The sequence below is a fragment of the uncultured Paraglaciecola sp. genome, from assembly GCF_963977085.1.
Taxonomy (GTDB): Bacteria; Pseudomonadota; Gammaproteobacteria; order Enterobacterales; family Alteromonadaceae; genus Paraglaciecola.
In genome coordinates this window covers 346,030-576,715 of record NZ_CAXBNC010000001.1, presented here as the reverse complement: position 1 = coordinate 576,715, position 230,686 = coordinate 346,030, and the positions used below count along the sequence as shown (strand labels likewise).

General features: G+C 40.7%; 198 protein-coding genes and 1 tRNA gene (2 of these 199 running past the window's edge). 110 read left to right on the top strand and 89 right to left on the bottom strand.

Annotated elements, in window-relative coordinates:
- From AAC000_RS02470 to priA, 11 genes are all read right to left on the bottom strand, one after another.
- Window positions 1-27, bottom strand: the 5' portion of a protein-coding gene (locus tag AAC000_RS02470; protein ID WP_339719783.1) for a monovalent cation/H+ antiporter subunit D family protein. It extends 1,464 nt beyond the left edge of the window; the window shows 27 of its 1,491 coding nt (coding positions 1-27); its start codon is at window positions 25-27; the stop codon falls past the left edge of the window.
- A gap of 5 nt (window positions 28-32) precedes the next feature.
- Window positions 33-392 (bottom strand): cation:proton antiporter subunit C, encoded by a 360-nt coding sequence (locus tag AAC000_RS02465; protein ID WP_339719781.1) that lies wholly within the window; start codon window positions 390-392, stop codon window positions 33-35.
- The gene (locus AAC000_RS02460) at window positions 389-1,369 is read right to left on the bottom strand and encodes a DUF4040 domain-containing protein (RefSeq protein WP_339719779.1); all 981 of its coding nucleotides are present in this window, start codon (window positions 1,367-1,369) and stop codon (window positions 389-391) included. Before AAC000_RS02460 ends, AAC000_RS02465 begins: the two co-directional genes overlap by 4 nt.
- The gene (mnhG, locus tag AAC000_RS02455; protein ID WP_339719777.1) at window positions 1,366-1,707 is read right to left on the bottom strand and encodes a monovalent cation/H(+) antiporter subunit G; all 342 of its coding nucleotides are present in this window, start codon (window positions 1,705-1,707) and stop codon (window positions 1,366-1,368) included. The genes AAC000_RS02460 and mnhG overlap by 4 nt, the downstream gene beginning before the upstream one ends.
- On the bottom strand, window positions 1,700-1,981 hold the full coding sequence (locus AAC000_RS02450; RefSeq protein WP_339719775.1) for a monovalent cation/H+ antiporter complex subunit F: 282 nt from the start codon (window positions 1,979-1,981) through the stop codon (window positions 1,700-1,702). The genes mnhG and AAC000_RS02450 overlap by 8 nt, the downstream gene beginning before the upstream one ends.
- Before the next feature lie 2 nt (window positions 1,982-1,983).
- Window positions 1,984-2,505 carry a Na+/H+ antiporter subunit E gene (locus tag AAC000_RS02445; protein ID WP_339719774.1) on the bottom strand — a complete coding sequence of 174 codons (522 nt, stop codon included), beginning with the start codon at window positions 2,503-2,505 and terminating at the stop codon, window positions 1,984-1,986.
- Window positions 2,502-3,011 carry a Rap1a/Tai family immunity protein gene (locus tag AAC000_RS02440; protein ID WP_339719773.1) on the bottom strand — a complete coding sequence of 170 codons (510 nt, stop codon included), beginning with the start codon at window positions 3,009-3,011 and terminating at the stop codon, window positions 2,502-2,504. The genes AAC000_RS02445 and AAC000_RS02440 overlap by 4 nt, the downstream gene beginning before the upstream one ends.
- Window positions 3,012-3,314: 303 nt before the next feature.
- On the bottom strand, window positions 3,315-4,646 hold the full coding sequence (gene hslU, locus AAC000_RS02435; RefSeq protein ID WP_339719772.1) for an HslU--HslV peptidase ATPase subunit: 1,332 nt from the start codon (window positions 4,644-4,646) through the stop codon (window positions 3,315-3,317).
- Window positions 4,647-4,726: 80 nt separating this feature from the next.
- A complete protein-coding gene (gene hslV, locus AAC000_RS02430; RefSeq protein ID WP_339719771.1) occupies window positions 4,727-5,251 on the bottom strand; it encodes an ATP-dependent protease subunit HslV in 525 nt (174 codons plus the stop codon).
- Window positions 5,252-5,507: 256 nt separating this feature from the next.
- A complete protein-coding gene (locus tag AAC000_RS02425; RefSeq protein WP_339719770.1) occupies window positions 5,508-6,050 on the bottom strand; it encodes an SPOR domain-containing protein in 543 nt (180 codons plus the stop codon).
- A 112-nt stretch (window positions 6,051-6,162) separates the two neighbouring features.
- Window positions 6,163-8,346, bottom strand: coding sequence for a primosomal protein N' (gene priA / locus AAC000_RS02420; protein ID WP_339719768.1), 2,184 nt, complete (start codon window positions 8,344-8,346; stop codon window positions 6,163-6,165).
- A gap of 202 nt (window positions 8,347-8,548) precedes the next feature.
- Here priA and rpmE point away from each other — a divergent pair, with 202 nt between their 5' ends.
- The 5 genes from rpmE to AAC000_RS02395 all read left to right on the top strand — a co-directional run bounded on the left by rpmE (window position 8,549) and on the right by AAC000_RS02395 (window position 13,083).
- Complete coding sequence (gene rpmE / locus AAC000_RS02415; RefSeq protein WP_339719766.1) at window positions 8,549-8,761, top strand: 50S ribosomal protein L31; 213 nt, start codon at window positions 8,549-8,551, stop codon at window positions 8,759-8,761.
- A gap of 523 nt (window positions 8,762-9,284) precedes the next feature.
- Window positions 9,285-10,532, top strand: a complete 1,248-nt coding sequence (locus AAC000_RS02410) for a malic enzyme-like NAD(P)-binding protein (RefSeq protein ID WP_339719764.1) — start codon at window positions 9,285-9,287, stop codon at window positions 10,530-10,532.
- A 243-nt stretch (window positions 10,533-10,775) separates the two neighbouring features.
- Window positions 10,776-11,093, top strand: coding sequence for a DUF3718 domain-containing protein (locus AAC000_RS02405; protein ID WP_339719762.1), 318 nt, complete (start codon window positions 10,776-10,778; stop codon window positions 11,091-11,093).
- A 263-nt stretch (window positions 11,094-11,356) separates the two neighbouring features.
- Window positions 11,357-11,962, top strand: a complete 606-nt coding sequence (locus AAC000_RS02400) for an ABC transporter ATP-binding protein (protein ID WP_339719760.1) — start codon at window positions 11,357-11,359, stop codon at window positions 11,960-11,962.
- On the top strand, window positions 11,959-13,083 hold the full coding sequence (locus tag AAC000_RS02395) for a DUF6136 family protein (protein WP_339719758.1): 1,125 nt from the start codon (window positions 11,959-11,961) through the stop codon (window positions 13,081-13,083). Before AAC000_RS02400 ends, AAC000_RS02395 begins: the two co-directional genes overlap by 4 nt.
- Before the next feature lie 78 nt (window positions 13,084-13,161).
- Here the strand turns inward: AAC000_RS02395 and AAC000_RS02390 are convergent, their stop codons facing one another.
- The 6 genes from AAC000_RS02390 to AAC000_RS02365 form a co-directional block, all read right to left on the bottom strand.
- On the bottom strand, window positions 13,162-13,782 hold the full coding sequence (locus tag AAC000_RS02390; RefSeq protein WP_339719756.1) for a YigZ family protein: 621 nt from the start codon (window positions 13,780-13,782) through the stop codon (window positions 13,162-13,164).
- A gap of 13 nt (window positions 13,783-13,795) precedes the next feature.
- On the bottom strand, window positions 13,796-14,671 hold the full coding sequence (locus AAC000_RS02385) for a multidrug transporter (RefSeq protein ID WP_339719754.1): 876 nt from the start codon (window positions 14,669-14,671) through the stop codon (window positions 13,796-13,798).
- A 251-nt stretch (window positions 14,672-14,922) separates the two neighbouring features.
- Window positions 14,923-15,453 carry a DoxX family protein gene (locus AAC000_RS02380; protein WP_339719752.1) on the bottom strand — a complete coding sequence of 177 codons (531 nt, stop codon included), beginning with the start codon at window positions 15,451-15,453 and terminating at the stop codon, window positions 14,923-14,925.
- Window positions 15,450-16,205 carry a DNA-binding domain-containing protein gene (locus AAC000_RS02375; protein ID WP_339719750.1) on the bottom strand — a complete coding sequence of 252 codons (756 nt, stop codon included), beginning with the start codon at window positions 16,203-16,205 and terminating at the stop codon, window positions 15,450-15,452. The genes AAC000_RS02380 and AAC000_RS02375 overlap by 4 nt, the downstream gene beginning before the upstream one ends.
- Window positions 16,202-17,047, bottom strand: a complete 846-nt coding sequence (locus AAC000_RS02370; RefSeq protein ID WP_339719748.1) for a DUF692 domain-containing protein — start codon at window positions 17,045-17,047, stop codon at window positions 16,202-16,204. The genes AAC000_RS02375 and AAC000_RS02370 overlap by 4 nt, the downstream gene beginning before the upstream one ends.
- A 12-nt stretch (window positions 17,048-17,059) precedes the next feature.
- Window positions 17,060-17,413 (bottom strand): DUF2282 domain-containing protein, encoded by a 354-nt coding sequence (locus AAC000_RS02365; protein ID WP_339719746.1) that lies wholly within the window; start codon window positions 17,411-17,413, stop codon window positions 17,060-17,062.
- 501 nt (window positions 17,414-17,914) lie between these two features.
- On the opposite strand from AAC000_RS02365, the gene AAC000_RS02360 reads away from it, so the two are divergent.
- Window positions 17,915-20,899, top strand: coding sequence for a DUF3857 domain-containing protein (locus AAC000_RS02360; RefSeq protein ID WP_339719744.1), 2,985 nt, complete (start codon window positions 17,915-17,917; stop codon window positions 20,897-20,899).
- Between the two features lies 1 nt (window position 20,900).
- Here the strand turns inward: AAC000_RS02360 and AAC000_RS02355 are convergent, their stop codons facing one another.
- Entirely contained in the window at window positions 20,901-21,581 is a 681-nt protein-coding gene (locus AAC000_RS02355) for an HAD family phosphatase (protein ID WP_339719742.1), read from the bottom strand.
- Window positions 21,582-21,959: 378 nt separating this feature from the next.
- Between AAC000_RS02355 and AAC000_RS02350 the strand changes: the two genes are divergently transcribed.
- From AAC000_RS02350 to AAC000_RS02325, 6 genes are all read left to right on the top strand, one after another.
- On the top strand, window positions 21,960-22,904 hold the full coding sequence (locus tag AAC000_RS02350; protein WP_339719740.1) for a response regulator: 945 nt from the start codon (window positions 21,960-21,962) through the stop codon (window positions 22,902-22,904).
- 556 nt (window positions 22,905-23,460) lie between these two features.
- Window positions 23,461-24,495, top strand: a complete 1,035-nt coding sequence (locus AAC000_RS02345) for an alpha/beta hydrolase (protein WP_339719738.1) — start codon at window positions 23,461-23,463, stop codon at window positions 24,493-24,495.
- Window positions 24,496-24,544: 49 nt separating this feature from the next.
- A complete protein-coding gene (locus tag AAC000_RS02340; RefSeq protein ID WP_339719737.1) occupies window positions 24,545-27,187 on the top strand; it encodes a TonB-dependent receptor in 2,643 nt (880 codons plus the stop codon).
- 70 nt (window positions 27,188-27,257) lie between these two features.
- The gene (locus AAC000_RS02335) at window positions 27,258-28,415 is read left to right on the top strand and encodes an iron-containing alcohol dehydrogenase (protein ID WP_339719735.1); all 1,158 of its coding nucleotides are present in this window, start codon (window positions 27,258-27,260) and stop codon (window positions 28,413-28,415) included.
- 29 nt (window positions 28,416-28,444) lie between these two features.
- Window positions 28,445-29,800: an MFS transporter gene (locus AAC000_RS02330; protein ID WP_339719733.1), complete on the top strand. Its 1,356-nt coding sequence runs from the start codon at window positions 28,445-28,447 to the stop codon at window positions 29,798-29,800.
- Between the two features lie 77 nt (window positions 29,801-29,877).
- On the top strand, window positions 29,878-31,338 hold the full coding sequence (locus tag AAC000_RS02325; RefSeq protein WP_339719731.1) for an NAD-dependent succinate-semialdehyde dehydrogenase: 1,461 nt from the start codon (window positions 29,878-29,880) through the stop codon (window positions 31,336-31,338).
- 20 nt (window positions 31,339-31,358) lie between these two features.
- Here the strand turns inward: AAC000_RS02325 and AAC000_RS02320 are convergent, their stop codons facing one another.
- The 5 genes from AAC000_RS02320 to AAC000_RS02300 all read right to left on the bottom strand — a co-directional run bounded on the left by AAC000_RS02320 (window position 31,359) and on the right by AAC000_RS02300 (window position 37,392).
- Entirely contained in the window at window positions 31,359-32,297 is a 939-nt protein-coding gene (locus tag AAC000_RS02320; RefSeq protein WP_339719729.1) for a LysR substrate-binding domain-containing protein, read from the bottom strand.
- A 161-nt stretch (window positions 32,298-32,458) separates the two neighbouring features.
- Entirely contained in the window at window positions 32,459-33,640 is a 1,182-nt protein-coding gene (locus AAC000_RS02315) for an NAD(P)/FAD-dependent oxidoreductase (protein ID WP_339719728.1), read from the bottom strand.
- A gap of 226 nt (window positions 33,641-33,866) precedes the next feature.
- Entirely contained in the window at window positions 33,867-34,988 is a 1,122-nt protein-coding gene (locus AAC000_RS02310; RefSeq protein ID WP_339719726.1) for an acyl-CoA dehydrogenase, read from the bottom strand.
- Window positions 34,989-35,008: 20 nt separating this feature from the next.
- Window positions 35,009-36,208: an acyl-CoA dehydrogenase family protein gene (locus tag AAC000_RS02305; protein ID WP_339719724.1), complete on the bottom strand. Its 1,200-nt coding sequence runs from the start codon at window positions 36,206-36,208 to the stop codon at window positions 35,009-35,011.
- 302 nt (window positions 36,209-36,510) lie between these two features.
- Entirely contained in the window at window positions 36,511-37,392 is an 882-nt protein-coding gene (locus tag AAC000_RS02300; RefSeq protein WP_339719722.1) for a LysR family transcriptional regulator, read from the bottom strand.
- 131 nt (window positions 37,393-37,523) lie between these two features.
- On the opposite strand from AAC000_RS02300, the gene AAC000_RS02295 reads away from it, so the two are divergent.
- Window positions 37,524-38,705: an acyl-CoA dehydrogenase gene (locus AAC000_RS02295; RefSeq protein WP_339719721.1), complete on the top strand. Its 1,182-nt coding sequence runs from the start codon at window positions 37,524-37,526 to the stop codon at window positions 38,703-38,705.
- Window positions 38,706-38,717: 12 nt separating this feature from the next.
- Window positions 38,718-39,932 carry a CaiB/BaiF CoA-transferase family protein gene (locus AAC000_RS02290; RefSeq protein ID WP_339719720.1) on the top strand — a complete coding sequence of 405 codons (1,215 nt, stop codon included), beginning with the start codon at window positions 38,718-38,720 and terminating at the stop codon, window positions 39,930-39,932.
- A gap of 13 nt (window positions 39,933-39,945) precedes the next feature.
- Here AAC000_RS02290 and AAC000_RS02285 read toward each other — a convergent pair whose 3' ends face one another.
- From AAC000_RS02285 to AAC000_RS02270, 4 genes are read right to left on the bottom strand one after another with little or no spacing between them, the layout of a single operon-like run.
- Complete coding sequence (locus AAC000_RS02285) at window positions 39,946-40,563, bottom strand: response regulator transcription factor (protein ID WP_339719718.1); 618 nt, start codon at window positions 40,561-40,563, stop codon at window positions 39,946-39,948.
- A complete protein-coding gene (locus tag AAC000_RS02280; RefSeq protein WP_339719716.1) occupies window positions 40,560-41,723 on the bottom strand; it encodes a sensor histidine kinase in 1,164 nt (387 codons plus the stop codon). The genes AAC000_RS02285 and AAC000_RS02280 overlap by 4 nt, the downstream gene beginning before the upstream one ends.
- Window positions 41,724-41,735: 12 nt before the next feature.
- The gene (locus AAC000_RS02275) at window positions 41,736-42,506 is read right to left on the bottom strand and encodes an ABC transporter permease (RefSeq protein ID WP_339719715.1); all 771 of its coding nucleotides are present in this window, start codon (window positions 42,504-42,506) and stop codon (window positions 41,736-41,738) included.
- Window positions 42,503-43,423, bottom strand: a complete 921-nt coding sequence (locus AAC000_RS02270; RefSeq protein ID WP_339719714.1) for an ABC transporter ATP-binding protein — start codon at window positions 43,421-43,423, stop codon at window positions 42,503-42,505. The genes AAC000_RS02275 and AAC000_RS02270 overlap by 4 nt, the downstream gene beginning before the upstream one ends.
- A gap of 203 nt (window positions 43,424-43,626) precedes the next feature.
- On the opposite strand from AAC000_RS02270, the gene AAC000_RS02265 reads away from it, so the two are divergent.
- Together AAC000_RS02265 and AAC000_RS02260 are read left to right on the top strand one after the other, a co-directional pair.
- Window positions 43,627-44,553, top strand: a complete 927-nt coding sequence (locus AAC000_RS02265; RefSeq protein WP_339719712.1) for an alpha/beta hydrolase — start codon at window positions 43,627-43,629, stop codon at window positions 44,551-44,553.
- Window positions 44,550-45,707, top strand: a complete 1,158-nt coding sequence (locus tag AAC000_RS02260) for a sigma-70 family RNA polymerase sigma factor (RefSeq protein ID WP_339719710.1) — start codon at window positions 44,550-44,552, stop codon at window positions 45,705-45,707. The genes AAC000_RS02265 and AAC000_RS02260 overlap by 4 nt, the downstream gene beginning before the upstream one ends.
- Window positions 45,708-46,322: 615 nt before the next feature.
- Here the strand turns inward: AAC000_RS02260 and AAC000_RS02255 are convergent.
- Both AAC000_RS02255 and AAC000_RS02250 read right to left on the bottom strand, forming a co-directional pair.
- Window positions 46,323-47,288 carry a PDR/VanB family oxidoreductase gene (locus tag AAC000_RS02255; RefSeq protein ID WP_339719708.1) on the bottom strand — a complete coding sequence of 322 codons (966 nt, stop codon included), beginning with the start codon at window positions 47,286-47,288 and terminating at the stop codon, window positions 46,323-46,325.
- Complete coding sequence (locus AAC000_RS02250) at window positions 47,288-48,493, bottom strand: SRPBCC family protein (RefSeq protein WP_339719707.1); 1,206 nt, start codon at window positions 48,491-48,493, stop codon at window positions 47,288-47,290. The genes AAC000_RS02255 and AAC000_RS02250 overlap by 1 nt, the downstream gene beginning before the upstream one ends.
- Window positions 48,494-49,099: 606 nt before the next feature.
- Here AAC000_RS02250 and AAC000_RS02245 point away from each other — a divergent pair.
- From AAC000_RS02245 to AAC000_RS02225, 5 genes are all read left to right on the top strand, one after another.
- Window positions 49,100-50,623 (top strand): ABC transporter substrate-binding protein, encoded by a 1,524-nt coding sequence (locus tag AAC000_RS02245; RefSeq protein WP_339719706.1) that lies wholly within the window; start codon window positions 49,100-49,102, stop codon window positions 50,621-50,623.
- An 88-nt stretch (window positions 50,624-50,711) separates the two neighbouring features.
- Complete coding sequence (locus AAC000_RS02240; protein ID WP_339719705.1) at window positions 50,712-51,776, top strand: ABC transporter permease; 1,065 nt, start codon at window positions 50,712-50,714, stop codon at window positions 51,774-51,776.
- Entirely contained in the window at window positions 51,776-52,651 is an 876-nt protein-coding gene (locus AAC000_RS02235) for an ABC transporter permease (RefSeq protein WP_339719703.1), read from the top strand. Before AAC000_RS02240 ends, AAC000_RS02235 begins: the two co-directional genes overlap by 1 nt.
- A 1-nt stretch (window position 52,652) precedes the next feature.
- Complete coding sequence (locus AAC000_RS02230; protein ID WP_339719701.1) at window positions 52,653-54,596, top strand: ABC transporter ATP-binding protein; 1,944 nt, start codon at window positions 52,653-52,655, stop codon at window positions 54,594-54,596.
- A gap of 80 nt (window positions 54,597-54,676) precedes the next feature.
- Entirely contained in the window at window positions 54,677-54,814 is a 138-nt protein-coding gene (locus tag AAC000_RS02225) for a hypothetical protein (protein ID WP_339719700.1), read from the top strand.
- A 288-nt stretch (window positions 54,815-55,102) separates the two neighbouring features.
- Here AAC000_RS02225 and AAC000_RS02220 read toward each other — a convergent pair whose 3' ends face one another.
- Entirely contained in the window at window positions 55,103-56,062 is a 960-nt protein-coding gene (locus tag AAC000_RS02220; protein ID WP_339719698.1) for a helix-turn-helix domain-containing protein, read from the bottom strand.
- A gap of 617 nt (window positions 56,063-56,679) precedes the next feature.
- On the opposite strand from AAC000_RS02220, the gene AAC000_RS02215 reads away from it, so the two are divergent.
- Complete coding sequence (locus tag AAC000_RS02215) at window positions 56,680-58,974, top strand: TonB-dependent receptor (RefSeq protein ID WP_339719696.1); 2,295 nt, start codon at window positions 56,680-56,682, stop codon at window positions 58,972-58,974.
- Between the two features lie 498 nt (window positions 58,975-59,472).
- On the opposite strand, the gene AAC000_RS02210 is transcribed toward AAC000_RS02215, so the two are convergent.
- From AAC000_RS02210 to AAC000_RS02190, 5 genes are all read right to left on the bottom strand, one after another.
- Window positions 59,473-59,964, bottom strand: coding sequence for a VOC family protein (locus AAC000_RS02210; protein ID WP_339719694.1), 492 nt, complete (start codon window positions 59,962-59,964; stop codon window positions 59,473-59,475).
- Window positions 59,965-60,060: 96 nt separating this feature from the next.
- On the bottom strand, window positions 60,061-61,236 hold the full coding sequence (locus tag AAC000_RS02205; RefSeq protein WP_339719692.1) for a multidrug effflux MFS transporter: 1,176 nt from the start codon (window positions 61,234-61,236) through the stop codon (window positions 60,061-60,063).
- Between the two features lie 539 nt (window positions 61,237-61,775).
- Complete coding sequence (locus tag AAC000_RS02200) at window positions 61,776-62,600, bottom strand: sulfite exporter TauE/SafE family protein (protein WP_339719690.1); 825 nt, start codon at window positions 62,598-62,600, stop codon at window positions 61,776-61,778.
- Between the two features lie 231 nt (window positions 62,601-62,831).
- On the bottom strand, window positions 62,832-63,641 hold the full coding sequence (locus tag AAC000_RS02195) for a TauD/TfdA family dioxygenase (protein ID WP_339719688.1): 810 nt from the start codon (window positions 63,639-63,641) through the stop codon (window positions 62,832-62,834).
- A 71-nt stretch (window positions 63,642-63,712) separates the two neighbouring features.
- Window positions 63,713-64,321 (bottom strand): NAD(P)H-dependent oxidoreductase, encoded by a 609-nt coding sequence (locus AAC000_RS02190; RefSeq protein WP_339719686.1) that lies wholly within the window; start codon window positions 64,319-64,321, stop codon window positions 63,713-63,715.
- Window positions 64,322-64,568: 247 nt separating this feature from the next.
- Between AAC000_RS02190 and ygiD the strand changes: the two genes are divergently transcribed.
- From ygiD to AAC000_RS02150, 8 genes are all read left to right on the top strand, one after another.
- Complete coding sequence (gene ygiD / locus AAC000_RS02185) at window positions 64,569-65,357, top strand: 4,5-DOPA dioxygenase extradiol (RefSeq protein ID WP_339719684.1); 789 nt, start codon at window positions 64,569-64,571, stop codon at window positions 65,355-65,357.
- Window positions 65,358-65,484: 127 nt separating this feature from the next.
- Window positions 65,485-66,576: an acetamidase/formamidase family protein gene (locus tag AAC000_RS02180; RefSeq protein ID WP_339719682.1), complete on the top strand. Its 1,092-nt coding sequence runs from the start codon at window positions 65,485-65,487 to the stop codon at window positions 66,574-66,576.
- 301 nt (window positions 66,577-66,877) lie between these two features.
- Window positions 66,878-68,179 (top strand): MFS transporter, encoded by a 1,302-nt coding sequence (locus AAC000_RS02175; protein ID WP_339719680.1) that lies wholly within the window; start codon window positions 66,878-66,880, stop codon window positions 68,177-68,179.
- Window positions 68,180-68,257: 78 nt separating this feature from the next.
- A complete protein-coding gene (locus AAC000_RS02170; protein WP_339719678.1) occupies window positions 68,258-69,556 on the top strand; it encodes an MFS transporter in 1,299 nt (432 codons plus the stop codon).
- Window positions 69,557-69,576: 20 nt separating this feature from the next.
- Window positions 69,577-70,632 (top strand): LLM class flavin-dependent oxidoreductase, encoded by a 1,056-nt coding sequence (locus tag AAC000_RS02165; RefSeq protein ID WP_339719677.1) that lies wholly within the window; start codon window positions 69,577-69,579, stop codon window positions 70,630-70,632.
- Window positions 70,625-71,281, top strand: a complete 657-nt coding sequence (locus tag AAC000_RS02160; RefSeq protein WP_339719676.1) for a cysteine hydrolase — start codon at window positions 70,625-70,627, stop codon at window positions 71,279-71,281. Before AAC000_RS02165 ends, AAC000_RS02160 begins: the two co-directional genes overlap by 8 nt.
- Before the next feature lie 2 nt (window positions 71,282-71,283).
- Window positions 71,284-72,603: a M20/M25/M40 family metallo-hydrolase gene (locus AAC000_RS02155; RefSeq protein WP_339719674.1), complete on the top strand. Its 1,320-nt coding sequence runs from the start codon at window positions 71,284-71,286 to the stop codon at window positions 72,601-72,603.
- 24 nt (window positions 72,604-72,627) lie between these two features.
- Entirely contained in the window at window positions 72,628-73,515 is an 888-nt protein-coding gene (locus AAC000_RS02150) for a TauD/TfdA family dioxygenase (protein WP_339719672.1), read from the top strand.
- A gap of 52 nt (window positions 73,516-73,567) precedes the next feature.
- On the opposite strand, the gene AAC000_RS02145 is transcribed toward AAC000_RS02150, so the two are convergent.
- The 4 genes from AAC000_RS02145 to AAC000_RS02130 all read right to left on the bottom strand — a co-directional run bounded on the left by AAC000_RS02145 (window position 73,568) and on the right by AAC000_RS02130 (window position 77,696).
- Window positions 73,568-73,726: a hypothetical protein gene (locus AAC000_RS02145; RefSeq protein WP_339719670.1), complete on the bottom strand. Its 159-nt coding sequence runs from the start codon at window positions 73,724-73,726 to the stop codon at window positions 73,568-73,570.
- 575 nt (window positions 73,727-74,301) lie between these two features.
- Window positions 74,302-75,090, bottom strand: a complete 789-nt coding sequence (locus AAC000_RS02140) for an RMD1 family protein (RefSeq protein ID WP_339719669.1) — start codon at window positions 75,088-75,090, stop codon at window positions 74,302-74,304.
- Complete coding sequence (locus AAC000_RS02135; RefSeq protein ID WP_339719668.1) at window positions 75,091-76,248, bottom strand: GNAT family N-acetyltransferase/peptidase C39 family protein; 1,158 nt, start codon at window positions 76,246-76,248, stop codon at window positions 75,091-75,093.
- Between the two features lie 2 nt (window positions 76,249-76,250).
- Entirely contained in the window at window positions 76,251-77,696 is a 1,446-nt protein-coding gene (locus AAC000_RS02130) for a RimK family protein (RefSeq protein ID WP_339719667.1), read from the bottom strand.
- Between the two features lie 246 nt (window positions 77,697-77,942).
- On the opposite strand from AAC000_RS02130, the gene AAC000_RS02125 reads away from it, so the two are divergent.
- Window positions 77,943-78,791 carry a LysR family transcriptional regulator gene (locus tag AAC000_RS02125; RefSeq protein WP_339719666.1) on the top strand — a complete coding sequence of 283 codons (849 nt, stop codon included), beginning with the start codon at window positions 77,943-77,945 and terminating at the stop codon, window positions 78,789-78,791.
- Window positions 78,792-78,825: 34 nt separating this feature from the next.
- On the opposite strand, the gene AAC000_RS02120 is transcribed toward AAC000_RS02125, so the two are convergent.
- From AAC000_RS02120 to recG, 4 genes are all read right to left on the bottom strand, one after another.
- A complete protein-coding gene (locus tag AAC000_RS02120; RefSeq protein WP_339719826.1) occupies window positions 78,826-79,050 on the bottom strand; it encodes a hypothetical protein in 225 nt (74 codons plus the stop codon).
- A gap of 26 nt (window positions 79,051-79,076) precedes the next feature.
- Window positions 79,077-79,250, bottom strand: coding sequence for a hypothetical protein (locus AAC000_RS02115; RefSeq protein WP_339719665.1), 174 nt, complete (start codon window positions 79,248-79,250; stop codon window positions 79,077-79,079).
- 229 nt (window positions 79,251-79,479) lie between these two features.
- A complete protein-coding gene (locus tag AAC000_RS02110) occupies window positions 79,480-80,256 on the bottom strand; it encodes a class I SAM-dependent methyltransferase (protein WP_339719824.1) in 777 nt (258 codons plus the stop codon).
- 52 nt (window positions 80,257-80,308) lie between these two features.
- On the bottom strand, window positions 80,309-82,384 hold the full coding sequence (gene recG, locus AAC000_RS02105; RefSeq protein WP_339719663.1) for an ATP-dependent DNA helicase RecG: 2,076 nt from the start codon (window positions 82,382-82,384) through the stop codon (window positions 80,309-80,311).
- 215 nt (window positions 82,385-82,599) lie between these two features.
- Here recG and AAC000_RS02100 point away from each other — a divergent pair, with 215 nt between their 5' ends.
- Complete coding sequence (locus tag AAC000_RS02100) at window positions 82,600-83,073, top strand: nuclear transport factor 2 family protein (RefSeq protein ID WP_339719661.1); 474 nt, start codon at window positions 82,600-82,602, stop codon at window positions 83,071-83,073.
- A 280-nt stretch (window positions 83,074-83,353) separates the two neighbouring features.
- Complete coding sequence (locus AAC000_RS02095; RefSeq protein WP_339719660.1) at window positions 83,354-84,385, top strand: GGDEF domain-containing protein; 1,032 nt, start codon at window positions 83,354-83,356, stop codon at window positions 84,383-84,385.
- 51 nt (window positions 84,386-84,436) lie between these two features.
- On the opposite strand, the gene AAC000_RS02090 is transcribed toward AAC000_RS02095, so the two are convergent.
- The 6 genes from AAC000_RS02090 to gmk form a co-directional block, all read right to left on the bottom strand.
- The gene (locus AAC000_RS02090; RefSeq protein ID WP_339719658.1) at window positions 84,437-85,075 is read right to left on the bottom strand and encodes a peroxiredoxin-like family protein; all 639 of its coding nucleotides are present in this window, start codon (window positions 85,073-85,075) and stop codon (window positions 84,437-84,439) included.
- 127 nt (window positions 85,076-85,202) lie between these two features.
- Entirely contained in the window at window positions 85,203-85,889 is a 687-nt protein-coding gene (gene trmH / locus AAC000_RS02085; RefSeq protein WP_339719822.1) for a tRNA (guanosine(18)-2'-O)-methyltransferase TrmH, read from the bottom strand.
- 27 nt (window positions 85,890-85,916) lie between these two features.
- Window positions 85,917-86,306, bottom strand: a complete 390-nt coding sequence (locus AAC000_RS02080) for a RidA family protein (RefSeq protein ID WP_339719657.1) — start codon at window positions 86,304-86,306, stop codon at window positions 85,917-85,919.
- Window positions 86,307-86,354: 48 nt separating this feature from the next.
- On the bottom strand, window positions 86,355-88,469 hold the full coding sequence (gene spoT, locus AAC000_RS02075) for a bifunctional GTP diphosphokinase/guanosine-3',5'-bis pyrophosphate 3'-pyrophosphohydrolase (RefSeq protein WP_339719656.1): 2,115 nt from the start codon (window positions 88,467-88,469) through the stop codon (window positions 86,355-86,357).
- A 107-nt stretch (window positions 88,470-88,576) separates the two neighbouring features.
- Entirely contained in the window at window positions 88,577-88,849 is a 273-nt protein-coding gene (gene rpoZ / locus AAC000_RS02070; protein ID WP_339719654.1) for a DNA-directed RNA polymerase subunit omega, read from the bottom strand.
- Between the two features lie 83 nt (window positions 88,850-88,932).
- On the bottom strand, window positions 88,933-89,577 hold the full coding sequence (gene gmk, locus AAC000_RS02065; RefSeq protein ID WP_339719652.1) for a guanylate kinase: 645 nt from the start codon (window positions 89,575-89,577) through the stop codon (window positions 88,933-88,935).
- Window positions 89,578-89,722: 145 nt separating this feature from the next.
- Here gmk and cyaY point away from each other — a divergent pair, with 145 nt between their 5' ends.
- From cyaY to AAC000_RS01975, 18 genes are all read left to right on the top strand, one after another.
- Window positions 89,723-90,040 carry an iron donor protein CyaY gene (gene cyaY / locus AAC000_RS02060; protein ID WP_339719650.1) on the top strand — a complete coding sequence of 106 codons (318 nt, stop codon included), beginning with the start codon at window positions 89,723-89,725 and terminating at the stop codon, window positions 90,038-90,040.
- An 18-nt stretch (window positions 90,041-90,058) separates the two neighbouring features.
- Window positions 90,059-90,730: an alpha/beta fold hydrolase gene (locus AAC000_RS02055; protein WP_339719648.1), complete on the top strand. Its 672-nt coding sequence runs from the start codon at window positions 90,059-90,061 to the stop codon at window positions 90,728-90,730.
- 81 nt (window positions 90,731-90,811) lie between these two features.
- The gene (locus tag AAC000_RS02050) at window positions 90,812-91,399 is read left to right on the top strand and encodes a sigma-70 family RNA polymerase sigma factor (RefSeq protein ID WP_339719646.1); all 588 of its coding nucleotides are present in this window, start codon (window positions 90,812-90,814) and stop codon (window positions 91,397-91,399) included.
- On the top strand, window positions 91,396-91,773 hold the full coding sequence (locus tag AAC000_RS02045; RefSeq protein WP_339719645.1) for a DUF4880 domain-containing protein: 378 nt from the start codon (window positions 91,396-91,398) through the stop codon (window positions 91,771-91,773). Before AAC000_RS02050 ends, AAC000_RS02045 begins: the two co-directional genes overlap by 4 nt.
- 113 nt (window positions 91,774-91,886) lie before the next feature.
- The gene (locus AAC000_RS02040; RefSeq protein ID WP_339719643.1) at window positions 91,887-94,886 is read left to right on the top strand and encodes a TonB-dependent receptor; all 3,000 of its coding nucleotides are present in this window, start codon (window positions 91,887-91,889) and stop codon (window positions 94,884-94,886) included.
- Window positions 94,887-94,960: 74 nt separating this feature from the next.
- Window positions 94,961-96,442 carry a DASS family sodium-coupled anion symporter gene (locus tag AAC000_RS02035; RefSeq protein WP_339719641.1) on the top strand — a complete coding sequence of 494 codons (1,482 nt, stop codon included), beginning with the start codon at window positions 94,961-94,963 and terminating at the stop codon, window positions 96,440-96,442.
- Between the two features lie 113 nt (window positions 96,443-96,555).
- Complete coding sequence (locus AAC000_RS02030; protein ID WP_339719639.1) at window positions 96,556-97,317, top strand: hypothetical protein; 762 nt, start codon at window positions 96,556-96,558, stop codon at window positions 97,315-97,317.
- A complete protein-coding gene (locus AAC000_RS02025; RefSeq protein ID WP_339719637.1) occupies window positions 97,304-98,491 on the top strand; it encodes a M14 family metallopeptidase in 1,188 nt (395 codons plus the stop codon). Before AAC000_RS02030 ends, AAC000_RS02025 begins: the two co-directional genes overlap by 14 nt.
- Window positions 98,492-98,614: 123 nt before the next feature.
- Window positions 98,615-99,085, top strand: a complete 471-nt coding sequence (locus AAC000_RS02020; RefSeq protein ID WP_339719636.1) for a YHS domain-containing (seleno)protein — start codon at window positions 98,615-98,617, stop codon at window positions 99,083-99,085.
- A 105-nt stretch (window positions 99,086-99,190) separates the two neighbouring features.
- Window positions 99,191-99,586, top strand: coding sequence for a DUF2914 domain-containing protein (locus AAC000_RS02015; protein WP_339719635.1), 396 nt, complete (start codon window positions 99,191-99,193; stop codon window positions 99,584-99,586).
- A 163-nt stretch (window positions 99,587-99,749) separates the two neighbouring features.
- Complete coding sequence (locus tag AAC000_RS02010; RefSeq protein ID WP_339719633.1) at window positions 99,750-100,535, top strand: hypothetical protein; 786 nt, start codon at window positions 99,750-99,752, stop codon at window positions 100,533-100,535.
- A 92-nt stretch (window positions 100,536-100,627) separates the two neighbouring features.
- Window positions 100,628-101,098 carry a GNAT family N-acetyltransferase gene (locus tag AAC000_RS02005; RefSeq protein ID WP_339719632.1) on the top strand — a complete coding sequence of 157 codons (471 nt, stop codon included), beginning with the start codon at window positions 100,628-100,630 and terminating at the stop codon, window positions 101,096-101,098.
- Window positions 101,099-101,164: 66 nt separating this feature from the next.
- Window positions 101,165-102,094, top strand: a complete 930-nt coding sequence (gene hemC / locus AAC000_RS02000) for a hydroxymethylbilane synthase (protein ID WP_339719630.1) — start codon at window positions 101,165-101,167, stop codon at window positions 102,092-102,094.
- Window positions 102,095-102,145: 51 nt separating this feature from the next.
- Window positions 102,146-102,853 (top strand): uroporphyrinogen-III synthase, encoded by a 708-nt coding sequence (locus tag AAC000_RS01995; protein ID WP_339719628.1) that lies wholly within the window; start codon window positions 102,146-102,148, stop codon window positions 102,851-102,853.
- Window positions 102,854-104,182, top strand: a complete 1,329-nt coding sequence (locus tag AAC000_RS01990; RefSeq protein ID WP_339719626.1) for a uroporphyrinogen-III C-methyltransferase — start codon at window positions 102,854-102,856, stop codon at window positions 104,180-104,182.
- A gap of 2 nt (window positions 104,183-104,184) precedes the next feature.
- Window positions 104,185-105,375, top strand: a complete 1,191-nt coding sequence (locus AAC000_RS01985; protein ID WP_339719624.1) for a heme biosynthesis HemY N-terminal domain-containing protein — start codon at window positions 104,185-104,187, stop codon at window positions 105,373-105,375.
- Window positions 105,376-106,398, top strand: coding sequence for a 3',5'-cyclic-nucleotide phosphodiesterase (locus AAC000_RS01980; protein WP_339719622.1), 1,023 nt, complete (start codon window positions 105,376-105,378; stop codon window positions 106,396-106,398). It abuts the gene before it with no gap.
- A gap of 153 nt (window positions 106,399-106,551) precedes the next feature.
- Window positions 106,552-107,763 carry a LysM domain-containing protein gene (locus AAC000_RS01975; RefSeq protein WP_339719620.1) on the top strand — a complete coding sequence of 404 codons (1,212 nt, stop codon included), beginning with the start codon at window positions 106,552-106,554 and terminating at the stop codon, window positions 107,761-107,763.
- On the opposite strand, the gene AAC000_RS01970 is transcribed toward AAC000_RS01975, so the two are convergent.
- The 3 genes from AAC000_RS01970 to AAC000_RS01960 are packed head-to-tail and all read right to left on the bottom strand — an operon-like array spanning window position 107,750 to window position 111,929.
- Complete coding sequence (locus AAC000_RS01970) at window positions 107,750-108,676, bottom strand: hypothetical protein (RefSeq protein WP_339719618.1); 927 nt, start codon at window positions 108,674-108,676, stop codon at window positions 107,750-107,752. The genes AAC000_RS01975 and AAC000_RS01970 overlap by 14 nt on opposite strands.
- Window positions 108,673-109,650: a polysaccharide deacetylase family protein gene (locus AAC000_RS01965; protein WP_339719616.1), complete on the bottom strand. Its 978-nt coding sequence runs from the start codon at window positions 109,648-109,650 to the stop codon at window positions 108,673-108,675. The genes AAC000_RS01970 and AAC000_RS01965 overlap by 4 nt, the downstream gene beginning before the upstream one ends.
- Window positions 109,647-111,929, bottom strand: coding sequence for a protein kinase (locus AAC000_RS01960; protein WP_339719614.1), 2,283 nt, complete (start codon window positions 111,927-111,929; stop codon window positions 109,647-109,649). Before AAC000_RS01960 ends, AAC000_RS01965 begins: the two co-directional genes overlap by 4 nt.
- A 219-nt stretch (window positions 111,930-112,148) precedes the next feature.
- On the opposite strand from AAC000_RS01960, the gene AAC000_RS01955 reads away from it, so the two are divergent.
- Window positions 112,149-112,946, top strand: coding sequence for a protein phosphatase 2C domain-containing protein (locus tag AAC000_RS01955; protein ID WP_339719613.1), 798 nt, complete (start codon window positions 112,149-112,151; stop codon window positions 112,944-112,946).
- A 13-nt stretch (window positions 112,947-112,959) separates the two neighbouring features.
- On the opposite strand, the gene tagF is transcribed toward AAC000_RS01955, so the two are convergent.
- The 8 genes from tagF to tssI form a co-directional block, all read right to left on the bottom strand.
- Complete coding sequence (tagF, locus tag AAC000_RS01950) at window positions 112,960-113,658, bottom strand: type VI secretion system-associated protein TagF (RefSeq protein WP_339719611.1); 699 nt, start codon at window positions 113,656-113,658, stop codon at window positions 112,960-112,962.
- A 9-nt stretch (window positions 113,659-113,667) separates the two neighbouring features.
- The gene (tssM, locus tag AAC000_RS01945; RefSeq protein ID WP_339719608.1) at window positions 113,668-117,105 is read right to left on the bottom strand and encodes a type VI secretion system membrane subunit TssM; all 3,438 of its coding nucleotides are present in this window, start codon (window positions 117,103-117,105) and stop codon (window positions 113,668-113,670) included.
- On the bottom strand, window positions 117,105-118,415 hold the full coding sequence (gene icmH, locus AAC000_RS01940; protein ID WP_339719606.1) for a type IVB secretion system protein IcmH/DotU: 1,311 nt from the start codon (window positions 118,413-118,415) through the stop codon (window positions 117,105-117,107). The genes tssM and icmH overlap by 1 nt, the downstream gene beginning before the upstream one ends.
- 2 nt (window positions 118,416-118,417) lie before the next feature.
- Entirely contained in the window at window positions 118,418-119,749 is a 1,332-nt protein-coding gene (tssK, locus tag AAC000_RS01935; protein ID WP_339719605.1) for a type VI secretion system baseplate subunit TssK, read from the bottom strand.
- Window positions 119,750-119,785: 36 nt separating this feature from the next.
- Window positions 119,786-120,256 (bottom strand): type VI secretion system lipoprotein TssJ, encoded by a 471-nt coding sequence (gene tssJ / locus AAC000_RS01930; protein ID WP_339719603.1) that lies wholly within the window; start codon window positions 120,254-120,256, stop codon window positions 119,786-119,788.
- Window positions 120,257-120,267: 11 nt separating this feature from the next.
- Window positions 120,268-121,833, bottom strand: a complete 1,566-nt coding sequence (gene tagH / locus AAC000_RS01925; RefSeq protein WP_339719601.1) for a type VI secretion system-associated FHA domain protein TagH — start codon at window positions 121,831-121,833, stop codon at window positions 120,268-120,270.
- Window positions 121,834-122,105: 272 nt separating this feature from the next.
- Entirely contained in the window at window positions 122,106-122,495 is a 390-nt protein-coding gene (locus tag AAC000_RS01920; RefSeq protein WP_339719600.1) for a DUF4280 domain-containing protein, read from the bottom strand.
- A gap of 71 nt (window positions 122,496-122,566) precedes the next feature.
- The gene (tssI, locus tag AAC000_RS01915) at window positions 122,567-124,582 is read right to left on the bottom strand and encodes a type VI secretion system tip protein TssI/VgrG (protein ID WP_339719598.1); all 2,016 of its coding nucleotides are present in this window, start codon (window positions 124,580-124,582) and stop codon (window positions 122,567-122,569) included.
- A gap of 449 nt (window positions 124,583-125,031) precedes the next feature.
- On the opposite strand from tssI, the gene tssA reads away from it, so the two are divergent.
- The 15 genes from tssA to AAC000_RS01840 all read left to right on the top strand — a co-directional run bounded on the left by tssA (window position 125,032) and on the right by AAC000_RS01840 (window position 143,111).
- On the top strand, window positions 125,032-126,138 hold the full coding sequence (gene tssA / locus AAC000_RS01910) for a type VI secretion system protein TssA (RefSeq protein WP_339719596.1): 1,107 nt from the start codon (window positions 125,032-125,034) through the stop codon (window positions 126,136-126,138).
- A 72-nt stretch (window positions 126,139-126,210) separates the two neighbouring features.
- Complete coding sequence (gene tssB / locus AAC000_RS01905; protein WP_339719595.1) at window positions 126,211-126,717, top strand: type VI secretion system contractile sheath small subunit; 507 nt, start codon at window positions 126,211-126,213, stop codon at window positions 126,715-126,717.
- Between the two features lie 3 nt (window positions 126,718-126,720).
- Window positions 126,721-128,214 (top strand): type VI secretion system contractile sheath large subunit, encoded by a 1,494-nt coding sequence (tssC, locus tag AAC000_RS01900; RefSeq protein WP_339719593.1) that lies wholly within the window; start codon window positions 126,721-126,723, stop codon window positions 128,212-128,214.
- Window positions 128,215-128,250: 36 nt separating this feature from the next.
- A complete protein-coding gene (locus AAC000_RS01895) occupies window positions 128,251-128,739 on the top strand; it encodes a type VI secretion system tube protein Hcp (protein ID WP_339719591.1) in 489 nt (162 codons plus the stop codon).
- Window positions 128,740-128,804: 65 nt separating this feature from the next.
- Window positions 128,805-129,593: a type VI secretion system accessory protein TagJ gene (locus tag AAC000_RS01890; protein WP_339719590.1), complete on the top strand. Its 789-nt coding sequence runs from the start codon at window positions 128,805-128,807 to the stop codon at window positions 129,591-129,593.
- Entirely contained in the window at window positions 129,593-130,093 is a 501-nt protein-coding gene (gene tssE, locus AAC000_RS01885) for a type VI secretion system baseplate subunit TssE (protein ID WP_339719588.1), read from the top strand. The genes AAC000_RS01890 and tssE overlap by 1 nt, the downstream gene beginning before the upstream one ends.
- A gap of 6 nt (window positions 130,094-130,099) precedes the next feature.
- Window positions 130,100-131,971, top strand: a complete 1,872-nt coding sequence (gene tssF, locus AAC000_RS01880) for a type VI secretion system baseplate subunit TssF (protein WP_339719586.1) — start codon at window positions 130,100-130,102, stop codon at window positions 131,969-131,971.
- Window positions 131,935-132,951, top strand: a complete 1,017-nt coding sequence (gene tssG, locus AAC000_RS01875; protein WP_339719584.1) for a type VI secretion system baseplate subunit TssG — start codon at window positions 131,935-131,937, stop codon at window positions 132,949-132,951. The genes tssF and tssG overlap by 37 nt, the downstream gene beginning before the upstream one ends.
- Before the next feature lie 27 nt (window positions 132,952-132,978).
- Window positions 132,979-135,711 carry a type VI secretion system ATPase TssH gene (gene tssH / locus AAC000_RS01870; RefSeq protein ID WP_339719582.1) on the top strand — a complete coding sequence of 911 codons (2,733 nt, stop codon included), beginning with the start codon at window positions 132,979-132,981 and terminating at the stop codon, window positions 135,709-135,711.
- Between the two features lie 219 nt (window positions 135,712-135,930).
- Window positions 135,931-137,565 (top strand): hypothetical protein, encoded by a 1,635-nt coding sequence (locus AAC000_RS01865; RefSeq protein WP_339719580.1) that lies wholly within the window; start codon window positions 135,931-135,933, stop codon window positions 137,563-137,565.
- 266 nt (window positions 137,566-137,831) lie between these two features.
- On the top strand, window positions 137,832-138,614 hold the full coding sequence (locus tag AAC000_RS01860) for a hypothetical protein (protein ID WP_339719579.1): 783 nt from the start codon (window positions 137,832-137,834) through the stop codon (window positions 138,612-138,614).
- Window positions 138,615-138,945: 331 nt separating this feature from the next.
- A complete protein-coding gene (locus AAC000_RS01855; protein ID WP_339719578.1) occupies window positions 138,946-139,980 on the top strand; it encodes a methyltransferase in 1,035 nt (344 codons plus the stop codon).
- A 121-nt stretch (window positions 139,981-140,101) separates the two neighbouring features.
- Window positions 140,102-140,581 carry a GNAT family N-acetyltransferase gene (locus AAC000_RS01850; RefSeq protein WP_339719576.1) on the top strand — a complete coding sequence of 160 codons (480 nt, stop codon included), beginning with the start codon at window positions 140,102-140,104 and terminating at the stop codon, window positions 140,579-140,581.
- A 91-nt stretch (window positions 140,582-140,672) separates the two neighbouring features.
- A complete protein-coding gene (locus AAC000_RS01845) occupies window positions 140,673-142,091 on the top strand; it encodes a type VI secretion system contractile sheath large subunit (protein ID WP_339719574.1) in 1,419 nt (472 codons plus the stop codon).
- A gap of 300 nt (window positions 142,092-142,391) precedes the next feature.
- Entirely contained in the window at window positions 142,392-143,111 is a 720-nt protein-coding gene (locus AAC000_RS01840; RefSeq protein WP_339719572.1) for a hypothetical protein, read from the top strand.
- Here AAC000_RS01840 and AAC000_RS01835 read toward each other — a convergent pair.
- From AAC000_RS01835 to AAC000_RS01825, 3 genes are all read right to left on the bottom strand, one after another.
- Window positions 143,108-143,605 (bottom strand): hypothetical protein, encoded by a 498-nt coding sequence (locus AAC000_RS01835; RefSeq protein WP_339719570.1) that lies wholly within the window; start codon window positions 143,603-143,605, stop codon window positions 143,108-143,110. The two genes, AAC000_RS01840 and AAC000_RS01835, sit on opposite strands and share 4 nt — an antisense overlap.
- A gap of 131 nt (window positions 143,606-143,736) precedes the next feature.
- Window positions 143,737-145,191, bottom strand: a complete 1,455-nt coding sequence (locus tag AAC000_RS01830) for a hypothetical protein (RefSeq protein ID WP_339719568.1) — start codon at window positions 145,189-145,191, stop codon at window positions 143,737-143,739.
- Window positions 145,192-145,220: 29 nt separating this feature from the next.
- Window positions 145,221-145,673, bottom strand: a complete 453-nt coding sequence (locus AAC000_RS01825) for a hypothetical protein (protein WP_339719566.1) — start codon at window positions 145,671-145,673, stop codon at window positions 145,221-145,223.
- A gap of 675 nt (window positions 145,674-146,348) precedes the next feature.
- Here AAC000_RS01825 and AAC000_RS01820 point away from each other — a divergent pair.
- Window positions 146,349-146,425, top strand: a tRNA-Arg gene (locus AAC000_RS01820).
- Between the two features lie 270 nt (window positions 146,426-146,695).
- Here the strand turns inward: AAC000_RS01820 and AAC000_RS01815 are convergent.
- Window positions 146,696-146,824: a helix-turn-helix transcriptional regulator gene (locus tag AAC000_RS01815; RefSeq protein WP_339719820.1), complete on the bottom strand. Its 129-nt coding sequence runs from the start codon at window positions 146,822-146,824 to the stop codon at window positions 146,696-146,698.
- Between the two features lie 147 nt (window positions 146,825-146,971).
- Between AAC000_RS01815 and AAC000_RS01810 the strand changes: the two genes are divergently transcribed.
- From AAC000_RS01810 to AAC000_RS01800, 3 genes are all read left to right on the top strand, one after another.
- Window positions 146,972-147,274 (top strand): transcriptional regulator, encoded by a 303-nt coding sequence (locus AAC000_RS01810; RefSeq protein ID WP_339719564.1) that lies wholly within the window; start codon window positions 146,972-146,974, stop codon window positions 147,272-147,274.
- Window positions 147,274-148,515, top strand: coding sequence for a HipA domain-containing protein (locus AAC000_RS01805; RefSeq protein ID WP_339719818.1), 1,242 nt, complete (start codon window positions 147,274-147,276; stop codon window positions 148,513-148,515). Before AAC000_RS01810 ends, AAC000_RS01805 begins: the two co-directional genes overlap by 1 nt.
- A 176-nt stretch (window positions 148,516-148,691) precedes the next feature.
- On the top strand, window positions 148,692-149,198 hold the full coding sequence (locus tag AAC000_RS01800; protein WP_339719562.1) for an alpha/beta hydrolase: 507 nt from the start codon (window positions 148,692-148,694) through the stop codon (window positions 149,196-149,198).
- A gap of 167 nt (window positions 149,199-149,365) precedes the next feature.
- Here AAC000_RS01800 and AAC000_RS01795 read toward each other — a convergent pair whose 3' ends face one another.
- The 5 genes from AAC000_RS01795 to AAC000_RS01775 form a co-directional block, all read right to left on the bottom strand.
- Entirely contained in the window at window positions 149,366-150,451 is a 1,086-nt protein-coding gene (locus AAC000_RS01795; RefSeq protein ID WP_339719561.1) for an HDOD domain-containing protein, read from the bottom strand.
- 317 nt (window positions 150,452-150,768) lie between these two features.
- Window positions 150,769-151,281 (bottom strand): DinB family protein, encoded by a 513-nt coding sequence (locus tag AAC000_RS01790; protein WP_339719559.1) that lies wholly within the window; start codon window positions 151,279-151,281, stop codon window positions 150,769-150,771.
- Window positions 151,282-151,737: 456 nt separating this feature from the next.
- Window positions 151,738-152,181, bottom strand: coding sequence for an SDR family NAD(P)-dependent oxidoreductase (locus AAC000_RS01785; RefSeq protein WP_339719558.1), 444 nt, complete (start codon window positions 152,179-152,181; stop codon window positions 151,738-151,740).
- A 226-nt stretch (window positions 152,182-152,407) separates the two neighbouring features.
- Complete coding sequence (locus tag AAC000_RS01780; protein ID WP_339719556.1) at window positions 152,408-153,211, bottom strand: helix-turn-helix transcriptional regulator; 804 nt, start codon at window positions 153,209-153,211, stop codon at window positions 152,408-152,410.
- A 14-nt stretch (window positions 153,212-153,225) separates the two neighbouring features.
- Window positions 153,226-154,134 carry a LysR substrate-binding domain-containing protein gene (locus AAC000_RS01775; RefSeq protein ID WP_339719555.1) on the bottom strand — a complete coding sequence of 303 codons (909 nt, stop codon included), beginning with the start codon at window positions 154,132-154,134 and terminating at the stop codon, window positions 153,226-153,228.
- A 263-nt stretch (window positions 154,135-154,397) separates the two neighbouring features.
- Here AAC000_RS01775 and AAC000_RS01770 point away from each other — a divergent pair, with 263 nt between their 5' ends.
- The 9 genes from AAC000_RS01770 to AAC000_RS01730 all read left to right on the top strand — a co-directional run bounded on the left by AAC000_RS01770 (window position 154,398) and on the right by AAC000_RS01730 (window position 166,304).
- Window positions 154,398-156,836, top strand: a complete 2,439-nt coding sequence (locus tag AAC000_RS01770) for a TonB-dependent receptor (protein ID WP_339719554.1) — start codon at window positions 154,398-154,400, stop codon at window positions 156,834-156,836.
- Between the two features lie 50 nt (window positions 156,837-156,886).
- The gene (locus tag AAC000_RS01765) at window positions 156,887-158,494 is read left to right on the top strand and encodes a sulfotransferase (RefSeq protein WP_339719553.1); all 1,608 of its coding nucleotides are present in this window, start codon (window positions 156,887-156,889) and stop codon (window positions 158,492-158,494) included.
- Window positions 158,494-159,351: a hypothetical protein gene (locus tag AAC000_RS01760; RefSeq protein ID WP_339719551.1), complete on the top strand. Its 858-nt coding sequence runs from the start codon at window positions 158,494-158,496 to the stop codon at window positions 159,349-159,351. Before AAC000_RS01765 ends, AAC000_RS01760 begins: the two co-directional genes overlap by 1 nt.
- Window positions 159,352-159,445: 94 nt before the next feature.
- Window positions 159,446-161,062 (top strand): 5-guanidino-2-oxopentanoate decarboxylase, encoded by a 1,617-nt coding sequence (locus AAC000_RS01755; RefSeq protein WP_339719549.1) that lies wholly within the window; start codon window positions 159,446-159,448, stop codon window positions 161,060-161,062.
- An 11-nt stretch (window positions 161,063-161,073) separates the two neighbouring features.
- Window positions 161,074-162,051, top strand: coding sequence for an NAD(P)-dependent oxidoreductase (locus tag AAC000_RS01750; RefSeq protein WP_339719547.1), 978 nt, complete (start codon window positions 161,074-161,076; stop codon window positions 162,049-162,051).
- Window positions 162,051-163,433: a YjiH family protein gene (locus AAC000_RS01745; protein WP_339719545.1), complete on the top strand. Its 1,383-nt coding sequence runs from the start codon at window positions 162,051-162,053 to the stop codon at window positions 163,431-163,433. The genes AAC000_RS01750 and AAC000_RS01745 overlap by 1 nt, the downstream gene beginning before the upstream one ends.
- 102 nt (window positions 163,434-163,535) lie before the next feature.
- Entirely contained in the window at window positions 163,536-164,678 is a 1,143-nt protein-coding gene (locus AAC000_RS01740) for an aromatic ring-hydroxylating dioxygenase subunit alpha (RefSeq protein ID WP_339719543.1), read from the top strand.
- Window positions 164,679-164,754: 76 nt separating this feature from the next.
- Entirely contained in the window at window positions 164,755-165,978 is a 1,224-nt protein-coding gene (locus AAC000_RS01735) for an FAD-dependent oxidoreductase (protein ID WP_339719541.1), read from the top strand.
- Window positions 165,979-165,980: 2 nt separating this feature from the next.
- Window positions 165,981-166,304: a (2Fe-2S)-binding protein gene (locus AAC000_RS01730; RefSeq protein ID WP_339719540.1), complete on the top strand. Its 324-nt coding sequence runs from the start codon at window positions 165,981-165,983 to the stop codon at window positions 166,302-166,304.
- A gap of 92 nt (window positions 166,305-166,396) precedes the next feature.
- Here the strand turns inward: AAC000_RS01730 and AAC000_RS01725 are convergent, their stop codons facing one another.
- The 4 genes from AAC000_RS01725 to AAC000_RS01710 form a co-directional block, all read right to left on the bottom strand.
- Window positions 166,397-167,596 (bottom strand): aminotransferase class I/II-fold pyridoxal phosphate-dependent enzyme, encoded by a 1,200-nt coding sequence (locus AAC000_RS01725; protein WP_339719538.1) that lies wholly within the window; start codon window positions 167,594-167,596, stop codon window positions 166,397-166,399.
- Between the two features lie 72 nt (window positions 167,597-167,668).
- Window positions 167,669-169,099, bottom strand: coding sequence for an aldehyde dehydrogenase family protein (locus AAC000_RS01720; RefSeq protein ID WP_339719536.1), 1,431 nt, complete (start codon window positions 169,097-169,099; stop codon window positions 167,669-167,671).
- A 19-nt stretch (window positions 169,100-169,118) separates the two neighbouring features.
- The gene (locus AAC000_RS01715; RefSeq protein ID WP_339719534.1) at window positions 169,119-170,348 is read right to left on the bottom strand and encodes a Zn-dependent hydrolase; all 1,230 of its coding nucleotides are present in this window, start codon (window positions 170,346-170,348) and stop codon (window positions 169,119-169,121) included.
- A gap of 9 nt (window positions 170,349-170,357) precedes the next feature.
- Window positions 170,358-171,266 (bottom strand): arginine deiminase family protein, encoded by a 909-nt coding sequence (locus tag AAC000_RS01710; RefSeq protein WP_339719532.1) that lies wholly within the window; start codon window positions 171,264-171,266, stop codon window positions 170,358-170,360.
- Between the two features lie 133 nt (window positions 171,267-171,399).
- On the opposite strand from AAC000_RS01710, the gene AAC000_RS01705 reads away from it, so the two are divergent.
- The gene (locus AAC000_RS01705; RefSeq protein WP_339719530.1) at window positions 171,400-172,350 is read left to right on the top strand and encodes a LysR substrate-binding domain-containing protein; all 951 of its coding nucleotides are present in this window, start codon (window positions 171,400-171,402) and stop codon (window positions 172,348-172,350) included.
- Window positions 172,351-172,380: 30 nt separating this feature from the next.
- On the opposite strand, the gene AAC000_RS01700 is transcribed toward AAC000_RS01705, so the two are convergent.
- Window positions 172,381-173,556 (bottom strand): iron-containing alcohol dehydrogenase, encoded by a 1,176-nt coding sequence (locus AAC000_RS01700; RefSeq protein ID WP_339719528.1) that lies wholly within the window; start codon window positions 173,554-173,556, stop codon window positions 172,381-172,383.
- A 475-nt stretch (window positions 173,557-174,031) separates the two neighbouring features.
- Between AAC000_RS01700 and AAC000_RS01695 the strand changes: the two genes are divergently transcribed.
- From AAC000_RS01695 to AAC000_RS01645, 11 genes are all read left to right on the top strand, one after another.
- On the top strand, window positions 174,032-175,243 hold the full coding sequence (locus AAC000_RS01695) for an MFS transporter (protein ID WP_339719526.1): 1,212 nt from the start codon (window positions 174,032-174,034) through the stop codon (window positions 175,241-175,243).
- A gap of 29 nt (window positions 175,244-175,272) precedes the next feature.
- A complete protein-coding gene (locus tag AAC000_RS01690) occupies window positions 175,273-176,256 on the top strand; it encodes a carbon-nitrogen hydrolase family protein (RefSeq protein WP_339719524.1) in 984 nt (327 codons plus the stop codon).
- Window positions 176,257-176,305: 49 nt separating this feature from the next.
- Entirely contained in the window at window positions 176,306-177,400 is a 1,095-nt protein-coding gene (locus tag AAC000_RS01685) for a serine hydrolase (RefSeq protein WP_339719523.1), read from the top strand.
- Window positions 177,401-177,619: 219 nt separating this feature from the next.
- A complete protein-coding gene (locus AAC000_RS01680; RefSeq protein WP_339719521.1) occupies window positions 177,620-178,405 on the top strand; it encodes a putative hydro-lyase in 786 nt (261 codons plus the stop codon).
- An 11-nt stretch (window positions 178,406-178,416) separates the two neighbouring features.
- Window positions 178,417-179,145 carry a 5-oxoprolinase subunit PxpA gene (locus AAC000_RS01675; protein ID WP_339719519.1) on the top strand — a complete coding sequence of 243 codons (729 nt, stop codon included), beginning with the start codon at window positions 178,417-178,419 and terminating at the stop codon, window positions 179,143-179,145.
- The gene (gene pxpB, locus AAC000_RS01670) at window positions 179,133-179,831 is read left to right on the top strand and encodes a 5-oxoprolinase subunit PxpB (protein ID WP_339719517.1); all 699 of its coding nucleotides are present in this window, start codon (window positions 179,133-179,135) and stop codon (window positions 179,829-179,831) included. The genes AAC000_RS01675 and pxpB overlap by 13 nt, the downstream gene beginning before the upstream one ends.
- A complete protein-coding gene (locus AAC000_RS01665; RefSeq protein ID WP_339719515.1) occupies window positions 179,828-180,784 on the top strand; it encodes a biotin-dependent carboxyltransferase family protein in 957 nt (318 codons plus the stop codon). The genes pxpB and AAC000_RS01665 overlap by 4 nt, the downstream gene beginning before the upstream one ends.
- Complete coding sequence (locus tag AAC000_RS01660; protein ID WP_339719514.1) at window positions 180,785-181,645, top strand: glutamate cyclase domain-containing protein; 861 nt, start codon at window positions 180,785-180,787, stop codon at window positions 181,643-181,645.
- 16 nt (window positions 181,646-181,661) lie between these two features.
- The gene (locus AAC000_RS01655; protein ID WP_339719512.1) at window positions 181,662-184,565 is read left to right on the top strand and encodes an FAD-binding and (Fe-S)-binding domain-containing protein; all 2,904 of its coding nucleotides are present in this window, start codon (window positions 181,662-181,664) and stop codon (window positions 184,563-184,565) included.
- A gap of 295 nt (window positions 184,566-184,860) precedes the next feature.
- Entirely contained in the window at window positions 184,861-186,654 is a 1,794-nt protein-coding gene (locus AAC000_RS01650) for an acyl-CoA dehydrogenase C-terminal domain-containing protein (RefSeq protein WP_339719510.1), read from the top strand.
- A gap of 58 nt (window positions 186,655-186,712) precedes the next feature.
- On the top strand, window positions 186,713-188,278 hold the full coding sequence (locus tag AAC000_RS01645; RefSeq protein ID WP_339719508.1) for an AMP-binding protein: 1,566 nt from the start codon (window positions 186,713-186,715) through the stop codon (window positions 188,276-188,278).
- A gap of 32 nt (window positions 188,279-188,310) precedes the next feature.
- On the opposite strand, the gene AAC000_RS01640 is transcribed toward AAC000_RS01645, so the two are convergent.
- The gene (locus AAC000_RS01640) at window positions 188,311-189,246 is read right to left on the bottom strand and encodes a helix-turn-helix domain-containing protein (RefSeq protein ID WP_339719506.1); all 936 of its coding nucleotides are present in this window, start codon (window positions 189,244-189,246) and stop codon (window positions 188,311-188,313) included.
- A 114-nt stretch (window positions 189,247-189,360) separates the two neighbouring features.
- On the opposite strand from AAC000_RS01640, the gene paaN reads away from it, so the two are divergent.
- The 9 genes from paaN to AAC000_RS01595 all read left to right on the top strand — a co-directional run bounded on the left by paaN (window position 189,361) and on the right by AAC000_RS01595 (window position 203,053).
- Entirely contained in the window at window positions 189,361-191,034 is a 1,674-nt protein-coding gene (paaN, locus tag AAC000_RS01635; protein ID WP_339719504.1) for a phenylacetic acid degradation protein PaaN, read from the top strand.
- 46 nt (window positions 191,035-191,080) lie between these two features.
- Window positions 191,081-192,331: a thiolase family protein gene (locus AAC000_RS01630; protein WP_339719502.1), complete on the top strand. Its 1,251-nt coding sequence runs from the start codon at window positions 191,081-191,083 to the stop codon at window positions 192,329-192,331.
- A gap of 35 nt (window positions 192,332-192,366) precedes the next feature.
- A complete protein-coding gene (locus AAC000_RS01625) occupies window positions 192,367-193,551 on the top strand; it encodes a CoA transferase (protein WP_339719500.1) in 1,185 nt (394 codons plus the stop codon).
- A gap of 353 nt (window positions 193,552-193,904) precedes the next feature.
- The gene (locus tag AAC000_RS01620; RefSeq protein WP_339719498.1) at window positions 193,905-196,256 is read left to right on the top strand and encodes a TonB-dependent receptor; all 2,352 of its coding nucleotides are present in this window, start codon (window positions 193,905-193,907) and stop codon (window positions 196,254-196,256) included.
- A gap of 67 nt (window positions 196,257-196,323) precedes the next feature.
- Window positions 196,324-197,307 (top strand): nitronate monooxygenase, encoded by a 984-nt coding sequence (locus tag AAC000_RS01615; protein WP_339719497.1) that lies wholly within the window; start codon window positions 196,324-196,326, stop codon window positions 197,305-197,307.
- Window positions 197,304-198,965, top strand: coding sequence for a class I adenylate-forming enzyme family protein (locus AAC000_RS01610; RefSeq protein WP_339719496.1), 1,662 nt, complete (start codon window positions 197,304-197,306; stop codon window positions 198,963-198,965). The genes AAC000_RS01615 and AAC000_RS01610 overlap by 4 nt, the downstream gene beginning before the upstream one ends.
- 52 nt (window positions 198,966-199,017) lie before the next feature.
- Window positions 199,018-200,505 (top strand): carotenoid oxygenase family protein, encoded by a 1,488-nt coding sequence (locus AAC000_RS01605; protein WP_339719495.1) that lies wholly within the window; start codon window positions 199,018-199,020, stop codon window positions 200,503-200,505.
- Between the two features lie 40 nt (window positions 200,506-200,545).
- Window positions 200,546-201,787, top strand: a complete 1,242-nt coding sequence (locus tag AAC000_RS01600) for an acetyl-CoA acetyltransferase (RefSeq protein ID WP_339719494.1) — start codon at window positions 200,546-200,548, stop codon at window positions 201,785-201,787.
- Window positions 201,788-201,853: 66 nt separating this feature from the next.
- Window positions 201,854-203,053: an acetyl-CoA C-acyltransferase gene (locus AAC000_RS01595; RefSeq protein WP_339719492.1), complete on the top strand. Its 1,200-nt coding sequence runs from the start codon at window positions 201,854-201,856 to the stop codon at window positions 203,051-203,053.
- A gap of 223 nt (window positions 203,054-203,276) precedes the next feature.
- Here AAC000_RS01595 and AAC000_RS01590 read toward each other — a convergent pair whose 3' ends face one another.
- The 5 genes from AAC000_RS01590 to AAC000_RS01570 form a co-directional block, all read right to left on the bottom strand.
- On the bottom strand, window positions 203,277-204,356 hold the full coding sequence (locus AAC000_RS01590; RefSeq protein WP_339719490.1) for a tyrosine-protein phosphatase: 1,080 nt from the start codon (window positions 204,354-204,356) through the stop codon (window positions 203,277-203,279).
- Window positions 204,357-204,421: 65 nt separating this feature from the next.
- Entirely contained in the window at window positions 204,422-206,962 is a 2,541-nt protein-coding gene (locus AAC000_RS01585; RefSeq protein ID WP_339719487.1) for a TonB-dependent receptor, read from the bottom strand.
- Between the two features lie 145 nt (window positions 206,963-207,107).
- Window positions 207,108-208,313, bottom strand: a complete 1,206-nt coding sequence (locus AAC000_RS01580; protein WP_339719486.1) for a hypothetical protein — start codon at window positions 208,311-208,313, stop codon at window positions 207,108-207,110.
- The gene (locus tag AAC000_RS01575) at window positions 208,303-209,160 is read right to left on the bottom strand and encodes a hypothetical protein (protein WP_339719485.1); all 858 of its coding nucleotides are present in this window, start codon (window positions 209,158-209,160) and stop codon (window positions 208,303-208,305) included. The genes AAC000_RS01580 and AAC000_RS01575 overlap by 11 nt, the downstream gene beginning before the upstream one ends.
- Before the next feature lie 243 nt (window positions 209,161-209,403).
- Window positions 209,404-211,623 (bottom strand): endo-1,4-beta-xylanase, encoded by a 2,220-nt coding sequence (locus AAC000_RS01570; protein ID WP_339719484.1) that lies wholly within the window; start codon window positions 211,621-211,623, stop codon window positions 209,404-209,406.
- 229 nt (window positions 211,624-211,852) lie between these two features.
- Here AAC000_RS01570 and AAC000_RS01565 point away from each other — a divergent pair, with 229 nt between their 5' ends.
- The 8 genes from AAC000_RS01565 (at window position 211,853) to AAC000_RS01530 (ending at window position 218,123) form a co-directional block, all read left to right on the top strand.
- A complete protein-coding gene (locus AAC000_RS01565; protein WP_339719483.1) occupies window positions 211,853-212,629 on the top strand; it encodes a polysaccharide deacetylase family protein in 777 nt (258 codons plus the stop codon).
- Between the two features lie 84 nt (window positions 212,630-212,713).
- Entirely contained in the window at window positions 212,714-213,343 is a 630-nt protein-coding gene (locus AAC000_RS01560) for a 3'-5' exonuclease (RefSeq protein ID WP_339719480.1), read from the top strand.
- 311 nt (window positions 213,344-213,654) lie between these two features.
- On the top strand, window positions 213,655-214,041 hold the full coding sequence (merR, locus tag AAC000_RS01555; RefSeq protein ID WP_339719478.1) for an Hg(II)-responsive transcriptional regulator: 387 nt from the start codon (window positions 213,655-213,657) through the stop codon (window positions 214,039-214,041).
- A 150-nt stretch (window positions 214,042-214,191) separates the two neighbouring features.
- The gene (locus AAC000_RS01550; RefSeq protein WP_339719476.1) at window positions 214,192-214,539 is read left to right on the top strand and encodes a mercuric transporter MerT family protein; all 348 of its coding nucleotides are present in this window, start codon (window positions 214,192-214,194) and stop codon (window positions 214,537-214,539) included.
- A gap of 52 nt (window positions 214,540-214,591) precedes the next feature.
- Window positions 214,592-214,891 (top strand): cation transporter, encoded by a 300-nt coding sequence (locus AAC000_RS01545; RefSeq protein ID WP_339719474.1) that lies wholly within the window; start codon window positions 214,592-214,594, stop codon window positions 214,889-214,891.
- 16 nt (window positions 214,892-214,907) lie between these two features.
- Entirely contained in the window at window positions 214,908-215,327 is a 420-nt protein-coding gene (gene merC, locus AAC000_RS01540; protein WP_339719472.1) for an organomercurial transporter MerC, read from the top strand.
- 11 nt (window positions 215,328-215,338) lie between these two features.
- Window positions 215,339-216,778 carry a mercury(II) reductase gene (gene merA, locus AAC000_RS01535; RefSeq protein WP_339719471.1) on the top strand — a complete coding sequence of 480 codons (1,440 nt, stop codon included), beginning with the start codon at window positions 215,339-215,341 and terminating at the stop codon, window positions 216,776-216,778.
- Window positions 216,779-217,199: 421 nt separating this feature from the next.
- Window positions 217,200-218,123, top strand: a complete 924-nt coding sequence (locus AAC000_RS01530; protein WP_339719469.1) for a DUF2608 domain-containing protein — start codon at window positions 217,200-217,202, stop codon at window positions 218,121-218,123.
- A gap of 158 nt (window positions 218,124-218,281) precedes the next feature.
- Here the strand turns inward: AAC000_RS01530 and AAC000_RS01525 are convergent, their stop codons facing one another.
- The 5 genes from AAC000_RS01525 to nagB form a co-directional block, all read right to left on the bottom strand.
- Window positions 218,282-220,921 (bottom strand): family 20 glycosylhydrolase, encoded by a 2,640-nt coding sequence (locus AAC000_RS01525; RefSeq protein ID WP_339719467.1) that lies wholly within the window; start codon window positions 220,919-220,921, stop codon window positions 218,282-218,284.
- 335 nt (window positions 220,922-221,256) lie between these two features.
- Window positions 221,257-222,570, bottom strand: coding sequence for a sugar MFS transporter (locus AAC000_RS01520; RefSeq protein ID WP_339719466.1), 1,314 nt, complete (start codon window positions 222,568-222,570; stop codon window positions 221,257-221,259).
- Window positions 222,571-222,607: 37 nt separating this feature from the next.
- On the bottom strand, window positions 222,608-223,735 hold the full coding sequence (gene nagA, locus AAC000_RS01515; protein ID WP_339719465.1) for an N-acetylglucosamine-6-phosphate deacetylase: 1,128 nt from the start codon (window positions 223,733-223,735) through the stop codon (window positions 222,608-222,610).
- A gap of 118 nt (window positions 223,736-223,853) precedes the next feature.
- Window positions 223,854-224,747, bottom strand: a complete 894-nt coding sequence (locus AAC000_RS01510) for a BadF/BadG/BcrA/BcrD ATPase family protein (RefSeq protein ID WP_339719462.1) — start codon at window positions 224,745-224,747, stop codon at window positions 223,854-223,856.
- 180 nt (window positions 224,748-224,927) lie between these two features.
- On the bottom strand, window positions 224,928-225,734 hold the full coding sequence (nagB, locus tag AAC000_RS01505; RefSeq protein ID WP_339719461.1) for a glucosamine-6-phosphate deaminase: 807 nt from the start codon (window positions 225,732-225,734) through the stop codon (window positions 224,928-224,930).
- Window positions 225,735-226,063: 329 nt separating this feature from the next.
- On the opposite strand from nagB, the gene AAC000_RS01500 reads away from it, so the two are divergent.
- Window positions 226,064-227,164, top strand: a complete 1,101-nt coding sequence (locus tag AAC000_RS01500) for a sulfotransferase family 2 domain-containing protein (protein ID WP_339719460.1) — start codon at window positions 226,064-226,066, stop codon at window positions 227,162-227,164.
- 29 nt (window positions 227,165-227,193) lie between these two features.
- On the opposite strand, the gene AAC000_RS01495 is transcribed toward AAC000_RS01500, so the two are convergent.
- From AAC000_RS01495 to AAC000_RS01480, 4 genes are all read right to left on the bottom strand, one after another.
- Window positions 227,194-228,741, bottom strand: coding sequence for a tryptophan halogenase family protein (locus AAC000_RS01495; RefSeq protein ID WP_339719459.1), 1,548 nt, complete (start codon window positions 228,739-228,741; stop codon window positions 227,194-227,196).
- A 62-nt stretch (window positions 228,742-228,803) separates the two neighbouring features.
- Window positions 228,804-229,823, bottom strand: coding sequence for a cupin-like domain-containing protein (locus tag AAC000_RS01490; protein WP_339719458.1), 1,020 nt, complete (start codon window positions 229,821-229,823; stop codon window positions 228,804-228,806).
- 10 nt (window positions 229,824-229,833) lie between these two features.
- Window positions 229,834-230,553 (bottom strand): SapC family protein, encoded by a 720-nt coding sequence (locus tag AAC000_RS01485; RefSeq protein ID WP_339719456.1) that lies wholly within the window; start codon window positions 230,551-230,553, stop codon window positions 229,834-229,836.
- Window positions 230,554-230,601: 48 nt separating this feature from the next.
- A protein-coding gene (locus AAC000_RS01480) for a tryptophan halogenase family protein (RefSeq protein ID WP_339719455.1) crosses the window boundary here: on the bottom strand, window positions 230,602-230,686 show its 3' portion. Its footprint extends 1,466 nt past the window's final position; the window shows 85 of its 1,551 coding nt (coding positions 1,467-1,551); the start codon falls outside the window, past its right edge; it ends in the stop codon at window positions 230,602-230,604.

Sequence of the window (230,686 nt, the reverse complement as noted above, 5' to 3'; positions counted from 1 at the left end):
AGCGGGAAGGTGTGCGAGTAAATCCATATTAATCAGTCGGCATCCAAAATTTCGTTTTCTTCGATAGTGCCATAACATTCACTAATACGAACTACCATGGCAAGGCCCAATGCGAGTGTGGATACTCCCACTACTATGGCGGTAAGTATTAATACCTGAGGCAGTGGATTGGAAAATATTTGATCTTTTACCCCAGCTTGGATAATTGGCGCGGTGCCTCCTTCTACTTTATCCATAGTAATATACATAAGGAAAACAGCCGATTGAAAGATGGATAACCCGATAAGTTTTTTGATTAAATTTGTTTTACTAATTACCGCATAAAGGCCCACCGTCAAGATGATAGCGAATACCCAATAATTGAAATAACCCAGTAGTTCTAATAGCTTCATGACAAACTCTCACGTGCGGCAAACGCATGAAAAATAGATAGCAATGCACCACAAACGGCCATGCCAACTCCGGCTTCAATAAGTAATATTCCAAGGTGCTGCCCCCAAACTGGGTCGCTTGACAGAACCGAATATTCAAGAAAAGTACCGCCCATCAACATGCAGGCTAATCCGACTCCGCCATACAGTAACGCACCGCCTACTACCATGCCTAACAATACAGAGCGAGGAACTGCACGTAATGCTTTGCTTTCGCCTTCGAGCAGCGCATAAAGAATCACGCCTGTGGCAATAATAGCGCCAGCTTGGAAACCTCCGCCAGGGCCGTACTCACCATGGAATTGTGTGTACAGGCCAAACAGCACTATAAAAGGAATAAGTAATCGGCCGACCACTTGAGGTATCAAATGATGGCGTAGGCCACTATTTTTTTCGACCATTGCTGGTTTTTTTCGCGGAGGGGGAACACTTAAAATGAATAACACACCAATACAGGCAGCAAAGACTACAAAGACTTCTCCTAAGGTGTCGTATCCTCTGAAACTACTCAGGATAGCGGTGACAACATTGGGAATATCAATATATTCAGGGGTTTTTTCTAGGTACCAAGGTGCTACATGTTGATGCACTGGTGCCATTGGGTCACCCAGTCTGGGTTTATCGAAGGTAGCATAAATGATCAGCAGAGCTAACACACCGACCGTTCCTCTCGCTACCCAACGTCCGCCTTCTCTGGATTTTTCTCTGTCGCCGGTTAGCGCCAATGCGCAGAGAAAAATGACAGTTGTCACCCCGGCACCAACAGCTGCCTCTGTTAAGGCCACATCTGCCGCGTCTAGGATGAAAAAGTTTGCAGCCATCAGCAAGCTAAATATAGACGTTAACATGACTGCTACGAACAGGTTTTTAGTGCGTACTATCGCTATTGCGGTAATGACCAGCAAAGTTAATAGGAAAACCGCAAAGATAAATATCATTCTGGGTCATTCTCCTCGGGTTCGTCACTGGCGGTTCCTGCGTCAGGTTTAAGACCTGCTTGGAATGCGGCATTGGCCAAAGCATAAGTAGCAGTCGGGCCAGTCAGCAGTAGAAACAACATGATTGCGAACAGCTTTAATGCGGCTAAGGACAAGCCTGCTTGTAGGATAATGCCCACAAAAATTAAGATAGTGCCCATAGTATCAGTAAGACTGGCGGCGTGAATTCTGGTGTAAAAGTTTGGCAGTCGCAATCCACCAATGCCTCCGACCAACACACAGAACCCTCCAAGAACGAGTAGGATCCAACTCAGGACATCCAAAACCAAATCAATCATCTTTAGCCTCAGTTTCGGAATTTCTTTGAGAACGATTTTGGAAAAACTCCAATACCGCAAGGATACCCACCATATTCACTAAGGCATAGGCCAGAGCAAGATCGAGAAAGTCGGGTCGACCATAAAGAAATGCAATAACAGACAGTAACAATACGGTTTTGGTGCCAAATACATTCACAGCCAATACTCGATCATACACACTTGGTCCTATTAGGGCTCTTGTTAATGCCAAAACCATAGTGACTAAGATGGCAATAGAGACAACTATATACATTGCTACTTGTGCTCCAAGGCTGCGGCTCGACGATTTGCCTCGCCTTTTTGTAATTCTGCTGCTCCGTCAGAGGTTAGGCAATGAACTAATACTTCTCCTTTGTGCATATCTAATGTCACTGTGCCCGGGGACAATGTAATGGAATTGCCAAAGATGACTTGGCCTACATCAGTTTTGGTTTGGGCCTTGAGTTTGACTACTGTGGGGCTGATAGGAAGAGAAGGACTCAAGATCATCTTGGTCACATCAATACTCGAGACAACAATTTCTTTTAATAACCACATCCAATAACCGGGCAAGCGTGGCAACAGTCTTACCAACGCCTTATGATGCCGGAAAAATCCCATTCGATAGGCCAAGTACGCACTCAGCAAGCAGGAAAAAGCACCCAAGCCCATGACTAAAGGTTTATATAATCCAGACCAAAGTAGCCAAGAAACTGCAAGCACTGACAGTAACAATAAAACAGAGGAAAGACGTGCTTCACCGCGTTGAAGCATATATCGGGCTCGAATCAAACTCATAGTTTACAGGGGTAATTTTTCAGAAGTGATTTATAGACGACTTCCATAGCTGGTTCGTCTTTTGTTTTGTTTAATTGCAGCTCCTCTAGATCGGCAACTACCGAATTGACAATTTCGCTAAGTGGCAGTGGGTCACCCAGACAAAAGCCTGCTAGCTTTGCGGCACGCGAGAGGTCTGCGCGGCCGGGCATACGAGTGCGCATAGCACGTTCTGCAAAGGTTTCTTTACCAGATATGGCATTTTCGGCATTTAACATCACTCGGGCGTCGGTCGCTATGGCGCCGTCTATAAAGCCTTGAATATAGCGAATACAATATTGGCCATCAACACCTTGTGGATTGGTACTAAGCAATTCACAGTGAGACGCCAACTCTTTAGCACTAAGCACTTCCATTGCATTGACCTTAGACACTGACACTAATTGCAGAGTTAAAAGTGCAGATGCCAATGTGCAAGTAATCTTTGACGTATTAAATAGGTTTGAACGTTTGTATTTTTGATACATATATAAACAACCATTGCTAACGTTATGAATATTATGAACTATTTCGCAGCGTGTGCAAGCTATTGCTAACAGTTATCGTTAAGCTATCGGTAATCTTGGAGTATAGAAATTTTCGACAGGTCTATACCCTTCAGTAACACTGCTAACTTTAGGATTAGCTTAAAATTTCTACCATAATTTAGCATTGAAATTAGCATCTGTGACCTTCATTAGCTTTAGCGATTTCTCCATGAAAACACTTAATTGTTACAAAAATGCCGCTCTAGTTGAGCGGCATTGTATATTTCGTTATCAAAACTCTCATTACAGAATAAAGCGACTCAAATCTTCGTCTTCTACTAACATGTCTAAATGATCATTAACGTATTTGGCATCCACTATTAAAGACTCGCCACTTTTTTCAGAGGCATCGTAAGATATGTCTTCCATCAGTTTTTCCATCACTGTATGTAAACGTCTAGCACCGATGTTTTCAGTACGTTCGTTAACTTGCCATGCAGCCTGAGCGATACGTTCTATGCCTTCATCAGTAAAAGATACATCCACACCTTCGGTTTTCAATAAAGCCACATACTGTTCGGTAAGTGATGCGTTGGGTTCTGTCAGAATACGCACAAAATCGTGGGCAGTTAGGGCTGAAAGTTCAACACGAATAGGCAAACGGCCTTGCAGTTCTGGGATGAGATCTGAAGGTTTACACATTTGAAACGCGCCAGAGGCAATAAACAAAATATGGTCAGTTTTTACGGTACCGTGTTTAGTTGATACAGTTGAACCTTCAACTAGAGGTAATAAGTCTCGTTGCACACCTTCACGGGATACATCGCCACCACTGGTATTGCCTTCACGTTTACAAATTTTGTCAATTTCATCGATAAACACTATGCCATTCTGCTCAAGTGACTCAATAGCAGTTTGTTTCAAGTCTTCTTGATTGACTAATTTACTGGCTTCTTCTTCAACCAATAACTTAAAGGCTTCTTTTACTTTCAGTTTTTTCTTTTTCTTCTCTTTACCAGATAAGTTTTGAAACATACCTTGTAATTGATTGGTCATCTCTTCCATGCCTGGAGGCGCCATAATTTCTACGCCAACTTGAGGCGCCGCTACATCTAACTCAATTTCTTTGTCGTCCAATTGACCTTCGCGAAGTTTTTTGCGGAAAATTTGTCTGGTACCTTTATCTTGATGCTCTTCTTTATCACCAAAGGCATTTTCTGGTGGTGGTAACAAGGCATCTAAAATACGTTCTTCTGCCGCTTCTTCAGCGCGGAACTTCACTTTGCTGGTGGCTTGTTCTTTGGTCATTTTGACTGCTATATCAGCTAAGTCACGAATGATCGTTTCCACTTCTTTACCTACATAACCCACTTCGGTAAATTTGGTGGCTTCGACTTTTATAAATGGCGCATTGGCCAATTTTGCCAAGCGACGAGCAATCTCAGTTTTACCCACACCAGTTGGGCCAATCATTAATATATTTTTAGGTGTGACTTCTTGACGCAGCTCTGACTCAAGCTGCATTCTGCGCCAGCGATTTCGTAGCGCAATAGATACCGCACGTTTGGCATCTTGCTGACCGATAATGTGGCAGTCCAATTCATGGACGATTTCTCTTGGGGTCATGTCTGACATAAATAAAACCTTATAATCTGGGTAATCGACCGGCGAAAATATGCACTAGGCCAGTCAAAAAAATAATGTAGCCGAAATAGTTAATAATCAATGGTTTCAATGGTTTGGCTATGATTGGTAAATACACAGATATTGCCCGCTATAGTCAAACTTTTTTCAGCGATTTCTTTGGCTGATAATTCGGTGTTTTCCAATAAAGCCATAGCCGCTGATTGGGCAAAATTGCCACCCGAGCCTATGGCGATTAAATCATTTTCAGGTTGCACAACATCGCCATTGCCAGTAATGATAAATGAGGCGGTTTCGTCTGCGACCGCCAACAAGGCTTCGAGTTTGCGCAACATACGATCAGTTCGCCAGTCTTTGGCGAGCTCAACGGCAGCGCGAGTTAAGTTGCCTTGATGCATTTCAAGTTTTGATTCAAAACGTTCAAACAAAGTAAATGCATCAGCTGTGCCGCCCGCAAATCCAGCCAGCACTTTGTTGTTATAAAGGCGACGGACTTTTTTGGCGTTGCCTTTCATTACAGTATTACCAAGTGAAACTTGACCATCACCGGCAATTACTACTTGATTATTGCGGCGTACAGATACAATTGTAGTCACGAAAATTCCTTCAGTGTCCAAGGACAACCAGATGGGATTACACAACGGTTGTCAGGGCTAAGAGAGGGCTAGGGTTTTCAATATTTTAGAAAACACCGCCGAGTGGATTAGATGTGGGGGAGTAATCTATTTTTTTCAAGCGGCATTTCAGGCTTAGGGCTTTAAAAGCTACATAGTCAATGATGTGGTGGCAAAATTCCCTTTTATTCAAGTCGCGAGAAGTTTCGCGACTTGACGTTTATGTTGCCCAATTTGATTAAAGGTTCCAATTCCAAATCTTACAACCATTAATTTTTGCACGTTGTAAGGTGTGGCGGTCTTTCTCGGCTAATCGTTTGCTGTCATAAGGTCCTAGAATTACCCGATACCACTTTCCTGACGAGCCTTGACTTGGTCTGACTTGTGCTTCTAAACCTTGAAAAGCAATCTTTGCCTTAAGCTCTTGAGCCTGAGCATCGGTTCTAAATGAACCGCACTGTATTAAGCGGCGCACTGTGGGTTGGTCTTGCTCTTTTTGTTCAATTTTGACAGTGTATTCTGGCAAACTCTTAATGAACTCCCATTCTTCTTCTGGAATGTCTGGCAAGGTGTCTTCTTTGCTTGGAGTTTTTTTCACTACCTTGGTGTTGGAGGTTGTGGTGTTTTCAGGGGCGGTACCCTTGATACTCCATAAAAAATAGCCAAATCCAGCTACTAGAGTAAGAGTGATAATAATCCGCAACCAAGGTAGTGATGGTTTGGGAGGCGGTGGAGCTTGTTTTTGACCGCGGCCACGAGCCACATAATCTTTGTGTGCCATTCTATAAAAAGTACTGCTTAGAAATTAGGGTCATGATGTTACCTAGGATCACAGGATCCACAATCAGAATCTTCATTATTATTGCCGTGATACATTTTAACCTAGAGTCAGTTTAACTAAAATCCTGAGGGTCAACATCCAATGACCAACGAATTTTATTGGCTAAGTGTAAGGTTTCAATCTGTTGGATTTGTAGGGCAATGGCTTTTTGTAAGTTGCTACGTTGTGGACTTTGTAATAATAATTGCATCCTATATTGGCCTTGACGTTTTTCCATTAAAGCAGGAATAGGACCCACACAATCTACACTGTCTATATGACTAAATAGTTGCGCAATCTGTTGTAAAAAATCAAACGCGTCTCGGGCATTTAATGCTTGTGCTTTAAACAAAGCTTGGTATGTAAAAGGCGGTAAATTTGCCTGTTGCCGTTCCAGTAAAGCGTATTGTGCAAAATGGGCATAACCATTATTAATTAAATCCTGAAGTAGTGGATGACCTGGATCGTGGGTCTGTAGCCACATCTCACCGGGTTTTTCGGCGCGTCCTGCACGACCTGCGAGTTGCGTGATAAGTTGTGCCAGATGTTCTGCGGCGCGATAGTCAGCACTAAACAATGCGCCGTCCACATCCAGAATCAGTACTAAGGTAACATTGGGGAAATGGTGACCTTTAGATAAAATTTGGGTGCCTATTAAGATTTGATGTTCGTTGTTGTTGATACTATTAAGCATGTTATCTAGCTTGTTTTTACCTCTGGCACTGTCGCTATCGATGCGAATACTGCTGTACTGTGGAAAATAACTGGCTAGCCCATGCTCTAATTGTTCTGTACCGACTCCCATAGAAGTGAGTTCATTGGACTGACATTGCTGGCAACTCTTTGGGATGGACTTAGCGCTACCACAATGATGACACTGCAGTTTGTAAAGTTGTTTGTGAACAGTGTAAGGTTTGTCACATCGTTTACAGTGTTCAACAAAACCACATTGATGACACATAAGGGCAGGTGCATAACCTCTGCGATTGATAAACAGCATTACCTGGCTGCCTTGTTGCAAATGCTGACTCATGCGCTCTAACATGCCTTGAGCCACACCAAATTGCAGTGGTTGCTGGCGAATATCAAACACATGTTGAGTCGCGATGGTCGCATTACCAGCACGTTGCTGTAACCTAAGGTGTTGATATTTTCCAGTTAGTGCATTGTTTAAGGTTTCAAGGGCTGGTGTGGCGGATCCCAGCACCAATGGAATGTTTTCTTCGAGGGCGCGCATCACGGCTAAATCGCGAGCGTGATAACGCAAACCGTCTTGCTGTTTATAAGACGAGTCATGTTCTTCATCTACTATCAGTAAGCCGGGTTTTAGCATAGGTGTAAAAATAGCGGAACGGGTGCCTATAATAATGCCCAATTGAGCATTGGCACTTTGTTGCCAAACTTGCAGCCGCTCAGTGTTATTTAGACCAGAGTGCAACACCCCTACATCAATGCCAAAGCGATATTTAAATCTATGCACAGTTTGCGGTGTTAGCCCAATCTCTGGCACTAAAATTAAGACTTGTTTACCTTGTTTAAGTACCTGTTCAATAGCTTGTAGATATACCTCTGTTTTACCGCTGCCGGTAATGCCGTCTAATAAAAAACAGCCGTAATGATCAAGCTTGGCTTCAATGCAGCTTATGGCGATGGCTTGTTCAACATTGGCACTAGGTTTGTCTCGAACCAGTAAATCCTGTTGCCAGGTCGACATTAACGAAGCCGCTTTTTCTATGGGCGCAATCAAGGCTTTGTCGGATAGAGCCTTAATCGCAGCTGCACCAAAATCAGTCTTGGCTTTTGATTTCACTAAATCTTGCTTCTGCAGGGCTTCTATCAATGAGCCTTGTTTAGGGGCGCGAGAAAAACGGCTTAACTCTACAGACTGCCCAGTATCACTTAAGGTCCAATATTCGATGGGCTTAGCTTGACTCGACTCACCTTTGCGCAGTGCTACTGGCATAGCGGTTTGCACTACATCACCTATAGGATGTTTATAATACTGGGCTAACCAAGTACATAATTTAATTAAAACTGGGTCAAAAATCGGCGCATCATCTAACACTGCGTCAACAGATTTTAGTTTGCTGATGTCCCATTCCGATGTTTCAGATGTTCCCCAAACAACGCCGATTAATTTGCGTGGCCCAAAAGAGACACGTACCCGCACGCCTATAGCTAATGCTTTACCACCTTCATAGAGGTAATCGAATAGCTGACGCTTGGGAATAGGCAGTGCGACACGAAGTATTGTCATTAATTTGTATGTGTATCCAGTCAGTAGAAGGTCAAAAACCAGTATTTGCGGTGATAAAAGCAACAAAAGCCTTGATTGCCTAACCCCGTTACATTAATATGCGCGCCACTTTGCGGCAAGCCACAAAGCTTTTTTAATTTAATTTTCGTATGGTGTTCAACTTCGGGTTGAATAGCGATGCGGCCTGACGAAGAGGTAACCCATGAAACAAGATATCCATCCTGATTATCAAGAAATGACTGCAAACTGTTCTTGCGGAAATGTAATCAAAGTACGTTCTACTTTGAAAAAAGACCTTAACCTAGACGTATGTTCGTCTTGCCACCCGTTTTATACTGGTAAGCAACGTAACGTAGATACTGGTGGTCGTGTTGATAAATTCAACAAACGTTTTGCTGGTCTTAAGAAAAGCTAATATAGTTTTTTGTCTAACAAGACATAGAGAAGGCGCTTATTTAGCGCCTTTTTTTGTACCAAATAAAAATATTCAAAACTTGTCAACACATCACTCCTTTATTTGATGTGATCATTTAGTTACCTTCTTTAAACAAATCTTGATATCTCATAGTAAAGTAGTCATTAGCCAACACTGGTGCTGAATTCCATTGAGTTGGGTTGCGGTAAAGTGACGGGTATGATTTCAAAACAATCAATTGCAAATAAAAAGAGTTAAATGTTTCTATTAAACTGTAAGTGGGCTTGTAAGTTTTCAGAGGTGGTATCAGTTTCAGTTATATCAAATAAATAAACAACTACTTAATTCTGATGTGTTCGTATTACTGGCTATGTTACATTCAGGCATAAAGGTGCCTGAGGCCCTTTAAAATAACACTAGATGGATAAATAAGACAGACATAGACATCAGAGATATTTTCTCTTTTGGGATATAGCACTGAACCTTTAATCCTACTAACCCTACACTAAGGATTAACACCAAAATGTCTGATTTTCGTCAAAAAGCGCTCGACTACCATGCCAAACCTGTACCCGGAAAAATCAGCATTGAGATTACCAAGCCAGCCGAAACTGTTACCGATTTAGCGCTGGCTTACAGTCCTGGTGTGGCTGAGCCGGTTCGCGAAATAGCGGCGGATCCTGATGCTGCTTATCAATACACAGGTAAAGGTAATTTAGTGGCGGTTATTTCAAACGGTACTGCCATATTAGGCCTAGGTAATTTAGGGCCTCTTGCTTCTAAACCTGTAATGGAAGGTAAGGCGCTGTTATTTAAACGTTTTGCTAACATTGATTCTATTGATATTGAAGTCAAACATACTACAACTGAAGAGTTTATTAATACTGTGGCCAGTATTGCAGATACTTTCGGTGGCATTAATTTAGAAGACATTAAAGCACCCGAATGTTTTGAAATTGAGCAAGAATTGATAAAGCGCTGCGCCATACCTGTTTTTCATGATGACCAACATGGAACAGCAATTGTGACCGCTGCCGGTATGTTGAATGCTTTAGAGATCCAAGGCAAAAGTATTAACGATGCCACTATTGTATGTCTGGGTGCGGGTGCTGCAGCGACCGCTTGTATGGAGTTGTTGGTTAAGTGTGGTGCTAAACGCGAGCGTATCTATATGCTTGATAGAAAAGGCGTGATCCATACTCGCCGAGAAGATCTTACTTTCCACAAAAAATTATTTGCTAATAATACCGATAAACGCACCTTAGAAGATGCCTTAGATTGCGCTGACGTATTTGTGGGTGTGTCTGGCCCTAACCTATTGCCACCAGAAGCATTAAAGCTAATGGCTCCTAATCCGGTGATTTTTGCTTGCTCCAACCCCGATCCTGAAATTAAGCCTGAGTTAGCCCATAAAATACGGGATGATCTTATTATGGCCACCGGACGCTCTGACTATCCTAACCAAGTCAATAATGTGTTGTGTTTCCCGTTTATTTTCCGTGGTGCCCTAGATGTGCGCGCCTCGCAAATTAATGACGAAATGAAAATAGCGGCAGTTGATGCGATTCGTAGCATTGCTAAAGAAGACGTATCTCAAGAGGTATTGTCAGCCAGCAATATCGATAGTCTTAGCTTTGGAAAGGACTATATTATTCCTAAACCTATGGATCCGCGCTTGTTAAAACGTGTGGCGAGAGCGGTGGCCCAAGCTGCAGTAGATTCAGGTGTGGCGGCTATTAGTGAGTTACCTCTAGGTTATATGCAGGATTAATTGACCTTTGTTATAACGGTGATTTCATTTTACTTATTATAAAATAGGGAATGTAACAAAATTTCACAAAATTCGACGAAATGCAGATGATAAGCGCTGGCTTATCTCTGTATTTATCAGTTTGAACGCTTCATCCCGTTTCACCGTAATTAAACTGTTTTGCCCCTTCACTACCAACCTTTATCCCTACTCTATGTGTGTACTTGAAATTAATCATCACCAACAAACATAGAGAGACTTATCATGAAAAAAATCATAATTAGCAGCATCATCACCGCAGGCATTCTTTTAACTGGTAGTGTTCAAGCGAGCAATAAAATTGACCCAACAGTTGAAGGTAAATTAGTGAAGGTTTGTGAAGCAATCAAAAGCGATAGTGTCATTAAGGTGAATGTTGCAATACGCGATAGTGGCCTAGGCATAAAACAAATTGCCAAGGGTTTGGTATGTAATGGTTATGACTCAGTGAGCTTTGCCTTGGCTAATGAAGCTGAAAAAACAGCTAAATATATGGCTAAGAAAAGTACAGAGACGCATCAAGAAATGGTCGCTAAGTTATAGGCTAGCAAGATGCATACAGTAAAACATGTGAGCCTAGCATGGTAGGAGTACCAAGCTAGGCTCAGAGTTTATTGATAATAACCTTGGTTTCACCCCGCCTAGCAAATTACAGCACTTTTTCCTTTTTGTTATTTTCATATCAAAGACACTTCCTTCTAAAGCAAGGTACTTCAGCAAACACGTTGCTTGAGTTGCACCCAACAAAACTAAAATGATTTAATATTGTCCTTTGTTGCAATATTAGATAACAAGGTAACCTTCGATTGTTAGAGTTTGAAAAAGTCAGCCATTTTTATCAAAACCGTTGCGTGTTTAATGATTTTTCCCTTGAGATTAACGAGCCTAGAGTCCTGATTAGCGGCCCAAACGGCAGTGGAAAAACCACTTTATTAATGCTCGCAGCGGGTCTGATAACGCCAGATGCAGGTAAGGTGAGTTTCAATTTAGAGCCAGTTTTAACTACGGCAAGTAAAAGTAATATTGGTATTAGTGCTTCTAAGGTGGCCTTACCTGGGTTTTTAACTGTGGCAGAATTATTGGATTTTCATGGACGTCAATTTAATTGTGAACCAAAGGAACATTGGATCGAACAATTTGCTTTAAAACAGTATTGGCACATTAAAGTTGCTAATTTGTCTTTGGGTAATTACAAAAAGTTAAGTTTACTCATCGCGGTAATGCATCAACCGAAATTGTTATTGCTTGATGAGCCCACTAACGGTTTAGATGAAAACGCGCGGTTAGCCCTTAACTTGTTGCTCAGTGACTATCCGGGCCTGGTGATTATTGCCAGTCATGAAGCGATTGCTGCTGAACATCAGCAGGTAAGGCACATTCAATTGCAACGAAGTGAGTCTGAATCACTATGAACTACTGGCAGTTTCGGCTCAGGCTCTATAACGAATCACTGAAGCAATGGGTAGACAGTATTAGGCAATTAAGTATGGGCCTAGTTGCTTTATTCCCCCTTGCGATACCCGCGCTGATTTTTCTACCTTTTGTTACTTGGGGCATACTGGCAGATGCGGGTAGTGAAAACACTTTGTATTTAAATACCTTATGGGGCTACTTATTGTTTTTATACACTTGGATGTTAATGCAACGCCAAGGGATATTAGCCACTCAGCATAGTCATTATCTTGATAGTTTAGTGGTGACCAATGTTAAAAGACAATGGTGTGAAACGGGATTAATTATCTACAGCGCTAATATCCTGCTTCTTGGACCACTTTGCTTATTGCTATTGATGGTATATGAGGGATCAAATCGCCTTCTTAGGTTTCCTATTTCCCATAGTGTTGAACAGTTTGTGCCTATTCTTGGGTTAGTTGCGCTAGTGAGTTATTACAGTGTAAGCGCAGTGCGCGTGCCCAAGTTACCTTGGTTAAGCTTGTTGCTTTTACCTTTAGTGGCTATTGGGATGGCAGATGAGTTCGAAAAAGCTCAGTGGTTAGTGTTGTGGTGTGTGGCGATAATAATTGAGCGCCACCTACCTAAACCTTCTGTTAGTTTGGGGGCCTGGCCGAAAGGATTTTTCAGGTTACAACTGCAAGCAGATTTACATAATCCTCGTTCTGAAGGATTACGTTTTGTTAGCCTGTTATTAATGACAATTTTGTTGAGTATTATGTACCAAGGCGTAAAACATGAAGCCCAGAGTTATGTAGCGGGATTCCTGTGTTTTTGTGCTGCTTTGCTGATGGCGAGTAGTTTGTTTGATTCACAAGCCTTGCTACGGCTGTATCATTCTTATTTTGTCAGTTTACCCATTTCTAGGTATGTCTTACAAAGCCATTGTTTGCTGTATGTTGCAGTAAAAGCCTTGCCTGGCTTATTGTTGCTTAGCTATTTTGAGGTGTTTTCTTGGATGCATTGGGGATTGTGGTTAGTGTTTTACGTCACCAGTCTAGTGGGTATTTTCTATCGCCCAAAGTGGTTTTTTATGTTTCCAATTATTGCCGCGATAATGGTGTTTTTGCTACTGAGCTAAGAGAACACAGAGAAAGCTAAAAAATAGTGGCGAGCTTTGGGGAAGTAGATGGTGATTTGTAACAATAATGGCAATAAATTATTCCGACTTTGGTAATAAAACCTCAACATTACCCGCTGTTATATTGGTGACTTCAGTTTTAAATGTGCTCAGTTCGCTGTTGGCTATTGCTATAGTTAGCGATACTTGCTGAGCATAATTCGGTTGTATTCCTTCAACATCATAACGTGCTAACAATCGCGAAATACTGCCATCATAGGAATAGTCGTAAGTTAATTGTAAGCGGGTGCGTGACACCTTAAGTTTCAATGGTAAATCTGTTAACACCAAAGACACCGCATCAGAATAGGCCCGTTGTAATCCGCCGGTGCCAAGCTTGGTGCCGCCAAAGTAGCGCACGACTGCCACCACTATGTCTCCATAACCACTGTACTCAAGTACTTTTAACATAGGCATACCAGCGGTACCGCTGGGTTCACCATCGTCACTCATGGAGCGAATAGTTGTATTGGGAGCGCCGGCAATGTATGCCCAACATACATGACTAGCCTGAGGATGTTGATCTCGCAAAGAGCGAATAAATTCTTCAGCCTCCTGGCGATTGACTGCGGGCGAGGCAAAGGTCAAAAATTTACTGCGTTTAATTTCTAACTCTACATGATGCGCCTGTGCAGGCACTTGATAGCTTGTTGTAGTCATTTGTATTTTACCATTAAGCCCACATCACTAAAATAGCCGCTGCCGCGATGAGTAGTAAGCCAATAATTTCGTGTTGTTTGACTTTGTTCTTTAGCCAAAACGTGGCGATTAAAATGGTCAACAACACCTCTATTTGTCCTAATGTTTTGACATATGCCACATGATGTAATGACACCGCACTAAACCAACAAATAGTCCCAAAACAACTAATGATGCTGGTGACCAAGGTCATTTTTACGTTTGCTTTCAGTGCCACAAAAGTGCCTCGACTATTTATCGAAATGTAACCTACAAGTAAGCAGGTTTGAATACATATTACCCATAACAAAACCCAAGCCGCTCTGTGTGGGAAAGGCACATCCAATAAATGACTGGCATCTCTGACAAATAATGATGTGAGAGCAAAACAAGTGCCACAGGCCAAGCCTATAGCCACTGTTTTAATGCTAAGTTGCCCTTTTCTGCCGCCACCGGACAAAATAAGTATCGCTGCGGCACCAATTAAAATGCCTAGCCAACCAAACAAACTCAGTTGGCTACCAAAAAATAAAGTACCCAGCACGCCAGCAACTAGTGCTTCACTTTTAGCTAGCCCCGCACCAATAGCAAAGTTCCTTTGTTTAAATAAAATTACCATTAACGCAGTGGCAAAAATCTGCATCACAGAGGCCAGTACAACAAAGAATACAAATTTTGATGAGAACTCAGGGATCACCTGATTTGAAAAAGTGTAAAGTAACACTAAATAAATCAGTGCTATAGGTGGGGCGAATAAAAAGCGCGCTAAGGTCACACCAGAAGTGCTCATATGTGCACTTAGTTTACTTTGCAAAGCGTTACGAAACGTTTGTAACACTACTGCACCTAGCGTAAAGAAAACCCAGCTCACATCAATACCAAATCAATTTAAAACGGAAGCTTACCCTAAAAAGCGCATGATCATTATCACCTGATCACATATCTAGTATTTTCGGTGTCTATCAAAGTTGCTTTTTATAAATTTAAGTAAAAATGTGGATGGCTAACGATTTGATTTAGATATGAATTATGATTTCAATTAGGGGGCTGTAATATTTAAATACAGTAGTGGTCGGCAAGCGTATTGCCAACCACTACTGTTGTATGTTTTTACAAAAAAACTTAGTTCGTTTTTCGATCTAAACCTAATAAATGGTCTAAAGAGAGTTTTCCCGGGCCATTAGACACAATCACCATAAGGGCAACAAACCACCAAACAGCTGGGTTCCACCAATGATCCCATTCAGGAAATACGGCTAGTTGAATAAATAAAGTCATTCCCACTAAACCCAGCGCCCCAATTCTAGAAAAGAAACCTAAAATCAACATCACGGGCAGCAATACTTCGACAACTCCAGCTAGAACCGCAAGTGTTTCTATCAAAGAAACCGTAAACGAGCCTTCGGTATAATCCATTGTGTTTGCATCACACAGTAGTAAAGCGCCTTCTCGGATGGGTTCTGGGCAAAAGAATTCGTAAAGGAACAAATCATATTTTTCTTCGTTAAAGTCAAAAAAACCATTCCATTTGCTTAACCCTGAGGCAAGGAAAACCTTTGCGGCAAGTAGGCGGACAAACAATAATGATATATCACTAAAAAACAGGGTGAACTGTTTACAAAGAGACTGATAGAGGTCGGTAATGGTATTCATGGCGTGGTTATTTCCTTAAGTAAATTATTTGATAGTAGTTGTGAAAATACATTGCTTATGTCAATTTCACCTGTTGCTAACGCAACTTCAGCAGCTTCAAGAAGGGTGTTACCTAGATGTATTTGAGAAATGAATGTCCATTCAGGAACTGGTAGGGTGCGATGAAATATTTGTGTGGTGTCACGCCACAAAATAGTGTGTTCAGTCGTTTGCTCAACGATGCTTTGTTTCTCTAGCAAGCCATTTTTTAGTTCAGGCCAAATAGCCGCCACACTCCACTTATTTTCAACAAGTTGCACACTTGCCCCCAAGGCAAATCTTTTAGACTCGATATCTTCTAACCACGACTCAATTTCTGCTGCTGATGCAGGGGATTCATCAGCGGCGAAGTATGCACCATGCCAAGCTTTATCCAAGGTGGCTAAGTCTGCTGCATATTCAAGGTCTGGGGCATGTTGCTTGAGTTGAGCTCTGATAAAATCTGGCATGTGTTCGCCATATTCAGCAAGTACAGTGGATTTTGGTATATGTTGCTCAGTGTATTGGCGAGCAAGCATTCTAAAATAGTCATTCCCTAGTAGATTTACACAACTCGGATACTTACGTTTTAATATATCAATGCATGCAGAAAAATAGGTGTTTCTATATATGAGTAATCGATTGGCTTCGCCTTTATTTGGCATAAAACTTTGTAGTTGTTGCTGATCACCATTTTTTAGGTAATGCTCAAACTGCGTATAGAAATCAGTCATTTAGTTATCATTGAGCAATGTTGAATTAAATCTGCAGCGATGTTTCGCTCAAGCATTAATTCACTGAAGGCGGGCAAATCTGAATCTCGTTCTATCAGAACGGGTTTTGGGCCTGCTTGTTGTAAAACATACTGCAACAGATCCCATACTTCGGGAGCGACAGGGGAATCGTGAGAATCAATCAATAAATCTGCTTGTAATGGATCTGTTGAATGACCAGCAATATGGATTTCACTCACAACATCAAGATCTAGTGTATCTATATACTTATGTGGCTGCATGCCAACGTTTTTAGCACTGACAAATAAATTATTAACATCGAGCAGCACAGAGCACTGAGTTTTCTGTGATAACGCCATCAAAAATTCGGCCTCATTAATATCCGAATTGAGGTGAATATAATTGGCAGGGTTCTCTATCGAAATTGTGCGTTGAAGCGCATCTTGAATTTGCATCACATTGTTTACAACGGTATCAAAGGTTTGTTGAGTTAGCGGTATGGGCAGTAAATTATTAAAATAATGACTATCTGTGGTCGACCACGCTAAATGCTCTGAAAAAGAGGCCACATTAAGGTTATTGCACAATTTTTCTAAGCGTTGTAAATGACGTTTATTAACGGGTTCTGGGCCTGCCAGAGAAGCGCCGACACCGTGTATACTGAGTGGGTATCTTGCAGCAATTTCCTCCAATGCCGCCAAACGAGGGCCACCGTCAATTAGATAGTTTTCGGCATGTACTTCAAACCAGAGTCCTTCAACAATCACTTGTGGTACATCATTGAAGTATTCTGGTTTTAAGCTAATGCCTGCATTTGCGGGCAGACTAAAGTTAGGTTTCATTTCTGAGCAATATTAAACAATAGGCTCTTTTGATGCATTACCATTAGGTGTCACAATAAATTCACATGATCCTTTAGGTGCATATGTCCAAGCATCGCCTTGAAAGTCTTTAGTAGAAGTTCCTTCGCAGCTGGTACCTGGTCCCGCTTTACAATCGTTTTCGCCTGCTAAAGCAATGCCGTAACATTTATCTTTACGTCCTTTCAGTCTTTTACCTTCTTTCCACTGGGAAATGGCAGTGGTGATTTCTGCAGATGCGCCTTCAGCAACAGTCAATTGCGCGTTAGGTTTTGCTAATGCACTTTGTGTTACGGCTAATGTGCAACCAACTGCTAGGGCTAATTTAATACTTTGTTTATTTATCATGTTTGGAACTCCACTATGTTTGATGAAAAATATGAATAAATTTACATGCCAGCTCTAAGGTTGCCCTTAGCTCTACCAGTGAGGTATAAGAACAGCCACTTCAAATTTTTATTTCAAATAACTTAGTTCATTCCATTAACGCTATTTATTTGATTATTTGCTGCAGCCCAAAATAGTGTTGAATGTTTTAATAAGGTAAGCGACTCTGCTGACGGAAGTACAAATTCAACTGTCAGCAGTATAGTCATCTTTATCTATTTTGACTCAGCTGTGGCCGAATTTGGAATGCGAGGGTATCAAGCAGCCTATCGCGGATAACGATATTTGTATTAAAGTACTGACAATCAGCAAAGGTTTGCAGATGTTCCTCTGCATTATTAAGGGCAGTACAAGCTCATTTAACTAATGATACAATTACCCCATTCGGGTTTTACATTGTTAATGTTCAAGTCTTTAAAAGGTTGAATATTATGCAGGCCATTAAATTAAAAGGATTTAGATTTGTCTCATCGCTTTACACTTCTTGTAATTATTTTTTTATGTTTATCAACCTCTTATTCCAGCCGCAGTGACGCAAATGAAGTTAAGGATATTCACCTAGAGCCTGCCCCCGATTGGGTTGTTCAATATGAAGTGGGCGCAATTGATGATGTGCCTATTGATGAAGTCAGTAATGGATTGCATTACCACATGGTAGACAATCAAATTCAGGTCACAAAAACTGGGGAAAGAACATCCTATAGTAGATACGTAGAAACCATAGTGAACCAAAGTGGCCTAGATAGCTCATCGCAGCTGAATTTTACATTTGACCCGTCCTATCAAAAGCTAGTGTTGAATTCACTTTATATTCTTAGGGATGGGCAACGTCTAGATCGGTTACAAAGCGCCAAAAAATCTTTATTGAATACTGAGTCAGAACTTAAACGGCAGATTTATAACGGCTCGTTGACTCTAAATGTGTTGATGTCAGATCTTCAGGTTGGCGATACCTTGGATTATAGCTATACGCGTTATGGGGCGAACCCAGTTTACCAGAATAGCTTTTCTTATAGCCGAAATACTAATTGGGACGTGCCACTTAATATCCAACATTTGAGGATCTTGTGGGGCAAATCAAATCCACTTTATGTCACCCCCATTAATGGCAGCCCCACAGTTAGTAAAACTAAAATAGGCGAATTTACTGAATATCAAATCACCCAACTAAAACCTAAGAGGGTGGATACTCCATCGCAAATGCCTTCTTGGTATGACGCCTACAGCTCAATCTATTTTAGTGAAAGTGAAAACTGGAGCGATGTTGTTGCTTGGGCAAAACCTTTATACGAATTCAACATCCATGACAGCGTAAAACAAGTTGCTGAAGCGATCCAAAATCAATACTCAGAGCAACCGGCACAAATTGTTGCAGCATTAAAATATGCTCAAGAGCAGATTCGTTATGTAGGTTTGGAAATGGGAGAAAATTCACATGTGCCTACTGCTCCAGAAGAAACCTTAAAACTAAAGTATGGCGACTGTAAGGATAAAGCCAGTCTACTCATTGCTATTTTAGCGGCCCTTGGGGTTGAGGCATTTCCTGCGTTAGTGGATACCGAATCCACAAAATTACTGCAACATAGACCGCCCGCAGCCAACCTGTTTAATCATGTTATTGTAAGTCTACAATACCAAGGCCAACAAATTTGGTTAGACCCTACTTTAAGTCATCAAACGGGTAATTTAGAACATTTATATCAGCCTGATTACGGTTATGCATTAGTCTTAAGATCCGCAGAAAATAGCTTAACATCGATGTCTTCATCAACTGATAGTTCCTATTCTCACATCACCGAAAAATTTTTCATTCCTAAAAAACACCAACAAAACGTGACCTTGTCGGTTGTGACTCAGCATTCAGGTGAAAATGTTCTGGATATTTTAGATCGCCTTGAAAGAGAGGGGAAAAAGAAGGTCGCAGATAGTTATGAAATTTATTACCAAAAGACCTTCCCATCACTTGCCGCTATTGACGAGATGACAGTAAATGTTGATGATAAACAAGGAACAGTTTCGATAAATGAAGAATACGAAATAACAGAATATTGGACCAGAGGTGAGGAACACTATGAGGCGGATTTTTATCCCAACGAAGTGCGCAATGCGGTATTCAAACCTGACCAAGTAAAAAGAACGGCGCCTTTATCGTTAACATTTCCTAATAATATCAACAATCATTTTGAAATTACTTTTGAATCAGATGGGTGGCACTTTGATGATGAAAACTTCGTGGAAGATAACCCATTTTTTTCATTCTATAAAAGGGTCTCTTTTGAAGCGAATACCCTGACGCTAGAGTTTGATTATCAAGCCAAAGTAGATCACGTTGCTGCAGACCAAATAGAAGAATACTTAGCTGCGAGAGAAAAGCTTAGAGACGAAGCCTATTTTGGGCTTCTTAAATACATAAAAAGTGAAGTAAGTGAAAGTCAGTCCCCAGTAGTAGAGGATGAAGAGATTTCAGCATTACAAATAATTATCGCTGTTTATGTACTCGGCTTATTATTTATTCTAGTGAGTTGGAGACTAGAATCGCGGAATCGCCCTGAATTTTCAGACAGCCATTTTTATCCCATATCAGGGCTAAAATTTATCATACTCAGTGTGGGCACTATGGGGTTGTACGAGGTGTACTGGGCATATCGAAATTGGCATGCAATTAAGTCTAAAATGAATCTAGACATTATGCCCATTGCCAGAGGGATCTTTTCACCTATTTGGTTTTATCCGTTATTTTCTGCTTTAAGAAAAGACAGCATAGAGCGATTTGATAAAAACCAAGTGTTAATGCCATTTTTGGCCATTATTTTTGCCATTGTGTATGTGGTGGCTTATTTTGCAACAAGTTTCTCAGAGCATATATTTATCACCATTTTAGGATGGCTAACACCTTTGTTAGCCTTGCCTTTTGTGGTTTACATCAACTCTCTCAATAACAAAACTGACGGGGCCTACAAGTACAATTCACAATGGAAACTCAGACAAGTGGTGGCGCTATTATTGTGTGTGCCTTTAGTCACTTATGTGTTGGCCCTTGAAACCCCGTTTTTACCTGGAGACGCTGTGAGAACAGAATCTCAAATGTTAGATAGCGACTTAAAATTTCTATATCGCAAACAAGTTTTACCCGCGAGTGAAACAATTCAATACTTTTACAGTGACGCTGTTTTAAGCATTCGTGACGATGGCAACGGCTTTACCAATGAACGAGTATTTTCTTATTGGTTAGATGACCAAGAAGGTTTTCAATTGGAAGTCGCTAGTTTCGATCAAGTAAAAAATATCGAAGTGGAATTTAGCGAGGACCAAGATAGCAACACTTTCATTACCATTAAGCGCCAGGACAGTACTGAATTTACACTATTTGTATCAGCCGTAGAGGGCGGTGATAAGTTATTTTTTAATACTTTAAATGGGCTTTGGAAGAATAAAAAATCATCCTAGCTTATACATTAGTTTGTATTAAAGCGGGTTGCTCGAGTATTTTATAGGCTTGGTCAAAACTAGTTAAAGTGTCAAGGCAACGGGCTAATAATGCCGGCTCTAATTCGAGTAGGTCTGGTATGGCAACAGTATGGCAACCAGCAGCCAAAGATGCCTCAATACCGGCCTTTGAGTCTTCAAATACGAGTACGCGTTCTGGTGATATTGATAGTTTTTGACAGGCCAACAAATAACAATCGGGTGCGGGTTTAGGATGAGTGACGTCGTCAATGGTCACTAGTACATTTAGGTCTTGTAAGTAGCTTGTTTGTTGGAAACTTTCGATGGCAGAATCATAGCCTGAAGATGTTACTACACCCACAGGCATTTGGTTCTCAAGTAGGTATCTAAAGAAGTTGTCAAACCCCTGTTTAACCGGCAACCCTTGGCGTTTTTGGGTGCTAATAAAGCGGCGAGTTTCAAGAATAAACGCTTCCATGGGAAAATCTAAGCCAAAATCTCGATGAGCCATTCGGTTACATTCATCTGTGGGGATACCAATAAACTTTTTGAACATTTCCTCAGTAAAATGCACATCAAAGGTTTTGGCAGTGGCTAGCCAAGCATCACAACAGACTTGTTCACTATCAAAAATAGTGCCGTCTTTATCAAATAATATGGCGTCGAAATGTGTAAAAGGCATTCAATAAATACGTCAAAATAACGAATACACCACAAATTTATTGCACCTGTAAATCGAAATTTAAAAACGCTCCTCTGATTAAAAACAATGAATACAACTATTCTTAGATGTTAACACTTTAAAGCACTTATTGAATTCAATAAGTGCAGTGATATTAGGTGTTTATCTTTGGCAGTCACTAGCATTCACGCAATGACTTTAACGGGTAAATTTCTGGTCTGCGGCCTTTATGTCTTGAGTTAGTGAAGCGCTAAAAATTGCTGATTAGGCATTTTTTCAAGGAAAAAGTATATCTGCATTAAGCCAATAAAACTGTTTGCAAAGTCCACTTAGCTTTAGTAGTTTGCCCCTCTAATAATAAAAAAGGATCCTCTCTCTATGTCTGTTGAGAACATATACAAAGTTGTTTTATACCCTTTCATTAATGAATCTATCGCTAGCCTTAAAGCCATGACCAATTTAGTCGGCACAGCCGGTGAACCTTTTATGGACAAGGTAGAAGACTTTCGTTTTAAAGGTTACGCCATTTGTTCAAATGTAACCGGAAGCTTAGATGGCGTGATCATGATGCATCATTATCCTGAAACAGCGATCGCTATTGGCAATGCTGTATGCCAAAGCATGTTCGATGAAAAATATGAAAGCACTGAAATTACCCAAGACCTAAGCAATGCGCTTGCCGAATGGGGCAACACTATAGTGGGGCGTTCTACCGATTTACATAGCAGATATAATCTAGATTATGGCTTTTCCAGTCCTTATTTTGTAAATGATATGAGCGACATGGACAAATATTTAGTCGGTGTTAAAGAAATTGTCACTGTACCAATAACGGTTGAAGGGGTGGGGCGTTACTATTTCAATTTGTTGGTTCGCTCAGTCGATTATCAAGTGAGCGAAGCCAAACGTGATGAAAGTACAGGTATTAAAAACACTCACACTAAAGCATTGCCTTTCGACGCAACTATATTAGTAGTTGATGACAGCGCATTGATCCGCAAAGCCCTAAAACGTATTTTAAATAAACTGGGCTACAACAATTTACTGGAAGCAGATGACGGCCGCAGTGGACTTGAAGTTGTCAAATCTGGTGCCGCAGACTTTATGTTTATGGATGTGGTGATGGAAGACATGAACGGTGATGAAGCCCTAAGTGAAATACGTAAAACGGGTTCGGATATTCCTGTTGTTATGCTCTCGTCAGTCACAGATCAGACTTTAGTGAACAAATGCCAAGACCTTGGCATATCTGGGTTTATTTTTAAACCTATTCAGGCTAACAATGGCGAGGAAATAATTGTTCAGTATTTAAAAATAGCCTAACTATTTCATTTTTGTAACTTCACTGCTACCTCTAAAAACAAGACGAGGGTGATTACATTTTGGTAGATTAACATCATTGTTAATCTACCAAAATTTTGAGAATCACCCTCTGTACTAACCCTTCTCTTGCACCACATATCTATGACCGCAAACTGCGATGACGCATCTGCTTTTATCACTGTATTTTTTGCGATAAATGCTGCTTTAATATCGAAAATCACCCTCGAATAATTAGAACTGCATGCAGAGTTATTGTTCAATCAGATCCACAAAGGAATATTTTTACCATGCAACATTTAAGTCTGAATATTTCTTTAATTTGTAATTCATTTGTAAATTCCATTAAAAATGAAAGCTTATAAAAAACAAAAATCAAACTTTAATTTTGACGAGCCTGTAAATTAAATTTTTTTAACTAATTGTATTTTAGTGTTTTTTTTGACCTGTTGAGTAAATGTCGACAGCCTGTTGCTTATATGTCGCTTGATGACATATTTGTTAGGCGGTAAAAAACCTCACTCAAAAAATTAACAATAAATTAATAATGGTTTAAAGAATGTTGTCAAAAGAAGCTGTTGAAAAAAACGATAAAGCACTAAGTGAAGCATTACTTTTGGCTCAAACTAGTGCTAATGAAAACGTATTGGATAAGGCTGCGGCTGCCAAGGGTGGCCTTGATGATGGGGCAAAGAAAGTGCTCGATTATATTCACTCGTTACCTCCTGCTTACACTTTCGAACCTAAATATACGAGGCAGTATAGAGAGAATCCTTTCGAACATGACGACGTTAACAATATAACCAAGCAAGATATAAGCATTCCTTGTAAACACCATGAATTAGCCGCCAGAGTTTATCGACCTATAACTGAGCATGAAAGTCTGCTCCCTGCACTTATTTATTTTCATGGTGGCGGATTTGTTCTCGGCGGGATTGATAGTTACGACAAATTGCTTTCACAATTATGCTCGCAATCCAATTTGGTGGTTATTTCTGTAGCTTACCGTTTAGCTCCAGAAACCGTATTCCCCGGTGCCGTTGAAGATACGCTGGAAGCAACGGATTGGATTGCTCAAAACGCAACATCCTTAAACTTAGATCCAAGCCGTATCGCAATTGGCGGCGATAGTGCGGGTGCCAACCTTGCTACAGTATACTGTCATTTGAATAAACATAGAGATGATTTCAAACCCAACTTTCAATTACTGATCTATCCCAGTATTGCCGGAAATGATTCAACACCAAGTCGTAAAGCATATTCAGAAAACCTTCTCTTAACCAAAGCGCTATTGGCATGGTTTCATGATCTTTACATAAGCAGCGAACAAGAAAATGACGCTCGCTTTAATGTATTAAAAGCATCTGATTTTAAAGATGTTCCTCCAGCTTTTATTTTAACCGGTGGATTTGATCCATTGCGCGACGAAGGGCAAATGTACGCAGACAAACTTAAAGAAAACGGTATCGCCGTTAAACATTCCTGTTACACAGATATGTTTCACGGCTTTATAAATTATGGTGTTTTACAACAAGCAAAAGACGCGGTAACTGAGTGCGCATTAGTGCTCAAAATCGTGATGAATATTAAGTAAATAAACCAAGTTTGATTATAAAACTATAACCACACGATTGGGACACAACATGAAAATAACTACATTATTAACCTCAAAAACGTTGCTCGCTATTTCTATTTCAGCTTCATTAACATTGCCTGTTATTGCTCAAGAAACCAAAAGCCCAGATGCAGAAGTAGAAAAAATTAATGTAACGGGGTCGTATATAAAACGTACTGCAGCAGACGAAGCTGAACCCGTTAAAGTACTAGACTTTAATTTTATACAATCTACAGGGGCCACAACAGTAGCCGAGTTAATTGGTAAATTATCCATATCTTCAGGTGCCGAAAACCAAGCTGACTCCTTTTCACAAGCCTCGACACAAGGCACAGGTAATGTGAATTTGCGAGGTTTAGGCTTAAGTTCAACCTTGGTTTTAATTAATGGCCGCCGCCAAACGCTATCTGGCGCCATTACCAACGATGGGAGTGTATTTGTTGATTCAAGCCATATTCCGATTGAAGCCATTGAGCAAGTTGAAGTCTTAAAAGAAGGCGCGGCTTCCACCTACGGTTCAGACGCAATTGCTGGTGTAGTTAACTTTATTTTACGTAAAGATTTTGAAGGTTTTGAAATTACTGCTGCTATCAGTAAGGCTACCGATAGCAGTCAAAAAGACACGGATATAGGTTTTTTATGGGGCGCTGAGCTTGGAAATACTTTTGTTACAGTTTCAGGTCATTATTTAGATAGGACTCCTTTAACTATTGAAGACCGACCCGAATTAGGCGATGTGGCATTAAGTTCTTTAGGTAATACATTTCTACTTTTGGGTAATGCTGAAGTAGTGGACGGTCCTTATGCTGGGAGTTATGGGGCTTATGAGAATGTGCCTGACCCTAGCTGTTTAGATGATAGTTTGGGTATATTGATACCCCAAGCATATGGCACTCGTTGTGGTTTTAATTTTGGTCCTCTATATAACTTAGTTAATACCGAGACTCGATTACAATTATATTCTAATGTTAATCATTATTTTGATAATGGGAACGAACTAACTGTAGATATGAGTTGGAGTTCGAACGAAGTAAAAGATAACCCTCAATCTCCCAGTTATCCTGACTTAACATTTCCTTATATTGGTCCAACAGATTCAGGGAACCCCTTCGGTGTGGGTGTTGTTTGGCTAGGAAGACCATTGGGAGCTGGTTTTGATCCGGCATTAGCCCCTCGTGAAAATGATACCTTTCGTACTTCAGTTAATTTGGTAGGTGACTTAGACAATGGTTGGAATTGGAATACAGCATTAACTTATAGTAAAAATAACTACACTCAATATCAGCAAGACCAATTGAAATCCAGATTAGTTGCTGCGTTAGCAGGTGTGGGCGGGCCAAACAACGACGAGCTTTTTAGTCCTTTTGATCGTTCAAGTCTTAGTCAATCAATTATTGATGATTTTACCCACATGACCGTGGCAGAGAAAAGCACCGATTTGTTAGTACTGGATGCTGTTGTTAGCGGTGATTTGTACGAATTACCTGCCGGAACAATTGGCTTTGCAGCAGGTATGCAAGCCAGAAATGAAAGTTTTACAGTTGATACTGATGATGTGTTTGAAATCAAATTTGATGCAGACGGAAACCCTATCCCCGTTGATCTAATCTTTTTACAAGGTTTGTCCCATGTTGATGTAGATAGAAGTTCATTTGCTGTGTTTGCTGAAAGTGTTATTCCTGTTTCACAAGACATTGAAATAAAAACCGCGGTGCGTTACGAAAAGTTAGAAAGCGACTCAAGTTTTGATCCTAAAATAGCCGTTCGTTGGAATATATCCGATGAATTTATCCTCCGCGCATCAGCAAGTACCGCTTTTAGAGAAGCATCCTTGTCACAGAAAAACGCCTCATCAGCGGTAATTACCAGTATTACCGATTACAACGATGATGGTTCGGCCAAATCCAGTGCTTTTGTTGGCGTAATTGCTACAGGTAATGACAATTTAAAGCCTGAAGAATCTGAGAACTACAATGTTGGTTTGATTTTTAAACCTACTGATAACTTGGATTTTAAACTAGACGTCTGGCGTGTAGATTATACCAATATGATCACAGTTGAAAATGCTCAGGGTAAGTTGATTGATGATCCAAATGGTGCGGATATCATTCGTACAGATGCTGGATTTTTACAATCTGTGAAAGTGAACTATTTTAATTCCTCATCGGTCAGTGTGAATGGATTTGATATTGAATCTACTTGGACTATTTCAGATCAATTCAACCTTTCGTTTAGCGCGTCACATTTTATTTCATATGAATTGACCAAAGATAACGGTGAAGTGGTTGAAGCTGCGGGCTCTTTTAATATTGATAACTTTGCTCGCTCTATGCCAGAAACTAAAGGCTCGCTAAATCTTAATTGGATTGATGATAACCAACGAGCTTCACTAAACGTTAACTATGTCTCAAGCTATGAAACGGGCGTAGATGTGTCAGCTTTACCCGGTGAAAGTTCAACTGTTGACGCTTTTACAACTGTTGATGCGCAGTATGCAGCAACTTTCGGTATCACAGAAAACAGTGAAGCTGTTGTAACTTTAGGGATTAAAAACTTACTAGATGAATTGCCACCACGGGCTTACACCGCTGTTGGTAGCTTAAGTTATGATCCAAAACAACATAACCCATTAGGCCGAGTGTTTTACGCAAAAGTAAAATACGCATTCTAGGCGCAAACCCATCATTGTATAACTCAAGGAGGGGATTCAAATTCCCCTCTTTAACCATAAGAAAAATACTATGTCATTTGTTTTTAATACCACCAAATCAATTGTAAATGCGCCAAATGCTATTTCGGAATTAGCCTTATATTGTCAAAATCTTAATATTAGCAATGTCTTGTTAGTGACTGATCCAGGGATCGTTCAGCTAGGTTTACATAAAAGGGTCATCACCAGTTTAGAAAATAGCTCAATCGACGTCGTGCTGTTTAGTCAGGTGGAGGTTGATCCGCCCATTGCGGTCATTGAGAAAGCGCTGTTATTCGCTAAACAAAACAAAATCGATGGGGTGGTTGGCTTAGGCGGTGGCAGCTCTCTAGATACGGCTAAATTAATTGCCGCATTAACTTACTCTACACAATCGGTGAATGATGCCTTTGGTATCGACAAATTGACGCACTCTCGATTACCGCTTATTCAAATTCCTACAACAGCTGGTACTGGTTCAGAAGTCACGCCTATTTCCATTGTAACCACTGGTAAAGCATTGAAAATGGGTATTGTTTCGCCGCTATTATTGCCCGATATGGCATTGTTAGATGCAACCTTAACCATTAATTTGCCTGCACATATTACCGCCGCCACCGGTATAGATGCGATGGTCCATGCCATTGAAGCCTATACCAGTCGTATCAAGAAAAATATTTATTCAGATATGCTAGCAGTTCAAGCATTAAAGTTGTTGTCACAAAGTATTCAAACTGCTGTTCATCACGGCCAAGATCTACCCGCTCGCTCTAATATGATGTTAGGCGCAACTTTGGCTGGTCAGGCGTTTGCTAATGCGCCGGTAGCAGGGGTTCATGCCCTTGCTTATCCATTGGGTGGGCAATTTCATATCCCTCACGGATTGAGTAATTCGCTGGTTTTGCCCCATGTTCTGAGATTCAATAAGCCCGCGGCTGCCCATTTGTATGCAGAATTGGCAGACATTATATTGCCAGAAACAAGTTTACAATTGGTATCTGATGACGACAAAACCGACGCTTTTATTGAATTCCTAGAAAATCTTATTATCGACCTAGGTTTGCCTAATACCTTAGCCAGTGTGGGTATTAGTCGAGGCAGTTTAGATGCGCTAACTGAGGACGCGCTCAAACAAGAGCGTTTGTTGGTGAATAACCCAAGACCCATGAATGAAACTGATATTTTGGCCATTTATCAAGCCGCTTATTAGAGCCTGCCAATTTATATTGAGACATTAAAATGACTGAAAAAACACTGGATAAAACCAAACCTAGCTTAAATATAGCTAAATCATCAAAGGGAAATTTGTATTCGGTTTACCTTATTTTTATTTTGCTATTGGCCTATACGTTCTCTTTTATCGATAGGCAAATTTTGAGCTTACTGGTTGAACCCATGAAGCGAGATTTAAGTATTAACGATACCCAGATGAGCTTATTACAAGGCTTATCATTTGCTTTGTTCTATACCCTTATGGGGCTGCCATTAGGGCGTCTAGCCGATAGTAAAAGTCGCCGCGGTATTATTGCTGGGTCAATATTCGTGTGGAGTTTAATGACCGCAGCTTGTGGATTGGTTAAAGGTTATTGGGGCTTGTTTTTTGCTCGGATGGGGGTGGGGGTGGGCGAAGCAGGATTATCGCCAGCCGCGTATTCGCTTATAGCAGATAGCGTGGAAAAAAAGCATTTAGCCAAAGCCATCGGCATTTACACTATGGGTATCTACCTTGGTGGGGGTATGGCGCTAATCGTAGGTGGCATGGTGATACAATGGGCGGAAGAATTTTCGACTATCACCTTACCTCTTATTGGTGAAGTGTATGCCTGGCAGGCCGTTTTTCTGGCGGTAGGACTACCAGGGTTATTGTTAGTCCCCTTTTTATTCACGCTAAAAGAACCTAGTCGACCACAAATTCATGAAAAATCTGTTCCTGTAGCTGAGGTTATTCAATTTTTTAAGCAAAATAAGAAAACTATATTGTTGCACAATTTGGGTGCTGCCCTTGCGTCAGTTGGGGGATACGGCGCGTTAGCATGGGTACCAAGTTATTTAATTCGTGTGCACGGTATGACAGGAGGGGAAGTAGGTTTAGCTTTTGGGATCATTGTACTTTTTTGTGGTGCGGGTGGTGTCATCATCGGAGGGGTTTTAGCCGACAAGCGATGTAAAGCTGGACAAAGCGACGCCAAAATTCGCGTAGCAATGTGGGCAATGATCATTGGTATTATTCCCACTTTAATTTACCCCCTCATCTCAGATTTACAATTAGTCTTAATTATCTTGGCTATATCAACCTTTTTTGCGAACTTTATGATGGGCTTGGGACCTGCAGCTATCCAAGAAGTTGTGCCCAGTAATATGCGTGGTCAATTCAGTGCTTTATATTTATTTGTCGTCAATTTAATCGGTTTAGGACTTGGGCCAACTCTAGTGGCTTTGTCTACAGATTACATTTTTGGTTCACCTGAGATGGTTGGGTATTCATTACTACTCGTTACCAGCTTTGCCATGGCAGGCTCGGCACTATTGCTAGGTAAATGTTTACCCCATTATCGTAAAACACTTACTTCTTTAGAAAAATCTAATTGTAAATAACAACTTAATATTTCATCGCAGCCATTGATAACCCTTTGGCTGAGATGTCTTTTTACCTAAATTTAAAAGGACTAACCATGCTGTATCTCAACGATCCTTTACTATTAAAACAACAACTTTTTATCAATAGGAAATGGGTCGATGGCGACTCAGAAAAATCAATTTCAGTACAAAACCCAGCCACGGGCATTGAAATATGTAAAGTGGCCAGTGCGACTAAGGAAGACGTCGTTTTTTCAATCGAGTGCGCCCAAGATGCGTTGCAAACTTGGCGTGCAACCACAGCCAAACAGCGCGCCGAATTACTCAAAAACTGGTACCATTTAATCATCGAAAATATTGATGATTTGACATCTATCCTCACGGTAGAACAAGGTAAACCTTTAGCCGAAGCCAAGGCTGAAATTCTTTACGGCGCGTCCTATATTGAATGGTTTGCCGAAGAAGCGAAACGGATGTACGGCGACATTATTCCCAGTAATAAATCAAGCCAACGCCTGTTAACTATTAAACAACCTATTGGTGTGGTGGCAGCGATAACACCTTGGAACTTTCCTAATGCCATGATCACCCGTAAGGCAGCGCCAGCATTAGCGGCAGGATGCAGCATAATTGTCAAACCCTCAGAAACCACCCCTTTAAGTGCTTTAGCGTTAGCAGAATTGGCGCAGCGAGCTGGTATTCCAAAAGGCGTGTTTTCCGTAGTAATAGGAGTGGATTCAAAAGAAATAGGTAAGGAGTTAACCGATAATCCACTGGTTAAAAAGCTATCCTTTACCGGCTCCACTAAGGTAGGGAAAATACTGATTAAACAGTGTGCCGATACAGTTAAAAAAGTATCTATGGAACTAGGAGGCAACGCACCATTTATTGTATTTGAAGATGCAGATATTGACCAAGCGGTAAAGGGAGCCATTGCATCGAAATTTCGTAATGCCGGGCAAACCTGTGTATGCGCCAATCGTTTTCTAGTGCACAGTAGTGTATATCAAGCATTTACGACCAAGTTTGTAGAAGCAACTAAAAAACTGGTAATGGGTAACGGTATAGAAGCTAAGGTTTCAATTGGACCATTAATAACGGCAGCAGCGGTGCAAGACGTCCACGCAAAAGTAACATATGCCGCAGAAAACGGCGCTAAAATTTTATTAGGTGGTTCACCCTCGCAACTAGGAGCGAATTTTTATCCGCCAACCATTTTGTCAGATGTCACGCCAGATATGCGCGTATTTAAAGAAGAAATTTTTGGGCCTGTGGCACCTATTATTGCGTTTGATACTGAACAACAAGCTTTGGAGTTAGCGAATGCCACGGAAGCAGGATTAGCTTCGTATTTATACACTCAAAACTATTCACGAATATGGCGTTTTTCAGAACGTTTAGAGAACGGTATAGTTGGCATAAATGAAGGAGTGATTTCAACAGAAGTCGCGCCATTTGGAGGTATAAAACAATCAGGCAATGGTCGTGAAGGTTCTAAATACGGTATGGACGATTATACTGAAATCAAGTACCTGTGCATGGGGGGATTGGTATAAATTCAAACTTGGTGCCCACATCATCTCAATTGGTCTTGGTCCCATTCTTGTTGGGCTAGTTGCGATTCTGCTACTAGCCAATCTCGAAAAGTTTTGAGAGTTTCAACATTTTGGTACTGCTCAGGACATACAAAATAGTACGACTCTTTTTTCAACATCATGTAATCGTGCGCAATAACCAGCTTACCTTCCTTTAACAATGGATCGGCAAGTGGGCGATACATAGGAATTATACCCAAGCCATCAACTGCGGCTTGGGTAGCTACAGCAACATTATCAAAGGTGATATTTTTCTTTTCGGTATGCAAAGCAGGGTGACTGGTACGTGACAACCATTGGTCCCACAACTTTGATAAATGGTTATAGTGGAGCCAATTATACTTAGCTAACCCAGCGGTGTCGTCGGTACTATGTAATTCATCTAATAACGAAGGCGAGCATACAGGTTGTACATATACATCAACCAATTTATCACTATGACAACCAGGCCAATCACCGTTACCTAATCGAATTGCTGCGTCCATATTCTCACCAGAAAAATCTACGGAATCTTCACCCGTATCAACACTATTGGTGAAAAATGACAGTGTTAGATCAGGGTGAGACTGTTCGAGTTTACATAGACGACTCATGAGCCAAGTTGAATTAAAAGTAGCTGAAATGCCAAGTTTAAGTTTTAGATCTTCACTACCATGATGCAGTATATTGGTGGCCACCTTTAGATCGGCAAAAATATTGGAAATAGAATTGGCGTATATCACCCCTTTCTCGGTGAGTTCTAGGCCAACTTTATGACGTTCAAATAGTTTAATGCCGAAATGTTCTTCTAAATTTTTGATTTGCCGACTCACTGCTGAGCGAGTAATAAACAGTTCATCCGCTGCTTTTGTAAAACTCAAAACACGGGACGCGGTAAGAAATACCCAAAGTGTATTAAGTGGTGGCAAACGTCTCGACATATCAGGCCTTAAAATTGAATTTGGTTAGCTCGTATTGATTAAATCTTGATTATTAATAAGAGAAATTTCCCTATAATTCAATATCATAAGTGGAAACTATTTAATCAGCACTGACTAAAGACAATATATCCTAACGCTATCAGATCAGCAAATTGAACAAATCAAACCACCTGCCCAGCCACCCATCCAGAACTCCAAGCCCACTGAAAATTAAACCCTCCCAACCAACCTGTCACATCAACCACTTCGCCAATAAAATAAAGGCCTTCAACGTCTTTTGCCATCATGGTTTTGGATGAGAGTTGGTCTGTGTTGACTCCGCCTAGGGTGACTTCTGCGGTGCGGTAACCTTCGGTGCCATTGGGTTTGAGTTGCCATTGATGGAAGGCTTGGGCGGCTTGATCTAGTTGTTTGCCTTGGTATTGTTTTAGGGGTTTATTCTCAATGCCTAAGTAGGGCAGTGCGGCTTGCACATAACGTTTGGGGTAATGATTGCCCAGTGCTGTGCTAAGTTGCACATCTGGCTGGTTTTGAAGTGTTTGCTGTAAATCAGCCAATAAGTCACCGTTGGGGAATAAATCAAATTCGACGGTTTGGCCTGGCTCCCAGAATGAGGATATTTGTAATACTGCGGGGCCACTTAGGCCTCTGTGGGTAAATAGGATGTTTTCGTTAAAGCTGGTGTTGTTGCAACTGGCGCTGGCATCGAGTGAAATACCGCTGAGTTCTGACAACACCTTTTTGTCTTGTTCGTGCAAAGTGAAAGGCACCAGTCCAGCTCTTGTAGGTTTAACATTTAAACCAAACTGTTCAGCCACTTTGTAACCAAAAGGGCTAGCGCCAAGCTTTGGCATAGAAAGCCCGCCTGTGGCTATTACTAAAGACTCACATTGATACTGGCCTTTTGCAGTGTTGAGTGTGTAACCAGATTCAGTTTTCTCAATTGACAAAATCTCGCACTGATTGGTTACAGTGACATTGGCCTTTTGACACTCAGATAACAACATATTTAGAATATCTTTGGCGCTGTCATCACAGAACAGCTGGCCTAAGGTTTTTTCGTGGTAAGCAATGCCGTATTCTGCCACTAAGCCAATAAAGTCCCATTGGGTGTAGCGGCTTAAGGCTGATTTACAAAAATGTGGATTGTCGGATAAAAAGTTTTCGTGGCTGGCATACATATTAGTGAAGTTACAACGGCCCCCTCCTGACATGAGGATTTTACCGCCTAAACGTTTTGCGTGATCGAGCACCATTACATTACGGCCGCGTTTACCCGCTTGCGCTGCGCAAAATAACCCAGCGGCGCCGGCACCTAATACTATGACATCTACTATTTTCAATTTATCGTCCGTTTGTGATCACACCTATTTTGAGGGCGGAATTATAGGGTATTAACGAGTCTATAATAAGTGCTCTAGTGTTAGATTTATTCGTTTATGACAAAACTAGCAAAGTTTAAGCTATTGAATGTTTCTAATAACCGGGTAGCCATAGTCTGAGTCAATGCTAACTACTTGGCTCCCGGTGCTCAGTTACATCATTTTTGATAAATGATTAATGTAGCAATTACAAAGACGCAAAACGTTTTGTATGTACATCAGTGCTTCCAAACAAAAATTGAATGGTGGTTAAACGTTTGAATATATGGCCTACGTCAAGTTCGTCTGTCATACCTATGCCACCATGAATTTGTATGGCTTCTCGGCCTACTAAGTTGGCGGCTTTTCCAATACGGCTTTTTGCAGCTGATAGTGCTTTCGCATCTATTCCAGCATTGCTATCCATTTTTAAAACCGCCATTAACAGGATAGATTTGGCTTGTTGGTGTTCGATAAACATATTCACCATTCGGTGTTGTAATGCCTGGAAAGAACCAATTGTGCGACCAAACTGTTGCCGGGTTTTGGCATATTCTAAGGTACGTGCATGAGCGATTTGCATAGCGCCAACGGCTTCAGCACACACCGCTAGTGTGGCCTTGTCGATAACATTGCTAATGGCAGGTAAGGCGTTATTTAGTTCACCTAAGGTTCCAATAATGGGCGTGTTATCAAACCATATATCGGCCGCTTGATGGCCATCTACATTGGCGTAACCTTCTCGTTTAACACTGCTATGGTTGGCATCAACCAAAAATAAACTGATGCCATGGTTATCACTGGTTTCGCCAGAAGTACGTGCTGCCACAACTAATGTGTCTGCATGATTACCATTTAAAACCACAGACTTATGGCCGTTAATCACAAACTCGCCATTCGTTTCAGTGGCGCGACATTTTACGTTGTTTAAATGATAGCGGCTTTGTGGTTCAGCACAGGCAAAGGCCATTTGTAATTCACCTGCCATGATCTTCGGTAAATAATGTTCTTTTTGCTGTTCATTACCTGCTAAGGCAATTAAGCCACCTGCTAAAACGGCAGTGGCAATAAAAGGTTCAACTACCATGCCTTTGCCAAATTCTTCCATGACAAGAGCAAGGTCAGCCATTGACCCACTTAAGCCGCCGTCCTCCTCTGAAAATGGCAGCATTAACCAGCCTAGTTCTGCAAATAAATTCCAGTTTTCTTGACTAAAGCCTGCTGCTGATTTGAGTATTTTTCGACGTGTTTCAAAATCGTAATCGTTGAGGATAAACTTCGATACACTATCTTGAATCATTTGTTGTTCGCTGCTTAACGAAAAGTCCATAATAAATTCCTAATGCTAATTTAAAGGCCTAAAACGGCTTTGCTGATAATGTTCGTTTGAATTTCGTTACTGCCACCATAGATGGATGCCTTACGGTTATTGAAGTAAGTTAACGCGCTGTTAGCTGCCATATCGGGGCCAATGTGTTGCCCGTCAAATTCATCATCGAACTGTTGAGGCACAAATGGCATTGAATAATAACCCGCCGCTTCGACATATAATTCGTCGATGCCTTGAATGATCTGAGTGCCGACAATTTTTAGGATTGAGGATTCTGGCCCAGGTGCCTGGCCTGTACTTATTGCAGAAAGGGTGCGTAATTCAGTATATTCTAAGGCCAATAAGTCGATTTCTAAGTTCGCGACTTTTTGCGCAAAAATAGGATCGTCGAGCAATTTGTTGGCTCCGTCATCAGATGTTTCTGCAAGTTGTTTTAATTGTACTAGGCGTTCTTTAGACATAGCTACACGAGCTATACCGGTTCGCTCATGGGTTAACAATACTTTAGCGTAAGTCCAACCTTGACCTTCGACACCAATAAGGTTGTTGGCTGGAACACGCACCCCATCAAAATGTACTTCGTTGACTTCATGGCCTCCGTCAATAGTAATAATGGGTGAAACTGTAATGTTAGGATCGTGCATGTTAATTAATAAAAAACTGATGGCTTCTTGGTTTTTTGCACTGGGTGGGCCTGTTCGCACTAAGCAGAATATCCAGTCGGCAAATTGACCTAAGGTGGTCCATGTTTTTGTACCGTTAACCACATATTCATCGCCGTCTTTCACTGCTGTGGTTTTTAGTCCCGCTAGGTCAGAGCCCGCGCCCGTTTCTGAATACCCCTGACACCACCACACTTTACTGGCCAATATATCGGGCAAAAAACGTTGTTTTTGTTCGTCATTACCAAAGTGATAAATAACAGGTGCAACCATTTTTAAACCAAAGGGGATCACATCTGGGGCACCGGCTTTGGCGCACTCATTGTCAAAAATATACTTTTGGGTACTAGTCCACCCGGTTCCGCCATATTCGACCGGCCAGTTAGCAGCGGCCCAGCCTTGGGAGTAAAGTATTTGTTGCCACTGCACATATTCTTCTTTTGATAGGTGTAACGCTTTTTTAGTTTTTGCGGCGATTTCTTTTGGCAACTTTTGTTGCAAAAATTCACGAACTTCCTGTTGAAATTCTTTTTCTTCAGCACTGAAATCTAGATTCATTTTGTAAACCCTTGGTGTACCTAATTGATTGAACGACTTTGAGCATATTTCTGGCAAATATCATTTTTTTTGGATCTGAGTTGTAGTGACCTGCACACTACTTATTTGGATATCACCACAAACTTTTCTACTAACGCTATCCTATGTAGTTGGGGTGAGTTTTGGAAATTATTACTATTAATAATGATTTATAAGCACCCCAATATCTGAGGGTGATAATCAAGGTGTACAAATTACAAGTTTGATTAACAATCAGTTCGCCAAGGCGGGCTGAAAAACGCCTAGATAAGCGCTGTGGCTATTTAATGGGAGGGCTCAACCGTTGAGCTGAGGTAAGTCATAAACACTTTGCTGGCTTTAGAAAGGTAATGGTTTTTTCTCCAAGCTAGGCTTAACTTAAATTCAATTTTTGGCTCAAAGGGGGTACAGGTCATTTGCTGTTCGTTGTCTAAAATACGAGAAAGACAAGTGGTAATACCGACTCCATTGCGAACTAAGGACTTTTGCAGCTCTATAAGATTGGTTTCCATAGCGATGTCTAATGTTAAGTGATGTTTTTTAGAATATTGACTCACTACTTCACGTAAAAAATACCCTTCATGAAACAACACTAAGGGTTGTTGGCAAAATTGTTTTAGAGAAATCGTTTTTTCAGCAGCTAAGGGATGAGAGCTAACCATGCCAGCGACCACTTCTTCATTTATCAACTCGGTGTAGCGCAGTTGTGGGTTTTCTAAATCACTTCGTACTAAGGCTAAATCTAATTCGCTATTTAGTAACATTTTCTCAAGGGCTGCAGTGCCTTGATCGACTAAGTGAATTTTTATTTTGGGGTATTGTTGCTTAAAGTCTGTCAATATTTTGGGAAAATAGTAAGAGCCCATCATAGCGGGCACCCCAAAACGAATCGTGCCTCTCTCTAGTTCCTTTAGCTCTTCTAGCTCTAGTTCAACTTGTTTGGCTTGGCTTAATAGCTGGGTGGCCAGTTTATATAAAACGCTGCCTTCAGCAGTTAGAATAGAGTGTTTATCAGCTCGGTTTATTAACTTTAAGCCCACTTCTTGTTCTAACTTTTGAATTGCCACGGTTAATGCTGGTTGCGCAATGCTTAATGTTTGCGCAGCACGAGTAAAGTTTCCTAGTACTGCCAATTGACAGAAATATTCAAGACGTTTTAAATTCATCGTTCAACAAATGATAATCAAAATTAATTAAAAGTATAAAAACTATATATTATATTTATTCGTTTTTTAAGCATAGAGTAATCCGATAATTTAGGCTATTACCTATTCAGGTATTTAAACGGAGTGTCCTTATGAGCCAAAAGCTAACCCCTTATAACTGGCAAGATCCTATGTTTCTTGATAATCAATTAAGCGAAGAAGAGCGCATGATACGTGATACCGCTCATGATTATTGCCAACAAAAACTTTTACCCCGTGTGCTTGAAGCCAATAGGCACGAACATTTTGATCGGGAAATCATGACCGAATTAGGTGGGCTAGGGCTTTTAGGTGCCACTTTGCCTACTGAATATGGTGGCAGTGAAGTAAATTATGTCAGTTATGGCTTAGTGGCTCGAGAAGTTGAACGGGTCGACAGTGGTTATCGCAGCGCCATGAGTGTGCAATCGTCACTGGTGATGCACCCGATATACACTTACGGCACAGAAGCACAACGTATCAAGTATTTACCTAAACTGGCGTCTGGTGAATGGGTGGGGTGTTTTGGTTTGACTGAGCCTAACTCGGGCAGTGATCCAGCCTCTATGACCACTCATGCTAAAAAAGTAGACGGTGGTTATTCATTAACGGGTAACAAAATGTGGATCACAAATTCACCCATAGCCGACGTGTTTGTGGTGTGGGCTAAGCTCGAAGGTAAAATTCGTGGATTTGTGCTTGAGAAAGGTATGCAAGGTTTGTCGGCGCCTAAAATTGAAGGTAAATTTTCATTACGAGCCTCAATCACTGGTGAGATAGTCATGGATAATGTATTCGTGCCAGATGAAAATATGTTCCCTGACATTAAAGGATTAGCGGGCCCTTTTGGGTGTTTAAATAAAGCCCGTTATGGCATTGCTTGGGGATCCTTAGGGGCTGCGGAGTTCTGTTTTAATGCAGCGAGAACTTACACTTTAGACCGTGAACAATTTGGTCGCCCTTTGGCTGCCAATCAGTTAGTTCAAAAGAAACTGGCTGACATGCAAACTGATATTACCCTTGGCTTGCAGGGATGTTTGCAAATGGGGCGTTTGATGGATGAAGATCAATGCCCAGTTGAATTGATTTCTCTTATGAAACGTAACAATTGTGGTAAGGCACTTGATATTGCCCGTATTGCTCGTGATATGCACGGTGGCAATGGTATTAGTGATGAATTTGGCGTGATCCGTCATGTGATGAACCTAGAAGCGGTGAATACCTACGAAGGCACCCATGATGTGCATGCACTTATTTTAGGTCGAGCCATTACTGGCATTCAGTCTTTTTACTAAGGGCTACTTTTGATGCTAAGCGCACTTCATAATATTAAGGTTGTTGATTTAAGTCGTATATTAGCGGGCCCTTGGGCTTCGCAAATGCTGGCGGATATGGGCGCACAAGTGATCAAAGTCGAACGTCCAAAACAAGGCGACGATACCCGCTTTTGGGGGCCGCCTTTTATCAAAAAGGCTACAGAACAGCAGCCACCTCAAGCGGCTTATTTTCATTGTATGAATCGTAACAAAGAGTCTATTGCTGTGGATATCACTCAGCAGCAAGGGCAACAAGTTATTAAAGATTTGATTGCCCAAGCGGATGTGTTGATTGAAAACCATAAAGTGGGAGGCTTGGCTAAATACGGTTTGGATTATCAAAGTGTTAAGCAGCTTAATCCACAGTTAATTTATTGTTCTATTACTGGTTTCGGCCAGACGGGTCCTAGCGCCCACAAGGCCGGTTACGACGCCATGATCCAAGGTGAAGCGGGGTTAATGAGCATCACAGGTGAGCCTGATGGCGAGCCGATGAAAGTGGGCGTAGCTGTGGTAGATGTGATGACAGGATTATATTGCTGTAATGCGGTATTAGCCGCCTTAATGGCTAGGCAACATACTAAGCAAGGGCAACATATTGATATTGCCTTATTTGATGTACAAGTGGCGGCTTTAGCTAATCAAGGCATGAGCTATTTAGCAACAGGCAACAATCCTGCAAGACTAGGCAACGGGCATCCCAGCATAGTGCCTTATCAAACTTTTGCTACTCAAGATGGCAGTCTTATTTTAGCTGTGGGTAATGACAGCCAATTTGTTAAATTCTGCCAAGTGGCCCAATGTGCTGAATTAGCTAAGGATCCACGTTTTGTCACTAATGCTCTGAGGGTGGAAAACCGTGGGCAGCTTATTCCTTTACTCGCAGGCAAACTCGCGTCAAACACCACTAGCTGGTGGATTGAGCAACTAGAATCTGTGGCTGTGCCTTGTGGACCCGTGAATACACTAGAACAAGTGTTTAATCACCCACAAATTAAAGCCCGTGAAATAGTCAGACAAGTACCCACTGCGCAGGGGGAGCTAGTAGACACTATTGCTTCACCTATTCATCTCTCGGACACGCCTTTGCAGTATCACAGCGCTTCACCGGATTTAGGTCAGCACAGTGAACAAGTGTTAGCTAAAACGCTGAATTATTCTGAACAGCAAATCGCTCGTCTTTTTGCTAGCGGTGCGGTTAGTTAGCTTAAACAGCCAACTACAACCAACCATTTTGATGGGCTATTCTCGCCGCTTCTATTCTGTTCTTGGCATTCAGTTTACTGGATGCAGAGGAAAGATAGTTGCGCACAGTGCCGGTAGATAAAAACAGTTTTTGTGCAATATCTTCTGTTGATAAACCGTCTTTGGCTAATCGTAATGCGTGGCGTTCTTTGTCTGAAAGGGGATCTTTTTCCATCCATGATTCCAGCATTAATTCTGGTGCGATGGCAGTGCCACCTTGATGCACTTTTTGTATGGCATCGATTAAATCTTGCGAGGGTGAATCTTTTAATAAGTAACCTTTTACCCCAGAGTCCATCGCTCGGCGTAAGTACCCACTTCGCGCAAATGTAGTTAATATTATGGTTTTGCACTGTGCTTTTGATTCAAACAGCTGTTGTGCAAGCTCTAATCCTGTCATATCTGGCATTTCTATATCGGTGAGCACTATGTCTACTTGCTCACTTTCTGGGGATTGAATATAGTCAAAGGCTTGTTGTCCATTGGCGCAACTCTGAACCACATGTAGGTTATCCTCTAAGTCTAAAATAGTGGCTAACGCATTGAGCAGCATTGTTTGATCTTCAGCCAAAAGAATGTTGATGTTTTTCATATTGATGATGCCTTTGTTGCATTGCTCTTGATCAAAGGTAAGCTAATTTCGCTTAAGGTACCGCTATAATCGCCACCGCTTTTTACACTTACCCATCCTTGGAGTTTTTGAATGCGCTCTTCAATGCCCTTGATGCCAAATCCTTGGTGTTGCGAATTTTCAAAACCTTGCCCGTTATCTTGCATTGCTAAGGTGATCTTGCCATTTGAATGTTTAATTGTGACTGTAACTTGAGTCGCCTTAGCATGTTTAATCACGTTGGTGACTAACTCGCGAAGCACTATGGCTAACTCTTTATTATTAGTAGATTCGAGTTCGATTTGTTGTTCATCGATATTTTCAAATTGATAGTGAAAATCAATATCGAGGCTACTAAACACGTTTTTAGCGTTAGCAAGCTCACTGAGTAAGTCGCTGCTGCGGTAACCTGACACCACTTCGCGTACTTGGCTGAGGGCATCACGAGAAATATCTTCCAATTGTTTAATTTCAATACGGGCCTTGGCGAGATCTTTATCTTGCCCCTTATCCAATAGTCGTCCAGCAAGATCGGCTTTTAAGGTAATTACCGAAAAAGTATGCCCAATCAAATCATGTAAGTCTCGTGCAATCCTTTCTCTTTCTGCTACTTTGGCTAAACGTTGGGTTTCTTCGCGGGATAAAATTAGTGCTTGTTTGTTTTCATATAACGCACACTGGTAGATATTTAAAATCCCTACTATCAAACTAAATGTCAGTGCGGGCATATAAAAATATGCTTCAAACTCAAACAACCAGCTAATGGTTATTATCCAAAGCAATAATCCAATTAATACAGTAACAGCATATTTAAGTGGATTGAGTCTACTGCAAAATGCGCCCGCGTAGATAAACAAAGTACAAGCTGTAGCGGTAACAAAGGCGGCCAATGTTGCTATCACCAAGATGGCGCCAATGTGATAAATAATATCCTGTCTTTTCGCCCAATAGGCATGAAAATACAGGCTCAAAAAGGCAATTGATGCTGAGAAGGTCCAAACCAAATCCATTGGGTCTTCGTAAAAAACCACGACTGGTACAAAAAATAACGGCAAATAAATCAGCCACACGTAAGGTGAAAACTGTTCGTTTAGATTTCTAGGGAGTAACCAAGAATCGATTTTTTTTAAAGTATCAAACACTCACTTTTCCTTCTAGTTGACTTTTTTCTTAGTAAAAGCCGTGATTGCCAATACAAAAAATACGACAGAAAATAACGCCAATATAGCTAAATGTTTAGTAACAGATCCACCTGTATCTTGCCCAACCACTTTTAATGCCAATTGTGATAAATGATAGGGTGGCAGAAACTCGGCAAAGGACTGTAGGAAATCTGGCAGCATACTGATAGGTATCCACAAGCCGGATAAAAATGACATGGGTAAATAGACTAAATTCACTACCGCAGGTGCGCTTTCGGCTTTTAGTAGCAGCCCTAGTGTTAAGCCCAACAAACAAAAGGGCAAGCCACCTACTACCAAGATGGCAGATAAGGTGAGTATCTGCCCTAAAGATAGACTGACATCAGTCAAGGTGAAGGCGACTAATCCTAAACACACTAAGACCATCACTGAAAATCCCATGGACACAAACAAGCGACTGACAATTTGCGCCGACCCAGGCATAGGGGAGGCATCTTTAATATCCAACCATCCTTGTCCGCGCTCTATCGCTAAACCTGCTCCAAAAGAAAACAAGGCGGGACCTATGATGCCAAAGGTGCCGTACGAGCATAAAAGATAGGTGGCAGCTTGGGGATCATGTTGATTCATTAATACCCCAAAAAATATGTAAAACAACGCAGGGAATAAAATCGCTGGTAAGGCAAAAGCAGGATTACGAATACTTTTAAGCCATTCAAACTTACTTTCTAAGTAGTAGATATTGAGAGTTTGCGCAATGTTCATACTGTGAGAGTGACTCATATTTTTTCTCCCGAGCTGTTTAATTGTAAAAAGGCTTCTTCTAAACCTGCTTTAGACACGGTGAGATCTTGTAAATTAGGGTAGACAGATAACAAAGCTAGAAGGGTCTGATTGGCATCTTCTGTGTGCAACTGAATAAATTTACCACTAGGATGCACACTTACCACTCTAGGTAATGGTTCGAAAACCTCGGGTTTTTCATTGCTAATAAAACGAATGCTGGTGTGGCTGATACTGGCTTTTATCTGGCCACTGCTGCCTCGTCTAATTATCTTTCCTTGTTTTATGAGCGCTATTTCATCGGCTAGATTGTCAGCTTCTTCTAAATAATGAGTGGTCAATACTATGCCTGTGCCCGCGGCTCTGAGGTCACGAATGGCTTGCCATAATCCTTGCCTCGCCTCAACGTCCATACCCACACTTGGTTCGTCTAAAAATAATAGCTTGGGATTACCACAAATGCTTAATGCAAACAAAAGCCGCTGTTTTTCACCACCAGATAACTTTTTAGAATAGTGATTTTGCATCTTTTGCAAACCCGCATATTCAATTACTTGCTGGTAGTCCATTGGATGAGGGTAATAACTTTGAAAGAGCTGAATGTGTTCTTTGATCTTCAATGTTTCGGGTAAATTAGCTACTTGCAACATTGCCCCTGCCTGACGCTTGGCTTGCAACGAACCGGCTCTTGAGCCAAATACCCGTACTTCTCCCAAATCTGCGTTGATTCGCCCCAGTAAGATATTTATTAAAGTTGTTTTGCCTGCGCCATTTGCACCTAACACAGCAAATACCTGACCAGCCTTAACCTCAAAATCAATATTGTCTAGGGCCTTGTTACCTGCAAAGGATTTAGTCAGCCCGTAGGCTGAAGCAATGACACTGCTTTGCGTTTTTTGTTGATGAGTATTTTCCATTGGCATCTTGGTATCTCGTATCGAGTATTTAAACCGTATGCAAACTATGGACTAAGTAAAGGTGGTTGGTTAGAGACAGGTATCATTAATAGAGGATGACATTTGTCACTTTTGTGTTTGCTAAAAAAACTTGTCACACTTTTTGAACTCACCGTGCCTTAGATATGTTGGTTAATTTAATTAAGCTAAAAAGGTACATTCTTATGTTACAAAAAATCAAATCACATCCCTTATGTTCTAAGTTATCTGTCGCTATTTTTATCGGCACCATTTTGTTCCAATTGTCAGTTAACGGAGTGTTTGCTGCAGAAAACACAACTTCAAATAAACAGCTTGTTAGTCACATCACTGGGGCAGGAAAACCAGTGATCTTGATCCCAGGACTTATGTCAGATGGTCGCGTATGGCAGCCGTTAGCCAATTCGTTATCAAAAACGTACCAAGTGCATAGTATTAATATCGCAGGTTTTGCTGCCACGCCCGCCATCGATAACCCATCACTGGAAGAGGTGAAACAACAACTTGTTGCTTATATTCAACAGCATAAATTACAAAAACCAGCAGTCATAGGGCATAGCTTGGGGGGCTTTATGAGTTTTTGGTTGGCTTCGAGCGCTGCGCCAGAAATTGGACCCATTATTTCGGTAGATGGCTTGCCCTTTATAGGGCCGGTGTTTACGCGCAGCAATGCCTCCACAGTTGAGAATTTGGCCGCACAAGCTCTACAGATCAAAAATATGTATAGCAATATGACGCAACAACAGCTGATTCAACAATCCCGTTATGGATTATCTATACAAGCCAGTAGTGATGAGGCCAAAGAGCAAGTGATGAGTATGGTAGAAACATCAGATGTTAAAACTGTCGGTGATGCTCTTTATACCTTAATGACCCATGATTTAAGGCAAGACATTGCTAAGATCACATCACCTGTTTTATTGTTAGGCGCATCAGGGGGATTTAGTCATGATGAACAAAAAGATGCGATGCAAACATTATATGCGCAACAACTTCAGGCATTGCCTAGTGCGCAGCTACTGATGAATAGGCATTCTCGACATTTTATTATGTTGGATGATCCCCAATGGCTTGAGCAACAGGTAATGAATTTCTTAGGAGCGCACCTATGAGCAGTTCTATTCATTCTACTTTAAGCCCACAAAAGTCATTTTTATTGGATGATGTTGATCTTGCAAAAAGTGGCGACCAAAAAGCCTTTGCTCGCCTGATTAATGAAACCCGTCACCTAGTGTCGAGCATTGCACTGTCAATTGTTAAAGATTTGGATAATAGCGAGGACGTAGCACAACAAGTTTACATAGGGGCTTGGCAAACTATCTCTGAACTTAAAAACCCCAGCAGTTTTTTGCCCTGGTTAAGACAGATGACACGATACAAAGCCTTAAATTTTTTGCGTGATAATAAAATCCGCCAAAAAGTGGATGGCGAGGAAGCCGACCTAATCTTGTCGCAATTTTGTGATCCGCAACAAGATATTGATAGCTCCATGGCACGGGCTCAATCGACTGTGATCTTACAAGACTTTATTAGTCAGTTACCTTCAGATAGTCGTGAAATTGTGCTGCTCTATTACCGTGAAGAGCAATCTACCCAGCAGGTGTCACGTTTGTTAGAGCAGAGTGAAGCTAATATTCGTAAAAAGTTATCTCGGGTTAGGCAATTATTACAGCAGCAGATATTACGTAAACATGGAAAATTGTTGTTGAGTACCGCACCTGCCTTGGGTTTCAGTAGCTTGATATTAGGTGCCATCACAACTAGTACACCTGTGGCAGCCGCAGCGATGAGTTCGGCGGCAGCAAGCAGCAAATCCGGTGTGTTACATAAGTTAGGTCTCTTGCTGGGCGGGTCGATGATAGGTGCATTACTTGGCATATTCGCAGTGCGTGTCAGCACTTCTCATTTGCTGAAAAAAGTCTCAAGGGAAGACGTTAAAGCTAAAATACTTAACTATCGTAAAACAGTAACCATGTGGCTGATTTTTAGTGGCTTGATGTTACTGGCAAGTTACGAACTAACAACTGGCTGGTGGGCTCCGGTGACAGCCTATTTATTGTTTGCTAGCGTACTATTTTATCTAGTCACGCGTCTGCGTAACTTAGTAACCAATGAAATTTGCCAAGCTGAAACTACCACTACTAAGCAAAAAAATATGCGACTGCGCCTAGATATTTGTTATTGGTGCGGATTAGTCCTAGGGTTTGGCGGCGGTTTTGTAGGTATGATAAGTGGACTAATTAATAGCGGACGATTACTACTTTAAGAGTGGCAGTTCACATAGTCCTCATTTCTGGGTGAACCGGTTCAAAGTAGGTAGCTTGGTAATCTTTATAGAAGTCTGCTGATCTCTCGTTATTAAATTGTCGCAAACTAATTATCAAACTATCTGCTCTGAAAACAGCAATGAAAATGAGTTATATTATTTGTCGTTGTTTAAGGTAGGTTCAAAATGAACATCAATCTTATAAAGTAAGATGGGCAAATCATTCAATGTTTCACGATACGTGAAGCTGAAATTCAATCATCATGCATAACGGAAGTTATTAGAGTAAAAATAGTCCACGACAATGAAAATATTTTGTTCGACTTTAATCCATAACAGAAGGATTTTAATACTGCTTTGATAGAAGTGAGAGGGAAATTGGCTAAGCAAATGGAAAGTTTGCTTAGCCATCCAGTATCTTGTTGATTTTTGCGTTATCTCATCTTGGATCAACTTAATAATTCTGGCTGAGCAATTCGGTCCAGCGGTCATAATTCCGTGTTTAACATAATTGCTTTAGGAAAAATGACGGCTTATTACAGATATTCCAGGTTATATAATCCATGCAATAATCGAGTGCTGATTATAAAAGGGCTGATGAGACATTCATTTTTACTATAGGTCTAACACTAACCGACTACTCAAAGAACCAGAACAACATACCATCATAGTGGCATTTTCACTTTTTTCTGCATCTGAAAGCACCATATCTCTATGATCTGGTAAACCTGATATAACCGGGACTTCGCAGCTACCACACACACCTTCGGCACATGCGTATGTGACACCCACAGAGTTTTCTTTTAATACCTGCAGTACGGTTTTACCTTCAGGTACCAATAGTTCTTTACCTGAGCGAGCTAACACTAAGGTGTAGCCTCCTTCGTCTGCCGCTTCATTCTCTGACTGAAAGTGTTCTAAGTGCACCTGTTGCGAAGGTAAATTCGCTAAGCTCTCACTGTAACTTTGTAGTAAGTTGGTTGGGCCACAGCAATAAAAATTTGAATCCTTAGAGACAGTGTTGACTATAGTATTAAAATCTATGCGATTAGGGACAGAGTCTCTAGTGTAATAGGTAGTAATTACGCCAGACTTTGCTGTTTCTTGTAATGCTTTTATCTCGGTTAATAACGGCGCTTGTTGTTCATTACGAGCTGTAAAATGTAACTCCCAACTCTTACCTTGCTGCTCTAACGTATATGCCATTGTTAATATGGGGGTGATACCTATACCCCCAGCAATAAGTACTGAGTGTTCAGGTTCATCTGCCAATGGAAAATGATTCCTTGGTAAACTAATAGACAAAATGTCACCTTCTTTAACTTCTTCATGTAACCAAAGCGATCCACCTTTGCTGTCGCTAGCTAACGCAACCGCAATCACGTAACGGTGTTGTTCATCAGGATGATTGCATAAAGAATACTGACGAGTTAACTCATTACCGGTGTGCACATCAATATGTGCACCGGCGCTAAACTTTGTTAATTTTTGGCTAGTCTTCGGGCGTAAGTCAAATAAACGAACATCCTCTCCATCTTGCCAAATACAATGAACATTCACATCTATAGAGTCAGTCATCATCAGATCATTTCTACTGCAATTTGCTGTTTTTTGAATTTTTCCCACTGCGCTCTATAACGAGGAACCAACCAGGTATTAAATTGGCGCTGAGCGCCTTCTTGCCAAGAATAGCGGCCCCTTGGCGCATGGCGTGAACGTAATCCAATCTGCACCATTTCATCAACATGTACATCTTGAGCATTAATGTCTAATGCACGTTCTAACACTTGTTCCATATTGGCATCAAAATCAGGCTCATCCATTGCGCCTTTCGCAAATAACACACCTAAATCTAGGTAATGACTTTCTGGTCCGTCAGCGCGCAAGATTAAATAAATAACGGCATCACTGGTTAAAACCAAAGATAAACTAGGTGGTAAATTGGCAAACGCCATACGATTGCGTTCTTCTTCATTTAATTTAGGAAAAACCGGCATCAGTGCTTTTTGAGTCGGGTTAAAACTCGCATCTTTATGTAGGGTGCCATTAGTTCGAAAATATCCAGCAGTATCTGCTGGTAGATCATCTGGGAATTCGGCTAATTCACTGGGAATATAATCATGGAACTCACCATGATGTAATTTATTAGCATGATAACCATCATTGTTATTTTCAAACATCACCTTCCAGCTAAAGTCATATTTAGTGTTTTTATCTGGCTCTGGTCCTTCAGCATTTTCAATATCATAATTAGCTAGAACTGAATCTAATGCACTAAGCCTAGGCGTAAGTGGTTTTGCATCATCATCTAAATTAATGAAAATGAAACCCTGCCATATCTCAAGCTTAAATTGCGGCAATCCAGAGTCTTCTTTATGGAAATTACAGGTTTTTTCCATCGCCGGAGCATTAATCAAATCACCTTTTAAGCTATACACCCAGTGATGATAAGGGCATGTGAATGTACGAGTATTACCTGTACCTTCTGCTACTAACATGGCTCTATGTTGGCATACAGAAGACATTGCCCGAATTTCCCCATCTCGGTCTTGTACAACCACTACCGGCTCCCCGACTATAGTAGTGGTAAAGAAATCACCTTTTTTAGGTATCCAATCAACACGACCGACACATAACCATTCGTGATCAAAAATAGCTTTTTTTTCAAAATTAAAAAAATCACGATCTGTATAACAAAGTGGAGGCAAGGATTCCGCATCCTTTATATCAATAATGGAACTTTCCATACTTTCAAAAAAATCATCAGTTAAAAATCTCTTGCTCATACTAATTTCCTGAATTTGTAGCACTACTGCGCTAGTCCGGTACTGCCTGATATTTATGCTTCCATACTTTAAGAAAGTCATAAAATGAACAACCTTCTTATAAAATAAACATATATATAAAGATTACTCAAAGTAGGCTCTTTTATTACGCTTTGAATGCTACGTTAGATAAATTAGTGATGATTGTGCATTTGCGTACAAGTTTTGGTTCATCAGCGCATGTGCAGAAATTACGCAGATTTAGGATCCGCAAACACAAATACTAAAATGAGATATAATCAGTCCACTTTAGCCCCCTATAATAAAGTGGCTTTTCTGGCCATTTATATTGCCAGCTTTAATATTTTATATGGCTCAGGAACAGTTCGTGTTTGGCATGACATAGCGACATATAGATATACATAGTAATTCAGCAAGTTTTGATGCGTTTTAATCCAAGAATCCCCCACACTCTCTATGTAATAGTCAAAACTCAGTCATCCTGCTTAGTGATATATCACCAATTGTCGTTAGTTAGATTGCACCGTAAGTTAATTTGTAACGGCGTTAATATGGAGACCCAAAGGATGGTTACGTTTAATCACAGGCATAAATAAAGGCTACAAAATGATGTTTAGAGTATTATTGCGCCCCTTAACCGTTTTTTTATTCATTATTGGATTAGTTCCAATACCTCACTCATTGGCACAACAAACGGCAAACAATAATGTTTCGATAGCGTTTCCTTATGATGTAGAAAGCTGGGATCCAACGAGTCGTGTTATTCCCCACACTACTTCGTTATACAAATTAGTATTTGATCAACCCTTAGCCTATAACTCGAATAACGAACTAACGACAGGCGTAATTAAAGACTATGCTTGGATTGGCGAGGCAGGGTTAACACTATCTTTGACTTTTCGTGATGATGTCTACTTTCATAATGGTGACAAATTAAGTTCTGCAGATTTTAAATATACGTTTTATGAAAGGCCCAACAACGACAAAACAATTCAGCTCGGTTATATTTGGTCTTCTATAGAAAATATTGAAACCCCTAGCCCAACCCAAGCCATTATTCAATTTAATAAACCTTTTGTGACCGCTGTGCAATACCTAGCATTTGCTGGCGCTTTCATTCTTCCAAAAAACTATCTAGAAAAAGTTGGCATAGAAGAATTTCTAGCACACCCAATTGGCTCAGGTCCTTTCAAATTAGTGAGCTACCAACGTAATAGCCGAATATCACTAGAAGCATTTGATAACTATTGGGGGGGTAAACCTAAAATAGATAAACTCACGGTGCAAATTACGCCGAGTCCGACATCAAGAGTGTCGGCCCTGCAGTCCGGCCAAGTTGATTTAGCTTATGCACTTCCCATAAGAGATGCTCAACGAATGGACAAGATGCCTTATCTAACAAGTGCGTTAACCTCGACTATCGATACTTATATGATTCACATGATCAACAAAGGTCCATTAAAAGATATTAATGTACGATTAGCGATGCATTATGCAATTAACAAAAAAGCAATATCAAAAGCTCTGCTTGCAGGTTTATCTAAACCTATATCTACCGCTTGTCCTGAAACAACCCCTTGTTATCAAGATGACGTTAATTTTAATTATGATCCTCAAAAAGCCATTGAGCTACTTAAAAAATCAGGCTACAGCAGTAAAAAACCAGTCAAATTTAAATTTTTCGCAACGAAAGGGGTTAGTCCTGGTGATAACTTAATGGCCCGTGCCATAGTGCAAATGTGGAAAAAAGTAGGCATCGATGCAAGCTTTGAAACTATTGATTTTGGAAAGTTTTTTCAAAGTTTAGCCACTAACACGTTACAAGGGCCTGTGTTGTGGATGTGGAATAACTCGACAGGTGATCCAGAGTTATATGCTGGGACTTATCTCAATGCAAATACCAAGTTTTCGGTATGGCGTAGTGACGAAGTCATGCAACGCCTGACCCCACTTATGACTGAAAATAATTACCAAAAACGTATTCAACATTATAAAGAATTTAACCATTGGGTGGTCGAACAGGGTTTTAGCATTCCTTTACTCGAAGGGATCAATAGTGTCGCCCATAAAAAGCAACTGCCCTACCAAGCCTTTAAAAACGGTTGGTTAGTGCCTAATACTTGGCAATAACCTAAATTTAAAATCATTGTTATTACCACTAATAAGGGCATTTTATTAAAAATGCCACACAAACTTTTACCTAGGCAGTGCGAGCTATATGTCATTTACTGTAAACAATAAAAGCACAGAGCAAGAAATTAGCCAACAAATAAGCTCAATGGTGTTTGCCGTTTTACGTCAAATGTTATGGCGACTATCTATGTTGATTAGTGTTTCGTTATTGGTTTTTGTTATTCTCAGATTAATGCCTGTCGACCCTTTGAGTATGCTACTACCGCCAGGAGCAGGCCAAGATGATTTAGCTCGCCTTTCTGCCGAATTAGGCTTAGATAAACCAATATTGGTGCAGTTTCTAATTTGGCTACAAAATGCTATCCAATTAGACTTTGGCCTGTCGTTACAAAATGGCTTACCGGTTATCACTATGCTTAGTGAAGCGCTGCCCACTACAATACAGCTTCTTGTTTTTGGTCTGACTACAGGTGTGCTTTTAGGACTAACGAGTGGATTAGGCACGTTCTATTTACGCGGAACTTATATGGAGCGGCCCTTATTAATAATTAACGCTATTATGTTGGCGATACCAGATTACCTGTGGGCGATTATTCTGATCATCATTCTAGGTGTCACTTTACAGTGGTTACCCTTTTTAGGGCCTGTCGATGCAAATATACAGATTGAGTCAATCACAGGATTTTTAATAATTGATAGTTTATTAACTCAAAACTGGCAAGGTTTCGTTAGTGTTGTCAGCCACTTAGTACTTCCTTCACTTGCACTTGGAATTTGTTTAGCCCCCCCTATTGCCAGAACGATGTATTCCAGCCTAAACGAAGTATATAAACAAGACTACATACTTGGCGCTAAGTTACGTGGATTAACCGCAAAACGTATTCTACTCACACATGCTCTACCCAATGCAGCTTTACCCACTATTAGCTTAATAGGGGTACAAATCAGCGTAATTATAGGTGGCACCTTAGTGATTGAGACCATATTCGGCCTACCAGGCATAGGAAATTTAATGTTAAAAGCCATGGGGAGTTTTGATATGTGGGTTATCCAAGCACTGACACTTATTTATGCCATAGGCATTCAATTTGTCACAATTTGTACTGATTTATTACTACTCAAGCTTAATCCCCGTTTGAGGATGCAGTAATGAAAACTAATTTAGTATATTACTGTCAATATTTCTATAAACGTTTCGATATTTGCTTTGGCGCTGGTTTTTTCATTCTATTAATATTCATCGCTATTTTTGCCCCCGAGTTAGCCCCACATGCCGCAAATGAACAAGATTTATTCAATGTATTATTACCGCCAGCTTGGTATGAAGAAGGCATTAGTGATTATCCTTTAGGCACAGATGGACTTGGCCAATGTATACTTTCGCGTCTACTTTATGGCTCACAGGTCGTTGTCATTATCGGCACATTAGTACCTATTGGTGCCGCCATGCTTGGCACGTTTTTAGCGTTACTCGGCGGATACTTCGGTGGCTGGATTGATTGGATAATTAATCGTTTTGTCGAAACTTGGCAATCATTTCCTGCGGTGGTTTTAGCCTTAATATTGATGATTGCACTGTCGCCTAGTTTAACAAATGTCATCATCTCTATCATATTGGTCGATTGGGCTCGCTTTTGTAAAGTACTGCGGGCCGATGTCATCGTAATTCGCCGCAAAGATTATGTAACCGCCGCTCGCATAAGTGGTGCTTCGGCTTTGAGTGTTATCTGGCGAGAAGTGGTGCCCGGTATAATACCAACCTTAGTCTCTTTAATTACATTAGAAATCGCCATTGCCATAGTCGCTGAAAGCATTTTGTCATTTGTCGGGCAATCGGTAGGCACAGAAAGAGCTTCATGGGGAACCATGATAAGTGATGGATTAGGCTCTATGTACAGTTCAGTTTACCCGCTACTCATCCCAATACTTGCCATGATACTGACTGTTTTAGCCGCGACTTTTTTTGGTCAAGGCATGCAACAACTGCTCAGTAATCACTTTTCAAATAGGTCTACAAAGGGTTGATATGACTAGCCAAATCAATTTAAACCGCGCTGACAATTCCGCTGAACTTATTCAGTCAGCAACCACAACCTCTGAAACCATAAATTTACAGACCTTGCCCAAAGAAGTCGTGACCTTAGAAGCAAAAAACTTACACCTGAGTGTTAAACTTAACCATGGTTCGAGTAGTGTGTTGCGAGACATTAGTTTCAAATTACCAGCAGCGGGTTCGTTAGGTTTAGTCGGAGAATCGGGTGCTGGAAAGAGCATGCTTGGTCGCGTACTTTCTCGTCAATTGCCAGAAAATTTCAGTGTCACCTCAGGTGAATTATTATTTGCTGGTAAAGATTTATTAAACATCAGTGAAGAACAACATAGACATTTACTCGGCGATAGGATTGCGTTTATTCCCCAAGAGCCAAAGACGGCATTAAATCCAGTGCTTACTATTGGTCAGCAATTTACTGAACATTTACTCAGATTAGGCACGCCAGTAAGAGAATGTGAAGAGATAATGAATAACTCTTTAACGGCTGTGATGTTGCCCAACCCAAAAGCGATATTAGAAAAATATGCTTTTCAATTATCCGGAGGAATGTGTCAGCGAATACTCATTGCGTTGGCATTTGTCAGTAAACCAGAATTAGTGATTGCCGATGAAGCAACCACAGCTCTCGATCCCGTTAGTCAGGCTCAAGTAGTACGTCTACTAAAAATACTCCAAGAGAAAGAAGGCACGGCTGTGTTATTTGTTACTCATGATATGGGTTTAGCAACCCATGTCTGTGATGATGTCGCGGTACTTTATGCAGGTGAGATCATGGAAAACATTAAGGCTAGTGAGTTATTTTCAGCTCCTAGTCATCCGTATACACAGGCATTAAAAGCCTCTACTCCAAGCTTAACCGGTCCTTTGGCGCCATTAACGTCTTTAGATGGCCAAATGCCTGGTGTTGAAGCATTTCCTAGTTTACAAGGATGCCGATTTATTAACCGCTGTGAATTTAGCTCAACTGAATGCAGCAAAGAAAAACCAGCTTTTACTAACTTAGCGCCTCAACATAAGGTTCGCTGTATAAAGGTCACACAAATATTAGCCCACAATTGTGCACAAAAAGACAACAACAAAATCCATACTCCAGGCAAAGCATTTAGCAATGCGCCTATTATGACAGCAACTAACTTAACCAAAATTTATCCTGCCAAAAAGAAAGGAGGCCTAAGCACCCATGCGGTCAAAAGCGCAAATATTGAGATCGCATCTGGAGAGTTTATTGGCATAGTTGGAGGTAGTGGTAGTGGAAAATCTACATTAGCTAAACTAATTATGGGTTTAGAAACGCCAACTAGTGGGGACATTGTGCTTAATGGTAAAAAAATCGGGGCTGATAAAAATAGCTGGAACAAACGAATATCATTAATACAAATGATTTTTCAAGATGCCAGTTCAGCACTGAACCCAAACCATAAAGTACAACAATTGCTCACTCAGTCAATGAATCAAAGCCCTTTTAGGTCATTAACAAGAAAAAAGAGGGCTATAGAATTAGCACTCAATGTGGGGATTTCGATTCAAACATTATTGAGATATCCATCTCAGCTGTCAGGTGGTCAACGACAACGAGTTAATATAGGGCGTAGTCTATGTGACGTACCACAAATTCTAATTGCAGATGAAATAGTGTCAGGGTTAGATGTATCTGTGCAGGCGAATATTATGAATTTACTATTAAAACTTAGGCAAGAACATAAGTTTTCATTGATTCTAATATCTCATGATCTTAGTGTTGTACGTTATCTATGTGACAAAATAATGGTCATGCAAAATGGTGAAATTGTTGAGCGAGGGTATACTGAAGATGTTTTATCTAACCCTCAACATCCTTATACTCATGAATTAATTCAAGCGGTACCTGCAACTGATTCAAGAGTCATTTGGCCCCCGACTATAACAGAACATAATTGAAATAGAATGCTAAGCCTTGTCCATCATGAAATGCGTCTAAAGACCTAAAGTTTGTTCATGATCATAAGATGAAAGCGATCATGAATATAGAAAACCTAACCACCATTAAAGAGTTTGAACATGTTATTCAATGTAACCAAGGTGATTTAGGTAAACAAAAGGGCGCGTACCATATTAATGCGGTTTATGACGTGACGCAGTTTGAAGTTGTCTATTAGTGAACGTTTTCTCATTCCCGTCCTCACACAAATGATGGCCGCCTTTCTTTTTATTATTAAAGGGGTTCATTCAGATAATGTTTGTGCTGAATTGCTTCAAAAAGAACGTAATAAGTTATTTAATCAGATCTTTGAACAGAATAAACGAGCCTAAGAAATTTAATGACTTAAGACTCATTTGTTAATTGTAATGTACTCGTTACCCATCTATTAAGAATCTCTCCTTAATAGATGAGTAAATGCTCTATTATAAACTAACATCCATTTAATCATCTATTTTATAACTGCCTATGCATTTTCAAACACTTCGTGTTGCTGGCGTCGGTAATCACGAGGGGTAATTTCGTATTCACTACGAAATACGCGACTAAAATGTCCTGCATCATTAAAGCCCCAACGAAAACATATATCAGACACAGACAAATGACGGTATTCTGGGTGTCCCAATTCATACCTGCATCGATCTAAACGTCTCATACGTATATAATTGACAAAACTAATACCCCTAGATTCAAATAGTTTTTGAATGTATCTATGGGATACTTTATTCTCTTCCGCCACCAAGTTAAGTGATAATTGAGGTTCGGCTAACTTGGTATCAATAAATTGGCAGATACGTTTGAAATGCTGTATTTTGGCAGTACTTCCGAAATCAAGTACACCACTTTGATGAATAAGGTTACTAACTAGAAATTCAGAAAGAACAATTTCGATTGGCCTTAGCATACCAGTCTCTAAATCATCAATATTTTCACTTAATGCAGTCAACATTTTAGCAAAAACTTTATTTACCCCCGATTCGCAAGGTAAATAACCCACATCAATTAAATTTAAATCAAGTAATCTAGTATGAATCAGGGTTTTGGGGACTTTCATATAAAGAATTTTGAAGTCTGAACTCACTGATAATGTCATGTCTAAACAGGTAGGAGCATATATAATAGAATTAATTTGAGCTGGGTATTCCTGCCCTTTATATCGTAAAGAAAAATCCCCTTCTAATAATAAAGCTAACCAAAATGAATAAGGTTGACGACTCGACTTGCCAGAAATTTCCATCGGCGAACCGGATAAAATCGAAAATTCAAGGCCTTGAGGGGTATTAATACTACTAACATCGCCGTGAAATTGATTCACATCATCTTGAAAATGGCAGTTTGGCATACAAATTTTATGCATAGCTTGTTGCCAAAGCTTACCACGCTCTACCATATCACAACTATCTGTTGAAACTTTCCACGAACTCATTAGTACCTCTCCGCATTAAATCATCCATGACAACTTAAGTTACCAAGATAAAGCATAAAGCATACCAGTAACATTAAGTCGCTCTAAACTAGGATTAATAGTGAATAACGCTAAAGCAGTTTGAATTAACGCACCAAAAAGACACATTCAAACTACGAAAAAAATCTTTTATGGGGCAGGTTAATATTATGGTATTTTACAAAGCCCTTTGAATAATAAAAGTTGCATTTTATTTGTTGCTCGGAGCTTGCGTTCGGATAACTCTAATGCAAATTATTGACTTTAACTTAAGTAAAAGCTGTACGCACAAACACCAAAACTCATACGCATACAAACAATTATCTAAATATCAACTGCAGTAATATCAACTTGAACTCGTCCATTTAATCACTACTGAAAAATTAAATGGACGGCGTAAACCGGAATAATATAGTTGTATTAAAATAGACAAATAATGTCGTGTAGTTGTTATTTTTCTATAAGCAGAAGAAGTAGAAAATACTTTCAGTCTATTTTTTTACCGCAATATACCGTCGCTTCCATACTCTTTAGGCAAGTGTAAACGCATACGCAAACTAAAACAGCAACTACCAATTGCCATATATTGAGGAAATATAATGAAACACCAGCGATATAGAAAAACATTACTAGCAAGTGCTATTTTAGCTAGCTTGTGCATACTTCAAACAGGTCACGCACAAACCGTACCTCAAGAAACGTCTGACAATACAGAATCTAAAGAATTTGAAGTTGTCACCATCACTGTTGATCAAAGGCAAGTCAACTTACAAGAAGCTGCATTGTCGGTTACAGCGGTGAGAAATGAATTACTTGAACAGGCAAACATCAGTAATGCAGCGCAGCTAAATGGCTTTGTACCTGGACTACAAATCAATAAAAGCGGAGGCTCCGAAACCCAAGTAAGCATTCGAGGGATAGGCTCACAAACCCCACAAAACTTTTTTAGTCAACCTGGCGTTTCTTTCCATATGGACGGTGCCTACATAACCAATTCTATTGCTTTAACTATGGGGTTTTTAGATGTTGAGCACATAGAAATACAACGTGGCCCTCAAGGTACTGCATTTGGTGCCGCATCTACGGGAGGGACAATAAATGTAATTAGCAAAAGACCTGTATTAGAAGAATTCACAGGGGATATAGAAGCTAGCTTTGGCAACTATAATTACGCTAAAGGTAAGATTGCTGTTAACGTTCCCGTTGGAGATTCTTTAGCAGTTCGTGGTGTATTGCAAACAACCAGTCATGACGGTTTCAGTCAATCAAACAGTATTGACGGTGGCTATGACCTAAATGATGCAGATAATGTCAATGCCCGAATATCAGCACTATGGGAAGCGAGTGATGATTTGTCTATATTAATAAGCACCCAACATTATACCGACAACAGTAATGGTTCCGCGTTAAAAGCACAAGACGATCCAAATGAAGACCCTCGCGTAGTATCGCAAGACTACCCCGCTAAAATTGATATGACTATGGATATCAGCACTGCGATTGTTACTTGGGAGTTACCTTGGGCAACATTAAAGTCAACAACAAGCTATCAAGATATGGACCATGTGCAATCGTTTGATAGTGATCGTAGCGATTTTGAGAACTTTGGTGGTTACGACCATGTTGCAACATGGTCAACCTGGGCAGAAACGACTTTACAAGAGTTGTCACTTAGCTCTAAATCAGGTGGTATGTTTGATTGGGTTATCGGTGCATTTTACCTAAAATCCAAAAGTGGTCAGTACGTATTAGAATATAAAGGGTCAGATATTAATGATCCTACAGAAATACTACCCCAAGATTTAGCTCCAGAAGATATTCCCTTTAATGTGTCATATGAAAATGTGTCACACATTACTCGAACATCTTGGGCGCCATTTCTACAAGGTACTTTAAATATCAGTGACGACCTGCACATAACAGCCGGTGTTCGCTACAACGATGATGATTATGAAGGTTTGTCTTCAAGTTATTATGCCGAAGCAAATTCAACTGACTTTGCTAGTGATAATTTAACCGGCAAAATCGCTATTGATTACACAATAGCTACAGATAATATGATTTATGCTAGTTTGTCGAAAGGTTATAAACCAGGCGGCGTAAATTCGAGTTCAGCCAATGCAATGGTTGTTAGCACAGAAATTCAGCCTGAAACAGTAGTCGCATATGAAGTAGGTAGTAAAAACCGATTTTTAGAGAACGATTTACAATTTAATATCTCTGCGTTTTTCTATAAATATGATGATATGCAGTATATTCAAGAAGACCCGATTCCTTTCGCCGGCGGTACTGGAAATATTCCAGAAACCAATGTTTGGGGAACAGAAATAGAAATGAGTTGGAATTTACTTGATGATAGTTTGAAACTGGGATTGAATGCGACTGCACTAGATGGTGAATTTACTGAGGAATACTACGCATTAGATCGCAGAGCAGCGGATGCGGCTGGTGACGTAGCTTTAGCAACAGGAGCTGCTCCCTATGCATGGAGTTATGAATGGTTTTTAGCTCGAGGATCTGCAAATGTTGATGTAAGTGGTAATACGCCACCTACTCTACCGAAGCTAAGTGGTAGTGTTAATGCTACTTGGTTTCAAGAGTTTGGTGATGACGCATTGCTAACAACCCGTATAGACTATATTTATAGAAGTGAATTTCAATCACGTATTTTTAATACACCTAATGCAGATACAGTCGATTCCTATGGTCAAGTTAATTTGTTTGTTGAATATGAACAGTTTGATGCCAACTGGAGACTATGGCTAAATGCAACAAACTTAACCGATGAACTCGGGATAGCAGGTCGTTTCGTTGACCCTTACGGTAGTGGTGTGGTCAGTGATGAATATATTGCCCCAAGGCAAATTATTCTTAACTTCGGTTATTCATTTTAAAAGAAAATATAATCGTTATATCTAAACTCAAACACGAATGAAATATTGTTGTTTTATTCGTGTTTTTTATATCTTTAAATTGACTAAAACATATATCAAAACGACCTACCTTCTCAGTACGTTTATGTAAATAACCTGAACTCGGGATAAGCCATACCGTCCAGCACCGCTATTATTGCGCCTATCTTCGTTGAACTTGCTCTCAATAGCTGGCTATTGCTTCACAAGCTCGCCTTGATAAACACAATAATATCAGCACTGGATGCATTAAATTGGCGGCTAGATAAATAGTAAGATTATAACCTATTGTTTTTATTATATTTACTTTATAGGACGCGGCACGTCTTAACCCGAGCTCAGGTTAAATAAACAGCTTAAATCAGATACCGGCTATTTATTAAAAGTCAAAAACCATAAAAAAACACCGAAGTATAAACTTCGGTGTTTTCTGTAAAATTAGGATTGATATAATCCAATTTTAAATTACCTATTGAGTCATTATTCTTCTGTAAAGTGCGCTGGAACGACAGGGTTATCTCCACCTTTAACCCACAATAAAATCTCATTTCCCCAAGGATCTGAAAATGCCGCATTAAAACCATTAAATTCACGCCAAAAATGATCCTTCCATAATAGTTTCGCACCACGCTCAATCGCACGAGATAATATAGCATCCATACTGTCGTCTTCGCTGACTAAAATCCAAACCCTTGGTTTACGACCTGCGGTTGAAAGCTCTCTAGGTTCAACTCCTTCTGTAATAGGATGTGGGCGTGTATTTTCAACCTTGTGAATTCCAATATGAAAATTACCAATAGCTGACTCAACTCCTTTACTGTCAAGCATATTGCCACCGGGTACCATGCGATGATATACACCGTATGGTCTAGGATCATTTTCCCAGCCAAAAACCTCAGAATAAAATTCACCTGCAGCTGCAGGATCATCAGATGATAAATCGACAAAAATCAATGTATTTGGAATGGTCATACTATCTTACCTAAACGTTAATAAAGTGAACATTATGCCGGTTTGATAGAGCAATTCTTTGAATTATATGCATGATAACTTGTTGTTATTTAACTTTTACTGAGACATTATCCTCTTTTTGACCTCAGGTAACCTCCATAGCGCATAAACAGGAATAGCCATTAACATCAATACGGTTAATTGCTCCGCCTCATTGATTGGAAGTAATTGACACAAGCCAACAATAATTGCAGCGCCACTCATTTGAAACAAACCTAATAGAGCAGAGGCAGTGCCTGCGTTATCGGCAAATGGAGCTAAAGCTTGCCCAGAACATGCCCCCATCAACAATGAGATCCCAAAAGAACTAAGCATTACAGGCAGCATAAATGCGCTTGGATCACGAACTTGCAATAGCGTCAACATCAGCAACCCAGCCAATATAAGCATGATAATACCGAAACCAATGGTTTTTCTTGCTCCCCACTTAGATAATAGTCTAGGGGCGAAAAGACAAGCGGCAATATTTAAGGTTGCATTTAAACTAAACCAGAATACAAAATTAGAGCGACTTAATCCTAGTTCAACGATTAACCAGGCGGGTGAGCTGCTAACATAAGCAATAATAATTGCCATAGCCAACATAGCCAACATAGCATGAAACAAAAATACAGGGTGTTGTAAAATAGGGGTGTATCGTGACCAAGTAATTAACCGTTTGTATCTAATAGTTTGTAATGGCCGAGTTTCTTTAAGTGTCAAAACAATCACACAACCTGCAACAAGTGCATAGAGAGCTAAAAATTCAAAGTTACTACGCCAGCCAAAATGTTCTGTTAATACATTACCAAGTAAAGGGGCTAACGCTGGTATACAACAAATAGCACCATTTAAATAGCTAAATATCATTCCACTGTGCAACGCATCATAACGGTCGCGTACACTGGAAAATGCAGCGACCACAATTGCACATGCTCCTAGCCCTTGCACCATTCGACTGACTAACAAAAACTCTATACTAGGCGCCATCCCAGCAAACGAAGATGCTGCGCCATATATAATTATACCTCCAATAGCTATAGGTTTACGGCCATAACGATCTGCTAGTGGTCCACTTACTATTTGTCCAAATCCTAGACTTAAAACAAACACTGTAATACTAGCCTGAATCTGGATTAAGGATACCGAATACTCCTGTGCCATTAAAGGCATCGCCGGAAGAAAAATATCAATCGCCAATGGACTAAAAACGACCATTATAATTAGTAAAAGTACTGGGCTTTTAGATTTCATTTATATCTCCGGTATACAAGTGTCAATAGGTTACGGTATTAATCCATTTGCTCCCAGAGCAAAGCATTAAATGCATAGGTTAAAGGCGTAAATAGACAAATGAAGAAATATACAACATCAAACTTACCTAAGTAGAAAACAATAAGGATTTGAATATGTTTAATCAAATGCTCGAATCTAGCTTTTTAAGAAGGACCTCAAGTCACTTATTAATGACTTCTATGGCCCTGAAGATACGTAGTCTAATATAAATTAATATCATATTTTTAATCACAAGCGCAGGTTTGTTGGTTCACAGAACAGACGTCAAACATTGGCATCCAAACCTCAGTCTCTGTAAGTGCAAAGTTTACACAATTTCATTGTTCACTTACCGTGCACCTTAGTAAAATTAGACATCAATGTTTGATAGTCTTTTGCAGACGAAGGGGTCTCTAAAACTACACACATGAATATCTATTTTTAACACTGGAGATTAAATTTATTGGTAAAAATACCTGTAATGAGCTACCGCTCGTAAGAAATAAAACAAATCCTTTTTATGCTCCAATTGCTAGAAGTAACATACGAAAGCTTGTGATAAACAAAACAATGGAAAAAGCCCGTTTTAGTTGTTTTTGGTTTAGTTTAGCTCCAAGTGCAGCGCCAATTGGTGAAAATAACATGGTTAACGGTATGATAATAAAAAATGAAGGAAGGTTAACCAACCCAAACGTACCAAAAGGCGCGTCAGCTGGAGTGGAACCAATGATCAATAGGGTAATGACTCCAGGAAGAGCAATCAAAAGCCCAAAAACTGCTGCAGTGCCAACTGCAATATGTGTTTTTACATTAAATGCAGTTAATAGAGGTACGCCAATCGTGCCACCACCTATCCCTATCATTACCGATAAAAACCCAACTAAACTGGCAAGAAACCCTTGGCCAATTTTGCTAGGTAATTGAAAAAACATAGAGGAAGCGTTAGCACGAAAAAACATATTCAAACTCACTAATAAAGCGATAACACCAAACATTATAGTCAGTGCATTGCCCCGTAGTTCTTGAGCTGCCATACTACCTAAAACAGAAAAAAGTAATATAAATCCACTCCAATATTTAACAAGAGGTAGGTTTACATTGCCTTTAGTGTAATGGGCTCTAATAGTGGATATTGCGGTAGGTACAATTGTCGCCAATGATGTTGCAGTTGCTATCGTCATCGCAGATGACGCGCTGACACCAAAGTTTTGCAATAAAAAATATAGCGCAGGGACGATCACAATTCCTCCTCCTACACCAAAAAGCCCTGCTAATAACCCAGCCAACATGCCAGTTCCAATTAACGTTACAATGATTGGCCAAGATTGAATTATTTCATTCACTTGTAATGTTTCCTCTGATCCATATCACTGCACCATTGCTTAAAGATGGCTTGATAACCATCTGTGAATGTTTGAATAGAACGTTAAAGGTTAACCAAAGTGAGCCAATTTCATAACGATACTATAACGACTTTGAAGGTTTGTATGGTGAGTAAATTAAATTGCAAAACAAACTTGCTAGGTCTTTAAACTCGGGAACAAGTCCCGATATTTACGATTTAATTTTTACCATTAAACAGGTTTTTCACCTGCCATCGTTACCCTGTAACCCGATCGAGTTTGCGGAAAGTAATCCCAAACTGCAAAATGTTGGGTACAACGGTTGTCCCAAATTGCAATAGAATGTGGCTGCCAAGTGAAACGTACTTGAAAGTTGGGATCCTTAACATGATTATAAAGCATTGATAATATGCCTGCACTTTCGGTTTTTGAGACGCCCATTATACGTGTTGTATAAGAAGCATTAACGTAAATAGACTTTTTCCCCGTTACAGGATGAGTACGAATAACAGGGTGTACATTACATGGGTAGGTTTTGTCATAATCACCGTAAATAGCGTGATACACATGGTTTGCATCATGTTCTGCCTCAAGACCTGACAAATATTCTTGCATCGCTGGTGATAGTGCATCATATGCTGCATACATAGATGAAAACATGGTGTCTCCTCCTACATCGGGCAAAGTATGTAGATACAACATTGACCCCATCGGTGGCTCCATATTACAGCTCAAATCAGTGTGCCAATTATCACCTGCAATATATTTAGAGTCTTTATCTGCATGTATCGCCACAATATCTTCATGGCCATCAATACCAGGTGCGCCAGGATGAATGATTAAGTCACCAAATATACGGCCCACTGCTTTATGTTGTTCATGATTAATAAGCTGGTCACGAAAAAAAATGACCTGGTATTCCATAATCGCGTCGAACAGTTGACCTTGTATGTCTTCTGACAACTCTTGAGTTAAATCGACATTTGAAATTTCAGCACCAATATTTGGAGTCAGCGCTTTTATTTGCAATTTGTTATTCATTTATCCCTCTTACTACCTTTTAGGTTGATTTTAATTGAATTATATTGGGCAAATTATTTTCTATAATAGAATTACATACCAAACTTATAGGTACTATAATTAGTGACCTCACTTTCTCTCACCGAATTCAACGCTTTTGAGTATTCTAATAAGATAGCTAAGGAGTGCTGTAATCTAGCTCGGATATATATATCATCTGAATCTTCAGATACCTCTTTCTGATTGAAGCACTGCTTTATATTTCGAACAATTAAATGATCAGGGATCCAGCATAATCGGTTATTCTTTGTGCTGCTGATACGTAATTCTGCGATAGGTAAATACCCACCGACGGAGGCCGAAATTGCAATAATTAATCCGGGTTTATTAGCCATTTCATTGACATCAGTATAAAGAAAGAAGTTCTTTAGACAACTTGGTACCATACCGTGCCAATCTGGTGTAATAACGATGAAACCTATACATGTTTTAAGTTGTTCCGATATAGGTTTCCAAATTTCCTGAAGTTCACCTTGAGGTTCATACCAGAAGCTGTCATCAAAATTCGGTAAAGGCGTACTCCCTAAATCAAGAACAAACGTATCAACACCTTGTGCTTCTAGTTGTTCTTGAATAAAGCCCCCCACCTTAGCAGTTTGTGATTTACTGCGCTGACTACCACAAATAATGCCTATTTTCATAATGCGACTACTACCTTTAAATTAGTTATTTCTTCAAACTTTGTAAGTGCTATTAAATCTACGTGATGAAAAGTTTCAAATCTTGCCAGTTTCTGCACAAAAGCTTGTATCAATTTGGTATATCGACGCTTTAATTCAATTATGTTGACGGTTTAGGACAAGATATAGCTTAGAAGCGTTTTTATAATATAGGTTGCAAAATAAAAATTATTTTCTTGAGACAGGTTAACTGAAGGAGCGAGCAAGAATGAGTTTATTAAATGAAAATCCTATGCCAGCCATTTTTTTTGGTCATGGTAGTCCAGGGAATATACTAGAAGACAATACTGCAACTCGAATGTGGCAGCAGCTAGGAAAAGAATTACCGAAGCCAAAAGGTATAATCTGCGTATCAGCCCACTGGTATACATCAAACACAGCTATTACTTCTATGGAAAGCCCAAAAACGATTCATGACTTTGGTGGATTCCCTAAAGCCATGTATGAAATGCAATACCCTGCCCCAGGCAGCCTAGAACTTGCTTCAAAATTGAGCGTAATATTAGCTGAAGAAAATGCACAACTCGATAGTACTTGGGGCTTTGATCACGGCACTTGGTGTGTATTAGCAAAAGTATTCCCTAAGGCGGATGTGCCCGTTGTACAACTCTCTATTAACAATACTAAAGATATGGCATTCCATTTTCGAGTAGGGCAAAAACTTGCAGAGTTAAGAAAGCAAGGCTATTGGGTCATTGGTAGCGGAAATATAGTACATAATTTAGGGGTAATGGATTGGAATAAACGCAACATGACTTTTAATTGGGCGCAACGTTTCGGTGACTACATTCGTGATGCTGTGTCAACTAACACTCCTGAAAATGTCATTAACTACCTAGATTTTGGTGCCGAAGCCAAAATGTCTGTTCCTCATCCAGATCATTTCATTCCTTTACTATATGTATTAGGTGCTAGATTAACTGATGATGACTGTAGGTTTGAAACAACTTACGCTGAATACGGATCATTAGACATGACATCTATAATTTTTAATTAAGGGGTATTAAGACAATTATTGAGGCGTAAAAGCGCAAGAATTGAATGCGAGTAGACAGTAATCTTCATATAGAGAAACGTAGCCATGTAGGATCTGCGTTTGCTAAATCTATAATAAGGATACATATATGTCGTTGCTAAAAACTGATGATTTAACCGAAGCTGAACGTAAGCACCCTTCAAATTTACATATCTTGAAAGCAACAGTTGAAAACTGTCATTGGGGTTATTTTTCAGCCACAGAAGCACCATCAATTAAAGTTAAAAGTGGCGACATTATTCAAGCAGAAGCCATCACCCATCATGCAGGAGATGCACCAGAACTCATGATGGATGATGCACTTAAAGCTATATGGGCCGGTGTTCCTGAAGCAGATAGAAACCCAGGTGTACATTTAATGACTGGACCTATCTATGTAGAAGGAGCACAACCAGGTGATGTACTTGAAGTACGATATTTAAACATGAGGCCGCGATTTTCATATGGTTCTAATTTGGCGGCTAACTGGGGGCATTTATATGATGAGTTTAAACAAAAAGAACGAGTCACAATTTATCGTTTAGATATGGCAAGCATGCAAGCTCATGGTCATTATGCATATGACTTTAAGGGTAAATATGAAACACCTGGCACTATCACTCATTGCCCAGAGTGCGAACGTCAAGAAACATTAAATGGTGTTCGTGTACCAGTACGCCCACATTTAGGCACCGCGGGAGTAGCGCCAGACGTAAACGGCAGAGTGAGCACTATTCCTCCTGGTAAACATGGTGGCAATATTGATAACTGGAGAATTGGTGCTGGCTCTACAATGTATTATCCAGTACAAGTAGAAGGCGGCTTATTTAGCATAGGAGATCCCCATATTTCACAGGGTGACGGCGAAATAAGTGGAACTGCTATCGAAGCTTCGCTTGATGTCACTATGCAAATTATTTTACGCAAAGATTTTCAGTTCCCATCACCGTTATTAGAAACCCCTAATTATTTCATTGTTCATGGATTTGACGAAGATTTGAACGTGGCAATGAAAAATGCATCTATGGATATGCTTGAGTTACTCACTGACCATCGAGGATTATCAAAAAATGATGCCTACTCCTTGATGAGTGTCAGCAGTGATTTTGCTGTGACACAAGTCGTTGATACAGTTCAAGGAGTACATGTAAAAATACCACGCAGTGTTTTTGACAATGGTGAACCAAACTCAGATAAATAAGTCTGTATACCTGAAGTAAATTGCTTCTGTCCACTGAACATTAACCTTTAACTATGTCAGTGGACTTATTTAAACACATATATTTAACCGTCAATTAAATATCAAAAAATAGCTTTATAGACTCCGAAAACTAGTGATTTTCCCCATTAGCCAGTGTAGTTGATGAGGGATGCACAATAGGCCAATTATCCATACAGATAACAACAAAATTATCGACTAAGCAAATGGTAATGTATTACCTGTGAAGGATCCTAAATTGTGTTCCGTTTGTACCCGATATTTAACCACAAGGATTTTTCAAATGCCTAAAATTAGCGCAGATAAGCAAGCTTGGTTTATTTTAAGTGCCTTCAGTCTATGCTTCTTCGTTATTACTGCAGCTACATTTAGTTCTCTTGGGGTTGTTATACCGGCAATGCTAGGTGAATTAGCTTGGGACTGGACCACTGCAGGTTTTGGTTTTACTTGTTTAGGCATAGCTTGTGGTTTGAGTAGTTATTTACCATCGATAACCATTAGAAAATTAGGTTTACCCTACACTTTATTTATTGGCCTAGTTATTTTAGGTACAGGATTCATAACACTGTTTTTGACCCAAATACCTATCTCTTACTTTGTTGGCTGTATATTAATCGGCACAGGTTACAGTTTTGTAGGTACGGTACCCGGTACTTATGTTATTACCCATTTTTTTAAAAAGCATTCCACCGCATTTGGTATCTATTACACAGTTGGCGGCTTAGGTGGTGTGGTAGGACCCATCACAGTTTGGTTAGCAACTGACGTTTTAGGTAACTGGCGTTTTCATTGGATAGTCATGTTGACTGCGGTTACAGTTTCGGTAGGTTCAATTTTATTAGCCCTGTTGTTCACAGATACCGAAATTTTAAAACAGCCGCCCAAGCATGAAAAAACAGCTCAAGTAAAAAAACGGATCTACGAAACAGAGCAAGTTTGGACCTTTAAAAGTGCTGTAAAAACCCCTCAATACTTGTTGTTAATGGCGACCTATACAACTGTTTTGTTTGTCATGATTGGCGTGAATAGTTTTTCAGTTACCCACTTAACAGAAGTAGGTATCTCATTTGCACAAGCCTCTACCTTACTTTCAGCGGTTGCTTTATGTAATGCCATTTCCAGAATTGTTGGCGGTTTTATAGGCGAATACTGTGACGCAAAAATTATGTTGCTAGTTGCCTTAACGTTATTGGCGCTCGGTATGATAGTGCTAAGTTTTGGTCAATCACTCCCCATTATCGGCTTTTATTCATTCGCTATCGGCAGTGGTTTCGGCCTGACGTTTTTATCATGTACTGTGTTACTAGTTAGGTATTTTGGTACAAATCCTTATTTACCTTTGTATTCACTAATGAACGTAGTCGCTACATTTGCTTCTGCCGCACCAATACTTTGTGGATACTTAGGGGACATGACAGGTAGCTTTATTTTACCATTTTTAATCATTGGCTCCCTGCCAGTCCTTATGTTTATCGGTATAAGCTTTATGCATCCACCTCGTTTACCGGAATCCCCAGCACTCTCTGATATTTCGGATAGCCCCCAAATACAGCCTGTTCCAATCGCCAGTTTAGTGAAGGAGTAGCTATCTATAGCGCATCGAATGAGTAAAAAAGCACTGCTAATAATGATTATTAACTCACTTATATTTTAAAAGGCTCTTATGAAGAATTTAACCACAGGGACTCAAGCAAAACTCGTATTATTTACGTTTAGTTTGTGCTACTTCACTATTACCGCCGCTACATTTAGTTCACTAGGGGTGGTCCTACCCTCTATGGTAAGTGAATTAGATTGGGACTGGACTATTGCTGGTCTAGGCTTTACCTGTTTAGGCATTGCCTGTGGGCCAAGCAGCTACTTACCTTCTATAACCATTAGAAAATGGGGCTTACCTGCTACGTTAATAATTGGATTAACTATTTTAATTGCAGGATTCATCTTGCTATTTAAGACCCAAACCCCTGCATCTTATTTTTCTGGTTGTATATTACTTGGAATTGGCTACAGCTTTGTAGGCACAGTTCCGGGCACTTATGTGATCACCCATTTTTTCAAAAAACATTCCACCGCATTCGGCATATATTACACAGTAGGTGGTATCGGCGGCATCGTTGGGCCTATCACTGTTTGGTTAGCAACAGATATTTTAGGCAGCTGGCGTTTTCATTGGTTAGTGATGTTAACGGCAATAACAATAGCTGTATCTTTAATTTTAATAACTTTTCTTTTCACTGATACAAAGCGTTTAAAACTCCCCCCAAAACAGGAAAAACCGGATCCAATTAAAAAAGGTGTTTATACAACAGAACAAGAATGGACCTTTAAATCCGCAGTAAGAACACCTCAATACTTGTTATTGCTAGCGACCTATTCAAGTTGCTTGTTTGTCATGATCAGTGTCAATAGTTTTTCGGTGTCCCATATAAAAGAAATCGGCATTTCATTTGCACAGGCATCTGCTCTACTTTCTGCTGTGGCTTTATGTAACGCAATCTCTCGAATTTTGGGCGGGTTTATTGGTGAATACATTGACCCCAAAAAAATGTTGCTCGTTGCTCTACTATTATCTGCATCAGGTATGTTTACCCTAAGCTTTGCTCAATCATTACCTACTATTGGTTATTTTTCTTTTGCGATTGGCTGTGGTTATGGCCTGACATTTTTATCCTGTACTGTGTTACTTGTTCGTTATTTTGGCACAGGACCTTATCTACAACTGTATTCACTAATGAATGTAGGTGCCACTATTGCATCTGCTGCACCATTAATCTGTGGCTACATACGAGATATTACCGACAGTTTTGTGCCCGCATTTTTAATGATTGGTAGCATACCTATCATTATATTTATTAGCGTAATTTTCATGCGCCCGCCTAGATTAGACCAACAAACGTCTGAACAAGTCCCTTCCAACTCATTCATCAAAAATAAACTTGTCGCATCAGATGCGAATAAGTAGTCAAAGTAGGAGTTTTTAAATTGACAACTAATAACAAAGAATTTGGAGTATTTTTACCCATCGCAAACGGTGGTTGGATCGTATCTGAAAATACGCCTATTTTAGATGCTTCATACAAGCAAAATAAAACTGCAGCTATGATTGCTGATAGCTACAAAATGGATTTCATTATGTCTATGGCCAAATGGCGTGGATATGGTGGTACTACTGAACATTGGGGTACTTCATTAGAGTCTTTAACTATGATGGCAGGCATTGCAGAAGCCACAAGCCACTCCAAAATCATTGCCACTGTGCATACTTTACTGATGAATCCAGGTGCGGTTGCCAAAATGGTAACCACTTTAGATCAAATATCTGAAGGTCGTGCTGGTTTGAATATAGTATCAGGCTCCTTTAGAGATGAACTTAATCAAATGGGGGCCTGGCGTGATGATGTTGACCATGATGAACGTTATGTCTATGCACAAGAGTGGAGTGATTTAGTCCAAAATTTATGGAAAGAAGATCATGTCAATTACGATGGAAAATACTTCGATTTTGAAGATTGTGTTTCTCAACCTAAACCCGCAAAAAAACCATTTACTGTCTGTGCTGGTCAATCTGAAAGGGGTTTACGTTTCTCAGTAAAAAACACAGATGCCTGTTTTGTTGGTGGCAAAAATGATGAAGAAACCTTAAAAATCACCCGTCGTGCCCGAGAAATTGCTGCTGAAATAGACACCTCAGTTAAGTGCTACTGTATGGCTATTTTAATTATTGGTGATACCGATGAAGAAGCCTTAGCCAAAGCCGAATATTATCGTCAAGGTAAAGATGCAGGTGCTGTTGAAGGTATGATGCGTTCTTATGGAATTGACCCAGCTCTTAAAGACAACGCTATGGTGATCCGGGCCCAAGGCGCGTTTATGAGCCGTGAGTTAGTAGGTACTGTAGAAACAGTCAAACAAAAACTCATAGACATGATTGATGGCACCGAAATGGATGGCGTGATGATTATTTTTGATGATTATGAAGCTGGATTACATAAATTTGGTCAGGAAATTTTACCAGACCTAAGAGCACACTATGGATAATAGTTGTGCAACTTACCAGCTAACTGAATTACAACCATCTTGGCTTTCACCCACAAGAACGGCTTTGTGCATCATAGATGTACAGGTTGATTTTGCTAGCCCTGAAGGATTATTAGGTCAATTTGGTTTAGACATGAGCCCATTACAATCAGCCTTGATGAAATGTTTGGAACTGGTTGAAAGTGCGCGTAAAGCTGGTGTGCCCGTATATTTTATTGGCCTTAAAACATCTGCTAAAGATGACTCACCAGCATGGCGAGAGCGTATGACTCGTCAAGGTAAAAATGCGGAGATTGAAAGTGCCATTTGCCGTGAAGGTACATCTGGAATGGACTTTTATAAAATCCTTCCTGAACCAACAGATACGGTTATTTATAAAGCCCGTTACAGCGCTTTTTATGACACTCAATTTGACCAAAAACTAAAGCAAAATGATATCGACACCTTAGTATTTTGCGGCATAACCACTGAGTGTTGTGTTGAGTCCACGGTTAGGGATGCTTTTCATCATGATTATCATACGATTCTCGCATCCGATGCCTGCGCTGCTTATGAGACAAACGTCCACAATGCCAGTTTATATACCATGGCAACCAGTTTTGCCTTATTAAGCAACACACAAAACATTTGTGAAATGTGGGAGAAATAACAATGACCAGTCCACTTTACCCTTCTGATACGAAGGTCGCTTATAACATCACAGATGATGACGTAGAAAAAATTAAAGCCGCTATCGATATAGATGAGCTTACAGAGCTTGTTTTGACTTTAGGTAATATTCCGAGTCAGTCTCGATTCGAAGCCGAGTCTTCTCAATTTGTCTTTGATTGGCTACAAGATAACGGTTTTAAAACCCGTCAATGTGGTGCCACTCCTGAGCGCCAAAATATTATTGGCGAATATGGCGGTACAGGAATGGGCAAAAACCTATTGTTCACTGCACATTTGGATACAGAAAGTCCGAGTGATGATCCTCATATCAATAAGCATAGGTTTACTGAACAAACATTAGCGAATCCTGAATGGAAAACCTGCTGGCTTGAAGATGGAAAATTTCACGGTTTCCCTATTTATAACGACCGCGGACCAATGAGTTGTTTCTTAATTGCAGCAAAAGCACTTAAAAAAGCAGGATTTGATTTAGCAGGAAAACTTTATCTGACTGCATGTCCAGGTGAAATAGGCCCAGAGCCAATGGAACAATATGAAGGTGTGGATTACCTTGGTAAAGATATTGGTGCCAACTATTTGTTCCATCATGGTGGTGTGGTAGCTGATTATGCAATTGCAGCAGAAGGCTGTGATTGGGGCGTAACATGGCAAGGATGTGGTTATGTGCTTTATCGCATTCAGATTTTTGGAGAAGGTGTATTCACCCCTATTCTAGATGCCCCTACTGATGTAAATGCGCACCCTAACCCTATCTATAAATTAGGGCCTGTTATAGATGCTTTACATAGTTGGTCGTTAAAGTACGAAGCTGATAACCACTATGAAACAGCCGGAGGCGTATCTATTCCTAAAGCACAAATAGACGCTATCAAAGCAGGCTCACCCACATCATTTGGTGCCGGGACCGATATTTGTTCTGTTTATCTTGATGTGGGTCTGACCCCACAACAAACCGCAGCGCAGTCTTATCATGAACTTAAACAAGTTATGTCAACATTAGATATTGCTGGTTACGAGATTGAACCTATGGTGGTTCGTAATGGTTATGAAGCAGATCCAACTGCAGTATCACCTTTAGTTAAATCACTTTGTGATGCCACCAAGGCAGTGAACGGCGACGCTATTGAGCGTGCCCACCCTGCTTATTCAAGCATGTGGCGTGACCATAATGTATTTAATATGCAAAGAGTGCCAGCTATCACCACTGGTATGCCTAGATTTGCAGCCACCCCTGAAGATCTAGTGAAAAGCGCACTGATTTATGCATTAACCGCCCTTTCAGTTTGCGGTAAGCAATAGTTTTAGAATTGGAGAATTGAATTTATGAAAACCTCATTAGCTGAGTCTACTGAAACACTACAAATAAAACCTTTAAAAGATGAATTTGGCGCACAAATAGAAAATGTTGATCTACAGTCAGCAGATGACGCGACACTTGAAAAAGTAGTACAAGCATTTCGTTTGCATGGTGCTATTTTACTTAGAAATCAAACCATGGAGCCAGATGATCTGATGCGGTTTATTTCGGCTTTTGGTGAGCCAGAATTACACACCCAGAAGAATTATTGTTTACCTGGTTACCCTCATATATTTAGATTATCAAATATGACAGATGAAGATGGTAACGCCCTAGGAGCTCATAATGATGGTGTAGGTTGGCATACAGATTATTCTTACAAAGCAGAACCTGTAATGTCTACCATGCTCTATGCAGTTGAGGTGCCAGACGAAGGTGGAGAAACCTTATTAGCGGATCAGGTCGCTGCTTACAATGATTTATCTGAAGATAGAAAGGCGCAATTAGATCCCCTTAAAATTCATCATTCTTATGTGCATTTCGTTGAAAATCGTGAATTTAATAGTTATCAGTTAACCGATGAACAACGTCAAGATAACCCTGACGTTATTCACCCAATGATACGGGTACATCCTGCCGATGGCCGTAAAGCCTTATGGATCAGTACAGGTACAGTTAAACATATTATTGGCATGGAAGACGACGAAGCATTTAAATTAGTAGATGAACTAATAGAATACGTGACCCAACCCAAATATGTCTACGCACATAAATGGCAACAAGGTGACGTTTTAATGTGGGACAATCGATGTACTTTACATACAGGCTCTTTGTTTGATGATAAAAAGTATAAGAGAATGGCGCATCGATTATGGGTTAAAGGTGAAAAGCCTATTCCTGTTAAAATCAAATAGCTCAAATTAATTTTGAGCTAAATTTATAGTCTAGATATGCGCTTTCGTCACCTTACAGTGCTAGCGCATGAGTGCTTAAAAAATATTCGATAGTACTTTTATCCCCATAACTTGTATCTAGAGCCGCTTGAAATCGTTTAGCCTTAATGCCTTTCTTACAAGGTGTTTCGTTACGCAGTATATTCAACGCAATATGACGTGCTATGGCCATTATTGGGGCAGCGTTTCCTCGACCTATTCGACTCTCATCTTCCCTGAAACTGACATCTAATATCTAATGCAGTTCATTTTCTACGCTCCAGTGACGTCGAATGGTTTTGTTGCTGTAATGATGAAATCTAATATCTACATTCTGTCGTGAACTCATCATTAATATGTCGCTCTGATTCAATCTTGCAAATCCTGTTTTAATCCCAGCCACTTCTTGGTTAAGTCACTGATACTACTGATAGCTTCACTGTACTATTAACGGCTGTGCTCTAGACGGCCATGATCACTATCAGTTTCCTCTGTACTCGAACAGTCAAAACTAAAAATCAAAATGTAATTGCGCATAGTTCCTCATTTTGCAGTCTACATTGTTTGGCGGAGTGATTGATTTGCGTATAGATTAGCTTTAATTGCCTGCAAATAAATCGTGAATGATTCGTGGCAAGTTAAAGGTAGGTGTTTCCAAAAAGACTAAGCATTAATAACAAGACCGTTTCAATTATTTACCTTGTAAGATAACCTAGTCTGCAGGGTTGTCACTTTAAAAGTGGCAACCATTAAGCCGTGTTTGATAGATTAATGCACAAAAAACAGCACAATTTCTACCGCAATAAGGATGATAATAATCCATTCTAAAAACGACGAGTGTTTGTGATTTTGCTCCGCTGCGAGCATTTCATGCAACTCATTTATGGTCGACAACTTCATGGTCAATAGCTCTACTCGTGGCTTTAAGTCTAAATAACGGCTAACCGTTAAATACTTTTGTTCTTGTTCTGGGTATTCCCAAAAAAACTCTGGTGTATCGAGCAAGTTGAAGTGCAACAAAATATCACTTTTAGTACTAAAAAGGGCACCACGTAACTTCGAAAGTTGTTTGCGGCTTAAGGGGATTTTGCCTGTTTTTGCCAGAGTGTGTGACAGGTAGGCATTATCTTTAATGGTGCGTTCGGCCAATACTTCAAAACGACCAAGCTTGGCTGATTGCGCCAGTGCATGACTGACTGCCAATAAAGTCATGGTTTTACAATCCGGTAAAATAATGTGATCGTCAATCATAGAAAGCGCGGCATTTTCAGATACTTCAAACACATAGTGTTCTCGGTCTTTTTGGATGTTGAGTTGCTCCACATATTGGTGGATCATCTCAGCTAGCTGAGACTTTTTGCCGTCACTTATTCCCCAAGATATGATCACACCATAATCAAAAATAAATACCTGACCTTTAGGCGTACTAATGCTCAATGCATCGCGAAAACGTTTTACAAAGTATGTTTGGCCAATTTTTTTACTTAGGCCATCTAGTTTAATATTGTCGCCTAACAACGACACATCTACTTCACTAGTCGCAAAATTAGAAGTCATTTAGAGTTCCTTAACATCGGCTTTGCAAATCACCAAAGCAGTGCGTAATTTTGTTTTTCCATAACTCGATAATTTAATAAAGTCATCTAAGGCTACGGGAATATGTTGGCAATCAAATCCAGCTGCATGTTGCTCTGGTACGCTGGGATCATGTAGATACAGACATTCATCATCTATTGCAGTGATTGCCACCCAATGGGGTACTTTGTATCCGTCCATTTGATAAGTGCTAATTAAACTTAATACTTTACAGCCGTCTTTAAGGGCATGCTTTAACGCGTTTAAATCAAAGTCTGCATAGACGACCGGGATCTTTTGTTGTTGCACTCTTAACTGAAATTGTTGTTCTATTATCTCTACTGTATTTTTTTTGACTTGCTGGCGAACGCCTGAGGTAAATAATGGCAAGGGTTGATTGATATATACCTTTACCTTGAATCCTCGTTTTTCTGCAGCTAAGGCTAATCCTAAGGGGTGGCAACCACCATGACCGGCCATCATAAAAATAGTGGTGGCTTCGCGCCATAGGTCAAACTCTAAGGGTTGCTCCATTACTGTGTCTTCAGACAGGCTAGCCATAGCCATCATTAAGGCTGCAGGCCCACAGGTAAAATCGGTTGTTTGTGCATACCAAGGGTAAGACGGCAACTGATTGTGTTTTGCGGCTTGACGTATTGGTTTTTGCATTCTGAATGCATCACCATTATTTTCGTAGTAATGCTGGTAATCACCAAAAATGACATATCCCATAGACTGATATAAACCAATGGCGCGCTCATTGGTTTTTTCTACTTCTAATCTTAAGAATAATTTACCGGCCGCTACTGTTTGGGCTTCTAAAGCCAGCAAGAGTTGGCGCCCCACGCCTTTTCCTTCGACGACTTTATCTATCGCAATAGAATAGAGCCGCGCCAAACGGGTGCCTTTACGCATAATAACTAAACCATAACCTATGATTTGCTCATCCTGCGTCGCCACCATAAACACTCTATGTTTGGCCTTAATCCAATATGAAAAACTGCGTTTACTTAATCTATCGGTGGCAAAACAGCGTTGCTCTAAAGCCACTAAGGCTGTCAAATCTGCATTTTTTGCATCCCTAATAGTCAAATTTTGCGAGTCTTGTAAAGGGTTAACATGCACCATGGATTTTTCCATGATTAGCGGCCTCTTTGTTCGAGGCGGTTAGCAAACTCTTGCATAATTTGCATATATAACTCGTAGCCTAAGTAACGATCTTCAACACCTTGTTCGATGCTAGGGTTGTCGTTGACTTCTATTACATAGACCTTGTCGTTGACTTGTTTTAAATCCACACCGTATAAACTGCTACCAATAAAAGAACATGCTTTGACGGCGGTTTCCAACACTTGGCGAGGTACTTCAAAGGTGGCCATGGTTTCAAAATCACCCGATGAGAAACGCTTTGCTCCATGGTTGTATATTTGCCAGTGATTTCGAGCCATGTGATAGCGACAGGCATAAATTGCGCGACCATTTAGTACTCCAATCCGCCAGTCATATTCGGTGTAGAGATATTCCTGTACCAAGATGATCGCCGAGTCAGCAAGTATGGCATTCAGTTTCTGTTCCAGAGCTAAACGATCTGCCACCTTAAAAACACCTTTAGAAAACGAGCTTTCTGGCAGTTTTAAAACCATAGGGTAGCTGAAATCTTGCTCTAGCTGTTCAAGAGTGGCCGCGTTAGCATCAGACACAAACTGTGTTTTAGGCGAGGGCACTGAGTTGTAACTAAAGGCATCATGCAAAAAGACTTTGTTGCAGCAACGCAAGATCGATGTGGCATCGTCCATCACCACCAAACCTTCTTTTTCGGCTTGTCTAGCAAGTTGATAAGTATGGTGACGAATCGCCGTTGTTTCACGAATAAACAAGGCATCGTAGCGATTTAATAAACCAATTTGATCAACAGTTACCAGTTCAGCATTAATGCCAAATTTATTCGCAGCCTTAACAAAGTTTTTTAAGGCTTTTTGATCGCTGGGGGGCGTTTCTTCTTCGTTATTTACCAATATCGCCATATCCCAACGAAAGCGTTTACGATTTTTGTTACTGCGCCACACATTATTGGTGAAATTATCCAACCTCTGTTGCAGCGTTGCATGTTGCTCTGTGTTTAACTTTGCAAGGGCATATAAACTCACAGTGGCAAATAACTTTTTATCTTGCCAGTGAAGCAATAACTTTAAAATGGGCGCTGGATACTGTGCAAAAATGTAGTGCGCAATTTTGTTGATGTTTTCATCTTGGTGCCAGCCAAAATACACTAACACATCACTAGATTTGTCTTTCCCATAGGTTCGCGAAATGGCTGCAGGAATAACCACGACTAAGCCTTCTGACTGGCAGGTTAAGTCATTAATTGTACTTACACTGGGCAGCACTTGATGCTGCCGCGCTTCAGCCAGCAGTGAGCAATAGTAACCCTGACTCAAATATTGAGTAGAGTCGCATAAGTTAATCAATCTTGTGGTGGCGTTTCCCTTCTTTGGAAACTCTGACAAATATTGATTAAAGTTAACAATCATTGCATTAGTACTTTCGATATTTGGGCTATCGTTTAAGACAATGAGGTTTTTACGCATGTTATTCATCCAAACACATTTTTGTGAAGCGCCGATTTAGGGCGACGAAATTTCGCGGATCCTACTTCTTTTGTTCGCTTTGTGAATACTTTTCATGGCTAAATTTTTTAATCGTCAGGAACAAATTAATTGTGGCTATAATCACCACTCAATAGCAGAATACTGCTGACCATTTTATAGGTTTGTTATTACGTCTTTAGACCCTTCTTGGGACATAAACCTATCTTTACTATAGTGTGATTTCTTATGGATATTCGGTTTCTTGTGACTTTTATGGAAGTGGCGCAAACCAGACATTTTGGAAAAGCTGCTGAAAACTTATATTTAACTCAGTCGGCAGTCAGTGCCCGTATCAAACAGCTTGAAGAGTACTTCAATGCGGCACTTTTTGTGCGCAATAGAAATAGTTTGCAATTGACTGCTGCAGGGGAAAAACTACTGCCGTTCGCTTCCTCCCTCGCCGATACACTCGAACAGGCCCGAGCGACAATGAATGAAGAAAGTATTCAATATTTAAGTATTGCCAGTACCAGTAATGCTTGGGATATGTACTTAAAGCATAAACTGGATGAGGTAAAGGGGCATCTTGACCATGTTTCCATACGAGCAGAAATATGCAGTCATGAACAGCTGAGTCGAATGGTGCACGAGCACAGCATTGACTTGGCATTGACTACATTACCTTTTAAATCAGATGATGTGGAAATTCTCGAGCTCAGTGATTCAATGTTATCACTGTATTGTTCTGTTGGAATAATTGAAGAGGCCCTTGAGCACTTTAATATTTCCATAGACTGGGGTCAGAAAACCAATGAAGCCCTCGAAAAAATCTATCCGGAAATTAAAAAGGCGAGTATGCGTACTGGTTCACTGCAAGTTGCTTTGAATTATTTGTCTACTCACAACAGTGCCATTATTCTTCCTGCACAAATTGCGAAAGAGTTGGTGAACGCAGGTAAATTGCACGAGGTTGATTCATTATCGCCGCTAACTGTTAAGTGTTATTTAATTTATTTGAAACAGTCAAAAGACGCTAGATTAAAAAAATTTATTGAAGTGTTTAAAGGCATGATTGAAAACCAACAAGGGCGCTAGTGCGCCCTTGTTTTGAAGTCGTGTTTCTAAAGTATTAGACCAGTTTGGTGAGGGGTTGATAACCTTCTGAGTCTAACTCTTCGTTAATACATTCCAGCAAATAGACTGATAATTCTTTACCATCGGTACCGTCTTCTTGTGCTAATTCTGTGCAATATTGTTTGAGTTCTGCAATCAGCTCTTTGTCTGCTACAGGGCGCTCATCAGCAAAAACTGCTGTTGTTAATAATAAACCTAGTGTCAACAATACTTTTTTCATCATATTCTCAATAGTTTGACTATTCATTAATGTAAGCCGGCGGATTGGCGTCGCCTTTCTGCGGCTCTTCTTTGTGATATTTTTTTGCCTTTTTTAGCGTCAAACTCTAGCTCATCGCTATATTCGGCATTAAATCTATGCTTTGCAGCGCCATTTACTTTGTCGTAATCATCTTTCTTAAAATGAAAATTTTTGCTCATTACCTTGTCCAAAAATGTTAATAAACTTTGCACTTAGTGCGGCTTCATTATTGAGGTAATTCTCGAAATTAGAAAACGAAATAATTTACTCTTAAAGAGCAAAAAGATTGTTTAAAGTAATGGAAGGACAAGCTCTGACTATATTTCTGATTTCACTAATCACAGCGACTGTAATCTATTGATTCTAATTACTATCGCTGCTGACTGATTAGCGAATTGGAAACCTAAATTAATTGGCATTTTGAATTAGGTAGACATCAAATCTATTAGCCTTGCCTAACATTTCAATTTGAGGTTTTTTGCCTGCTAAAAATGGCGCGCCTGACGGGCGTTTTACTACTACTCGCTTTTTAGCCAGTAATAACGCAGGTTCAAGCAAGAGGTCGGCATCTTCATCAGGGCCAAGTAATTGCTGGAATATACGCATTTCTTTTTTGACCGCCGCACTTTTTTTACGGTGTGGGAACATTGGATCAAGATACACCACATCTGGTGTTGTACCTTGCCAGTTGTTTAAAAGGTCAGTGGCGACACCATGGCATAACTGCATGCGATCAGGAATCCAGCTAGACAATTGGTGATCAACCGCAGCCCGGTCTAGGCCATCTTGAAGTAATGCTGCAACTACTGGGGAACGTTCAATCATATCCACTACACATCCTAAGCTGGCGAGTACAAAGGCATCGCGACCTAGTCCCGCCGTTGCATCTAATACATGTAAACTATCGTGACCTTTTAACCCGATGGCTTTGGCGATGGACTCTTTTTTACCACCCCCATGCAAACGTCTAAACGTCAGGGCATCGGAAGTGAAATCTACTATAACCGCTCCGACTTTTGGCTCGTTTAACTGACGTAATTCAAGATGAGAAAGTTGCTGTATCAAGGCTAAACCAGAATCGACAAACGCACTATAGCTTAGCCCCCATTTCGCCGCCGTTTGTTGTGCCTGTAATATTAATTCAGGCGAAGCGCTTTGGGATACTGTCACTGGAATATCCGGCATTCTATGATTATCACTAACAGCGTTTTTTGAACAGGGAGTAGTTGTAAACGAACTATGCATGACCAAAATGCTCTTTGTTACCTAACCAACGATTCACTATGGCTTGTGCATTGGTCGGATATTGCTCCCATAAATGATTAGCAATGTTTTGTACTTGGGGGATTAATGAGGCATCACGAATGAGATCTGCGATTTTTAAATCCGCTAAACCAGTTTGTTTAGTGCCTAATAACTCGCCTGGGCCACGTATCTCTAGATCTTGCTGAGCAATATAAAAACCGTCGTTAGACTCTCTAAGCACAGCTAAACGTTTGTTAGCGGTTTTCGACAAAGGACTTTGGTACATTAAAACGCAATGACTCTCAACTGAGCCTCGACCCACACGACCACGCAATTGGTGTAATTGCGCCAATCCTAAACGCTCTGGGTTTTCGATAATCATCAGGCTAGCATTGGGTACATCTACACCCACTTCAATTACAGTGGTAGCCACTAACAGGTCTATTGCGCCGGCTTTAAAGTCAGCCATGATCTGTTGTTTTTCGTCAGATTTTAGTCTGCCATGTACTATCCCCACTTTAAGCTCTGGCAGTGCAGTACGTAATAATATTGCGGTATCTTCTGCTGCTTGGCTTTGCAAAAATTCAGATTCGTCAATTAAGGTACAAACCCAATAGGTTTGCCTGCCATGCTCTACACTGACGTTACGCACCCTAGCAATGACTTCGTCTCGTCGGGAATCTGGCAATACAACGGTTTTTACTGGGGTTCTACCAGGCGGTAATTCGTCAATCACAGAAGTGTCTAAATCTGCATAGGCGGTCATAGCCAAAGTACGGGGAATAGGGGTGGCCGTCATAATTAACTGGTGTGGAAAGGCTCCTTGAGACTCACCTTTTTCACGCAAAGCTAAACGTTGATGCACCCCAAAGCGATGTTGTTCATCCACTATGACCAATGCCAAAGATGAAAAGATAACGGTTTCTTGGAAAATGGCATGGGTACCTATCAGCATTTTGATTTCGTTATTGGCAAGTTGGGTCAACACCTTTTCTCTGACTTTGCCTTTTAACTTGCCGGCTAACCAACCCACTTCAATACCTAAGGGTTCAAACCATTGACGAAAGTTATTGGCGTGTTGTTCAGCTAGCAGTTCGGTAGGTGCCATAAGCCCTACTTGATAACCTGCTGCTATGGCAGACAATGCAGCCATAGCGGCCACTAATGTTTTGCCTGATCCTACATCGCCTTGTACCAAGCGCATCATAGGATTATTTTGTTGCATATCATCTTGAATATCCCCTACCACGCGCAGTTGTGCCTTGGTGGGTTTAAAAGGTAAATTATTTAAAAATTGGTTGAGTAAATTAGCACTAGGTTTGATTGGGAAAGTCGCTTGCTTTTGACTTTGTTGTCGTACTTTCAACACGCTTAAGTGATGTGCCAGTAATTCTTCCATAATTAGTCGTTGTTGAGCTGGGTGTTTACCTTCTTCAAATAACGACAGGGTCACATCGGGTGGTGGTCGATGCACTAAATGTAAGGCCTCAACTAAACTAATTTGTTGCTGATACAACCCCTCTGGCAAAAGTTCAGCTAAGCCCCCTTTGTTTAGAAGCTTTAGCCCTTGCTCGGTTAAATTTCGCAAAGTGATCTGTTTAATACCTTCAGTTGCAGGATAAACAGGAGTGAGTGATTCCTGCATATTATCAGGTTGTTCTAAACGGATGGTTTTATATTCGGGGTGCATGATTTCAAGACCATATTTGCCTGCTCGTACTTCACCAAAGCAGCGAATAGTCGTGCCTACTTCAAGATTATTTTTTTGTGCCGCAGAGAAATGGAAAAAACGTAAGGTGATAGTGCCTGTTCCATCACTGAGTCTTACCACTAACATTCGTTTACGGCCAAATTGGATGTCACAGGAGGTCACTTCACCTTGAATACTGGTATGTAGGTGAGGTTGTAAATCTGCGATTGGATAAATGCGAGTGCGATCTTCATATCTGTGAGGTAAGTGAAACAATAAGTCTTGAACAGAGACAATCGCCAACTTTGCGAGTTTTTCAGCCGCTTTGGCGCCTACACCTTTTAGTTCAGTGATTGGCATCTGAGCTAAGCCTTGCATAACACTCTACACATTTTAATTATTTGGTCACCTTGATCGTTTCTGTCAGGACATGTGGCGCATTGCCAAGAGATATTCACAGAGCTTCCTGAAGTCGATTATTCAATTGCGCCTATAATCGAAGAAATACTCAGCCGAATCAAGCAATTGCTGTTGTAATGGCGCTTAAAGTAAGCAAAGCTAAATAAACAGTAGGAATATTTTGGAACACAATAATGTTACAACGCAAGGTATGTCTCTTATTGGTTGTGCTTTTACAATTGCCTGTTCAAGCCAACCAAACTCAAATCGTTAAAGTGTTAGATAACTTTCATCAGGCTGCAAGTGATGCTAATCATCAAGAATATTTTGACTTATTAACAGACACTGCCGTTTTTATAGGTACAGACGGTAATGAACGTTGGGACAAAAATGCGTTTGAAGCTTTTGCCAAACCTTATTTTGAACAAGGAAAAGGTTGGACTTATATTCCTAGAAATCGCCATGTGACAGTGGCTAAATCTGGTGATTTTGCCTGGTTTGATGAGATGCTTGATAGTCAAAGTTATGGTGAATGTCGAGGCACAGGAGTGTTGGAGTTAACTGATAAAGGTTGGCAAATTAGTCAATATCACTTAACTATTCCGGTGCCAAATGAGCTAGCAAAAGAAGTGGTACAACAGATAAAGCAACTCGCCAGCAAAAAGTGACAAATTTAAACTAGATGCATCCAGCGATGCATCAATCCCAAAACGCTACCCTAACTTAGTGACAGCCTTCACATTTCTCAATGAATTTTAAGGCGCTATAGCAGTCATACTTTGGCAGAGCGTGAGTTGCTTAAAGGTATATTCTTTTAGACTATCAGAAAAAAGTTTTAGATTAGTCTGTAACTAGGGCTTTATACTGTGCGTGTTAATCAGGGGATGCCAGGGCAAATATGGTTTCACTTTTATTCGATTCTTAGTATGACCAGAGCACAAGTATTATATGAATGAGCAACTAGTTCAAAATATCCAATATCGTCGTGATGTCATGCGGGTCCTAGCGTTGTTTACTTGTGTAGGCGGTCTGTTATTTTCGGTGTTAAATTTTTATCGTGATATTTATATTCTCAGTGCAATTGAGCTAGGTTTTTGTTTTTATTCTATTTTCCTGTGGCGAATCATACCCACAACGCCACATTTCTCTACCTGGGTGCTGTTTTACATCATTCCGTGTTTTTTGGTGATTCAATATGCCTTGTTTCTACCGCAATCCTCTGAAGCCATGTTTGTTTGGATTTTAACTATCCCATTAGTGTCGTACTTGCTGCTAGGAAGACAGAAGGGGTTTTGGGTCTCGGTGTTTTTTATTGTCCTAGGTCTTATTGTTTATCATTGGAGGTTTATCGATGACAGTAATAGCTTCACTCTGAACACAGCTATCTCCATCAATGTTTGTTTCAGTGCAATCATGTGCATGGCGATTGCCCATGTTTACGAGTTGAATCGTGAAAAAAATGAGCAACGTTTACTGGCGTTAGCAGGGACAGATAAACTCACTGGATTAGCGAATCGTATGAAGTTAGAAGGCGGCTTTGAGCATTATTCGTTGTTGAGTAAACGCCACAATATTAATTTTATTTTTGTATTGATCGATTTAGATTTTTTTAAAAATATTAATGACCAATATGGGCATGATATGGGTGATAAAGCCTTATGTTATGTAGCAGACTTTTTAAAGAAAAATATTAGAGAAAGTGACTTATTAGCAAGGTTTGGTGGTGAAGAGTTTTCGTTACTGATGACAAGTTCTGATATAGATGAAGCCTACCAACATATTAATTTAATACGCGAAAAGCTTTCGCAGCACCCTTTTATCAGGGATAACCATAGCATCAAAATTACCATGAGCGCTGGGTTAGCCACCTATGGAATAGATGGAACCAGCCTAGATTCACTTATGAAAAAGGCTGACGAACGTTTATACATGGCAAAGAGTAATGGTCGAAATTGTATAGTGATAACAGACCAAAACTAAAGACCTTTTGATTTACACAGAGCCAATCATGTTTGGCTCGGTATAAGCCTATTACAGCGACAGTTTCGCAGCTTGGTATAATAACTCAGGAGATAGACGAGTTTTAATATCAGGATTTACATAGCTAAATAAAATTTTACCTGTGGTATCCAAAATAAAAACCGCCGGTGCTGGTAATACGGCTTTTCCAGTGACTTTTTCACTGTTTAAACTAATATCCCAATTTGATTTATATTTTGTGCGCGTTGCATCAGGGACATAAAAACCTATGCCAAACCCACTGATCGCCTCTAAATCTGGGTCAGACAATAAACGTACAGTAAATTTGGTCTGTAGTTTTTGTTGTTGTAATTGCGCCGGTGTTTCCGGAGAAATCGCTAAAATTTGATAACCTAATGTGTCAAGTTGCCCCTCAATATCTTTTAAACCAGCTAATTGGCTATTACAGTAAGGACACCATCCACCGCGATAAAAAATCAATACTGTAGGTTTCTGCATGGTTAAGGCTTTTAAACTGACGGGATCACCCATTGCTGTTTGTAGTTTACTATTAGGCGCTGCTTGGCCAATTAACAATGGTGTGACGTTTTCAGCTGAATCCGCGATAAGTGTGCGATCTAATGCGTAAGACGTATTTGAATATAATCCTATGCTGAGGATTAGGATGATGAATAATAATGGTTGTTTCATAAGTCTCTCAATATATAGGTGATTCAAGTGGGTTGACCCAGTCACAACTGAAATACTTTCACTTTGGTTTTAATAATTAACTTTGCCAGAGTTTTCCTAGTGATCTGTGATTCATTGCTCGAAAAATCTATGGTGGTTTTGAACGCTGCATTTGTAACCACCAACTTTCATCTGCTTCAATATACCCATTTTCATTGATATAGGGATAAGGTAAACATTTACGGTCACATAATGCCCGTAGTTTAGGGAAACCACTTTCAAACAGTAATTTTTGACAGGCTTGTTCAGACAGTTGTTGCGTATCGTACATACCCGCTAATTGCCTCTGTCTTTGGGCTTCATACAAAATAAGCGCTGCAGCTACTGATACATTCAGGGATTGCACCATGCCAACCATAGGAATAATGATGTCTTGATCTGCAGACTTTACGGCTTTGGGAGTGGCCCCATGTTTTTCTTGCCCCAGAATAATCGCAGTGGGTTGGGTATAGTCAATCTCACGAAAATCCACTGCTTTGTCTGATAAATTAGTGACCAGCACCTGCATGTTTTTAGTTTTTAAATGGCTTACCGCCGCTTCGATGCAGGAGTGTTCTTTGGTATATACCCAGTTTTCACTGCCCATAGCAGTACCTTTCCGAAATTGTGGTTTCTCATCCCACACTGCGTGTACTTCAAACACGCCAACAGCATCGCAGCTACGCACAATTGCAGAGACATTGTGAGGCTTATTTAATTGTTCTAAACATAAAGTTAAGCTAGGTTGACGTAAACGAAGAAACTGCCTAATCCGAGCATAACGTTCGGCAGGCATAAAGATCTCTGCAGGCATAATAGCGCCCTATTCAGGAAGCTCCATGACGCCGTCTATTTCAATTTGAACACCTTTGGGTAAAGCGCTGATTTGCACTGCAGCGCGAGCAGGGTAGGGTTGTTTAAAATATTGGCTCATAATTTCATTCACTACTGCAAAGTTGGACAAATCCGTTAGGAAAATATTCACTTTGACTAAATGATTTAAAGAGCCGTCTTCTACCGCTTCACAAACGGCCTGTACATTTTTGAATACTTGATGAGCTTGTTCAGCAAAATCTTCAGATATCACTTCCATGGTTTCAGGTACCAAAGGAATTTGCCCTGAAAGATAGACTGTTGTACCACTCTTGATTGCTTGGCTATAAGTGCCAATCGCTTTTGGAGCCTTGTCGGTATGGATAACGGACTTAGACATAATAATGACCTTCTTCTATTTATAATGGGATAAGTGAATTAGGGATGCCTAATTCTGTTTGGCTTGACTATGTCTAGATACCCTTTGGACCTCAGGCATAGTGCGAATTTTACGCATGACGTTCGCCAATTGCAGACGATTTTTAATGGTTAGTTCAATATCAATATAATAAATATTACTTTCTTTTTCTTCGGTTTGAAGCCCAACAATGTTGGAACCACAACTGGCAACTCTGTTGGTCAATGAAGCTAAGGTGCCTTGATTATTAATTAACTCTATACGCAAGGCTGCGTGAAAATTGCCATGTACATCATCTCCCCACTGCATAACTAATACTCGGTGAGGTTCTTCTTTACTGAGTTTACGAATATTACTGCAACCAGTTTGGTGAATAGTCATACCTTTACCAGGACTTAATACAGCAACAATTTCATCATCTGGAATGGGGTGGCAACATCTAGAGTAGGAGACTAATAACCCTTCGGTACCACGAATGGCGACTTTATTTTGCTTATCAGAAAGCTTAGTGTTTTCACCTAATAAGCGCCGCGCGACTATTGCACTCAATTCATTGCCCAAACCAATATCCGCTAACAGTTCAGCAAAACTGTCGTGTTTGGTTTCGAGCACTACGCGGTCAATATCTGCTTGAGGCAGTTTATCTAGTTTTACTTTGCCCAAGGCGTGTCTGAGTAATCGATTACCCATCACTACTGCTTCTTCAGATCTTTGATTTTTCAAATAGTGGCGGATACGAGATCTTGCTTTGGCACTGACCACAAAGTTTAGCCAGTTAGCGTTAGGTTTTGCTCGGGGTGAGGTAATTATCTCCACAGTTTGCCCATTTTCTAGAGGTTTACTCAGTGAAAAAGCACGTCTCTCTACTTTTACCCCAACACAAGAATTACCCACATCAGTATGTACGGCATAAGCAAAATCGACTGCAGTAGCGCCAAGAGGTAACTCAATGATCCTGCCGTCAGGGGTAAACACATAAATTTCGTCTGGAAATAAATCTGTTTTCACGTTTTCTATAAATTCAAAAGAAGTACTGGCACTTTGTTGCAGCTCAATTAAAGATTGCATCCATTTTCGCGCGCGCACTTGGGCAGTGGTATCGTTACTGTCTTTGGTATCTTTATAAACCCAATGGGCCGCCACACCTTTGTCTGCCATTTGATCCATGTCATTGGTGCGTATTTGAATTTCTACCGGAATACCATGAGGACCAATAAGAGAGGTATGTAGTGACTGGTAGCCATTGGTTCGAGGAATAGCGATATAATCTTTGAAACGGCTTTCGATAGGTTTGTATAATCCATGCATCGCACCTAATGCGCGATAACAGTGGTCAACCGAATCTACTACTACTCTAAATGCGTAGATATCCATGACTTCGTTGAACATCAGTTCTTTGTTTTTCATTTTGCGATAAATAGAATAAAGATGTTTTTCGCGACCCGATACTACAGCGTTAATTGTCACTGACTTGAGGCGAGACTCCACTTCTTTACGCGTATTTTCTATGACTTCTTTGCGATTGCCTCGGGCTTGCTTAACCGCAGATTTTAGTGCTCGATGGCGCATGGGATACATTGCCATAAAACCTAAGTCTTCTAACTCATTTTTTATGTCATGAATACCCAGACGATGGGCAATGGGCGAATAAATTTCTAATGTTTCGCGGGCAATACGGCGACGTTTATCTGGGCGCAGCGAACCTAATGTACGCATATTGTGAGTACGATCAGCTAATTTGATTAAAATGACACGGATATCTTGGACCATTGCCATCATCATCTTTCTAAAATTTTCTGCTTGTGCTTCTTGGGTGCTGCTGAAGTGAATTTTTTCTAGTTTACTGACGCCTTCGACCAATTCACCTACAGTTTCGCCAAACTGTGTACTTAAGTCTTCTTTATTGTGATGAGTATCTTCAATGACATCATGTAATAAGGCGGCCATAATAGTTTCATGATCTAAACACATGTCGGCCAAAATACCGGCTACGGCCACAGGGTGAGTAATGTAGGGATCACCACTGGAACGCATCTGTCCGCTGTGAGCCTCTCTGGCTACAATGAAGGCTCGCTGAATTTCCGCAACCCTGTCGGGTGGCAGATAGGCTTCAAGTTTCTGTTTTAAACCCTCAAAAAGATACACTCTAAACGCTTATACAATGGTTAATATTGATTAAGAATACGGGGAATTTGGTGGGATGCCAACGGCTAAACATCAGTTTGATGTAAAGCCGCTGTAAAAAGAGAAATTTATTGCTCTTGCAGTATGTTTGCAACAGACGTAAATTCCGCTTGATCTTGGGCTTCTTGATCACGAATATTTTCTGCTTCTAGCGTATCTGCAGTCACTAAACCTAGCTCTATTTCACGTAAAGCAATTACGGTAGGCTTATCTGTGCCACGTTCTACTAAGGGGTCTTTGCCTTCAATAGCAATTTGGCGAGCACGACGAGCAGCCACTAAAACCAAATCAAATCGGTTGCCAATTTTATCTACAGCATCTTCAACTGTTACGCGGGCCATGATGATCTCCGTCGGGTGGTAATATGAAAAAAAGGTCGCATAGTGTACTGATTAAAATGCAAGTTTAAAAGCTATTTGATCAATTATGATCCTAATAAATTGTCAAATAACTGCTGGTGGCGAATAATTTGTTTTTCTTTACGAAGTCTGCGAGTGGTTACTATCGCATCTAGCTCAGACAATGCAGCAGAAAAATTATCATTTACCACAACAAAATCGAATTCATGATAATGAGATATTTCAGACACTGCTTTAGTCATACGTTGTTCAATGATTTCAGCAGAGTCTTGGCCTCTTTCAGTTAAACGGCGTTTTAGCTCTTGTTTTGAAGGAGGTGCGACAAAAATGGTTGCGGTATCGGGAATTTGTGCCTTGACCTGCCGTGCCCCTTGCCAATCAATATCGAGAAACACATCAATTCCCTGACGCAGAGTTTGCTCTATGACTATTTTCGAGGTGCCATAATAATTGCCAAAAACCTCGGCATGTTCAAAAAAGGCCTGTTGCTCGATCAGTGACTCAAACTCTGCATGATCCACAAAATGATAATGTACTCCGTCGATTTCACCTGGTCGAGGTGCTCGAGTGGTGTGTGATACCGAGACCTGCATAGCATTATTATGCTCATCTGTTGCAGTATGTTTTTCTAATAACGCTTTGATTAAGCTAGATTTTCCGGCTCCTGAAGGTGCCGCTAGAATAAATAAATTTCCAAGGGTTTGAGGCATTTTTTTATCTTTTAATGATTAATTATTGTGTCGTAATTGATTAGCAATGTTAGCATATTCTTATTGAACGCAATATGCCGAAGTGAATAACCGACAAAACATTCGTCAAATACTACTTCTCAATAATTAAATAGGTGAAAGCACTATGAATGATAGCTTATATCATCAAATGACCGATGATTTGTTGATCGATATTGAAGAAATGCTCGACCAGTGTGAAGTCGATATCGATTATGAGTCAGCGAGTAGCATACTCACAATGATTTTCTTAAATGGATCCAAAATCATAATTAATAAACAGCCTCCCTTACATCAACTCTGGGTGGCGACTAAGTTTAATGGTCATCATTTTAACTTTCAGGACGATTTGTGGATAGACGAACGCACTGGAGTAGAATTTTGGTCATTTCTTGATGACGCGGTTTCCAAGCAAGCTGAACAAGACGTCAAACTTAAAAAATAACCCGACGAGATAATGTAAATGAGTCAACAAGCTTTACCCTATGTAGAAGTCAATCCCATTGTAAAAGCAAAAGCCACTGTTATATGGCTCCATGGTTTAGGTGATTCTGGTAATGGCTTTGCGCCTATAGTGCCGGATCTAAAATTACCTGATGAATTAGGTGTTCGATTTGTTTTTCCCCATGCACCTACCCGTCCGGTGACGATCAACAATGGTATGCTGATGCGGGCTTGGTACGATATTAGTAGCTTAGATTTTAATAACAGGGCAGACAGCCAAGGGGTAAAAGAGTCCTCCGCTTTTGTAGCAAATTTAATAGAAAAAGAAATTGCCCAAGGGATCCCCGCTAATAAGATAGTGTTAGCTGGATTTTCACAAGGTGGTGTTATTGCCTTAAACCTTGGTACCCGTTTTGAAAAGTCCTTGGCCGGCATTATGTCTATGTCGAGCTACATGAGCGAGCCAGAAAAGCTTAAAGAAGAAGCCCATGCTGCAAACAAAAACACACCGATTTTTGTGGCCCATGGTACCTATGATGATGTAGTGCCTATTTTTATGGGGCAGGCTGCTTTTAAAGTGTTAGAAAGTAACGGTTACCCTGTCACATGGCATGAATACGCCATGCAGCATAACGTCTGTATGCAGCAGCTAAATGATATTTCAAGCTGGTTACAAGAAAAATTGTGTTAGCTTACTAAGGCGTGTTCTATACTTTTTTGATGTCACTGGCAACGCTTTGAAACCACAGTAATACTGTGAAGGCAGATATTTTTGGATAAGAGTCAATTAGTTAACTTTGAAGCAGCGATGCAAGAATTCATTGCTCGCACCAAGCCGCAACAGTTGGCAGTATTAGTCAATATGGTGAGCATGGGTGAAGCAGAAGAAATTTTGCAAGAAGCGTATTTGAAAATTTATTTACTTGTGAGTAAAAACCCCAATCAAGAGCGCCCCTTAGAGCAATTAATGTCGTTACTGCCTATGCTCTACTCTATTGCAAAAAATCTCGCCATTAGCAATTTACGACATCAAAAAGTCGTCAATTTACATATACAAAAAAGTGGTAGCGCTTTGCTTGACAGCGAGGCGCTACAAACCCAGGGTTCAGAGTATGAATTAATAAAACAAGATCAAGAAGCCTTGATACTTAGTGCTATTAATCAGCTTCCACCTATTTGTAGACAAGTTTTTGTACAACGAAAATTACATTCTAAAAGTCATGCTGATATAGCTGCTATGTTGGGAATTTCTACAAAAACAGTTGAAAGTCATCTCGCTAAGGGACTGACTTTGTGTAGAGAGTACGTGCGTAAAGCTAAACAAGCTGACAATAAACAATTGCGAGCGAATTCACTTTGAATATCGAAGAGTGGTCAGGCTATGAAGTATCAGAAGGTGTGCTTGAAGATGCCGCTAACTGGATAGCTCTGCTCGATTCAAACACCTTGGATGAAAAAGGACAAATAGCTTTTTATGAGTGGTTACAAGCCCAACCCGCTCATCAACATGCTTATTTAGAGCTTTCAGAGATGTGGGCTAAAAGTTCATGTTTAAAAAGCATGGAACACTTGGTTGAAAAATCCCAAGTATTATCTTTTCCAAATCAGTTATCTAAACACGACTCTGAACCCGAAACCTTGCCACCATCAAGCAGCCCTGCTTGGGCATATTCATTAGCTCTAGGGCTAATTTTTGTTGGATTAAGCATGCCTCTTATTCAACAATTTGTTTAAAAAAACGGTAGTTTCTGCTATTTGTAAATTTTTTGTAAAATAAAGGTAAGGGTTTTTGACTCTTGGTGCGTTTGTATTGAAAAGAATAAAAACTCACACATAGAGGCAAACATATGACACATTATTTTAGTCAAAATAAAACCCATCGATTTACCCCTAAACTACTTTCACTCAGCATCGCATCTCTTTTTTCATTGTCGACCTTTGCCCAAGAGGCCAACACTAATGATGATGAAAAAGCCGTAGAAAAAATTCAGGTTGTGGGATCTCATATTAAGGGGGGGCAAGTAGCCGAGGCCCTGGCCGTTTCGGTTATTGGCGCCGACGCCATAGGGACTTTGGGTATCGATTCTATCGATGATCTTTTGCAGCTTATCCCTGAAAATGGACAAAATTTTTTTAGTGAGGCTGAAAATATCGGTGGAGGGGTGAATGCCGCTCGCGGTGATGTAGGCACCTACAATCTGCGTAATTTGGGCACAGGCAACACGCTAGTGTTGCTCAACGGCCGCAGAATGGTTAACTCAGCGTCGTATCAAACTGAAGAAGTGGGGGGCAGTTTTGTTCCGGTCAGTTCAGTAAATGTCAATACAATTCCTGTTGTTGGTTTAGATCGGGTGGAGGTGCTACGAGATGGTGCATCGGCTATTTACGGCGCCGATGCTGTAGCAGGCGTGGTAAACCATGTTGTAAAATCTGATTTTGTTGGCTTTACCTTGTCAGGAAGATGGGCAGAATATGAACATCTACCTCGAGACGAACAAACTCTGACCCTTGAATGGGGTAAAGATTTTAATGACGGTCGAACGAATGTTAGCACTTTTATTAATTATTTCGCTCGCGACAGAGTTAACTCTCAAGATGATGAACGTTGGGCAGATTCTGATTTTCGCTCGCGTGTGCCTGAAGATTCACCTTGGTTTGGTGATACTTCTTTTCGCAATGATACAGCCAACTCCTTGTTTGGGCAGTTTGATTTAGTCAGCAGTGCTTCCGGTGCAGGATTAACAGACATGTTCACTGATAGTAGCGGTGAATTTGAAACCTTCCCAATTGGTGATGACAGGTGCCAATACGTGATAAATGCGACCACCTGTGGTGGTAAAGATGGTCAAGGTACCTATCGATTAAACCTTAATGCAGATAGAGATCTCAGTTCAGAGCTATCGCGTTTGAACTTTTTTATGTTCATTAATCATGAGTTCGAGAATGGTGTTGAGGCATTTACTGAGTTGTCCTATTACAAATCAGAGACCAATTTACGTCGTCATGCAACTGCACCGTTTTCTACCTCAAAACTGAGGGTAGGCGCAGAAAATTACTACAATCCATTTGGCCCTTGTGGCTCACCCAATAGACTCTCTGATGAGTTAATCCCTGATGTGCCCTGTAGTGGTTTAGAATTGACCATAGATAATTATCGATTTGCGGAATTACCGCGAACGGTTGATAACGACGGTGATACTTATCGTTTCTTGCAAGGTTTTAGAGGAGAAATGGGTGAGTGGGATTGGGAAACAGCATTTTCGCATTCCAAAGCAACCAAAGAAGATATAACTCATAATAGAGTCTCGAATAACCTCATAGCAGCAGCATTATTTGACTCTACAGCTGCAGCCTATAATCCCTTTAGTGGTGGTCTGGATTCGAATATTGAGCGGGCACTGATAGACGTTGTGAGGCTTAACGAAACAGAATTAACAACTTTTGATGCTAAATTTGCGAATTCAGAAGTTTTTAGGTTACCCGCTGGGCCCGTAGGTTTTGTCATTGGGCTTGAATACCGTGAAGAATCTTTTATTGATGACCGCGATGATAGATTAGATGGCACTATTACTTTCACCGATTACGAAGGTGATACCTATCCCTTTGTATCAGATGTTGTTAATTCCAGTCCTACACCTGATAGCAGTGGAGAGCGTGACGTTGCGTCATTATTTGCCGAGTTTCAAGTGCCTATTCTGGAAAATTTGAATGCTCAAGTGGCATTACGCTACGAAGATTTTTCGGATGTTGGTAACACTACAGTTGGTAAAGTGGCTTTTGGCTGGCGTCCATTAGATATGTTGTTAGTACGTGGTTCTTGGTCAGAGGCGTTTAGGGCACCTAATCTGGTGACCATCAATGAAAGTATTGTCGCCCGTAATAATACAAGAACGGATTATGCCTGTGCATACGCTGCGGCTTATGGTGGCGATCCAGACCAAGATACCCTTGACTGTACTAATTCAGTACAACGTATTGCCCAAGGCAGTGATTTTTTGCAACCTGAAGAGTCTACTAACACTTCGTTGGGGATTGTGCTTACACCCACGGATGAACTTACTATTACCTTCGATTATTGGTCCATTGAAAAAGAACACACCATAGGTTTATTTGGAGAAGAGAATCATACAGTATTGGATCTATTGTTACGGATCGAGAATGGATTGAATAATTGTGGTACATCGCAGTTTAATCCTGCGGTTACCCGGCAAGCGCCAGATGATGATCAAACCAGCATATATGAAGCGGCTGGAATTTGTGCGGGAGGAGACATTCAATTTATTGATGACCAATACGCCAATCTAGATGATCGCAATTTAGCCGGTTATGATCTTGGTATTTATTACGATATCAAAACTGAAATAGGTAAATTTAAGTTTAGTTACAATGGCTCGTTCATTGAAGAGTTTGAACAAGTTGCTGGTGGCCAGGCGGCGTTACTTGTAACTGCACAAGAGTCTGGGGTGTTGCCAGCAGATATTCCTATTGCTGGTTTTGCTGACTTAATCGGTCAAGATGGTAATCAAGAAAAACGCCAATCTATGCGTGTTTCATGGCGTAAAGGTAACCTTGCTGCTTCTTTAAGTGGTAATAGAATAGGTAGCTTTTATCAAAGTTCGTTAACGCTTGCGGATGGAACGCGTTATGTTATCCCTTCGATGACAACATTGAACGCCACCTTTGACTACAACTTCGATGTGAATGAGATCAGTACTCGTTTGCGCTTTGGTGTTCGCAATTTAACCGATGAAAGAGCACCGCTTGCGGATCGTTATTTTGGATTCTTTTCTGATGCCCATCGAGATTATGGCCGCAGTTATTACATGGATTTTAAAACTAAGTTTTAACGTCTATCTTCTTTCGGGTCAGATTTTACTAAAGGATCTGACCCTCTCTAAAATCTTAAACACAAGGCAGTAAAATGAGTAATAGTTTACCGGATATTACCGATCAACACCGTGCTCGATACCAAGACATAGGTTTAGTGGCAGGACCAGGCATTTTTGTATTGTTGATGTTTTTTGGTGGATCTCAAACAACTATGGATCCAGTGGCGTGGCGGGTAGCGGCTGTAGGTTTGTGGATGGCCATTTGGTGGGCAACAGAAGCAGTACCTGTACCGGTTACTGCTTTTTTACCTATAGTGACTTTTCCTTTTTTAGGTATTAGCAATTTGGCAGAAGCCACGGCCTCTTATGCTAATCCCATCATATATTTATTTCTCGGCGCATTTATTCTGGCGCTGGCTGTTGAAAGGTGGGATTTACACAAACGTATTGCACTAGGCATATTATCCTATACAGGTACTGACGGAAGTCGTCTGATTGGCGGATTTATGTTAGTTGCTGCTTTGTTGTCAATGTGGATGACAAATACCTCCACAACTATGATGTTAATGCCTATTGCATTATCTGTTGCAAGAGTCATAGCTGAAAACAACACACATTTAAGCCAAGAACAAACCAAGTCATTTCAAGTCGCCATGTTATTGGGACTAGCCTATGCCGCAACCATTGGCGGTTTGGCTACATTAGTGGGCACCCCTCCAAATGCACTTTTAGCTGCATTTCTAAATGAAAATTATGGCATTAGAATAACCTTTGCAAGTTGGATGTTAGTGGGTGTTCCTGTGATGTTAGTGATGTTGCCATTGGCATGGTTATCATTAACGCGCTGGACTTTCAAAATAGAGATTCCAGCAAACCCAGAAGTCAACGCCCACTTAGCACAATTAAAAAATGATCTGGGGAAAATGAGTAGCGCTGAAAAACGTGTTGCCGCTATCTTTGCACTTGTTGTCGTTTTTTGGATTCTCAGAAGACCTCTGTCTACCTTGTTGAATATCGATTTTTTGACTGATACTGGCATAGTGATGTCAGCGGCCTTAATACTATTTTTATTGCCAAGTGGAGATAAAAAACAACCACAAATAATGATTTGGCATGATGTGAACAGACTGCCTTGGGGGGTATTAATTTTGTTTGGAGGAGGCTTGAGTTTAGCCGCTGCAGTTTCTTCTTCGGGGTTGGCTGCTTGGTTAGGCAGTAGCTTGACCCCTCTAGGGGCATTTGGTGTGTTTACTTTGGTTATTGCCGCGACAGGTTTAGTGATCTTTTTGACTGAACTTACTAGCAATGTGGCTACAGCCGCCACCTTTTTACCTGTAGTGGCCGCTGTTGCTTTGGAACTGGGGGTATCGCCTTTATTGTTGTGTATTCCAATAACACTCGCCGCAAGTTGCGCCTTTATGCTACCTGTTGCCACTCCCCCTAATGCTATTGTGTTTGCATCTGGGCTGATTAATATTCCACAAATGGTTAGAGCAGGGGCAGTATTGAATCTGATTGGCATGCTGTTACTTTCTGTGGTTTCTATTTGGCTTGCGCCCTTGGTGTTTTTATGAGGTGTTTTAGGTTCGACAAGTTCACTGTGAAGTCAGTTAGTTTTATATTATTCACTGCTCTTTTTTGCCAGACTCTTTATGCAAAGACTGGCTCAAATGATATCGATAGATTTTTGACATCGATAGTTGTGCCTAAAGTTCAACCTAGTTCTAATCTGACGCGGGTATTATTCATAGGTAATAGTTTTAGTTTTTACAACAATGGTATACACAACCATCTTGGCAGTTTGATACGATCTACTGGGGAATGGAAATCTCTACAAAACCGTTTACGACTATCCACTTTATCTGGTGGTCACATTAAAGAGCATAGTGCCGATTTAGGGTTCTTTTTAGGCGACCCTTCCCAAAAATGGCAAGCCATTGTTTTGCAGGGGCACAGCAATGAACCTATCAATTCTAAGAAAACTAAAGCGTTTATTTCAGCCATAGCTGATTCAATTCAATCGATTAAGGCTAAAGGAATAGAGCCGTTAATATTTATGACTTGGGGATACAAGAATCAAACAGCTATGGGAGTCGACCTAGCTAATGTGTATACCAAATTAGCTAATAAGTTAGATGTATTAGTTGTTCCTGTTGGTGTCGCTTTTGCAATAGCAGAAATGGCGCTTAGTCATATTGAATTATTTGTACCCGATGTTCTAAGTGTAGACAGTGAGGGAGTACTCACTTATCGAAAAGACTGGAAACATCCAAGTGAAGCGGGTACCTATTTAGCTGCATGTGTATTTTACGCCACCTTAAATCAACGCTCGCCTGAAGGTATCATTTTCACTGGTCAGTTGCGTAAAGACACCGCGTTAGCCTTACAAAAACTCAGTTGGCAAGTCACTCAACAATTTTTCAAAAGGAAAAACAATGAAATGGAATAGTGTTAGAAACACTTCGCTGACTTTAATGCTTTATGTGTTAAGTGTTGATCTTTATGCAACAGTTTGTGAGTTCGAAGCAGTGCGTTTTACGGCGAATTTTGAAACTGCAAAGCTCAATAGTTGTGCTCAGTTATCTGAAAATCACTACTTACTTACTACTGATGCTGAAAATCGACCAATTAACTCAAGTCCTTGGTATGCGTTTAAAGTTGAGCCCAAGCTGGAGGGCAAAACAACACAAATAAAAATTAGTATACAAGCAGAACAAGCCAAACCTAGATACCTACCTAAGATGAGCCGCGACAGCCGGATCTGGCATAACTTGCCTTTTGAGATTAAAGACAATCAATTAACGTTTGAAATCAACCTTTCCCAAGAGTTATATATTTCTGCCCAAGAAATCATCAATAACGATCACTATCTAAATTGGATGAACGACATAGTCCAAACTAGTAGTTTCACTAAAATAAATCTGGGTCACTCTACCTTAGGTCGACCTATAGAAGCTTTACTCTCACAAAAAGATAACAACACTGAATGGCTGTTGATTTTAGGCCGTCAACATCCCCCGGAAGTGACTGGGGCTTTGGCATTGCTAAGTTTTGTAGAGCAGTTGGCACAATTCTCTGCGTCTCAACAAGCATTTTTAGCGCGCTTTAATGTATTAATAATACCTAACATGAACCCGGATGGTGTGGCATTAGGAAATTGGCGACACAATAGCAAAGGACTTGACTTAAATCGCGATTGGGGAAAATTTACTCAAATTGAAACCAGTTTAGTAAAAGCCAAATTAGATAGCCTACTAAAAGGTTCACAACGCTTAGTTTTTGCTGTGGACTTTCACTCTACTCAGCAGGATATCTTTTACACTATGCCGAAGGATTATGACGTGGCACCGCCGCTATTTTCCAGTGATTGGTTGCGTAAAATAAAAAGTCAGAGTGTTGCTTCTTTTGTTATCAGGCCTAAGCCTGGTTCGAGTCCGGGTCGAGGGGTGTTTAAGCAGTTTATCGCAGATACATATAAGGTACATGCGGTCACATTTGAATTAGGTGACAACACGCAACGAGAATTAATTGACCATGTGGCTAAAATCAGTTCAATAACACTAATAGAACATATGCTGGACACGCCATCACAAGCATTTATTTTTGCCCCAGCCGCCCCTTAAAATGTATGACAGGAGTGAATTTTCTAAATCAAGGTTGCCTGAAGACAGTTTGTAATGAAAGATTACTCCTGTTGATCCGGTTTAGTCTTACAAGATTTTTAATTCTATTAGACTGAGAAATTAATGCACAAGTTTACAAAATACTTAGCGATAGTGATTTTTTCACTTTTTACGTTACCTGCTTTTGCCATTGATGATGCGGTGAGCACCGGAATTTTCAACAATACTGCAATTGATGGTTACGATACTGTTGCCTATTTTAAGCAAGGTAAAGCGGTAGAAGGGGATAAAAAGTTTCAATTCTCATGGCGAGATGCTAACTGGCGTTTCTCTAGTCAAGAGAATCTGCAGTTATTCAAACAAGACCCTGAAAAATATGCCGCTCAATACGGTGGTTATTGTGCGTGGGCGATGGCAAATGGGAAAACTGCTGGTATTGATCCCTATGCTTGGCATATCGAAGACGGGAAGCTGTATTTGAACTACAACAAAAAGATAAAAAGTGATTGGCTTTCAACAATGGCAGCAGACATAGATTCTGCTAATAAACATTACCCTGAAATTACTGATGTGAAAAAATATATAAATAACTAATGTTGTTCTCTCAAAGTATGAGTCCGTAAATTCGGGCTTTTTTTTGTTTAAAAAAAAGTGCAAAGTGACTATTTAAAATACCTAAGCTGATTTTTGGAGAACACTGTGAAAAAACTTTCTCACTTGCTAATTGTTTTGACTTTGGGGCTCTTTAGTCAGTTCACTTTGGCACAAGTTGAGCGTAGTCAATTGACTAGCGGTATTGAAAATAGGGAGCCTACTGACGACCTCGAAGGATCAGTGTGGGGCCAAGTTGACGAAATGAAGCGAGTTTATTTTTTTACTCAGGTTACTGGGCTGGCGAATCAGCAAATCATCCACAGATGGTTGTATCAAGGGGAAGAAAAAGCAGCTGTGACCTTGAATATTGGTGGTGATAACTGGCGTACTTATTCCAGTAAAAGTCTACCCCACTATTGGCAAGGTAAATGGCAAGTTCAGGTGTGGCAAGGCGACTTAATGTTAATCACTCACCATTTCGAAGTGAGTTATCCCGAATAATAAACACTTCTCAATTTGACTTGAAGCGTTTTTATTTAAAAAAAGCGGGCGGCATTGGATACATCAATGATCTAAATATTAGCAATTATTCAATAAATAAACGCAGAGTGAGTATACTAAAAGCTCTATGGTCTATGTCGAGACGTGTGTTGTGGTATTTAAATTGAGCAAGGCGAAAGTCACTTATTTATCTTGGATTTTTGTTCATATTTATTGTCTCTGTGTCACCAATCATGCTCAGGCAGGCAGTTTTGTGATTGGTGTTGAAGATATAAGTTATTATCCCTATTTTGATTTCAATTCTAACCAAACGACCTTTTCAAAAGCCATTTTTGATCAGTTTGCTAAAGAAAATGGGCACCAGATAAGCTACCTCCCTTTACCCATTAGGCAGTTTCCTAAATGGTTATACGAAGAAAATATTGATTTTAAATTTCCTGATAACGTTAGGTGGCAGGAAAGAAACAACGGACGTCAACTCAGAATACATTTTAGTGATGAGATAGTGGCTATGACTGCTGGGACACTGGTGATGCCCAAAAACAAAGATAAAGACCCCTCTTTTTTTAAGACTATCGGCACGATAACAGGCTTTCACCCCACTCTATGGGTAAAGCAGCTTGAACAAGGTAAGGTCACAATTTATGAAGACTCAAGTGCTAAAATATTGGTCAAACATCTTGTGAATGGCTTGATTGATGGTTTAGATATCGATCTTGCAGTAGCAAATGTTGGATTACAGAATCTGCATATTCAGCAGGATTTAGTGTTCAATGAAAATCTTCCTAAACAAAATTATTCGTACCAAATTTCCACGGTGAAATACCCAGAAATTATTAAACAGTTTAACCAATGGTTAGTGAAACGTCGTGACTATATTGATTCCCAGAAGATTAAATATGGAATTTTGGAGCATGAGTCACGTAAAGCGACTATCGTAAATCAATAAATGTTTCATTAATGATCAATCTAGACTATGAATTTTATGATGACTAATTCAAGGCATATTGCAACTTTGCTGACTTCCAAGGGTGCAGTTCTATGACAACAGATGTCATTCGTTTCGCTAAGCCACAAGAAGCGTTATTACTGAGTAAGTTAGCGCTGCGTTCAAAAGGCCACTGGGGTTATGACGCTGATTTTTTATTGAGTTGCAAAGAAGAGTTAACATACAATCTAAGCCAACTTTTATTGCCAACTTATTGTTTTAAATTGACTGAGTTAAACGGGCAAACTATTACAGGCTTTTTTGCGCTTAATGTTTCGGATCGTGATTCTGCAGTGCTTGAAGCCTTATTTATTGATCCAGCCTTTATTGGTCAAGGTTATGGAAAACGCTTACTTAGTGAAGCCATAGCTGTGGCAAAAGAATACAAAGCGAAAAAAATGACACTGCAAAGCGATCCTTTTGCTGAGAATTTTTATCTCGCAAATGGGGCTGTCAAAGTTGGTGAAATGGAATCTCAGAGTATTCGGGGGCGCTTTTTACCCAAACTCGAAATTTGTCTTTAGGCAAACACTCACATTACTCATGTTTCTGATAATATATGCGGTGTAATTTTTTGTTCAGGAAGTGTCATGTCAACACGCATTATCCGTATCGCAACACGTAAAAGTGCTTTAGCGTTATGGCAAGCCGAATACGTTAAAGCTGCGTTACTAAACGCCCATAAAAATCTGCAAGTCGAACTAGTACCTATGAGTACCCAAGGCGACAAGATCCTCGATACACCTTTGGCTAAAATTGGCGGCAAAGGTTTGTTTATTAAAGAACTAGAAGTGGCGATGACTGAAGGTCGTGCGGACATCGCGGTGCATTCGATGAAAGACGTGCCTGTGGCTTTCCCTGATGGGTTTGGGTTGCATGCTATTTGTGAGCGAGAAAATCCCTTTGATGCTTTTGTGTCGAATCAATTTCATTCATTGCAAGAGTTACCTCAAAATGCAGTGGTAGGTACGTCTAGTTTGAGGCGCCAATGCCAAATACGTAAAATCAGACCTGACTTAGTGATCAAAGATTTAAGGGGCAATGTGAATACCCGTTTAAGCAAGTTAGATGCGGGCGAATATGACGCCATAGTATTAGCAGCGGCTGGTTTGATACGTTTGGGTATGCAGCAACGCATTCAGTCCGAGATACCCACTGAATTGTCACTGCCAGCTGTGGGGCAGGGTGCAGTAGGCATTGAATGCCGCAATGATGACCAAGAGTTGATTGCTTTATTAGCGCCTTTGAATCACTTTGATACTGCTGTTCGTGTCAAAGCGGAACGTGCAATGAATGCTAAATTAAACGGTGGCTGCCAAGTGCCTATAGGAAGTTTTGCCGAGTTAGATGGTCAACACATCACGCTACGGGGATTGGTGGGATCAGTGGATGGTCAAGTATTGTTGCATGCCAAACATACAGACATTTTAGAGAACGCTGAAAGCTTAGGTGAACATGTCGCACAATTGTTACTTGAACAAGGTGCAGGTGAAATCCTCAGTGCTTTGCAAGCTGATTAAGTTGTGACGTTTTTACTTCTTAGACCCCAAGCAAAATGCCAAGCTAGCGCAATGACATTTAATCAAGCAAAGTTAGATGCTGTGGCTTGTGGATTAATTGATACAGTTGTGGATGAAGCTGCCATTGCTCAATTGGCGGTAAAAACTGCTGATCTACACCAAAGTATTGCAGCCGATATTTACGTCATAGTGACAAGTACAGTCGCAGCGCAGCAGTGTGTGCTGATGAAAAATCAATGGCCCAAAAGGGTCTGCTTCTTTGCAGTTGGTGCCAGTACTGGGAGTATTTTAGAAAGTGCTGGTTTTGCAGTGGTTGTGCCAAATGAGCCCAGAACAGAGGGACTGCTTAGTCTTCCAGAGCTGAATTCGGTTGTTAATAAACGCATTGTGATTATGAAAGGTTTTGGTGGTAGGGAATTGTTACACCACACTTTGGTCACCCGCGGCGCAGAAGTCGTGGAGTGGGAAGTATATAAACGCATAAGATTAGACACGCCTGTTTACACACAAGACTGGCAACAGGAGCAAATCCGTTGCATTATTGCCACAAGTGGCGAGGTTATTCAGGCTGCCTTTGACTATTTTGATACGAATTGGCTGAAGACGCTAAACTGGATAGTGGTAAGCCAACGAACCGCAGAAATTGCATCTAAACTGGGGGTATCCCAGATAAGTATTAGCCGTGATGCCAGTGATCAGGCCCTAATTCAATGCGCACAACAGTTGATTACCCGCGCACGACATCCTTCGGAGCATTAAATGGCAGATGAGAACAAATTAACCCCGTCAGATGAAGCAAAGCTGATCGCGTTGGAAAAACAATTAGCTAAAGAGAAAACGGCAGGCCCTTCTTTAAAAAAACAGCCGGTTTCTGCTGCTTCAAATCAAACTACTGAAAAGCAGTCCACCAAATATACGGCACCTGCAGATAAAGGAAGCCGCTCTAATAGTAATAGTAGTGCTACTGTCTCATCACCTAAACCAACGCCTAGTGCCAAAGGAAAAACCGGCATATTGTGGTTTTTTACTATTATCAATTTAGTACTATTGGCCGCCATCATTGGTGCCGGATACTGGGCATGGATGCAGTGGCAAGTTCAAAGCCAACAACAAATTGATGCCTTAGCTGCCCAGAAAATGAGTATGCAACAGCAGCAATCGAGTTTGCAACAACAGCGAAATAGTTTAGATCAGCAACAAAATAATATAGCGCAATCTATCGCCTCTAACGAATTGGTTAAAGGTGATTTACTGCAACAAAATCGAGCATTACAAGGTAGCTTACAAAACCTTAGTGAACAAATACAACTGACCCAAGCCCAAGCGCAGACTAATCAGCGTAATTTGGCTGATATATCGGGCCGTAGACCAGCTGATTGGCTATTGGCTGAAGCTGATTATTTAGTTCGTATAGCAGGCCGCAAACTTTGGTTAGAACATGATGTAAAAACAGCCATTATGATGCTGCAGTCTGCAGATAGCCGCATTCAAGACTTGGACGATCCAAGTTTGTTGCCTTTACGGGCTTTACTCGCAGAGGATTTACTTGCTTTACAACAAATTAATCAAGTGTCTACTAGCTCTATTGCAATAGGCTTGGGTGCCATGATTAACCAAATAGATAGTTTACCCTTAGCTTTTTTTAAAAGGCCTGAAGCTGAAGTTGTTGATGATAGCATCACAGGATCTATCAATGATTGGCGTGCTAATCTGGCCCGCAATTGGCGAGAAGCGACTAAAAACTTTTTTAGTTTTAAAAAAGTGACGACTGAAATTAAACCTTTTATGTCTGAGCAACAACAATGGCTAGCCAAAGAGCAACTTAGGTTTGCTTTATTACAGGCACAAGTGGCTGTTTTGCAAGAAAACGCAGAGCTTTACCAGCAAGCACTAAAAACCGCCTTGAGTTTATTAGTTGAATCTTTCGATACTGAAAATGAATCAGTAGTCCAGTTCACTGGAAGTTTAAGTCGGTTGCAAGTTACTGACTTTGAGAAAGACTATCCTCAACAATTTAATGTTGCGCCGCTTTTAAAAGATTTAATCGAGCAACGCTTAGACAGTCGCTTTGTTAACGGAAGCAATTAACCATGAGTCAATTAATTAGAATTTTTCTGGTTTTGGTTATCCTGCTTATTAGTGTAGTGATAGCCGCGATGATGTTTGATGATAGCGGATATGTGATGGTCGAATTCAACGGTTGGGTTGCCGAAATGAATGTCTGGTCACTTTGCCTTTCTTTGATTGCTATTTTTGTTGGCCTAATGTTGATTAATTTGTTGGTAAAAGCCTCCTTGGCTGCTGCTTCGGGCTCGAAAAACTGGTTAGGTAATTGGGGCAGTCGTAAAAAACAAAGAGCATTTACTTCAGGTTTAATCGCATTGGCAGAAACCAACTATCAGGTTGCAAGAGAAAATTTTAAGAAAATCGAAAATGAAGATTTTGATGGGATCAATCTTTTAGCCGCAGCCGATGCTGAGATCCAATTAGGTCAACTAGAACAAGCTAAGCGTTATTGGCGTATGGCTAAAACCTATGAAAAATCAGCTCTGGCAGCGAATTTATGTTTAATTCGAGATGCCTTGCAGCACTATCAATCAGATGAAGCGATTACACTGATTCAAAGCCTAAGCGAAAAACAACAAACTCAAACCGCTGTGTTAAAACTCTGGGCACAAGCACTTGGTCAGGCTGGTAAGTGGCAAGAGTTAAAAGAAAAGTTAAAAGGTTGGAGAAAAGCATTAGGTGATGACTACGAAGCACTGATGCAACAAGCATCTAAAGGTAACTTTGCCGAAATTGCGAGTAAAGAAGGTGCAGAACAGCTGAAACAGAATTGGCAATCTTTACCCAGATCAACTCGTAAGGATCCTGCACAACAAGCGGCATATATTCAGCAGCTGATTGACCAAGGTATGCATTTTGATGCCGAACAAGCTTTGCTGGAATGCCAGACTTCTTCACCTCATCCTTTGTTATTACCTTTGTTTAAACAGATTAAATTGCCTAACCCAGCAGGCTCTATTAAAAAACTAGAGACTTGGCTAAAAAAAGATGATTTGAATGTTGAATTGTTATCCACCTTAGGCCATATCGCGTTTAATGCAAACGACAAACTTTTGGCAGAAAAAGCCTTAGCTAAGGCCATTAAATTAGGTAATCGACAAGAGGATTTGGTGTTGATGTCGAGTATCAAGGAGTCCCAGGATGACCAAAAACAAGCGCTAATGTTATATAAACAAAGTATGGGCACTGAAGTAAACCAACCTAAGGTGAAGTAATTGCAGTGTAAAAAATGTAGTTTATTGGTCGCCTTATTGATTTTTTCGTGTCAATTACGTGGGGAACCATCACCCTTAAGTAATAGACCTGATTCGACAGCGGTCTTTGAGATAATAACCTTGGGCAGTACTGGTGGGATCCAAGACGGTAATCTCAGTGCTTTCTTATTGAGGACGTTATCTGAACCTAATTATATTGCCTTGGATGCAGGTACCTTGATTAATGGCATCAACGTTGCCTTAGATAACAACGCCTTTAAAGACTTGCCTCTCAAAATAGATAATAGGTTCTCCCCAACCGGAAACATTTTACAGCATCATATTAAAGGTTATTTGATTAGCCATGGCCACCTCGACCATGTGGCTGGTTTATTGATTGCCTCACCTGAAGATAATAACAAGGCTATTTATGGGCTGAAGTCAGTCAACCAAACGATGAGTGACACCTATTTCAACTGGCAGGCCTGGGCGAATTTTACCGATAGAGGCAAGCCTCCTTTTTTAAACAAATACCAAGTTATAGATTTAGTTCCTCAGCACCCAATGAACCTTAAAGAGACCAAACTAAAAGTGACAGCTTTTAGTCTCAGTCATCCGCTTGAGTCAACTGCCTTTGTGATTGAATACCAAGATAATCTGTTTGTATATTTTGGTGACACCGGTCCAGATAAGGTAGAAAAACAAGGTAAGCTTGCAAGGGTTTGGCGTTATTTAGCCACACAAATGCAAACTAAAAACCTTAGGGGCGTGGCCATAGAAGTCTCATTTGATAATAGCCAACCTGATAATTTGCTATTTGGTCACCTTACCCCAAACTGGTTATTGTCAGAACTGGATTATTTCTATTCGTTAGTGGCTAATAAGCAGCAATTTAAAGATTTAACCTTCATCATTAGCCATATTAAGTACAGCCTAAAAAGTGGTATGGATCCAAGAGTGAAAATCCAGCAAGAATTGCAACAAGGAAATACCCATGGATTTAAGTTTATACTTGCTAAACAAGGACAACTACTTATATTGTAGAAGCGATATACCATATTATTTTCAATATGTTAGCAAATACATGAAAAAATTCAGATGGAAAAACATGCTTGACGATTACAATTGTATTAAACTGCTTTGTACCGAGAAACTTAGATTATCGACGGCCGTTTCTTATATTTTCAGGGGTTATAAATGATTAGTTGTATGGACAATAAAATAAAATTATCAGCTGCGTTATTAGTTGCGGGGTTAATTTTATCTGGATGTGGCGCTAGTGGTGGTTCAACAGGAAATACTACCCCAGCAGAGGTAAATAAAGATAAGGGTTCTCTAAATAAACAAAGTTATATCGCTGAAGCCGGTTTGACACCTAGACAACGTTTTAGCAAAGCGTTAGAAAAACTTGAAAATGGTGAAGATGGACAGGCCTTAGCTGAGCTTAATGCATATCTAGAAGCGGTACCTAGAAGTAATAGTGCGAGAAATTTAGTTGCACAAATATCCACTGACTCGAGCCAATATTTCCCAGCAGAACATTTCAAAGTTAATCTAACCTCTGGCGCGAGTCTTTCTACACTTGCGAAAAAGTACTTAGGCTCAGCCTTAAAATTTTACGCTTTAGCTAAGTACAATAATATTGCCAATCCTAGCCGGGTTAACATAGGGCAAGAAATCAAAATACCTTTGACGCAACTTGCACGGACTCAACGTGATAAAGATAACGCCTTGGCCCTCGAAACTCATAGTATAGATAACGAGGAAACTGCCCTTGATTTGGCAATGGAAGAGGAAGCCAAAGAAGTAGAGGAAGCCGTTGACGTTGTTGAGGACATAGTTGAAGAAACTGAACTACCTGTTGATGAGCCAGTTTTAGCGGAAGTTATTCCTGTCGCTCCAATTGAAACGGCAGAGTCTGCATTTAGTGATTTGCAAACATTAGCGGAAAATATGGATTACGCCGCCGCAATTGAAAAACTAGCCACACTGAGTTCATTTGGTAAGCTTAATAAGGAAAGTAGAGGGCTGGCAATAGCAACCTATATCGGACGAGCAAAAGAAATTGCTGAAACCGACAATATCCTAGCTGCAACATACTTCGAAAAAGCTGGGCAGTTAAATTTACAAGAAGAAAATGCGTTTAGTGCGTTTGAAAACTTTAAAATGGCAACTGACCTAGACGATCAAAATGACCAAGCGATGGAAGAAATGTTGGTATTACAGAAAGAAATTGCTGATAAATACCATAGAGAAGCGTCATCTGCTTTTCGACGTCAAGAACTCGATCTCGCAATTCAAAAATGGGATATGGTTTTGAAGGTAAATCCTGACCATTCAAGTGCAAAACTATATAGGGCGCAGGCTTTAGAGCTCAAAGAAAAATTAAATAAACTTAATCGGAATTAGAGTCTAGTTTTTTAATTTTTAATAAGTTCTCTCTAATCTTTATGGCTCGCTGCATTAGTTGGCGAGTCTTAACATTGTTGGGTTGATATTTAAGAGACTGCTCAAAGTAATTAATCGCCTCATCTAAATTAGTTTTAAATACTTGATTGGCTAATCGTAAATACCTGTTTGCAATTAAGCTTGAGAGTTGATCTGTTTTTTTGCGTATGTTGGGTAAATTATCACCTTTAAGCGCGGCTAGGTCCAATGCTTGCTGGTAATACTCAATGGCTTCTTTTGTTTTATTCTGCTTTTGCTGACCTTCTCCTAGTTTGGAATAGGCTAGTATCCGATACTCGTTAGGCTCTAGGTGTGTAGGGTAAGAATCTTCAAATTTATCAGCTAGCTGTAATAACTCTTTGTACTTTCTATCATGTATTAACTGCTCACCTTGCTCAAGATACTTAGTGAGTTGGATTGAAATATTAGCCTCTTGTTGTGTCTCAACAAAATACTTCTTAATATTTGCAGTTTTTGAGCTGGCTTCTTGAATAGCAAATTTCCATTCAAACTTTCGTAACTCTTCCATTGCAATTTGATTATTAGGATCTAAAGCCAATATTTTTAAATAGACCTTGCGCTCTAAGGTTTCATCCGCTGATGCCTTAGCTTTGTCTAAAACAGCGAGTTGCTGAATGACTTTATCTGATATTAAAAGTTCGAGCCGCAGTATATGCTCTTTTACCATTTCATCGTTAGGATAGGCTATCTGCAAAATCTTCCATTGTGTCAGCGCTTCTGCATAACGTTGCTGGTCTTCTAAAGAGTTAGCAATTGGACTACGCTGTTCGAACAACGCGCGGCTATCTATAAAATTTGTGCTGCAAGAACTACAAAAAACTAACAGGGTTACACAGATAATACGTTCTATCATTTGAGCGCCATAGTACTAAATACATCCAAGCTTTTCTTGAAAGTGTTTAGACTATCTCCTCCATATATCATGGTTCTATGCAATAAAAATGGAGTTGAAAATGAAGGGTTACTTCCTTTATGAACTGTGACCGCAAGTTCGTAATTGTTGTGTTCTAAGAGTTCAACTACTTCTAAACTACTATTTCCATATGGATAGGCAAAATGATTAATTTCTTGTTTGGTTCTACGGGTTAATATTTTTTCTGCCCCTTCAACTTCAATTTTTAATCGTGCTAAATAGTCTTCATCTGATTCACCTAATGGCCGCGGCGATAAACTATCATGTGATTTGGAGTGGGATTGAATGTCTACCAAAGGTATTTTACTTAGGAATTTTACGTCTTGCCATTTGAGGGCTCGGCCTGCTCCTATAAAGTCTGGGTAAACAAACATTGTGGAGGGAAAATCATATTTTTTTAAAATAGGATAAGCCACTTCCAGGTAGCTCCTATAACCATCGTCTATGGTTATCACAACTGATTTTTTAGGTAGTTCTTTTTCACCCTTTAGAAAGTTGCCTAATTCACTTAGTGCTAGCACTTGATAGCCATTTGAAGCGAGATAATCCATCTGGCGTTCAAACTCAGCTCGGGTCACTACCATCTTATTTTTACTTTGATTTTCTTCGGTAAATTGGTGATAGCAGAGAACCGGTATACGTTGATAGCCATCAACAAAAACACCAGAACGGTTGATGACTCTTTTGGGAATGGCTACATAACTACCTGACTTTACAGTTGTTTGTGGGTTGTATCTTTCTAGAATTTCTGAATATTGCTGGCCACCTAAAAACTCTTCGGCTAAGGACTCATAAGTATCATTATTATCTGTCTGTAAAACGATAAAATCATCATTACTCGCAATTACTTGCCTAGGTGTTGTTGAACAGCCGAACAACAAAACGGGCAAAAAGATCAGAAATAAATACCTCAACTTTTTGCACTCTCGTCAGGATCGGCAACCGTGTCTTTTTTTATTGCATCCTCAGCTTCTACCGGCGCTTTCACTGGTTTCTTTCTAGTTCTACGTTTTACTGGTGGTTTTTTAGCTGGCGTTTGTACCTCAGTCTCTTTAGTGCTCTTCGGTGGAGCCGCTATGTCTGTCTGAGTAGCGGTGGAAGTTGAGTCTTCAGGTTTACCATCACTCACATCAGAGTCTTCATTTATAATAATTTGGCTAGAAGAAATCACTGTTTGGTCTGGGTTGACCTCTACATCAGAACTGGTTTCAGACATTTCTGGTTTCTTAACATTTTCAGTGATCTCTTTGCTGGCTTCGTTTGGCGCAGTATTGAGACCAATCTGACTGTTAGAAATGATCGTCCTGTCAGCGTCTTCATCTATCTCAGATTCAACTTCAGCTTTATTCTCAGAAACCTCTGATGGTTCTGGGTGTTGAGTTACCGCTTTTTTTGTAGCCTGGTCAGATTTATTTTTGAGATCGATTTGGCTATTGGAGATCACGGTTTCATCAGGTCCTAAATCTACCCCGGGATCCGAAACGCTCTTCTGAGCACTGTTGCTATCGGAGTGTTCGGTTTCTGCATCGGTATCTTTGGAGTTATTGTCAGTAATCCCTGTCCTATCGATACCTGTTTGCGCTAGCTCATCAGTTACTTCTGTGTATCTGTCTTGAATCGCTGCGGCCATATTATTAAAGGAATCAAATGCCTCACCAAATTCATCATTTCGAGCCAACGATATTCTGGTGTCTAAATTTCCTGCCGCAAAACCTTTCAGAGAGTCATTTAATACCTTAAATGGTCGAGCGATTAAGCCACCAAAAATAAACATAACCACAGCCACTGAAGATGTTGTGATGAGCGCTAAAATAAACATCAGCCAACCTGTAATCCTTTTAACCTCATCTAATCCATCTTGAGATAAACCTAGGATTATTTGGCCAACTTCAGTGCTTTGAAACAAAATAGGCGTTTTGATGTTAAATATATTTTTACCATCTGCTGTTTCTGTACTAGTTGTATGTACATCTTCGGTTTCACTAATAAGCACATCATTTTCATTTGGTTGGTACATCTTGCCTACCAAACTATTATCACTTGCTCCGCGAACCACTCCAGACCTGTCAGTAACGATTAAATATGAAAATGTATCTCTACTTGCGGCATCACCAATAAACGTCTCTAAGGAGATCCAATCTTCACTGAGTATTGGTATAGCCGTTTCTGTAGAAATGAATTTTGCAAACGACGCACCAGAGTCGACAGCTTGTTTAGTCATTGCCGAAGATTGCATGTTAAAAACGATATTTATGCTTATAAAAGAAACGAGACCTACAATTGCAGCAACTGACAATGTCCAGCGTATTTTTAAAGGAATATATTTGTGTTTTTTCTGCTCAGCTTGTTGATCGCTTAAGGTACTTAATTCTTTGCCCAATGCCTCTGCTAGTTTGTTTCCCGTTTGAAAGCGTTTGTCGGGAGATTTCTGTAATAACTTTTGAATTATTTGACGCACACCCGCTGGAATGTCCGGGCATAAAGTTTTTAAGGGTTCAGGTTGTTTCTGCGCAATCTGTATCATTAAAGTGGCCATATTTCCGGCATCAAACGCTTTATTGCCACTAAGCATTTCGTACATGATAGTGCCTACGGAAAATAAATCCGAACGGCCATCAACAGTATCTCCTAGAGCTTGTTCTGGTGACATGTAGCGGGGGGTGCCTAAAACAGAACCTACTTGAGTTTTTTGAGACTCTTCAGTCTCGTTCATCCTTGCTATACCAAAATCTGCGACCTTAATAGACTCACCATCTGGCATAACGATAATGTTATCAGGTTTAATATCACGATGAATGATCCCGGATTTATGGGCATAATCTAGGGATTTAGCGAGTTGTAAAGCAATAATCAGAGTTTGCTTAAGTGGCAGTTTTTTATTGTTCTTAAGGACTTCACCTAAGTCACAGCCATCTAAAAGCTCCATCATAATATAGGGAGACTTTTCTATTTTACCCACATCATAAACGGTCACAATTCCTGAGTGGGAAAGAGCTCCAGCAGCCTTAGCTTCACGTAAAAATCTAGACAAATACTCTTCATCTACACAGTGATCTTCTTTGAGTACTTTGAAAGCAACAGAGCGATTAATTTCAGGATCATATGCACGGTAGACCTTAGCCATCGCACCTTCACCGATCATTTCCTTGATCTCGTAGCGCCCAATCTTTTTATTCAATATGTTTTCTTCCATTAAGCGACCTTATTTTTTTGAGAATTAATGCAAGAATGGCTTCAATATGTAAGAAAATTCGTGCAGAATTTGACCTTAAGTCTACCTAGAAAAATACCAGCAATCAAAGACATTTGTATCTATAATGTTTCGAGTTTATGTATTAAAGAAGTTAGGGCGACTTAGCTGTCCGAAACCTGTAATGTGTTTTATATATTGGCTGCACTGGGAACAATAATTATGCTTGAACGTCCATGGAAATCGGTAGGGAAAACAGATATTGGCACTATTAGAAAAGTTAATGAAGATGGATTTTTAGACAGTTCTCAACAAGGCATGTGGTGTGTGGCCGATGGAATGGGTGGGCATGCTAAAGGTGATGTAGCCAGCAAAATGATAGTTAATAGTTTGCAGGATATAGCCAATACAAATAGTTATCCCCTGGGTACTCAGCAAATCGCCCATGTATTGCAGGACGTTAATAGTCGATTAGTCTCAATGGCGAGTGAGAAACAAGCAGTTATTGGAAGTACGGTAGTTGTACTGCTTTTTGACCATCAATTTGCCCACTGTATTTGGGCGGGTGATAGCCGAATTTATCGGGTACGTAATAATAAACTAACCCGACTTACCCAAGATCATAGTCAAGTTGAAGAGTTGGTGCAGAAAGGACTTTTAACACCTGAAGAAGCCGAACGTCATCCAAATGCTAATGTTATCACTCGCGCTGTTGGTGCAAGTGAAGAGTTAGACTTGGATGTAGTTAGCGATGTTAGGCTAGACGGGGATAAATATTTTTTATGTAGTGACGGTCTAAACAAAGTTATTGATGATGCCGAGATTGAGCAACTTTTATTGAGCACACCATTAGAATCTATTGCGCCACTATTAATAAAAATGTCATTGGAACGCAAAGCTCGGGATAATGTCACTGTAATAGTTGTTGATAATCAACAGTCTTTAGAGATCATGGATGGAAGTAAAAATATTCATACTAACCAATCAAACTTAGACGATACCTTACCTCTAACTCGATGAGCTAAGTCAGTCGTTAATAACTTTCTTGGTTCTCATCAGCAAGTAAAAAAGAATAGTAGTTATCTGTTGGCGGCATCCCAGAAAAATAGCGTATTTGAGGGTTTGTGCCTTCGGTATTTCCCATCGACCAAATTGACATATTCACATTTTGCTTATTTAGTAACATGTGTAAGAAAGACTCATTACCTAGTGTAAAATCAAGTGAATCAATATCTGTAACACAAGCAAGCTCCATGACTGAGGTGACGGGTTTTGTACCTGCACTTTGGCAGTTTGATTCTTGCAGGCTTTGATATATCTCATTTAAAACGACTGTTATTTCGTCGAGATCAGGCTTGATATTTTCCAATAGACTTAAAGCAAAGTCTTCTCCAACCTCATGTATCAGATCAATTTTTCGAGCGAGTATAAAGGGGTTAACTTCTGATTCAGCTTGGCAAACCACTGTAAAAGGGTAACAGCGGCCGGCTTTATCTACGCTTGGCATGACAAAGCCTGCAACCGGAGTGTGACTTGCGTCATCTTGGCTAATAACAAAACGCCATATTGGGCTATTAAAGTACCTGTTTCGCCATGACTCACCTAACTGATCCCGAGATGAGCTAAGTGACTGTAATACCCAATTATCCCAATATTTTATAAATTCAGGACTGACATTACGTTGTACAAAATCGCCATAACCAGGTAGTTTTCCAAAAAATCCAATTTTCATTATATATCACTAAAATTCATTGATGCATTTGAAGTTAGACAACTGAGATATGATCAAAGGGTTCATTCTGCCATTGCCAGTAATTTCATATATTGCTTCATATTCATTTTTCGTAAATGTCACTTCTATCTTATTTTCATTTACCCTTTTACGCTTAGCTTCATCTATCAGCTTAAATAGCGCGAATAAACCACTCTTGCTTTCACCTACATCACTACCATCACGACGCTCAAAGGCAAACTGACTACTTGACCCAAAGTCCTGTGGTGGCCATACAATATTTGTGCTCGAAGGACGACCAAATTGATAACTCATAGTTTGACCATGTATCGACATTTTGAATTTCGATAATCGAGAATCTAAGTAAATAGGTTTAAAGGCCAAAGTCAGTTGAGGATTATCACTATCATTAACAAATAAACTATCGCGTATTTTGTTTATGTTTTCAAAAAAGGGCAAAACATCGTCGCTAAAACCATAGGTTCTTGCAACGTTTTCTTTCCATTGATAGGGATAGGAATTACTTCTGATTAAAGGTTGTATGTGTTTAGTGAAAAACTGATAAATACTGCCTGATGACCCAAACAATTGAGATAAATCTCTTAGACCCGCATCTGTTTTAGCTGAGCGTTCAAAGGGGTATTTAAATTTAATCGTATCAGTACACTTGTTTAAAACACTTTGTTGCCAAAGCTTAGCAATTTTGAGTCTTTGGGTTTGGTCACGCATTGCCTTTATATTGGTTGCCAATTCCTCGCCCCACCGATTCAATGGTGCTGGTTGGCTATAAGCAAAGGCTTGCAAAGGTTTTAGAACGTTGTCGTTAACACTCACGTCCTCATTTCTTAAATCAAAGTTTAAGGAAACTGAAATATCGGAAACTATGGTTGTCATTTTTTGTAGCACTATTGCTTTTTGTTCTTTGTCTAAGAGTTCATGCAATTGGCTAAACTGTGAGGTAATTAAATATTCTGGGGTATCAGTACTACGTAAACTGTTTAATCTGTTGGCTTTACTCATAGCTCTGTCGGCCGCTGCAGATAAATTTGCTAACTTTGATTCAGAGCTTATTTCTACGAGTTTTGTTGCCTGAGATACAGATTCAAGTAATTGAAACAACGGGGAGTTTAGTCCGCCAGCCAGTTTCAATGCTGAATCTAACGCAGCCATATTTGAAGTTTGTTTGACAGATACGGACTGCAACAAGTCTTTCCAAGTATTGACATAGTCTCTTGCATAGGATTTTTCGAGCTGTGTGGTTAATGCACCTTTGTTAATGACATTACCTTCACCTAAAATCCAGGTTTCTGTTTCGAGTTGATCTAAATAGTCTTTAATTTCACTACTTAATACCTGTGAGAAAATTTCTGGTGTAAAAAAGTGAGGAACCGTTTGAATATCGTCTTTTGATGTTGTTAACAATGTACGCCAGTCTGATCCGGCTAATTGCGCCATTGATAACATATTTTCCGACTTGTTCATGTAGGCTATTTTAAACTGTTCGTAATAAATATCGGATACGGATTGTGATTGTAAGATTCGTCTCGAATCATCTACTAATGAATTATCTACACTCGCCAGTGACATATCATTTTTTACGAGATTATTAACATGGGCACTCACCTGTACGTATTCAGTATTAGTGAAAAATGCCTGATTATTAAGGTTTTTGTGTAACCAATAGACTAGAAAAACACGGTCTCTTTTATCCGCATTTGCAAGCATAAGATAAGCTTTTAGGGCCTGGTACTTTTCGCTTATATCGTCACTATTTCTTAGCTGAAGCTCAACCTGTTTTTTTACATAAGGCATCAGAACTGATGACAATAGCCTGTTATAGCTAGCCGTGAGAGCATTTTCTAATGAACTCGATTGAGATAGGCCTAAGCCTGAAAACTCAGTTTCACTTTTTTCAACAAAGGCAGCAATGTTATCGGAAAAGTCATTTAGGGCGGGTATATAGGTTCTTAAATCAGCGCCACTAGAAACTGAAGTCTCATACTGTTTACTCCAGTTATCTACAGATAATTCACTTGACTCAATATAACGTGAATTGTTACCAAAGCTAATAAAGAAGCCTATAACAAGCAATAAGGTCACTACTCCAGCCGTGGCCATAGTGATACGTTTAATCAAACTTTTACGTTTATCATGGCCAACTAACACACCAAATTGATCAGACTCTGGGAAGATAACCTGTTGCAATAACTCCTTAATAAAATAGCTTCGCTGATCATTATTCCATAAGGCTTTTGCTTTGTTTTTTAATCCAAAGGCTGATGATACTTTCGCTATAATGCGGTCAATTGGCGCACCACTTTGTGTTCCGCTGGTAAAGTAAATGCCTCTAACTATCCCTGTTGTTAATCTATCATCAAGTTTAGCCAAATTGCCGACTATGTTGTCTAGTGTGGGTTTTAAAGAAGAAAATTGATCACTAAAACTATAAATAAGTGACTTACGGTTGGGATCCCTTTCTAACGAGATTCGCTGCCACTGACGTCTGGTTACAGACTGGGTTAGTTGTCTATACTCTTCGGAAAAATGCGTTAATATATCGCCTTGGATACTATCCTCTTTTGAGAATGTAATACCAAACGTCTGTTCTCTCTCTTTGTGTGAAAACGTCTCATAAAATTGACTAAAGCCAGCAAGCATATCTGACTTTGTAATAATGATATAAACAGGAAATCTGGTCTTAAAAAAGTCATTCACTTCTGCAATGCGTTTTTTCATTTGCAAGATATGTTGACTCATTTCATATTCATTCATACTCATCAAGTCAGACATACTAAAACTGACCAATAAACCACTGATTGGCTTACGACGATATTTTTTAATTAAACCTAAAAAGTTATTCCAACCTGTCTGATCTGCTTTTTGATGACTATCTTGTGAACTATAGCGGCCAGCCGTGTCCAACAATACGGCATCTTGGGTGATCCACCAGTCACAGTTTTTAGTCCCCCCAACGCCTTGCACCGCTTGGTTTCCAAGCTCATTAAATAATGGAAACTGTAAACCAGAATTAGATAATAAAGTGGTTTTTCCGCTTCCTGGAGAACCAATTATCATATACCAAGGAATATCAGTAAGGGTGTTTTGCCCCCCCTTTTTGTTTTTTAATAACTTGAAAGCTTCATCAAATTTACTTTTTAATTCTGCAGATTCAGAGTTAATAACATCGTTAAGTCCATCTTCTTCGGTGATGTCTTTCACTAAATTTTGTTGTTTCTTCATTTGTTGGTGATATTTAATAAATTGCACAATTAAATAAATAAACAACACTACAAGAATAACGATAATTCGCGTGCTTAACGCTGCTAACGGGTAGATTTCTGCAAAAGCAAAGTAAGGCCCAGCAAATAAAATAAATAACGAAAAAAGTAGAAAGAAGACGATTGGAATAAACCATCTACTAGAAGTGATTGCTTTAATTTTTTCCATTATATGAGTTCATCCTTCAAAATCAGAGTCAGTTCAACACGGCGGTTAATGCTTCGATTGTAATCGCTATCGTCGCTTACTAATGGTTGTGTATCAGCAACCCCTCTCGTCATGGTATTAAACAATTGTTGGTTACTTGTTGTTAACCATTTAGCAATGGCTTCTGCTCTTTTACGGGATATAACCCAATTTGAATCTGGCTTACCTGTGGAGTCGGTATGTCCAACGACCAATACTCGATCCGCATAATTTTTAATGGCATTCACCAATACATTGACATCTGGCAGTGAACTTTCATTAATTACGCTACTGCCTGACTTAAATAAACTTGTACTAATAAAGCGTATAAAAATTTGATCATTCCTTACATCAACGGACACTATTTTGTTGTCGATGTAGACGCTCAATGCTTGCTTCAGTGAATTGGCAACTTTATTTATATCAATAGGATTCGGCTGTATGTTGACTGGTTGAGTTATCGGTTGCTCCCAGCCAATGGATTCTATTTTTTGGTATAGAGGTTCTACTTTTGCTTTTAAACTGGATAAAAACGCAATATACACAGCGATTAAAATGAACCCAAGAATTAGGAAAAATACTGGAAGTGGGAACCCCTTAACAAAACCTGTTTTTAAATCGCCTACTCCTTGCCAACTAGGAGACAAATCACGGCTAATAGGGCGAGTCTGTTCTATTGGTCGATATAATCTCTGGCTTATTTCCAGTAATTCAGATTCGCCTTGTTTTGAAAGTCGATATTTCCCACAAAATCCTGATGATAAGCAGACGTAACATAACTCGATTAAATCAATGTTGCGCTGCGGCTGTTCCAATAGTTTATTTACGATGAGAAAAAACTTCTCTCCACCGGATGTTTCATTGTGATACTTACTGAGTAAGGTTTGATTACTCCAAGCACTATCTGATCCCCAAGGCGTCGAGAGTACCAATTCATCAAGTAAACAACATATGAGATAACGCGCGGTAAGTGCTACTTCTGTGCTCAAATTAAATTGATTAAGTTGTTGGTCAAATTTGGTAATTAAAGTTTCGATATCTCTGCGTAGTTGTTCAATACTATTGCTCGGCTCCAAGGAGCGAATATGACTTGCCAAAATTATCAAGTCACTTGCCGAAGACAGAATTATATTTTCCCCATCAAATTGTGCAGAGGCATTTAAATTCACTTGAACTGTCTGACTACTGGGCGGAGTCGGCTCTGATGGAGAAGGTCGGAACGTTTGTGTGTTTCCTGATTTCCGTCGTCCACCTGGATTCGGAATAATCATAGTCCTATCTTCGTCTTGCATTTTTATTTGCTCCTGATGGCCCAAAGTTCAATTTTCAAATTTGGAAACTTGGTCCCTACATGTAATGCGATGCCACCAGACTCTGTTAAGGCGGTCCAATATTCTCCATTCTGAATCAATTCATAATAAATAAAATTACGTTGATAAGGAATTTCTCGTGGTGCTACTGCTAAGTTATTAAGCTGAATACCAGGTAATTGCACATTGACCAGTTCTTTGATTTGTTCAATTGCCCCAATTTTAATTTGCGCTTGAAAATATTTTCGAAGCTCTTCAGTTGAAAGGTCTGAGGTGACCGCAAGTATAAAGGAGGCAGAAGAAAATAATGTTTTGTCTGCAATCACACCAACACTGATTCCATATTGCTTTTCTTGTAAAGGAATGTTGATCGAATTTTGCTCTAGCACAACGCTGAAGACTTGTCTTAGCTCTTCAATTAAGGTGCTAAATACCTGTGTTAGGTTGCTGTGCTGATAGCTTGGCAAGTCAGGAGTGACTTTATCGGCTTTAATAAATGTGCTCATATCCCCAATGAGGCCAATAAACTTCTCATACAATTCGTAAGGGGCTAAGGCTTCTGCTTGATCTAAATTTATTAAGATAGGTGAGTGTCGATTAAGCGTCTGCAACATCAAAAAGTCGGTTACTTCAGTCGTTGTCGCTTTTCCTGCTACTGATACACGTGACGCAAGTGCACTAATACGATGTTTAACCAGTTTTACCAATTCACTTATAAAACTAGAGATGTAAGAATTGCACTTAATATTGACACTAGGAGCAATAAAACTGGGTTGTAAGCTAACGTTATTACTAGTGCTTACATCTTCTATAAAGGCGATGGGGATACAACTAAACTCATTATTGTCATCTTTATCAGTACGTAAACAAAAACTCAGCCCAGATACTTCGACGATTTGTTGCGTTGAAGATATACCAGATATATCTCTTGCTTCATGTTCGGCTATTGAGTATCGGCTATGAATTACGCTGTCACGGGATGTTTCTGTATTACCGTTACGCCTAATTGGAACCGCTAGATAGATAGTTGAATTCAAAAAATCTTCATTGATATCGATAGCCATAGGCAAGCTATCGATACTCGGAAAATTAAAATAACTGCCGTCTGGTAAAATACCTTCTGCTGAATTGATACAAAACTTACCATTTTTTAAATGTGTTTTATCAATTTCAATAGAGGATATCCCCCAAAAATGGGGTCGGCATAAAGAAATGTTATATCTTAACTGAGATTCATGATATCTGGATTGTTGCTGAAAATGATGGGGTTGAAGCATCATCCCTTCTGACCAAATTACCTTCTTTTCCCATGCCATATAAACGGATCCTTTATTTATTTTTTATATTAATATTTAAATTTCAACTACTCGAACAGATAATTTCTCGATTTTAAATTCGATTCCAGAGTTTCTCCAGAAACTGCCCTCTGGCACTTCTTTAATAGTCCGCCACGTCACCATGTCGGTACTGCGATAACCCACCACTACACCAATATATTTAGCATTTTCAGAAATTTTTAATTCGACTTCTTTTTTACTGCCGGGATCAATTAAATACTCATTTAAAGTGATGTATTCTGTTCCAAGGGCATTATGGTTACTTTCAAAAAGTGCATCGTAGCTAGCGTTTTCAAAATTGATTCTATTGGTTAACTGATATATCCGCACAATAACAGACGATGGACGGCCTGCTATGTCAGGGTTGATATCCTTAGAAGCGGTAATGTAATAGTTAAAGTCCACTGTGTTTTCAGTAGTATTTGAACAGGCTAGAAGTTGCAAACATAAAAATATGATACCGATTTTTGATATGTGCCTTAACATGTTTTTTCCTTTTATTTGTCAGTCTTATAACGATTAATATGTGATTGATATGAATCTGAGAAATAAGTACCGAGTACCTCATTAAGATTCTCTTTTACACTCTTTGCAAGCAAAGGATGTTTTTCTTTATAAATTTTCCAGCACTGTGAATTAGAGTTTAATCCTTTAAACATTTGGGATTTGTTATTCACTTGAGCTTCAATGCCCTCTGGGGCCAGTTGCGCTAGCACTCCATCTAAGGTGCCTTGTAAACCTGACATAAATGCCATTTGGTGTAATTGAATATCCTGCATGGCTTCATCATAAGAGTTCCCTACAGACATGTACCCCTTTTTTTTCTTAACCAATAGCATTTCTAGGGTATCAACGGGATCAATTGAAAATTTTATCGGGTTATTAGATTTGGGCTGTATAAGTGTTGCTGACATCCGCGATTCTTGTTTAAAGGCCGTTCTACTCGCTAATAGCGACATGAGTCCTTGGGTTGTTGATAACAAGATGGTCGCGATATCTTCGGCAAAAGTGTCTTGATCAATGGATGCCTTAAATTCTTTTGATAGCCCTAGTTTTTCATACAAGGAGCTAAAAAAATCATCGTTAGTATTTTTAGAATTGGCCTCGGCACTCACACTTTGCTTTACATTATCAGGAGTGGGTGGGCTAGTTTCTTGAGGCATTGCCCTGACAATAGGCTTTTCTTCAAAGATTGGTGAATTGTATTCAGGTATAGGCTCAGGTGCACTCTGAGGCAGATCAGGTTGCACCTGTACATTAGTTTCCGGGCTTACTTCATTCACAATTGGCGGAACTGGATCCTCGGATTTAATGGGTGTTTCAAAATCACTAACGGAAGACATTGAATCAAACATCTCCCAATCATCTGGTATAAGCGCATCATCGGATTTAATGTTAGGAGTAATGGCATTGTTTTCAGAAATCACATCAAAAGGAGATGAGGGTTCACTTGTATTAAATGGGTTGGATTGCTCATTAACATTCGAAAACTGGTTTTCAGAGGGGGAATTAATTGGTGCCGATAAAATATCTCCTAAGCCTAGATCACTTTCTGGTTTTGGCGTATCGAGTATGTCTGGTACTGGAGTACTTTCAGGCATTTGGAATGGAGATTGTTGCCCTTGAAATGGGTCTTGGGCCGGCTCTTGTTTTGGTGCTGTAGCTGCATTTGAGTCCATGACTAAACCCAATAAATCCCCATTATTTGTTTGCGTTTGAAAAGGGTTAACCCCAACGTCATCTAGGTTAATTTCTTCAACCTTAACAACGTGTTTTCCAATTACAAGTGTATCCGAAGCCTGAAGCATATGCTCATTGCCGTGACCCAATGGTGTGCCAGCACTATTAATAATCACACCATTGCTACTGACATCCGTTAATACAAACTGTTGATTTCTAAATGTGATAACTAAGTGCTTTTTGGAAACGAATCTATCGCTATCTATTAACGTCCAATCACAATCATCAGACCGTCCAATGGAACCGCCTACTCCTGTAAAGTTATAGTTATCGTTCTGACCTGTTTCACTGCCTGATACAATTTTAAGTTTCAAATATGGCATAACTAAAACCTAATCCCTCCTGTCAATTTATACTGAAGCATAACGTTAAATCCACATACTAATATCGCAGTTATCTTCCGATGATAGCAATAAAAGTTCAATTAGGTAATAAGCACTTCGGGCAAGAAATAAACTAATTTCCGCTTGTTAAAAATTTTCCTATAAATAGTGGTCTCTATTATGAATTTAGTATGATCATTTAGGTAAATTTTTAAGTTTTTGCATCATTATGCGTATTTTCCGAAAGCGTTAAATAACTTTCTAGCGCTACCTTAGGGCACCATCACTTTTGTACATCCAGGGTTAGTAATTGAGATTACTCCCGCGAAAGTGCACATACACTTACTTGAATTATTTAAGGCAGGAAAATTAGCTATCATCACTGTAGCTGAGCCTGGTGTCCATGGCCCTGGTGTCACAGGTGTACAAGGCATCGGGGTCAACACTCCCAGCGCAGCAGCAGTGGCTGCAGCAACTGCTGGGTTGGCTGGAGACTTACACATTCCGAAAGGCATAATATTAACAAAAGGTTTATTATCCATAATGTTAGCTGCAGGTTTACCTTCAGCCATCGTTCTATTCTGAGGTAGCACCATTAATGAGCTAGGAGCTACTCCCATAGTGCACATTAAACTGGCGCCCATGTTTACCTGTATAGCCATGTTTATCCTCCACTTTAATTATCAGATGAATATTTAATTACAGCACCATAGCCAAATTTGGGCTAATTATTCTAATTAACTTTAACCACGCTTCCTTTGATCGTCGCCACTCCTCCGGCTTCAAAGTTACCCATAGCGCCGGCTTTTACTTTAGTATTTGCACCAGACGCAGCATCTAAGTTTTTACCTGCATCAATTTTAACGTCACCTGAAGTTTCTATTGCTATGCCTGCAGAGCTAATTGCAATGGTTGAGCCACCGACCTTTAACGTGATGTTATCAGATGCCTCTATACAAATATTGGTGCCTTTAATGAAACTGTCATCTGTCACTTGCATTGAGTGATTGGATTTGAATACTTCTGCTACATCTCCCGTGACAGTTAACGAAAGCGATTTTTTTACTTTTTTCGCTTCTTTCCCTACTACTTCAAGATGCCTATCTTTACCAATTTTCTCAACGTGATCGGCTTTGACTTCTTCGCTTCGATTATTTTCAACTAACTCAACTTGATCATTTTTAACAATCAAATGCCGGTCATTTCCTATTGTTTCAAAACAATCATTTTTAATATTGATATCTTGGTTTTTTTCGCCGTGTACAAATATCTGTTCTTCGCCCTTTTTGTCTTCTAGACGAATTTCATTAAAGCCACCGCCACCTTTACTGGAACGTGACTTAACGCCAGACATAGTGGCATTCGCAGGTAAGTCATAGGGTGGCATAGTGCTGCCGTTATAGACGCTGCCAATCACAATAGGGTTATCTGGATCACCATGGATAAAATCAATTAATACTTCTTGTCCAATTCGGGGGATTTGGATGGCTCCCCAGTTTTTACCTGCCCAAGTTTGCGAAACCCTAATCCAGCATGAGCTTTTTTCATCTGCTTTAGCGTATCGATCCCAATGAAACAGTACTTTTATTCGACCGTATTTATCTGTCCATATTTCCTCACCACTTTTTCCAACTACTATCGCAGTTTGCGGGCCAGAAATTTTAGGTTTGACTGCTAGACATTGGGGTCTATAAACAACTTTTGCGGGAATGGCGGTAAAAGTCGAAGTAAAAAGCTCTTCAGTTACACCAGAAGAATCAGCAAAATATTCCTCAGATTTTAAGACACATAAAAATTTCACTACTAAGTAGGTGTCATTTTGATCGTCTCGGTGATGATCAATTAATTTAAATTGACTACCAGCGAACAAGTTTCTGGCATTACCTTCACAATATTTCTGATCATAATGAACGTTTTCTTTTTCCATTAAGATTTTTGTATAGTTATTTCCCTTAGATTGTTCGGTATATTTTCCTGGGTAATTAAACTTTTGCAAAGAAGATAACGAGCCAGTTTTGGGATCCGCAGTAACCGAGCTGAGGTTTTTAGAAGGGGTAGTGAAATCAAAATCTCCTAAGCTCACCCCTCCAGTACGAATCTTCCTATAGTTCTCCCATTTCACAATTCCTTCAACATCAATAATATTAGAACTTTCCTCTTTTTCATAAAAAGGAATGTCACCAACATTAGGTTGTACTGAACTGTCGTCGGCCAACACCATAGAGTGCTTACCATTGGTGTGTGTGAAATAATAATAAATGCCTTCTTGTTCCATTATTCTGGATACAAAATTGAAATCACTTTCATTGTATTGAACTACATACTCTTGGGGAGTATATGTGCCTGTTAATTGATTTTCATAGTCTGAAAAACCAAGGTCTTCGAAAACGGCTTTAATAATATCGGGATAGGTTTTTTCCTGAAAAATTCGACAATTTTCGCTTAATGTCAGCAGCCAAAACCAAGGCTTGACTACTGCACCGAAACAGGCTGTTCTGCCGATATTTTCTTTTTGGAAAAACTCTGTCACTATGCCGTTGAAAAAACGGCTCTCGTTTTCAGTTTCCAAACGAATAGTGACATTTTGACCAAGAATATCGTCTAAAGATATTTCTTCATCATCACTTACAAGTTCGACCTCTATGTTAAAAGGTCTGCCAAGTTCTTCAACAATCTCTGCTTTGCGTAGCAATAACTTGCCTTCTCCTAAAGGAGTTGAGATAGCTAATAAACTATTTGATCCTGACATTTTCATTTCCTGTAAGTTGCCACAAATGTTGTGGTTTTCTTTGCGCTAACTATACGCCTTGATTGTGATAATTTTCTCTTAATCTGGTGTACTTATGATAAGTGCCTTTTGTCACTATTTAACAAATGCATGATTATCTAAACAATGGCACTTAATAAAAAGCTAGGTTTTCAATTTTGAAATACATAACCAGAATATAAAGCATAGTCAAATTATTATGCGACTTCATGATAATAATTAATCAACCAATCCTACACTTCTTTGCAAAATAAGTAAGTAGAAGGTCAACCTACACACCTTGATAGCCTCCGATATTACAGCTAAATAGTGTTTTACCTTATCGAATAAATAACGTGAAAATTCAGTCAGAAAAATTTAACTTTGCATTCATCTTTATTTGTATTAGATTTGTATGAGTGAGAATCAGAACAGTCTAAGGAAAGTGCTAGATGGATTACGATCAAGATATTATCTCCGACATTCCGGGTGATTCTGTGTGCGGAATTAATCTTGAGGACGACTCCGGATTTCAAAACTTCTTCTTTGAGTCGCAAGGCACTCCTGAGCGATTTGATGGTCAATCCACCATTCCTGCAGAACCCCCTGAGTGGCGAACGGTAAAAAAGCAAGCAATTGAGTACTTAGCCAAGACACGAGATCTAAAATTGATCAGTGTACTTGCACAGGCCGTATTAAATACTGAAGGGCTTTACAAATTCGAACAATGCCTAAATGGTTTGTCTCATCAGGTTAAAGAACATTGGCAAGAATTATTTCCTGCACTAGACGAAGATGACGGCGATCCTCTTGAGCGAATATCGGCACTCGGACATCTTTCTGATAAAGACTTTGTCATTAACGTTATACGTCAACTACCTATTGCCCACTCTAAGGTTTTAGGCAATGTCACTCTACAGAAAATTGATCGGGCGGTTAGCCCTGGTGGTTCTAAAAATGAAGGTGACTTGGAACTCCCACAAATTATTGGAATATTTAAAGAATCCGACACCGAACAAAACACTGCGACCTACACTGTTGTTAATCAATGTATTACCCATCTAAACGAGATAAACAAAGCTTTTATTGAACAAGCAGGAAATGAATACAATGTTAACTTTGACGCTATCGTTAATGTTTTAACTGACCTTTCTAATTCACTGAAAAAATATGGAGATCTTCGTCTTGAGGTTGTTACTCAAACGGATGAAGGAGCTGATGCTTCAGAATCAGAGCAACAAAATGCTAACTCAGCAACTACCAATACTGCCACAGCCACTTCCTTTAATTTTGCAACTGATATGAAATTAGCCTCACGTAATGATGTAGAGAGATGTTTTGGTTTGATACTTAGCTATTACCAAGAATGTGAACCATCCAGCCCAGTGCCAATTTTAATAGGTCGAGCAAAGAAACTTGTTAACTCTGATTTCCTAGACATAGTGAAAGATATTTTTCCTGATGCACTAGAGCAAGTTCAAAAACTGGGAGGTATTTCCGACTCTGAACCCGATGTAAATACTGATGAAAGTTCAAGTTCGTCAGGTAGTTCTTGGTAAATAAAAAAATATAAAAACGACATTGGCTTGCAGAATTAACCAGCTAATTACTTTCATAATAGGAGAAATAACGTGTCTAGTGGTCAAAAATTTATAGGGCGTAATAGAGCGCCGAGAGTACAAATCGATTATGACGTAGAACTATATGGTGCTGAGAAAAAAGTACAGATACCTTTTGTAATGGGTGTAATGGCAGATTTAAGTGGTAATCCTGCAGAACCTTTAGCGCCGTTGTCTGAACGAAAAATATTAGAAATTGATGTTGATAATTTCGACGATAGATTAAAAGCCTCGAAGCCCAGAGTACAGCTAAGTGTGCCTAATACCCTAACCGGCGAAGGAAACCTACCGGTAGAAATGACTTTTGAAAGCATGGATGATTTTACGCCTGCTGCGATTGCCAAAAAAACTGATGGTCTTAAGCAATTGCTTGAAGCAAGAACACAGCTATCTAATTTAGTGACCTATATGGACGGAAAAGAAGGCGCTGAGCAATTAATTGCTAAAGCTCTAGCTGATCCAACTTTATTAGCAACGCTAAGTGCAGCACCTAAACAAGAAGAAAGTGGGGAGGAATAAAAAGTGGCTGAACAAGAAGCAACACAAACAGAAGAAACCGCATTTGCTGATCTTGATACCGACAGTTTTGCGTCGTTATTACAAAAAGAATTTAAACCCAAATCTGATCATGCAAAAACAGAAGTCGAAAAAGCAGTTAATACCCTTGCTGGTTATGCACTTGCAGATGCAAACATCATTTCTGAAGATACTGTTCATTCCATTGAAGCAATCATTGCTGAAATTGACAAAAAGCTAACAGCGCAAGTCAATCTTATTTTACATCATGAAGATTACCAAGCATTGGAAGGCACGTGGAGAGGCTTGCATTACTTAGTCAATAACACTGAAACTGACGAATTCCTCAAAGTACGCGTTTTTAATATTTCTAAAAAAGAGCTTGGCAAGAACCTTAAGAAATTTGCAGGTACAGCTTGGGATCAAAGTCCAATATTCAAGAAGTTTTATGAAGAAGAGTATGGCCAGTTTGGTGGCGAACCCTTTGGTGCAATTGTAGGAGACTATTATTTTGACAATAGTCCGGCTGATGTCAACTTACTTACCAATATGTCAAAAGTGTGTGCTGCATCACATTCTCCCTTTATAACGGCCGCGGCCCCTGGTTTATTACAACTAGATGACTGGAATGAGTTAAGTAATCCTCGAGATTTGACCAAAGTATTTTCAACACCTGACTTTGCTTCATTCAGATCTTTGCGTGAAACTGAAGATGCTAAGTATATTTCACTCACCATGCCAAGAGTTTTGTCACGCCTACCTTATGGCGACAAAACAGATCCCGTGGAAGAATTTGATTTTGAAGAAGACACAAGTGGACCTGATTCATCAAAATATGCATGGACCAATGCTGCCTATTCGATGGCTGTAAACATTAACCGTTCATTTAAAGAATATGGATGGTGTTCGCGTATCCGTGGTATTGAATCTGGTGGTGATGTACAAGGTTTACCAGTGCATACATTCCCAAGTGATGATGGCGGTGTTGACATGAAGTGCCCGACCGAAGTCGCCATTAGCGATCGTCGTGAAGCGGAGCTTTCAGCTTGTGGATTAATGCCACTTATTCATCGTAAGAATAGTGACATGGCAGCATTTATTGGCGCGCAATCATTGCAAAAGACTGCCGAGTACGATGATCCTGATGCAACAGCAAATGCTGCTCTAGCCGCACGCTTACCTTATTTATTTGCGACCTGTCGTTTTGCACATTATCTGAAATGTATTGTAAGAGACAAAGTAGGTTCGTTTAAAGAACGTGATGACATGGAAAGTTGGTTACAAAGCTGGGTTAATAATTATGTTGATGGAGATCCACAGAATTCAACAGAAGAAACTAAAGCACGTAAACCATTAGCAGGAGCTGAAGTTGTAGTAGAAGAAGTAGAAGGTAGCCCAGGATATTACAGTGCCAAGTTTTTCCTAAGGCCACATTATCAATTAGAAGGTTTGACAGCATCGTTGCGTTTGGTGTCTAAATTGCCTTCTGCAAAACAGTAAACTAAATTTAAATAGTTAAATCAAAGGAGAGTTATTATGGCTGTAGATATGTTTTTAGAGTTAGAAAAAATTGCAGGTGAAACCCAAGATGACAAGATGAGCGCAAAGGATGCCATGGACCTTCTCGCTTATAGCTGGGGAATATCTCAAAGTGGAACTACGCATTTAGGGTCTGGTAGTGGTGCTGGTAAAGTAAATGTGCAAGATCTTTCAATTACTAAATATGTGGATCTAGCGTCGCCGGTATTAATACAAAAATGTACTAAAGGTGACCATATTCCTACTGGTAAGTTAACTGTTCGTAAAGCGGGTGGTGAACAATTAGAGTACATAACAATTGAAATGAAAGATATCATCGTAACTTCTGTATCCACTGGCGGTTCAGGTGGTGAGGATCGATTGACTGAAAATGTTAGTTTGAATTTCAGTCAATATAAAATTGTTTACTCGGAACAACTTCCATCAGGAAAAGCTGGTAAACAGCCGGAATTTGCATACGATATTGCTGCAAACAAAACGTTGTAATCGCAATTGGCTACTCTTGTCAAAGAGTAGCCAAACTTACGCTCTGAACTATAAGAAGAATAAAAATGAATGCAGAAAGCCTACTAAAATCTGGAGACTTGGCTGCGTGCAAAATCCAGCTATTCAATGAGATTAAAAAAGATCCAAGTAACTTACAATTACGCATATTTTTGTTTCAATTGTCGTGCATTAATCGCGATTGGCAAAGAGCCATTACTCAGCTTGATGTACTAAAAGACCTATCCGACTCAACATTAGCCATGGTTAATACCTACACACAATTAATTGAATGTGAGATGAGGCGTGAAAAAGTACTATCTGGAGAACTTGAGCCTATTTGTTTCGGTGAACCATCAGATTGGCTTGGTTGCTATGTAAATGCCTATAAACATTATTGTTCTAATGAAATTGCCCAGGCTAAACAATTAATTCAACAAGGCGCTGAACTCGCACCTTTGGTCAAAGGAACAGTTGATGATCAACCTTTTGAGTGGTTGAGTGATGCAGATGTAAGGTTTGGCCCTGCTATTGAAGTGATGTTAAATGGTGGATATTACTGGTTGCCGCTCGAGTATATTTCAGAGTTAGAGTTTGAACCAGTAGATGATTTGCGTGACCTCGTATGGCGTGCTGCTAATTTAACATTGAAAAACAAAGGTAAACTTATCGTGTTTATACCGGTACGTTATCCTATTACGTCTGAAACAACTGACCCTCAGTTACTTGCCAGAACATGCGATTGGCATGAACCTATTGAAGACTTTTATGTCGGTAGCGGTCAGAGGGTATTTATCTCCGATAAGGAAGAGTACCCATTACTTAATATTAATTCCATTAAGTTTATTCACGAATAATGCCGGAACTTTCTCAAAAAGAACGCTTACAATTATCATTGCTTGACCGTTTGTCAGACGATGAACCCGAAAAATTGTCAGAAGCAAGAGATAAGCGCGTTATTTCTGTCTCTCGATTAAAGCAATTGGTGCAAAGAGATTTAGCCTGGTTGCTAAATTGTGTTGCAGCGTCCGCTAATTTTGATTTGACAGATTACCCTGAAGTGGCCAAGTCTACCTTTAATTACGGTATTCTTGATTTATCAGGTGCCACCTCTATGAGTCTCAGTGCCAAACATATTGAGAGAGAGTTGGTTAGATGTATCAAGAATTTTGAACCGCGAATAATCCCTAGAACTTTAAAAATAAAGATCTCCTTAGCAAAGCAAGAAATGAGTAACAACACCTTGTCCTTCGAAATTTCAGGTGACCTGTGGGCTCAACCGCTCCCCCTACAATTGTTTTTAAAGACAGAAGTAGATATCGAAAACGGTACAGTACAAATAAATAGTTGGAAGTAATAGAAAATGGATGCCAAATTCTTAGAATTTTATAATCAGGAATTGAAGTTCATTAGAGAAACGGGGTCGGAGTTCGCTAAAGAATATCCCAAAATTGCTGGTCGTTTAGGTCTTGAAGGGTTCGATTGCTCAGATCCTTACGTTGAGCGTTTATTAGAAGGGTTCGCCTTTCTTTCTGCACGCATTCATTTAAAACTCGATGCTTCGTTTCCTAAGTTTACTCAGCATTTAACAGAGCTTTTGTTTCCTACCTTTCTGCAACCTTCTCCGTCTATGTTGATTGCTCAATTTAATCCAGATTTAGATGAAGGAACGTTAACCGAGGGCGTCACTATCCCTCGGCAAACTGCATTACATAGTTTGTTGAGTAAAGGTGAGCAAACGTCTTGTGAATATCGAACTTCGAGTGACGTGACTTTATGGCCAATTAAACTGACAAAAGCAGACTATATTAATGCTCAGGAATTGGCTTCGTATACCACAAAGTTATCCCTAAAGTCCGCACCAAAGAGTGCCGTAATGATCACTTTAGAAAGTGCGCCAGGGATTAAGTTTTCAGAGATATCTCTGGACTCTTTAATGTTGCATTTACGGGGGACAGAATCTTTTCCACTTTATTTGTTTGAAGCGATATATAAAGGGTATCAGGGATGTTTGTATAGAAGTGGTGACAAACTTTGGCGATATCAAGAAGCGAATACTCAGGTAACTCCTCATGGTTATGACAAGAACGATGCTTTATTGCCTTTTTGTAATCGTCAATTTGATGGTTTTCGGTTGCTAAGAGAATATTTTGCCTTTACAAAACGATTCTTGTTTTTGTCTTTAGATAATCTTCATTCAACAATCCACCAATGTAATTCGGACAAGTTACAATTGCTGTTGTTACTTGATCATAATGACAATCGTTTAGAAAATTTAGTCTCAGCGGAAAACTTTGCACTTCATTGTGCACCTGCTATTAACTTATTTCCTAAACGCGCCGAACGTATCAACGTATCAAAGTTAACCAGTGAGTTTCATGTCGTCCCAGATAAATTACGCCCGCTAGACTTTGAAGTGTGTTCAATTAGCAGCGTAAAAGGCTTTAGTTCAGGGATAGAGTCGAGTACGGACTTTTTGCCGTTATACGGTTCTGATGAAAGTCAAAAGAATAACCGCAATGCATATTATACGTTAATCAGAGATGCCCGAAATCTCAATATCAATCAAAGAAAATTTGGTCATAGGTCCAGCTACATTGGGACTGAAGTATACCTTTCGCTAGTTGACCCAAAGAATGCGCCAGTAGCCGATAACTTAAGACAGTTATCTATTGACACCATGTGTTGTAATCGAGACCTACCTCTTATGATGCCTTTGGGTAAGAGTAAAACCGATTTCACCATAGAAACAGGCGCGCCATGCGAATCAGTGCGCTGTGTTGGTGAGCCCACTCGTCCGACATCCCCCTTAAGCGAAGGGAATTTATCTTGGGATTTAATTCATCAGTTATCGATAAACTTCTTAGGGGTGAACGATAATGAAAGTGTCTCTGCATTAACTAAGCTAAAAACGTTACTTGGTCTAATGATGGATAAAAAAGATCATGAACAAATGAAACAAGTGGACGGCATCATCGACTTAAAAACTCGCCAAATAACCAGCCGCTTGCCGTTTTCTGGGCCCATATGTTTTGGTCGAGGAGTAGCCATCGAAATTACTGTTGATGAGCTTGCTTACGAGGGGAACAGCACCTTTATGTTAGGCATGGTTTTAGATCAATTTTTTGCGCAGTATGTCAGCATAAATTCATTTACCCAGCTAGTCTTACACACATCTGATAGGGGGGAAATTCATCGATGGCCAATTCGAATCGGCTTGCAAAGCGCTATTTAGAAGACTTATCTAAAAATTCTGAAGAGCTTTACAAGCAAGATTTTGCCCCACTATTGCGCTATCTCGATGCGAACGCACCCTTATCTGAGCGTATAGGCTATTCTGTTTCACCCAAACAAGACTGTGTACGTTTTGGCCAAACTCCCTTATTACATTTTCACGCATCTGCGTTTTCTGAGGTGAGATTCGGCACAATAAATGGCATTTACAAACTTAAAAACAGTTATTGGGGAATGTTTGGAATAAACGGAGCGTTACCTAATCACCTTACAGAATATGCAATTGAAAGAAACTATCGCTTAAAAGACAAAACCCTTGCTGAATTTGTAGATATTTTTCATCATCGCTTTATTTCCTTGTTCTATAGGGCATGGGCAGACGCAGAGCCAAGTGTCAGCCATGACAGACCTGAACGCGATATCTTTAAGCAAAGAATTAATACTTTTTCTGGTGAAACGAATATACAACAAGGCTCCTTCAATCAGAGTCAAAATATCCATCAGTATTTGGCAGGGCTATTCAGTCAAAAAAATCGAAGTGGTCAAGTATTGAGTCAGTTGTTGTCGGAAAGTTTACACCTCGACGTCCAAATCGCTCAGTTTGAGGGGTGTTGGTATGATATTGAGCCTTCTGAGAAAAGCCGACTAGGTAGTAAAAATTCCACCCTTGGTATGGATAGCATAGTCGGGGAGCGGACCTATCAACGTAGTTTTAATTTTTCAATCAATATTGGGCCAATTGATTACGCTCAATACATCGCTTTGCTAAATAACAAACAACGTATCAAAAGTATTATCGCTATTACTCAGAAAGCGGTAGGGCAAGAGTATGAATTTACTATTAATGTCTTATTAAAACCATATCAAACTCAACCGAGTCAATTAGGGGCAGCACAACTCGGTATTAATTCATGGTGTCAAGATAAGTCTAGTCACTTAACGCAACATGACCCCATTTTAGTATATAAAACAGCATGTTAATAACTACAAAATAAGGGAGCAAACACTATGGCTGAAATTAGTCGCGTCAATCTTTTTGGTAAACTTAATCCTATTGGTTATAAAGCCGTAGAAAGTGCCACTGTCTTTTGTAAACTCAGGGGTAACCCCTATGTAGAGTTAGTACATTGGTTCCAACAAATTTTGCAGTTACAAGACTCTGATTTACATAAAATTATTAAACATTTTAATCTTGACCCTTCAGTTTTAGCTAAAGACATGACTAATACATTAGATTCCTTGCCGAGAGGTGCGAGTTCCATTTCAGATTTATCCAGCAAAATCGAAGATTCAATCGAACGCGCTTGGGTTTATGGCAGTTTGGTATACGGCGATACAAAAGTCAGAATGGGCTATGTAGTATTGGGTATGTTGAAAACGCGCGAACTAAAAAATAGCTTACTCAACATGTCAGCTGAGTTTGGTAAAATTAAAGTCGAACAATTGGGTGATGAATTATTAGACATACTGTCGGGATCTTGTGAAGACAATACCCAAGCCACTGACGGTTCACATGTTGGTGGGGGCGAACCTGGCACATCAAGTGATGCAATGTCACCTGCTACTATGGGAAAACAAGAAGCTTTAAATCAATTTACTACCGATTTAACTGAGCAAGCCGCCAAAGGTGAGCTAGATCCCATTATTGGCCGAGATGAGGAGATCAGACAGCTCATCGATATCTTGATGCGCCGTAGACAAAACAACCCCATTTTGACGGGAGAAGCCGGTGTAGGTAAAACAGCTGTAGTAGAAGGTTTTGCTCATCGCATCAACAAAGGGGATGTGCCTCCCGCCTTACAAGGGGTAAAACTACTTTGTTTAGACATAGGTTTATTACAAGCCGGTGCCAGCATGAAAGGCGAGTTCGAAAATCGTCTTAAACAAGTCATCGAAGAAGTAAAATCCTCGACCACGCCTATCATCATGTTTATTGATGAAACGCACACATTGGTAGGTGCTGGTGGTGCAGCCGGAACCGGTGATGCCGCTAACTTACTAAAACCTGCTTTAGCCAGAGGTGAATTACGCACTATAGGCGCCACAACTTGGGCTGAATACAAAAAACACATTGAAAAAGATCCTGCGCTTACTCGTCGCTTCCAAGTGGTAAAAGTGGATGAGCCAAGCGAAGAAAAAGCCATTTTGATGATGCGAAATATTGCTGGCATGTTAGAAAAACACCATAAAGTTGAAATGTTAGATGCAGCAATTGAAGCTTCGGTTAAGTTGTCTCATCGTTATATTCCTGCGCGTCAGTTACCCGACAAAGCAGTGAGCTTATTAGATACTGCTGCAGCACGAGTTGCCGTCAGTCAATTTGCCACACCGGCAGAATTAGAAGATTGTAAACAACGCATAGAAAATCTCACCGTAGAACAAAACTTACTCGATAAAGAGGCGGCCATAGGTGTAGTAAATCAAAAACGTATGGATGCAATAGTGGAATGTTTAGTTGCAGAGCGCAGCAAAGAACAAGCATTAACTGAAAAATGGCAATCTGAAAAAACCGTAGTAGATGGTGTACTCGCAGCCAGAAAAACTTTGCGTGATTTAATTACCGAGCAAAAACTATCAGAACAACAAGTGGCAGAAGAAGCCCTAAATGATGATGGCACTCCTGTAGAAGCCGTCGATAATTCAGCTGCAATCGCCGAAGCCAAAACTGCACTTGACGAGCAACATCAACAACTTGCCGAACTACAAGGTGAAACCCCGTTAATTTTACCCGCCTGTGATGAACAAGCCGTTGCATCAGTTGTCGCCGACTGGACAGGTGTACCAGTAGGTAAAATGGTCAACGACGAAGTTAAAACCGTACTGAACTTAGCCAATGTTATGAAGCAGCGAGTAATCGGCCAAGACCACGGTATGGAAATGATCGCCAAACGTATTCAAACCTCCCGTGCCGGACTAGATAACCCCAATAAACCCATAGGTGTGTTTATGTTATGTGGGCCATCAGGCACAGGTAAAACAGAAACTGCCTTAGCCCTAGCAGAAGCTCTATACGGTGGTGAACAAAACGTTATCACCATCAACATGAGTGAATTCCAAGAAGCGCACACCGTTTCCACTCTAAAAGGTGCGCCTCCTGGTTATGTCGGTTATGGCGAAGGGGGTATCTTAACTGAAGCCGTGCGTCGTAAGCCTTACTCAGTGGTACTGCTTGATGAAGTGGAAAAAGCGCACTCAGATGTACATGAAATATTCTTCCAAGTCTTTGACAAAGGTGTAATGGAAGACGGTGAAGGTCGCATGATCGACTTTAAAAACACTTTGATTTTACTTACCTCAAATGTAGGTAGCGAATTGATCATGAATATGTGTAAAGACCCAGAACTCATGCCAGAGCCTGACGGCATCGCCAAAGCGTTACGGGAACCTCAATTACAAGTTTTTCCTGCCGCATTACTCGGTCGCATAGTCACTATTCCTTACTACCCACTATCGGATGACATGATTAAATCGATCACTAAGCTGCAACTTGACAGAATTAAGAAAAGAGTTGAAAGCGGTCAAGGCATTGACTTTGTTTATGATGACTCAGTGGTGGATTTGGTAGTCAGTCGCTGTACGGAACTAGAAAGTGGTGGACGTATGATTGACTCCATACTCACTAATACTTTACTACCTGAAGTGAGTCATAAATTTTTGACGCATATGTTGGAAGGTCAGCCAATTAGCAAGGTTGAAGTCAGTGCTAAAGACGATGAATTTGTCTATGAGTTGAGTCATTAGGGAGTTAACTTGATAGTGTGCCCACAAAGTTTGTGGGCTTTTTCATTAAAGGTAAGTGGTTGGGGTCTTTAAATTATCTTTAGAATCTTATTTTTTATTAAATTAATAGATGAGAATCTTACATAGTTACTTTTAGTCATTTACTTGGGTGAAGCCTTGTTGATTTTGTTTGTACTTCGTAACTTGTTCTCTTATCTCATTGTAAAATATGGAGTTTTTATGTCAAAACTAGGCTTAGTTTCACCTAAAGAATGGCTATCTCGTACTAGCATTACTTTTGCACGAGGCCGTGGCCCAAAGTTAATTATGATCGATAAAGCTTATGCACAATACCATGCTGTCAGATCTGAACAAAATAAAGAAAAACTATTTCAACATCTTCAAGATTACTTGATCGAAAAAGGTAATGGAAAGAATTGGGACAACGTTAGGCGTAATAAGCAAAGCGGTGGTCTGATGAAATATATTCATGACTCTTGTCGCAAAGAGCCGTTGGCTAAAACGGTGTTAAGTAAGCGCATTCCAGAATCTAGACATGGTCTTATTTATCTTTGGCAGCAAGCTGATGTGCAGGCTCAGTGGGCTAAAATTGCACTTGAAGGTGCACTAAGCGTCGGTAGCGCTTCCGCAAGCATGCTTCAGGCAAGCAGTTATGAAAAAGGTGAAAGTCTTGAATATCTCGGTAAAATTAAAGAAGATTCAAATTTAGATAAAATTGTTTCTGGTGCCGGGCATGTCAAAACAGCTGCTGGCGCGGCTGGAGTAAATCCTACCCCAAAAGGGACTGGAGTCCAGGTAGACTCAAAAGTTCAAACTCCTCCTCCAGAGAAAAGACCACCAGTAATTACCTTAGGTACCCTCGCTACTGACCCAACTATCATTGAAAGGGCAAAGCATTTCTTCGGAAATGCGTTCAACCTTGTTTATGCAGCGATTGAAAAAGCAGTTAGAAGCATTTACGCAGATCTTAAGCTTAAGTACAAAACAGGCGAGATTTGGGGAACAATAGGTGGCGGAGCCGTTTCACTGATTAATTTCATACTCGGAAAAGTAGTAAAACATGCTGCCCCCTTAGTTGGAAATATTCTTGAAATAGGTCAAGGTATCGCAAAAGCAATTCTTGCAGCGAAAGACAGGGTCATTGCCTACCAAAAGAAGAATAATTTTGTTATCGCCCCAGGTCATCCTATGCAAATAGGTAAGGCCATTGAGAAGCAGATGAATTGGTCGATTGGCAATGGACTATATACAATGGCTAAAAGCGGCGCAAAACTTGGTGGTAATATTGCCAGTTGGGGGGCTAGTGCATTGATTGATGTGATTGCGGCTTGTGTAGAATTTGCATGGAAACTCCTATCTCGCGCTTTCGAATCCCACAGTATGAACAAATGGATTGCAGAGGTAAAAAATATCGTGGCCACTGGTGGTAAGGTAAAAGATCCCTATGACGATAAAATGCGACCAGCAATCGTTTACGACGATAAGGCTTTTACTGCTTTAGTAGAACGAGGTTGCTCCGCTAGTCCTTGTATACCTATGATGACGCTTAACTCGGGCATTGCTGGAGATCTTATGATGTTCATGAAAATGTTTGACGATGCTGGGGGGATCTTAGGCCAAGGCAGTGGCATTGAAAACCCAACTACTGCGCGCCCAAATAAACATTTTAAGGCTGGAGCTGAATATTGGACTCACCTCAAACAATGGGGCAGAAATTATCTGGAAAGTACCGGGTTTACTTTTAATTCTAAGGATGAATTTGCGAGAGGACTGATGTGGCATGCAATTAAACATCACAATTCTGGCTCGATGTCGACAGGCGACAAAATATTGCATTTTGCGGCTGGTGGTTAACCGATTAGAAAATTGCTAGGAAATTTTATCGTGCAGCCTTTGAAAACTTTACTAAAAGGTTGCCATTGCAATTTATTGACTCTAATTTTTTTAGTTTCAATGGCGAGTTTAATTTAACCACTAGCATGATCTATGGTTTGCAGGGGGCACGTCAGGCAATTAATAACAAAGCCGTTCGTGATATTTTATTGCGGGTTATTAATCTGTGTTTCAGGGTAAGGGGCAATATTGTGTTGAAATATCATTGCCAACATTGTCATGAATAGATGGCATTCATCGACAATGTTCGTAGCAAATACTGTAAAAAACCAAAGTGTCAACTTGCTTTGGTCAAAATGTTGAATGAGCTAAAAAAATATAAACACAATGAACTTCATAAAGCTCTTACTGATTTGCATGAAAGCCATTTAAAAAACTTGCTGAGTCTTGAGTCTCAGGATGTTATTCCGGTAAAACTTCTGGAGTCTATTGAACAACACAAACCTGTCACTGCCTTGTTACCTGATAATAGCAACGTTGTAACAACACTTCCTGAAACACGTAAAGAAGGATTTTTATACCACTTAAAAGCCTTATTTAATGACATGCAGGCTGGTGATAAAAACACTCTAAGAGTGTATTCTGATGAACTTAAAGCGCCGCTTTCGCCCGAGGAATCGACACTGTTGGGGAAAGCTTGTAAGACGTGTAAAGGATATTGTTGTACTTCGGACGGTGCTGATAATGCTTATCAGGACTATCCTTCATTAGAGCTATATCTCTCAACTCAATCCGCAGGTATCACAGGGGAAGAACTAGTTGAAAACTATAGGCGTTACATACCTACTAAGACTTATAAAAATGCTTGCGTCTTTCAGGGAGACAGAGGGTGTACGCTGCCAAGCAATATGCGTTCATTTACTTGCAATAATTTCTTGTGTAGCAGCTTAAATACTCTTCGGAAAAACATTGCAAAAAGTCACAGTAAATTAACCTACGCTGCGGCCATTGAAGACGACAAAATAACGAGAAATTACATTTTTGATAAGGAGAATTTTGTTCTACTTTGATAGTTCATCAATCATGTATATACAGAGTACAGTTGTGGTGACATCCTTTTTAGACTATAGAGTTATAGGCTTATGAATTTAAAAGAGGGAAATCGATTATTACCCTTTTGTCAACGACACGTTAAGCATCGATGAAGACAGTCGCTGAGTGTGTCTAATAAATGATGGTGGAATCTGAGTTTAACGAGAACAGGCAATACGTGTCTTTTATGGCGTTGGCTATATAGTAATCAATGGCTTGATACTAGTTGCTCTGACAAATCAATCAGTCTATCGCGTATTGAGGTTAACGGTAGTAAGTTTGTAACAGTATCAACAGGGATTTAAGATTATGGATAATTTGCTAAACAAGTTCAAAATTTCTCAGATGACTATGGATGAGGTAATAGCTCGAATTCCTCTCCCCCTGCAGCATATAATCCCCTCTCACTTTATGATAAAACCTTCGCTGCTTTTAGCACAACGTTTCCAGAGTATGGGGTTTCAACAAGAAGCAACAATGATATTGCAGTTGCTGGTGCAGGCAGAGCCTTGTAATGCAGAGGCTTTGTATCAGCTTGGGCTGGATTGCAACCGCAGAGCCAGAAAAGAAGAGGCCATAAAATACATGCGTAGATATCAACAAGAACGCATGCGAGAAAATGGCATGGATCCAGATATTGATACTGATACGTTGCAGTTTTTGTTATCGACAGAAGGCTTTGCAGAACCTCCAGCTCGCGTTCCACGAGCTTATGTTGAAAATCTCTTTGACCGATTTTCGAGCCACTTTGATGAGCGATTAATATCTCGATTGGCATACAAAACCCCCAAGCATCTTTTCGACGTTTTTTGCGATGTCGCACAAAGTGAAGATGCCTTTAAAAATTGTAAGAAGTTAGTAGATTTGGGCTGTGGTACTGGGCTTGCTGGTAAATATTTTCAGGCAATTTGTGAAACTTTGATTGGCATAGACATTTCATCTGAGATGATTGAAAAATCGCGACAAAGGGGTGTTTACGATGCGCTGTTAGTTAGCGAAATCACGGCCTATCTTGAATCAGAAATATTGCCAGTTGATGTCTTTATCGCAACAGATGTTTTTAACTATTTTGGTGAAATTGAAGCGATTTTAGTGGCCTGCAGAAAACGACAGAATACTGCTGGGTTGTTGGCATTTTCTGTGGAAGCTTTACCCCTAGGCTCTGATAGTAAGAATGCCGGATTTAAACTTGCTAGCACAGGGCGATTCCAACATGAGACTAGCTATGTGTCGAGTTGCGCTAAACAGGCAGGATATAGAGTACTAAATTGCTCAGAATCAGTATTAAGACTTGAAGACGGGTTTGACGTAAATGGATATCTGTTTGTATTACGAGCCGTATAGATGTAACCCAGTTGAGTATAGTCCGAGGTTTAGTGTGCGATTTTTCTTAAGGGACAATTTATTTGATTTTTCCATGTGCTTTAAATTACATTGCTGTATCAAAAATATTTAGGTTGTCAACATGATACGCAATGCCGTCGCTCTATCTCCCTGCACAGAAGAGGATATTGTCTTCTTGAATGCAATGCAGGTAAAACCCTTTCAGCAAGTTTACTGTGACTTGCCAAGTAAGGTTTTTGCTCAAAAAAAAGAGGGCGTAAGTCATCATGTTGTTAAAAAAGATGGCGTTCCAGTGGGTATGTTCAGTGTGGATAGCCGTTATCATCTTGGTTTTAACTTTGCGAATTTTGATACTTTAGGCATCTCTAATTTTTTAATTGATGATGAAAGCCAAGGCAAAGGTTTTGGCACAGAGGTATGCCGAATGATGCCAGTTTACCTGCGTGGTTTGGCACCAAGAGCACGTGGTAGTTATATGTTAGTTATGGTCAATAATGCTGGTGCCCATAAAGCCTTCATTCGAGGTGGATGGACTAACACCGGCGAAAAGTTTACTTTGGGACTTAAGGGGGTTCAGAATATCCTTTGGTTGCCAATGTAATAATAATTGCTGATGAACAGCACTCCAGGGTCGATTTATCACACGTGCTCGTATACGCTGTGAGTAACGTTACATGTTATAGGACTTAACTATGTCAGGTCGTCTTGATTTTGAATACGGTTTTAACTCTCATTCTGCTAAACGAATTGATGCCCAAGAGCCGATGCGGGTTTATTTTTTAGGAAATTTTAGCGCTGTAAAAGCAGAGCAGGAAAACGCTCCAGACCATAAAATTCTTCGTATCGATATAGACAACTTTGATCAGGTCATGACTAAGTTGAGTCCAAGTATTTGTTTACCTTCAGGTCATCAATTGACGTTTAACGAATTAGAAGACTTTCATCCTAACAATTTAATTAACACCCCAGTTTTTAAAAATTTGCGCCGCTTAAAACGTGAGTTAAGTAATCCAAACACAGCCGAGCAGGCAGCTAATGAGGTCATGACTCAGTTTCAATTAGATGCTCAGAAAAGTGCTCAAGAGGCAGATATAGAGGTTCTTCAAGATGCCCCCGAAACAGATAATAATGATGATATGTTTGAGCGCCTGTTAGGCAAAAAACAGTCTGTTCCTAGTGAGCCCACTTCTGCTGCCTCGGGTACACAAAGTATCGGAAACTTAGACCTCTTTTTAGCTCAGTTACTCAAACCCCATATTGTCAATGACACTAAACCAGAACACCTAAACTTGCTCGCGATAATTGATCAAGCCTTGCAAGAATTGATGAAATCAATTTTACATTCTAAACAATTTCAAGCCATAGAATCACTCTGGCGTGGAGTAAGGGATGTTATCTTTAGCGAGGAATATGACGAAGAGGAGCAGTTCTTTTATTTGATTGATGCTGATCACTCCACGCTAGACAAAGCAGTGGCTGGCGATACGGTGTTGGTCAGCAAGATAAGTCAACACTTAAAAGACACTGACGTAACGACTTATGATGTGCTGGTTGCAGATTACCAATTCTCAGCAAGTCATGAGGATATAACGGCATTAAATTATCTCGCTAGCCTTGGTGAAGCTCTAAAATGTCAGGTTGTTAGTGGGGCAGATGACAGCCTTGTTAATTCGCCAGATGAGTCACTTTGGCATGAATTTAGGCAAACTCCACAAGCCAGTTATCTTGCGCTTAGTTATCCTCGAGTATTGCTGAGACTCCCTTATGGCGAAAAGTATGACGAGGTTGATTCATTTGCTTTTGAAGAGTTTCCTAATGAACATCAACACAATCAATTGTTGTGGGGGAACTTGGCATTTGCCTGTGCGCGGTTACTGATACGCCAATATCAAGGACTCGTATCATACGATGCGCATATTACAGAGCTCCCCGCTTTTGTTTATGCACAAGGTGACGAACAAAAATTGCATGCTTGTGGCGAATATTTATTGTCTGAACAACAACTCATGGATATTCAAAAACAAGGAATAAGTCCGTTTGCCAGTTTTAGAAATAGAAACTGCATTCGATTGTATGGTGATAAAATTAAAGCTGTTAGTAATTTAAAATAGACAAAAACTGTGTGATTTTTTAACTCGGTGGACTTTGGGTTTAATAACGGACTTAACAATTGCCGTTGTTATGTTTTACAAATGTTGTGAGTCAAGGATTAGAAAAGAACGAGATGCTAGCCATATTTACTCTTTGATATTGGTACGTATAGAAAGAGTAGCTAAATTCCTAAGAAAAAGGAGTCGTTTGTTATGTTATTCCATCAATCGAATCAATGCCTTCATTGCAACACTAGTCTAACTTTTATTGAATACTCACGAAGCCCATATTGTGAAAAACCTAATTGTCAGCGCGCTAGAGTGCAGCAATATTTAGAGGAAAATAAAAAGCGTCTAACTGCGCAACTGAGCGACGAGATTGAAGTCTTTCTACAGGATCCTGCTACTCAGAAATTGTCTGTAAGGCTACGTAAAGAATTGGAAAACACTTCTCCTTTAGTCGCTTTGTTACCTGTTAATACCAAACCATTAACAGATTTAAGTCAGGAACGGAAACTAGAGTTTTTGCATCATTTGGGAATGATTTATGATGATGTTAAAAATAACAATCCAACTGGCAATAAAATATACTCAGCGAGTCTTGCCCCTCCTTTACCAGAAAAGGAAGCGACATTATTAGGTAATGCATGTGCTACCTGCATGGGGGCATGTTGTGGTTATGCAAAAACGCATGCCTATTTAGATTATCCATCGTTAAAACAGATCTTAGCGTCTCGTGCCCCAGAATTTTCTGAAGAAGAGCTGGTAGAATTATATAGTGAGTATTTCCCTGAACAAAGTTATCAAGACTCTTGTGTTTTTCTAGGTATTGAAGGATGCGCTTTACCAAAGGAACTACGTTCCTTTATTTGCAGTAATTTTCTATGTGACAGCCTGAAGAGTTATCGTCATAACCTATTGCAGACCGGTGCAACAGTCACTTTTGCGGCTGCCGTTCAAAATCACCAAATTATGTACACTAGTGTTTACAGTCATGAGGATTTTATTAGATTAACAGAAAAACAAAACCCCACTGTTTAGTCTTTACGATTGACTTTTATTTCCACTATGTTCGATTTGACTTGGCCTACCTGCACTAAAATTTTGTACGTTGCTTCTGCAGTTGGCAAATTGACGTAACGAGTAAAGTTGGGATTAAAATAGGCAGAAAGTAATTGCCCTTCAAGATCTTGTGGCAGCAATTCTGGCTCATCGAATGGCATGGGCTCTTCTGTGCCCGCATCTTCATCGATCAGCTCTCCTCTGTATACCTGCTGGGTTTCTAGGTCCATAGCAAATAGCTGAATAACAGAATCTTTGCTGAGTTCATTCATACCTAATTGATAATAACCACAAATTGGGATAACAGTAAAACTGCCGTCCTCGGCGGGCTCTGCTTCATTAAATTCAACTTCAGTGGGTACATTAATAGCAATCCCTATGAAGTCAGACTTTGTACTCACATCTGGCGAGCAAAGGTTTTTAGAATCTGAGTTCAATTCAATATTTTCGAAATCCGCATTGTTATTTGCCACGATATGGCTCCTTGGAGTTGAATATGCCTGACACGCAGCCAGCGTAGCCAAGCTAAATAATAGACATAAACAGTGAAAGTGAATGCGCATTTATACCGCGCTTGCTAGTGGTAACTGAAGATTTAACATAATTAAAGTGCTGGCCAGCCTGAATTGATATCTTGTTTTTTAGCCGCCACTGAACAATGTTCACAAAATGCTGAATGGCTATTGGTTGAGCCATACATTACGCAATCAGACGAGGCGGCATCTGCCGCAGCATCATATCGAGTTTGGCCTGCAGAAATACCATGATGGCAATGAGTGCCCACATGGCCTTTACTGGAGTCATAAAAGGTGTCGGTTTTGTCTGGCAGTTTTCCGGTTCCATCCGGCACCATACCAATTTTGTGACCCATCTCATGAATAATAACTTCGTTTTGTTGTGCCGAGCTTTTATTTTTCCACCAAGCTTTTGTGCAGACACATATAAGGTTACTGCCTCCAAAAGATAGACCTGCGCGCATTCTGTCTACCCAAGACACCGTTAAGGTAATTGTGCCTGTTCCTCGAGGTAATTTACTGACATCAATTTTAACCTTAGAGCTTGCATGAGGATTGGCGCTATTCACTGGTATAGCTGTGCAATACTTTTCGTCTATTGCGGTCACAACACAACTGCTGGAGTCTTCGAATGTGGCACTTTCAAACCAACTTTCACCGCTAACGATTTCTTGCCAAAGGTATTTAGTCTTAACGGTCGGATTCGTTTTACCAGGACCGGCAATATTGATGGTTATGGATGAGCTTCCTGGACCTACAGGTACATTTACTTTTGATAATTGCCTACCACTAGTCTTGACAGCTAAGTGGCTTGTATAGCCAACCACTAGACTAAAGGGCTCTTTCTTTTTGCCCTCTGAGCTTTGGTAGGCAGTCTTTACAGCACTTTTGTAACTTGCAGAATCACTGGCACCTATATTTTCCATCTCGGGCATGGTTTTTTCGGGTAATGTTTCAACAATAAAGCCCTGTTTTTTATACTCAGCTTCAACAGTATTAATGGAGCTTGCCGCTGATTTTCCCGCATCTCCAGTCATTTTTATTTCTTGAACAAATATTTTACGTAGTGTCTTGAGTTTTTTGGTTTCAAGGGTTGTACCTTGAGTGTCTTTCACCTCAAAATGAAACGTGCTTTTCCCCCCAACACTAAGGAAGGCGTCGCTGATAACTAACTCTCCAGAACTTTCAGTTTGGTAGGTTTTTTCTTCTTCACTAAATTTGAATAGACTATTGCGTGTTTTCTCGTCGTCAGAATAAGCAGGGTTTTTTCCATCCGGTATAGCTTTAAGCGTAAATTCACTGACACCGGGTAAGTCAAATTTGACATAAATTTTGGGTTTATAACCTAACCGCCCCAAGCTAGTCACGGACTTGTTGTCCACCCACTTATTGTCTCGATCTAAGTTTACAAACTGCGAACCATTGTTAGGCAAAAACTTGTCTTCTGCACCGTCTAATAGCTCTACTTGTGCTAGTTTAGCTAGTTTAACTACGAAGGTATGCTCTTTACCTGATGCACACTCGAAGCTTTTTTTTCCTGTCATTGCTTGGCTTCCTAAAGGATCATCTATTACTACTTTGTAGAAACACTGTCGTCTTCTAAATTTGGAAAGCGCACCTTGCATTGACCCGCTTCAAAGCCTTCTATTTTGGCAGTTCCATCTATATCTAAGGTACCACTGGAAACACTACCATCGGGCAACTCAACTTCATATTTCTCCCCAGCCACAGCATTATCTTTCTCGTCTGTTAGCTTAATGGAAATAAAAGTTGTTTGTTTTTCTTCTTCTTCTTCTTCTTTGTTATCGGTGCCTTTATCAGAATTTTTGTTGTCTTCACCTGAAGGGCTTGTTTCTTTTGGTTTAAAAGCGGCAACTTTAGTTTGCCCATATTTGCCTTTTTTAGCTTCAACTTGTTTAGCTTTAACTTTTGCTACTTTACCCGGATTGGCTTCATCGGCCACAAATGCCTCAGCTGGCTTTGTTGGCTTTACCGCTTCAATTTTTTTACCGCTTTTAGGTTTCATACTTACTTATTGTCAGTTGCAAAATTAATTCGAAAAACTTAAAAAAGGCTAGCGAAAAACCTCCTTTTTTAGCACTTAAATCTCAATCAAACCTGTTTAAATCTATCAATTCCGTCACAAAAAACAGGCCCATGAGTAATACAAATTAGAAGATATAACCTTTATGAATTAGTACTTTACTACAAAATGCACAATGGCTTTAGAAGGAAATACAGACTCTTACCGATAAATATACAAATTGTAAGCTTAGTTATCCATACCCCGTTGCTATTTTAAACAAAGAAACCATTACAAAGCCCAAAAATGACTAGAGTAAAACTAACACAAACTTAAAAACCGGATAAGTTGCACAAAGTCGGGAAACCACAATAAAATTAGTGATCTAGCAATGGTATGTATTACTAGATATTTATTGGGAATTTAGGGAAAGCTAAAAATCATAGAATCTCAGCAATTCACCAAGGGTAGATTTAATTAAAAATTGTAATGGCATTTTATCCCCATCAGCCCAGAATAAAAGCAAATAACAGTGGAAAAACCGACACAATTCATTAGAATCACCGCTCGCATAAATACGTCATATTGTTGATAGGTTTGTGCAGCTAAATATTCTGACTGACTCTATAGCTCAGTACAGTAAAGCCCAATCTCCAATAGGCAGTCTAGATTTTATAAGCACCCGTAGCTCAGTTGGATAGAGTATCGGCCTCCGAAGCCGAGGGTCGCGCGTTCGAATCGCGCCGGGTGCACCATCATTTAAGGTTTTAAACCGTAGTTGTTACCAACTTGATTTAATTTGTGACCAGGTTGTGACCAAAGTTAAAATTATCCATCTTATATTTATCCATTTTTTAGTCCGTTTTTTACCTTTTACGCATATTGTCAAACCAATAGCTTTTTTCATTTCAAATAGATGGATCGCAGCAAACAGGATTTGCTCCTGATATTTTTATTTAGCTACGTTGGTCTGAATTCTTGTACCGCAGCCCAAAGCCAATAACATCTATAGAAATATCCTATTGTTAGTCAGTAATTTCCAATAAGTCACTAACATCACACTCCAAATACTTACAAAGTATTTCAAGCGTCTCAAAATCAATGCGAGAAGTTTTTTCATGGAAAAGCCGGTTGCTTGAAGATTTTGACGGGATGACTAAGGAATTAATTGGTTATAAATTAGTACTATAATACCAGTTTAAATGCCAAATTTGGGATTATAGTCCTAGCAAGGCTTGCGGAAACAATATGGAAGGGACTATAATCCCAATTAATGGCCAATATTATGGAACATAGTCCTAGTGTCGAAACGTAATTTACATCAAGTGCTGTTTCCAGCACAAAAACGTATTCTTGAGACCTTTGGAAATGATTTACTACTGGCAGCGAAACGCCGTGGCTTAAATAAAACCATGTTATGCGAACGTTCTGGGTTTGATATTAAAACGGTCAATAAGATCCTTGTTGGTGATCCCGGTGTAGCGATTGGTGCATACATAAAAATACTCGGCATATTGGGACTAGAAACAAATTTTGCTGAACTGGCGGCCCATGATGACGTTGGACGTAAATTGCAAGATGCGAAATTGTTGGCAGGTCAATGATGGCTGGCATTACTACTGAGGTGTATGCTGATTGGTCGCCAATCGCAACGCCATTACATATGGGAAAACTTTCATATACGCCTGTGCGTAATAATGGGGTATTTAACTTTAATTACAGCGCAGAATTTCTGGATTCTGCGCATCGACTCAAACTAGATCCGATGTTAGAACTAGTGAGAGGCAATCAATATAATGATAAAAGTGGTCACAACTTTCGCGCTTTTTTAGATTCCTCTCCTGACCGCTGGGGGCGTTTATTGATGCAGCGCCGAGCGGCTATTGAAAAAAGAAAAGGCCTACGGGAGTATGACCGACTAAGTGAACTCGACTACCTACTAGGTGTACACGACCAAAATAGAATGGGCGGCTTACGCTTTAAGTCTGCAGTAGATGGTACTTGGTTAGATAACAATCAACGGCTTTCAGCCCCTCCCATTGCATCACTAGCTGAAATTGAATATGCCGCGATGCAAATTGAAAACGATCCAGATATAGACAGTGATGAGTATCAAAAGTGGCTATACATGTTGATATCACCAGGTTCATCATTAGGTGGGGCACGTCCTAAAGCTTGTGTGGTGGATTCAGACGGCCTATGGATAGCTAAATTCCCCAATCATACCGATACTGACGATGTTGCAGCGTGGGAGTATGTTTGCCATTTGCTGGCACTGGATGCTGGTATAGAAATGGCACCATGTCGAATTCAGCGCCTGAACTCTTCTTATCATACCTTTTTAACCAAACGATTTGACCGCAAAGGTGATATTCGCCATCACTTTTCATCTGCCATGACACAGCTTAAATATTACGATGGTGATGAAGGTGCCAGCTATTTAGAACTGGCTGAATTTTTAACTAATGTAGGCGCAAGAACCGCCTCTGATTTGCAACAATTATGGCGTAGATTAGTGTTTAATATTGCCGTCAGTAACACTGACGACCATTTGCGAAATCACGGTTTTATGCTGACAGAAAAAGGCTGGGTATTATCGCCTGCGTACGACATCAATCCCAATCCGGACAAACCAGGTCTGCATTTAAATATTACCGACACAGATAACAGACTAGATTATGCATTGGCATTTGAAGTGGCTGATTTTTTTAGACTTACTGCAACCCAAGCCACTGCCATTTATGACAAAGTACTTAAGGCAGTAAGCTATTGGCAAGTTGTCGCCAAAAAAGTCGGCCTAAGTGCGAACAATATCAAACTTAAATCTAGCGCTTTTCGAATTTAATCCCTATAAGGCAGTTCTGCTATCTAATAGTCTGAAACTAACACAGCTTTGTTTACCGCGAGTAACTGGTTTTTAACTTAAATAGAAACTCTCTAATTGGTTAGGTGAGTTAATAACCTTCTCTAAACTGAAATATCTTTATCTTATTCACCTAGCGTCAGTCCAAGGGATAGATTATGCGTTTTAGTTTAACGTGGGGAATTGCATCTTGTGTCGCCTTAATTACGGTTATTGTTCCTATGCCACTTAACACCGCATTTTTAGGCATTAACAAAGCCGATAATGTGCTTGCCGCTTTTCCACAAATTAAGCAATGGGTGATTGCCGGGCATTCTTTAGGCGGAGTTGGCGCGGCTGAATATATCAAAGGCGCGGATCTAACCAAGATGAAAGGTTTGTTACTTTTGGCCTCGTATCCAGCCAGCGATATTAGCGCCTTGGATGTTGCGGTGATGTCCATATCCGGCTCGAAAGACTTGCAGTCCACCCCAGAAAAAATTGCCTTAAATAAACCCAAACTCCCAACCAACACCCAATACGTGGTAATCGAAAATGCCAACCATTGGCAATTTGGCTCTTTTGCGCCAGAAAATACCCTACAACACGGATTAATTAGTCCAGAAGCCCAAGCTGAGTTAGCTTTTAAGAAAAGCTTAGAATTTTTGAGTGCCTTAGCGCCTTGAGTGCAGTATTGGCTTTACCTTTTTTTATTTGGAAGTAAGCGCCAGTACAAATTTGCGGTCACAATTAAATTCTTATTGGTGCATTTTTGCTATTCAACTATTAGTTTGCTTAAAAGTCAAAAGGACAAGCATGAGGACAAAGGCTAGATTGCAATAAACCACTGCGCCTAAGGGGTTTGGGCAATATAATTACAAGCGTCTTCTGACAGAGGTTTGCGCAATTTAGCTAACTCAAATTCTTCGGTTGACGCCAAGCCTGCGGCAATTAACAACTGCCATTCATTAATAAAATTAGCATCAATCAGTAAACTACCATAAGGCGTTGCATTTGGATTATTCGCTTGCTGAGCTAAATCGCGGATCGCATTGATGATAACGGAAGGCATTTTCCATTGTTCGGTGATCAGTATGCTCAATTGTAGCGATTTTTGGTGAAGTAATTTTTTAATCACCAAGGAACCTAACTGTTCGTCTGGGTGTGACTTTCTGAATGCATCTACTATCAATTTGAATATAAATATTTTCCCAATGTCGTGTACCAGACCAATAAGAAACCCAGTGTCGGGATCTAACCCACGCTGCTTGGCGAGTTCACGACAAACAACTGCGGTTTCGTCACTGTGTACCCAAATCTTTTCTCCAAATGTTTTGTAGTAAACTTTTGGTACATTGGCCAAGTCTTTAACATAGGCTAGCAACACATGTTCTTTAACCCCTTGGCTGCCTAACAAAGTAAAGGCACGTTTAATATCAGAAACGTCCGAACCACTGGGATTGTAGTGTGCGCTATTGGCAACGGCAATTAACTGCGTGGCTACGGTTGGGTCTTTTTCCACCACACCGCAAAATGCTGATAAATCAAACTCATCTGATTCGAGAAGACGCATCAATTTGTTTACCGAATGAGGCAACTTAGGTAATGAATTCACGACCCTTGAAGGGGTGCTTAGAACTTGGTTAATCTTCACCAATAATTCTTGTTCTAACTTAGATACCAAACCCTCGGAAGGCGTGCTTAATAAGTAGTCGTAAAATAATACATCTGCGCGGCGTAACTCTATTTGCGAGTTTTCGATTTCTGCCAACACCGCTTCACGTGCTTGATTATTTTTAAGCTCTAATTCTGCTGTATCGGGTTTAACAGACTGCTTGGTATCGACAGGACACGAAGTCGTTTGGTTTTTAGCTGTGGTCTCAGGTAATCTTTTACTAGCATTACGTCCGAATAACTTTTTGAATAAACTTACAAACATAGTGTGCCTTTTTAAACTTTCCATTTTGTATTCGTATGTCAACCGTAACTCAGTTTTTGACTAACCTGTGAGAGAGGCGGTTGTTCGAAATTCTAACCTATAAAAGGGTTAAGTTTACTTAAATGAATAAGGCCTACTTTTCGGCGATCTCATGGAGAAACTCATCATTCATTATCTTTTAGGTGATTGCAATCTAATGTAGCCACCTATCATAAATTTTCTTTTCGATGGGCTGCTATATTAATGGCTATTTTTTAGCATAGAGGATATTCGATTTTTGATTGAGCTATGGCAGTAAAACAGCCATTAACGCTTTGTTATATGACATCTTGAATACTTGGGCTAGGCAACCAGAGAAGATCTGTGACTCCATAATCTATATCTAGCTGGCTCAATAAGCCCGTGATTTGACCTCTGTGATGTGTTTGATGATTGAAGAAATGGGTTACTGCAATCCAATACTTGTATTTTCTTGGTTGTGGATTAACAAGGCTTTTATACTCAAGTACACCATCAAGAATTTCTTGATCAAGATTAGCTGTCCAGTTTTCTATATTTTGGTCCGTTTTACATCGCTCAAGGTACAACTCATCAAAATTTGCATACAATTCTTGATCTAGGCCTTCTACTTGAAACGGACTATTTGTAAAGCGACCCAACCAAACTCTATCCGTTAGCAGAAGGTGATTTAGCGTTCCGTGGATTGAGTTAAAAAACAAACCAGATGCTTTTTTTCGCATATCGTCATCTAGTTTTTCGCAAACAGAAAACAACTTCTGGTTCATCCAACTATTGTATGATGCTAAGAGTATCGTTTGTTCAGTATTCATTGCTACTTTCCTTGTGACATAATTTGTTTGTTATATTTCAAAGCACAACTGACCCTGCAACTATTACTGCTTGAGTCAGGCAAAGAATTAAAACCGTGTTGGCAAGCCAAGGTTTAATAATGCGAACTTTGTAACCAGTAAATAAAGCTGGCACAACCACCCACAAAGACATATATGACATCATAACCATACCAAATATAGCTTCACCTCGATTTAAATCGGTCTCATTAGTTATCTAGTGAAAGAGCAATTTAAGTTAAAAGCCAAACAATACGCCTAAAACGAGAGCTGCAGCCATATTAAATATGGTTAGACATCTCGTCATTAAGGACTCTTCTTAAAAAGGCAGTGATTCCAGTTTAAAAGACTAACAGAAACACCAGTATTGGCGCATAACTCTTTATCTTATGAGACATATTTTAAATAAAAAGATCTCAGAATGCAGGGCTACTAATCTCACTCAGCAAACAAATCCCGTTTATTAAATGCGGCGCTCATAAACCGCCAAAAGGCTTTTCCGCCAGTTAACCAAGCGACTGTTGTGGCGGTTTTTTTAGTGGCGAGTATGCCGTTAACCAGCCAAGGCGTTACGGTTTCAACCTTGTCACCTAGAATGTTAAAAATCTTTTTCACCTTGTGCCATTCTGGCGATGAGGTGTCGTAATCACCAATTAGCAAGTCGGTTACCACTATGCCTAGGCTTAAGGTATTGACTTGTACTTGCGTGCCTTTTATTTCTTTTTGCAGGGACTTGTTTAAGTAGGTCACCGCACGTTTGGTCGCGCCATAAACTATCATGCCCGGTAAATGCCATTCAGGATGCACTTTGGTTTTTTGTTTGTCTTTACGTAAAAAGTTGCGCCAGCCTAAGACACCGCCTTTTAGTTGTGGAGGGGACATAACATTAGTGGATTTAGCCCACCATTCATGTTTTTCAACATCTTCGATAAAGTTATCTTCGGCATTCCATGTAAATTCGGTTTTAAGACCACGCCAATTTTCATCGCCAAATTCAGGTAGAGGTGCAATAGGCCTTACTCGTGATAGACGTTATGAATTCAGTAGGATGCTCTCTACAACACTTATTTTTCCAACTTAATATTAAATTATCAGCCGCATCGGATTATTAAAGTTCGGTGAGTTGCTGTAAAAAATATGAGAATAACTCTGAGCTTGAGCGTAATTTCAATTTAGCGTAAAGCTTTGCGCGATGAACACGTTCAGTTCCTGGAGAAATATTTAAGGTATCGGCGGCTGATTGTGACGAATGTCCCGTAATAACCAATTTTGCTATTTGCCTTTCTCTGGAGGTCAATAATTCGGCTTCGAAATTATTCAGTAAATAACTGACTCGCTCTGAAACAATAGAGGAAAGCGGGCGTATTTGCAGCGCTTGTTTTTGCACCGCAAATTCCCAATGCTTATTAATCAATGGAAGCAAAAACACAGACATAGCCTCTATCAGATGTATTTCTGACTCATTGAATGATGCACTGGGAGCATGCCTTCCTAAGCAAAACTGAACAAAACCAATGTCCCCGCAATTTACAAACAAGTACAGTAAGTCTGTAATATTACTGGTTTGGTAATAAGACAAATACATTTGTGATTCCTTGAAGCCTTCTGGCATCAAGTTCCTCCAAGGGTATACTCCATCTGCATAGTTGTTCATAAATCCCTGATAGGCAGGGCTAGCGACATAAGCACCATCTAAAAAGCGTGCATAGAATATGTTTTGTTCATGTTCGAGTAAGTGCGAGAAGAGCAATTTTGGCGGCATGTTTTTGTTATAACAAATCGCAGAGCTACTTCCGAAGGAAATATGTTGAGAGAGGGTCTTTTCTAACACATCAAAAAAATGCTCAGTACCTAGGGCAACGGTAAGTGCAATATGTTCTTCTAAGCTAAATAAATCAGGTGAATATCTCAATATTTTTTCCGAACTTACATGTCATCTTTGTGGGTTAATAACCATTTTCTAAACTGACGGATAGCGTAATCTTCTTGGCGTTCTTCATCGTATAAAGCATAGAATTTATGCTCTGGTGTGTAGGTTTGTTCACATGCAACAATAAGATTGCCATTAAGCACGTCGTCTTGAACCAAATACTCTGGCAGGATCGACACTCCCATATTGTTTTTTACCGCTTGCAATAAGTAAATAAAGTGATCGAAGTATTGACCACCTATTAAGGATATTTCTTTTTGTGTTAATCCGGCTTCTAGAAACCATTTATCTGTGGTTGAGATAACATTACTTTGATGAATAAAATCAAAATTCGCCACTTCCCGCATGGTTTTTACGGGTTTTCTGCCTCTTAAATATTTAGGTGAGCAAACTGCTAAATAGGTATCGGATCTGAGTGGTTCGGCATAATAATGAGGCCATTCGCCATCTCCCCACAATATAGCAAAATCACAACGACGGGTGTTTCTTGCCACGGCTTCAAAATCGGTGCCTAAATCAATCTCAATATCAGGATAGTTAACATAAAATTCCTTGAGCTTGGGCATAAGCCAAGCGATAGCAAAAGTAGGTTCGGTCACCACTTTTAACTTTACCTTTTTAGTGTAATCGGTATTGGAAGAAATTTTTTGTGTTACAGCGTTGAGGTTATTGAGTATCTTATGGACTTCTTCTGCGTATTGCTCACCTACTGGTGTTAAGGTTAACTGGTTGTCTTGACGGTAAAACAGTTTCCTTCCAATTAAGGCTTCAATATTTTTAATTTGGCGGCTAACCGCACTTTGAGTTAAGTGTAAGGATGCGCCAGCGTAAGTCATATTTAGGTGATGTGCTACTGCATCAAAGCATTGTAAAGAAATAATACTAGGAAGCTTTTTTCCCCTCATTTTCATCACCTTTTTAGGTTATTCCCACCACAAAAAATGGCAAGTTAACTCATTCAACGACAGACTTTGTCACCCTTTATTTACTTAGAATTTACACAATGAAAAGCTGAGTTAGTGGGATCTTCAGCATTGTTTCACAAGCCATTCCATTTTGGAATAGCGCCAGTATTTTTCGTTGTTTGCGGCTTAAAAAGGCAATGATTAGTATGATTTCATCATAATAAAAATTAATCACAAAAAGACATATTTCGAGGGGAAATTTAATGTTTAAACCAAACAAGCTAAGAACTGCTATTTGTTGTGCCTGCCTAGGCTCGCCGTTAGTAAGTATGGCGCAAACGGAAGTTGCCCCAGCAGAAAGTAAAGCTAAAGCAAACGCCGTTGAAGTGATATCGGTAACAGCAACCCGTAGAGAAACCACTATTCAAGAGGTGCCATATAGTATTTCAGCATACGGCGGTGAGGCATTAGAGGACGCCGGAATTACTGATTTTTCTAGTTTAGCACGCTCTATTCCAGGGTTAACCTTAACCGATGTGGGCCGTGGTAAAAACGGAATTTCTTCTGGTATTATTATGCGCGGTCTTAACTTGACTGGTGGTGCACAAGAAGATTTCACTATGACCACGGATCCTGTGGTGTCGGTTTATTTAGGTGAAACTCCACTTTTCGCCAACTTAGAATTACGGGACATGAATCGCATTGAAGTGCTTAAAGGCCCTCAGTCAACCTTATATGGTTCAGGCTCATTAGGCGGTACCATGCGCTACATCCCTAATAAGCCAGAATTCGATGCCGTATCAGGTAAAGTGCAAGCTAAAGTATCTACTACGGAATACGCTAGCGGTTTAAATCACGACCTTGAGTTTGTACTTAATGTGCCCCTTAGCGATACTTTTGCTATTCGCGGTGTAGTAACCCAGTTAGAAAATGCCGGGTACATTGACAGCGATTATATCGCTGGTTTAGATGCCAATAATCAACCTACTGGAGAATACACTACAGCGGAAGATATCAACGATGAAGATGTGTCGATGGCACGTCTTTCTGCTCGTTGGCTCCCAACTGAAGATACTGAAATTTTACTGACTCACAATATGCAGAAAGATGATGTTCAAGGCTCATCAGCAAGCTCTGAAGGCTTAGATGGATATGAAACTGCTGCAAAAATCATTGAACAATTTGAACGTGAAACTAACATTACGTCACTAGTAATTGAACATGATTTAGGTTTTGCTGATTTAACTTCAGCTACTTCCATAACTAAGAACGAAGCAAAAAGTAAGTACGATCAAAGTTATAACTATGGATTCTCATCGTGGTGGGGGCCTTACTACATTTCTTATTACGGCTACACTGGTGGCGTTGCTCCAGCGTCAGAAATTATTGTAGGCGAAAAAACCTACGAAACAGAAACTATTACTCAGGAATTCCGTTTAACCGGAACGACCGACAATGATATAGATTGGTTGGTAGGGGCTTACTATAATTCAGTAGATTTTAATACGGTAGCATATGACTATGTTTATGGTTTAGACGCTGCATTTAACATTACCAACCCAGTAGGCACTGATGTTGGCTATGGCAACATTCAAGAAACTGAATTTGAAGACTATGCGATATTTGGTGAAGTTACCTTCTACCCTACAGATCAACTAAGTGTTACTGCTGGCCTGCGCTACTTCGAACAAAATTTCTATGCCAAACAAGAAGTACTTTTACCTGCGTGTGAAGAATTTTGGAATACCACATTAGGATTCTTTACCTGTGGTGATGCAGAAAATTCAGGTACCGATCTACGAGGCTATGCATCAGGTGAAGATGAAAAAGATTTCAGTGATGTGCTTTATCGTTTCAATGTAGCTTACGACATTGATATCGACACCAAACTATATTTGAATATTTCCCAAGGTTTCCGTCATGGTGGGGCAAACGGTTTGCCTACTACTGGTATATTCGGTGAGAGTGAAGATTATTTATTCTTCGAGCCTGATAAAACCACTAACTATGAAGTTGGCATTAAAGGCAACATGCTAGATAGCGATGTTTATTACAGTGCAACTGCTTATTATATCGATTGGGAAAACCCTATCTTGCTAGTACAGTCACCAAACGGCGGTTTCCCCGCAATGATTAATGCTCAAAGCGCTGTATCGAAAGGGATTGAACTTGAGGTAAATGCACGATTAAGTGACGCATTTAAACTTAACCTTGGTTATACCTACACCAATGCGGAACTTACCGAAGACTTTGTTACCCCAGACGGTACCTTAGGAGCAGTTGAAGGTGAATCTTTACCCGGCATTCCTGAGTCAACATTAGTAAGCTCACTACACTACCAACAAGAACTGGGTGACGGTACTTTCTCTGCTCAAATTGGGGTGTCTTATAAAGCCGAGTTTACAACTGGATACCAATCGCCTTCGACATTTTATGAACAAGGATACGATGAAATTCCATCCTCAGTTTTGTGGAATGCGAGTGCCAAGTATGACATTGACAGCTGGTCAGTATCGCTTTTTGCTGAGAACCTCTTCAACAGCGATGCACCTACGGCATCTGACGGTGATGGTAAATACATAACTGATACCGCTGCTGGCGAAAGTAAAGCGGGTGAACAATATAGCATTTTACAACAAGGTGACCAATTGTACCGTGTACGTCCTCGAACAGTTGGTGTGTCTGTTAGCTATCAATTCTAATAGATTGAGCGCCTTTACTTAAGGCGCTCCCTTAGTTAAGAAGAGTTATTTTGAATCAAAAAAATGTAGACCATCATGAATTAATTCAAGCAAATTTGGCTGCTAACAATTTAGATAAAGCTGCCAAAATATGCACTGATGGATTGAGCCGTGATCCTAAAAATGCCCAATTGTGGCTAGATTTATCAGATATAAGCAAACGCCTAGGTCAGAATAAAATGGTGATCAATAGTGCCTTGAAAGCTATTGATTGTGAGCCTGACAACCTTTGGAATATTTTTCATCTTGCGAGTTGTTATCTTCAGCTTCAGGCGTTTGAACCTGCTATTAATGTTCTAAATAAAGCTCAGTCGTTATTGCATAACGAAAGTGAGGCTAAGCTGTGGGATAAGTTAGGTGAATTACGCTACATGGTCAATCAATTAGACTTGGCTATTGAAGCACATACCCGAGCCTTGGCTATTCAGCCAAACCGAGTGTCTACACGCAACCAATTAGCCGCTTTATTGCGTTTTAATGGAAGCCTTGAACATGCTGAAGTGCTATATCGTGAAGTGATTGATTTAGACCCCGCAAACTATCAAGCCTGTTACAACTTATCCCAACTGAGACGTTTCAAAAGTACTGAGGATATTTCACCTTTGTTGGAACATTGCAGACAGCAAATAACGCCTTCTGATAAGGGGCAAATTATGCTGCACTATGCTAGCGGTAAAGTGTTTGAAGATCTGGGTAACTACGACAAAGCGTTCAATCACTATTCCCAAGGAGCTAAACTTAAACGTAAACAACGGCCTTACGATATTTCAAAAGATATAGCGCTAATGAAATCTTTAGTGGCAATGTCGAAAACGTTACAAACGTCAGCGTTGGAAATTCCTGAAAACCTTGAACAATCGCCAATATTTATTGTTGGATTACCAAGAACAGGTACCACCTTAGTCGAACGTATCATTGCCAGTCACTCAGAAGTTATTAGTGGCGGAGAACTGAATGCTTTCCCTATGGCGCTGCTTGAGGCGGGTGGAAAACCTCTTGCAGCAGGGTTAGAAGGATTAGATGAAAATTTAGTTGAGAAACTCTCACCAAAGGCCTTAAGTTATATTGGTAAGCGTTACTTACAATTAGCCAAAAATCATGTTGGTAATGCGTCAATATTTGTCGATAAGTTACCCTATAACTTCTTGTATTGTGGTTTAATTTTACAAGCCATACCCAATGCCAAAATTGTGCATGTACTTCGCAATCCATTTGATGCAGCCCTTAGCAATTTCAAAATGTTGTTCGATCGTGGTTACGAATATTCCTACGATCTAGAAGATACGGCTAATTTCATAGCAGCATACTCAGAGTTAATGCAGCAATGGAAAGGTTTATTCCCCGATCAAATTCATACTATTGAATATGAAAACTTGGTTAACAATCAAGAATCTGAAACGCGAAAGCTACTCACATTTTGTGATCTAGAATGGGATGCAAAATGCCTTAGCTTTCACAAAAATGACAGTGCCAGCCATACGGCTAGCGCCAGCCAAGTTCGAGAGCCAATCTACAGCCGCTCAGTCAATCTTTGGCGTCAATTCGAATCACAACTTACACCGCTAACCCATGCATTTAAAAAGCATGGTATTCAAGCAAATAAAGCAAAGGAACTATAATGGCAAAGCTCGATGTTTTTCAATCTATGTGGGCAATGGAATATAGGCGTCCCGATGGCTATGAACTCAGTCTTGAAGTTAAATTAAAAAAAATATCTGAAGCAGGATTCAAAGGGGTCAGTTTCGACATTGGTTACCATTCTTTTGACATTATTCAAGAAGCCATGCCTTTGTTGGCTCACTATAATCTTGACCTTGTTTACAACGCCTTTGTTAAAAGTGTGCCGCATTACTCAGAAATTATAGACTTTGTAGTAAGCCAACCTATTCAACCGCGATTTATTGCCATAGTAGGGCAAATTGAGCCTTGGAGTAGTGAGGAAGTGGCAAGTGTTACTCAACAATGGATGGCTATCAGTGAGAAAGTTAATATCCCATCATTGGTTGAAATACATAGAAATTGTATGACTAATGACCTGCTTTTTACGCTTCAGCTTATGCAGCGGGTCCCAGAGCTATTAATGGTTGCTGATTTATCTCATACTCTGGTTAATCAAGAGTACTATTTACCGCTACACGATTTGGCACACCAACGTATGTCTGAATTTCTTACTCGTGCAGAAGCGTTCCACGGCCGAGTAGCAACACGTGAACAGGTACAGGTACCGTTTTTATTTCCGCAGAATAAACCTTGGCTAGATTTGTTCAAATCTTGGTGGCGAGAAGGCTTTGACAACTGGATTCAGCGTCACGGCAAGGATAGCGATGATGCATGTGTCTTTCTTTGTGAACTCGGTCCTCCTGTATACGCCATTACTGACGGTAACGGCGAAGAATTAAGTGACAGATGGGAAGAAGCTATCGTTATGAAAGAAATCGCCACGCAACTTTGGCAAGAAGCAGAGGCCTCAGCATAAGGTGCTCAGACTCGTCGCTTAACAGGCAAAGTTGATGAGTAAATATAACGCTGTTTACTCATACTTATAAAAAATAAAGTAAAAGGTTTAAAATATGCAAAAACAAACATGCGGTGAAGCCTTAACTCGCTTATTACAGGCCTATGGCGTAGATACTGTTTTTGGTATTCCTGGTGTGCATACTATCGAGCTTTACCGAGGCTTAAACGATTCTACGCTGAAACATATTACACCTCGTCACGAGCAAGGCGCAGGCTTTATGGCCGATGGGTACGCTAGAGTGACAGGTAAACCTGGGGTCTGTTTTATCATTACAGGTCCTGGCATGACCAACATAGTGACAGCCATGGGACAAGCACTACAAGATTCTATTCCTATGTTGGTGATTTCTTCGGTTAACCGCACCCAGCATTTATCTATGGGTGAAGGTCGTCTACATGAATTGCCTAATCAATTAGCCATTACTTCACAAGTGTCTCGATACAGCCATACTTTATTAAGTGTTGATAACTTACCTAAAGTGTTAGCTCAAGCTTTTGCGGTCTTTACTAGCCAGCGCCCAGGTCCGGTGCATATCGAAATTCCTATTGATGTATTAGCCTCTGATGCAAGCCATCTTGATATGCAACCATGGCCTATGCCTAAAGCTCCTGGGCCAGATTTAGACAGCATCAAACAAGCCTCTGAAATGCTCACTCAAGCAAAAAATCCGTTAATGATATTAGGCGGCGGTGCTAAAAATGTGGACCTAGTGGTGCAAACCTTAGCGCAAAAGTTAAACATGCCTGTGGTCAATACCTGTAATGGTAAAGGTGTTATGCCTAGCGATCATCCGTTATTTATTGGGTCAACTCCATCACATCCCGCAATACGTGAAGCCATTGAAAAGCACGCTGACGTTGTTCTGGCGGTGGGGACAGAGCTTGCTGAAACCGATTATGATTTCTTTTTCTTAGGGGACTTAAACATTAAAGGAAAGTTGATCAGGATCGATATCGACAGCGCCCAATTGTTACGAAACCATAAGCCTGATCTGCCTATTCTTTGTGACGCGCAACAAGCATTAAACGCAATTGTAGAGCATTTACCTGCAGCCCCGCAGACCACCAATGCTGAGGTGTTTGCATATTGCGGCGTGCTAAGAGAAAAAACCAAAGACATGAAAAAGTCGATTTATGGCGATTTTTTCCAAACCATTACTGATACTTTAGGCGACTGTGTGATTGTCGGTGATTCAACACAACCTGCTTATTTTGCACAGGCTTATTACGAAACCAACAACACAGCACGCTATTTTCATTCTACAACCGGCTATGGCACTTTGGGTTACGCTTTCCCAGCCGCTCTTGGGGCTGCCATTGGCGTACCCAGTTTACCGGTTATCGGTTTAACCGGAGATGGTGGCGGTCAGTTTAGCCTCAATGAAATTATTAGTGCCGTAGATGCCAAAATCCCAGTTATTTATATTGTATGGAACAATCATGGCCATGGTGAAATTCGCCGCTTCATGGACGACGCAAAAGTAGCCAAAATTGGTGTTGATATTATCCCTCCCGATTACGTTGCTTTAGCCAATGCCATGGGATGCCAAGCCACTCATGTAAATAGCCTAACTGAACTAAAAGAAGCACTTAATCAAGCGAGCAATCTTAATGCGCCCTTTTTGATTGAAGTCAGTGAAGCCGCACTCGATTGCGGCTATGCATTTTAGAGGAGTAGAATATGCAGGTTTTTTTAACTCGCCCATTGTTTGATACTGATCTGTTAAAAACACGCTTAGCTGAGCAAGGCATTGGATTAACTACAACAGACACAGACGACATATGCCCTGCGTCTGAATTGTTAGAAAAAGCTCAGCACACGGATGCCTTAATTACACATACAGAAGACGCCATTACTGCTGACGTTATCGCTAAGTTGCCGTCTTCGGTAAAGCTAATTGCAAATTATGGTATAGGTTTTTCGAATATTGATATAGAGGCCGCACGTCATAAAGGGATAGTAGTGACTAATACACCTACGGACGAAGCCTTTCATGCCACAGCCGAAGCAACAGTCGCCTTGCTGGTTGCGATTGCAAGGCAAATACCGGCACTTAGTGCAGAAAGGCGTGCCATAAAGACAGACCCCGCACCTTCATTTCAGCGCCCAACAGCTGTGTCTATCCGTAATAAAATCACAGGGGTGATAGGTCTTGGTCGTATTGGCTCCCGTGTTGCTGAAATGATGCATCATGGTTTTAAAAACACCATTATTTATTACGACTTATACGCAAACAGCAATATGGAAAATGAACTCGGTGCTCGCAAAGTTGCGTTAGACACCTTGATGCAAACCGCTGACTTTATTTGCGTAAATATGCCGCTGTCTGAGCAAACCAATAATCTAGTTTCTGCTGAACTTGTCGCTATGATGAAACGTGATGCAGTATTTGTTAATACCGCAAGGGCTGAACTTGTGGATGAAAATGCATTGATTGAGCGCTTAAATGATAAGGCGTTACACGGCGCTGGTTTAGATGTTTATAGCGACAGTGTTAATGATATTCGAGCAAAAAATGTGGCGTTAACCTCGCATTTCGCGAATTTTGAAAAAGAAGCATATACGGCCATGACCAATCTCATAGCCGATAACGTTATTGGTTACTTATGCAACCAGCAAGCCGTTACGCCTGTTAACGCACCAATAAGGGATGAATAATGATAGAGAATCAAACTAAAACGATATCCCAGGCACAAAGCGAAGGCAATTCATGGGTTACTTGGGCTAAATTGCTAGGCTGTTCGCTATTCGGCATTGGCTTTTTCCTTACCCCCTTCGTTTACGAGGGGTCGTGGACTATCGCTCTAGGCGTTGTTTCAAACGTCTTTACCAGCCTTATTGGTGAAAATATGAAGTATTTCACCTGTAGTATCTTTATTATCGGCGCGTTGCTTTCGGTAATTTATAACCTAACCCCTAGGTCGTTCTCTACTCGCCTACCTCACAGTGAAAAATTCATCGCCTCCCATTGGTTATGGACATTATTATCTGTTATTGGTGGTGTGACTGCTGGCATGACACTATTTCAAGTTGGCCCAGAATGGGTAATAGCGAAAGAAACGGGGGTTACTGCCTATATTGATGTGGCTGGCGCAATATTTCTGTTGATTGGATTGGGGTGCTTGTTTTTGCCGTTTTTAACGGATTACGGTTTATTAGACTTCGTAGGAACCTTGTTACAAAAAGGGTTCCACAAGGCATTCAACTTACCTGGTCGCGCTACCATAGATACACTGGCTTCGTGGGTAGGTTCATCGAGTATTGCGGTTGTGATGACTAACTATCAATACAAACAAGGGTATTATAGCGCCCGCGAATCGGCAGTTATTGCCACTAACTTTTCAGTCGTCTCTATTCCTTTCGTACTCCTGACAGCGCAAGTGGCTGGAATTGAAAGTCACTTTTTACAGCTCTACGGCAGCATGCTGCTTATTTGCATTTTATGTGCAGTGATCACTCCTAAGTTACCGCCTTTGTCGACATTCAAAGATGATTACTATGGTGGCAAAGAAAAGCAACTTAACGAACATGTGGGAGAGGGGGAAAAACGTTTAAACTGCGCCATGCAAAGAGCCATAGTCACAGCTAAACGGTCACCGTCGCCAGCGCAATCGGTGAATAAAGGCTTTTGGTCCATGATAGACATTTATCTTATGATGATGCCGGCGGCCATGACGATAGAATTTATAACCTTATCAGTTTATTACAATACTGGCATATTACAGGCAATGAGTTATCCGTTGTACCTGATGTTAGATGCATTACAAGTGCCTGAAGCGAGGTTAGCGGCGCCGGGCTTATTCATTGGATTAATGGATCAATTTGTACCGACTATTATTGCATCAAACATTAGTGATCCATTTACTAAGTTTATACTGGCAGGGCTTTCTGTAACTCAATTGATATTTTTTGCTGAAACGGCAATCTTGATCATGCGCTCAGCTATTCCCATAACCATCTTGCAGTTGGTGTCTATTTTTATCATTAGAACCATTATTGCCTTTCCCATCCTATATGGCATCGCACATATGTTGTTTTAGGCTGAAAATCTAAAACAACATAACATTCTTCGTATGTTATGAATTTATCTACTGTGGTTAGATAGGTGTAACAAGAGCAGCACGAACAACTTGAGATAAAATATGAACGCCATAACACAAATAACCGAGGAACACGTAGCCAAGCATGGTCTTCCAGCGGCAGTATTTAAGGACAAAGAAACCTATCAAAAAGAGTGTGACACACTCTTTGGAGATGGTTGGGCGAGTATTGCCTGTGGCCAACAACTCAGTAAGCCTGGCGATATTCTTCCTATTCGTTTGGCCGGTCATTCACTAATTGTCATTCGCAATAAAAATGGTGAAATTGGGGTGTTTCATAATATTTGTCGACACAAAGCCGCGCCATTAATTGACGAACCTTGCAATAAGCGCAGCATTGTATGTCCTTACCATAAGTGGACCTTTAAAATCGATGGTAACCTTTTGAGTGCCCCACGCTACTTTGGCAACGAAAACAAAGTAATGAGCGAAGAAGACAAAGCAGATAAAGGCTTAATTGCCGTGCGTTTTGCCCTGTGGTGGGACATCATTTTTGTGAATATTAATGGCAATGCAGAACCCTTTGAAGACTTTATCAAACCACTCGACAACTTACTCTCTTCATACCCCCAAGACGATATTCGTATGTTAAGTACCACAGATTATTCTGGGGAAGTGAATTGGAAGCTTGCTGTAGATAACTTCCTAGATGGCTACCATGTGCCTTTTGTGCATTCACAAGCTTGCACCTTAGAATCGGTTCTTGAGCAAGACGACCTATTTTTATCTGACAATATCGTCGGTTTACGATTACCCCATGGTGCTAGTGCTAAACCGGCGAAAACAGCAAAACAATTACCTCATTTTACTGGCCTCCCTGAAGAAAAACGTGGCACTCAACAATGGTTTGGGATTTTTCCCAATACTTTGTTTTTCGTTGATCCTTGCTGGGTGCAAACCATAGTGATTAAACCTATGGGCGAAACGCATACTGCTGAATCTCTTAGTATATATGTGGTTAATGATGAAGCTGCCAGTGACGAGTACGTTGAAGAACAGGCTCGTTTGCACGAAGTGTTAAATGAAGTTAATCAACAAGATATAGAGCTATTAGACAAGCTACAAATTACCCGCAGTAATGATATTGCCAACCAAGGGCACTTAAATGCAGCTTGGGATCAGGTCAATATGACCTTTCATCAAATGTGGCTTAAGAAAATGACCGCCAGGTCTGCGGAAAAATAGGTGATTAAATGGCACAGCTAAACAACAAGAAACGGCAATCTACTATGTTAATTTGCGCAGAACAGGCTATCTCAGCATGAGTTGTATCATTATTGGCGCAAGCCATGCGGGGGTGCAAGCGGCAGTAAACCTGCGGGGACAAGGGTATGATGCGAAGATTACTCTTATCAGTTCCGATGCAGTATTGCCTTATCAGCGTCCCCCTCTTTCAAAAGCGTTTTTGCAAGATAGTTTGCCAGAGCAACGGTTGTGGTTACGCCCAGAAACGTTTTACAAAACCAAAGACATTGAGTTGTTACTCAAAACTCGTGTTAGTCGCATCGATGCTGAGCAAAAAACGGTTACTTTGGAGAACGGCGAAAATTTAGACTATGAAAAACTGATCTTAGCGACTGGCGCTTCAGTTAGGCGTTTGTCCATTAAAGGCAATAATCTAAAAGGGGTACATTATTTACGTGACCATCAAGACACAGTTGGTCTTCGTGATGCCCTTCCTGAGATACAAAATGTGGTTGTCATTGGTGGCGGTTATATAGGTTTAGAGGCTGCTGCATCATTAACTAAGCTTGGTAAAAACGTTACCTTACTTTTGAATCAAGACCGTCCTTTACGCCATTTAACCAGTGAAGTGGTGAGTGAATTTTTAAGCAATTTACATCAGCTACAAGGTGTCAATATTCAGCCTTTGGCAAGTGCACAAGAAATCACAGGTACCGACAAAGTTACAGGTGTTCTGGCCAGTAATGGACAGCATTATCCTGCTGATTTAGTGGTGGTGGGGATAGGTGTTACACCAACCCAAGAGCTTGCGGAATCTTGTGGGCTAGAAGTGGATAACGGCATTAAAGTGAATGAATATATGCAAACGTCTGACAGCAATATATTTGCGATAGGCGATTGTGTTAGTTTTTATCACCCCATCTATAAAAAGCAATTACGCATTGAGTCGGTTCAAAATGCCACAGACCAATCTAAAATTGCCGCAATGGCGATTTGTGACAAGTTCGTTGCCTACGATGCCATGCCATGGTTTTGGTCAGATCAATACGATGCTAAACTACAAATTGTTGGTTTATCAGACGGATACGACGATATTGTCGTCAGATCTGAAGCAGAGGATAGCTTAGCGGTTTTTTATTTCAGTGGCGCGCGATTAATTGCTGTTGATGCCATAAACCAACCGAAATCCTTTATGATTGCCCGTAAACATATGCATAACTTGCCCATAGTGGATAAAACAAAATTAGCAGATAACAGTCTAGAACTGAATGCTGCCTTCACCGAATTAGTAGGAGCATAATTATGCCTAATATTACCTTCATTTTACCTGATGAAAATAGAGTTACAGTTGCGGCCAACGCCGGCGATAGCTTAATGCAAACAGCTGTGGATAATGGTATCGAACAAATTACTGCAGATTGTGGAGGCTGTTGTTCTTGTGCCACCTGTCATTGTTATGTGAGTGAGGCATGGAAAGATAAAGTAACAGCACCAGACGAAATGGAGGCTTCGCTTATTGAGGGTGCCATTGAAAATCCCCAAGCGAATAGTCGCTTATCTTGCCAGATATTTATTACCTCTGAGCTTGATGGTTTAGTTGTTGAGATCCCAGAGAGTGATTGGTAATAACTGAGCAAAAAATTAAAGGTTTTATGAAAAAAGAGGCTTACCGATTGTTCGGTAAGCCTCTTTTTTTGATCACTGATAGTGTGAAAATACTATTGGGCTAGGCGCATCTCATGGCTGATTTGCGCCATAAAATTATCTATCCTTGTACAGGCTTCTTCGAGTTGTTGGTCGTCTACCACGTAAGAAATACGAATATAGTCTGAGGTACATGCACCAAAGGCGGTTGCAGGTAAAACCCCTATCTTTTGCTGTTCAAATAAAGACTCAGCAAACTGTTGTGCGGTAAATCCTGTTTCACTAACGTTAACTAATAAAAACATAGATGCTTGCGGTGTAATGCAGCTCAAGTTGTTATGTTGATGAAAACATTTCACTAGTCGGTCTCTGCGGCGCTGGTATGTGGTACGCATACGTTCTGATTCAGCCAGTGCTTCAGGATCAGTCAGAGCAGTATACGCGGCTTGTTGAACAAACCCTGCTAGTCCATACAACATACACAGTGACAGATTACTTAAATGTTTTATTAGTGTACTAGGCCCTATAGCCCAACCTACACGCCAGCCTGTCATAGCATGAGACTTAGATAAGCTATTAAGCGTAATAGTGCGCTCTGCCATATTATCTAAACCGGAAATACTAATATGCTGGCCTTCAAAAACGGTTTGACTATAGACTTCATCTGACACAACCCAAAGATCGTGTTTAATCGCCAAGTCAGCAATAAATTGCAGCTCATCCTGTGTCAACATTAGGCCACTGGGATTGTTAGGTGTAGCAAAGTAAATCGCTTTGGTTTTGTCGGTGATAGCATTTTTTAGGGCCGTATAATCTAAACAAAAGCCATTGTGTTTATCCATAGCTACGGGAACCAAGGTAGCGCCAGTTAATTGGATACAAGCTTCATAAGTAACATACATAGGTTGCAGAACAATAGCTTCATCGCCGGGTTCTAGTATGCACATAGAACTGGCAAACAACGCATTTTGTGCGCCTGCAAGCATGATGACATTCTCTTTGGTAACCACTTGCCCCGAACGAGATTGATGCGCTGTTGCAATCACTTCACGTAACTCTTCGCGTCCTTCTATTTCTACATAATGGGTATCGCCAGTTCTTAGCCCTTGCACTGCGCTTTCAACCACAGTTGGCGGGGTATCGAAATCAGGGTCGCCTATACTAAGTACAATCACGCTATCGTCCTTTTCTTTTAACGACGTCGCTTTAAAATGAATATCCCAGGCATCAACGGTTTCCCCTTGGATTGCCTGGGTTAACGGTGTGTAACGCATAAAAAACTTACCTAAATAATTTGAAACAACATGAGGGTATTGACAACCCTCAACAGGATTACGAGTCGCTTACTACGGGCAATCGTCAACAAATAAGGCTTTAACTTCAGTGTACTCTTTTAAACCTTCTTTACCCCACTCGCGACCGTTCCCTGACTGCTTGTAACCACCAAAGGGGGCGTCAGTATTGAAGAAAGCCCCTTGCAAATAACATTGTCCGGCTCGGATTTTTTTCGCCACTTTAATGGCTTCAGCGCGGTTTTCCCCATAGACAGCAGAAGCTAAACCAAAGGGCGTGTCGTTCGCTATTTCAATGGCTTGGCTAATATCGTCGTAAGGTAAAATACATAACACTGGGCCAAAAATTTCTTCTTGAGCAATGACCATGTTATTGCTCACTGCTGAAAAAATGGTAGGGGCAACATAAGCGCCTTTGCTGAACGCTTCAGGCACCTCAGTGCCACCACAAAGCAGTTTTGCACCTTCCGCAATACCTTTTGCAATGTATTCAAGTACGCGGGCCTGTTGCTTATGAGAACTTAATGGACCTAGGTTGGTTTTAGCATCTGCCGGATCGCCCATTATCCATTCACCAGCTACTTGTTTTGCAATGGTTTCAACTTCAGCTAAATGTTCAGCAGGAACCAACATGCGTGTTAAGGCACTACAAGTTTGGCCTGTATTAAGCATAACATCTTCAACACCATAGCGAACCGCAGCCGCAAAATCGGCGCCTTTAGTGATGATGAAAGGGGATTTACCGCCCAATTCTTGGCATACCCGCTTTACGGTAGGAGCGGCGGCTTCTGCCACTTTAATGCCTGCCTGAGTAGAGCCTGTAAACGACACCATATCAACCAAGTTATGGCTGCAAAGTGCGCCACCTATTTTGGACCCAACGCCAGTAAGTAGATTAAAGACTCCATCTGGTAGGCTACTTTGGTTAATAATTTCAGCCAGAATAATATCTTGTATGGGGGTTTGTTCCGCAGGTTTTACCACCACAGTGCAACCAGCGGCCAATGCAGGACCTAATTTGCCGACTAATTGCGACAATGGATAGTTCCATGGGTTGATCAGTACACACACACCAATGGCTTCGGTAATTTCAATGTGGCTAGGATACTCATGAATATCATCTACATTGCCAGCTAAAGCGGCAAAGCTGCGAAACGCATCGATAGCGCTTTGCACCTGCATTTCGGCAGAAATGGACACTGGACAACCCATTGACGCCACAATGGCATCGGTTAGTTCGCTAGCACGGGCTTGCATTTTGTCTGCTATATCATGGATAGCTGCAGCTCGCACTTCTGCTGGTTGTTGAGACCAATCCTCGAATGCCGCTTTAGCTGCCTGCACTGCGGTGTTAACGTCTTCGTTATCAGCCGAGGGTACGCTGGCATAAATTTCACCGTTGGCGGGGTTAACCACCTCAAGTTGTTCATTACTGTGACTCGCTACCCAATGACCATTAATATAAAGCGTTTCAAAGCGTTTCATTTTCTCACCTTAACTAGGGTTACTGCGTGGCTAATGTTAATACTGCACCTAATAATACTTGGCACCCGGAAGTAATATCTTCGGGAGTCACATTTTCAGCTTCATTGTGACTAATGCCATTTTCGCATGGAATAAAAATCATAGAGGTAGGTGCCACTCGCGACACATAAACAGAATCGTGACCTGCCCCCGAAAACATTTCTTCGTACGCTAATCCTGTTGCTGCTACTGATGCTCTTACTGCATCAATACAGTGTTTATTAAACTCAACCGCAGGCGAATCCCATTCATCAAGAATCTCAAACTGCACACTACATTCAGCACAAACTGAGCTTGATATCTGCCTGAATTTTTCATCCATTTGTTTCAACATTTCTTGATTAGGGTGACGTAAATCGACTGTGAGTGTTAATTTTTCTGGCACAGTGTTCCGAGAGCCTGGCGATACATTAATATCACCGAACGTTGCGCGGGCTTGTGGAGCAAACTCATCTGCAAGGGAATAAAGCTGTTGAATAATACGAGCTGCGGCTTTTACGGGATCATGACGCTGCTCCATTGGAGTGGGCCCTGCGTGTACAGGTTGACCGTGAATAACTAAGTCATACCAACGCATGCCTTGTACGCCTTTCACTACACCAATTGGCTTGTTTAGAGACTCTAAAATAGGCCCTTGTTCAATATGTAGTTCAAAGGCTGCTTTTATAGGAAACGGCTCGCAAGGGCATTCACCTGCATAACCTATGCGCTCAAGCTCCTGAGCAATAGTCGCGCCGCCTTTATCTGTGCGCTGTAGGCCATACTCTAAGGAAAAGTCACCACTCCAGACGCCTGAGCCTATCATTGCTGGGGAAAAACGAGCCCCTTCTTCATTAGTCCAAACGGCTACTTCAATAGGATGTAATGTATGGGTGTCTGTTTCATCTAGAGTACGTAATACTTCTAAGCCTGCTAACACACCATATACGCCATCGAATTTCCCACCCGTAGGCTGAGTATCTAAATGACTACCCATGAGTACTGGAGGCAAAGTATTATCTGTGCCCTTGCGGCGCATAAAAATATTGCCCATTTGATCTATGCGGCGTTCACAACCTATCTCTTGGCACCATTTTACGAATAAGTCGCGACCTTGTTTATCCAGATCTGTAAGGGCTTGACGGTTACAGCCTCCTTTCTCAGTGGCACCAATTTTTGCCATTTCCATTAAGCTAGACCACAAGCGCTCGCCATTTATCTTTAGTTTCATATTGTGCTCCTAGGCATCTTTTCTACTTAATGGCTGACACATACAATGCACGCCACCACCACCTGATGTGAACATTGACATATCAGGGGCAAACACTTCTAAACCGTGGGCTTTTGCTTTACCCACTAGCTCGCTGCTGGCTTCTGGTATTAATACACGGTCTTTTCCAAGAGCCACAACATTAACACCAAGCTCTAGTACTGAACGATAAGAGATATCTATAATTTCAATACCTCTTCCTTTTAACCAATTAAGCAATTCATCTTCAACAGCTTGGGTACAAACGGCCGCAAGTTTGTCAGTTAACATGGCAAACTTCACATCTAAATGAAGAAAGTAAGGGTCAAACTGATAAGATTTAAACTCCCAGCCTTCCTTTTCAACCCAGCCACGCACTTGGTTAAGGCCTTCTTCGCTGGTACGTTCACCCGTATAGCCACACAGTACCACTCCCGGCTCTAACACCATAAAGTCGCCGCCTTCAAATGAGCCAGCTGTTACTGCGTCATAAATTGGGATGTTTTTTTCTTGATAAAACTGCGATACCGCAACCCATTCACCCCGTCGCCACGGGCTGTACATTTGGGTGATAATTGGGCCCCAAGGTGTGAGCACTGAAGAGTCACGGGCATAAATTTGGTAAGGCAAATGGGCATCAGCTTCGAGAAAATGTGTATTAACACCACAATGCTGATACACCTCTATCATTTCTTGATACTGCTTTTGCGCCACGTCTTTGTTGTACTCACGACCTAAGCGTATCGAGCGGCGCGACATAGCATTGCCGCTTTTCCAATCGTAGTGATCCATAGGTCCTATTAAAACATCTTGCAGTTCCCCATATTCAGAGTTCATGCTCCAGTGGTCGAGGCGTGATGTGCCACCTTGGTCTTTACGTCGAAAATAATTGGTTTTCATATCAAAGTTACGCTATCAGAATAGATAGACTTAGTTTATGGTTACATTTTAATTACTCAAGCAACTATTTTTCACCATGGTGTTCCAATTATTAGACCAACATTGAATCGACTAGCGTACCAAGAGCGAAAGTATGAAGCACAATAAAAGTCCTTATTTAGATCTTCGGCAAATTCCTTTAAATGCACTTCACGCTTTTGAAGCCGCAGGCCGCCATTGCCACATGCGTAAAGCAGCACAAGAAATGTTTGTCTCGCACTCGGCCCTTAGCCGACACATCAAACTATTGGAAGAAAGGTTAAACACTCAGCTGTTTGACCGTAAGAATAATAAGCTTCGCTTAACCGCTCCAGGTTTACGTTTGTTATCGTCAATACAAACGGCCTTTGCAGAATTAAATAAAGGGTTACATTTACTTGATCCCACTATGGTTGCAGGTGAAATCATCATTGGTACTACAGCCACCATTATGTTGAATTGGCTGCTGCCAGTTTTAGCGAATGTGCAGCTACAATACCCAGAAATTTCGTTTAACTTACAAACTATTGAACCACATCAGAAGTCTATACCCTCAAATTTGGATATCGCCTTATGTTTGGGTCGCCCTGAAGATTCAAATAGGACAATCAGTAAGTTGTACGATGAATATTATGTACCGGTTTGTAATCCCGTTTTGCTGAAAGGAAAAACAATTAAAAAGCCAGAGGAGTTGCTTTTTTACCCTTTGTTGCACGATGGGTTGGGGCAATGGTTTAAATGGTTTAATCATCACCATTTGGATGGCCATGAATCGCCGCAACATACCTATTTTGAATATGCGTACCAAGCGATAGAGGCAGCAAGACTAGGGATGGGAATGGCGCTAGCAGATATTGTTGAAGTGGCCGAAGATATTGAACAAGGTAAGCTCATGCAAGCAGGTGACTCTGCGCACACAGAGGGGCAGTCGGTATACTTAATCACCCATGAAAGCCCTCAAATGAATTACCGTACACAACTGGTATTACGCAGCATATTGCAAAATCTTGAACAAAAAGGTGCAAAGTTAGAAACTCCACAACAAATAATGGAACTCATAAGTTAAGGCGTTGACACTTTGATATTAAAACAATTTCTATTCAACACCTTGATATGCCGCGGTTAAAATTGACATAAATTTTGCTTTATCCATTGTTATGGGATTAGTGTGATGTTCAGTGTCTTTAACGGCAAGTAAAGCAATGTCAGCTAATTGTTCATGGGTAACATCAATTGCATGCAATGTTTTGGGAATAGCTAATTGATCGCGAAGTTCATTTATCCATTCAAGAAAACCTTCGGCAGTTCTGTTCGACAAATCTAACAAACAGGCCAATCGGGTCAGTTTAGGAGCGATAGCTGTTAGATTAAATCTTAGCACGTAAGGCAACACAACTGCGTTTGCTAGGCCATGATGAATATCTAGCAAAGCCCCTAATGCATGGGCAATAGAATGCACGGCACCTAACCCTTTAGAAGTGAATGCTACCGCAGCAATAGAAGATGCCGCCATCATTTGTGTTTTTGCTTCAATATTATGCGGTTCACCCACGCTAAGCGCTAAGTACTCATGACATAACCTAATAGACTCAAGTGCGATACCATCACACAAAGGGTGATAATCTGGAGCGCACAAGGCTTCAATTGCATGAGTTAATGCATCCATACCTGTCCATGCACTTAAATTTATAGGTAAACCCATTAATAGTTGCGGATCATCTATAACAGCAAAAGGAAAATGTTCAGGGTGATACGCCACGCGTTTGCGTTGGCTTGTTTCATCGTTTATTACACAAGAACTACCTGATAACTCAGAGCCTGTACCCGCAGTTGTGGGGATTACCATAAAAGGCACAAAAAAATTATCGCCTTCAACAAGGGGTAAATGTTGCGGATTTTCAAAGTAACAGTACAACCATAAATCGTTTTGATTGAAAGCCACCAAAGATATGGCCTTGGCAACATCAATAGCACTGCCACCACCTAGTGCCACAATTCCATCGCAACTCTTTTCTTTAAAGTAGGCTAAACCTGATTCTACATTTTGTTTTGTGGGGTTACCTTTAATGTCACTAAACACAGTAACGTTAAATGCATGGTCTTTTAATTGCGCTATTAATGCTTGTGCAAATGATTGTGAAAGCACACCTGGGTCTGTTACTAGCAGTGGCCGAGTTATATTTTGGCTGCTAAGTAAGCTAGCGGTTTGCATTATTGAGCCAGGACCAAATAAAACGCTCGGTACAGTCACTTGCCATTGCACAACACTCATATTGCATCCTTATTAATTCTTGGTGCTTGTTAAAACAGTCGATAGACAATCTTAAATCAGTTTATGGAGAAACTGCCGTGACTCAAGCAAAAACACCTTACCATATTGGTCTGATTAATAGACCGATGAAAAGTGCTTGATGCAAATTATGCTATTGTTGGTAACAATAGCTAACCAATGTGGTCCCATTTTCTCACTTGATGTTATTATGATTGTCCATATACTCCTAAATAACGACACCAATGTGACTGTTACGCATAGGGTTAAATAATCTTTTTCGTGAACAATAGCGCCCGCTATTTAACACGGCTACGGAAGGAGTCATGGTCCTTTTCCAAGGAGGTGACTAAACAGATACAACGTCTGGAAAGTGAAGGTGCAACAGCTCAATTACATGATAATGGCGTAAAAGCTAAATGTTAACGGGCATCATAAATACCCTTGATAAAATAACCTTCAATAGAGATGAGTAATAGTGTTAGATAATAATAAAATCAACAATAACCCTTTACGCGAACATATAGTCTTAGCATTAATAGGCGCAATTGCAGCCAGTGTAATTGAATTCCTTCCCATTATGGTGGGCGCAGTGAGCGATCATCTACAGGCTTCCCCAGATGTTGCTGGCTTTATTTTTATGAGTAACTTCTTAGGCATTGCCGTAGGCACCCTTTTGTCTATTGTTGCAATGCGACAGCTCAGTTTAAAAGCGTGTTTTTTATTAGGTATCATCCTCATACTCTTCGCTGAGTTATGGTCGGCATTTATTTCTAACACTGATGTTTTAGCTATTGTTAGATTTCTTTCAGGCATTGCATCGGGGATCATTAGTGGCAGTGTAGCCGCTGCTATTACCTTGTTTCCTCGGCAAAAGCGAGGCTTCGGCTTGTATATGTTAGGCATGTTTGCAACAAGTGGTGTTGGCCTGTTTATACTGCCTTACATTATTGGCGATTATGGTACTAAAGGGCTTTTTATCTCCTTGTCTGTTTTGGCCGGTATTGCACTGGTTTTGTTGCGCTTCCTAGCGTTGCCAGAACCTGAAAAAGAAAACAGAAACTCAGCAAGTCAAAGTCAGCCATTGACTGTGAATTTAAAAGAAATTATTGCCTTACTGGGTTGTATTTTGTTTCTGATGGTAGGCATTGGAGGTTCTTGGGCTTTCTATGAAAGATTAGGCCTTGAATGGGGCTTTACTATTGATGATATTGTGTTTGTGTTATCTATTAGTGCCGTATGTGGCTTAACCGCATTTTTTGTCGAACAAAGTGAAAAACTACTTAAAAGCCATTATTTAATATTGCTAGGCGTGGCTATCACCCTCTTGTCAATTGTGTTTTTATCAACAAGTTATAAGGGGTTTTCCTTCTATACAATCAGTCTTTTTCTCACTGGATGTGGCTGGGCATATACAGTTCCAGTGGTTCAAGGCGCTTTAGACCGAATAAGTAAAGGTAACAAAAATGCCGCTGCTTTATCGATGCTAATGTATTGGTGCGGTCTTTCTTTTGGTCTTTGGATCCACGGATATATATTAAATGCCACTGAGAGTTTCCAAATTACACTTCTATCATGTGGTTTTTTCTATAGCTTGAGTCTTGTATGTGCACTCAGTGTTATTTATTACAATCGCTCGAAAAAACTCATCGCCTCAGAGCCTCTAACCCCTGATGTTGATTTCCAGTAAAGAATAATAATGAGTACAAGGTATAAATGATGAAAAGTGAAAAAATAGCCATTGTTCAGGTTCCTTCAGCCATTCTCGATTTAGATGAAGGCGTAAAACGAGCGGTGTCTGCTATTCGCGAAGCCGCGCAGCAAGGGGCTGAACTGATTGTCTTTCCTGAAAGCTGGCTAACTGGCTACCCGGCTTGGGTATTTGATCTGGCAATATGGGACGATGCGCAAGCTCGTTATTGGCACGGTAAGTTTCTTGAGCAATGTCCGACAATAGATAGTGAACGTTTATTACCCATCAGAGAAGCCGCAGCCGACTGCAGTGTTAACGTGTTGTTGGGCCTAAACGAGCGAGCACGTCCACATGCAGGTTCGATTTATAACAGTACATTATTAATAGGTACCCAAGGTGAAACCTTAAATGTTCACCGTAAACTCACTCCTACTCATACAGAACGTATTGCATGGGCTCAAGGTGATGGGGCAGGATTGAACGTGGTTGATACTTCAGTTGGACGCATTGGTTCATTAATCTGTTGGGAGCACTGGCACCCGTTAATGCGACAAACTATGCATTTTCAAGATGAACAAATTCATATCGCATGCTGGCCAGATATGGCTGATAGCCATATTGTCTCGGTTAAACAATATGCTTTCGAAGGTCGTTGTTTTGTTGTTTCAGCGGCGCAATATCTTACCGCAGCAGACGTACCAGAGTCATTAAGAGATGCTTACAAAAAAGGTCTTGGTGCTACAGGTGCAGTGATTGAAGATGAAAACGTGTTTTTTAATGGTGGCAGTGGCGTTGTTGGGCCTAATGGTGAATGGGTAACAGAACCTCTGTTCAATGAAACCGGTATTATTTACGCCAATATTCATATTGATGAAGTCAACCAATACAAGCACGATTTAGACGTAGTGGGTCACTACTCACGTAGCGATGTATTTCAATTATCAGTAAACCGAACTGCAAGAGAAAGCGTGACATTGCATGATGAGCTTGTCAGCAAAAACCTTGAATAGTGATAGACCTTTGCTTTTAGCGCAGATACCTAAAATGAGGTGAAAGTAGATGAATGCAGATATTCCATCACTCGCAACCTGGCAACTTAATCGTAAACTTGGGCTTAAGCATTTGGAAAAAATCATTCCTGATGTAATGAGCGTCAATGCCAGAGAAACGAAAAAGCTCATCCCTGCGTTTAATAATGAGATTGCTGCGACACCTTATATAAAGGCGTTAACACAAGATGATGAAATCGAATCCATCGTTATATTGCAAGGCAGTGATATTGTTTTTGAACACTACAGCTATGACTTTTCTTCATCAAGTTTACATAGTGCCCAATCCGCTACTAAACCCATTAGTGTCTTGTTATTAGAACGAGCAATTAATGCGGGAAAAATCGCCATTACAGATAAAGTCGAGCAGTATATTCCCGAAATCGGGAGCGGCTTTTATGGTTGTACGATTGAAGATATTATGAGTATGAATGTGCGTCACGAATTTAACGAAATGACGGCATACACCGCACCTGAAGGTAGCCGGCTTCATCTATTGCGTGTCGAAGATGAAATCAGCTTTGGTTATTTACCTTTGGCGGGCAGACCTTTGTTAGCACGAAGAGAATTTGCTAAAAAATTGAGACCATTAGCCTCTCAGCCCACGAATGAAAATACAGATAACACTCTAGTGTATGCCACTATTAACACCGAAGTAGCTGGTTGGATTATTGAACGTGCTTTGAACACACCATTGTCGCTACAAGTCAGAGAGTTGCTGCATGACATAGGTGCTGAAAATACTGTACATATGTCCCTAGATCACTTGGGCGTCCCTAGCATAGGTGCTGGACTCATATTAACGACGCGAGACTTTGCACGTTATGGCATGCTACTGCGAGATAGTGCTTATGTAAAAACTATCAATAGTCAGCTTGGAACAAAAATACCCGAATCAACACAGACCTATCGACTTTCTTTAAGCGTTTCAGAGCTTGGTTATTCACATGCAGGTTGGGGGGGACAGTTTATTTATGTTAACCCTGAATTGGATATTGTGGTGGCTATTTTTGGTGGCATTAAAGGTGAAGACCCAATGAACAGAAACTATTTTCAAGCTATTGAGTCTGCAATCAAAGCACTAAATGCTTACTTCGCCAAATAATCACCGTTATAAATATGAGAGACTCAATCACCAGAAGCGCTCCTCAAGCATAGTTACATAATATCAGTAAACGGAGTGATTTCGTCATTACGTAAGTGTAGGTATGATTATAATAACCAAAAAATGATAGATATAAGCTGTCTATTATAACTTCTATTATCAATAGAACTTAATTACTCTTACACTATAGTTTTAATCATTGTCAGGTAAGATTTATTAATGAAACAAGCAACACCACATTCCATACGTCAGCAGATTCGTAGAGGCGAATTTAAGCAGAATACATCGGGTTTTGCGCCAGGGTATGTGCAATGCAATCTGGTCATTTTACCTAAAAAATTCGCCAATGATTTTTATGAATTTTGTCAGTTGAATTCGCAGTCTTGCCCATTAATTGCGAGTAGTGATACGCCTGGGGATTTTAGCCTCAACATGTTAGGTGAAGACATAGATATTCGTAGCGACGTGCCCTTATATCGCGTTTATAAAAATGGCGTTCTCGAGGGGGAAGTGAATGACATCAAAGATATTTGGGAAGAGGACTTTGTGGCGTTTTTGCTAGGCTGTTCTTTTTCATTTGAAGAGGCATTAATTGCTGCCGGAATAGAAATTAGAAACATTTCCGAAGCTAAAAATGTGCCTATGTATAAAACTAACATCGATACTCAAGGCGTCGCACAATTTACAGGTAAAATGGTGGTAAGCATGCGACCTTTGAAGCCCGAGGATGTCGATAAAGCCACTGAAATATGTAGCCACTATCCCAAGGTGCATGGTGCGCCAGTGCATGCGGGTGACCCATCTGCAATCGGAATTAGTGATATTAGCAAGCCCGATTTTGGCGAGGCGGTGACCATTAATGCGGGGGAAGAACCAGTATTTTGGGCCTGTGGTGTGACACCGCAAATTGCTATTGCCAATGCAAAACCCACTATTTGTATTACTCACAGCCCAGGTTATATGTTGATAACAGATATTTTAAATAGCAGTTTAAGAAGCGCTTGAGGAAACAAAGAATGAAACTCAATTGTGATTTAGGTGAAAGCTTTGGTATTTGGCAATTAGGCCAAGATGATAAGTTGATGCCGCATATCGATATGGCGAATATTGCCTGCGGTTTTCATGCTGGTGATGCCCACGTTATTCACAAAACCCTGCAGTTGGCAAAACAACATAAAGTAGAGGTGGGGGCACATCCTAGTTACCCAGACAAATTAGGATTTGGACGCAGAAGCATGCTTTGTTCAAAACAGGAAATTATCGAGTTAGTTCATTATCAAGTGGCAGCACTCGATGGCATGGCAAAAAATCTAGGTATCGATATTAGTTATGTTAAGCCTCATGGTGCTTTATATAACGATATGATGAGTGACGAAAGTGTTTGTGATGCGATTTTTGAAGCCATTAGCAGTTACCATCGTCCATTAAAATTGATGTTGTTAGCCACGCCTAAGCAGCAAAGGTTTCGAGACCAAGCCGACGCTAGTGGCATTACACTTATTTTTGAAGCATTTTCTGATCGTCGCTACACTGAAAATGGCCATTTGATGTCACGGAAAGATCCTCAAGCAGTACTCAACGAAGCAGAAATGATTCAGCAAGTCACAAGCCTAATGGAAAGTGGTGAGGTGATTTGCGATACGGGTAAAAAAATCCCATTACAAGCCGACTCTTTATGTGTCCATGGCGACAATGACCAAGCAATCAAGGTAATACAAGAGCTAAAGCGTTTATGCCAGAATTAGTACATTACCCAAGCATTGAAGTTGCGGGTGAAGGTGCCGTTATTGTCTACCTAGACAAAGTAGCAAGTAGCGCCACAATTAAGAAAATTTCTCAGCTAAAATATCGCATTGCCAATGCCCTAGGGGATTGTGTGGTGGAGTTAGTGCCGTCATATGCGTCATTGTTGGTCATCTTTGATCCGCTGAAAAGCGATTATTATGCGGTTAAAAAAGCACTAGTCACCCTGCTCGATACCACTAGTGAAGAGGTGTCAAACTCGTCCAAAATCATTGAGCTTCCGGTGTATTATTCATTAGAAAGTGGTCCCGATTTAGAAAGGCTCGCGAGCCGTTCAGGCTTAAGCATCGAAGAGGTGATTGAGATCCATCAACAAACCACCTATCAGGTGTTTGCCATTGGTTTTGCTCCTGGTTTTGCTTTTTTAGGGGAAGTGGATGAGCGCATTGCCTGCCCGCGATTAACCTCACCTAGAGCAAAAGTCGCCAAAGGTTCAGTAGGCATTGCTGATCGGCAAACCGCCATTTATCCAAACGTCTCCCCTGGAGGTTGGAATTTAATTGGGTTATGTCCACAGACTTTGTTCAACCCAAATGAATCGCCCTACTTAACCTATCAAGTGGGAGATAGCGTGAAGTTTAAAGGCATTTCTCGAGCTGAGTTTTTAGGCCTAGGTGGGCAATTGTGAAGCATACACTTACAAGCTACTTTAAAGTGCTTCATCCTGGCATATTATCCACAGTGCAAGATTTGGGGCGATATGGACAAAGCCATTTGGGCCTAACATCCGGTGGACCAGCTGATATGCAAGCCTATCTTTGGGCTAATCGACTTTTAAATAACCCCGAAAACTGTCCGGTATTAGAAGTCAATTTTGGTGGTTTAAAATTAATTGCAACAACAGCCACGACCATTGCAGTAACTGGGGCAAAAGCGCCATTAACCATAAATGGTCAGGTCAAAGAAATCTGGCGTAGTCATCATGTTAACGCTGACGATGAAATTGAGATCGGTTATGCCACTGAAGGTTGTAGAGTTTATTTAGCTGTATTCGAAGGTTTTGTAGTCGAACCTCAATTTAGCAGTGTTTCTACCGTTATCAGAGAAAAAGTCGGCGGTGTTAATGGCGAAGCCTTAAAAGCCGAAGATGTGTTGTTTTACAAGCCAACTCCAAGGCAAACACTCTACGCTTTAAAAACCAAGGACATCCCTCGCTATGAGAATACCTTAACCCTTCATGTGGTGACTGGGTACCAATATGCGTTATTTGACCGCGTGGAGTTAGCCAAATTCTTTTGTAATGAATATCAGGTAAGCGCTCAATGTGATCGTATGGGGTATCGCCTCAATGGACCTGCAATTCAATCCGGTATCTCGCAATTGCTTTCTGAAGGCATTTGTAAAGGGGCGATTCAAATACCGCCAGATGGTCAGCCAATCATTCTATCTGTTGACCGTCAAACTATAGGGGGGTATCCCAAACTTGGCTCAGTGTTGTCACTAGATCTAGATTTAGTGATGCAAGCTAATCAAGGCGCAAAAATACATTTTGAGCCCATTTCTATTCATTACGCCCATACGGTGCTGCATTTAGCCAAAGCAAAATATGCAGAAACAAAACTTATCAAGGTAACCCAGTAAATGACAAGTAGCATAGGGTTATTGACCCAAAGTAAAAAAATTGAAGCTTTGCTGGTGCAGCGCAACTTAAGAGGCATGAAAACTGTACAACCAGCACTCAAAGCGGGGTATTACTTAAGAGCGGCACAACAGTTAATGGACGCCAAAGGCTGCATTTTAATCGCCACGGGTTTTCCCGTTGCGGGCACCTTTGAAACCGATGGACCTGTTGGTGCTATCGCCTTATACAACTGTCTTCAATCCCTTGGAAAAAAGCCCGTTATTGTGTGTGGCGATCCACTTTATAGCGCGTTAAAACATGACTTTGATTGTTACCTTATCCCTTTAAACGCTATTAATAATGCTGCTACTTATTCTCAAAAGGCATTAGATGAATTGCAGCCAGAGCTGATTATTTCAATTGAGCGCCCTGGCCTTAGTGATAGAAATGCTTACTACAATATCCGCGGCGAAGATATCTCGGTTAATTGTGCCACTTTTGATTATTTTATGAAGCTAGCGAGTTGCCCAACTATTGCTATTGGCGATGGCGGAAACGAAATTGGCATGGGCAATATATATGAGGCGATTGCACAATTAGATATCGTACCCTCCACCACTAAGTGTGATGAGTTATTAATTGCTGACGTGTCTAATTGGGGCGCCTATGGGCTGATCGCGTTTCTTTCGGTGTGGCATAATCAAAATCTATTAGCAGACATTCAACCCAAAAACATCCTTATGTATTTATCTAATCTAGGCAGCGTAGACGGTCTTACCCGTAAAAATGAACTCACTGAAGATGGTTTATGTTTCAGCTGTGGCGAAGACATTATTTGTGAATTAGAGAAAATATGCGGCGTGGGATCGAGTAACCTATGAAGAAAACAACCATAAGATGATGTCGACCCAAATAGCACTGTTTAAACACCAGATAACGCAGTTTTTAGACGCTGATTGCATAATTACTGAATACAGTAAACGTTATGCCTATGGAACAGACGCGAGTTTTTATCAACTTACACCACAACTGGTGTTAATACTTAAAAATAACCATCAACTAATTGAAGTGGTTAAACTGGCCAGTGAATATCAGGTTGCCATAACCTTTAGAGCCGCAGGTACAAGTTTGTCTGGTCAGGCAGTCTCTGATTCGGTTTTAATCATGTTGTCAGAAGATTGGCTCGACTACCACATCCATGAACAAGGTCTAAAAATCACCTTGCAACCGGGCATTATTGGCGCAAAAGCTAATCAGTTACTCAAACCCCACAATCGAAAAATTGGCCCAGATCCCGCCTCTATAAACAGCTGCAAGATCGGTGGTATTGCGGCCAATAATGCATCAGGTATGTGTTGTGGTGTACAACAAAATAGTTATCACACAGTGTCAGATATGACTATTATTTTTGCCGATGGCACTGAATTAAATACCGCCTGTGAGCAAAGTTGTGAATCGTTTTTAGCTAGCCATCAAACCTTTATCGAAAAGCTGTTAGCCCTGTCAGCCAGTCTCAATAATAATGAAGCACTGAAACAAAAAGTGATTCAAAAGTATCGATTAAAAAACACCACTGGTTATGGCATTAATGCGCTAATCGATTTTGCCGATCCCATTGAAATGATCAAACATTTGATGATTGGCTCTGAAGGAACATTAGGCTTTATCTCTGACATTACCTTGCACACTGTGGAAGATAATCCATTTAAAAGCAGCGGCTTTTTCATTTTTGACAGCACTAAGCTCGCTTGTGAGTTAGTGGAACAATTAGCTGATCTTGATGTGAATGCGGTGGAGTTACTCGATAAACGGGCGCTGCTGTCAGTGGCAGAACATGACATTATGCCCAAAGGCATAGCTAGATTTCCAGCTGACTCAGTGGCGTTATTAATAGAAATTCAAGGGGAAAGTGCCCCTCTATTAGCCGCTAAAGTACAACGGGTGTCCCAAAAAATGGCAAGCTTTCAAGAGGCGATGATTGCAGATATTGCCTTTGATAGTGACGCAGAGCGTAATCAAAAATTGTGGAATATTCGTAAAGGCACCTTTCCCGCCGTAGGTGCAATGCGAGACTCAGGCACAACAGTCATTATAGAAGATGTGGCCTTTCCACTTTCGTCTCTTGCCAGCGGCATTGCAGAATTACACATACTATTTCAAAAATTTGGTTATCAAGAAGCCATTATATTCGGTCATGCTTTAGCGGGTAATTTACATTTTGTTTTTACACAAGCATTTGATAGCGATGAAAAAATTAAAAAATATGATGGCTTTATGGCAGCAGTTGCCAATCTTGTTGCGGTGCAATTAGGTGGCTCACTTAAAGCAGAACATGGTACAGGGCGAAATATGGCGCCTTTTGTCGAACTAGAGTGGGGCACAGATGCTTATCAAATAATGAAAGCCCTAAAAGACGTGTTTGATCCTAAAAATATACTCAATCCAGGTGTGCTCATTAATGATGACAATAAGGTGCATCTTAAGGATCTTAAAGTCATGGCCACCACACACGACATCATAGACAAATGCATAGAGTGTGGTTTTTGTGAATCAGTGTGTCCATCTCAAGGGTATACGTACACGCCTCGTCAAAGAATTAGTGTGCGCCGGCGCATTGCAGATTTAAAACATACAATAACTGCGGCCAAGACAGGTACAGCAGTGGCTGAACTCAATGTTTCTTTGCCTGAGCTAGAAGGGCAATACCAACAACTGCTCCATGACTATCAGTTTTTAGGGATTGATAGCTGCGCTGCAACTGGCCTATGTGAAATGCAATGCCCAGTTGGGATCAACACTGGTGAGTTTATTAAAGCCTTACGTCAAGAGAATCACCAGCAATCAACAATAAAAAAACAGCTGGCTAAGGTCAGCGCAAATCATTTATCTACAGTGACAAAAATAGCCAGTTTAGGGTTAAACGCTGTTAGCAAAGGCAAATCACTGGTTGGCGAAGCGTCAGTCACTAAAGGCTTTCAGGTCTTAAATAAGCTAACGGCCGGTTTTGTGCCTCTATATTTTTCCAGTTGGCCTAAAGGAGAGGGAAAACTAGCAACAGGTTTGTATCCATCCCAGTATTCTCAGGGATTACAGCATACCAACAATAACAAAATCATCTATTTCCCCGCTTGTGCCGGCAGGGTTTTTGCGCCAACTACAGGTAATCCCAAGTCGTTGCCACAGGTGGTTGTTTCGGTGTTAAACAAAGCAGGTTATGACGTGCTGATCCCATCGGAAAGTCCGTCCTTATGTTGTGGTATGGCATTTTCGAGTAAAGGCGATGAACACAACGCCACTGCAAAGTTAAGTCAAAGCATAGAGGTGTTTTTAAACGCCAGCGACAATGGCAAATACCCCATTATCACAGACGCCAGTTCATGTGCTTTGCCATTTAACCAAGGCGATCATGGCTTAAAAATTTATGAATCTGCCGAATTTGTCAGTGAATTTATTTTGCCCCACTTAAACATTAATGAGAAAAAAGACCATGTGATGTTGCATGTTACCTGCAGCAGTAAACGTGGCAATATTGAGAAGCAACTGGTTAACATTGCTAATCATTGTGCCCAAGAAGTGCAGATCCCCGCGGATATTTCCTGTTGTGGTTTTGCTGGCGATAAAGGTTTTTACCAACCTGAGTTAAACCAACACGCCTTAAGGCATTTGAAAAAGCAACGCCCAAGTAACTGCAGTGCCGGTTACAGTAATAATAGAAGTTGTGAAATTGGCTTAACCCATCACAGCGAGATCCCCTACCAGTCAATTTTGTATTTACTCGATGAAGTAAGTCTACCTAAGTAACTAAATAAGACGATTTAAGCTGTTACAAGTGAAGTGTGTATCAGGCTAGATAAATATGGCAATTGCACTTTCCCTATCTAGGCTTAATTGTCCTTTGCACTGCGGGTCCGACTCAGTCAATAAGCCTTAAGATAGATAAATACAACTTCATGGTCATCTCCTGAATTCATACTTGCTTTATAGGACTCACTGTTTTATTGTGACTTTCATTAATGAACCTTGGCGTTACGTCAGTGGTTCATTACATTAAGCACAGAACCGTGACTTTTAATTTGATGTAATGGAGCGCAACTACATGCCCGCATACACAGCACCACTGCGAGATATACGTTTTGTAATGGATGACCTACTTGACTTCTCAAGCCATTACAATCAGTTGAATTCTACAACTGAAGTTGATCGTGAAACACAGTTGGCAATAATTGAGGAGGCCGCAAAATTTTCTGAAAATGTACTTTCTCCACTAAATGCGGTGGGCGACCAAATAGGTTGTACTTGGACTGCTGATGGCGTCACTACCCCTCCTGGATTTAAACAGGCATACCAACAATATTGCGATGGCGGCTGGCCTTCTTTAGCCATGCCGGAGGCATTTGGAGGGCAAGGTCTTCCTGAATCTATGAATATTGTTGTGAGTGAGCTTGTGTGTAGTGGTTGTGTCGCATGGTCAGGTTATCCTGGCCTGCGTGAAGGCGCCATAAAAACCTTGCTAAGCTACGGTAGTGAATCACTTCAAAATACCTATTTACCTAACTTAGTCAGCGGTAAGTGGACTGGCACAATGTGTTTGACTGAGTCACATTGTGGTACTGATTTAGGGCAGCTCAAAACCAAAGCTATGCCAATCACAGCAACTCAATATACGCTGACCGGTACTAAAATATTCATTTCATGTGGCGAGCACGATATGGCAGAAAACATTGTGCATATCGTTTTGGCACGATTACCTAACTCTCCTGAAGGAAGTGCTGGTATTTCTTTATTTGTTGTTCCTAAATTTCTGGTAAATGGGGATGGGAGCTTGGGACAAAGGAATAGCCTTAATTGTGGTTCGATAGAGCATAAAATGGGGATTCATGGTTTTGTGACTTGTGTTATGAACTTTGATGGGGCGACGGGGTATCTAGTTGGGCAGCCCAATAAAGGCCTTGAGGCTATGTTTACCTTTATGAATTCAGCTCGCTTAACTACAGCACTACAAGGATTAGTGCACTCTGAAGTAGCCTATCAAGGTGCTGTTCCATACGCACAAGAAAGACTCGCTATGCGCTCATTGAGTGGCGCAAAAAATCCAAAGGGCCCAGCAGATCCAATTATAGTGCATCCAGATGTGCGCCGCATGTTATTGACGATTAAATCCTTTGCTGAGGGTTTTCGAGCTTTTGCTTATTATGTAGCACAGCAATTAGATTTGTCAGAACATGCCAAATCAGATGAATCTAAAACCCATGCCAAAAAGTTACTTGCTCTATTAACACCCATCTGCAAAGGATTTATGACTGAGCTCGGCTGTGAGGCTGCTCATCATGGTGTTCAGGTGTTTGGTGGACATGGATATATCAGAGAATGGGGCATGGAACAGAACCAAAGAGATAGCCGTATTTCAACCTTATACGAGGGTACAACAGGCATACAGGCACTGGATCTTATTGGTAGAAAAATATTGGGTTCCAGAGGAGAGTTACTGACTAACTTCAGCACTATTATCGTTGAATTTTGTGAATCACAGCATTCCAACCCAAGTATGCAGGAATTTACCCAACCTTTAAGTAAGGCGACCACTGAATGGCTAACATTGGCTAAAATTATAGGCCAATCTGCTGCCGCTGATCCTGAAGAAATAGGTGCCGCTTCTGTGGATTTTTTAATGTTTTCTGGTTACACAATTTTAGCCTATTTTTGGGCAAGAATGGCTCAGGTGTCTCTCGAAAAGCTAGAGCAGGGAGCCGACGACAAAGATCTTTATTTGGCAAAGGTCAACACCGCTAAGTTTTATTTTCAACGCATATTACCGCGCACCGCCACATTAAAATTAACGATTCAATCTGGAGCCGCAAATTTAATGCAAATCAATGCTGATCAATTTTAGGTGCATTGCCAGCTCGTTATTTCAATGACTCAATTCATCATCAACCTTAGAGGCAATAATGATTAAGACCGACAGTGGCAAACGGCCAGAAACAGAAACCCTGCAGTGGATCTTTGATAATGGTTGTAAGCAATATACCCATAACCAAGCTTTTAAATGTGGCACAGAAAATTTAACTTATGGCCAGTTAGATCAAAGCGCTAGAAATTTTGCCGCATATCTGCAAACGCATACGGATCTAAAACCCGGTGATAGAATTGCATTGCAACTGCCCAACTGCCTAGCTTATCCAGTGCTAGCCTGGGGGGCAATAAGGGCAGGTTTAGTGGTAGTAAATGTCAATCCACTGTATACAGAAAATGAGCTTGAACACATTTATAAAGACTCAGGGGCTAGCGCATTAATTTTATTAAGTTCTTCCATTGATTTAGTGGCTGCTTTAGCTAATGAGACTGATATTTCGGTATTGGTCTATATAGAAAACACGCCCCCCTTACTTGAACAACTGACCATAGATGCCTTGGAGTACCGCGACGTATTAGCCCTAGGCAGTCAGTGTGATTTTAAACCGGTTCAAGCACATTCTAGCGACATTGCATTGTTACAATATACTGGAGGTACAACAGGGTTATCCAAAGGGGCGGTGTTAACCCATGAAAATCTTATTAGCGCAGCCCGTGGTTTTTGGAATACCACCGATGTTTTTGTACCTGGCAAAGAGACTTTTGTGGCCCCATTGCCGCTCTACCATGTTTATGCTTTTGTCGCGCATTTAGTGGTGGGTGTGACTTATGGTGTAACCAGTATTCTTATTCGCAATCCGAGAGATCTTAATAGTTTTTATACGGCATTAAAAAATGACACCTTTAGTTTATTTGTTGGTATCAATACACTTTTTAATGCGTTGTGCCAAGATGAACAGTTTAAGCGCTTAGATTTTAGCGGACTAAAATTTACCTTGTCTGGGGGGATGGCCCTTAATCAAAGTGTAGCTGAAGAGTGGCAAGCACTCACTCACTGTCCTATTAACGAAGGTTATGGCTTAACTGAATCAGCAGCAGGGGTCATTATTAATCGGGATACACAGAGACGCCTTGGTTCAGTAGGCAAGTCAATGCTCGGTGTTGAAATCAAAATAACCGATAACACTGGGCAACGTTTGAAAAGTGGTGAGAAAGGCGAACTGCACATAAAGGGGCCGCAAATAATGAAGCAGTATTGGCAAAATACTGTCGCTACAGAAGCGGTGTTAAAAGGCGGTTGGTTAGCAACAGGTGATATTGCCACTATTGATGAGGACGGTTTTGTTTATATAGTGGATCGCATTAAGGATATGATTATTGTATCTGGATTTAATGTTTACCCTGCTGAAATAGAGCAGGTAGTTAATCGTCTTGAAGAGGTGCAAGAATGTGCTGCCATTGGAATAAACTCATTAGATACCGGTGAAGCCATTGAGCTTTATGTGGTCCGTAAGCATAATAATCTGACTGACAAGGCCGTCATAGAATATTGTCGTCATAATTTAGCAGCCTACAAAACACCCAAACGTGTCATCTTTTTGAATGAGTTACCTAAGTCACCTGTGGGTAAAATACTTAAACGTAAATTAAAAGCCAATTAAATGCTAGAGGTGGAAGTCAGCGATAGCCAAAGTTAAGCACTAAAGCCTACTTTGCCTGGTTGTGGCTTCTGCAAACATTGAGCACAAATGATATCAACATCAAGGTCATTACCACATGCATTGTGGATAAGTTTGTAAGGGCGATCCATGGTCGGAAAACAATCTAGCACCCACTGTCGCAAAGCCAGTGTCATGCCGTATAAAGATTCACCCTTTTCAGTGAGGTTATACTCATAGCGAGGCGGTGCATCTTGATAAAGACTGCGAGTGAGTACACCTAAATCGACCATCAACTTTAGTCGATCCGCCAATATGTTGGTGGCAATTCCAAGTTGCTGGTGAAAATCGTCATAGCGACTTAAGCCCAAAAAGACACTGGCCACAATTAATGTACTCCAACGATCACCTATTATTTCGATTATATGGCCTAATCGATAATCAGAATCAGACACGGTATTCCCCCGAGAACGCCGTTGTGAGCTAATGCTATCCACTACATTTTTAATCTCACTTGGCTGTATGTCTGGATCGTGGATGCGTTTAACATCCTTGTATTTGACCTCAACTCGGCAATGTCTACAAACACAAATGGGTTTTAAAGTATGTTGATCATCTAGTTTGTGATTCAATATCGACGGCATATTAGTGCCAGCTTGATCAGCCCAATGGGTTTCCCATTCCCACACCATCAATGCCCAAGGATATAAGGCCAGTCCTTTTTCTGTCAGTTTATATTCAAACCTTAAAGGCGACTGGTTATAAGGCACTTTATGGAGGATGTCTTGTTCTATCAAAAACTCTAGCCTGTTGATCAGCGTGCCTCGAGCTATTTTAGTAAATTCTCTAAATTCACTAAAGCGATGACGGCCTAAAAATGCATCCCTTAAAATGAGAATCGTCCAACGATCGCCCACAATTTTTAACGCTCTGGCTACGGGATTTGAGGCAATTTGAGTTTCAATATTCATCACTAAATTTTATCCCATCTTAAAGTCAAAACATAGCAAACAAAGAATAAACCTTGATTAAGGCTTTGTTCGCTGCTAATTTAAAATGCTAACTTTCACTATAAGACTTACAGTATGCAAGATTGGTTCAACAAACATTTGTCTAAATTAAATAAAGCTCTTGATGCGTGCCAACATCGTTATTCGTGGAGCGCATATACTGAAAGCCCCAGTAGCAAAATTCACGGCCATGATGCACCTAAAAGTGGTAAGCAACGTTTTGAAGCAATGTTGCATAAAGATTACCCCATGGAATTACCTGGAGAAATAGGAAGAACCGGTGCAGAGGTTTCACCTTATACCCGTGAGCCTTTAGGCATTACTTACCCTAAGGTTTATGTAGAGGAGTTATACTCTGCAATAAACCAAGGAAGGGCAGCGTGGACCGATGCTGGTGTTGATATACGGGTGGGAATTTGTATGGAGATACTAGATCGTTGTTCCAAACAATTATTCGAAAACGCCCATGCAACTATGCATACAGCAGGTCAAAGTTACATCATGGCATTTGCAGGCAGTGGTGCTAATGCCTTAGATCGGGGCTTAGAAGCATTAGTGTACGCATACAAAGCCATGATAGATGTACCACAGACCGCCCAGTGGACGCGAACATTTGGTGCTGCTGGCGATGCTAATTTAATAAAAGAATACCTATTAAAACCTCGGGGCATCAGTGTGGCAGTGTGTTGCGCCACTTTTCCCCTATGGAACGGTTATCCTGCTTTAACAGCTAGCTTGGCCACTGGTAATCCTGTGGTATTAAAGCCACACCCTAGTGCTATCTTACCTGTAGCTTTGATGGTAACTATTTGTAGGGAAGTATTAAGCGAAGCGGGTTTTGATCCCAACTTAGTGACTATGGTAGCGGATACCAAACAAGAGCCAGCCACTATGGCATTGCTACAACATCCAGATACTGCCATTATCGATTTTACTGGTAGCCCGACTTTTGGCGATTGGATAGAAAAAAATTGCCACAACACTTTGGTTTATACGGAGACGGCAGGGTGTAATTCTGTTGTGATTGAATCCACCCATAACTTATCACAAATGGCCACAGCTATCGCCCAATCACTGTGCCAAGCATCGGCACAAATGTGTACTAGTGTTCAAAATATTCATATTCCCGAGCATGGCATTACTGTCGCTGGGCAACCGGTTAGTTTTGAGCAGGTGGCCCAAGCGATAGTCAGTGCAGTAGATGAGCTGTTGGCTGATCCCAAAGACGCCACATTTTTGTGTGGCACCTTAGTGACGGAAGATATCTATACCACTATTCATCGATTGACGCAGGTCGGTAATGAGCACGGTACTATTCTTAGGCATTCTAATTCTTATAAGAATCCAGACTATCCGAATGCACGCACCGCAACACCATTAATTATTGCCGTCACCGAAGAAGAAAGAGAGCACTACCGAGCAGAATTATTTGGACCAATTTCGTTTATCATCAAAAGTGCTTCAGCTAACGATTGCTTAGCAGAGGCAACGCGTAATGCACGTGAATGTGGTGCTATCACTTCCCATGTCTATTCCACAGATGACGCATTTCTCGAAAAAGCCCAAGACGCCTACAACAATGCTGGGGCGTCAGTGGCCTGTAACTTGATAGGTATGCCAATTAACTTTGCAGCCGCATACAGTGATTATCATGTAACCGGAATGAATCCAGCGGGAAATGCCTGCTTAACTGACTTGGCCTTTGTCGCTAACCGTTTTCGCATAGTGCAAAGAAAGAGAATGAACTAGCCGTTGTTTAGGTTTTACGTCACATCCATCACATAGAGAAAAATAAATGACTGATGTATTTATTGCCGGCATTGGCATGACCTCCTTAGGTAAATTTGTTGATAAAAGTGTAAAACAATTGAGTGCTGAAGCCGTGTCACTTGCCTTAGAAGATGCCGATGCACAAAAATCCGATATAGAAGCCGCGTGGTTTTCGAATACCAGACAAGGCTTGCTTGAGGGGCAAAATGGCATAAGAGGTCAATGTGCTTTGAGACCATTAGGCTTTCAAGGTATCCCTATTACCAATGTGGAAAACGCCTGTGCATCTGGCTCAACGGCCTTATTACAAGCTGTTGCGCACATAAGGGCGCAAATGTGTGATATCGCAATAGTGGTAGGCGCTGAAAAAATGTTCTTTCCTGAAAAGCGCGATGCCATGTTTCGCGCATTTTTAGGCGGTACAGATATCCATAGACTCGAAGAGTTTCAAAATATGCTGGCGCAACAGGCTATGGAGCAAATTCCCGAGGCGGTTAGAGCAATTGATACTGGGCAAAAAAGTTTCTTTATGGACAGTTATGCCGCACAAGCTCGGTTGCATATGCAACGCTTTGGTACCACACAAAAACAATTCGCCATGGTGGCAGCCAAAAATCACTGGCATTCCACAATGAATCCCGCGGCCCAATATCAAAAAGACTTCAGTGTTGATGAGGTACTTAACGGGCGACTCATAAGTTGGCCATTTACCTTACCTATGTGTGCTCCTATTTCTGATGGTGGTGCTGCGGCAGTGGTTTGTTCTGCAAAAGGTTTGTTAAAACTCAATGCCAAACGCGCCATTAAAATTAGAAGTATCAGTTTAGCAAGTGGCTCAAACCGAGCCCCTAATGAATTTGAACGTCACATAGGTCGGGTGGCGGCACAAGCGGCATATGAACAAGCATCCATTGATCCTGCTGATATCGATGTGGCTGAAGTGCATGACGCAACGGCTTACTCTGAGATCCAACAAATTGAGAACCTACTATTGTGTCCTTTGGGTGAAGGTGGAGCATTTACCGAAATGGGGCAAACTAAACTAGGCGGCAAAGTGCCGGTAAACCCTTCTGGTGGTTTAGTGTCAAAAGGGCACCCAGTAGGGGCAACAGGCATTATGCAGATCCATGAACTAATGACGCAACTAAGAGGGGAGGCGGATAAACGCCAAGTGCAAGGTTGCAAGATTGCGGTTGCGGAAAATGGTGGCGGATTCTATGAAACCGAAGAGGCTGCAACAGTGGTCACAGTACTTGAGCGTGCAAGTACAACATAAATCATTAATTCATAGTCTGTTTAGGAGTAGCATAATTGAACAAAATATTGAGTGGTATACGGGTGTTAGATTTTGGTCGATATATAGCGGGCCCATTTTGCGCCACTTTGTTGGCTGATTTAGGAGCCGATGTTATCCGGATTGAAAAACCCGCTGGTGGAGAAGACCGTTATACAGTGCCAGTTACCTCTAAAGGAGAAGGTGCTTATTACATGCAAATTGGCCGTAATAAACAATCCATGACGTTAAACCCTATGACTGAAGAAGGGCAAGAGATTGTCAAAGGTTTGGTTAAAACCGCAGATGTAGTGGTTGTTAATGTGCCTCCTCAAGCGCTCAAAAAAATGGGGTTAGATTACGAATCCTTATGTGCCATTAATCCCAGTATCATATTAACTCTGAATACGGCGTTTGGTTCAACAGGCCCTTATGCTGAACGAGGCGGGTTTGATACCATTGCCCAAGCAATGTCTGGCAATATGCACTTAAGTGGCGTTGAGGGTAACCCTGCTAAATCATTTGTACCCTATTGTGATTTTGGCACAGCCTCGCTCAGTGCTTTTGGTACACTAGCGGCAATAATGCATCGAACAAAAACCGGAGAAGGTCAAGTGGTCGAAGGTAGCTTGCTCAGTACCGCTCTGACCTTCAATAATGCTGCATTAATTGAAGAAGCACTGCTGCAAAAAAACCGGCAAGGCAGCGGCACCCGAGGTCAATACAATGCGCCAACAGATACCTTTAAAACCCAAGACGGTTGGTTATCTATCCAAGTTGTTGGACAGGGCCTGTTCAAGCGCTGGTGCCATTTATTACAGGAAATCAAGTGGCTTGAAGACCCTGATTACAGTAGTGATCAAGGGCGAGGTGATAATGGACACATCATTAGCCAACGGATGAAAGAGTGGTGCTCACAACGCAGTAACCAAACCGCTTTGAGTGAGCTATCAAAAGCAGGTATACCTGCGGGGGCGTTGTTAACTCCAGCGCAAACATTAAAAAATGAACAGGTTGTAGCGAGTCATCTATTACAACCCCTTGATTATCCACATAGCCCAGAAGCGGCGCCTATTGTTAATCATCCAATAAAATATTCCAAAATCGATACGACTGAAATTGTTCGAGCACCTACTCTTGGAGAACACACAGAGCGAATTCTACAAGAAATGGGTTACGATCAGAGCCAGATAATGGATATGCGCAAAAGAGGCGTTATCTAACTAGGGTGCCAATTTTGCAGGTTTTCTGCAAAGTTTTAGCCTTTATCAAGTGTGACCTTAAGTCGTAAAATATCCATTACCACAGATTAATTCGAGCTGCCTTGCAGCTCGAAGTGTTTCACTATTGCTGACGATAAAGTGTCGCGAAATTCCTAGCCTTAAACAACATAATGCCCGCCTATTAGCTGTGAAAACATTTTAAAAGTGTGCGTACACATTCTGTAAACAATTTATTAACAATAAAGCTTGCATTAAAGGACCCATGAATATAAAGTTTTATCACTTGCGTTATTAGACCATGTGTAAGTCGTCTCTAAACGCGTAATTTAGTTCTGAATTTTCAGGAGCATACGATGCAAAAAAATTATAAAAAGAAACGTGTAGCTTTATACATCTCAGCATTACTGATGGGCAACAGTGTTAACTTGATCGCGCAAGAGGCGACTGAATCGGATTCAGAACTATCTTTAGAGATTATAGAGGTCACAGCACAAAAAAGGGCCCAAGGGTTACAAGATGTACCTATCTCAATTAGTGCAATTTCTGGTGATCTTCTTAAAAACAGCAATATCAATTCCCTTACCGACATGGCCGCTTCAGTCCCCAATCTGACTATTACTAAATCCGGTATTACTAACCAAATTGGCATTCGAGGAATTTCTTCTGGCGGAAACAAAGGGTTTGAACAATCGGTAGCCATGTATGTTGATGAGGTGTATTACGGTCGCGACCAGCTTATTCAGTTGCCACTTGTGGATTTAGAGCGAGTGGAAGTATTACGTGGTCCACAACCCATATTGTTTGGTAAAAATGCAATTGCCGGTGCAATTAGCCTGTCTTCTGCTCGTCCCACTGAGGATTTTGAAGCGTCTATTTCTACCTTATATGAATTTGAACAAGAAGAGTTTAAGACTGTTGGCATGGTGTCAGGTGCCTTAACTGATAATGTGAAGGGGCGTTTTGTAGCCTCCTATCGTGAAATGGATGGCTGGATAGAAAATGTAACTTTGGATCGTATGGAACCCAACGTAGAGCAGCTTTATTTGCGAGGTATGCTTGAGTGGGACTACGACAATTTGAACATTCTCTTAAAAGCAGAGACCTCTACCTTTGATACCCTTGGCAGAGCCATTGAAAATCACTCACCTATAGGTTCCTATTCAACTATTTTTTCCGGTGCACTTTATGTAGAAACCGACCAAGATTATAAGAGTCAAAGTAATGGTCAAGATAGTGCTAACCAAGTTGACAATATTATGGTTAATGTTGAGTACAACTTAAATGACTATACTTTAACCTCAACTTCAGCCTATTTAGAATACGACACTGATGAGCTAATTGACGTTGATTATACCGGACTTGATCTATTCAATGGATCTAACCAAGGAGAAAGTTTTAAGCAATGGAGTCAAGAGTTTAGGATCGCCTCACCAACTGATGGAGACTTCGATTATATTGCGGGTGTTTATTTGCAAGATAATGAGTTGGTAACCTATGACAATGTGTTGTTCGGCAGTACCTTTGCTGCAAATCCGGCCTATGCACCTATTGTAAACGGTAGTTGGGATAGAGACTATTCACAGAATTCACAAGTGTTTTCTGCATTTGCCCAGTTAAATTGGCGTATTACAGATAAGCTGTCCCTTACTGCTGGCGCCAGATATAGCAACGAAGAAAAAGACGCTCACCGAGTACTAAACTTATTAGGAGAGAACACCAGTGGCATCCCAGCTGATGCTTTGTTTGCTGGCTCTCCAGCCTTTGGCCCACAAGCTGGATTTGAAGTGCTAATGGGGGCAATTAAAATCTATGCTCATGAATTAGAAGGCAAACGTAAAGAATCACAACTCGATCCCTTGCTAAACCTGCAGTATAAAGTCGATAAAGATACCTTACTTTATGCTTCTTATACCCAAGGAAGTAAAGGTGGCGGTTTTGATATCAGATCTAATAGTTACCCCGAAAATCCAGTCAACCCAGGTTCTTTTGAGTTTGAAGATGAACAAGCTACCAGTTATGAGTTTGGTGGAAAATTTGGTTTTGGGGTAGTAGAAATTAATGCAGCCACATTCTATACCCGCTACGAAGACCTACAAATAACCCAGTTTGATGGCACAGTCGGATTTAATGTACAAAATGCTGCCGAAGCTGAAATCAAAGGCATAGAAATCGATGGCCGATGGTTGTTAGCTGAAGCACTAGTACTCTCAGGTTCATTAGCCTATTTAGACTTTGAATATCTTGATTTTGACATTGCACAGTGTGCACCAGCGTTAGTATTACCAGATCAGGTGCTGAGTTCTAGTGTTGATGGTTTGTGTAATCTTTCTGGCGAGCGCGCTATCTATACCCCTGAACTAAGCGGCAGTTTGAGATTGCAATATCAACAAGATATTGGTGACTGGGCCTATATGACTTATGGCTTAAATATGGAATATAGCGATGAATACAACGCCGGTGTCACCATTGATCCAAACACAGTACAAGATAGCTACACTAGATGGGGGGTCCGAGTCGCCCTAGCCGATTATGATGACCAATGGCAAGTTGCGCTTATCGCCAATAACATCACAGATGAAAGAGTTATGACACTTTCAAATTCATTACCCTTTGCCACTACACTTACAGGCGGAACGGGTGTTGCCTATTACGGTATTTATGACCGCCCTAGAAGCATTGCACTAGAGTTGACCTATAACTTCTAAGTTTATTAACAGAGCGCTGCTTTTTAGAGGCAGTGCTAGGTCACATGAGACAGGAATCAAAATAATTATGAGCTTAGCTTCAACATTAGTCGATAAATTGCGTTTACCTGCAATGCAGGCGCCGATGTTTTTAATCTCTGGGCCAGATATGGTGGTTAATGCTTGTCGTGCGGGGATCATTGGAAGTTTCCCAACACAAAATGCACGCACCCCAGAAATACTTGATGAGTGGCTAAGTCAAATAACAAAGCGCTTAGCAAGTGAGCAGATTACCTCACCTTGGGCAGTTAATTTAATTACCCATCCCACTTATGTCCGAGGTAAAGAGGATTTTGAGATTATTCTCAAATATAAACCGCCTATTGTGATTACTGCATTAGGCAGTCCGGCAGCTTTAGTTGAACAAGTACACAATTATGGAGGAATAGTACTGGCCGACGTGATTAACCCTAGTTATGCAAAAAAAGCGGCTGCCGCCAAGGTGGATGGACTAGTGTTAGTGAGTGCGGGAGCTGGAGGGCATACAGGTTACCTTTCACCTTTTGTTTTTGTACAAGAGATACGTAAATGGTGGCAAGGCTTATTAGTATTGGGTGGCGGTATAGGCACTGGTGAAGCCGTATTAGCGACACAGGCAATGGGTGCGGATATAGCCTATTTAGGCACACGATTTATTCCTACCCATGAGAGCCTTTGCCAAACAGAATATAAGCAGATGGTGGTGGATTCAAATTCAAACGACATCGTTATTTCAGATGCAATTACTGGCGTGAAAGCTAACTGGTTACGTCAATCATTAGCAAATGGCGGTTACGATCCTGATAATATGCCAGTCACCGGGAAAATAGATTTTGCTAGTGCCTCAGGGGCAGAAAATAAACGTTGGAAGGATATATGGGCTGCCGGCCAAGGGGTTGATAGTTCTACAGCAATTCAAGCCATCTCCGAAATTGTTGAGACCCTAAGCAGTGAGTACCAAAGATCTTTAGCAAATTTATTAGAGCGTAAAAAGCCATGCACTCAGCCAGCTAAAAAGGGGGTACTTATATGATTATTACCGATAATAACCGACTAAAACACTACCACAACAGCGGCGAATGGGGTCAAAAGAGACTCCATGATTTGTTTGAAGAAACCGCCAATCGCTTCCCAGAGCGTATCGCTTTGGTGGATCCTGCTGACAAAGAAAGCTTAACGGGTGATGCCCCACAACGATTAACTTATCAGGAGCTGGCGACTAAAATTAACCAGTTAACTGAGGTGTTTTTAAACAATGGCTTGGGGAAAGACGACATCATATTGGTGCAAATGCCCAACGTGGTTGAGTTGATCTATAGCTATCTTGCGGCATCACGTTTAGGCATTATTCTAAGCCCAGTGCCTGTTCAATATCAGGAAAATGAGTTGTCCAGCATCTTAAATATCTTAGAGCCAAAGGCAGTAATTGTTTCTCCTGCTTTCAAACAAACCTCATTGTTACAAAGAATGCACAGTAGTATTAAATTGTCTTCTATGGATATCCATCCTCCTAAACTTTTAGCATGGGGAGAGGGAGAATCAGACTGTGATCTCACCGCTGCGATAAAGCGTCCATCGTCATCTGAACAATATGCTGAATATCTTCAGCAGCAGCAAATAAGTGGCGATGACCTTATCACTATCTGTTGGACTTCAGGCACAGAAGGCACGCCTAAAGGAGTCCCCCGCAGTCACAATCAATGGTTGGCCATCGGCAAAGCCACGTATTTAGGTAATCAGATTCAGGATAATGAAACCTTATTAAATCCTTTTCCACTTATCAATATGGCTTCAATTGGCGGAATGTTTTTAAGCTGGTTATATAGTGGTGGTAAATTAGTTTTGCATCACCCATTAAACCTACCGGTTTTTCTGCAGCAAATTGTAAGCGAAAAAGTCAATTACACACTAGCGCCACCGGCTTTGCTTAATGCTTTATTAAAAGACGAAAAGCTTAAAAATGCCATCGATTTTTCTAGTATCAGAGCTATAGGTTCAGGATCTGCCCCCCTTGATGTATGGATGGTAGACGGATACAAAAAATTGTTCGACATCGAAATAGTGAATCATTTTGGTTCCAATGAAGGCGTCAGTTTACTCTGTGGGCCAAACGAAACCACAAGCGCAGAAAAAAGGGCGAGGTTGTTTCCTTGTAAAAGCGACCTATTAGAGACTCGTTTGGTTGACGTAGAATCGGGCCAACAAATATCTGAAATGGATAAATCAGGGGAACTGCAAATCAAAGGTGCGGGGGTGTTTGATGGATACTTTAAGTCTCCCTTAAAAACCGCGGAAGCATTTACTGCAGATGACTTTTTTAAAACCGGTGATCTATTTCAAATCTCATCGCAAGACCCGAAATTCTATACTTTTATCGGTCGTTGCAAAGATTTGATCATACGTGGCGGCATGAACATTGCGCCCGCTGAACTGGATAATCTTCTGAATGCTCATGAGTCTATTTTAGATGTTGCTGTTGCTGCATATCCTTGCGACATTATGGGAGAACGTATAGCGGCATTTGTCGCCTTCAAGCCTGAAAAATCATTAACTCTGGTCGAACTAACAGACTACCTCAAGCAGCAACATGTCGCCTCATTTAAGCTCCCAGAAAAATTGGTAGTTGTATCTGAAATCCCTCGCAATCCACTGGGAAAAGTATTGCGCTATAAGCTTTCTGAGCTCTCGTGATTCGGTTTTCTAAGCCCATTGACGCTAGAAATTAAGTTAAAAAGGAAATTCCATGAACAATAAATTAATAAAAGAATATGAAGCGCTTGATACCCCTGAGTGGACAGGTTCTGAAGAACACTTTCACAATGTGAATCCATATTTACATGGTGCCTTAGGACCAACAAAGTTTGAACATACTGAAGATGAGTTAGTTGTGTTAGAAGGGAAGGTGCCTGAGGACCTGACGGGTGTATATATAAGAAATGGTGCCAATCCGCGCTTTTCAAGTAAGGGCCCACACCACTGGTTTGACGGTGATGGCATGTTACACGCATTATCCTTTAAAAATGGCAAAGCCAGTTATCGAAATCGCTGGATCCGCACTAAACATTTCAACATGGAAAGTGAAGCGCAAAAAGTACTTTGGCCGGGTTATGCGATGCCCAGACCTGACCCAAATTCTCCTCGCGGTAGCGGCAGTGATTTTTCCATTAAAGATGGCTCCAATACAGATGTTGTTTGGCACAATGGCGCTTTGCTGACGACTTTCTATCAAACAGGTATTCCCTATAGGGTTAATCCGGTTACTTTAGAAACAGAAGGTCAAGAAACCTTTAACAGTAAATTACCAAGACAGATGTCAGCCCATTGCAAAGTCGATGACTCCACCGGTGAGTTGATGTTCTTTGATTACAACATGGAAGCGCCCTATTTAACCTACGGCGTGGTGGACAAAAACGGTCTGTTAACTGATTACGTCGAGGTGCCATTGCCGGGAGCAAGATTGCCTCACGATATGGCCATAACTGAGAACTATTCGATTCTAATGGACCTGCCTTTGCACTGGAATGAAGGCCGTCACGGTTTACATTATTTTAAAGACCGCCCAAGTCGCTTTGCGGTTATCCCACGTCACGGTAAACAACAAGATATTCAATGGTTTGATGCAAGCGCTTGTTATATGTACCACACAGTGAATGCCTACGAAGAGGATGGCAAAATTATCATGGATGGTTGCCGTCAGCCTGATCCCATTATGCCTCGTCAACCTGGTGATGGAGTAATTGAACGCATGAAATCAGCGGGCACTTGGCAAGATGTGAAACTGTATCGATGGACTTTTGATTTAAGCACGGGTGAAACAACCGAAGAGCAACTTGATGATACCAATGTTGAGTTTCCGATGATCAATGCCGACAAGTTCTTAGGAAAAAAATACAGATACAGTTATTCCACTTTAATGCCTAGTGATTCGCTGATTAATTTCAGTGGCATATTTAAGTTTGACCATGTGACTCGTGAGAAAGACATATATGAATTTCCTACTGGAAGTTGCGGCTCTGAAACACCTTTTGCCCCTGCAGATAATGCAAAAAATGAAGATGATGGATATCTTATTAGTTTCCTCACTGACAATGAGACGGGTAATAGCGAAGCCGTAATTTTTGATGCTCGTAAGATTAGTGCGGGTCCAGTTTGCCGCTTAAAAATACCCGAGCGTGTACCTATTGGATTTCATGCCTGTTGGGTGAGCAGTGATAAAGCTGTCGGTTTATAGCGTTACTTATAACCAGTATCCAATATAAGTGTGGAAATTTATGAATAATCAAGATATTTACGTTTTGGGCGGCAGCCAGACTGACTATAGCCGTAATTGGGCGCGAGAAAGTATGGGCATATACGAATTGTTTGAGTCATGCCTGCAACAAGGCTTAAGCCAAACAAATATCCCGGCTAAGGATGTAGATGTCGCTCATGTTGGAAATTTTGTAGCGGATTTATTTACTGGGCAATCTCAATTAAATGGGTTCTTTTCCCATGCTGAACCTGCGTTTGGAGATATACCCACATCCAGACATGAAGCCGCTTGCGCTTCTGGCTCTATGGCTTTGTTAGGTGCCATGCGAGATCTTGAAGCGGGTCATTACCAACTAGCCTGTGTCATGGGCATTGAGTTGATGCGCAATGTTGATTCTGCTACTGGAGCGGGTTATTTAGGATCGGCGGCCTGGGTGGGTAAAGAAGCCCAAGATTGTCGTTATGTATGGCCTAGATTATTTGCTGATTTATTAGAACATTATCAGCAACGCCATGGCTTGGACACTCAGTACCTAAGTCGTATTTCGGAAATTAATTTTGCTAGCGCGAAACGAAATCCAAACTCACAAACCCGTAATTGGCAATTTGGCCCAGACAGCTTTAGTCAGCAGGATGAGTTTAATCCTATTGTTGAAGGACAGTTGCGTAAACAAGACTGCGGCCAGATAACAGACGGTGCTGCTGTGGTGTTTCTGGCAAATAAAAGCTACGCCGCCGAGTATGCAAAAAAACACAATATTAAGTTATCTGCTATTCCAAGAATTAAAGGTTGGGGCCATCGCAGTGCGCCTTTGTTAATGAAACGCAAGTTAGAACTGAGTCAAACCGACGGATTAATATTTCCACACGTAAAACGTACTTTTGATGACGCCTTAAAACGCGCCGGCCTAGCAGATGTGCATGCTTTAGATTTACTTGAAGTGCATGACTGCTTTTCAATGACCGAATATATGTTAATTGACCACCTTGGATTAACCGCACCTGGCGAATCTTGGAAAGCCATTGAAAATGGCAGTATCGACTTTACCGGTGCCTTGCCTATCAATCCTAGTGGCGGTCTTATTGGGCTAGGTCATCCAGTAGGCGCTACTGGGGTACGCATGATGTTAGATGGGTTTAAACAAGTCACAGGTCAATGCGCAGATTACCAAGTCGACAATGCCAAAAACGTCGGCATATTTAACTTAGGCGGCAGTGCCACAACTTGTGCTTCTTTTGTTATAGGTACAGACAACCACTAACAAAATAAACATTCAAAGCCTTAAATACTCAATATATTTTGCAATCAAACTAGGAAGAATATCAGTATGAATCAAGCATACATCTATGACCTTATTCGCTCGCCAAGAGGAAAAGCTAAGCCCGAAGGAGGGTTACATGATGTTTCTCCTTTTGAATTACTCAGCTCGCTTTACTCCTCGTTAGAAGACAGAACAGGGCTCAAACCAGAGCATATAGGTGATGTTATCTTGGGCTGTGCGACTCAAGTAGGTGAACAAGCTGGAAATATTGCAAAATCATCAATTATGTATCACGGTTGGCCGAGTAATATTTCTGGATTGACGGTTAATAGATACTGCTCATCCGGCATTGACGCGGTGAATTTCGCCGCCATGAAAGTCATGACAGGTATCGACCAATTGGTTGTGGCTGGTGGCATCGAAATGTTATCTCGCACCCCCATGTTTGCTGATAAACCCAGTCCATTTATGGATATAAAATTGGCATCGAAAATGGGCATGTTTATGATGGGCAGTGGCGCAGATTTAGTTGCGTCGCAATATAATGTGAGTCGCGAAGAAGCCGATAAAGTTGCACTGTTAAGCCATCAAAGAGCCGCCCACGCTAGAGACAATGATTATTTTAAGTCAATCGTCCCAATCTATAACTCAGTGAAAGACATCAGGTTTAAAGATGACGAGCTTATTAGGCAGAGCACTCTAGAAGAGCTGGCACAAATGAAACCTTCTTTTGCCAAAATTGGCGAGCAAGGTGTGGATGCTCTATATTTGCAAAAATTCCCAGAATTAGAGCATATTGAACATGTACATACCCCAGCAAACTCTCCCTCAATGGCAGATGGCGCTGCCCTTTGCCTTATTGGTAGTCTAGAAGCTCAAAACCAACTAGGTGTCGCTCCCAGAGCCAAAATTACGGCAATGTGTAATACCAATGCCGATCTTTATACTGTTATTACAGGTGCAGTGGCGGCAGCAAAAGAGCTGATGCGTCGTGAAAATATGCAGGCCGGTGATGTGGATTTGTTTGAAATTCACGAAGCCTTTGCAGCCACTATGGTGATGTGTAAACAAGAATTGCAAATTGATGACGATAAGCTCAATGTCAATGGGGGATGTATTGCACTAGGACACCCCTTAGGTGCGACTGGCACTATAATGTTATCTACTTTACTGGATGAGTTAGAACGCCGAAATCTCAGCACTGGGATTGTAGCGGCAAGTGGTGCTGCGGGCACAGGTACTGCATTGTTGATTGAGCGAATGTAATCAGAAACTGCAGACTAACCACAGACAAAACTTAAGCCTTTAGTATTGATTACAGTGAGTATTTGAGCCCAATTGACACTTCCCAATCACCTAGACAACAAAGTGATTGGTATAAGCATCTAAGGTAGTGTTTTTTCTATTTTAAATAAGAGGGGCTTCTTTTACATAGTGTTTAGCTAGTTGAATAAAAAACACTCAGCCAGCTAAACACTTTTTAGTAGATTTAGTTTAAGTATTTCTGACGTAATACCAATAAATCTTCATCACTCACTGCCAATTCTTGTTGTATGTATTCCAATATACTGCCGTGTTGCGCTTCCATTTTGGCAATGGCTGCTTCGATTAAGGGCTGGGTTACGCCCACTAATGGCTGGGCAATCTCAGGAGGTAGACTGGCAAACATCTTCATCATGGCTGCCGCTTTAGGATCCATGTCTTCAGTGTTTTTTGGCATTAAGGAGCGAGGATCAAGATAGCGGTTAGTTGCCATATAATCATCAATAGCGGTTTGTTTGTCTACACCTAGCGCAGTTAATATTAAAAGGGCGCTGACACCGGTGCGATCTTTGCCTGCGGTACAGTGAAAGAGTAAGCCCTCATCACTTTTGACTAAGGTATCAAACATGGCGGTATAATTTTGTTTTTGGTCGTCTAAAATGGTCGGATAAAACTGCGCCATCATGCCTTCTAACATTTCTTTTGAGAGGTCGGGGCGTCTAAGTAGCCTGCCAATTTCGTTAAAATCAAAGTCCATTTCATAGTCTTTTTTGATAACTGTTACTGGCGATGCTTGCCACTGGGTGACTTCGCTGTTGCGCTCTGAGTTAGCGCGAAAATCCACTATGGTTTTGATGTCTAACTCGTCAATAAAGTGATAATCCTGTTCTGTTAAACCGGCTAATACGCCTGAGCGGTATAGCTTGCCCCATTTAACGGTTTTGCCATCAGTAGTGGGGTAACCGCCTAAATCACGAAAATTACGCCCTCCTTCTAGAGGTAATAAGCGAGTGGCGAGTTGCAGTTCGTCACCTTCGGCATTGCTCAGGGAAAAATAGTGACGATGTTCGTTACTGGCTTGGAAGCTAAATTGTTGGCCTTTACTGTTTTTAAGCAAAACAGTGTTTTCCATTGGTTTATCTGCTTCATTAACACTGATAGTTACTGCGCTAGAGGAGGCCCAGTTAAGTAAATATTGGCCATCTTTGTATTCAACATCGGCGTTTAAAGTGGCATTAGCAATAGGGGCTGCGACTGTAGTGATTATCGATAGAGCGATAAGGGATTTATTCATTAACATTTTCATATTGGTATTCCTTAAGTAGGGCAAGTTGGTGCTTGCCCTGACATTGAATAGGTAAGAATCAAAAATTAGAAGCTGGCGCGAATACCAACTAAAAATTGACGGCCGTAACTTTCTGACTGATTAACGGTATGGTTACTGGCGTAACGCAGGTCAGTTTCATCAGTCAGGTTGTTAGCATTGAAGTACAAGGTGGCTGATAGCGGTCCGGTGAGGTCTTCTGGCAGGATGTACTGAACACTAAAGTCCATACGACTTTGGTCACCCCAATATTCAGTTGGATCTTCGATGGGTGAGATCCATTCATCACGATACTGATAGTTCAGGCGTGCCGACAAACCATAGTCTTCATAAAAAATTGAGGCGTTGTAGATAAGGTCAGAGGTACCGGGTAAATCTAGTGTTTCATTCTGAATTGTTTTAAATTCTGAGCTTACAAAGGTAGCGTTAACGCTCATACCCCAACCCGTCAGAGCCGCAGAAAAGTCATCGGCTACTGCAATCAGGTTAAACTCTAAACCGGTGATTTTACCGTCTGAACCGTTAACCGGACCGGATAACTCCCACTGCTCGCCAGCTTGACCACCGTAGATAACACCATCAACATTTTGGATGTCGGTGTAAATCACATTGTCAACAAAGCGGCTAAATACAGAAGCTGAGGCAATGCTTGCTGGTGCAAAGTAGTATTCCAAGGTGGCATCCAGACCCCATGACTCTTCTGCTTTCAAAGCAGGGTTACCGCCACTGACGGTTTTGGGTGTGGTAGTCGGGTTTACGCTTGCTGCTGCGCGCCATTCCTGATAGTTAGGACGGTTAATACCGCTAGAGAATGATACGCGAGCAATCAAACTTTCATCGATATTGTAATTTAAGTGGGCGCTGGGCAACACATTGGTGAAATCGTCAGAATAATTAACGGCGTTTTGTTCACCTGTTTCAGAATCGATCAGTGTACCAATAGAGGTGTAATCAGTTTGTTCAATACGCACACCGTAAACCACATTCCCCCAGTTAAACTGCGAATCCATCATCCCATAGAGCGACATAATATCTTCTTCGATATGGGTGCGTTCATCTGCTGATGCTTCTGGAAACAGCTCTGCTCCGGTTGCTTCCCAGTCTGCGCGCATTTGCGCATTGTCCCAATACATAGCGTTAAGACTGTTTGAGGTGTTTGAATCCCAAGGCTGATTAGTCAGGTAACTGTTGAAATCCAGTGATACGCCGCCGTAAGCCGGGATGAAAGCCAGAACATCAAATGCTACGAGGTTTTCACCTTTTGCTTCACGTTGAGTGTACTCTGCACCCACAGATAAAGTTGCAGGCAAGCCTAAGAAAGACAAGTCTTTACTGGCGTCGAGCTTCAACTTGTCAGAGTCCACGTTCAGTGGTGTACTAATTTTGTAGGCATAGGTTGAGGTTGCACCATAGACAAGTTCATCAACTGGCGTCGCAGTCGTTAAAATAGGATCTTCAATATTGGTCATATCGAGGTTGACCAAGTGAATATCCGCAGCATAACCATTGAGGAAATCCAAACCAGACTGATAAACGATAGGTAATTCAGTAGTAAATTCGGTTTTGGTCAGGTTATAGCGCAGTGCCACGTCCCAGCCCGCTATGATAAAATCCGTGCCTAGTGTGTTGGTTTGCGTAGAGTTGCTGTATACGCCGTCTTGCAGTAAACGGTCTATATAGACTGGTGCATTTTCAATAACAGGGCCAACGGGGGCGGTTGCAAAGTTAAACACATACTGGTTGCGCTGTTCGTAGTCTTTAAACTCTGAATACAAACTCGAAATAAAGAAACGCGTGCCGCTATCAAGACGATACTCAATACGACCACCATAGGCTTGGTCTTCACGTTTTACTTTATAACTGCGCATATCAATGGAATTGACAGCGCCATCTGCCTCTAAGTCGTATTCACGATTATCAGTGATTTGCTCGCGGCTGTTTTTCGAGTAAAAACCCATAATGCCAAAGTTATCGTTAGAGTAAGATAGACGCGAACCAAACTTTTCGATATCGCCTTCGCCCAATTGCTGTTGACCCAAACCAATATCAAAGTCGGCAGCCATACCTTCACGATCAAAAGGGTTAAAGGTTTCAATATTCACATAGCCAGCAACTGCTTCAGCGGTCATCGAAGGTAACACGGCTTTGTTCACTTCAATACGACGGGTAATTACCGAGGGAAAAGAGTCAAAACGTGGCGTACGGCCACCTTCTGCGCCCGGTACTTCAATTCCATCAAAACCAATAGCGGTATAACGGAAAGGCATACCGCGGAAGTTAATATAACGTGCCTGCCCTTGGTCACGCTCAATCGCCAAGCCTGGCACACGGCCTAATGAGTCTGCCAAGTTTTGGTCAGGAAAGCGGCCAATGGTGTCGGCAGCAATCACTTCCATCACGTTTGAAGCTGTGCGTTTTGCTTCAATTGCCGCTTTTTGACTGTCGCGAATAGGTGTGCCAACAGAGACGACTTCATCTAGAATTTTGTCTTCTTGCTTGGCACTTGTTTGTTGTGCATGAGTATGGATACTCAGGCTTGCTAAACCCAACATTAATCCGTAAGCAACTCTGCTCTTCGTAAATATCACTTTGATTGACCCCTAAATTATTAATAAAAGAACATGTGCTAAAACAACTTGGGGCTATGCTGCGGGTTAAATGTTTCAGTCTGGTTAAAAGGATGTCTTTGATAAAAAAGAGATATCTCTAAAATATCTTTTAACCATATTTCAATTACTTAAGTTGTTCTGTGAGTGTTGGTGGCAGGGTTATCTTTTGTGCTTCTAAGCTCAAACGATAACGATATCGACCACTTTTTAAATCGCGATCGGTATCAAATAGGTAATCTTGAGCAAGTGTTTCGCCCAGTAAACTAATCAATTCAGCTTTAAGTTTATTACGGTTTTGATCCAGGGTTTTGGCCCGTAAGCCGCAATCAAGTAAATCATTGATTGCTTTACTGTGGCCGCCGCTGGATTGCATTAAATCAATTAGCATCTTGGCGCCAGTTTTGTCGCTACGGTTAATTGGCGGATTTAAATACCAGCCATCAGTTTGGTATCGCAAGCAGGCATACCACAAATAATAAAAATACGGTGTTTTTAGCAATGTCACAGGTAAACCATGAATGATTAGTTGATTTTGCACTTCAGTAAAAATCAGAGTTGGCGGGGCCAGTGCAACATCTAGGGCCTGTTCTTTTGAAAGTTTATATTTGTCACTGGCAAGCATAAACCAAGTAAGTTGGGTCTCATCTAGGGAGCTGACCCTAGGTTGCTCAAGCCAGGCCACTAAGTTGCTTATATCGGGTTTGTGTTGAGTGTGATTCAGTAGATGCTTAAGCAATTCAAGTTGAATGTCACTACAAACACTCAAGTGCTGAGCTAATTGATGAGCACGGTAAACTGACAGGTGTTGCAGCAGGTGTTGGCGAATTTGTTGGCCTTTGGTAGTTAAAGGTTGGGGCAGCAAATAACCCAGTAAAAGTAATACACTGGCAAATCCTAGTGGATAGAAGAGGGTGGGTATCCAAGGTGTGTCGCAGTCAAAAGCAAGGTGAGTAAAAAGTTGATTGTGGCCTAATTTCCATTTGATGGTAATCAGTTTCAAGCCAGATTGATTGGCATCCTTTGACATTAAATGTATTACAGTGGCACTGCATTGTTGCACCCTAGGTAAAAGACTAGAAACCGTCAGAATGTTTAAGTCTGAATCAATATTTTGTTGAATGAGCTGAATGACTGGGCCGTTATCATTAGTGTAATACAGTGCACTTTGCAGCTTAGCGGGTAATTGCTGTTGTAATATTTGTGTCAATTGCTGCTTCACTGAAAACTGGCTGTAGCCCCAAAATAGCAAGATAAATAGGCCATATATAGTCGCCCCAAACAACACACCTTTGTTAGTTATCTTTGGAGGTAATAAGGCTTTAGTTGACATCGCATAGGGCCTTAATATTTGCTTGAATATGGGCTTCAGTTAAGGTTTGTTTATATAAACTCATGGCTTGAATTAAGGCACATTCAGATTCGATAGGATGTTGTTTGCGTATATATAACGAGGCTGCATTAACTTGATCGCTAATTAATAAACTCGTCAACGGGGCATCAATTTGACGGCGTAACCAATCTCCCCCTGTGATCAAATCAATCTCACCTTTAGCAAAGGCTCGATACAGTGATCTCGCGTCATCAAAAATTATCAATTGTTTGCTGTTTAATTGAATATTGGCGTCTTTAAGGGAAATAATCGGCAGTAAATGGTGAGTTTGGCTAAGTCTATCACTGAGTATGCCAACACGTTTATTTTCAAAATAGCTCTGATTAAGGATGGGCGAGGCGCCTTTGCTAAACCAAAATACCTTATAATTATCAAGTGCCATGAGTAGCTGATAATACTGTTTAAAGCTGGGTACTAGTCCGCTCAAGGCTTTTTCGCGGCTCCAGATAAGATCGTAGTTTTCGTTAATTACTTCATTGGGGGATAGTAGCCAGCGTGGTTTCCATGAAATGGTTACCCCAGAATAAAATTGCGCCATGATAGGTGAATCACATAAGAACTCGGCAATAGTTGTGGCGTATAACGAGGTGACCGCCAAAAAACGAAAACGCGGTAAATCAGGGGCAATACGAGTCTCTATTTCACAGCGGTAATGGTAATAGTCACCAAGCTCAACTGAAGCAAGGTTTTGTTTTGAAAAATACAACATGGTTATAAGAGTCGATATGCTTAATAAAGCGAGAAGTAATCCATAACCTTGCCTAGAAGCACACAATCTCCACAACATCTGATAAACCGCAAGTCCGAATAATTTGCTGCAGTATATTGCAGTTTTATGGCAGAAATATTATGGGGTCTGAAGACTTGATTGGTTTAGCGAACAGCAGCGTAACTAGGAATAATTTGGATTTAGCGACTTATCCATTCACCTAATAAGTAATATGAGCAATTGGGCTTCCTATATTTGAATCGAATACTTACTGTAATCGACTCAAATACTTGGATAGTCACCTATTGATAGTAATAATTTCTATGGTGTCGTCAGGATAATATTATTCTGTGCATCTTTATTAACACTGAACGATAAGGTTTGCTCTGTCCCTTGATAGCTAAAAGTCACCTCATATTCTCCATAAAACCCACGGCCGCTAAAGGTTCCTTCGGCATTGGTTTTTGCGGCAAACTGGCTGTGCCATTGATTAAACACTAAATCTTTCCATGCTACTGCATTAGGTTTCTCGCGCCAGTCTAGGTCATATAACGCCGCATCTGGGTACCAGTGCCTACCGGCCCAAAAGCCCCAAAGTTGCACACCAACTGTGGCTGGGTGGCTAAAGAATATGGTGAGAAAATCACGGGTGTAATCAGCTTGTAACTGCTCATCTAATGTTGAAACATCAAACTCCGTTGAGCGGATAGCTGCACTAGGGAATGCCAGATGGAAACGTTCTATAATGCTGTACACCTTGGTAATGTCAGTCAGCACATCATTGAAGTGGCTTTGTAATCCAATGCCATCAATAGGCGCATTTTGAGCGTATAAATACTCTATGGTATCTTGGTAGTGTTGCTGGTGGGCTGTGTCAGATCCCGCTGATGATAAAATGCTGTAATCGTTAATATAGAGTTTATGATCAGGCAAATTTGTACGTGCTTGTTCAAACCAATCCACCATCACTTCATCACCAAATGCATCCATCAAATAGTGATTGTCATAAGGTTCGTTTAACACGTCCCATTCAGAAAGTAGACTGGCTGTTCTTGAGGTAATGTCATCAATATGGCTCTTCACTGCAACTAAAGCTTGGGGATCGGCATTGGCTGGGTCATCGGGTAAATATTGCTGCATGACATCTGGTAAGTTACGTTTAGAAGGCCAAACTAGGACATGCCCGCGGGTGTAGAAGTCATGGTCTTTTAACCACTGCAAACCGGCTAGGGTGGTTTCTTGGTTAAAACTACTGCCCCATTCACCTGCCCAGGGTGCCCATTTTAGATCGTTTTCGGGCCCAGCTTGATTAAAAAGCTCTAATACTTTTGATTGGTATATTTGTTCATCAGCTCCGTCTCCTATCAACATGTTAGACACCACAGCCGAGCCAAAATGATAAGCATGTTTGCGCATATTGATATTGATATCAGTATTAGTAATTTTATCGCCGCTAGGCGTTTGTATGGTGAGAGTGAAATCACCTTTGCGATATTGTTCGATGCGAGCAGCGGCTTCGGTTCGCCATGTGGCGTCTTCGTCACGGCCGCCATAAGTAGCCTTAGTCTGAGGTAGGTCAGTAAAAGCTATGTTTTGTTGATAGTTATATAGCTCAATGCCTGCTAGTTGAAACCTTTGAGGCTTGTCTCCGGCTCCAAGCTCAAACATGAGGGTTAACTCATTTTTAGCAAAGTCTTGGGTTACTGTGGCGGGAATAAAAAACTCTTCCCATTCGTTAGCACTATTAATATTGCGACTAATCAATTTTAAGTATTCAGGCTCAGGACCTTGCAGTAACACACGGGTGAAACCAGTTCCGGTTTCATATTGACTGGCCATAGTTCGAAAATACAAATGTAGCAGTAAGTTATCACCCACTTTTACGTCTTCTGTAAGGCCAATGCTGACATTACCATTCCAAGTAACGCCTGATGGATTGGTAATATCTACTTCTAGCGCTTGTGAAAACTTCTGGTGATCTACAGCTACAATAGTTCGGCTGCCTACCGGTTGACTACCATTCCCTTCCCAAAATGTTGCTGAAGACAGAGTATTGGCTGACAGAATAAATGTGCCACCTTCAGGCACTGTCATTTCACCGGTTGGGGGAGTTGTTGGTGAACTAATATTATTGATTGTAACCGTCAAGGTATCAGTACTAGTCGCGCCATCGTCGTCGGTGACAGTTAGTGAAAAAGTCAACTCTTCGCTACTGGCTACATCGGGGGCATTAAAAGTAACGCTTGATGTATCTGCCCCTGTTAACAAGACAGTTGTACCAGAAGATGTAAGGGCCCAGCTATATGAATTGATGCTGCCATCAGAATCGGATGCGCTGCCGCTTAATGTGACATTGCTCTTTTCATCAACTACTTGGTCAGGACCAGCATCAACTGTAGGTGCAACATTAGCAGCAGGTGTAGGGGGAGAGATAGGCGTTGGACTAGCAGTTTTGCCTCCACCACCGCCACAAGCCCATAAAAAACTAATCGATAATAAAGCGATAGCAATATTTTTGCTGTTACAGGACATCAAGAGCATCAAGCAAACCTTGTAAATTTAATGTTAATTTAAAAGATGTTGTCATCCACACTAGTGGATTTCAATTGTGAAAATAGGTAAAGCTATTATGTATCATCGTTTTAAAATTTTCTATGATATATCAAAAAGTTAACGAATAATAATTGCCCTAAAAGTAAATTTTTTCTATAGATTTTATTAGATATTGGGCACACTAGTATGTAAATGAATTGCAAAAAAAGGGCGTTTTGTGCGAGTAACTAAGGTTTCTACTCATTTCCTGATTTTATTAATGGCCATGCACTTGGCTTATCAATCGTTAGAGGCTGCCGAAAAGTGGCCTGATGGTAATAAAATAGCGATTAGTTTGTCCTATGACGACGCGCTAGATAGTCAGTTGGATAATGCCTTGCCGGCGTTAAATCAGCGGGGCCTTAAAGCCTCATTTTATATTGTGCCTTTGTCGGATGCTTTTAAGGAGCGTATTGAAGAGTGGCGTCAACTCGCTCAGCAAGGGCACGAGCTTGGTAATCATTCTTTATTTCATGCCTGCCTAAGTGGCAAACCTGGCCGAGAATGGGTTCAACCTACAAATGCTTTGGATGATAAAACGGTGCAAGCTATGGTAAATGAAATAACTGTGGCCAATACGCTATTAACCTCGTTAGACGGATACAGTGAACATACTTTTACACCACCTTGTTTTGACCAAATGGTGAAAGATGGTAACTATGTTGAGGCAGTCAAAGAACAATTTGTGGGTGTGAAAAGTTTAGAGGACCCCAACTTTGCAGCCTTTATCGGTCCAAGTGATATTAGCAGTGCCCAGATCATCAACTTTATTGAGAAACAGCCTGCAAATATCAGAATGATCAATGTGCTATTTCATGGGGTAGGGGGCGACCATCTAGTTACAGCAACAGCAGAACACGCCAAGTTTTTAGATTATTTAGTCGCTAACAAAGATAAATATTGGGTGGATACCTATCGTAATATAATGCTGGCTAAAAAACGCAGTGCACAATAAACACTAGCTTGCTCGGCAGCCCTTCCGCTATTGCCTGCATATTTGTTAAAATAGCCAATTAAGATGACGCAGGTAACCCCCAATATGACGCACTCTTGCGCCGACTCCCTTATCGTACTTGATTTTGAAACCACTGGGCTTTCACCAGATATGGGGGATAGAGCCATCGAAATAGGTGCTGTGCGTTTAGAAAAGGGGCGGGTGGTAGAGCGTTTTCAAGCACTTATGAATCCAAGGAAACGTATTAGTGGGTTTATTGAAAACTATACGGGTATTACTAATCGTATGTTAAGCCAAGCAGCGCCCTGTGACGAAGTAATGGACGCTTTTGCTGATTTTATGGGGGATAGTAATTTAGTTGCCCATAATGCGTCATTCGATAAACGTTTTTTGGATGCGGAATTAAGTCGGATTTCTAGAAACTATGATGGACAATTTGCCTGTTCTTTACTTATCGCCAGACGTTTATATCAACAAGCGCCTAATCATAAATTAGGCACACTCATCAGCTATAGAAATATTCCTTCAGAAGGGGATTTTCATAGGGCTTTATTCGACTCAGAAATGACCGCTAAATTGTGGATGGCAATGCTAGAAGACATTTCGCAAATTACCACAGCACTAGAGGTACCTTTTACCTTAATTCAAAAGCTTTCCAAAACCCCAAAAAAAGCGGTGGAAAAACTACTGCAAACTCAAGGAAGGCAGAGTTGAACTCGAGTGATTGTTCAGCTGAAAACTCTGTTCGGTCAATTTCCGTAAATTCTGAAATTTGAACGATCACTTTGTGCCAATTGCGGTCATCGCGGAAGCAATCAATGAACGGCTCTAGCTATCAGATTGCAGACGTTCGCCAGATTCCAGCGCATTTGTTTTACTGCTGTACCCAAAATAGCCACCCTCATCATTGTCACCATTTTACGCCGCCGTTATACAGAGCTAGAATACCGTTTATCGTTTCTATGTTCTGATAACCTATGCTATCGAAATATTAGAGCTTATGAATTGTTGAGGATAGATAATTAATGTCAGGCACGATTAGTAAAATAGCAAAACAAATCGGGATCAATCCAGAGACCGTTCGATTTTATGAGCGCAAGGGTTTAATCAAACAGCCTGTCAAACCTTTGCAGGGCTATAGAATATATCCACTAGAAACAGTGAATAGAATTCGCTTCATAAAACGTTCTCAAGAATTGGGGTTTACGCTACATGAAATTGAGGGGCTACTATCACTAAGTGATAACCCTTGTCATCAAGTCGAGGAACTAGCTAAAAAAAAGCTAATTGCGGTTCAGGCCAAACAAGCGGATTTGCAGCTTTTGGAAAAAGCACTGCTAGAACATATAGCCCAATGTCAACGTAATGAGGATGAAACTTGTTGCCCCATCATAGATTCATTGCAGCCTTAGCTAAGACGGCATCACTAAGTTCCTAAGTATATTTGCTTTAAAGGCGAATTATACACTTTCAGTATTCTTCAATATTTTTCAAAAAAACTCATTGACTCCGTACCTAGGTACATAACTTATCGTTGTGACATAAGTTAATGAGGTGCTCACATGAATAAAAAAGAATCAAATCTTCCAATGGTCGGCGGGATCATTGCGGCAATCGGTGCAGGCGTATGTTGCGTTGGCCCTTTGGTGCTATTGCTACTGGGCATTAGCGGCTCATGGATAAGCAACTTAACCGCGTTTGAACCCTATCGCCCTTTATTTATTCTTGTTGTGGTGCTGTTACTCGGTTACACGGGATGGAGGATTTATCGCCCAATTGAAGAGTGTGAACCAGACAGCGCTTGTGCAATTCCCGCAACACGGCATCGTCGTAAAATCACTTTTTGGCTAATTTCTGCAACTGCAATAGTTTTGGTCACCAGCAACTATTGGATACTTTGGTTTGCTTAACTTTTCATACACATATTGTGTCAATACATCCTATTAAAATTTGGAGTCTACTATGAAAAATACATTTTTTTTAATCGCTTTACTTTCAAGCTCAAGCGCATTGGCGGCAATTCAAACGGTCACGCTTGATGTACCGAGCATGAATTGTGTTACCTGTCCTATTACCGTCAAAAAATCTTTAACCAATGTTGATGGTGTTAAAAAGGCTGATGTTACTTATGCAACTAAGCTAGCTGTTGTTACTTATGCAACTAAGCTAGCTGTTGTTACTTATGATGATGAGAAGACCAATATTGAAGCGCTCGTAAGTGCAACAACCAATGCAGGTTATCCATCTATCTTGAAAGATTAAAACGAGGGTTAAAATAGTGGATCGACTTTTAAAATATATTACACAATTTGGTGGCAAAGCAGGCTCACTTGGGGCATTGGTTTCTGCGATGGGATGCGCGATGTGTTTTCCAGCTATTGCTAGTTTAGGCGCAGCAGTTGGATTGGGCTTTCTCAGCCAATGGGAAGGGGTTTTTATCAATACTCTATTGCCTTTTTTTGCATGGGTTGCGCTAGCTCTTAACGCACTGGGATGGTTAAGTCATCGCCAGTGGCATAGAAGTGCACTCGGCATAATAGGCCCTGTTTTCTTATTACTCTCACTTTACCCTTGGTTCCAGTATGCATGGAGTACATACGTAACCTATTCCGCTTTGGGATTTATGGTTGTCATTTCAATATGGGATATATTTTCCCCCGCAAATCATCGTTGTGACGATGAATCCTGCGCAATATAAGGTTTTTAATAATGTCTGGTAATAAAGAAGATAATTGCTGTTCTGGCGGATCAGAACAGTTACATGTTGCGATTATTGGCAGTGGCTCTGGCGCTTTTGCTTGCGCTATTAAAGCAGCTGAAGGTAGCGCTAGAGTGACTATGATTGAAGGTGCAGATATCATTGGTGGTTGTTGCGTCAATGTTGGTTGTGTTCCATCTAAGATACTGATTCGTGCCGCGCAATTGGCACACCAGCAACGAGAAAACCCATTTGATGGTATCGAAAACAATCCTCCCAAGATAAGTCGTTCATTGTTAATGGCACAGCAAACCTCTCGGGTCGAAGAGTTACGAAGTGCCAAGTATCAAAACATTTTAGACAACAACCCAGCACTAACATTATTGAAGGGTTATGCTCGTTTCAAAAATGAAAATACATTAACTGTCAAAAAATCAGATGGCTCAGAAGAAGTTGTTCACGCAGACCGCATCTTAATTGCAACAGGCGCTACACCAACTATTCCACCGATTAAGGGTCTGGCAGATACGCCGTATTGGACATCTACAGAAGCATTATTTGAAGAAGAATTGCCTGATAGTTTAATCGTGATTGGTTCATCGGTTGTGGCTATAGAAATCGCCCAAGCCTATGCTCGTTTAGGTAGTAATGTGACTATATTGGCACGCCATACCTTGTTGTATGCTGAAGACCCACTACTGGGCAAGAAGCTAACTGAATGCTTTGAAAAAGAAGGTATTCGAGTGCTAAGCAACACACAGGCAAGCGATATCAGCTATGACGGAAATTCATTCAAATTAGACACCAATGCAGGGGTACTAAAAGCTGACAAATTACTTGTATCTACAGGCCGTCATGCAAATACGGCACATCTTGGTATAGAGAATGTTGGTATTGAAACAGATAAAAATGGTGCCATTGTGGTCAATGATAAAATGGAAACATCGACCACCAACATATATGCTGCTGGTGATTGCTCCAACATGCCACAATTTGTTTATGTAGCCGCAGCTGCGGGCAGTAGAGCAGGCATTAATATGACAGGTGGTGAAGCTAGGCTCGATTTATCGACCATGCCTGCTGTTATCTTTACAGACCCACAGGTTGCTACCGTAGGTTTAACAGAAGAGCAAGCCGTAACAGAGAGCTATGAGGTCATTACACGCGTATTAGATATGGAAAATGTGCCTAGAGCATTGGCCAATTTTGAAACGGATGGTTTCATTAAACTGGTTGCTGACAAGTCAACTGGTAAAATTCTTGGCGCACAAATACTCGCCCATGAGGGTGGAGAAATTATCCAAAGTGCTGCGCTTGCAATTCATAATAATATGACGGTAGATGATCTCGCTGGGCAATTATTCCCATATTTGACCATGGTTGAAGGTTTAAAACTATGTGCTCAAACCTTCAGTAAGGATGTTAAGGAACTATCCTGCTGTGCGGGTTAATTTAAAAAAAGAATCTAAGTTTTAAGTGGGTTAATGGGACGCCTATTTCTCGGTTTGATTAACTGAATAATGTTAAGCGTTCCATTTCAAATTCATTTTTGAAAATCAGCTTACATTCTCTTTGTACTTGCTAGGATATCCATTGTGTCACTGAGTGTCGATTAAATGATCGGCACTGACGGTCTGCTTACACATGTTTAGCATGCGAAGGAAACATCAAGTTTCAATGGCTGGAATTCGCTCATTTTTGCCATTCAGCCCGCTTTATTCGACGATAAAAAATGATAGCTTTTTTAAAGCATGACATTTTATTGTTAATCTATAAATACTCTCCTTTTTATAATGTATATCGACATTAGGGTTTATTATGTCGATAATGGACGATTCAGTCTGATTATCTAAAAATTCCATAGGAATGATTTTGAAAACTACCTCATCGATTTACATATCTCTAGTGTTCACTATTTTTTTGACTTCATCCTGTACAAGTGTCGGCCAAGGGACTGAATCTGCTCTTGTGTCAAAAGACCCTGTTACTAAAAGCGTTATCGTAAAAGAGATTAACGCTATGGCAGATGTTGTCTCTGCTACTTCGACGTTAAGTCAAAAGTATGGCGAGGAGCAGGTGTTAATTGTGATGGATATTGATAATACCATACTCACTAGTACCACTGATTTGGGCAGTGATGTGTGGTATCAATGGCAAAGAGGAAAATTTGATGTCAAACCTACTGGATCACAAAAGGTCGCTTGTTTGTTTGAAGATTCAATTGGCTTGCTTTACGAATTAGCCCCGATGATTTTAACCGAAGATAACCTAGATCAAACCATAACAAACTGGCAATTATCTGGGCATACCGTAATGGCATTGACCTCTCGAGCGCCTAAATATCGCGCCGCGACAGAACGAGAATTAGCCCGTAATCAAGTTGATTTAACATCGAATGCACTAGTACCGGTAGGCCAAGAGGCCTTTATGTTTAGAGAGAAAATAGGCCGGGAAGTTAGCTATATGCAGGGCGTAATGATGACCTCAGGCATGAATAAAGGAGATATGTTGCAACATATCTTAGAAAAAACGGCTAGAGAATTTGCGGCTATTGTATTTGTTGACGATTCTCAAAAGAATATTGATGATATGTATAACACCTATCAAAACGTAAAAAATGTGGACATGCGTATTTTTCATTACACTCATATTGAAGAGGCGAGGGAAAAACAGTTTGGTGAGGTATTAACGCAACAGCAAGCGGATGTGATGGCTCAGCAATGGCAACAATTGAATGCTACCTTAGGGCAAATATTTCCAGCAAGAAACTTGGCTGAAGGCTGTTTGTCTCTTTAAAGGGAACATAAAATATACGCCGCTATCTGTACGCATACTTGGGTTTCTCATTATGTGCATAAGTATCAACAGGTAGGCACATAATGAATCCATAACTTCTTTTTGGGCTAGCAACACAGCGTTAGACTAGCCCATCAAAGCTTAATGAATATCCATGTTTAGGATTTACTTAGCTGCATTTCGCGGCTGGTCACTTGAGTAGTTGGAATTTTTGCCCGTACCCAAATATCACCTTGGATAGTGGGTTTTATTGGGGCGTTGTATTGCTGCCAGTCTCCGTCCTGTATTTTGTATTCAAGTAATAAGCCACTATAAGCAGAATGCATATGTAGCACTCCCTCTTTTATCACTGCGCCTGGTAAAGGTACTCTTGGTTCAACCCACTCTTTTACCAGTTGTGGCATGGCTTTATGACTCAATACATCGCTAAAGCTGAACCAGTCTGCGTTCATTGCATTTCTTTGCGCTGCGTCAAAATGTTTTGTGCTGGCAGAATAGGCCACTCCCTTCTTGTAACTTTCGGCCCATTTCGGGGTATGCCAAGCGCGTTCGGCCACAACCAATAACCTAGGGTAAAGCATGTAGTTGGCCTTAGCATTTGAACGCACAGTTTCACCCCAAAGCTGTGCCTGAATACCTAAGATTTGCTGATCATTTTGAATATCAATATTGGCTGGCGCTGCATAATCATTGCCCAATTTATCTCTCCAAATTTCTGCATGTACAGCTAAGTTATGAGGCATAAATTGAAATACTTGATAACTGTCGGTGTATCTTGACCCCCAATAGTAGCCAGGTTCGATTGGGTCCGCTTCGTAGGGGAAGTCAAAATAGAGTACGTCTGGGGTAGATAACACAACCTGCCAGCCTTTATTAATCATTTCATGGACTTTGCTGTGACCACCGGAATATAGGGTTTCCCAGGAGTTTGATTGTAACTTTTCTGGCAAATTTTCGGAATTTGCGTGGGAGAGTCCGTCGCTCCACGCAGCAGGTAAAACCCCTAATTCACTTATATTGTTAGCAACTTTTTCTACAAAGTAGGAGCCAAGCTGTTTAGCTTCATTAAGACTATCGTTACTGGCAATCAGTGCAGCGCAGGCTGGCGATTCTGCCCAAGCTCCTGCCGTTTCATCTGCACCTATGTGATAGCGTTTCAGGGGCACGCCAGCAGTTTTGTGCATGTCGATTAATTGTTCGAGCACTTCACCTATAAAAGTATAAGTAGCAGGTAAACAGGGGTTGAGAGTGTTGTCGTTGTAATGTTGAATTGAGCGATACTCACTTTTGTCGTCAATCTCCGTCAAAAAATATTGTGCTGCTTCGTCAGGTTTTTCTAGCTTCATTAGGCGCTGGTATCTTGCATTCATGGCAACAATCGCTGCGCGCGAATGCCCTGGCATGTCTAAGGAGGGAAGCACTTCGATTTGTCTTGCGTCAGCATATTGCAAAATTTCAATGTAGTCGTCGATGCTATAAAAGCCACTGTTTTGTTCTGTGGCCGCAAACTTGCCATTACCGCCGGCAAGCTGCGGCAATAAGCAGTTTTGTTCCGATTCATCAAAGCATCGAAACGCGCCAACATCGGTGAGTTCCGGTAACGAATCAATTTGTAATCGCCAGCCCTCATCGTCTGCAAGGTGTAAATGCAGTTTATTTAGTTTGTAATAAGACATTTGCTCTAGTGTTTGCAAAATAAAGTCTTTGCTGCGGAAGTTTCGTGAAACGTCTATATGTAGACCTCGAAACGCCATACTGGGTTGATCTTTTGCTAAACCTAATGGTAGAGCTTGGTTTGGTGCATCATAAAGCTGAGCTATAGACATCATGGCATAATAAAGTCCTGCAGAATCTGCATATTCAATTTGAATGTCTTCGGCACTAATGAACAATGAATAACTTTCTGGCGCAGTTTCACTTTTCTGTATTATTTTTATTGGTAAGCCCTGCTGGCTTATTTGAATTGAGTTGGCAATTAATCTTTGGGTAACTGCGGCGAGTAAACTTTTATCTTTAGCATCTGGCATGTCAGGCAATTGTATTCCTGATGGAATATGAACAGTCTCGGATGACCAATCAGCTGATTGCAGTTTAGGGATAATGCGTAAATTATGAGTCTCTGTGCTGTCAGTTATACGTGACGAAAAACGATAGAAACGCTCACTGGTATCTGCAATGACAACCTTGTCGTCGGCATTTCTGAGTTGCTGTTCAGGGCGACTAAAGGCTTCAACGTGCTGAGGGCGCGGTAGTTGATGTCCTTTGATTAACTTTTCTGTTGTTGACGTTATAACACTGGTTTCGCCGTGACTGTCCACCAACAGGTAGTTTGGAAATAAAACCGATTCTGAGACTAAGGGGGTATGACCATAAAACACTATTTGATAATCAGTGTTGGCTGCTATTTTGTCTGTTTTGGGCGAGATTTCATGTAAGTCACCATTAACATGCACAAGGTTAAATTCATTGCTCGTGGCTTTGCTAATTGGTGACAAATTACTGAATAAAATACGCCAGTTTTTAGGCATACTTTGGGGGAGCCGCAATGTCATAGTGGCCTGATAACAACTCTTTGCTTGGTTCGGGCAATCTTTAGTGAGGTAGTTGTGATTTACACCTAGTTTGACTTGTATTTGTGCTGCGGCAGCGTTAACTGACACTATTGGCTCCGCAACAGAAGGGAGTGCTGTTTCATTTCCACAAGCGGTCATAAAAATAGCCATGGCTATAGTCAATCCACTAAGTGTTTTTTGCTTTAATTTACCCTTCATTGCCATGGTAATAGTGCTATTTGTCATGAATGAGTCCTATATAAACGTTATAAAAATTTTCCGTCGTTAAAATGCTAGTTGCAACAGCAATAACCACTGGCTTTACATCTTCCCATGCCTTTGTCCTTTTATCTTCCGGCTGAAGCCCACAACTGCTGATTCGGCAATAGCGATATGGGACATCAAAGCACTTTCTCTATCCGTTGTTCTTGCGGTACCTAAAGGATGCCCCAACACGGCAAAGAGCATTTAAGTCATGGCTATTTCCAGTCAATAGATTTGTCGATAGTGCAGTGATACTGTCACAATTATGGGATCTAACTAGCCTAAGGGGCACATAGGCTAATGCGATCTATAAAAATTTAAGACCACTTTCTGATTTTGTGGCCTTTAAGGGCATAATATAAAATGAATCCGTAGCAGGGGAGCATCATCCAGTATGCCGATTGGTTATCAAAGTGTTCCGCTAAAACACCATATAAAACCGGTAGTACAGCGCCGCCAGAAATACCCATGATCAACCAAGCTGAACCTCGAGCGGTGAGACTATATAATCCATCTAAAGCTAATGGCCAAACAGCAGGCCATACCAAGGCATTGGCAAATCCCAGTATGGCAATGAGGGTAATAGCATTAGGTAATTCAGCTATGCCCATCCATCCCCATAAAACACTTGAGATTGAAGTGGATTGTACATCGGCAAACACTATTGCAAGACTTAACACTAAACCTAAGATGGCTGAGCCAGCTAGTGCCTGAGCCTGATCAATAAAGCGCGGAATAAGCACTAAACCAATTAGATAGCCTAAAACCATAAAAGCCATAGTGTAAGAGGTTAAAGAGGTGGCGTTTGCTACACCTAACTGAGAGCCAAATAACCCTATGGTGTCGCCTGCTATGACTTCGACTCCTACATATAAAAATAATGCTACCACCCCTAGTATGAGTTGTGGGTAGGCTTTTAAACTCCCCGCTTCAGCGTCCGCCGACTCTGGCTTCTCTAAAACTAAGTCAGGTAAAGATGAGAATTTTAATAAGACGGCCAAAACAAACAAAGCTAGCGCCATGTAGGTATAAGGTAATATTAAACCATCAGCCAAAGCAGCGATTTGTGTGATACGTTCGGCGTCAGATAAGGCCGCAATTGTCTGTGCATTCACACCTGCGAACTCACCAAGTACTAAGGCAGTAAATACAATTGGCGCCAGAAAACCAGCAAACTTATTCAATAAACCCATTATAGAAATACGCACAGCTGCGGTTTCCTTTGGACCAATCTTTACGATATAAGGATTCGATGCCGTTTGCAGAATTGTCAGGCCTGTACCCACAATAAATTGAGCAACTAAAAATACTGCAAATTCATGAGAGTAAGCCGCTGGAATAAACAATAAACACCCAAGGGCGATGCCAACTAAACCTAAACACATGGCATATTTATAGCCTACTTTGTCTAACACCCAAGACATAGGTAATGCCATGACTACATAGGCTATATAAAAAGAAAAGGCTACCAACAAAGCTTGTGACTCAGTTAAATCACAGACTATTTGCAAAAATGGGATCAGGGCGCCGTTAAGCCATGTGACAAAACCAAATATGAAGAACAACATGCCTATAATAAGCATAGGTATGAGTGTCCCTGATTTAGACTGCTGGGTATTAATTGTTTGCATTGTTCACCTTCTTATTGTTTTTAGTGTTAAGTCCGCGTTACCCGAATACTTGCTCACCCGCTATATAAGTGGCATTCACATGATATTGTTCTGTTAATACGACCCAGTCTGCAGCATACCCTGGAGCTAAATAGCCCTTTTGTTGTTGCATGCCTAGGAATGTAGCTGGCGTTGCTGAAGCCATTTTGAGGGCGTCTTGCATAGAACAGTGTAGATCTTCAACGCAGTGACGAACTGCACTGGCCATATCAAGTGCTGAGCCAGCTAATCTGCCGCCTTCAATGGTTAATTTATTACCTTCTCGATTGATCTGCATACCGGCAAATTGCAATTCAGTTTGATCGCTTCCTACATGGGACATGGCATCGGTGACTAGCATGATGCGCTCTGGCGTTTTACATTTAATTGCCAACTGGCAACTTGTCATATCCACATGTTCATGATCTACAATTAATCCGCAATAGCTAGATGCGTCTACCAATGCGGCACCCACCATGCCAGCGGCTCTGCTTTGAAGCGGCGACATGGCATTGTATAAATGTGTAAAACCTTGAGCCCCCGCTTGGAGTGCCGCAAACGTTTGTTCGGCACTGGCATTAGAGTGACCTAAACAAATTATTACATTCGCTTGCACTAACTCGGTAATTACCTCGATAGATACGTTTTCTGGCGCCAAAGTGACACACACTAACCCCAGATCTGTGCGTTTAAACAAAGCCATTTCTTCGGGACTAATTTGCCGAATATGCTGTGAGGGGTGAATGCCTTTTTTAGGCTGACTTAAATGGGGGCCTTCAAAATGAATGCCGACTATGCCTTTGACATTTTGGGCAATGGCAGCAGACACGGCATTTGCTGCCTGTTGCATAGTTGCAAAATCATCTGTTATTAACGTAGGCAACATAGCCGTGCTACCAAATCGCTGATGGGCACGGCTCATTGTCATTAAGGTTTCTAAGCTTGGCTGATTGTTAAACAACACACCGCCACCACCATTCACTTGTACATCCACAAAACCAGGAGCAACTAACCCATTCAATTGAATGGCATTGTCTTGTGCAGCCGCCGGTTCAATGGAGTGTATTATGCCGGCCTCAACAGTGATTATTTGATTGTTTTTAATGGTTTTTCCATCAAATAAGTTTTCTGCAAAAAAACGCTGCATCTTTACCTCGATAATGTTTCGGTTATTTTTTCCACTCTTGCGGGTTTCTGATGATGCCCGATTAAATGGGGGAACACATCAGATGATTGTGACCCAGCATTCATCAAAAACGCCTTGTTCATGACAAGACTCCGCCACTTAACATTGACTTGGAATATAGAATTGCGCCTTGTTCTGGCGTCGACTTAGCTGGCTTTATAATAGCCTGTAGTTGGGTATCCAAGTAGGGCATTATTGGTTGTGTAATACCGCCAATTAAAGACAAACGATCCAAGTTGCCGATTAACAACCGATGGCAAAGTTTATTGATATAAGTCGCAGCTTGATTAACCAGTAATAATGCATCTTCTTGCTGATTTGCCGCGAGTTGCAGTATTAACGGTGCAATGGTTGCGTAAAATGCGGGTTTTGCCTCTAGCGTTAAACTCACTAAGTCGTAAGGATTGTCACACTTAAGCTGGTTCATTACGTGTTCGCAAAGAAGATTGTCAGGGGTGATACCATCTAAGGTTTCAAGGCAATGACTTATCGCCATCTTTCCAAGCCAAGCGCCACTGCCTTTATCGCCGACAACAAATCCATGGCCTCCGACCTCCAACTGTTGTTGGTTACATATTGCGATCCCAGAAGAGCCAGTTCCTACTATCACTATTGCGCCATCTGCACCTAAGTGTGCGCCTAGGCAGGCAATGTGTAGATCAGTGGTTATGTGCCAACTCGCAAAGGGGAGAGATTGTTTTAAAAATGCTTGTTGCACTTTTGGAATATTAATTCCAGCCAAGCCAATTCCGGCATGGATTTGGTTTAGGGATAGTCCTTTAATATTCGCATTAGCGACGGCTTTTTCACTGGCTTCAAGCACAGCTGCAACTGAACCTGTTAGGTGGCGAGCAGCATTAGCTGGGCCAGCAGTTGCTTCAGCTAGAAGGTTCCCCTTAGCATCTTCCAAGCGAGCTTTACATTTTGTGCCACCACCATCAATGCCTAGAAAGATGTCCGTAGAATGAGTCAAAAATTAATCCTCTGTTTTTTAGAACAATACATACTTTGTTTAATTGTCATGACTTATTACTGCATTAATCCATTGAGTATTTATCGTTATTTTTAATTTATCTAACTAAATGACAGCGTTGTCATTTTATTTTACCTAGTCTCACACTATTTGCAATGATTTCAATCTCTAACCCTGCATTTAGTAGTTATGGAAATAGCCGTAGTGTTCGATTAATTTACGATTTTCACTATCTGCCCACTGATAGTAACTTTGGTCACTTAATTCACTGGCTGCTGCTTTATCCAATAAGATAATTGCATTCTCATGCATTTGTAACGCAGAGGCAGGGCACATAGCCGAAACACCACCCGTAATCATATCTTTAACCGCATTGGCTTTGTTCGCACCTGTCGCCATTAGTAACACGTAGCGGGCATCCATAATTGTGGCAATACCCATAGTCATGGCCATGGTGGGTTGTTTTTCATCGGGATTAAATAAACGGCTATTATCGCTAATAGTTTGTTGAGTTAAGGTTTTAATACGTGTTCGTGAAGACAAGCTTGAGGTGGGTTCATTAAAGCCAATATGGCCATTGGCACCAATACCTAATATTTGTAAATCAATACCGCCTTGTTGTTTGATTTTTTCTTCATAGGCTAATCCTTGTACTCTCGGATTTTCGCCTACAGCACAAGTAGGTAAAAAGGTATTGTTCACGTCAATATCAACGTGGCCGAATAAATGATTATCCATAAAGCTACGATAGCTTTGTGGGTTGGCTGGATCTATTTGATGATATTCATCTAAGTTAAAAGTGGTCACATTCTTAAAGCTTAGCCCATCAGTTTTATGTTGTTCAACTAGCTGTTTGTATAAGCTAATGGGGGTACTACCGGTCGCTAAACCTAAGACAGGCGCCTCGCTTTTTTTGATGAGTTCTTTTACCCATTTAGCAGCACTTTCGGCAACTTGTTGAGCATTATCATAAATAATAATCTGCATTAAATGTCCTTTGAACTGAATTTTTAACTGAGTGATTTAAGAACAATATATTCTTATTATAGTTAGCATCAGTTGCGATAAATAATTGGTAAATGACAGCGTTGTCATTTATTCTACCAACTAAAATACTATTTGCAACTTTCTGAGCTTGTTATTTAAGAATTAGAAACGAGTGTCTCTAATTGCTCTAGTACTTAAGTCATCTAAACAGCATAGTTTTTAGCAGTTGGGATGGATTGCACAATCTGCATTTTTTATGAGTTAAAATATTGTAGGCTTGTATTTAATGGTATTTTGTTTTTATTAGCCCCATTTTTGAGATTTTTATGTTGGAAAAACAACAACCTATATTTATTCATATTCCTAAAACCGGTGGCACCAGCATCAATTGTGTGATGAAAGGGACAGAGTGGCAAACTCCCCTTGATTATCACTACCGTCACTTAGCGTTTGAAACCAAGACATCAACTTGTGGTGATATCTTTGACATAAAAAACGTCGAAAAATTTAAGAATGAATTCATTTTCATGATGTTGAGGGATCCTGTAGACAGACTTATATCTGAGTATTACTACATTCGTAAAAATGCCGAATTTATGGGTTTCTTAACACCTCAGCCTAAGAGTTTTTCTGACTATGTGGACAATCCGCAAACTTCAAACTACATGTTGAAATTCTTGGATGGGCAACGTATCTACTCAGAAAGTAAACTTACCCAAGCACGTGCCGACGAAATCATTTCGCTGATTGACCAGTTGGATATTCATGTGGGAATTTTTGAAGAATATGATCGCTCGCTTAGTTATTTAAAAGACGTAGGTGATTTTGACTGGCCTGAAACAATAGAAGTAAAAAGAGCCACCATTAATCGCCCAACTATAAAGCAGATCTCGGCGGATATTTTGCACAAGATACGCGAAAAAAATACTCTGGATGAGCAACTGTTCCAACATTGTAAAGCCAGGCTGATGGAGCGAACCCAAACGCTTGCGATTAATAAATTTAAGTATCAAGGAGGAAAGTTAGATTTTGTAATTCCCTATACCGTATGGAATTGTATCTTAGATATTGAGCTAACAAATCGCAGGTTTATTGAAGAAAATAAAAGGTTTTTTGTCACCCTAAATGTTTATCTGCATAAAACAACGGGGTCAGGAAAGGAGTATGCAAAAAATTGGATGAAGTTATTCAAAAAGTCAGTAGCCATTTATTTTAAAACCACCAAGTTTGCAAAACAAATAAAGCAAATTAAGAAACCCTCTGCGATAGACGAAATCATCGCGGTAGCACGAGTGATAGACGAGGCAACAATAAAGCCGTCAATGGGTTTAGATATAGGCAATCCTAAAATAAAGCTAACACTCACACCTGAAATGGGAGCGGTGTTGGAACAACCAGATGTTGTTAAAAAAGGTGAGATTAAATGGTAACTCTAAGACTTTAATCATCACCTTAGCGGCTAAATTTTTTGTAATCCATGCAACTTGATTTTATCAATAAAATCTCGATGCTTTGGCAAACTACTTTTGACTTTATCTAACATTCTTAAGTTTTGCTGGAAGTGTTTTTGCGCTAACGCATCGTTATTGTATAAGTAGTTTTGATTGCTTAAATCACTTTTAAAGTTCAGGCCGTAAAGTACATATTGAATGCTCGCGATGGGGAATACATCAAATTGTGCATCCGTATCATTAATATGCGGAGGGTGATGTTTCCACAGTTCTAACAAATCTTGCAGTCGATCAGACATTGATTCTTTTTGAATATTATCTAACCAGTAGGCTTCATCGGTTCGTTCTGAAAGCACGTAATGTAACTTTAAGAAATCGATAATCGCTTGCCACTTTTTAGTAAAGCCATGATTAAATTGCTTAGCAATAATTTCCATTCTAGTAAAATCTGTAGGTAAACGTTCACTTATCCACTCTACAGAGTTGTCTACTAGTATCAGCGCTGAGGCCTCTAAAGGTTCTAAAAATCCAGCGGATAAGCCAATGGCGACACAGTTTTTGTGCCAAAACTTTTCTCTGTATCCCGAGGTAAAAGGAATTTGTCTAAAGCTTAACCCTTCGGCCTTAGGTCCAATGTGTTGTGCAAATGTATTGATTGCGTCTTCATGGGTGGTGTGATCGCTAGAGTAGACATAACCCATGCCTTTGCGGCTACTTAAACCGATGTCCCAAGTCCAACCGGCTGTTTGTCCTGTGGCAATGGTATGACATGCGATATCTTCGCCTTCGTCATAAGGTATTTGTGTGGCAATAGCAAAATCATTAAACAAACATTTTTTGGCGGAGATAAAAGGGACTTTCAGAGTTTTATCAATCAAAATAGCCGCGAAACCAGAGCAATCGATAAACAAGTCACCATAGATTATGCCGCTTTTTTCGCAGCCAACACTTTTGATGTAACCTCCATTATCTAACCGTACATCAATGACTTTATCTACTACGTGTTTAACCCCCAGTTCAATGGCTTTTTCTCTTATTAATTCCGCTACCTTTACGGCATCAAAATGGTATGCATAGTTAAGAACAGACTGGTATTCGGGGGTAACGATTCTCTTAGGTGCAAGTCCGGCTTCACATATTTGATCCTGAAAGTCGACAGCTTCTGCAAAACGACCAAATCGTTCTTGGTTTTCTTTCTTTTGCCAGTAAGCAGTCATATCAAACTGACCGTAGCCATTAGGAACATTGAAAGGGTGATAGTAAAATTCATCTCGGTCATTTAAGCGCCAACTGACAAACTTGGCTCCTTGTTTAAATGTTGCGTCGCAACGCCTAATCAATTCAGTTTCAGAAATGCCAATGCTGCGTAAGGTTTTTCGCATGGTGGGAAACGTACCTTCGCCCACGCCAATAGTTGATATTTGATCTGATTCAATCAAGGTAATGCTGACATTTGAATTTCTTTTTTCGCCGTGTTGTTTTGCCAACATGGCCGCTGATATCCAACCTGCAGTGCCACCGCCTACTATCACTATGTTTTTTATTGCTTTATTCATGTACAAACCTTCAGAGTGTTCATATGAAACAGTTAAGTTGAAGTCGACTTATCTATTTGCATTTATTTCAGTTGCTTCTTCAGCCAATTTTTTATTCCTTTTTTAGACTGTTCAGTTAAAGGATCTAAAATTCCTCTAACGTGCTCAGGAATATGTTCATATTTTTGATTTTGATCTGAAAAAATGTAGTAATCGAATAACGCTTTCCACATCTTCTTTTGTTCTAATGGTAAATTGCGAATAGATAACATCGCCATTAAAATGGTGTCGGCAGGTACTGGCTTAGTCGAGCCATTTATGGCGCCTCCTTCCCAGTAATTGACCAACACATTCACTCCACCTAGCGCCCTAACGTGGTGCCACCACAGACTTGGGATGTAAATGGCATCACCGGGTTCTAGCTCAGCGACCAGTGCGTTATCAAGGGCTGTCTGAAATTTGGGATGTTTCTCAAAGTCAGGCTTATTAAAATCAACCAGACTTAACGGAGCGCCTGCGGGGGTAAAGTCCATAGGACCCACGTATAAATTTTCAATTTGTTCAGGAGGAAATAGAGTGAAAATACGCTTACCACTGACTACGCAAGCAATGTTTTCTGAATCATCATAGTGTGCCGATACAACGGAGTTGTTTCCAATCCAAATTCTTGGAGGCACCTTTTTAGTAAAGAACTGAAAAGGATTTTGTTTTTCAAAATCTGGGAAGTAGTCAGCTACTGGAGCACTTTGCAGAGCAAGGGTCTCCGCATTGTTATCTAAACTATTGGCTAACACATCACGGAAAAATTTATCAAGCGGTCCCACTTCTCTTTTGAAATTGAAATCAGACATGTCTTGGTTATAAAAAAAACGCCCCTTTTCTGCGGGTGGTATGCGTGCGAATTGAATGTCACCGCCTGCATAGATATTGGAAAAGTATTGATACAGGTGTTCGATACTTTTTTGCGCTTGGGTCACTACAGGCCAATCCTTTACTAGCCCTTTTAGGACTGCGGGTTTGTGTAAAGGCAAAATCTCGTTAGCAAAAATTTTAGGTGTGACATTGTGCCAGCAAGCGATTTCATTTAGAGGTTTTGTTTGCATAACAACAAGCTTACTCAGGCGTGAAGTTAGACTTTAATTGCAACAGGCGTTCAAATTGACTAAGTGATGCCAAGTGCGCATATATCGCAGCAAAATACTGACGTTTATATAGAGTGAGCGCTTCATCATCTGAAAGTTCGTTTAAAGCTTCTTCGTCTACTTTGTAAAGTCCATTGAGTTGTCTTACTCCTTCTTCACCTAGTTTTAACTTCACTTCTGCTGGTTGTAGCAAGTCATGTTCGGCCAAAAATGCGATAAAAATATCAGTGGCTGCGTCTTTTGCTAGCATATCGGTTAGTAATTCAGTTGCTTGTTGGGTTGCTTTTGAAGGAGCACCACTTGCATCGAAAATCTCTACGCCTTCTTTTTCATTTAACAAACTGCTGTTCTCGTCGATGCACAAAACCATTTCACCTTCATCTTGAGTTTTTGCTCCAGCTGCAAAAGGGTAACGTCTTATGTTGACCGGTATGTAGTTAGTGCGTACTTTTTTGTCGGAGAAAATGAGATTTTCGTTGGCATCCAAACCTAATAAAGCCACACTTTTGAATTTTCCAGTTTCGGTCTGTTTAACAAATACAATAGGAAAATTTATAGACGCTTTTAGAAATTCAGAAGCGAGCAAGGGCGTCATGTTTTGTTGACTAACGTGTGAATAGTTACGATCGACATTGATCCGTAAGTTTTTATGTTTAGCCGAATCTAATGGGATCATATTTATGGTTGTCATCGTTTAGTCCTCTTAAAGTTTTACTATGTGCGGTGCACAAAAAATACGCTATATCTTACTGATACCGTATTGTTTAATTTTATTAATTATTTCTCGGTGCGCGGGCAAGTTTTTCTGTAATTGCTCTGCATGT

Coding starts and splice junctions, on each gene's coding strand:
- AAC000_RS02465 (WP_339719781.1), bottom strand. CDS start 392: ATGAAGCTATTAGAACTACTGGGTTATTTCAATTATTGGGTATTCGCT.
- AAC000_RS02460 (WP_339719779.1), bottom strand. CDS start 1,369: ATGATATTTATCTTTGCGGTTTTCCTATTAACTTTGCTGGTCATTACC.
- mnhG (WP_339719777.1), bottom strand. CDS start 1,707: ATGATTGATTTGGTTTTGGATGTCCTGAGTTGGATCCTACTCGTTCTT.
- AAC000_RS02450 (WP_339719775.1), bottom strand. CDS start 1,981: ATGTATATAGTTGTCTCTATTGCCATCTTAGTCACTATGGTTTTGGCA.
- AAC000_RS02445 (WP_339719774.1), bottom strand. CDS start 2,505: ATGAGTTTGATTCGAGCCCGATATATGCTTCAACGCGGTGAAGCACGT.
- AAC000_RS02440 (WP_339719773.1), bottom strand. CDS start 3,011: ATGTATCAAAAATACAAACGTTCAAACCTATTTAATACGTCAAAGATT.
- hslU (WP_339719772.1), bottom strand. CDS start 4,646: ATGTCAGACATGACCCCAAGAGAAATCGTCCATGAATTGGACTGCCAC.
- AAC000_RS02425 (WP_339719770.1), bottom strand. CDS start 6,050: ATGGCACACAAAGATTATGTGGCTCGTGGCCGCGGTCAAAAACAAGCT.
- priA (WP_339719768.1), bottom strand. CDS start 8,346: ATGACAATACTTCGTGTCGCACTGCCTATTCCCAAGCGTCAGCTATTC.
- rpmE (WP_339719766.1), top strand. CDS start 8,549: ATGAAACAAGATATCCATCCTGATTATCAAGAAATGACTGCAAACTGT.
- AAC000_RS02410 (WP_339719764.1), top strand. CDS start 9,285: ATGTCTGATTTTCGTCAAAAAGCGCTCGACTACCATGCCAAACCTGTA.
- AAC000_RS02405 (WP_339719762.1), top strand. CDS start 10,776: ATGAAAAAAATCATAATTAGCAGCATCATCACCGCAGGCATTCTTTTA.
- AAC000_RS02395 (WP_339719758.1), top strand. CDS start 11,959: ATGAACTACTGGCAGTTTCGGCTCAGGCTCTATAACGAATCACTGAAG.
- AAC000_RS02390 (WP_339719756.1), bottom strand. CDS start 13,782: ATGACTACAACAAGCTATCAAGTGCCTGCACAGGCGCATCATGTAGAG.
- AAC000_RS02380 (WP_339719752.1), bottom strand. CDS start 15,453: ATGAATACCATTACCGACCTCTATCAGTCTCTTTGTAAACAGTTCACC.
- AAC000_RS02375 (WP_339719750.1), bottom strand. CDS start 16,205: ATGACTGATTTCTATACGCAGTTTGAGCATTACCTAAAAAATGGTGAT.
- AAC000_RS02370 (WP_339719748.1), bottom strand. CDS start 17,047: ATGAAACCTAACTTTAGTCTGCCCGCAAATGCAGGCATTAGCTTAAAA.
- AAC000_RS02365 (WP_339719746.1), bottom strand. CDS start 17,413: ATGATAAATAAACAAAGTATTAAATTAGCCCTAGCAGTTGGTTGCACA.
- AAC000_RS02355 (WP_339719742.1), bottom strand. CDS start 21,581: ATGCCTTTTACACATTTCGACGCCATATTATTTGATAAAGACGGCACT.
- AAC000_RS02350 (WP_339719740.1), top strand. CDS start 21,960: ATGTCTGTTGAGAACATATACAAAGTTGTTTTATACCCTTTCATTAAT.
- AAC000_RS02345 (WP_339719738.1), top strand. CDS start 23,461: ATGTTGTCAAAAGAAGCTGTTGAAAAAAACGATAAAGCACTAAGTGAA.
- AAC000_RS02340 (WP_339719737.1), top strand. CDS start 24,545: ATGAAAATAACTACATTATTAACCTCAAAAACGTTGCTCGCTATTTCT.
- AAC000_RS02335 (WP_339719735.1), top strand. CDS start 27,258: ATGTCATTTGTTTTTAATACCACCAAATCAATTGTAAATGCGCCAAAT.
- AAC000_RS02330 (WP_339719733.1), top strand. CDS start 28,445: ATGACTGAAAAAACACTGGATAAAACCAAACCTAGCTTAAATATAGCT.
- AAC000_RS02325 (WP_339719731.1), top strand. CDS start 29,878: ATGCTGTATCTCAACGATCCTTTACTATTAAAACAACAACTTTTTATC.
- AAC000_RS02320 (WP_339719729.1), bottom strand. CDS start 32,297: ATGTCGAGACGTTTGCCACCACTTAATACACTTTGGGTATTTCTTACC.
- AAC000_RS02310 (WP_339719726.1), bottom strand. CDS start 34,988: ATGGACTTTTCGTTAAGCAGCGAACAACAAATGATTCAAGATAGTGTA.
- AAC000_RS02305 (WP_339719724.1), bottom strand. CDS start 36,208: ATGAATCTAGATTTCAGTGCTGAAGAAAAAGAATTTCAACAGGAAGTT.
- AAC000_RS02300 (WP_339719722.1), bottom strand. CDS start 37,392: ATGAATTTAAAACGTCTTGAATATTTCTGTCAATTGGCAGTACTAGGA.
- AAC000_RS02295 (WP_339719721.1), top strand. CDS start 37,524: ATGAGCCAAAAGCTAACCCCTTATAACTGGCAAGATCCTATGTTTCTT.
- AAC000_RS02290 (WP_339719720.1), top strand. CDS start 38,718: ATGCTAAGCGCACTTCATAATATTAAGGTTGTTGATTTAAGTCGTATA.
- AAC000_RS02285 (WP_339719718.1), bottom strand. CDS start 40,563: ATGAAAAACATCAACATTCTTTTGGCTGAAGATCAAACAATGCTGCTC.
- AAC000_RS02275 (WP_339719715.1), bottom strand. CDS start 42,506: ATGAGTCACTCTCACAGTATGAACATTGCGCAAACTCTCAATATCTAC.
- AAC000_RS02270 (WP_339719714.1), bottom strand. CDS start 43,423: ATGGAAAATACTCATCAACAAAAAACGCAAAGCAGTGTCATTGCTTCA.
- AAC000_RS02265 (WP_339719712.1), top strand. CDS start 43,627: ATGTTACAAAAAATCAAATCACATCCCTTATGTTCTAAGTTATCTGTC.
- AAC000_RS02260 (WP_339719710.1), top strand. CDS start 44,550: ATGAGCAGTTCTATTCATTCTACTTTAAGCCCACAAAAGTCATTTTTA.
- AAC000_RS02255 (WP_339719708.1), bottom strand. CDS start 47,288: ATGATGACTGACTCTATAGATGTGAATGTTCATTGTATTTGGCAAGAT.
- AAC000_RS02250 (WP_339719707.1), bottom strand. CDS start 48,493: ATGAGCAAGAGATTTTTAACTGATGATTTTTTTGAAAGTATGGAAAGT.
- AAC000_RS02245 (WP_339719706.1), top strand. CDS start 49,100: ATGATGTTTAGAGTATTATTGCGCCCCTTAACCGTTTTTTTATTCATT.
- AAC000_RS02240 (WP_339719705.1), top strand. CDS start 50,712: ATGTCATTTACTGTAAACAATAAAAGCACAGAGCAAGAAATTAGCCAA.
- AAC000_RS02235 (WP_339719703.1), top strand. CDS start 51,776: ATGAAAACTAATTTAGTATATTACTGTCAATATTTCTATAAACGTTTC.
- AAC000_RS02230 (WP_339719701.1), top strand. CDS start 52,653: ATGACTAGCCAAATCAATTTAAACCGCGCTGACAATTCCGCTGAACTT.
- AAC000_RS02225 (WP_339719700.1), top strand. CDS start 54,677: ATGAATATAGAAAACCTAACCACCATTAAAGAGTTTGAACATGTTATT.
- AAC000_RS02220 (WP_339719698.1), bottom strand. CDS start 56,062: ATGAGTTCGTGGAAAGTTTCAACAGATAGTTGTGATATGGTAGAGCGT.
- AAC000_RS02215 (WP_339719696.1), top strand. CDS start 56,680: ATGAAACACCAGCGATATAGAAAAACATTACTAGCAAGTGCTATTTTA.
- AAC000_RS02210 (WP_339719694.1), bottom strand. CDS start 59,964: ATGACCATTCCAAATACATTGATTTTTGTCGATTTATCATCTGATGAT.
- AAC000_RS02205 (WP_339719692.1), bottom strand. CDS start 61,236: ATGAAATCTAAAAGCCCAGTACTTTTACTAATTATAATGGTCGTTTTT.
- AAC000_RS02195 (WP_339719688.1), bottom strand. CDS start 63,641: ATGAATAACAAATTGCAAATAAAAGCGCTGACTCCAAATATTGGTGCT.
- AAC000_RS02190 (WP_339719686.1), bottom strand. CDS start 64,321: ATGAAAATAGGCATTATTTGTGGTAGTCAGCGCAGTAAATCACAAACT.
- ygiD (WP_339719684.1), top strand. CDS start 64,569: ATGAGTTTATTAAATGAAAATCCTATGCCAGCCATTTTTTTTGGTCAT.
- AAC000_RS02180 (WP_339719682.1), top strand. CDS start 65,485: ATGTCGTTGCTAAAAACTGATGATTTAACCGAAGCTGAACGTAAGCAC.
- AAC000_RS02175 (WP_339719680.1), top strand. CDS start 66,878: ATGCCTAAAATTAGCGCAGATAAGCAAGCTTGGTTTATTTTAAGTGCC.
- AAC000_RS02170 (WP_339719678.1), top strand. CDS start 68,258: ATGAAGAATTTAACCACAGGGACTCAAGCAAAACTCGTATTATTTACG.
- AAC000_RS02160 (WP_339719676.1), top strand. CDS start 70,625: ATGGATAATAGTTGTGCAACTTACCAGCTAACTGAATTACAACCATCT.
- AAC000_RS02155 (WP_339719674.1), top strand. CDS start 71,284: ATGACCAGTCCACTTTACCCTTCTGATACGAAGGTCGCTTATAACATC.
- AAC000_RS02150 (WP_339719672.1), top strand. CDS start 72,628: ATGAAAACCTCATTAGCTGAGTCTACTGAAACACTACAAATAAAACCT.
- AAC000_RS02145 (WP_339719670.1), bottom strand. CDS start 73,726: ATGGCCATAGCACGTCATATTGCGTTGAATATACTGCGTAACGAAACA.
- AAC000_RS02140 (WP_339719669.1), bottom strand. CDS start 75,090: ATGACTTCTAATTTTGCGACTAGTGAAGTAGATGTGTCGTTGTTAGGC.
- AAC000_RS02135 (WP_339719668.1), bottom strand. CDS start 76,248: ATGGAAAAATCCATGGTGCATGTTAACCCTTTACAAGACTCGCAAAAT.
- AAC000_RS02130 (WP_339719667.1), bottom strand. CDS start 77,696: ATGCGTAAAAACCTCATTGTCTTAAACGATAGCCCAAATATCGAAAGT.
- AAC000_RS02125 (WP_339719666.1), top strand. CDS start 77,943: ATGGATATTCGGTTTCTTGTGACTTTTATGGAAGTGGCGCAAACCAGA.
- AAC000_RS02120 (WP_339719826.1), bottom strand. CDS start 79,050: ATGAAAAAAGTATTGTTGACACTAGGTTTATTATTAACAACAGCAGTT.
- AAC000_RS02115 (WP_339719665.1), bottom strand. CDS start 79,250: ATGAGCAAAAATTTTCATTTTAAGAAAGATGATTACGACAAAGTAAAT.
- AAC000_RS02110 (WP_339719824.1), bottom strand. CDS start 80,256: ATGCCGGATATTCCAGTGACAGTATCCCAAAGCGCTTCGCCTGAATTA.
- recG (WP_339719663.1), bottom strand. CDS start 82,384: ATGCAAGGCTTAGCTCAGATGCCAATCACTGAACTAAAAGGTGTAGGC.
- AAC000_RS02100 (WP_339719661.1), top strand. CDS start 82,600: ATGTTACAACGCAAGGTATGTCTCTTATTGGTTGTGCTTTTACAATTG.
- AAC000_RS02095 (WP_339719660.1), top strand. CDS start 83,354: ATGAATGAGCAACTAGTTCAAAATATCCAATATCGTCGTGATGTCATG.
- AAC000_RS02090 (WP_339719658.1), bottom strand. CDS start 85,075: ATGAAACAACCATTATTATTCATCATCCTAATCCTCAGCATAGGATTA.
- trmH (WP_339719822.1), bottom strand. CDS start 85,889: ATGCCTGCCGAACGTTATGCTCGGATTAGGCAGTTTCTTCGTTTACGT.
- AAC000_RS02080 (WP_339719657.1), bottom strand. CDS start 86,306: ATGTCTAAGTCCGTTATCCATACCGACAAGGCTCCAAAAGCGATTGGC.
- rpoZ (WP_339719654.1), bottom strand. CDS start 88,849: ATGGCCCGCGTAACAGTTGAAGATGCTGTAGATAAAATTGGCAACCGA.
- gmk (WP_339719652.1), bottom strand. CDS start 89,577: ATGCCTCAAACCCTTGGAAATTTATTTATTCTAGCGGCACCTTCAGGA.
- cyaY (WP_339719650.1), top strand. CDS start 89,723: ATGAATGATAGCTTATATCATCAAATGACCGATGATTTGTTGATCGAT.
- AAC000_RS02055 (WP_339719648.1), top strand. CDS start 90,059: ATGAGTCAACAAGCTTTACCCTATGTAGAAGTCAATCCCATTGTAAAA.
- AAC000_RS02040 (WP_339719643.1), top strand. CDS start 91,887: ATGACACATTATTTTAGTCAAAATAAAACCCATCGATTTACCCCTAAA.
- AAC000_RS02035 (WP_339719641.1), top strand. CDS start 94,961: ATGAGTAATAGTTTACCGGATATTACCGATCAACACCGTGCTCGATAC.
- AAC000_RS02025 (WP_339719637.1), top strand. CDS start 97,304: ATGAAATGGAATAGTGTTAGAAACACTTCGCTGACTTTAATGCTTTAT.
- AAC000_RS02020 (WP_339719636.1), top strand. CDS start 98,615: ATGCACAAGTTTACAAAATACTTAGCGATAGTGATTTTTTCACTTTTT.
- AAC000_RS02005 (WP_339719632.1), top strand. CDS start 100,628: ATGACAACAGATGTCATTCGTTTCGCTAAGCCACAAGAAGCGTTATTA.
- hemC (WP_339719630.1), top strand. CDS start 101,165: ATGTCAACACGCATTATCCGTATCGCAACACGTAAAAGTGCTTTAGCG.
- AAC000_RS01995 (WP_339719628.1), top strand. CDS start 102,146: ATGACATTTAATCAAGCAAAGTTAGATGCTGTGGCTTGTGGATTAATT.
- AAC000_RS01990 (WP_339719626.1), top strand. CDS start 102,854: ATGGCAGATGAGAACAAATTAACCCCGTCAGATGAAGCAAAGCTGATC.
- AAC000_RS01985 (WP_339719624.1), top strand. CDS start 104,185: ATGAGTCAATTAATTAGAATTTTTCTGGTTTTGGTTATCCTGCTTATT.
- AAC000_RS01975 (WP_339719620.1), top strand. CDS start 106,552: ATGATTAGTTGTATGGACAATAAAATAAAATTATCAGCTGCGTTATTA.
- AAC000_RS01970 (WP_339719618.1), bottom strand. CDS start 108,676: ATGATAGAACGTATTATCTGTGTAACCCTGTTAGTTTTTTGTAGTTCT.
- AAC000_RS01960 (WP_339719614.1), bottom strand. CDS start 111,929: ATGGAAGAAAACATATTGAATAAAAAGATTGGGCGCTACGAGATCAAG.
- AAC000_RS01955 (WP_339719613.1), top strand. CDS start 112,149: ATGCTTGAACGTCCATGGAAATCGGTAGGGAAAACAGATATTGGCACT.
- tagF (WP_339719611.1), bottom strand. CDS start 113,658: ATGAAAATTGGATTTTTTGGAAAACTACCTGGTTATGGCGATTTTGTA.
- tssM (WP_339719608.1), bottom strand. CDS start 117,105: ATGGAAAAAATTAAAGCAATCACTTCTAGTAGATGGTTTATTCCAATC.
- icmH (WP_339719606.1), bottom strand. CDS start 118,415: ATGCAAGACGAAGATAGGACTATGATTATTCCGAATCCAGGTGGACGA.
- tssK (WP_339719605.1), bottom strand. CDS start 119,749: ATGGCATGGGAAAAGAAGGTAATTTGGTCAGAAGGGATGATGCTTCAA.
- tssJ (WP_339719603.1), bottom strand. CDS start 120,256: ATGTTAAGGCACATATCAAAAATCGGTATCATATTTTTATGTTTGCAA.
- tagH (WP_339719601.1), bottom strand. CDS start 121,833: ATGCCATATTTGAAACTTAAAATTGTATCAGGCAGTGAAACAGGTCAG.
- AAC000_RS01920 (WP_339719600.1), bottom strand. CDS start 122,495: ATGGCTATACAGGTAAACATGGGCGCCAGTTTAATGTGCACTATGGGA.
- tssI (WP_339719598.1), bottom strand. CDS start 124,582: ATGTCAGGATCAAATAGTTTATTAGCTATCTCAACTCCTTTAGGAGAA.
- tssA (WP_339719596.1), top strand. CDS start 125,032: ATGGATTACGATCAAGATATTATCTCCGACATTCCGGGTGATTCTGTG.
- AAC000_RS01895 (WP_339719591.1), top strand. CDS start 128,251: ATGGCTGTAGATATGTTTTTAGAGTTAGAAAAAATTGCAGGTGAAACC.
- AAC000_RS01890 (WP_339719590.1), top strand. CDS start 128,805: ATGAATGCAGAAAGCCTACTAAAATCTGGAGACTTGGCTGCGTGCAAA.
- tssE (WP_339719588.1), top strand. CDS start 129,593: ATGCCGGAACTTTCTCAAAAAGAACGCTTACAATTATCATTGCTTGAC.
- tssF (WP_339719586.1), top strand. CDS start 130,100: ATGGATGCCAAATTCTTAGAATTTTATAATCAGGAATTGAAGTTCATT.
- tssG (WP_339719584.1), top strand. CDS start 131,935: ATGGCCAATTCGAATCGGCTTGCAAAGCGCTATTTAGAAGACTTATCT.
- tssH (WP_339719582.1), top strand. CDS start 132,979: ATGGCTGAAATTAGTCGCGTCAATCTTTTTGGTAAACTTAATCCTATT.
- AAC000_RS01865 (WP_339719580.1), top strand. CDS start 135,931: ATGTCAAAACTAGGCTTAGTTTCACCTAAAGAATGGCTATCTCGTACT.
- AAC000_RS01860 (WP_339719579.1), top strand. CDS start 137,832: ATGGCATTCATCGACAATGTTCGTAGCAAATACTGTAAAAAACCAAAG.
- AAC000_RS01855 (WP_339719578.1), top strand. CDS start 138,946: ATGGATAATTTGCTAAACAAGTTCAAAATTTCTCAGATGACTATGGAT.
- AAC000_RS01850 (WP_339719576.1), top strand. CDS start 140,102: ATGATACGCAATGCCGTCGCTCTATCTCCCTGCACAGAAGAGGATATT.
- AAC000_RS01845 (WP_339719574.1), top strand. CDS start 140,673: ATGTCAGGTCGTCTTGATTTTGAATACGGTTTTAACTCTCATTCTGCT.
- AAC000_RS01830 (WP_339719568.1), bottom strand. CDS start 145,191: ATGACAGGAAAAAAAAGCTTCGAGTGTGCATCAGGTAAAGAGCATACC.
- AAC000_RS01825 (WP_339719566.1), bottom strand. CDS start 145,673: ATGAAACCTAAAAGCGGTAAAAAAATTGAAGCGGTAAAGCCAACAAAG.
- AAC000_RS01805 (WP_339719818.1), top strand. CDS start 147,274: ATGGCTGGCATTACTACTGAGGTGTATGCTGATTGGTCGCCAATCGCA.
- AAC000_RS01800 (WP_339719562.1), top strand. CDS start 148,692: ATGCGTTTTAGTTTAACGTGGGGAATTGCATCTTGTGTCGCCTTAATT.
- AAC000_RS01795 (WP_339719561.1), bottom strand. CDS start 150,451: ATGTTTGTAAGTTTATTCAAAAAGTTATTCGGACGTAATGCTAGTAAA.
- AAC000_RS01790 (WP_339719559.1), bottom strand. CDS start 151,281: ATGAATACTGAACAAACGATACTCTTAGCATCATACAATAGTTGGATG.
- AAC000_RS01785 (WP_339719558.1), bottom strand. CDS start 152,181: ATGTCCCCTCCACAACTAAAAGGCGGTGTCTTAGGCTGGCGCAACTTT.
- AAC000_RS01775 (WP_339719555.1), bottom strand. CDS start 154,134: ATGAGGGGAAAAAAGCTTCCTAGTATTATTTCTTTACAATGCTTTGAT.
- AAC000_RS01770 (WP_339719554.1), top strand. CDS start 154,398: ATGTTTAAACCAAACAAGCTAAGAACTGCTATTTGTTGTGCCTGCCTA.
- AAC000_RS01760 (WP_339719551.1), top strand. CDS start 158,494: ATGGCAAAGCTCGATGTTTTTCAATCTATGTGGGCAATGGAATATAGG.
- AAC000_RS01755 (WP_339719549.1), top strand. CDS start 159,446: ATGCAAAAACAAACATGCGGTGAAGCCTTAACTCGCTTATTACAGGCC.
- AAC000_RS01750 (WP_339719547.1), top strand. CDS start 161,074: ATGCAGGTTTTTTTAACTCGCCCATTGTTTGATACTGATCTGTTAAAA.
- AAC000_RS01745 (WP_339719545.1), top strand. CDS start 162,051: ATGATAGAGAATCAAACTAAAACGATATCCCAGGCACAAAGCGAAGGC.
- AAC000_RS01740 (WP_339719543.1), top strand. CDS start 163,536: ATGAACGCCATAACACAAATAACCGAGGAACACGTAGCCAAGCATGGT.
- AAC000_RS01735 (WP_339719541.1), top strand. CDS start 164,755: ATGAGTTGTATCATTATTGGCGCAAGCCATGCGGGGGTGCAAGCGGCA.
- AAC000_RS01730 (WP_339719540.1), top strand. CDS start 165,981: ATGCCTAATATTACCTTCATTTTACCTGATGAAAATAGAGTTACAGTT.
- AAC000_RS01725 (WP_339719538.1), bottom strand. CDS start 167,596: ATGCGTTACACACCGTTAACCCAGGCAATCCAAGGGGAAACCGTTGAT.
- AAC000_RS01720 (WP_339719536.1), bottom strand. CDS start 169,099: ATGAAACGCTTTGAAACGCTTTATATTAATGGTCATTGGGTAGCGAGT.
- AAC000_RS01715 (WP_339719534.1), bottom strand. CDS start 170,348: ATGAAACTAAAGATAAATGGCGAGCGCTTGTGGTCTAGCTTAATGGAA.
- AAC000_RS01710 (WP_339719532.1), bottom strand. CDS start 171,266: ATGAAAACCAATTATTTTCGACGTAAAGACCAAGGTGGCACATCACGC.
- AAC000_RS01705 (WP_339719530.1), top strand. CDS start 171,400: ATGAAGCACAATAAAAGTCCTTATTTAGATCTTCGGCAAATTCCTTTA.
- AAC000_RS01700 (WP_339719528.1), bottom strand. CDS start 173,556: ATGAGTGTTGTGCAATGGCAAGTGACTGTACCGAGCGTTTTATTTGGT.
- AAC000_RS01690 (WP_339719524.1), top strand. CDS start 175,273: ATGAAAAGTGAAAAAATAGCCATTGTTCAGGTTCCTTCAGCCATTCTC.
- AAC000_RS01685 (WP_339719523.1), top strand. CDS start 176,306: ATGAATGCAGATATTCCATCACTCGCAACCTGGCAACTTAATCGTAAA.
- AAC000_RS01680 (WP_339719521.1), top strand. CDS start 177,620: ATGAAACAAGCAACACCACATTCCATACGTCAGCAGATTCGTAGAGGC.
- AAC000_RS01675 (WP_339719519.1), top strand. CDS start 178,417: ATGAAACTCAATTGTGATTTAGGTGAAAGCTTTGGTATTTGGCAATTA.
- pxpB (WP_339719517.1), top strand. CDS start 179,133: ATGCCAGAATTAGTACATTACCCAAGCATTGAAGTTGCGGGTGAAGGT.
- AAC000_RS01660 (WP_339719514.1), top strand. CDS start 180,785: ATGACAAGTAGCATAGGGTTATTGACCCAAAGTAAAAAAATTGAAGCT.
- AAC000_RS01655 (WP_339719512.1), top strand. CDS start 181,662: ATGATGTCGACCCAAATAGCACTGTTTAAACACCAGATAACGCAGTTT.
- AAC000_RS01650 (WP_339719510.1), top strand. CDS start 184,861: ATGCCCGCATACACAGCACCACTGCGAGATATACGTTTTGTAATGGAT.
- AAC000_RS01645 (WP_339719508.1), top strand. CDS start 186,713: ATGATTAAGACCGACAGTGGCAAACGGCCAGAAACAGAAACCCTGCAG.
- AAC000_RS01640 (WP_339719506.1), bottom strand. CDS start 189,246: ATGAATATTGAAACTCAAATTGCCTCAAATCCCGTAGCCAGAGCGTTA.
- paaN (WP_339719504.1), top strand. CDS start 189,361: ATGCAAGATTGGTTCAACAAACATTTGTCTAAATTAAATAAAGCTCTT.
- AAC000_RS01630 (WP_339719502.1), top strand. CDS start 191,081: ATGACTGATGTATTTATTGCCGGCATTGGCATGACCTCCTTAGGTAAA.
- AAC000_RS01620 (WP_339719498.1), top strand. CDS start 193,905: ATGCAAAAAAATTATAAAAAGAAACGTGTAGCTTTATACATCTCAGCA.
- AAC000_RS01615 (WP_339719497.1), top strand. CDS start 196,324: ATGAGCTTAGCTTCAACATTAGTCGATAAATTGCGTTTACCTGCAATG.
- AAC000_RS01610 (WP_339719496.1), top strand. CDS start 197,304: ATGATTATTACCGATAATAACCGACTAAAACACTACCACAACAGCGGC.
- AAC000_RS01605 (WP_339719495.1), top strand. CDS start 199,018: ATGAACAATAAATTAATAAAAGAATATGAAGCGCTTGATACCCCTGAG.
- AAC000_RS01600 (WP_339719494.1), top strand. CDS start 200,546: ATGAATAATCAAGATATTTACGTTTTGGGCGGCAGCCAGACTGACTAT.
- AAC000_RS01595 (WP_339719492.1), top strand. CDS start 201,854: ATGAATCAAGCATACATCTATGACCTTATTCGCTCGCCAAGAGGAAAA.
- AAC000_RS01590 (WP_339719490.1), bottom strand. CDS start 204,356: ATGAAAATGTTAATGAATAAATCCCTTATCGCTCTATCGATAATCACT.
- AAC000_RS01580 (WP_339719486.1), bottom strand. CDS start 208,313: ATGTCAACTAAAGCCTTATTACCTCCAAAGATAACTAACAAAGGTGTG.
- AAC000_RS01575 (WP_339719485.1), bottom strand. CDS start 209,160: ATGTTGTGGAGATTGTGTGCTTCTAGGCAAGGTTATGGATTACTTCTC.
- AAC000_RS01570 (WP_339719484.1), bottom strand. CDS start 211,623: ATGCTCTTGATGTCCTGTAACAGCAAAAATATTGCTATCGCTTTATTA.
- AAC000_RS01560 (WP_339719480.1), top strand. CDS start 212,714: ATGACGCACTCTTGCGCCGACTCCCTTATCGTACTTGATTTTGAAACC.
- merR (WP_339719478.1), top strand. CDS start 213,655: ATGTCAGGCACGATTAGTAAAATAGCAAAACAAATCGGGATCAATCCA.
- AAC000_RS01550 (WP_339719476.1), top strand. CDS start 214,192: ATGAATAAAAAAGAATCAAATCTTCCAATGGTCGGCGGGATCATTGCG.
- AAC000_RS01545 (WP_339719474.1), top strand. CDS start 214,592: ATGAAAAATACATTTTTTTTAATCGCTTTACTTTCAAGCTCAAGCGCA.
- merA (WP_339719471.1), top strand. CDS start 215,339: ATGTCTGGTAATAAAGAAGATAATTGCTGTTCTGGCGGATCAGAACAG.
- AAC000_RS01525 (WP_339719467.1), bottom strand. CDS start 220,921: ATGACAAATAGCACTATTACCATGGCAATGAAGGGTAAATTAAAGCAA.
- AAC000_RS01520 (WP_339719466.1), bottom strand. CDS start 222,570: ATGCAAACAATTAATACCCAGCAGTCTAAATCAGGGACACTCATACCT.
- nagA (WP_339719465.1), bottom strand. CDS start 223,735: ATGCAGCGTTTTTTTGCAGAAAACTTATTTGATGGAAAAACCATTAAA.
- nagB (WP_339719461.1), bottom strand. CDS start 225,734: ATGCAGATTATTATTTATGATAATGCTCAACAAGTTGCCGAAAGTGCT.
- AAC000_RS01495 (WP_339719459.1), bottom strand. CDS start 228,741: ATGAATAAAGCAATAAAAAACATAGTGATAGTAGGCGGTGGCACTGCA.
- AAC000_RS01490 (WP_339719458.1), bottom strand. CDS start 229,823: ATGCAAACAAAACCTCTAAATGAAATCGCTTGCTGGCACAATGTCACA.
- AAC000_RS01485 (WP_339719456.1), bottom strand. CDS start 230,553: ATGACAACCATAAATATGATCCCATTAGATTCGGCTAAACATAAAAAC.